The organism is Clostridium sp. 1001283B150225_161107_B6, assembly GCF_015556325.1.
GTDB lineage: Bacteria > Bacillota > Clostridia > Lachnospirales > Lachnospiraceae > Enterocloster.
On record NZ_JADNMD010000004.1, the window covers coordinates 115,344 to 346,029 of the forward strand.

The 230,686-nt window shown below is 49.6% G+C and carries 208 protein-coding genes, 1 tRNA gene, 3 pseudogenes and 3 riboswitches (2 of these 215 only partly in view); of the genes and pseudogenes, 180 read left to right on the top strand and 32 right to left on the bottom strand.

Annotated features, from left to right (window positions below):
- The 10 genes from I2H39_RS11870 to radA form a co-directional block, all read left to right on the top strand.
- Positions 1 to 100: the 3' portion of a hypothetical protein gene (locus I2H39_RS11870; RefSeq protein ID WP_171042617.1), read on the top strand. 59 nt of this gene lie to the left of the window's left edge; only the last 100 of its 159 coding nucleotides appear in the window; the start codon falls outside the window, past its left edge; it ends in the stop codon at positions 98 to 100.
- Positions 101 to 144: 44 nt separating this feature from the next.
- Complete coding sequence (locus I2H39_RS11875) at positions 145 to 1,653, top strand: sodium/proline symporter (RefSeq protein ID WP_138308610.1); 1,509 nt, start codon at positions 145 to 147, stop codon at positions 1,651 to 1,653.
- Between the two features lie 33 nt (positions 1,654 to 1,686).
- Positions 1,687 to 2,985, top strand: a complete 1,299-nt coding sequence (locus I2H39_RS11880) for a glycine/sarcosine/betaine reductase component B subunit (RefSeq protein ID WP_138308608.1) — start codon at positions 1,687 to 1,689, stop codon at positions 2,983 to 2,985.
- A 30-nt stretch (positions 2,986 to 3,015) separates the two neighbouring features.
- The gene (locus I2H39_RS11885; RefSeq protein WP_207746811.1) at positions 3,016 to 4,299 is read left to right on the top strand and encodes a glycine/betaine/sarcosine/D-proline family reductase selenoprotein B; all 1,284 of its coding nucleotides are present in this window, start codon (positions 3,016 to 3,018) and stop codon (positions 4,297 to 4,299) included.
- A gap of 226 nt (positions 4,300 to 4,525) precedes the next feature.
- The gene (locus I2H39_RS11890; RefSeq protein WP_138308605.1) at positions 4,526 to 4,939 is read left to right on the top strand and encodes a GntR family transcriptional regulator; all 414 of its coding nucleotides are present in this window, start codon (positions 4,526 to 4,528) and stop codon (positions 4,937 to 4,939) included.
- 72 nt (positions 4,940 to 5,011) lie between these two features.
- Positions 5,012 to 5,629, top strand: coding sequence for a UvrB/UvrC motif-containing protein (locus tag I2H39_RS11895; protein ID WP_195626541.1), 618 nt, complete (start codon positions 5,012 to 5,014; stop codon positions 5,627 to 5,629).
- Positions 5,622 to 6,656 carry an ATP--guanido phosphotransferase gene (locus I2H39_RS11900; RefSeq protein WP_195626542.1) on the top strand — a complete coding sequence of 345 codons (1,035 nt, stop codon included), beginning with the start codon at positions 5,622 to 5,624 and terminating at the stop codon, positions 6,654 to 6,656. Before I2H39_RS11895 ends, I2H39_RS11900 begins: the two co-directional genes overlap by 8 nt.
- 53 nt (positions 6,657 to 6,709) lie before the next feature.
- Complete coding sequence (locus I2H39_RS11905; protein WP_195626543.1) at positions 6,710 to 9,301, top strand: ATP-dependent Clp protease ATP-binding subunit; 2,592 nt, start codon at positions 6,710 to 6,712, stop codon at positions 9,299 to 9,301.
- A 118-nt stretch (positions 9,302 to 9,419) separates the two neighbouring features.
- The gene (locus I2H39_RS11910; RefSeq protein WP_138308594.1) at positions 9,420 to 9,836 is read left to right on the top strand and encodes an endosialidase; all 417 of its coding nucleotides are present in this window, start codon (positions 9,420 to 9,422) and stop codon (positions 9,834 to 9,836) included.
- Positions 9,837 to 9,927: 91 nt separating this feature from the next.
- A complete protein-coding gene (gene radA / locus I2H39_RS11915) occupies positions 9,928 to 11,316 on the top strand; it encodes a DNA repair protein RadA (RefSeq protein ID WP_195626544.1) in 1,389 nt (462 codons plus the stop codon).
- A gap of 8 nt (positions 11,317 to 11,324) precedes the next feature.
- Here radA and I2H39_RS11920 read toward each other — a convergent pair whose 3' ends face one another.
- Positions 11,325 to 12,641, bottom strand: coding sequence for an amino acid permease (locus I2H39_RS11920; RefSeq protein ID WP_138308589.1), 1,317 nt, complete (start codon positions 12,639 to 12,641; stop codon positions 11,325 to 11,327).
- Positions 12,642 to 12,646: 5 nt separating this feature from the next.
- Positions 12,647 to 13,834: a mandelate racemase/muconate lactonizing enzyme family protein gene (locus I2H39_RS11925; protein WP_195626545.1), complete on the bottom strand. Its 1,188-nt coding sequence runs from the start codon at positions 13,832 to 13,834 to the stop codon at positions 12,647 to 12,649.
- Between the two features lie 328 nt (positions 13,835 to 14,162).
- Between I2H39_RS11925 and I2H39_RS11930 the strand changes: the two genes are divergently transcribed.
- The 3 genes from I2H39_RS11930 (at position 14,163) to I2H39_RS11940 (ending at position 17,016) form a co-directional block, all read left to right on the top strand.
- Positions 14,163 to 15,053, top strand: coding sequence for a LysR family transcriptional regulator (locus I2H39_RS11930; RefSeq protein WP_195626546.1), 891 nt, complete (start codon positions 14,163 to 14,165; stop codon positions 15,051 to 15,053).
- A gap of 150 nt (positions 15,054 to 15,203) precedes the next feature.
- Positions 15,204 to 15,884: a hypothetical protein gene (locus I2H39_RS11935; RefSeq protein ID WP_195626547.1), complete on the top strand. Its 681-nt coding sequence runs from the start codon at positions 15,204 to 15,206 to the stop codon at positions 15,882 to 15,884.
- A gap of 130 nt (positions 15,885 to 16,014) precedes the next feature.
- Positions 16,015 to 17,016: an N-acetylmuramoyl-L-alanine amidase family protein gene (locus I2H39_RS11940; protein WP_138308579.1), complete on the top strand. Its 1,002-nt coding sequence runs from the start codon at positions 16,015 to 16,017 to the stop codon at positions 17,014 to 17,016.
- A 169-nt stretch (positions 17,017 to 17,185) separates the two neighbouring features.
- Here the strand turns inward: I2H39_RS11940 and I2H39_RS11945 are convergent.
- A tRNA-Trp gene (locus tag I2H39_RS11945) sits at positions 17,186 to 17,256 on the bottom strand.
- Positions 17,257 to 17,455: 199 nt separating this feature from the next.
- On the opposite strand from I2H39_RS11945, the gene I2H39_RS11950 reads away from it, so the two are divergent.
- The 15 genes from I2H39_RS11950 to I2H39_RS12020 all read left to right on the top strand — a co-directional run bounded on the left by I2H39_RS11950 (position 17,456) and on the right by I2H39_RS12020 (position 29,975).
- Entirely contained in the window at positions 17,456 to 19,069 is a 1,614-nt protein-coding gene (locus I2H39_RS11950) for a sensor domain-containing diguanylate cyclase (protein WP_195626548.1), read from the top strand.
- 164 nt (positions 19,070 to 19,233) lie between these two features.
- Positions 19,234 to 19,689, top strand: a complete 456-nt coding sequence (locus I2H39_RS11955; RefSeq protein ID WP_195626549.1) for a hypothetical protein — start codon at positions 19,234 to 19,236, stop codon at positions 19,687 to 19,689.
- A gap of 128 nt (positions 19,690 to 19,817) precedes the next feature.
- A complete protein-coding gene (locus I2H39_RS11960) occupies positions 19,818 to 20,168 on the top strand; it encodes a hypothetical protein (protein WP_195626550.1) in 351 nt (116 codons plus the stop codon).
- Between the two features lie 363 nt (positions 20,169 to 20,531).
- The gene (locus tag I2H39_RS11965) at positions 20,532 to 20,948 is read left to right on the top strand and encodes a hypothetical protein (protein ID WP_195626551.1); all 417 of its coding nucleotides are present in this window, start codon (positions 20,532 to 20,534) and stop codon (positions 20,946 to 20,948) included.
- A 58-nt stretch (positions 20,949 to 21,006) separates the two neighbouring features.
- Complete coding sequence (locus I2H39_RS11970) at positions 21,007 to 21,249, top strand: hypothetical protein (protein ID WP_195626552.1); 243 nt, start codon at positions 21,007 to 21,009, stop codon at positions 21,247 to 21,249.
- 277 nt (positions 21,250 to 21,526) lie between these two features.
- Positions 21,527 to 22,651 carry a pyridoxal-phosphate dependent enzyme gene (locus I2H39_RS11975; protein WP_195626553.1) on the top strand — a complete coding sequence of 375 codons (1,125 nt, stop codon included), beginning with the start codon at positions 21,527 to 21,529 and terminating at the stop codon, positions 22,649 to 22,651.
- The gene (locus tag I2H39_RS11980) at positions 22,638 to 23,381 is read left to right on the top strand and encodes an amino acid ABC transporter ATP-binding protein (RefSeq protein WP_195626554.1); all 744 of its coding nucleotides are present in this window, start codon (positions 22,638 to 22,640) and stop codon (positions 23,379 to 23,381) included. Before I2H39_RS11975 ends, I2H39_RS11980 begins: the two co-directional genes overlap by 14 nt.
- 13 nt (positions 23,382 to 23,394) lie before the next feature.
- The gene (locus I2H39_RS11985) at positions 23,395 to 24,177 is read left to right on the top strand and encodes a transporter substrate-binding domain-containing protein (RefSeq protein WP_195626555.1); all 783 of its coding nucleotides are present in this window, start codon (positions 23,395 to 23,397) and stop codon (positions 24,175 to 24,177) included.
- Positions 24,178 to 24,188: 11 nt separating this feature from the next.
- The gene (locus I2H39_RS11990; protein ID WP_195626556.1) at positions 24,189 to 24,857 is read left to right on the top strand and encodes an amino acid ABC transporter permease; all 669 of its coding nucleotides are present in this window, start codon (positions 24,189 to 24,191) and stop codon (positions 24,855 to 24,857) included.
- Positions 24,858 to 24,871: 14 nt separating this feature from the next.
- Positions 24,872 to 25,375, top strand: a complete 504-nt coding sequence (locus tag I2H39_RS11995) for a GNAT family N-acetyltransferase (RefSeq protein ID WP_195626557.1) — start codon at positions 24,872 to 24,874, stop codon at positions 25,373 to 25,375.
- Positions 25,376 to 25,452: 77 nt separating this feature from the next.
- On the top strand, positions 25,453 to 26,265 hold the full coding sequence (locus I2H39_RS12000) for an aspartate dehydrogenase (RefSeq protein WP_138308566.1): 813 nt from the start codon (positions 25,453 to 25,455) through the stop codon (positions 26,263 to 26,265).
- 239 nt (positions 26,266 to 26,504) lie between these two features.
- Entirely contained in the window at positions 26,505 to 26,882 is a 378-nt protein-coding gene (locus I2H39_RS12005) for a Rid family detoxifying hydrolase (protein ID WP_138308564.1), read from the top strand.
- Between the two features lie 23 nt (positions 26,883 to 26,905).
- On the top strand, positions 26,906 to 27,559 hold the full coding sequence (locus tag I2H39_RS12010; protein ID WP_138308562.1) for a PAS domain-containing protein: 654 nt from the start codon (positions 26,906 to 26,908) through the stop codon (positions 27,557 to 27,559).
- A gap of 16 nt (positions 27,560 to 27,575) precedes the next feature.
- A complete protein-coding gene (locus I2H39_RS12015; RefSeq protein ID WP_138308561.1) occupies positions 27,576 to 28,745 on the top strand; it encodes an aminotransferase class V-fold PLP-dependent enzyme in 1,170 nt (389 codons plus the stop codon).
- A gap of 12 nt (positions 28,746 to 28,757) precedes the next feature.
- Complete coding sequence (locus I2H39_RS12020) at positions 28,758 to 29,975, top strand: dicarboxylate/amino acid:cation symporter (protein WP_138308559.1); 1,218 nt, start codon at positions 28,758 to 28,760, stop codon at positions 29,973 to 29,975.
- A gap of 27 nt (positions 29,976 to 30,002) precedes the next feature.
- Here I2H39_RS12020 and I2H39_RS12025 read toward each other — a convergent pair whose 3' ends face one another.
- Both I2H39_RS12025 and I2H39_RS12030 read right to left on the bottom strand, forming a co-directional pair.
- The gene (locus I2H39_RS12025) at positions 30,003 to 30,221 is read right to left on the bottom strand and encodes a DUF6774 domain-containing protein (protein WP_138308557.1); all 219 of its coding nucleotides are present in this window, start codon (positions 30,219 to 30,221) and stop codon (positions 30,003 to 30,005) included.
- A gap of 6 nt (positions 30,222 to 30,227) precedes the next feature.
- Entirely contained in the window at positions 30,228 to 30,686 is a 459-nt protein-coding gene (locus I2H39_RS12030; RefSeq protein ID WP_207739908.1) for a DUF4163 domain-containing protein, read from the bottom strand.
- Between the two features lie 276 nt (positions 30,687 to 30,962).
- Here I2H39_RS12030 and I2H39_RS12035 point away from each other — a divergent pair, with 276 nt between their 5' ends.
- Both I2H39_RS12035 and I2H39_RS12040 read left to right on the top strand, forming a co-directional pair.
- Positions 30,963 to 31,409, top strand: a complete 447-nt coding sequence (locus I2H39_RS12035; RefSeq protein WP_138308553.1) for a hypothetical protein — start codon at positions 30,963 to 30,965, stop codon at positions 31,407 to 31,409.
- A 131-nt stretch (positions 31,410 to 31,540) separates the two neighbouring features.
- The gene (locus tag I2H39_RS12040; RefSeq protein ID WP_138310561.1) at positions 31,541 to 32,134 is read left to right on the top strand and encodes a CpXC domain-containing protein; all 594 of its coding nucleotides are present in this window, start codon (positions 31,541 to 31,543) and stop codon (positions 32,132 to 32,134) included.
- 111 nt (positions 32,135 to 32,245) lie between these two features.
- Here I2H39_RS12040 and I2H39_RS12045 read toward each other — a convergent pair whose 3' ends face one another.
- Positions 32,246 to 33,538, bottom strand: coding sequence for a LysR substrate-binding domain-containing protein (locus tag I2H39_RS12045; protein ID WP_195626558.1), 1,293 nt, complete (start codon positions 33,536 to 33,538; stop codon positions 32,246 to 32,248).
- Positions 33,539 to 33,763: 225 nt separating this feature from the next.
- Here I2H39_RS12045 and I2H39_RS12050 point away from each other — a divergent pair, with 225 nt between their 5' ends.
- From I2H39_RS12050 to I2H39_RS12070, 5 genes are all read left to right on the top strand, one after another.
- Positions 33,764 to 35,068: an amidohydrolase gene (locus tag I2H39_RS12050; RefSeq protein WP_195626559.1), complete on the top strand. Its 1,305-nt coding sequence runs from the start codon at positions 33,764 to 33,766 to the stop codon at positions 35,066 to 35,068.
- A gap of 23 nt (positions 35,069 to 35,091) precedes the next feature.
- Positions 35,092 to 36,648: an AbgT family transporter gene (locus tag I2H39_RS12055; RefSeq protein ID WP_195626560.1), complete on the top strand. Its 1,557-nt coding sequence runs from the start codon at positions 35,092 to 35,094 to the stop codon at positions 36,646 to 36,648.
- 145 nt (positions 36,649 to 36,793) lie between these two features.
- On the top strand, positions 36,794 to 37,087 hold the full coding sequence (locus I2H39_RS12060; RefSeq protein WP_138310565.1) for a hypothetical protein: 294 nt from the start codon (positions 36,794 to 36,796) through the stop codon (positions 37,085 to 37,087).
- 375 nt (positions 37,088 to 37,462) lie between these two features.
- Positions 37,463 to 37,559, top strand: a riboswitch (purine riboswitch).
- Between the two features lie 122 nt (positions 37,560 to 37,681).
- On the top strand, positions 37,682 to 39,115 hold the full coding sequence (locus tag I2H39_RS12065; RefSeq protein ID WP_347563873.1) for an NCS2 family permease: 1,434 nt from the start codon (positions 37,682 to 37,684) through the stop codon (positions 39,113 to 39,115).
- 449 nt (positions 39,116 to 39,564) lie between these two features.
- Positions 39,565 to 41,139 (top strand): diguanylate cyclase, encoded by a 1,575-nt coding sequence (locus tag I2H39_RS12070; RefSeq protein WP_195626561.1) that lies wholly within the window; start codon positions 39,565 to 39,567, stop codon positions 41,137 to 41,139.
- Positions 41,140 to 41,232: 93 nt separating this feature from the next.
- On the opposite strand, the gene I2H39_RS29180 is transcribed toward I2H39_RS12070, so the two are convergent.
- On the bottom strand, positions 41,233 to 41,616 hold the full coding sequence (locus I2H39_RS29180; protein ID WP_279232848.1) for a DUF4397 domain-containing protein: 384 nt from the start codon (positions 41,614 to 41,616) through the stop codon (positions 41,233 to 41,235).
- Here I2H39_RS29180 and I2H39_RS29185 point away from each other — a divergent pair.
- Positions 41,507 to 41,992 carry a hypothetical protein gene (locus tag I2H39_RS29185; RefSeq protein ID WP_227146324.1) on the top strand — a complete coding sequence of 162 codons (486 nt, stop codon included), beginning with the start codon at positions 41,507 to 41,509 and terminating at the stop codon, positions 41,990 to 41,992. The genes I2H39_RS29180 and I2H39_RS29185 overlap by 110 nt on opposite strands.
- Positions 41,993 to 42,391: 399 nt before the next feature.
- Complete coding sequence (locus I2H39_RS12080; protein WP_138310569.1) at positions 42,392 to 43,567, top strand: DUF4317 domain-containing protein; 1,176 nt, start codon at positions 42,392 to 42,394, stop codon at positions 43,565 to 43,567.
- A gap of 103 nt (positions 43,568 to 43,670) precedes the next feature.
- Here the strand turns inward: I2H39_RS12080 and I2H39_RS12085 are convergent, their stop codons facing one another.
- A complete protein-coding gene (locus tag I2H39_RS12085; protein WP_138310570.1) occupies positions 43,671 to 44,093 on the bottom strand; it encodes a hemerythrin family protein in 423 nt (140 codons plus the stop codon).
- Between the two features lie 264 nt (positions 44,094 to 44,357).
- Here I2H39_RS12085 and I2H39_RS12090 point away from each other — a divergent pair, with 264 nt between their 5' ends.
- The 5 genes from I2H39_RS12090 to I2H39_RS12110 all read left to right on the top strand — a co-directional run bounded on the left by I2H39_RS12090 (position 44,358) and on the right by I2H39_RS12110 (position 49,830).
- The gene (locus tag I2H39_RS12090; protein ID WP_138310571.1) at positions 44,358 to 44,792 is read left to right on the top strand and encodes an NUMOD1 domain-containing DNA-binding protein; all 435 of its coding nucleotides are present in this window, start codon (positions 44,358 to 44,360) and stop codon (positions 44,790 to 44,792) included.
- Between the two features lie 240 nt (positions 44,793 to 45,032).
- Positions 45,033 to 45,437 (top strand): PH domain-containing protein, encoded by a 405-nt coding sequence (locus I2H39_RS12095; protein WP_138310572.1) that lies wholly within the window; start codon positions 45,033 to 45,035, stop codon positions 45,435 to 45,437.
- Between the two features lie 47 nt (positions 45,438 to 45,484).
- Positions 45,485 to 46,723 (top strand): 6-phosphofructokinase, encoded by a 1,239-nt coding sequence (locus I2H39_RS12100; protein ID WP_138310573.1) that lies wholly within the window; start codon positions 45,485 to 45,487, stop codon positions 46,721 to 46,723.
- A 324-nt stretch (positions 46,724 to 47,047) separates the two neighbouring features.
- Complete coding sequence (locus I2H39_RS12105; protein ID WP_138310574.1) at positions 47,048 to 47,293, top strand: HPr family phosphocarrier protein; 246 nt, start codon at positions 47,048 to 47,050, stop codon at positions 47,291 to 47,293.
- Between the two features lie 107 nt (positions 47,294 to 47,400).
- Positions 47,401 to 49,830 carry an ATP-dependent DNA helicase gene (locus I2H39_RS12110; protein WP_195626562.1) on the top strand — a complete coding sequence of 810 codons (2,430 nt, stop codon included), beginning with the start codon at positions 47,401 to 47,403 and terminating at the stop codon, positions 49,828 to 49,830.
- Here I2H39_RS12110 and I2H39_RS12115 read toward each other — a convergent pair.
- Complete coding sequence (locus I2H39_RS12115) at positions 49,814 to 50,689, bottom strand: LysR family transcriptional regulator (protein WP_138310576.1); 876 nt, start codon at positions 50,687 to 50,689, stop codon at positions 49,814 to 49,816. The two genes, I2H39_RS12110 and I2H39_RS12115, sit on opposite strands and share 17 nt — an antisense overlap.
- 149 nt (positions 50,690 to 50,838) lie before the next feature.
- Here I2H39_RS12115 and I2H39_RS12120 point away from each other — a divergent pair, with 149 nt between their 5' ends.
- The 3 genes from I2H39_RS12120 to I2H39_RS12130 all read left to right on the top strand — a co-directional run bounded on the left by I2H39_RS12120 (position 50,839) and on the right by I2H39_RS12130 (position 53,414).
- Positions 50,839 to 51,435: a sigma-70 domain-containing protein gene (locus I2H39_RS12120; protein ID WP_227146320.1), complete on the top strand. Its 597-nt coding sequence runs from the start codon at positions 50,839 to 50,841 to the stop codon at positions 51,433 to 51,435.
- A complete protein-coding gene (locus tag I2H39_RS12125) occupies positions 51,436 to 52,044 on the top strand; it encodes a histidine phosphatase family protein (protein WP_195626563.1) in 609 nt (202 codons plus the stop codon).
- A gap of 122 nt (positions 52,045 to 52,166) precedes the next feature.
- The gene (locus tag I2H39_RS12130) at positions 52,167 to 53,414 is read left to right on the top strand and encodes a 6-phosphofructokinase (protein ID WP_195626564.1); all 1,248 of its coding nucleotides are present in this window, start codon (positions 52,167 to 52,169) and stop codon (positions 53,412 to 53,414) included.
- 206 nt (positions 53,415 to 53,620) lie between these two features.
- On the opposite strand, the gene I2H39_RS12135 is transcribed toward I2H39_RS12130, so the two are convergent.
- Complete coding sequence (locus tag I2H39_RS12135) at positions 53,621 to 55,099, bottom strand: DUF1846 domain-containing protein (RefSeq protein ID WP_138310579.1); 1,479 nt, start codon at positions 55,097 to 55,099, stop codon at positions 53,621 to 53,623.
- 309 nt (positions 55,100 to 55,408) lie between these two features.
- Here I2H39_RS12135 and I2H39_RS12140 point away from each other — a divergent pair, with 309 nt between their 5' ends.
- The gene (locus I2H39_RS12140) at positions 55,409 to 59,185 is read left to right on the top strand and encodes a phosphoribosylformylglycinamidine synthase (RefSeq protein ID WP_195626565.1); all 3,777 of its coding nucleotides are present in this window, start codon (positions 55,409 to 55,411) and stop codon (positions 59,183 to 59,185) included.
- A gap of 141 nt (positions 59,186 to 59,326) precedes the next feature.
- On the opposite strand, the gene I2H39_RS12145 is transcribed toward I2H39_RS12140, so the two are convergent.
- The gene (locus I2H39_RS12145) at positions 59,327 to 59,839 is read right to left on the bottom strand and encodes a GNAT family N-acetyltransferase (protein ID WP_195626566.1); all 513 of its coding nucleotides are present in this window, start codon (positions 59,837 to 59,839) and stop codon (positions 59,327 to 59,329) included.
- A 234-nt stretch (positions 59,840 to 60,073) separates the two neighbouring features.
- Here I2H39_RS12145 and I2H39_RS12150 point away from each other — a divergent pair, with 234 nt between their 5' ends.
- The 9 genes from I2H39_RS12150 (at position 60,074) to I2H39_RS12185 (ending at position 70,729) form a co-directional block, all read left to right on the top strand.
- Complete coding sequence (locus tag I2H39_RS12150) at positions 60,074 to 60,658, top strand: hydrolase (RefSeq protein ID WP_138310582.1); 585 nt, start codon at positions 60,074 to 60,076, stop codon at positions 60,656 to 60,658.
- A gap of 142 nt (positions 60,659 to 60,800) precedes the next feature.
- Positions 60,801 to 62,885 (top strand): sodium-translocating pyrophosphatase, encoded by a 2,085-nt coding sequence (locus I2H39_RS12155; RefSeq protein WP_138310583.1) that lies wholly within the window; start codon positions 60,801 to 60,803, stop codon positions 62,883 to 62,885.
- Between the two features lie 232 nt (positions 62,886 to 63,117).
- Positions 63,118 to 64,437, top strand: a complete 1,320-nt coding sequence (locus I2H39_RS12160; protein ID WP_195626567.1) for an aspartate kinase — start codon at positions 63,118 to 63,120, stop codon at positions 64,435 to 64,437.
- Positions 64,438 to 64,607: 170 nt separating this feature from the next.
- A complete protein-coding gene (gene pap / locus I2H39_RS12165) occupies positions 64,608 to 66,110 on the top strand; it encodes a polyphosphate:AMP phosphotransferase (protein WP_195626568.1) in 1,503 nt (500 codons plus the stop codon).
- Complete coding sequence (locus I2H39_RS12170; protein ID WP_195626569.1) at positions 66,107 to 67,348, top strand: NAD(P)/FAD-dependent oxidoreductase; 1,242 nt, start codon at positions 66,107 to 66,109, stop codon at positions 67,346 to 67,348. Before pap ends, I2H39_RS12170 begins: the two co-directional genes overlap by 4 nt.
- 106 nt (positions 67,349 to 67,454) lie before the next feature.
- Complete coding sequence (gene cmk / locus I2H39_RS12175) at positions 67,455 to 68,132, top strand: (d)CMP kinase (protein ID WP_195626570.1); 678 nt, start codon at positions 67,455 to 67,457, stop codon at positions 68,130 to 68,132.
- A 2-nt stretch (positions 68,133 to 68,134) separates the two neighbouring features.
- Positions 68,135 to 70,126 carry a bifunctional 4-hydroxy-3-methylbut-2-enyl diphosphate reductase/30S ribosomal protein S1 gene (locus I2H39_RS12180; protein WP_195626571.1) on the top strand — a complete coding sequence of 664 codons (1,992 nt, stop codon included), beginning with the start codon at positions 68,135 to 68,137 and terminating at the stop codon, positions 70,124 to 70,126.
- 208 nt (positions 70,127 to 70,334) lie between these two features.
- Entirely contained in the window at positions 70,335 to 70,466 is a 132-nt protein-coding gene (locus tag I2H39_RS29470; protein WP_279325473.1) for a hypothetical protein, read from the top strand.
- Positions 70,436 to 70,729: a hypothetical protein gene (locus I2H39_RS12185; RefSeq protein ID WP_207746802.1), complete on the top strand. Its 294-nt coding sequence runs from the start codon at positions 70,436 to 70,438 to the stop codon at positions 70,727 to 70,729. The genes I2H39_RS29470 and I2H39_RS12185 overlap by 31 nt, the downstream gene beginning before the upstream one ends.
- On the opposite strand, the gene I2H39_RS12190 is transcribed toward I2H39_RS12185, so the two are convergent.
- Both I2H39_RS12190 and I2H39_RS12195 read right to left on the bottom strand, forming a co-directional pair.
- Positions 70,719 to 71,960: a GHKL domain-containing protein gene (locus I2H39_RS12190; RefSeq protein WP_243281800.1), complete on the bottom strand. Its 1,242-nt coding sequence runs from the start codon at positions 71,958 to 71,960 to the stop codon at positions 70,719 to 70,721. The genes I2H39_RS12185 and I2H39_RS12190 overlap by 11 nt on opposite strands.
- A 101-nt stretch (positions 71,961 to 72,061) precedes the next feature.
- Positions 72,062 to 72,790 (bottom strand): LytTR family DNA-binding domain-containing protein, encoded by a 729-nt coding sequence (locus I2H39_RS12195; protein ID WP_138310591.1) that lies wholly within the window; start codon positions 72,788 to 72,790, stop codon positions 72,062 to 72,064.
- Positions 72,791 to 73,013: 223 nt separating this feature from the next.
- On the opposite strand from I2H39_RS12195, the gene I2H39_RS12200 reads away from it, so the two are divergent.
- The 16 genes and pseudogenes from I2H39_RS12200 to I2H39_RS12270 all read left to right on the top strand — a co-directional run bounded on the left by I2H39_RS12200 (position 73,014) and on the right by I2H39_RS12270 (position 88,769).
- Positions 73,014 to 73,226: a small, acid-soluble spore protein, alpha/beta type gene (locus I2H39_RS12200; RefSeq protein ID WP_138310592.1), complete on the top strand. Its 213-nt coding sequence runs from the start codon at positions 73,014 to 73,016 to the stop codon at positions 73,224 to 73,226.
- Between the two features lie 55 nt (positions 73,227 to 73,281).
- The gene (locus I2H39_RS12205; RefSeq protein WP_195626574.1) at positions 73,282 to 74,493 is read left to right on the top strand and encodes a cobalt-precorrin 5A hydrolase; all 1,212 of its coding nucleotides are present in this window, start codon (positions 73,282 to 73,284) and stop codon (positions 74,491 to 74,493) included.
- A 103-nt stretch (positions 74,494 to 74,596) separates the two neighbouring features.
- Positions 74,597 to 75,790 (top strand): cobalt-precorrin-5B (C(1))-methyltransferase CbiD, encoded by a 1,194-nt coding sequence (cbiD, locus tag I2H39_RS12210; protein WP_195626575.1) that lies wholly within the window; start codon positions 74,597 to 74,599, stop codon positions 75,788 to 75,790.
- A gap of 13 nt (positions 75,791 to 75,803) precedes the next feature.
- Positions 75,804 to 76,553: pseudogene (cobM, locus tag I2H39_RS29635) on the top strand (precorrin-4 C(11)-methyltransferase); the annotation flags it as partial.
- Between the two features lie 45 nt (positions 76,554 to 76,598).
- Positions 76,599 to 77,318, top strand: a pseudogene (gene cobJ / locus I2H39_RS29640) (precorrin-3B C(17)-methyltransferase); the annotation flags it as partial.
- A complete protein-coding gene (cobK, locus tag I2H39_RS12220) occupies positions 77,305 to 78,108 on the top strand; it encodes a precorrin-6A reductase (RefSeq protein WP_195626577.1) in 804 nt (267 codons plus the stop codon). The pseudogene cobJ and the gene cobK, both read left to right, overlap by 14 nt.
- Positions 78,095 to 79,414 carry a precorrin-6y C5,15-methyltransferase (decarboxylating) subunit CbiE gene (gene cbiE / locus I2H39_RS12225; protein ID WP_195626578.1) on the top strand — a complete coding sequence of 440 codons (1,320 nt, stop codon included), beginning with the start codon at positions 78,095 to 78,097 and terminating at the stop codon, positions 79,412 to 79,414. Before cobK ends, cbiE begins: the two co-directional genes overlap by 14 nt.
- A complete protein-coding gene (locus I2H39_RS12230) occupies positions 79,399 to 81,084 on the top strand; it encodes a cobyrinic acid a,c-diamide synthase (RefSeq protein ID WP_195626579.1) in 1,686 nt (561 codons plus the stop codon). The genes cbiE and I2H39_RS12230 overlap by 16 nt, the downstream gene beginning before the upstream one ends.
- Positions 81,081 to 82,139, top strand: coding sequence for a nicotinate-nucleotide--dimethylbenzimidazole phosphoribosyltransferase (cobT, locus tag I2H39_RS12235; protein ID WP_195626580.1), 1,059 nt, complete (start codon positions 81,081 to 81,083; stop codon positions 82,137 to 82,139). Before I2H39_RS12230 ends, cobT begins: the two co-directional genes overlap by 4 nt.
- A 120-nt stretch (positions 82,140 to 82,259) precedes the next feature.
- The gene (locus I2H39_RS12240; RefSeq protein WP_138310600.1) at positions 82,260 to 82,988 is read left to right on the top strand and encodes a bifunctional adenosylcobinamide kinase/adenosylcobinamide-phosphate guanylyltransferase; all 729 of its coding nucleotides are present in this window, start codon (positions 82,260 to 82,262) and stop codon (positions 82,986 to 82,988) included.
- Complete coding sequence (locus tag I2H39_RS12245; RefSeq protein WP_195626581.1) at positions 82,985 to 83,818, top strand: adenosylcobinamide-GDP ribazoletransferase; 834 nt, start codon at positions 82,985 to 82,987, stop codon at positions 83,816 to 83,818. The genes I2H39_RS12240 and I2H39_RS12245 overlap by 4 nt, the downstream gene beginning before the upstream one ends.
- Before the next feature lie 2 nt (positions 83,819 to 83,820).
- On the top strand, positions 83,821 to 84,252 hold the full coding sequence (locus I2H39_RS12250; RefSeq protein ID WP_138310602.1) for a bifunctional adenosylcobinamide kinase/adenosylcobinamide-phosphate guanylyltransferase: 432 nt from the start codon (positions 83,821 to 83,823) through the stop codon (positions 84,250 to 84,252).
- Positions 84,253 to 84,266: 14 nt separating this feature from the next.
- Entirely contained in the window at positions 84,267 to 85,340 is a 1,074-nt protein-coding gene (gene cbiB, locus I2H39_RS12255) for an adenosylcobinamide-phosphate synthase CbiB (protein WP_195626582.1), read from the top strand.
- 60 nt (positions 85,341 to 85,400) lie between these two features.
- A complete protein-coding gene (locus I2H39_RS12260; protein WP_195626583.1) occupies positions 85,401 to 86,525 on the top strand; it encodes a histidinol-phosphate transaminase in 1,125 nt (374 codons plus the stop codon).
- A complete protein-coding gene (locus tag I2H39_RS12265; RefSeq protein ID WP_195626584.1) occupies positions 86,498 to 88,108 on the top strand; it encodes a cobyric acid synthase in 1,611 nt (536 codons plus the stop codon). The genes I2H39_RS12260 and I2H39_RS12265 overlap by 28 nt, the downstream gene beginning before the upstream one ends.
- Positions 88,109 to 88,112: 4 nt before the next feature.
- Entirely contained in the window at positions 88,113 to 88,769 is a 657-nt protein-coding gene (locus I2H39_RS12270; RefSeq protein WP_195626585.1) for a precorrin-8X methylmutase, read from the top strand.
- 41 nt (positions 88,770 to 88,810) lie between these two features.
- Here the strand turns inward: I2H39_RS12270 and I2H39_RS12275 are convergent, their stop codons facing one another.
- Positions 88,811 to 90,217 carry an amidophosphoribosyltransferase gene (locus tag I2H39_RS12275; protein ID WP_195626586.1) on the bottom strand — a complete coding sequence of 469 codons (1,407 nt, stop codon included), beginning with the start codon at positions 90,215 to 90,217 and terminating at the stop codon, positions 88,811 to 88,813.
- A 269-nt stretch (positions 90,218 to 90,486) separates the two neighbouring features.
- Here I2H39_RS12275 and I2H39_RS12280 point away from each other — a divergent pair, with 269 nt between their 5' ends.
- The 8 genes from I2H39_RS12280 (at position 90,487) to I2H39_RS12315 (ending at position 102,045) form a co-directional block, all read left to right on the top strand.
- On the top strand, positions 90,487 to 91,611 hold the full coding sequence (locus I2H39_RS12280; RefSeq protein ID WP_195626587.1) for a pectinesterase family protein: 1,125 nt from the start codon (positions 90,487 to 90,489) through the stop codon (positions 91,609 to 91,611).
- A gap of 18 nt (positions 91,612 to 91,629) precedes the next feature.
- Positions 91,630 to 93,267, top strand: a complete 1,638-nt coding sequence (locus tag I2H39_RS12285) for a response regulator (RefSeq protein WP_195626588.1) — start codon at positions 91,630 to 91,632, stop codon at positions 93,265 to 93,267.
- 65 nt (positions 93,268 to 93,332) lie between these two features.
- On the top strand, positions 93,333 to 95,123 hold the full coding sequence (locus tag I2H39_RS12290; RefSeq protein ID WP_138310610.1) for a sensor histidine kinase: 1,791 nt from the start codon (positions 93,333 to 93,335) through the stop codon (positions 95,121 to 95,123).
- Between the two features lie 31 nt (positions 95,124 to 95,154).
- Positions 95,155 to 96,126 (top strand): substrate-binding domain-containing protein, encoded by a 972-nt coding sequence (locus tag I2H39_RS12295; RefSeq protein ID WP_138310611.1) that lies wholly within the window; start codon positions 95,155 to 95,157, stop codon positions 96,124 to 96,126.
- Positions 96,127 to 96,179: 53 nt separating this feature from the next.
- Complete coding sequence (locus I2H39_RS12300) at positions 96,180 to 97,232, top strand: galactose ABC transporter substrate-binding protein (protein WP_319638370.1); 1,053 nt, start codon at positions 96,180 to 96,182, stop codon at positions 97,230 to 97,232.
- A gap of 158 nt (positions 97,233 to 97,390) precedes the next feature.
- On the top strand, positions 97,391 to 98,731 hold the full coding sequence (locus tag I2H39_RS12305; RefSeq protein WP_138310612.1) for a substrate-binding domain-containing protein: 1,341 nt from the start codon (positions 97,391 to 97,393) through the stop codon (positions 98,729 to 98,731).
- Positions 98,732 to 98,865: 134 nt separating this feature from the next.
- Positions 98,866 to 100,374, top strand: coding sequence for a sugar ABC transporter ATP-binding protein (locus I2H39_RS12310; protein WP_138310613.1), 1,509 nt, complete (start codon positions 98,866 to 98,868; stop codon positions 100,372 to 100,374).
- Between the two features lie 15 nt (positions 100,375 to 100,389).
- The gene (locus I2H39_RS12315) at positions 100,390 to 102,045 is read left to right on the top strand and encodes a galactoside ABC transporter permease (protein ID WP_138310658.1); all 1,656 of its coding nucleotides are present in this window, start codon (positions 100,390 to 100,392) and stop codon (positions 102,043 to 102,045) included.
- 250 nt (positions 102,046 to 102,295) lie between these two features.
- Here I2H39_RS12315 and I2H39_RS12320 read toward each other — a convergent pair whose 3' ends face one another.
- Positions 102,296 to 102,748, bottom strand: a complete 453-nt coding sequence (locus I2H39_RS12320) for a CYTH domain-containing protein (RefSeq protein ID WP_138310614.1) — start codon at positions 102,746 to 102,748, stop codon at positions 102,296 to 102,298.
- Positions 102,749 to 102,905: 157 nt separating this feature from the next.
- On the opposite strand from I2H39_RS12320, the gene I2H39_RS12325 reads away from it, so the two are divergent.
- The 6 genes from I2H39_RS12325 (at position 102,906) to yihA (ending at position 110,190) form a co-directional block, all read left to right on the top strand.
- Positions 102,906 to 103,460, top strand: coding sequence for a DJ-1 family glyoxalase III (locus I2H39_RS12325; RefSeq protein ID WP_195626589.1), 555 nt, complete (start codon positions 102,906 to 102,908; stop codon positions 103,458 to 103,460).
- A gap of 181 nt (positions 103,461 to 103,641) precedes the next feature.
- Positions 103,642 to 104,928 carry a trigger factor gene (gene tig, locus I2H39_RS12330; protein ID WP_138310616.1) on the top strand — a complete coding sequence of 429 codons (1,287 nt, stop codon included), beginning with the start codon at positions 103,642 to 103,644 and terminating at the stop codon, positions 104,926 to 104,928.
- A 180-nt stretch (positions 104,929 to 105,108) separates the two neighbouring features.
- Positions 105,109 to 105,690 carry an ATP-dependent Clp endopeptidase proteolytic subunit ClpP gene (clpP, locus tag I2H39_RS12335; protein WP_138310617.1) on the top strand — a complete coding sequence of 194 codons (582 nt, stop codon included), beginning with the start codon at positions 105,109 to 105,111 and terminating at the stop codon, positions 105,688 to 105,690.
- A gap of 76 nt (positions 105,691 to 105,766) precedes the next feature.
- Positions 105,767 to 107,086, top strand: coding sequence for an ATP-dependent Clp protease ATP-binding subunit ClpX (gene clpX / locus I2H39_RS12340; RefSeq protein WP_138310618.1), 1,320 nt, complete (start codon positions 105,767 to 105,769; stop codon positions 107,084 to 107,086).
- A 150-nt stretch (positions 107,087 to 107,236) separates the two neighbouring features.
- Positions 107,237 to 109,546, top strand: a complete 2,310-nt coding sequence (gene lon / locus I2H39_RS12345) for an endopeptidase La (RefSeq protein ID WP_195626590.1) — start codon at positions 107,237 to 107,239, stop codon at positions 109,544 to 109,546.
- Between the two features lie 62 nt (positions 109,547 to 109,608).
- Positions 109,609 to 110,190, top strand: a complete 582-nt coding sequence (gene yihA / locus I2H39_RS12350) for a ribosome biogenesis GTP-binding protein YihA/YsxC (protein WP_195626591.1) — start codon at positions 109,609 to 109,611, stop codon at positions 110,188 to 110,190.
- Between the two features lie 142 nt (positions 110,191 to 110,332).
- Here yihA and I2H39_RS12355 read toward each other — a convergent pair whose 3' ends face one another.
- Positions 110,333 to 111,244 carry a LysR family transcriptional regulator gene (locus I2H39_RS12355; protein WP_138310621.1) on the bottom strand — a complete coding sequence of 304 codons (912 nt, stop codon included), beginning with the start codon at positions 111,242 to 111,244 and terminating at the stop codon, positions 110,333 to 110,335.
- A gap of 130 nt (positions 111,245 to 111,374) precedes the next feature.
- Here I2H39_RS12355 and I2H39_RS12360 point away from each other — a divergent pair, with 130 nt between their 5' ends.
- Both I2H39_RS12360 and I2H39_RS12365 read left to right on the top strand, forming a co-directional pair.
- Positions 111,375 to 113,102: an adenine deaminase C-terminal domain-containing protein gene (locus I2H39_RS12360; RefSeq protein ID WP_195626592.1), complete on the top strand. Its 1,728-nt coding sequence runs from the start codon at positions 111,375 to 111,377 to the stop codon at positions 113,100 to 113,102.
- A 19-nt stretch (positions 113,103 to 113,121) separates the two neighbouring features.
- The gene (locus tag I2H39_RS12365; RefSeq protein ID WP_138310623.1) at positions 113,122 to 114,468 is read left to right on the top strand and encodes an NCS2 family permease; all 1,347 of its coding nucleotides are present in this window, start codon (positions 113,122 to 113,124) and stop codon (positions 114,466 to 114,468) included.
- 22 nt (positions 114,469 to 114,490) lie between these two features.
- On the opposite strand, the gene I2H39_RS12370 is transcribed toward I2H39_RS12365, so the two are convergent.
- On the bottom strand, positions 114,491 to 115,909 hold the full coding sequence (locus I2H39_RS12370; RefSeq protein ID WP_195626593.1) for a sodium:solute symporter family protein: 1,419 nt from the start codon (positions 115,907 to 115,909) through the stop codon (positions 114,491 to 114,493).
- A gap of 174 nt (positions 115,910 to 116,083) precedes the next feature.
- A riboswitch (cyclic di-AMP (ydaO/yuaA leader) is annotated at positions 116,084 to 116,235 on the bottom strand.
- 222 nt (positions 116,236 to 116,457) lie between these two features.
- On the opposite strand from I2H39_RS12370, the gene I2H39_RS12375 reads away from it, so the two are divergent.
- Positions 116,458 to 117,357 carry a metallophosphoesterase family protein gene (locus I2H39_RS12375; RefSeq protein WP_195626594.1) on the top strand — a complete coding sequence of 300 codons (900 nt, stop codon included), beginning with the start codon at positions 116,458 to 116,460 and terminating at the stop codon, positions 117,355 to 117,357.
- Positions 117,358 to 117,399: 42 nt separating this feature from the next.
- Here the strand turns inward: I2H39_RS12375 and I2H39_RS12380 are convergent, their stop codons facing one another.
- Positions 117,400 to 117,918, bottom strand: a complete 519-nt coding sequence (locus tag I2H39_RS12380; RefSeq protein WP_138310626.1) for a DUF4364 family protein — start codon at positions 117,916 to 117,918, stop codon at positions 117,400 to 117,402.
- A 29-nt stretch (positions 117,919 to 117,947) separates the two neighbouring features.
- Complete coding sequence (locus I2H39_RS12385) at positions 117,948 to 119,102, bottom strand: NADP-dependent malic enzyme (RefSeq protein ID WP_195626595.1); 1,155 nt, start codon at positions 119,100 to 119,102, stop codon at positions 117,948 to 117,950.
- A 268-nt stretch (positions 119,103 to 119,370) separates the two neighbouring features.
- Here I2H39_RS12385 and I2H39_RS12390 point away from each other — a divergent pair, with 268 nt between their 5' ends.
- The 47 genes from I2H39_RS12390 to I2H39_RS12620 all read left to right on the top strand — a co-directional run bounded on the left by I2H39_RS12390 (position 119,371) and on the right by I2H39_RS12620 (position 170,840).
- The gene (locus I2H39_RS12390) at positions 119,371 to 122,961 is read left to right on the top strand and encodes a DUF5717 family protein (protein WP_138310628.1); all 3,591 of its coding nucleotides are present in this window, start codon (positions 119,371 to 119,373) and stop codon (positions 122,959 to 122,961) included.
- 14 nt (positions 122,962 to 122,975) lie between these two features.
- Entirely contained in the window at positions 122,976 to 124,199 is a 1,224-nt protein-coding gene (locus I2H39_RS12395; protein WP_138310629.1) for a DUF5716 family protein, read from the top strand.
- Complete coding sequence (locus I2H39_RS12400; RefSeq protein ID WP_138310630.1) at positions 124,196 to 125,008, top strand: tetratricopeptide repeat protein; 813 nt, start codon at positions 124,196 to 124,198, stop codon at positions 125,006 to 125,008. Before I2H39_RS12395 ends, I2H39_RS12400 begins: the two co-directional genes overlap by 4 nt.
- Before the next feature lie 82 nt (positions 125,009 to 125,090).
- Complete coding sequence (locus tag I2H39_RS12405; RefSeq protein WP_138310631.1) at positions 125,091 to 125,573, top strand: YbaK/EbsC family protein; 483 nt, start codon at positions 125,091 to 125,093, stop codon at positions 125,571 to 125,573.
- A 163-nt stretch (positions 125,574 to 125,736) separates the two neighbouring features.
- On the top strand, positions 125,737 to 126,654 hold the full coding sequence (locus I2H39_RS12410; protein WP_138310632.1) for a tyrosine-type recombinase/integrase: 918 nt from the start codon (positions 125,737 to 125,739) through the stop codon (positions 126,652 to 126,654).
- Positions 126,655 to 127,031: 377 nt separating this feature from the next.
- The gene (locus I2H39_RS12415) at positions 127,032 to 127,787 is read left to right on the top strand and encodes a CpsB/CapC family capsule biosynthesis tyrosine phosphatase (protein WP_195626596.1); all 756 of its coding nucleotides are present in this window, start codon (positions 127,032 to 127,034) and stop codon (positions 127,785 to 127,787) included.
- A 42-nt stretch (positions 127,788 to 127,829) separates the two neighbouring features.
- A complete protein-coding gene (locus tag I2H39_RS12420; protein ID WP_195626597.1) occupies positions 127,830 to 128,600 on the top strand; it encodes a Wzz/FepE/Etk N-terminal domain-containing protein in 771 nt (256 codons plus the stop codon).
- Positions 128,601 to 128,602: 2 nt separating this feature from the next.
- Positions 128,603 to 129,397 carry a polysaccharide biosynthesis tyrosine autokinase gene (locus I2H39_RS12425; protein ID WP_195626598.1) on the top strand — a complete coding sequence of 265 codons (795 nt, stop codon included), beginning with the start codon at positions 128,603 to 128,605 and terminating at the stop codon, positions 129,395 to 129,397.
- Positions 129,398 to 129,407: 10 nt separating this feature from the next.
- A complete protein-coding gene (locus I2H39_RS12430; RefSeq protein ID WP_227146316.1) occupies positions 129,408 to 130,418 on the top strand; it encodes an LCP family protein in 1,011 nt (336 codons plus the stop codon).
- A gap of 96 nt (positions 130,419 to 130,514) precedes the next feature.
- Positions 130,515 to 131,210 carry a hypothetical protein gene (locus I2H39_RS12435; protein ID WP_195626600.1) on the top strand — a complete coding sequence of 232 codons (696 nt, stop codon included), beginning with the start codon at positions 130,515 to 130,517 and terminating at the stop codon, positions 131,208 to 131,210.
- Between the two features lie 56 nt (positions 131,211 to 131,266).
- Positions 131,267 to 133,303 (top strand): nucleoside-diphosphate sugar epimerase/dehydratase, encoded by a 2,037-nt coding sequence (locus I2H39_RS12440; RefSeq protein ID WP_195626677.1) that lies wholly within the window; start codon positions 131,267 to 131,269, stop codon positions 133,301 to 133,303.
- Positions 133,304 to 133,387: 84 nt separating this feature from the next.
- A complete protein-coding gene (locus tag I2H39_RS12445) occupies positions 133,388 to 133,837 on the top strand; it encodes a hypothetical protein (protein ID WP_195626601.1) in 450 nt (149 codons plus the stop codon).
- A gap of 20 nt (positions 133,838 to 133,857) precedes the next feature.
- Positions 133,858 to 136,143, top strand: a complete 2,286-nt coding sequence (locus I2H39_RS12450) for a hypothetical protein (RefSeq protein ID WP_347708582.1) — start codon at positions 133,858 to 133,860, stop codon at positions 136,141 to 136,143.
- An 85-nt stretch (positions 136,144 to 136,228) separates the two neighbouring features.
- Positions 136,229 to 137,458, top strand: coding sequence for a nucleotide sugar dehydrogenase (locus I2H39_RS12455; RefSeq protein WP_195626603.1), 1,230 nt, complete (start codon positions 136,229 to 136,231; stop codon positions 137,456 to 137,458).
- 247 nt (positions 137,459 to 137,705) lie between these two features.
- Complete coding sequence (locus I2H39_RS12460; RefSeq protein ID WP_195626604.1) at positions 137,706 to 138,965, top strand: aminotransferase class I/II-fold pyridoxal phosphate-dependent enzyme; 1,260 nt, start codon at positions 137,706 to 137,708, stop codon at positions 138,963 to 138,965.
- Positions 138,966 to 138,994: 29 nt separating this feature from the next.
- Positions 138,995 to 139,732: a sugar transferase gene (locus I2H39_RS12465; protein ID WP_275892406.1), complete on the top strand. Its 738-nt coding sequence runs from the start codon at positions 138,995 to 138,997 to the stop codon at positions 139,730 to 139,732.
- Between the two features lie 77 nt (positions 139,733 to 139,809).
- Positions 139,810 to 140,580 (top strand): glycosyltransferase family 2 protein, encoded by a 771-nt coding sequence (locus tag I2H39_RS12470; protein WP_195626605.1) that lies wholly within the window; start codon positions 139,810 to 139,812, stop codon positions 140,578 to 140,580.
- Positions 140,581 to 140,617: 37 nt separating this feature from the next.
- Positions 140,618 to 141,517: an alpha-1,2-fucosyltransferase gene (locus I2H39_RS12475; RefSeq protein WP_195626606.1), complete on the top strand. Its 900-nt coding sequence runs from the start codon at positions 140,618 to 140,620 to the stop codon at positions 141,515 to 141,517.
- Between the two features lie 13 nt (positions 141,518 to 141,530).
- Positions 141,531 to 142,595: a glycosyltransferase gene (locus tag I2H39_RS29645; protein ID WP_195626607.1), complete on the top strand. Its 1,065-nt coding sequence runs from the start codon at positions 141,531 to 141,533 to the stop codon at positions 142,593 to 142,595.
- Positions 142,596 to 142,607: 12 nt separating this feature from the next.
- Positions 142,608 to 143,711 (top strand): glycosyltransferase family 1 protein, encoded by a 1,104-nt coding sequence (locus I2H39_RS12485; protein ID WP_195626608.1) that lies wholly within the window; start codon positions 142,608 to 142,610, stop codon positions 143,709 to 143,711.
- A gap of 29 nt (positions 143,712 to 143,740) precedes the next feature.
- Positions 143,741 to 144,925, top strand: a complete 1,185-nt coding sequence (locus tag I2H39_RS12490; protein ID WP_195626609.1) for an O-antigen ligase family protein — start codon at positions 143,741 to 143,743, stop codon at positions 144,923 to 144,925.
- Between the two features lie 19 nt (positions 144,926 to 144,944).
- Positions 144,945 to 146,804, top strand: coding sequence for an asparagine synthase (glutamine-hydrolyzing) (asnB, locus tag I2H39_RS12495; protein ID WP_195626610.1), 1,860 nt, complete (start codon positions 144,945 to 144,947; stop codon positions 146,802 to 146,804).
- A 37-nt stretch (positions 146,805 to 146,841) separates the two neighbouring features.
- Positions 146,842 to 147,948 (top strand): glycosyltransferase, encoded by a 1,107-nt coding sequence (locus tag I2H39_RS12500; RefSeq protein WP_195626611.1) that lies wholly within the window; start codon positions 146,842 to 146,844, stop codon positions 147,946 to 147,948.
- A gap of 15 nt (positions 147,949 to 147,963) precedes the next feature.
- The gene (locus I2H39_RS12505) at positions 147,964 to 148,896 is read left to right on the top strand and encodes an ATP-grasp fold amidoligase family protein (protein WP_195626612.1); all 933 of its coding nucleotides are present in this window, start codon (positions 147,964 to 147,966) and stop codon (positions 148,894 to 148,896) included.
- A 54-nt stretch (positions 148,897 to 148,950) separates the two neighbouring features.
- The gene (locus I2H39_RS12510; RefSeq protein WP_195626613.1) at positions 148,951 to 150,156 is read left to right on the top strand and encodes a CDP-glycerol glycerophosphotransferase family protein; all 1,206 of its coding nucleotides are present in this window, start codon (positions 148,951 to 148,953) and stop codon (positions 150,154 to 150,156) included.
- Positions 150,149 to 151,339 (top strand): glycosyltransferase family 61 protein, encoded by a 1,191-nt coding sequence (locus tag I2H39_RS12515; protein ID WP_195626614.1) that lies wholly within the window; start codon positions 150,149 to 150,151, stop codon positions 151,337 to 151,339. Before I2H39_RS12510 ends, I2H39_RS12515 begins: the two co-directional genes overlap by 8 nt.
- Positions 151,329 to 152,852 (top strand): oligosaccharide flippase family protein, encoded by a 1,524-nt coding sequence (locus tag I2H39_RS12520; protein WP_195626615.1) that lies wholly within the window; start codon positions 151,329 to 151,331, stop codon positions 152,850 to 152,852. Before I2H39_RS12515 ends, I2H39_RS12520 begins: the two co-directional genes overlap by 11 nt.
- 112 nt (positions 152,853 to 152,964) lie before the next feature.
- Positions 152,965 to 153,474 (top strand): serine acetyltransferase, encoded by a 510-nt coding sequence (locus I2H39_RS12525; protein ID WP_227146312.1) that lies wholly within the window; start codon positions 152,965 to 152,967, stop codon positions 153,472 to 153,474.
- A 64-nt stretch (positions 153,475 to 153,538) separates the two neighbouring features.
- A complete protein-coding gene (locus I2H39_RS12530) occupies positions 153,539 to 154,627 on the top strand; it encodes an NAD-dependent epimerase/dehydratase family protein (protein ID WP_275892407.1) in 1,089 nt (362 codons plus the stop codon).
- Positions 154,628 to 154,804: 177 nt separating this feature from the next.
- Complete coding sequence (locus I2H39_RS12535; protein ID WP_195626616.1) at positions 154,805 to 155,335, top strand: VanZ family protein; 531 nt, start codon at positions 154,805 to 154,807, stop codon at positions 155,333 to 155,335.
- Positions 155,336 to 155,810: 475 nt separating this feature from the next.
- A complete protein-coding gene (locus tag I2H39_RS12540) occupies positions 155,811 to 158,450 on the top strand; it encodes a valine--tRNA ligase (RefSeq protein WP_195626617.1) in 2,640 nt (879 codons plus the stop codon).
- A 109-nt stretch (positions 158,451 to 158,559) separates the two neighbouring features.
- Complete coding sequence (locus tag I2H39_RS12545) at positions 158,560 to 159,783, top strand: BTAD domain-containing putative transcriptional regulator (RefSeq protein ID WP_195626618.1); 1,224 nt, start codon at positions 158,560 to 158,562, stop codon at positions 159,781 to 159,783.
- Between the two features lie 96 nt (positions 159,784 to 159,879).
- Complete coding sequence (locus tag I2H39_RS12550; protein ID WP_195626619.1) at positions 159,880 to 160,797, top strand: DMT family transporter; 918 nt, start codon at positions 159,880 to 159,882, stop codon at positions 160,795 to 160,797.
- 125 nt (positions 160,798 to 160,922) lie between these two features.
- Positions 160,923 to 162,287 (top strand): folylpolyglutamate synthase/dihydrofolate synthase family protein, encoded by a 1,365-nt coding sequence (locus I2H39_RS12555; RefSeq protein WP_195626620.1) that lies wholly within the window; start codon positions 160,923 to 160,925, stop codon positions 162,285 to 162,287.
- Positions 162,288 to 162,306: 19 nt separating this feature from the next.
- A complete protein-coding gene (locus tag I2H39_RS12560; protein WP_002567353.1) occupies positions 162,307 to 162,453 on the top strand; it encodes a hypothetical protein in 147 nt (48 codons plus the stop codon).
- Complete coding sequence (locus I2H39_RS12565) at positions 162,450 to 163,760, top strand: tetratricopeptide repeat protein (protein ID WP_138311380.1); 1,311 nt, start codon at positions 162,450 to 162,452, stop codon at positions 163,758 to 163,760. The genes I2H39_RS12560 and I2H39_RS12565 overlap by 4 nt, the downstream gene beginning before the upstream one ends.
- 102 nt (positions 163,761 to 163,862) lie before the next feature.
- Positions 163,863 to 164,204 (top strand): anti-sigma factor antagonist, encoded by a 342-nt coding sequence (locus I2H39_RS12570; protein ID WP_002567355.1) that lies wholly within the window; start codon positions 163,863 to 163,865, stop codon positions 164,202 to 164,204.
- A gap of 20 nt (positions 164,205 to 164,224) precedes the next feature.
- A complete protein-coding gene (spoIIAB, locus tag I2H39_RS12575) occupies positions 164,225 to 164,659 on the top strand; it encodes an anti-sigma F factor (protein ID WP_138311381.1) in 435 nt (144 codons plus the stop codon).
- 5 nt (positions 164,660 to 164,664) lie between these two features.
- Positions 164,665 to 165,378, top strand: a complete 714-nt coding sequence (gene sigF / locus I2H39_RS12580) for an RNA polymerase sporulation sigma factor SigF (RefSeq protein ID WP_207740028.1) — start codon at positions 164,665 to 164,667, stop codon at positions 165,376 to 165,378.
- 87 nt (positions 165,379 to 165,465) lie between these two features.
- The gene (locus I2H39_RS12585) at positions 165,466 to 165,711 is read left to right on the top strand and encodes a hypothetical protein (protein ID WP_138311383.1); all 246 of its coding nucleotides are present in this window, start codon (positions 165,466 to 165,468) and stop codon (positions 165,709 to 165,711) included.
- Positions 165,708 to 166,334 carry a stage V sporulation protein AA gene (locus tag I2H39_RS12590; protein ID WP_138311384.1) on the top strand — a complete coding sequence of 209 codons (627 nt, stop codon included), beginning with the start codon at positions 165,708 to 165,710 and terminating at the stop codon, positions 166,332 to 166,334. Before I2H39_RS12585 ends, I2H39_RS12590 begins: the two co-directional genes overlap by 4 nt.
- Positions 166,324 to 166,764 (top strand): stage V sporulation protein AB, encoded by a 441-nt coding sequence (locus I2H39_RS12595; RefSeq protein ID WP_347563899.1) that lies wholly within the window; start codon positions 166,324 to 166,326, stop codon positions 166,762 to 166,764. Before I2H39_RS12590 ends, I2H39_RS12595 begins: the two co-directional genes overlap by 11 nt.
- A gap of 98 nt (positions 166,765 to 166,862) precedes the next feature.
- The gene (locus I2H39_RS12600; RefSeq protein ID WP_195626621.1) at positions 166,863 to 167,318 is read left to right on the top strand and encodes a SpoVA/SpoVAEb family sporulation membrane protein; all 456 of its coding nucleotides are present in this window, start codon (positions 166,863 to 166,865) and stop codon (positions 167,316 to 167,318) included.
- 259 nt (positions 167,319 to 167,577) lie between these two features.
- Positions 167,578 to 168,306 carry a hypothetical protein gene (locus I2H39_RS12605; protein WP_195626622.1) on the top strand — a complete coding sequence of 243 codons (729 nt, stop codon included), beginning with the start codon at positions 167,578 to 167,580 and terminating at the stop codon, positions 168,304 to 168,306.
- Complete coding sequence (locus I2H39_RS12610; RefSeq protein WP_195626623.1) at positions 168,296 to 169,066, top strand: ABC transporter permease; 771 nt, start codon at positions 168,296 to 168,298, stop codon at positions 169,064 to 169,066. Before I2H39_RS12605 ends, I2H39_RS12610 begins: the two co-directional genes overlap by 11 nt.
- The gene (locus I2H39_RS12615; RefSeq protein ID WP_138311389.1) at positions 169,053 to 169,805 is read left to right on the top strand and encodes an ABC transporter ATP-binding protein; all 753 of its coding nucleotides are present in this window, start codon (positions 169,053 to 169,055) and stop codon (positions 169,803 to 169,805) included. The genes I2H39_RS12610 and I2H39_RS12615 overlap by 14 nt, the downstream gene beginning before the upstream one ends.
- Before the next feature lie 24 nt (positions 169,806 to 169,829).
- Positions 169,830 to 170,840: an NrtA/SsuA/CpmA family ABC transporter substrate-binding protein gene (locus tag I2H39_RS12620; protein ID WP_138311390.1), complete on the top strand. Its 1,011-nt coding sequence runs from the start codon at positions 169,830 to 169,832 to the stop codon at positions 170,838 to 170,840.
- Between the two features lie 214 nt (positions 170,841 to 171,054).
- On the opposite strand, the gene spoVAE is transcribed toward I2H39_RS12620, so the two are convergent.
- The 3 genes from spoVAE to I2H39_RS12635 form a co-directional block, all read right to left on the bottom strand.
- On the bottom strand, positions 171,055 to 171,408 hold the full coding sequence (gene spoVAE / locus I2H39_RS12625) for a stage V sporulation protein AE (RefSeq protein WP_138311391.1): 354 nt from the start codon (positions 171,406 to 171,408) through the stop codon (positions 171,055 to 171,057).
- A 12-nt stretch (positions 171,409 to 171,420) separates the two neighbouring features.
- Positions 171,421 to 172,443: a stage V sporulation protein AD gene (spoVAD, locus tag I2H39_RS12630; RefSeq protein WP_138311392.1), complete on the bottom strand. Its 1,023-nt coding sequence runs from the start codon at positions 172,441 to 172,443 to the stop codon at positions 171,421 to 171,423.
- A 155-nt stretch (positions 172,444 to 172,598) separates the two neighbouring features.
- Entirely contained in the window at positions 172,599 to 175,292 is a 2,694-nt protein-coding gene (locus tag I2H39_RS12635; RefSeq protein ID WP_138311393.1) for a transglycosylase domain-containing protein, read from the bottom strand.
- Positions 175,293 to 175,503: 211 nt separating this feature from the next.
- Here I2H39_RS12635 and I2H39_RS12640 point away from each other — a divergent pair, with 211 nt between their 5' ends.
- The 15 genes from I2H39_RS12640 to I2H39_RS12715 all read left to right on the top strand — a co-directional run bounded on the left by I2H39_RS12640 (position 175,504) and on the right by I2H39_RS12715 (position 190,843).
- A complete protein-coding gene (locus I2H39_RS12640; protein ID WP_195626624.1) occupies positions 175,504 to 176,154 on the top strand; it encodes a YigZ family protein in 651 nt (216 codons plus the stop codon).
- Positions 176,155 to 176,225: 71 nt separating this feature from the next.
- Positions 176,226 to 177,347 carry an aldo/keto reductase gene (locus I2H39_RS12645; RefSeq protein ID WP_195626681.1) on the top strand — a complete coding sequence of 374 codons (1,122 nt, stop codon included), beginning with the start codon at positions 176,226 to 176,228 and terminating at the stop codon, positions 177,345 to 177,347.
- A gap of 128 nt (positions 177,348 to 177,475) precedes the next feature.
- A complete protein-coding gene (gene typA / locus I2H39_RS12650) occupies positions 177,476 to 179,308 on the top strand; it encodes a translational GTPase TypA (RefSeq protein ID WP_138311395.1) in 1,833 nt (610 codons plus the stop codon).
- Positions 179,309 to 179,503: 195 nt separating this feature from the next.
- Positions 179,504 to 180,133 carry a single-stranded DNA-binding protein gene (locus tag I2H39_RS12655; protein ID WP_138311396.1) on the top strand — a complete coding sequence of 210 codons (630 nt, stop codon included), beginning with the start codon at positions 179,504 to 179,506 and terminating at the stop codon, positions 180,131 to 180,133.
- A 150-nt stretch (positions 180,134 to 180,283) separates the two neighbouring features.
- Positions 180,284 to 180,781 (top strand): cob(I)yrinic acid a,c-diamide adenosyltransferase, encoded by a 498-nt coding sequence (locus I2H39_RS12660; protein ID WP_138311397.1) that lies wholly within the window; start codon positions 180,284 to 180,286, stop codon positions 180,779 to 180,781.
- A gap of 47 nt (positions 180,782 to 180,828) precedes the next feature.
- Positions 180,829 to 181,006: riboswitch (Lysine riboswitch) on the top strand.
- Positions 181,007 to 181,155: 149 nt separating this feature from the next.
- A complete protein-coding gene (gene dapA / locus I2H39_RS12670) occupies positions 181,156 to 182,040 on the top strand; it encodes a 4-hydroxy-tetrahydrodipicolinate synthase (RefSeq protein WP_138311399.1) in 885 nt (294 codons plus the stop codon).
- Positions 182,041 to 182,072: 32 nt separating this feature from the next.
- The gene (dapB, locus tag I2H39_RS12675) at positions 182,073 to 182,831 is read left to right on the top strand and encodes a 4-hydroxy-tetrahydrodipicolinate reductase (protein ID WP_195626625.1); all 759 of its coding nucleotides are present in this window, start codon (positions 182,073 to 182,075) and stop codon (positions 182,829 to 182,831) included.
- A 90-nt stretch (positions 182,832 to 182,921) separates the two neighbouring features.
- Positions 182,922 to 183,254, top strand: a complete 333-nt coding sequence (locus I2H39_RS12680) for a hypothetical protein (protein ID WP_138311401.1) — start codon at positions 182,922 to 182,924, stop codon at positions 183,252 to 183,254.
- 198 nt (positions 183,255 to 183,452) lie between these two features.
- Positions 183,453 to 183,782, top strand: coding sequence for a hypothetical protein (locus tag I2H39_RS12685; RefSeq protein ID WP_243281801.1), 330 nt, complete (start codon positions 183,453 to 183,455; stop codon positions 183,780 to 183,782).
- Positions 183,783 to 183,942: 160 nt separating this feature from the next.
- Complete coding sequence (gene purC, locus I2H39_RS12690) at positions 183,943 to 184,650, top strand: phosphoribosylaminoimidazolesuccinocarboxamide synthase (RefSeq protein ID WP_138311403.1); 708 nt, start codon at positions 183,943 to 183,945, stop codon at positions 184,648 to 184,650.
- A 157-nt stretch (positions 184,651 to 184,807) separates the two neighbouring features.
- Positions 184,808 to 186,256 (top strand): amidophosphoribosyltransferase, encoded by a 1,449-nt coding sequence (purF, locus tag I2H39_RS12695; RefSeq protein ID WP_138311404.1) that lies wholly within the window; start codon positions 184,808 to 184,810, stop codon positions 186,254 to 186,256.
- Between the two features lie 75 nt (positions 186,257 to 186,331).
- Positions 186,332 to 187,768, top strand: a complete 1,437-nt coding sequence (gene purB / locus I2H39_RS12700) for an adenylosuccinate lyase (protein WP_195626627.1) — start codon at positions 186,332 to 186,334, stop codon at positions 187,766 to 187,768.
- Positions 187,769 to 187,851: 83 nt separating this feature from the next.
- A complete protein-coding gene (locus I2H39_RS12705) occupies positions 187,852 to 188,163 on the top strand; it encodes a DUF11 domain-containing protein (protein ID WP_227146308.1) in 312 nt (103 codons plus the stop codon).
- 265 nt (positions 188,164 to 188,428) lie between these two features.
- On the top strand, positions 188,429 to 189,358 hold the full coding sequence (locus I2H39_RS12710; protein WP_138311406.1) for a LysR family transcriptional regulator: 930 nt from the start codon (positions 188,429 to 188,431) through the stop codon (positions 189,356 to 189,358).
- 207 nt (positions 189,359 to 189,565) lie between these two features.
- Positions 189,566 to 190,843 carry an adenylosuccinate synthase gene (locus I2H39_RS12715; protein ID WP_195626628.1) on the top strand — a complete coding sequence of 426 codons (1,278 nt, stop codon included), beginning with the start codon at positions 189,566 to 189,568 and terminating at the stop codon, positions 190,841 to 190,843.
- A gap of 80 nt (positions 190,844 to 190,923) precedes the next feature.
- Here I2H39_RS12715 and I2H39_RS12720 read toward each other — a convergent pair whose 3' ends face one another.
- Positions 190,924 to 191,376 (bottom strand): MarR family transcriptional regulator, encoded by a 453-nt coding sequence (locus I2H39_RS12720; protein WP_138311408.1) that lies wholly within the window; start codon positions 191,374 to 191,376, stop codon positions 190,924 to 190,926.
- Positions 191,377 to 191,756: 380 nt separating this feature from the next.
- Between I2H39_RS12720 and I2H39_RS12725 the strand changes: the two genes are divergently transcribed.
- The 4 genes from I2H39_RS12725 (at position 191,757) to I2H39_RS12740 (ending at position 196,642) form a co-directional block, all read left to right on the top strand.
- A complete protein-coding gene (locus I2H39_RS12725) occupies positions 191,757 to 192,932 on the top strand; it encodes a DUF819 family protein (protein ID WP_138311409.1) in 1,176 nt (391 codons plus the stop codon).
- 106 nt (positions 192,933 to 193,038) lie between these two features.
- Positions 193,039 to 194,196: a MalY/PatB family protein gene (locus I2H39_RS12730; RefSeq protein WP_138311410.1), complete on the top strand. Its 1,158-nt coding sequence runs from the start codon at positions 193,039 to 193,041 to the stop codon at positions 194,194 to 194,196.
- Positions 194,197 to 194,234: 38 nt separating this feature from the next.
- Positions 194,235 to 195,431 (top strand): amidohydrolase, encoded by a 1,197-nt coding sequence (locus I2H39_RS12735; protein WP_138311411.1) that lies wholly within the window; start codon positions 194,235 to 194,237, stop codon positions 195,429 to 195,431.
- Entirely contained in the window at positions 195,428 to 196,642 is a 1,215-nt protein-coding gene (locus I2H39_RS12740; protein WP_195626629.1) for an MFS transporter, read from the top strand. The genes I2H39_RS12735 and I2H39_RS12740 overlap by 4 nt, the downstream gene beginning before the upstream one ends.
- Before the next feature lie 58 nt (positions 196,643 to 196,700).
- Here I2H39_RS12740 and I2H39_RS12745 read toward each other — a convergent pair whose 3' ends face one another.
- The gene (locus I2H39_RS12745) at positions 196,701 to 196,991 is read right to left on the bottom strand and encodes a hypothetical protein (RefSeq protein ID WP_195626630.1); all 291 of its coding nucleotides are present in this window, start codon (positions 196,989 to 196,991) and stop codon (positions 196,701 to 196,703) included.
- Positions 196,992 to 197,013: 22 nt separating this feature from the next.
- Complete coding sequence (locus I2H39_RS12750; RefSeq protein ID WP_195626682.1) at positions 197,014 to 198,966, bottom strand: ABC-F family ATP-binding cassette domain-containing protein; 1,953 nt, start codon at positions 198,964 to 198,966, stop codon at positions 197,014 to 197,016.
- A 164-nt stretch (positions 198,967 to 199,130) separates the two neighbouring features.
- On the opposite strand from I2H39_RS12750, the gene I2H39_RS12755 reads away from it, so the two are divergent.
- The 8 genes from I2H39_RS12755 (at position 199,131) to I2H39_RS12790 (ending at position 207,376) form a co-directional block, all read left to right on the top strand.
- Positions 199,131 to 199,793, top strand: a complete 663-nt coding sequence (locus tag I2H39_RS12755; RefSeq protein ID WP_138311414.1) for a redox-sensing transcriptional repressor Rex — start codon at positions 199,131 to 199,133, stop codon at positions 199,791 to 199,793.
- Positions 199,794 to 199,813: 20 nt separating this feature from the next.
- Positions 199,814 to 200,233 carry a holo-ACP synthase gene (gene acpS, locus I2H39_RS12760; RefSeq protein ID WP_138311415.1) on the top strand — a complete coding sequence of 140 codons (420 nt, stop codon included), beginning with the start codon at positions 199,814 to 199,816 and terminating at the stop codon, positions 200,231 to 200,233.
- Positions 200,193 to 201,740 carry an NAD(P)H-hydrate dehydratase gene (locus tag I2H39_RS12765; protein WP_138311416.1) on the top strand — a complete coding sequence of 516 codons (1,548 nt, stop codon included), beginning with the start codon at positions 200,193 to 200,195 and terminating at the stop codon, positions 201,738 to 201,740. The genes acpS and I2H39_RS12765 overlap by 41 nt, the downstream gene beginning before the upstream one ends.
- Positions 201,741 to 201,796: 56 nt before the next feature.
- Positions 201,797 to 202,987, top strand: a complete 1,191-nt coding sequence (gene alr, locus I2H39_RS12770; protein WP_138311417.1) for an alanine racemase — start codon at positions 201,797 to 201,799, stop codon at positions 202,985 to 202,987.
- Positions 202,988 to 203,135: 148 nt separating this feature from the next.
- Entirely contained in the window at positions 203,136 to 203,483 is a 348-nt protein-coding gene (locus I2H39_RS12775) for a type II toxin-antitoxin system PemK/MazF family toxin (RefSeq protein ID WP_138311418.1), read from the top strand.
- Between the two features lie 168 nt (positions 203,484 to 203,651).
- Positions 203,652 to 205,127: a hemolysin family protein gene (locus I2H39_RS12780; RefSeq protein WP_195626631.1), complete on the top strand. Its 1,476-nt coding sequence runs from the start codon at positions 203,652 to 203,654 to the stop codon at positions 205,125 to 205,127.
- A complete protein-coding gene (locus I2H39_RS12785; RefSeq protein ID WP_138311420.1) occupies positions 205,087 to 206,469 on the top strand; it encodes an MATE family efflux transporter in 1,383 nt (460 codons plus the stop codon). The genes I2H39_RS12780 and I2H39_RS12785 overlap by 41 nt, the downstream gene beginning before the upstream one ends.
- A 178-nt stretch (positions 206,470 to 206,647) precedes the next feature.
- Positions 206,648 to 207,376: a YebC/PmpR family DNA-binding transcriptional regulator gene (locus I2H39_RS12790; protein ID WP_138311421.1), complete on the top strand. Its 729-nt coding sequence runs from the start codon at positions 206,648 to 206,650 to the stop codon at positions 207,374 to 207,376.
- Positions 207,377 to 207,465: 89 nt separating this feature from the next.
- On the opposite strand, the gene I2H39_RS12795 is transcribed toward I2H39_RS12790, so the two are convergent.
- Positions 207,466 to 208,380: a DUF4397 domain-containing protein gene (locus I2H39_RS12795; RefSeq protein WP_138307501.1), complete on the bottom strand. Its 915-nt coding sequence runs from the start codon at positions 208,378 to 208,380 to the stop codon at positions 207,466 to 207,468.
- Positions 208,381 to 208,521: 141 nt separating this feature from the next.
- On the opposite strand from I2H39_RS12795, the gene I2H39_RS12800 reads away from it, so the two are divergent.
- From I2H39_RS12800 to I2H39_RS12830, 7 genes are all read left to right on the top strand, one after another.
- Positions 208,522 to 208,791, top strand: coding sequence for a YabP/YqfC family sporulation protein (locus I2H39_RS12800; RefSeq protein ID WP_138307499.1), 270 nt, complete (start codon positions 208,522 to 208,524; stop codon positions 208,789 to 208,791).
- Positions 208,792 to 208,809: 18 nt separating this feature from the next.
- Positions 208,810 to 210,069: a sporulation protein YqfD gene (locus I2H39_RS12805; RefSeq protein WP_195626632.1), complete on the top strand. Its 1,260-nt coding sequence runs from the start codon at positions 208,810 to 208,812 to the stop codon at positions 210,067 to 210,069.
- On the top strand, positions 210,066 to 211,064 hold the full coding sequence (locus tag I2H39_RS12810; RefSeq protein ID WP_138307494.1) for a PhoH family protein: 999 nt from the start codon (positions 210,066 to 210,068) through the stop codon (positions 211,062 to 211,064). The genes I2H39_RS12805 and I2H39_RS12810 overlap by 4 nt, the downstream gene beginning before the upstream one ends.
- Before the next feature lie 20 nt (positions 211,065 to 211,084).
- Positions 211,085 to 211,582 (top strand): rRNA maturation RNase YbeY, encoded by a 498-nt coding sequence (gene ybeY / locus I2H39_RS12815; protein ID WP_138307492.1) that lies wholly within the window; start codon positions 211,085 to 211,087, stop codon positions 211,580 to 211,582.
- A 17-nt stretch (positions 211,583 to 211,599) separates the two neighbouring features.
- On the top strand, positions 211,600 to 212,766 hold the full coding sequence (locus I2H39_RS12820; protein WP_330640913.1) for a DUF3048 domain-containing protein: 1,167 nt from the start codon (positions 211,600 to 211,602) through the stop codon (positions 212,764 to 212,766).
- Positions 212,767 to 212,772: 6 nt separating this feature from the next.
- Complete coding sequence (locus I2H39_RS12825; RefSeq protein WP_138307488.1) at positions 212,773 to 214,470, top strand: polysaccharide biosynthesis protein; 1,698 nt, start codon at positions 212,773 to 212,775, stop codon at positions 214,468 to 214,470.
- A gap of 148 nt (positions 214,471 to 214,618) precedes the next feature.
- Positions 214,619 to 215,017 (top strand): hypothetical protein, encoded by a 399-nt coding sequence (locus I2H39_RS12830; RefSeq protein WP_138307486.1) that lies wholly within the window; start codon positions 214,619 to 214,621, stop codon positions 215,015 to 215,017.
- An 11-nt stretch (positions 215,018 to 215,028) separates the two neighbouring features.
- On the opposite strand, the gene saoA is transcribed toward I2H39_RS12830, so the two are convergent.
- The 6 genes and pseudogenes from saoA to saoT form a co-directional block, all read right to left on the bottom strand.
- A complete protein-coding gene (saoA, locus tag I2H39_RS12835) occupies positions 215,029 to 215,874 on the bottom strand; it encodes an ABC transporter ATP-binding protein SaoA (protein WP_138307484.1) in 846 nt (281 codons plus the stop codon).
- Between the two features lie 17 nt (positions 215,875 to 215,891).
- A pseudogene (gene saoB / locus I2H39_RS12840) lies at positions 215,892 to 216,425 on the bottom strand (ABC transporter substrate-binding (seleno)protein SaoB); the annotation flags it as partial.
- A 15-nt stretch (positions 216,426 to 216,440) separates the two neighbouring features.
- Entirely contained in the window at positions 216,441 to 216,671 is a 231-nt protein-coding gene (locus I2H39_RS12845; protein WP_195626634.1) for a hypothetical protein, read from the bottom strand.
- Positions 216,672 to 216,684: 13 nt separating this feature from the next.
- Positions 216,685 to 217,215, bottom strand: a complete 531-nt coding sequence (gene saoC, locus I2H39_RS12850; protein WP_207746804.1) for a Cys-Cys-COOH (seleno)protein SaoC — start codon at positions 217,213 to 217,215, stop codon at positions 216,685 to 216,687.
- Positions 217,216 to 217,222: 7 nt separating this feature from the next.
- Entirely contained in the window at positions 217,223 to 218,332 is a 1,110-nt protein-coding gene (saoE, locus tag I2H39_RS12855) for an efflux transporter SaoE (RefSeq protein WP_227146304.1), read from the bottom strand.
- The gene (saoT, locus tag I2H39_RS29475) at positions 218,326 to 218,583 is read right to left on the bottom strand and encodes a thioredoxin-like (seleno)protein SaoT (RefSeq protein ID WP_264469615.1); all 258 of its coding nucleotides are present in this window, start codon (positions 218,581 to 218,583) and stop codon (positions 218,326 to 218,328) included. The genes saoE and saoT overlap by 7 nt, the downstream gene beginning before the upstream one ends.
- A 345-nt stretch (positions 218,584 to 218,928) precedes the next feature.
- Here saoT and saoP point away from each other — a divergent pair, with 345 nt between their 5' ends.
- From saoP to yaaA, 11 genes are all read left to right on the top strand, one after another.
- A complete protein-coding gene (gene saoP / locus I2H39_RS12860) occupies positions 218,929 to 219,726 on the top strand; it encodes an ABC transporter permease subunit SaoP (protein ID WP_243129913.1) in 798 nt (265 codons plus the stop codon).
- 26 nt (positions 219,727 to 219,752) lie between these two features.
- Positions 219,753 to 221,105: an ABC transporter substrate-binding subunit SaoX gene (saoX, locus tag I2H39_RS29480; RefSeq protein WP_275892408.1), complete on the top strand. Its 1,353-nt coding sequence runs from the start codon at positions 219,753 to 219,755 to the stop codon at positions 221,103 to 221,105.
- Positions 221,106 to 221,131: 26 nt separating this feature from the next.
- Positions 221,132 to 221,761: a MerB-like organometallic lyase SaoL gene (gene saoL, locus I2H39_RS12875; protein WP_264469614.1), complete on the top strand. Its 630-nt coding sequence runs from the start codon at positions 221,132 to 221,134 to the stop codon at positions 221,759 to 221,761.
- Positions 221,762 to 221,778: 17 nt separating this feature from the next.
- Complete coding sequence (locus I2H39_RS12880; RefSeq protein ID WP_227146292.1) at positions 221,779 to 223,860, top strand: molybdopterin-dependent oxidoreductase; 2,082 nt, start codon at positions 221,779 to 221,781, stop codon at positions 223,858 to 223,860.
- Between the two features lie 238 nt (positions 223,861 to 224,098).
- On the top strand, positions 224,099 to 225,433 hold the full coding sequence (locus tag I2H39_RS12885) for an NAD(P)/FAD-dependent oxidoreductase (protein WP_195626636.1): 1,335 nt from the start codon (positions 224,099 to 224,101) through the stop codon (positions 225,431 to 225,433).
- Positions 225,430 to 227,121, top strand: coding sequence for an FAD-dependent protein (locus I2H39_RS12890; protein WP_138307461.1), 1,692 nt, complete (start codon positions 225,430 to 225,432; stop codon positions 227,119 to 227,121). The genes I2H39_RS12885 and I2H39_RS12890 overlap by 4 nt, the downstream gene beginning before the upstream one ends.
- 110 nt (positions 227,122 to 227,231) lie before the next feature.
- Positions 227,232 to 228,095 (top strand): glutamate 5-kinase, encoded by an 864-nt coding sequence (proB, locus tag I2H39_RS12895; RefSeq protein WP_138307459.1) that lies wholly within the window; start codon positions 227,232 to 227,234, stop codon positions 228,093 to 228,095.
- 46 nt (positions 228,096 to 228,141) lie between these two features.
- A complete protein-coding gene (locus I2H39_RS12900; protein WP_138307457.1) occupies positions 228,142 to 228,363 on the top strand; it encodes a DUF896 domain-containing protein in 222 nt (73 codons plus the stop codon).
- Positions 228,364 to 228,386: 23 nt separating this feature from the next.
- Positions 228,387 to 229,628 (top strand): glutamate-5-semialdehyde dehydrogenase, encoded by a 1,242-nt coding sequence (locus tag I2H39_RS12905; RefSeq protein ID WP_138307530.1) that lies wholly within the window; start codon positions 228,387 to 228,389, stop codon positions 229,626 to 229,628.
- Positions 229,628 to 230,290, top strand: coding sequence for a signal peptidase I (gene lepB, locus I2H39_RS12910; RefSeq protein WP_138307456.1), 663 nt, complete (start codon positions 229,628 to 229,630; stop codon positions 230,288 to 230,290). The genes I2H39_RS12905 and lepB overlap by 1 nt, the downstream gene beginning before the upstream one ends.
- A gap of 8 nt (positions 230,291 to 230,298) precedes the next feature.
- Positions 230,299 to 230,686, top strand: the 5' portion of a protein-coding gene (gene yaaA / locus I2H39_RS12915) for a peroxide stress protein YaaA (RefSeq protein WP_195626637.1). 398 nt of this gene lie beyond the right edge of the window; 388 of the gene's 786 nt are visible here — the first part of the coding sequence; the start codon lies at positions 230,299 to 230,301; its stop codon lies beyond the right edge, outside the window.

The following is a 230,686-nucleotide window of genomic DNA, read 5'->3' on the forward strand; positions in this document are numbered from 1 at the left end:
ATGCCCGCTCATAACGGAATTGATTCTCCACTCTAAATGGTGGAAGAAGAAGTCGGATTACTACTGGTCATTTAATCAGACAGATGACGAGGAGGAATGACAGAAAAAGGCACAGGATATTGTTTTGGTTGAGAGGAGGATTTCATGCAAATAGGTTGGGTTCAGATTATTATGGCCGTCGTGTATATGGGGATATTGATTTGCGTTGGTCTTTATATGAGCCGGAAAGTAAAATCATCAGATGATTTCTGGATTGGGGGAAGACAGGTGGGGCCTGTGGCAACCGCGCTTTCCTATGGGGCGGCCTATGTCAGTACGGTTGCCATCATCGGGGACCCGCCCATGTATTACAATTACGGACTTGGATATGCAGCATTTGAAATTATGGTCAGCGTTTTTTTCTGCTGCATTCTTATTTTCATTGTATTTGCCCCAAAGATGCGGGCGCTTTCAGAACGGTTGAATGTTGTATCGCTCTCCGGTTTTCTGGCTATCCGGTACAAGTCCAATGGTTTCAGGCTGTTGTGCGGAACCCTTGTATCGGTCATGATGGTTCCCTATGCAATCTCGGCCATGAAAGGCATTGCCGATGCCATGCATGCCATTGTAGGGATTCCGTACGTCATGGGCGTGGTGGTTATCGCCCTGGTGTCATTCTGCTACCTGGTAACTGCCGGTTACTGGGGTGTTTCCACCACGGATATCATCCAGGGAATCACGATTGCAGTATCCTGTCTGCTGGTTGCAGTCATTGTTATCACAAAAAGCGGCGGGGTGACGGAGGCAGTCACATACATGGGTTCCGTGTCGCCCTCCCACATCCGCCCGTCTTCCGGCCTGACATTTGCACAGCTGTTCAGCTGGGCAGGGGTATGGGCGCTGATTGCCTTTGGACAGCCCCAGCTTGTGACAAAGTTCATGGGACTTAAGGATTCCAGAACCGTTGGAACTGTAATGAGGGTTGCAGTTATATGGGAAATCGTGTTCATGGTTTCCATTGCCATGATTGGCGCAGCGGCGTTCAAGCTTTTTGGGGCAGTGCCCTTTGACAATGTGGACGCCATTGTACCCACCCTGGTGGCGGAGCATACCAATGCGGTTGTATCCGGAATATTCCTCTGTGGGATACTGGCAGCCGGACTTTCCACCACGGTTGCCCTGGTACTGACATCCTCCGGCGCAGTGACAAAGGACATATACGAAGATTACTACTGCATCAGGAGCCATGCAAAACAGGATTCCGGGAAATCGGTCAGGATATCCAGGGCTGCCACAGGCATTATTCTTGTGGTGGTGGTAATCGGAGCCATTTATCCGCCGGATTTTATCTGGTCATTGTCAACCATGTCAGCAGGCGTCATGGGAGCGGCCTTTACAGCTCCGCTGGTCCTGGGGCTTTACTGGAAGAGGGCCACAAGGCAGGGATGCATGGCAGGTATTATCGGGGGGTCAGCCATCTCCATCATCTGGTATTTTGCAGGTCTTACCAGTGTGGTGCATTCCTTTGTTCCGGGCACCGCAGTATCCTTCCTGCTGATGGTTATGGTGTCCTTTTGTACGCCGGAAATGGAGAAGGAACATCTGGACGTGTTCTTTGAACCGGGGTGCAGTAAGGATAAAATACAGGCGGCCATTGCCGCCGGCAACAAATAATCAATGAAGCTGAGATAAGAGAGGTGTAAAATTGTGAAAAAACTGGAAATCGGAAATTTTCATATCAGGGATATTGTCTTCGGCGGTAAAACAGCCTTTGAAGACGGGGTCCTGACTGTGAACCGGGATGAGGCAAAGGAGGTTATCAATCCCCAGGGAAAGCTTAAGAACATTGAACTGCATATCGTCCATCCCGGAGACAGTGTGAGAATCTGCCCGGTCAAGGCAGCGGTGGAGCCAAGGTTCAGGCCGGATGGCAGGACTCTGTTTCCGGGGTATACAGGACCTGTCACGCGCTGTGGGGAAGGGCAGCTTTATGCCATGAAGGGAATCGCCGTGCTGGTCAGCGGTCATTACAGCAGCATGGGAGACGGCATTCTGGACATGAGCGGACCAGGGGCGGAATACAGCTATCATTCCACCACCACCAACCTTGTGATTTGTGCGGAAAGGACCAATGAAAAGGACCTGGATTATACCCTGAGGGAGGAGGATGAATTCCGCATATCCGCCCATTATATGGCGGAATATCTGGGGAAGACACTGGCCGGCAGGGAGCCGGAACAGTGGGAGTGTTATGACTGGGAGGAAGGAGAACGGCAGGCCGGAGAAAGACAGCTTCCCAGGGTGGGGTATGTGATGACCGTAATCAGCCAGCTGGCAAAAGGAATCAATGATTTGTTCCTTGGCCAGGACTGCAATAACATGATGCCCCTGCTGGTCCATCCCCAGGAGATTCTGGACGGATTCCTGCTGGGAGGCATGGGACTGGCAGGGCAGGCGCTTACCACATATGACTGCCAGAATCTGCCCATGATTAAACGGCTCTACCAGGAACATGGAAAGACCATTGATTTTGCGGGAGTCATTCTGTCCCCTGCCGATGTGTCGGACAGCATGAAGCTCCGCAATTCCATCAGTACGGCTGAGATAGCAGAGCTTCTGAAACTGGATGGCGCCTTTGTGCATGAGTGGGGAGGAGGAAGCAATGTAGATGTGGACACCTTTTACCTGTTAAGCCGTCTGGAAGACAAGGGAATTAAAACAGTGGGCATTATGGATGAGCATATCGGGAAGGTATATACGGATTCAAAAGCCGATGCAATCGTGTCTGTGGGGGAAACCTCTACCATCATTGAGCTTCCGCCCATGGATAAGGTCATAGGCGATGATGAATCCCTGGTCAGGGATTATTACTATGGCGCCTGGTCTACCCATACCACCCTGGGGCCCAGCCTGAGACCGGACCATTCCGTCATCATCAATACATATGCGCTGGCATGCGGCGGCAATCCGGCAGCGTGGCTGAAGCGGGCCGTAAAAGAATATTAATAGGAGGAATGGACTGTGAAACGAATTGTCATGTATATAAACCAGTTTTTCGGCGGCATAGGAGGCGAAGACAAGGCTGACTATGCGCCCTCCATCCAGGAGGGACCGGTGGGACCGGGCAGCGTGATTCTGGCAGGTTTAAAGGATGCAGAAATAACCCATACCATTATATGCGGCGATAACTTCATGACCAGCCGCAGGGATGAGGCAATCGGAATCATTGATAAGCTTCTGGAGGGAGTTGAATTTGACCTGTTCCTGGCCGGTCCGGCGTTCCAGTCAGGGCGCTATGGCATGAGCTGCGGCGAAATCTGCAGGTACGTCACGGAAAAGTACCATGTGACCGCAATTACCAGTATGAATGAGGAAAATCCGGGCGTGGCCGCCTATGCAAAAACGCCGGATGTCTATATCATGCGCGGCAGCAAAAGCGCAGTAAAAATGAGACAGGATGCATCGGCCATGGCAGGCCTGGCGGCCAAGGTCCTGGCCGGGGAAGAAATCCTCTGGGCTGACGCCGAAGGTTATTATCCCCGCGGCGTAAGGGTCAGCGTCAAATGTGAGGAGGCGCCTGCCGACAGGGCGGTAAGGATGATGCTGTCCAAATTAAAGGGACAGCCTTATAAGACAGAGTTTCCCATCGAGCAGGAGGATGCGGTGGTTCCGGCGGCTCCCGTGGACGCGGGGAAGGCAAAAATTGCAGTTATTACCACGGGAAGCCTTGTGCCTATAGGCAATCCTGACAGGATTCCCTCCGGTTCGGCATCTGTCTGGAAACGGTATGATATAACAGGGCTGGATGCGTTTAAGAAAAATGAGTTTTACAGCGTCCACGGCGGATTCAGCACAAATAATGTAAACGAAGACCCGGAGGTGCTGGTTCCCCTTGCAGCCTTAAAGGCAGCGGAAAAGGAAGGGAAAATCGGTAAACTGGATGATTATTACTATGTGACAACCGGAAACCTCACGATTTTGAAGGAAGCCAGGAAGATGGGGCGTGAAATCGTGGAGCAGCTTAAGATGGACGGCATCCAGGCCGCAATCCTGGTGGCCACATGAGGCAGCTGTACGCGTTGCGGTGCAACCATGGTAAATGAAATTGAGAAGGCCGGTATCCCCACTGCCCTTATCACCAATATGACGGCTGTGGCAAAGAGCATAGGAAGCCCGAGGGTCATTCCGGGAATAGCCATTAACAACCCGTGCAGCGACATTGACCTGCCTATGGAAGAGCAGCTTAAGATGCGCAGGAATTATGTTGACAGGGCGCTGAAGGCGGTTTCTTCAGTGGTTTCAGGACAGGAGTTTTTCTGATATTTTTCCAGTGCTTTTGCAAAGATGGCCTTTTTGAGGCAGAAGAGACAATTTATAAGATTAACCAGAGGAGCGATACGGTGATGTCAGCCGTATCGCTCTTTTAGGCGGTTATTTCCGCTTGACGAAATCCTATTCCCTTGCTATGATAATAATAACAAGTGTTATATTGCTTGTAGAACAAATATAACTTTCCTTGTTACTCAAAACGAAAGATGGTGGTTTTATGTTCTTGAAGATTGATTTCAACAGTGATGAAGCAATCTATATACAGCTGCGCAACCAGATAATCATGGGGATTGCCACGGATATGATACGGGAGGGGGATACATTGCCCTCTGTCCGTCAAATGGCTGATTATATCGGCATTAACATGCATACAGTTAATAAGGCATACTCTGTGCTGCGCCAGGAAGGCTTTGTGAAGCTGGACCGGCGCAAGGGCGCTGTGGTCAGCCTGGATGTGGATAAGATTCAGGCCATTGACGATATGCGGGGGAACCTGGATGTGGTGTTGGCCTGGGGCATCTGCAAGGATATCAGCCGGGACGAAATCCATCATCTGGTGGATGAGATTTATGATAAATACACCCGCGGGTGTATGGGGACGGAAGACGGCCAGGAGACTGGGGAAGGTTAGGAAGTGCCTGAAAACAGAGAACCGCTGTCCGCAATGTCCGGGTGCGGTTTTGTATAATAATGGAGGATTCGTATGTTATGTGAAAGATGTAAAATCCGGGAAGCCACGATAAAATACACTGAGATAATCAATGGCGTGAAGACGGAACATAACCTTTGCTCCCACTGTGCGAAGGAGATGGATTTCGGCCAGTACTCCGCCCTCCTGGATGGGGAGTTCCCATTGGGAAAGCTTCTCTCCGGCCTTCTGGGTCTGGAGGACGACGAGGAGGAAACCGATGTGAGGGGAAGCGTGGTCTGCCCTACCTGCGGCACCAGCTTCGATGACTTTGTGGAGAACAGCCGGTTTGGATGCGCTGACTGTTACGGCGTGTTTGATTTGTTTATCAATGATAAGATGAAGCAGCTTCAGGGAAGCGAGAGCCATAAGGGCAAGCATCCCAAGTACAGAAGCACATTTGAAAAAGAACATCCGGAGGCAGCCGCAGGAGCAGGAACAGGCGCAGAGGAGAATGCAGTCAGCCCGGAAGAAGCCGGTTCCCAGGATTCACAGACCGCCGTGGCGAGAAAACAGATTAAGGAACTGGATACCAAGTTAAAGGAAGCAGTGCGTCAGGAGGAATATGAACTGGCGGCCAGTTACCGGGACCAGATTAAGGAACTGAAAAAGGAGGCTGGAATCCATGAGTAAATGGTTTGAGGAAATAGACAGCAGGAATTCCAATGTGATATACAGCCGCATCCGCCTGGCGCGCAACTGGGATGAATATGTGTTCCCATCCAGAATGACCGCGGCCCAGTGCGGTGAGATGGTGGAACGTCTCAGGGAGGGACTTAAGGACCTTAAGGACCCGGATGGCCGGGAGCTGAGCTACAGCCAGCTGGACCAGATGCAGGAACTGGAGAAGATGGCCCTCAGGGAGCGCCGGATTCTCAACATGGCCTGTGTCAGCCGGAAGGAGCCGTCGGGCCTGCTGCTGTCGGCCGATGAGTCGGGAAGTGTTGTACTGGGCGGGGATGACCACATCCGTATGCAGATGCTGGCCCCCGGCCTTAAGCTGGATGAACTGTGGCAGAAGGCGGATGTGCTGGATGATTATGTCAATGAGAGGTTTTCATATGCATTTGACGAAAAGTACGGTTACCTGACCTCCTTCCCCACCAATGTGGGAACGGGCCTGCGGGCCTGCGCGGTGCTTCACCTGCCCACCTTGTCCCAGGTGCGCAAGTTCCAGAGCATTGTGGCCGACATGAGCCGGTTCGGCACTGCAATCCGCGGCCTGTACGGAGAAGGAAGCGACAACTACGGAAGCCTCTACGAGGTGTCCAACCAGCGTACCCTGGGACAGTCCGAGAAGGAAATCGTGGAATTGGTGACAAAGGCAGCGGCCCAGCTCAACAACCAGGAAATGCGGGTCAGGAGCGCGACCCTTAATACCCAGCGCCTGGAGCGGGAGGACGAGGCTTATAAGTCCTACGGCGTTCTTAAGTATGCCAGGAAGATATCGGAGAAGGATGCCAGGATATTCATTTCCCAGCTCATGGCAGGGGAAGAGGACGGCCTGTTAAAGTTTAAGGAAGAATACTCCCTTTACAGCCTGATTATAGGAATTAAGCCGGCCAACTTAAATCTGTGGTCCAAACGGCCGCTGGATAAGGATGAGATGGACGCTGTGAGGGCAGCTTATATAAGGCAGAACCTGCCTGAGATAATCTAGCCCTGCCGCGGGCAGGGCCGGATTTAACACACTTGCAAGGAGGACATGACATTATGATGGAACGATATACACCACAGGCCCAGGAAGCGCTTGGGCTGGCAGTGGGCGTGGCGGAGACTCTGAACCATGGATACGTGGGCACGGAGCATCTGCTCATCGGCCTGCTGCAGGAAGGGACCGGAGTGGCGGCCAAGGTACTGGAGGAAAACGGGGTGGAGGAGGACCGCGTCATTGAACTGGTCAGCCAGCTCATTGCACCCAATCCAACGGTACAGACCGCAGACAGGACAGCATATACCCCCAGGGCCCGCAGGGTCATAGAGAACAGCTACAGGGAGGCGGTACGTTTTAAGGCTGCCCAGATAGGAACAGAGCACATCCTGATTGCTATGCTGAGGGAAGGGGATTGTGTGGCCAGCCGTCTTCTCAACACCATTGGAGTCAATATACAGAAGCTATACATCGACCTGCTGGCAGCCATGGGTGAGGACGCCCCTGCTGCAAAGGATGACCTGCAGGGAGCCAGGGCAGGGAAACGGGGCAATGCAACGCCTACCCTGGACAGCTACAGCAGGAACCTGACCCAGCTGGCATCCGCGGGGAAACTGGACCCTGTCATAGGAAGGGAGCAGGAGATTCAGCGTGTGATACAGATTCTGAGCCGGCGCACCAAGAATAACCCATGTCTGATTGGTGAACCCGGCGTGGGCAAAACAGCGGTGGTAGAGGGGCTGGCCCAGATGATTGCATCCGGCAATGTGCCTGAAACCATTGCGGATAAAAGAGTGGTGACCCTGGATTTGTCCGGCATGGTGGCAGGCTCCAAATACAGGGGTGAGTTTGAGGAGCGCATCAAGAAGGTGATTGCCGAGGTGGTGCAATCCGGCGATGTGCTGCTGTTTATTGACGAGATACACACCATCATCGGTGCAGGCGGTGCGGAGGGCGCCCTGGATGCGTCCAATATATTAAAGCCATCCCTGGCCAGAGGTGAGATACAGCTGATTGGAGCCACCACCATCAATGAATACCGCAAATATATTGAAAAGGATTCTGCCCTGGAACGCCGTTTCCAGCCGGTGACCGTGGATGAACCCACAGAGGAAGAGTCCGTGGCCATCCTTAAGGGGCTGAGGAGCCGCTATGAGGAGCATCACAAGGTGGAAATTACGGACGGCGCCCTGGAGGCGGCAGTAAAGCTGTCCAGCCGTTATATCAACGACAGGTTCCTGCCGGATAAGGCCATTGACCTTATCGACGAGGCCGCTTCCAAGGTACGCCTTCAAAACTACACAAAGCCGGCCAGAATTAAGGAATACGAGGCTGAGATTGACGGCCTGGAGGAAGCCAAGGAGGAGGCCATCAAGAAGGAGGCCTACGAGAAGGCGGGAGAGATAAAGAAGAAGCAGGAGAAAATACGGGAAAAGATAACCCAGACCATGGAAAAATGGCAGAAGGACAAGGAAACCAGAAAGCTGGTTGTCAGTGACAACGAGATTGCGGACGTGGTATCCGGCTGGACCAGAATCCCGGTCAGGAAGCTGGCTGAGGAGGAATCAGAGCGTCTTAGGAACCTGGAAGGCATCCTGCACCAGAGAGTGGTGGGCCAGGAGGAGGCGGTTACCGCCATTTCCAAGGCCATCCGCAGAGGCAGGGTGGGCCTTAAGGACCCCAAGCGCCCCATCGGCTCCTTCCTGTTCCTGGGACCCACGGGCGTGGGAAAGACAGAGCTGTCCAAGGCATTGTCAGAGGCCATGTTCGGTACGGAGAACGCCCTGATTCGCGTGGATATGTCCGAATACATGGAAAAGCACAGCGTGTCCAAAATGATAGGGTCGCCGCCAGGATATGTGGGATATGATGAGGGAGGGCAGCTCAGTGAAAAGGTCCGCCGCAATCCCTACTGCGTCATCCTGTTTGATGAGATAGAAAAGGCGCATCCGGATGTGTTCAACATCCTGCTGCAGGTACTGGACGACGGTCATATCACAGATGCCCAGGGGCGCAAGATTGACTTTAAGAATACCATCATCATTATGACCTCCAATGCAGGGGCGGAGAACATCATTTCCCCCAAGCGCCTGGGATTCGGCATGGTGAGCGATGCCAAGGCGGATTATACCTTTATGAAGGACCGTGTCATGGATGAGGTGAAACGGCTCTTCAAGCCGGAGTTTTTAAACCGTATTGACGAAATCATCGTGTTCCACCAGCTTACAAGGGAACATATCAAGGGAATCGCAGACATTATGCTGGGCACCATCGGCAAGCGCTGCAAGGAACAGCTGGGCATTGGACTGGAGGTTGCGGACAGCGCCAGGGAGCACCTGATTGATAAGGGATATGATGAGAAATACGGGGCAAGACCTCTGAGACGGACCATACAGAACCTGGTGGAGGACCGGATGGCGGAGGAGATGCTGGATGGCCGCATCAAAGCCGGCTCCCAGGTGGAAGTGGGATTTGACGGGGAAAAGCTTACCTTCACCGTGAAGGAAAAGGCAGCCAGGACCAGGGCAAAGGCGGCCTTAAAGCCCGCGGCAGCTAAGGACGGCTCTGAGGATAAAAGCAAGGCCGTCAGGGGCAAGGGCGGCGCCGGCCGCGCTTCCGGCAGGAAGAAGGATACTGCGGCGCCCAAGGCTTAAGGGCTTCTCCGGCAGTTTATACAAATTAAGAATATTTTCACTAGTTATTTCTCGGTAATTGTTGTATAATTTTTATGAAGAGGTTATACTTAAGCACAATTAGCAGGAGGATAAGAAGATGCCGGTCATTGAAGAGTTAATCTGCACAGAGCAGGATGGCACCATTAGTTTTGGCAATTACAAGTTAGGACAGAAGGCTAAGAAGTCCGATTTCGAATATCAGGGAGACATGTACAAGGTCAAGACCTACAACGAGATTACCAAACTGGAGCGCAATGACATGTTTGTTTATGAATCTGTACCCGGAACAGCTGCAGAGCATTTTAAGGTTACGGATGAGGACGTGGAATTCGCGGTGGAAGGCAGCAGGGATGCACAGATTACCATACAGCTTGAGAACGATACGGATTACGAGGTTTACGTTGACGGTGTGGCCGTGGGCAGCATGAAGACCAACATGAGCGGCAAGCTCAGCGTGAGCGTGGAACTGGAAGAAGGGGTATCGGTTCAGGTTAAGGCTGTAAAGAGAGCATAAAACAAAAGTATCATACAGGCTGGAAGCGATTCCAGCCTTTTTCTGTCAGTTTTTTTCCGATGTTTAACTACATGAATACTAGGAGGCTATCATGGCAAAAGCAAGAACCACTGCATTTTTCTGTAAAGAATGCGGATATGAATCGTCTAAATGGATGGGGCAGTGTCCTGCCTGCAAGGCATGGAATTCCATGGTGGAGGAACCGGTTTCAAAGTCTGCGGGCAGCCAGGGCGGGTTAGGCCGCCTGGCCTCAGGAAGCCAGAAATCCGCGATTCCCGCAGCCAGGCCGTCCCTGCTGTCGGAGATTGACATAGAGGAACAGGACCGTGTATCCACCGGCTTTGGGGAACTGGACCGGGTGCTGGGGGACGGAATCGTGGCAGGTTCCCTGGTGTTGGTGGGCGGAGACCCCGGCATCGGAAAATCCACCCTTCTGCTCCAGGTGTGCAGGCATCTGGCAGGAGCAGGACAGCGGGTCCTGTACATCTCAGGGGAGGAATCCCTGAAACAGATTAAGATGAGGGCCAACCGCATCGGTCCCGTGACCGGGGAACTGAAATTCCTGTGCGAGACAAGCCTGGAGCATATTGAGAGGGCGATTGAGACTGAGAGTCCCCGGATTGTGGTCATTGATTCCATCCAGACCATGTACAGGGAGGAGATATCCTCGGCTCCCGGAAGCGTCAGCCAGGTAAGGGAGTCCACGGGAATCCTGATGCAGATTGCAAAGAGCCGCCAAATCGCCATTTTTGTGGTGGGACATGTGACCAAGGAGGGCGTGGTGGCAGGCCCAAGGGTATTGGAGCATATGGTGGATACGGTGCTCTATTTTGAGGGAGACAGGAATGCGTCCTACCGGATTCTGCGGAGTGTGAAGAACCGGTTCGGCTCTACCAATGAGATAGGTGTGTTTGAGATGCAGGAGCAGGGGCTGGCGGAGGTGGAGAATCCGTCCGAATACATGCTGGACGGCCGTCCTGAGGAAGCCTCGGGCGCAGTGGTATCCTGTTCCTTTGAGGGCACCAGGCCCATCCTTTTAGAGGTACAGGCCCTGGTGACGGAAACTAATTTCGGTATGCCCAGGCGCACGGCGGCCGGTACGGATTACAACCGTGTGAACCTGCTGATGGCAGTGCTGGAGAAGCGCTGCCGCTACGAGATGTCGCGGCTGGATGCCTATGTGAACATTGCAGGCGGCATGAAGATGAACGAGCCGGCCCTGGACCTGGCCATTATCATGGCCCTTATGTCCAGCTACAAGGACCGGCCCGTGGATTCAAAGATGCTTATATTCGGCGAGGTGGGCCTGTCCGGCGAGGTCAGGGCCGTGTCCCAGGCCGGGCAGCGTGTAAATGAGGCTGCCAAGCTGGGCTTTACCGCCTGTGTGCTTCCAAAGGTATGCGCGGATAAAATCAAGCCCGCGGAGGGCATACGTCTGATTGGTGTGTCCAATGTGCGGGAGGCCATTGGAATCATGTAAATGAGTCTTTAAGCCTTCTTTTTATCCAAGGCCCGGAATATGAAATAAGCCGGAACAGAGGTTGCCATCAGCCCGATGCTTTTAACCATCTGAAGCCCGGAGCATGTCATACAGATAATAAATGTAATCACAATGGCAAGGATGGTAGTAACAGGATATCCCGGCATTTTAAGAGGGCGGGACATGTCCGGCTTTTTCTTTCTCAAAACCAGAAGCGACAAACAGACAATGCATTCCAGAATCCTGCCTGCAAATACATTAATGCCCAACAGGGTGCCGAATGAACCGGTCCAGACAAATACCAGCGCAATCAGACAGATAAACAGGGTAGGAATGTAGGGTGTATTATATTTGTCATGGAGTTTGCCAAATGATTTAAACATCAGCCCATTCTGGCTCATGGAATACGATACCCGCGGATAGCTCATAATACCGCCGTTCAGCGCCCCAAAAATCGAAACACTGGCGCCAATGGCAACAATAATGGTTCCCACTGGTCCGAAGATTGCGGTGCCGGCATCTATAACCGGCGTCTCGCTTCCGGCCAACTCTGCAAAACCAACGGTTCCCACGCAGACAACGGAAATCAGGATATTGATGGCAATTACAATTACCATGCCGATAATCATTGCTTTGGGAAGTGTCTTTTTGGGGTCTTTAATGTCCCCGCTCATATATGCCAGCTGATAATAACCGCCAAAGGCCAGGAAGGCCGGAAAGGCAGCGCTCAGAACCCCATTCCATTCCGCTGTCTGGGAGCTTGTTGTCACAGAGGTGAAATTTTCTGGTGATATAATGAAAAAACCTCCTATGATTACAAGAAGCAGGGCCAGAAGCTTTCCAACCGTAAAAATATTTGCAATGGCTGAACCCAATTTTGTCCCGCGTATATTGAGTATCATAAGTGCAATAATAACAGCTGACGCAACCATTTTAATGCCCACGGGCGTGATTCCGGGTATTAATTTTGCAAGGTTGCTTGCAAAGCCAGTGGCCAGCATGGCAACCAGAGGAATATAATTTCCGATGGTCATGGACCACCCGTAAACAAAGCCAAACCCCTTTCCAAAGGCCTCTGTTATATAAACATAGGGTCCTCCTGCCTTCGGCATGGCAGGGGACAATTCCGCATATACCAGGGAGCAGAGAATACCGCTGGCGCCTGCCAGTATCCATGCAATCATAAATGGTCCGAATGATTTTGCAGATGCAGCCACGGTTCCCGGTGTCATGAAGATACCTGAACCAATTACAGCACCCACTAAGATAGCAACTGCACCAAACAAACCGATTTGTCTTTTAAGTCCGTTTTCACTTTCACCCATGTTCTTTATTCCCCTTTCACTGTCTCCTTTTGTAATGCATGGTCCATGGCCCACCCTGATAATTCCTGGCCGATTCCGGGCAGTTCAGGCACATGGCAGAAACCCCGGTCATCCGGCTGGTAATCGTAAATACCCAAGCGTATATTGTTTTCACTTCTGTTTGTGACATGATGTTCATGTATGACAAAATTGGAAAGCGATGTCTCCACATGCAGAGATGCTGCAATTGCAATTGGACTTCCGCATACATGAATCTGTATACCGGCATCAACGGCATCTGCCATGGCTGCTATTTTCATTGCCTCCGTTATACCGCCGCATGTCCCCAAATCAGGCTGGTATATCTGAAATATATCTTTTTTTATCAGATTGGCATAATGAAACTTTCCATAGACCCGCTCGCCTCCTGCCTGCAATACAGCAGAGCGGCTGCGGACTGTCTCAAGCACCTGCAGATTCATGGGGGTGCAGGTCTCTTCCATAAACATGATGCCGTAGGGCTTAATGATTTCGCTCATTTCAACAGCCGACACCCCATCGGTCCTGGCATGGTTTTCGACAATGATATCCACATAATCCCCTACTGCATCCCGGACCGCTTTCACGCGTTCCTCTATTAATGCCCTTGTCCTGGGCATAATGGGTCCCTTTAAAAATCCAAGGCGGCCTCCCTTTTCGTCATATGTAATAAAATTAATTTTAATGGCGTCAAAGCCTTCATCAACCGCTTTCAGGGAATGTTCGACTAAGTCCTCTGTTTTATAACCCCGGTCAAACACCATTCCTTTCCCCCAGCCAAACTGCAGCTGGCTGGCATATGAGCGTAATTTCTCACGGCATTTGCCGCCCAGCAGCTTGTAGAGCGGAAGATTCACTGCCTTTGCTTTAATATCCCAGCATGCCATATCAATGGCGCTTATGGCAGAAAACATAATGGTGCCGCCGCCCTGTGCCCAAAAGGTCTGTGTATACATCTTATTCCAGACAGCCTCCGTGGCCATGGGGTCCATTCCTATGACCAGCGGAGCAACCTCTTTCATCATATTGTATGAGGCTGAGGCCCCGGTATCAAAACCAACAGAAGCCTCGCCGTAACCGGACACCCCCTGGTCCGTATTCACACGGCAGACAATGGGCCTCCACCCGGGTGAACCGCCGTCCAAAAGAAATACATCCACACTCACTATTTTCATACGCAGCATAACCTCCTATAATTCTGTTTTATTGGAATACATAAAAAGGCATCTCCAAATAAAACGGATGTAATTTTGTCTTTTATTTTTATATAAATCAGGCCTGATTTACATACATTATAATACAGGATGCAGGTTTTATTTATTCCAAAGCGGAATACATACCATTCATTTTTCACATGATTTTTATTTGCTTTTTATATGCTTTTCCGATAGCCAGCACACATGGTTTTTGATAGAATGGATTTATTGTACAGCACCCATTACTGCGGTTAAATACGGGAAACCGCAGCCGAATATCACGGTGCAGGGAGGGGGAGCGGCAGTCATGAACAACATTAGTCTGCAGCAGATACTGTATTTTAAAATCGCCATGAAATGTTCCAGTTTTTCCCAGGCGGCAAAGCTTGCTTACACAACCCAGTCAACCATCAGCAAAAATATAGCGGCCTTAGAGAAAATCATAGGGGAACCACTATTTTCGCGGCAAAAGAAGGGGATTATGCCAACCCAGAGAGCCATCTTACTTAACCTGGAGCTGACAGAACTGTACGACAAGATAGAGCTGCTGCTGAATGATTCCCGCCGGTCCAAGCAGGAGCGGGTCAGCATCGGATTTTGCCAGAGCATTGATTTTTCTTCGTCTATACCTGAATTCTTCCGCTTATTCAGAAGGGAGAATTACATCCCCACCGCGGTCATGAAATTACAATGCTGTGAAAACGCAGAGGTTGTGAACGGAGTCCTGGACGGCTCCATTGACCTTGGATTCATTTTATCCGATACCAATATATCGAATCCCAATATTAAGCTTCACACAATCGCTTCAACGGAACCGCAGATTTTCTTCTCGGTCAGCAGTCCGCTAAATAAGAGCGGCCTGACAATAGAGGATTTTGCAAATTATCCAATCGTCACCACAAAATACCTGATTGAAAAAAATGACTACAGAATGATTAATCTGCTGCCATTTACCCCAAAGGGCATTGAAATCGTAAAATCCTATGATGACATACCGATTTATCTGGCCACAGGACTCTATATAACATTACTTCGTCCATATGTTAATCTGGCAAATAATAAAAATATTATGAGCTATAAGCTGCCGGACAGTTATCATTACAAGCAGGGAATTACCATGATATGGTTCAGCAATAATAAAAATAAATACCTGAAACGAATACTGTCAATCCTATATAAGACAGGCGGGCAGAATTAAATTATAATCTATGCCAGAGGCTGTTAAGGCGGGAAGCCCGATAAAAAAGATTACAATATAAAAACGGGAGCATTTTATAAATATATGTTTATTGTGAATGATTGTAAACAATGGTATACTTTATTTATCAAACGCACAGGGGGAAGAAAAATGAGAAAAATATTTTGTGTATTTATGACTGTATTTGCCATTACATACGGAAGTGCCGTCACATCCTTTGCCGGACAATGGATACAAGAAACTTCCGGGTGGTGGTACCAAAACGATGATGGTTCTTTTCCTTCAAATGGCTGGCAATGGATTGATGGTAACGGGGATGGGGTATCCGAGTCATATTATTTTGATGAAAGGGGATATCTTTGTACGGATACCATAACACCTGACGGCTATACTGTAAATCAGGATGGCGCATGGGTTATAGACGGGAACGTGCAAACACAGGGAAATAAAAGTAATGAGTCAATCAAAACGGATGAAAATACATATATCGGCCGGTGGAATAGAGAGTATTACGGCAATTCTGCGGGTGGGGTTTGGTCTAGCCCGGAACGCGAAGTAGTTATTTCTAAAAAAGGAAACGGTAATTTGAAAATTGAATGGTGGATGATGGAAAAAAATCAAAGGTTTTTGCAATATGAATTCGACCTGTATCCGGCTGAAGACGGAACGTATTATATAAAACCGATTTCAGGCAAAGACCTGCAAATTGCCTACGATGGAAATATTTTGGAGGCCACATATTATTACGCGGCCGGGGATGAAATGATTTCATATACAGAAGGCGGAATTGTATCAGGATTTATGTATGAGTATTATACAAGGATTCAATAGGATTGAGATACATATATTATCAATTCTTTTTTAATAATCTTGTAATAAATATTAAATAGTATAATATAAACTGTCATATTATAATTAAATCAACAAGTCGATGGAAGATATTTCAATAAGGGGGAGAATAATGCAAAAACAAAAGATTATTTGTTTCATTGTGGCTGCTGCCATGACAGTTGGAATGGGGATGACAGCTTATGCGGCTGATACAAAAATTGATAGGGTAAAACTAACCTTTTCATATGGAGAAGCCCCAAAAAGCGGCGAAGATATAGGTGATATATCCGTACACGCAGAGGGCAATGAATATTATGTGGAATCTGCAGAATATACGAATTCCGAAGACCAGGATACCTGGACGGTTGGCGATGTGCCGGAAGTAAAGATTGAATTGTATGCCAAATCAGGCTACCGGTTTTCCTATACATCTAAGAGCCATTTTTCGTTGAGCGGATGTAATGCGGAATTTAAAAAGGCCAAGATTTATGATAACGGAGATTATATAGAAGTCTATGCAGAACTAAAGAGAATCGGCGGCAAGTTAGAGGGCGCCTCAAATGTTACATGGGAAGACACTACTGCGGTATGGGATGAAATAGAAGGGGCCAAAAGTTATGATGTAAAGTTACTGCGTGATGAGAAAACCGTGACAACGGTCAGTACAACCGGAACTTCCTATAATTTTGCTGGATATATTAACAAAGAAGGGGATTATACGTTCCGTGTCCGTGCAATTGCGAACTATAATAATAAAACAGGAGAATGGTCTAACGATTCTGATTCACTCTATATAGACGAGGACGAAATCGGCAACTACGGCGGAAGCGGAAGATGGATTCAGGATGGAACCGGTTGGTGGTATTCTTACGATATTGGCGGATATCCATCATCCTGCTGGAAACAAATTAATGGCATATGGTACCATTTTAATAGTTCAGGGTATATGCAGACAGGGTGGCTCAAGCTCGACGGCGTATGGTATTACCTGAATGGCAGCGGGGCCATGCTGACCGGCTGGCAGGCCATCAATGGAAAATGGTATTATTTAGGGACAGACGGCGCAATGTATGCCGATACATGGACACCGGACGGCCGGTATGTTGATGGGTCTGGTGCCTGGGTACAATAAAGCGATAAGATACGGTAAGGGTGGTAGAGTCCTGTGCTCGGCCACCCGTTTTTTCAAATTGGGATTGGTATAAAGGGCAGCAAAAACACAAAAAGAAAAAGCCCAGAAATCTTATAAAATAAGAATTTCTCGACTCTCTTCGGGTTGGGCTATTCGTTAAAATAGTCAGCAGGGGAAGAGGGGCTCGAACCCCCATCTACGGTTTTGGAGACCGCTGCTCTACCATTGAACTATTCCCCTTTGATTTGGAACATTTCCGAACCTCAATTAGGATACCACAGGTTTAAGAAAGTGTCAACTGTTTTTTCAAAAAAAGTGTTTTTCCTGATATTTGCAAAAATATGCAAACCTTTGATTCGCCAATATACACGGTCACATTTTTGCGCTAATATAGTGTTAAAGGCAGAAAAATGTCATTTTACATTAGGGGGACAGGTTGATGAAGGGGACAGGAACGGGGATTAAAAGGTGGAATAAAGCATTCAGGTATGCTGCGGTTTTTTTGATTATCAATTTTGCAGCCCTCCTGCTGCTGGCCAGAAAGGAGACTCTTCATATCAGTGAATGCTTTGCCTCCCACGGGCAGGAGACCATGGAACGGCTGGACCAGGTCATGGACCGCTATCTTCATTCTTTTCAGCTGTTCGCCCATATGCTGTCTCAGGAAATCCAGGACCATCCTGAGCCGGATGATATATGGGACTACCTGAAAGACATTGATTCCAAAATGCTGGAGATTGAGGGCGCTACCTTTGACGGCCTTTATATGTATTATCAGGGCCGTTACCTGTACAGCTGGGACACGCCCTATTCCAGTTATGAGGATACCGGCTATGTGGCCACAGAACGTCCATGGTATAAGGACGCGGCGGCGGGCATGGGAGAAATCGTCTTCACGCCGCCTTATATGAGTTATGCCAACCATTATATTCTCTCCACGATTTCCCAGCTTCAGCCGGACGGGGAAACCGTGTTTGCCTATGACATCAAAATGGGGGATATCCAGAGCCTGGTAACCTCCATGACATCCTATGACGGCGAGCAGATGATGATTTTTGAAAGCAACGGCACCATCATCGGAAGCGCTGACCCGGATTATCTGGGAGGAAGCCTTTATGTTTCCCTGGGAGAGGCCGGCGCCCTTCTGGAAGAGGCCCGGGCCGCCCTTCAGGATGCGGGACCTGTGACGGATACAGAGCGTGAGAAGCTGGAAGAACAGGTACAGTCAGCGTCTGCTTTTCTTTCCTTCCGCCGGAAATTGGGCGCCGGCCTTTACCGGCTGCTGCAACAGGAACAAACCGTGCTCACAGTCCACATGGGGAATAAGGCCTACTACGGCTATCTGCAGCCTGGCGGTGAATATAACTGTCTTGTGCTGGTACCGGTTCTCTCCATGCTGAAAGCCACGGTTCAGGTATGGCTTCTGCCGTTACTGGTACTGGAGCTGCTCCTTATCTATGTTCTGAGCCGTATTTCCAGGGAACTTAAGAACCGTGAACTGAAAGCAGCCTATGTTGAACTGGGACAGACCCAGAAACGTCTGGAGCTGGCCCTGGCTGCTGCCCAGAAGGCTGCTGCCATTGATGACCTGACCGGTATGATGAATTTCAAATCCTTCCGTCAGAATGTTGCAGACTATCTGGATATCATGGATTCGGATGAACGAGGGATTCTCATCATGCTGGACGGGGACCATTTTAAGTCAATCAATGATAATTACGGACATGTGATAGGAGATGAGGTTATCAAACTCTGCGCGCAGATGATTGTCGGACGTATCCGGACCGTTGACCTGGCCTCACGGCTTCACGGGGATGAATTTGCCATATTTGTCACCAGGACAGATGACTATTCAGTTGCCCGCAGAATCATAGATGACATTAACCACACCATTGCCACAGAAGCCAAACGCCGGAACATGCCCCCCATCACTTTATCAGCCGGAGCTGTCATCGCTAAAAACGGAGATAATTACGCCGCTCTTGTCAAATGTGCCGATGAGGCCCTGTACGAGGCAAAGGAGAGCCATAACGGCGGATTTGCATATGCCTGATTGGAGGAAACCAGTATAATATAGTGGCAATTAAAGGGAAGATAAATGGAGTATTTACTAAGAATGGGTTTGCACATCAGATGGAAGGAATTTAACCCGGGGGACTGATTCTATCGGATGCATTTATGGATGCCGGACACCAGCTGACGGAAAGAGAGGAGACTATGGGTCATATAAAAGAGTACAGGGGAGAGAAGGTTGCTGCCGTTCTTACAGCGCGTTTGGTTCCGCCCAGCGCGCAGTATCCGGACTGTTTCTGTAAACTTATATTGACGGTGCGCCATCTGTACATACTGGAGGATAATTTTGACGGTACATATAATGTACACTTCACCTTTTTCATCAAGCGGATTCGGAACATGGAGGCCCAGGTAAAAGGATTAAGGTACAAGCGGTCGGCGTTGGGCGAAATGTTTCTTTGGGGGATTTTGTCGCTCTTCGGAGGGATTATTTACGCATCCGGCAAAAAGAAAGAAGACGATGGTGTCCGATTCGTGATTACATATGATGACGGCATGGGAAACTTAAATCAATTGTATTTTAAGGACCTGCAATCGAATTCAAATTCCATGGTAAAGGCCTATTGTGAGTTAAAGAAAAAGCAGGATGGGATTTGCTGAACAAAAGGAAAGACTATGTCTGCTGTTTTTTCATGCGTTTCCCGGAAAGCGGCTGGTATAAAATAATGATTGATTGTTTACAGTCCATGTATCCGCTGATATAATTATTATGGGATGAGGTGGCGGATATGGATGGTCATATATGGTTTGTAGGATGGTATGATGGAGGAGACTATCATGAGATAAAAATCACTCAAAAGGAAGTGGACAGTTACGGCACGGCCGGGAGTGGTTTGAATTCCATTTTATATTATGTTGGTGGGAAGTATGGCGATGAAGCTCTCTATAATATGATATATCTGCAGTCCATTGAGCCGTTTGGAACCAATGGCATTTTTCAGATGTGCGTGACGGACCCCATTAAAGTCCATCCTGAATTTCAAAATGGAGGGGTATATCTGGTTGATTGTAACAGAACATTGATTTGCAGTAACAGGGATGAATTGTATATAAAAATGTTGAAGGAGAAGGGGGAATGATGAGCCCTTTCTCCTTGTGCCGGCGCGCTGTAAGGACAGCCATTTGATTAAGGAGATGTTATGAGAAAGGGATTCTGGAAGCGATTGTCATATGAAGATAAATTCGACAGAAAATATGCCTGCTGGGCTGTCAATCATAACGGATGGAGGAAGTGCAAGCGCTGGAACCGGAGAACTGCCAGGCGCGCTTTAAAACGGCTGAATGACGAAAACAATCCAGTTTAATGAAGAATCCAGACACAGGAATGCATTATCACCAGGAATAATAGGTACCTGCGGAATTGATTGAGGAATATAATCAGCATATAACCGGAGGCATACAGGTGATTCGGACATTTATGCAATAAGATAGGAGGATGACCGATGGAGGACTGCGGCAAACCGGCAGCAGACTATAAAAAGCTTTGTGATACAGCGGTTAAATATGGCGCAGCCTTTCACAAAGCATTTGATTTTTCAGCAGACAGTATTGCGGCATTAGATGAGATATTGCAGTATTACCATGAAGAGTACAGGGAAAACAGGGCATCGGACAGTCAGCTGTGGAATCTGTCCGTGATTTTCGGGGTCTATCTCGGACAGACGCTTTTAGATACATATTTGACCCTTAGGGGGTATTTCTGGGCGGCAGGAGAAGACAGCATACCAGTTCTTAAGAAGGATGGCAAAAACCAGATGTCCCCCATTACAAAGGTTTACAAACGTCTGCTGAACGGACCGGAAGACAGTGTGAAATCATTTTATGATGTGGCTCTCTATATTGCAGATGGTAAATTGTGATTAAAAAGAAACAGGGAGCAGAACCGGCTGTCTGGCAGGAATCCGAAAGGAGGAAGCTATGCTGGAAAAATTAAAAAAGAAGTTGTTTTCAGAAGACGGGATGAAAATAGTCAATATCCTGTTCATTCTATTGTACCTAATCCGAAATCCCTTGTTTACCATCTGTGCCTATACTGCATGGTTTGTCTTTTTGGTATATTCTGTCAGGAATACGAAGAGTAAGGGGATGAAGATTTTTTATTCCGTATTGAGTGTGTTCGCAGTGATATCCGTACTGCTTAATGTGTATTTTATGATTTAGCGGATAGCCTGCCGGGATAGACTGCTGTTATGGCCCGATGAGGATATGGAAGAAAAAACAGAAGAAACAGATGTCAGATGAAAGATGACCAGGCAGGAGACTGCCTGGTCACTTTTTATATATTGTCGAGATAAGATGATTTTGGCTGCAGCATTTGTTATAGCTAAAATCTATAGGCAAATCTGCACAATAATTTTTTTGAATTTGCTTAATAAAGGTCACTATGCTAGAATTAGGATGTTTTATGTACGAATTGGAAAAATATGGTGGGAGGGGGATGATTGTAATTACACCAAAAGAGAATAAAGGGAACGGGACAGGAGATATCGGTAAAGCAGGACTGATTAAATTCCCCTCACCCATTCATAAACTAGATGCAGTCAGCCGTGACTATGGCTGCAGCATATATATCAAGCGCGATGATTTAATCGGAGTAGGGCTAGGCGGAAATAAGGTCCGGAAATTAGAATATCTTTTGGCGGACGCAGTAAAAAATAAGTGCCGTTTAATTGTTACCAGCGGTTCTCTGCAGACCAACCATGGAATGCTGACCGCGCTGTGTGCTTCAAAATTAGGCTTACATTGTGTTCTGTTTCTTCTGATTGAAGAACGCGGATTTTCCGGTCATTTAAGCGGTAATTTGATTTTGGATGAGTTTGCAGGATGTGACGTGGAATTTGTGTATGTGGCGGATATTATGGAAAACAATGACCTGACTGCAGAAGAAAGGGACCGTTTGTCCGGTGAACGGTTAGAGGCTTGCAAAAAGCAGCGGCTTGTATCGTACCGGAGTAAGTATGGACTGTCGGAGGACGATATTTACTATATCAATTCAGCCGGAAGCATGCCTCTTGGCGTATTGGGTTATGTGGATTGTGTGGAGGAAATAAAAAAACAGGCAGCCCAGTCTTTTGATTATATATTCTGTGGAAATGGTTCAGGCGGTACCTTTGCCGGTATGTGGTTAGGCGGCCGTATCTATATGCCGGATACAAAGGTAGTGGCAGTCAATATCGAAGAAATGTCAAGGGATAAGCCTGGATTTATTGTTGGTTTGATAGAATCAGCTGCCCGGCTTCTGAATCAGCAAGTGAAAGTATCTGTAAATGATTTGGAATTTTTAAGCAACAGCATTGGCGCAGGCTATGCCAAACCGGATGATGAAACCATGAAGACCATTGAATATGTTGCGAGGAAAGAAGGCGTTTTTTTGGACCCTGTTTACACCGGAAAAATTTTCAATGGAGCATTGAACTATATTGAATCTAATTTGAAGTTTTCCGGCAAACATATAATGCTGCTCCATTCCGGAGGAATTCCCGGAATATACAACGAAAATATGATTTTATATAAAAGTAAGTCTTCGGCCTTATTAGACAGGTGGAATCATGATTCAAATTAGAAATTTATTCAAATCATTTAATGATTTAAATGTACTGAAAGATATCAGCCTGGATATCCATGACGGTGAAATCGTTACGGTTATAGGCCCCTCAGGTTCTGGAAAGTCAACTCTTCTGAGATGCATTAATTATCTGGAAAAGCCGGAAAAGGGAAGCATTTCCTTTGACGGGCAGCCGTATGATTTTTCATGCATGGCCAATAAGGATACCTGGAATTTAAGACAAAACAGCTCCATGGTTTTTCAGAATTATAATTTATTTCAACACAGAACTGTCCTGGAGAATATCATGGACCCGCTTATCCATGTAAAAAAGATGAATAAAACAGACGCTGAGGAGACGGCCAGGTCCCTGTTGGACAGGGTGGGCTTGATGGATAAAGCTGACGAGTATCCAAGAAAACTGTCCGGGGGACAGCAGCAGAGGGTTGGCATAGCCAGGGCGATGGCGGTAAAACCCAAGGTCATATTGTTTGATGAACCAACCTCGTCACTGGACCCTGAATTGGTTAAGGAAGTCCTGTATGTAATCAGGGACCTTGCAAAGCAGAAACAAACAATGGTCATAGTCACGCATGAGATGCAATTTGCCAGGGCAATATCAGACCATGTTATTTTTCTGGATGAAGGGATTATCCAGGAGGAGGGCACATCGGAAACCATATTCGAATGCCCCAGGAACAACAGATTGAAAAAGTTTCTCGAGGTAATTAATTTAGATGATTTTTAAAGGAGAAAAAGGTATGAAAAGAAAAAGTGTATTATTAATGGTGTTAGTAGCGGGATTATCAATTACTGCGTGTTCTGCTGGCGGAAATAAGGTTTCCACAGAAAAGAAAAAATTGGAGGTTGGCACAGAGGGAACCATGTTCCCCTGGACATATGTGGAAGATGACAAGATAGTAGGATTTGAAGCGGATATTATGGCGGAAATCAGTAAGAGAACCGGATATGAGATTGAAATGAAGGCAATGGATTGGAGCGGCCTTTTTGGAAATCTGGATGCCAAACGAGTGGATACAGTGGCCAATATAGTTACAATTACAGATGAAAGAAAGGAAAAATACGTATTTACCCAGCCGTATGTGTATAATCCCATGGTTTTAGCCACAAAGAGCGATTCTGATATTAACTCTCTGGATGATATTGACGGACGTACAATTGTGGTAGAGGTGGGTTCCTCGGATGAAATGGTATTAAAACAGCTGGAAAGCGGGCTGGGGGTTGATTTGGAGCCGGTGTACTATGAGGGAATCTCAATCACGGATGTGGAAAATGGAAGGGTAGACCTGTGGATTGGCGGCGAGCCTTCGCTTAATACCAATATAGAAGCAGGATATGATTTGAAGATAATCGGTCAGACAGGCTCTTATCAGGAATATGGATATCCATTTCTGATTGGTGATGAGGGAGAGGAATTATGCACCGTATTTGACAATGCTCTGGCGGAGATGAAAAAGGACGGAACTTTAAAGAATATATCTGAGAAATGGTTTAAGATGGATATTACTCAGAAACCGGAATAAAGGTATCAGTGATGAGAATAGGAATGAAAGGAATCATCAAGGTCATATATTCCATGCTGAAAGCGCTCCCGGTTACCATGTCATTATCCATACTGGTATTGACTATTTCCCTGATAATTGCTGTGATTATGGCATTGTGCGAATATTTTAATGTGAAAAAGACGTTGAAATTCATCCGGGTATATACATCATTTTTCAGGGGGACACCATTATTAGCACAGCTGTTTTTCTTCTATTTTGGCCTTCCTAATATAATTCCTGCGTTTATTAATGTATCAGGATTTACATCGGCAGTCATTACCATGAGCCTGAATAACTCCGCCTATATGAAGGAAGCCATAAGAGGTGCGCTGATGTCAGTGGAGAAGGGGCAGCTGGAGGCTGGACGTTCCCTGGGATATACAGAAAAACAGATTGTCCGGCTGATTGTGTTTCCTCAGGCAACAAGGGTGGCGATACCTGCTTTGGCCAACAGCTTCATTGATATTATTAAAGGCTCATCCATGGCTTTTACGGTTGGAGTCATAGAGATAACGGCAGCGGCCCAGCTGTACTCAGCAGCAACATTACGTTTTTTTGAAGGGTACAGCGGATTGATTATCATGTATTGGCTGTTGGTTGTGATTTTGGAAAAATTGCTGAGGATGGCGGAAAAGAAACTAAATCGTAGTTATGAATGATATCAGGTGGGTATATGGATAATCAAAAGGAAGGGAAGCCATTGTGTACATACATACATTCAGCGGGAGGAGAAGCATATGCGGTTGTTCAATCCATGGATTATGAAAAGATGATACCAATGTATGTGAATGCCGGATTGGAAATAGATGTTCAAAAGGTCAGGCTTGACAATCTGCTGATGTGCCTGGAGCTGATTTCCGGTGAAGGTAAGCTAGTTGGCGGCGCCACGGTTATATATTCTGAACATGAATATGTATTGAAGGCAATCGCTATAGAAAAGGAATACCAGGGAAAAAAATTAGGTACATTGCTGGTAACAAAGGTAATTGAATTAGTGAAGGGACTGGGTGCCGGTAGACTGATGCTGAATGCAAAGGTTCCTGGGTTTTATAAAAAGATGGGATTTGAAATTGTTCCAAGAGACATGGCGCCTGGTATATCGGATTGTTTAAGTTGTCACCGGTATCACAATGGATGCGAATCCGAAATCATGAAAATGGAATGGAAACTATTTTAGACAAAGCAACTTTTCTTTTCCGAATATTTGCGGTATGATTAAAGAAATATTCTTAGAAGGGGAGGAAAAACGTTGCTATGGGTTCCGATAAAAAAAGTGTGGTAATAATAGGCTGCGGTGTATTGGGGTCAATTATCGCAGATGGTATAAAGGATAAACTGGGGAAATTCTATGAGATAGCTGCGGTCTTTGACGGGCAGCAGTCCCGGGCGGAGAAGCTGGCAGAACGGCTGGGGGTTGGTGTGGCGCTGTCTCCTGAAGAAATCATTGCATATAAACCAGCCTATGTGGTTGAGGCGGCGTCAAAAGAAGTGGTGGAAAGCATGGCCTGTGATATTCTTAAAGCAGGCATTGATATGATTATTCTTTCTGTGGGAGCGCTGGCCGACAGTGGCCTGATGGAAAATATAAAGCAGGCAGGTTCTGAATCCGGGGCAAAGCTCCATGTTGCAAGCGGAGCCATAGGCGGTTTTGACCTTATGAGGGCCGTACGTTTCGGGGGATTGGATGAAGCTGAAATACAAACCACAAAGAATCCCCATTCTCTCAATGGCGCTCCCTATCTTGGGGGAACGGATTTGCCGGAACATCAGGAGCAATTGGTCTTTAAGGGCAGTTCAAGGGAGGCCATTGAAGGATTCCCTAAGAATGTAAATGTTGCGGTTTCAATGGCAGTAGCGACCCTTGGAGTGGATGAGACTAAAGTCAAAATCAACAGCTGTCCGGGGCTTAAAACCAATATCCATGATATCAGACTGAAAGGGGATTTTGGGGAGATTGAGATTAAGGTGGCTGTAAAACCAAGCGAGGGGAATGCCAAATCCTCAACTCTGGCTGCCTGGAGTGTGTTGGCTTTGCTGGAGAAGATGTCGCAGACAATTATGCTTTAAGAGTGATGCTGTAAGTATAAGGTGATGCTGTGATGCGCAGGGAAATGAATAAATAATAACCATATTTATGGCAGAGGATTGCTGGTCCTCTGCCAGATTTTTTGTGATTAAACATTTGTTTTAATGAAACATAAAATATTTGTTGAACACTTAAAATAATATTGTAATTATCTGAAAGTTAGTGTATAATAGGAACAGAAACAAAACGTACAATGTTTTCATGTAAAAGGGGGTTTACCATGGAACAGAAAACGCAACTGCAGACAAAGAAGGCGCCGCCGCCGGCCGGACCGTATTCCCAGGGCATTGAAACCGGACAATTTGTCTTTGTATCAGGGCAAAGGCCGGTTGACCCAATTACCGGGGAAATGAAAGATGGGATTAAGGCCCAGACAGAACAGGTCATCAGGAACATAGAAAGTGTTCTCAGGGAAGCAGGGTGCACCTTGGCCGACATAGTCAGGTCAACCGTATATTTATCAGACATATCCTATTTTAATGATATGAATGAGGTGTATGGGGCCATGATACCGGAACCGTTTCCGGCCAGAAGCACATTTGGTGTCCAGCTCAGAGGCATATTGGTGGAGATTGATGTGATTGCAATAAAAAGATAGAAAATTGAAAGCAGGATGAAATTTTGAAGGAAATCAGTGAATTATTACCGGCACTGGATGTTTTAATCCAGGGATTAGGAAAGCATTTTGGGGAATCAGTGGAGTTCGTTGTGCATGATTATAAAAAAGATTTTTCCCACACCATTGTGGCCATTTCCAATGGCAATGTTACAAAAAGAGAGGTGGGCGACAGCGGGACCTCCATTGGATTAAAAATCATGCATGGGGAGGAGGCGGATGACGGCAAGTTTGGGTATATTTCCCAGACAAAGGACGGACGGTATCTAAAATCCAGCACCATCTATGTGAAAGACGAGCAGGGCAAAATATTAGGTTCGCTCTGCGTCAACTGCGACATAACAGACGCCATGATAGCCAGAAAATTTCTTAATAATTATGTAGGCTCCGGAGAGGATGAAAAGGTGGAGACTACTGTTTACAATAATGTGGATGATTTGCTGGTATCGTTGATAAATGAATCCATTCATTATGTAGGAACACCGGTTGCAGTGATGAACCGGGAGCAGAAGATTGAGGGCATCCGGTATTTAAATAACAAGGGGGCATTTAAAATAAAAAATGCCAGCACCATTGTATCCAAATACTATGATGTATCAAGGTATACAATTTACAACTATATCAATGACGGGCAAAACCAGAATGATACCAGCGAATGATGGAGGAGGAAGGCAGATGCTGAACAGGGAGCTGATAGAGAGCGAGTTTTCTTTTCTGGGTGAGGATATTTTTTTGAATGTTTCTTCGGTTGTGATGCCGCCCTTAAGGGTTCAGAAAGCGTATGAATCTTTTATGCAGGATTATATAGCCAATTATGGGGATGACATTGTACCGAAAGCATGGGATATGGTGGCGGACACGCGCGAAAAGGCGGCGCAGTTAATTCACGCGGCAGACCCTCTGGAGATTGCTTTTGTTAAGAACACCTGTGAGGGCGTATCCATACTGGCAGATGGCTACCCCTTTAAGGAAGGGGACAATGTAGTGGTTGCGGACCAGGAACATCAGGCCAATCTGTTCCCGTGGATAAACCTGCACCAGCGTAAGAAGGTGGACCTGCACGTGGTGAAGAGCAGGAACGGCGAAATCAATGCAGACGATATGATTGCAGCAATTGATGAAAATACAAAGGTACTGACGGTATCCGCGGTACAGTTCAGCACAGGCTTTTTTGCCGATTTACACAAGCTGGGCGCGGCCTGCAGGGAGAAGAACGTGATTTTCATGGTGGACGGCATTCAGGCATTGGGGAGACTGGATATAGATGTTCAGGCCATGAACATTGACTGGATGGTGGCGGGCACCAACAAAGGTCTTCTGGGAACACTGGGCGCAGGAATCGTGTATTGCACCCACCGGATTGTGAAGGATATCATTCCTCCCTATGCATCATACCAAAGCGTTGTAAGCCATGTGGCACCGCCTGCCATAACAACCAATTTTGACTTTCTGGAATGGCACCCCAACGCCAGACGTTTTGAATCCGGGAACCTGAGTTACAACTGTATTAATGCAATTAACAAGGGGATTGAACTGATACTGGAGCTGGGAATAGGGAACATTGACGAATATGTCAGACAGCTGGAGGCGTATTTGCGGAGGCAGCTGGAAGATTTGGACCTTCACGTTGTTCAGGCAGCAGACAAGAAGAATTGGGGAGGGGTGGTATGCGTCTACTATCCGTCCCACGCAGATGAGGAAGTGATTGCCATATTAAAGAGGCATAAGATTCACTGCACCATGAGAGGGGGATACATTCGGTTAGGAATAGACTTTTACAACACACAGGAACAGATGGATAAAGTATCAGCAGCGTTGCATGAGGTTAACAGAATCAACAGATAGGAGGGTATCTGTATGAGTATGATGGAGAGGTATAGGAAGATTCCGTTATTGACAAAACTGTTAGTTGCTATGGTGATAGGAATTATACTGGGGGCTGTTTTTGGAGAGCGCATTAATGTCATTAAACCCTTTGGCACTGTATTCTTAAATCTTTTAAAGATGGCGGCCCTGCCCCTGATTGTAGTGAACCTTATTTCTGGTATTTCATCCCTGGACGACCCGAAGATTTTCGGCAGGGTAGGGATTAAAATAATGATTTATTACTGCGTTACCACGGTTATTGCCATTGTTTTAGGGTTGATGCTGGGAACCGTTCTCCAGCCGGGCAGGGGATTTGTGCTGCAGGGAACATATGACCAGGCTATTGAAACCATACCGTCCTTTGGCGATACCATAATAGGCCTGATTCCATCTAATATTTTTGCGTCCCTTACCAATGGCAAGTTTGACCAGATTGTTGTGTTCAGTGCCTTTGTAGGAGTGGCCATGCTGTTTGTGAAAAAAGAGGACAGGGCGGTTCTCAAGAGCGGTGTGGACAGCCTTGCCAATCTGTTTAATAAACTGGTTGGGATGATTATGGGTTATGCTCCCATCGGTATCTGTGCTTTGATGGCCTGTACCGTTGGTACCTATGGGGCACAGCTGGGCGGATTTCTTGCAAAATATCTGGGAGCATCCTATGTATGTGTGCTGATTCAAATCATAGTATATGGCGTCCTGCTTACTATTTTTGGAAAATGCAACCCGCTTTGGTTTCTCAAGAAGGCGTCTCCTTTAATGGTGACAGCTCTTGGAACCAGTTCCAGCCTTGCGTGTGTGCCGGTTGGAATTGAATGTGCGGACAATATGAATATACCTAAATCCATATCCGGTTTTACCATCCCTCTTGGTTCCCAGGTAAATAAGGATGGAAACGGCATGATGCTGGCAATTACATTCCTGTTTGCAGCGCAGGCCATTGGCGCGCCTGTGACCATGGACATGCTGATTAAGGCAATACTGATATCCCTCATCCTCACCACCGGAGCCGGCGGAGTGCCGGGTGGCGGAATTGTGACAATAGCAATTGTTATAGATGCATTTGGCCTTCCTCTTGAGGTGGTAGGCATCATTTCCGGCATATTTGCTTTGATTGATATGGTGTATACCATGATGAACTGTCTGGGTGATTTGGTAGGAACCTATATTGTGGCCCACCTGGAACGTAAAAGTATAAAAGCGGACATATAATTCAGGAAAAGGACGGGAGAGCAAGGCTCATCCGTCCTTTTTTTGACGATGGGCATCGGTTGATGATGACTGATTGTCTGTGTCCTTTGGAGGACAGCACAGTGCCTGATGTGCGGCAATGGTTGCCAGGGTGTCGCCCAATTGCATAAAAATGGAGCTGATAAGGGCGATTTCTTCCGGGCTCTTTCCTTCTGCGATGCAGCAGGCCAGGGTGGATACGGAAAGAGCGAATTCGCAGGATTGCAAGACAGGTTACCTCCTTGTAGTTATTTTTAACCGTTCTGTGATTTGCCTCTCTATTGTGTCCTGAAGCAGGTCCTGAGTGCCGGGAGCAGGAGGGAAGATATCATCCGGCTGCAGTTGCCTGCCGGTATTAAAATCCCATGTGTCCGATGTCCGGTTAAGCTCCTGGTGGGCTCCGCCCATGTAAGTGCTGGTATCCATATAAAGACTGGTAATACAACCGGAATTATAGGTTATCTGATAATGCGTATCCAGGGTATAAGGGTTAAACGGAGGACGGTTGACAGGGATATACCCGGCGCTTTCAACTGCCTGAGGATAGAGGACGGTACGGCAATACTGTTCCATATTTCCTGCAAGATGCCTGTAATAAGCGTTTATTGTTTGGGCGGCAGCCAAATCACAGGTGGTTGAGAAGGATGGAAACCTGATGTGATAAGTAAATACCGGTATGTCCCCGTAAAGCATAGTATCATGTAAAGTCAGTTCGGTGATTGTCTGCACATTGTTACCCGGATAAAGTGGTTATAACAGTATATTCATAAGGTGTTCCAACATGACAGCGCAAAACAGAAAGCAGGTTTAGGACAGAGAGGATTGTCCTGCATAAAACAGGGACCATATGGGCAATGAAATCTATAGTGGCATTGCAGGCTGAATTTTGGTATAATATAGAAAGTTTTTGCAAACAGTTTATTATATACAAGACAATATGAGTTTGGAGACACAATGGAGGTAGAGCGATTGTCTACATGTTATTATCTATTCAACCGGAAAAAAAGGGAAGAAATCCAGGCATTTAACAGGTTCTGGGAAGAAACATTCATCCCCGGATTAAAACAGCAGATAGAGAATTACTGCAGTGAAGTCAATGGAACCTATGTCAACGCGGAGTTTGGAAATGAAATAGTAAGAGAGAGTATATCCGGGATTTCAGGCGCGCCGGGTAAATCCGAGAGCTATGAAACGGTAATCGGCGTGTCCCACTGGAATGGCAAGCGGAACCTGTTCCAGTGGGAGGGGTCCTATGTCGAAGAACACATTATCCGGGATGAGGCCAGTCTGGTGGATTTTTTCAACAGTAAGATGAATCAGCAGCAATACAGCATCGTGGATGAATTCGATAAGGAGTATACACTGGATGCGTTCCTGAATGCCATAAAATACGGAGGGGATGAATCGCCGTCCTGATGATATATAATGAATCAGGATGAAAATAAGGCGGCACCAGGCAGATGAGAACAAATGTTTACCTTTTGTTTGACAATATCTGCCATGTTTGATATACTTAGTATATCGAACAAATGTTTGGAGGCAATGTGATGTCAAGAAACAGAACACATGCAGTTAGATGTCCTGATTGTGGTTCCATCATACCAATTAAAATATATGACAGTATTACCCCATCCGTGAATCCGGAGCTCAGGCAGCGGATTTTAGACGGCAAGTTTGAGATAGTGGTATGTCCTGACTGTAGGGCTGTGTTATACATACAGTATGATATTTTATATCACGATACTGCCGGAAAGTTTATGGTTTGCGTGGGTAAGGATTATTCGGATATGATTCAGCAGCTGGATTGTCCGGCTGGATATAAGCTGAGATATGTGGATGATTACAGGCAGCTGGCTGAAAAGATACGGATTTTTGAGGCAGGGCTGAGTGATGAAATCATGGAGATAACAAAAGAGGCCATGCGCCACATGGCAAAAAAGAATCTGGAGCTGTATTATGCGGGTAACTGGAGAAAGCTGATGTATTTTACAGTTCCCGGCCAAGAGAAGCATATAGCGGTATCACAAGGCCTGTATACGCTGGCCAGGAAATATTACGACCAGATTCCCGCAGAGGAAGACCGCGGATTCCGCAGGATTAACCGTAAGTACGCAGAGGCATTAAAGAAGATACGGGTATGATGATATTCAGAGTGTCCGTATTAGATGGTAAATTACAGGGAACTGCCAGTTGTGAAAGACTGGCAGTTTTTTAGTGGTAATTTGCTAGTGGTAATTTGCAGGTGAACCAGCTCAGTCCATGGTGGAGCTAAGGCGGATGAGAAGAGGCAGTGTTATCTCTCCCCAGCTGTAATTAAGCATGTAGTCACCCATAAAAGAAGAGACATAGGCGGGAGAGCCGTTTATGAATTCGAATAAATCGCATAAGACGGTATTTTTATTCACATGTGCACCGGCACGCTGAAATGTGACCATATTTTCAATTGCATATTTTTTTAAGGTGGCGCGAAGCGCCATAATTACACTTCGATATCTGCGTTTAATCTTTTCATCATATGGTTCAGATTCCCATAAACAATCAATCGCCTGTTCCATGGTAACGGTTCCGCCCTGTCGGTCAATGAGAAGGGCTAAGAATTCCTTGGATTTTTTATTGCTGAAATACACAGGAGCATCGTCCACATACACATCAAACTGGCCGAATGTATGGATAAACACCTTTTTTTGCATGGCAGGGAGATTCTCAAAGTAAGAAGACAGAAAATCCCTGATGGTAATACAGACGTCGTTTAGATCCCGGCCCTTTTCCCATTTTAAGACAAGGTAACGGTATATATTAGGATTTTTTATTTCAATCAGGGAACAGCATTCGTCAAATATAAATTGGTTTGTAATGGCAGGGATGATGCTGACTGCGCAGTTGGCAGATATAAGTTTTGAATAGGCCATGTTATTATCTGTTTCCATAATGATTTTTGGAGTAAATCCTGCGTTGAGACAGTTTTTTTCAGTGATTTTTCTTAGAGGATTTGTCCTTTTCTGGATAATGAAGGACTCATTGGCCAATTCGGACAAATCCACGGATTTACGCACACCAAAGGCATGTTTTTTGTTGACGGCAAGACATAATGGCTCTTTCAGCAAAACCATTTCATTGGGCTCCGTCGGAGCGGTTTCCTCGGTTACAATACTGAAGTCACATTGGTTTTCAGTATTGCTCTGGGAAATACTCAAATCAATTGTTTTGTAAGTTTCTTTCAGGGAAGTAAAAAGCGGGGTCAACAGTCCGCTGCAGGCATGCAATGAGATGCTGACAGGGGCCCGTGTGGGCTCTGTTCTGATATAAGAGAAGAAATCCTGTAAAGAGGCGTCAATGACATGAGCGCAGCGCAGAAAATGTTCGCCGTGGTCAGTAAGGGAAACTATATCTTCCGTATGGCGCAGAAGTGTACACTCCAATTCTGTCTGCAAAGCATCTAATGCACTGCAGATGACTTCCACGCTGTCGCCTGTTAAGACGGAAACCTCTTTTAAATCCCTGCTTTCAGACAGAAGTGAAAAGTAATGTACTGTTTTTGTATCCATAATTATCCAATCCCCCTTTGACTGATTATTTCCGGAACGTAATAACTATATTATACAAACGATTTCAGGATAACACAATGCGGAGGGGGCAAAGGGGAGATGAATGAAACAGCTGCTGAAATAGCTGATATTTGGCGGAACAATAGCGGAATATAGGGAGTTGGTTTGGTATTTTAGTGATATAAGTTACCGGTAACCCGTGGTTTGAAGGAGGAGGAGATAGGAATGGAATTCAATCGGATTAAAGAGGATGAATTGACGAGAGAATTAATTCAATTTCGAAGACAGAGACACAAGATGCCCGAAAACGCGTGGACGGAATTTCTGACCACTTCGGAAATCATCAAGAAACTGCAGGAGTTTGGAATTCCTTATATTTTCGGAAGGGATGTTCATGTCCGGGGAGAGAGATACGGTGTGCCGCCGGAAGATGTACTGGAAAAGTGTATGCAGCGTGCAGTTGGAGAGGGGGCGGACCCGGAGCTGGTAGAGAGGATGAGAGGCGGATATACAGGGGTGGTCGGAGTGATAGATACCGGAAAACCTGGTCCTGTAACAGCCATAAGGTTTGACATCGACTGCAATGATGTAGAGGAATGTTTAGGCGGGGAACATTTTCCTGCCAGAGAGCATTTTGCCTCAATACATCCTGATTTAATGCATGCATGCGGCCATGATGTCCATACTGCAATTGGAATCGGAGCCGCAAAGGTACTATCTGTTTATAAAGACCAGCTGTGCGGTAAAATCAAGCTGATTTTCCAGGCCGCAGAGGAGGGCGCACGGGGAGGTGCGTCAATGGCGGCAAGCGGTATACTGGATGATGTGGATTATCTCTTTGGAGGCCATGTTGCTGATATGACAAGCCGTCTTGGCCAGTTTGCAGCTTCCACCAAGAATGGAAGCATTAGCTACAAAGTGGACCTGATATTCAAGGGGCTGTCTGCACATGCTGGTATGGCACCTGAAATGGGACATAATGCCCTTGCTGCCGCTGCCACGGCCACGCTGAACATACTGGGAATATCCAGACACAGCGCAGGCAGGACCAGGGTAAATGTGGGCGCCTGTATAGCGGGACCGGGAAGAAATGTCATCCCGGACCATGCTCTGCTGAAGGCAGAGGTCAGGGGCCTTACGGACGAGCTGAATGAATATATGTTCAACCGGATGGTGACAATAGCAGAGGCCGCGGCCCGGATGTATGAGTGTGATTTTACTTATAAAATAATGGGCCACTCCATCGATGCTGCATGTGATGAGGAAATGACGGCTGTGGCATATGAAGCGGCAAAAGAGACAGCCGGAGTCACGCAGATGGATTCCTTTCATGATATGCTGGGAGGCGGGGAAGATGTTACCTTTATGATGAAGGAAGTGCAGAAGCATGGAGGAAAGGCCACCTTTATGTGGCTTGGCTGTGATTCCACGGCGCCAAATCATAATAGTAATTTCAGTGTAAATGAAGATGTGATTCCGTTGACTGTCCGTTTGTTCAGCACTATGGTTTTTAAGCTGAACGGGGTTTAGGTATGTAAAGGAGATGGGTAAAAATGACGAAAGATAAGGAAAGTAAAAATAGTGGGTTTATCCGGTTCGCTAAATATATTGAAAAGGTTGGCAATAAGCTTCCGCATCCATTTTATTTATTTTTAGTCTTAATTGGGATTGTACTGATTGCTTCGTTTATATGCAGTAAATTGGGGGTTACGGTCAGCTATACCACCGCATCACAAAAGGGTGAAATCCAGGAGGTGACAGCTGGGGTTGTCAACATGTGTTCCAAAGCAGAGCTGCAAAAGTGGCTGGCCAATTTTATTAAGGCATTTACAGATAGTCCCAACCTTACCTCAGTCCTGATAATTACTATGTGTGTGGCCATATGTGATGAGAGCCAGTTCTTTAAGGTCGGACTGCGCAAGCTTCTTTACAATGCTCCCAACAGCATGATAACATTTGTTCTGGCCATGGTAGGGGTCTGTTCCAATATCTGTTCAGACGGTGGAACAATACTGGCGGTTATGCTCGGCGCTATTGTTTTTAAGGCCATAGGCAGAAACCCGTGGATTGGAATTATTGTGGCATATGGTTCTGCGGGCGCCGGTTACATGGGCAATTTACTGCCGTCCGTCGGGGATGTGGTTGTATCTTCAATTACCAATGGCGTTTCAGAACCATTGGGATATACCATGAATCCGATGGTAAACTATTTCTTTCAGGCCGCAGCCTGTATTGTGTTGGCATTAGTGACTACTATAATCACTGAAAAGGTTCTCGTTCCCCTGTATGGGGACACAGACAGAAAAGCGGGTGCATCAAGTGACCGTTCTTTGCTGGAATTGTCATCTGAAGAAAACAGGGGAATGAAATTTACCGCCATTGGAACGATGGTTTTTATTGTTATGATGCTTGTATTCTGTATGCCGTCAAACGGTTTCCTGCGCTCAGATGAAGGAAAACTGCTGCCCGGTTCTCCGCTGATGTCCGGCCTGGTTCCTATCATCTCCATCTTTTTTGTTATTCTGGGGGTATCGTACGGAGTGGGTTCAGGCGTCATTAAACATAAAAATGATATTCCTAAAATGATGGCCAATGGTGTGAAGAGCGTTTCATCGCTGGTTCTGATTCTGTTTGTTGTATCTGAAATGCTTTACGTATTCAATAAAAGTAATCTGGCAACCATAATTTCAGTAAACGGGGAACGGCTTTTAGAGTCCATTCATTTTACCGGTTTGCCGCTGATGATTGCTTTTATAGTGGTAATAGCTGTAACAAACCTGTTTATGTACAGCGCATCCGCCAAGTGGATGATACTGGCTCCCATATTCGTACCAATGTTTTTAAACCTTGGCATAAACCCGGTCACAACCCAATGCCTGTACAGAATAGGAGACTCATGCACCAATAATCTGACTCCTTTAAATGCAGCGATTGTGTTCGCAATTTCAATGATGAATCAATACCGTATACCGGAGATAAATAAGGAAGAGGCTGGCATGGGAACATTATTATCGGGCCAGGTGGTCTTCTCCATCGTGTATCTGGGCGTACTGATAGCAATGTTTCTTGTGTTTTATTTTTGCGGTATCCCCTTAGGTCTTGGAGGTTGAGACGGAATAACCCGGGAATATGGGTGAAACGGCCTGCGTCATCCGCCCATCCGTCTATTGCCAGAATCCTGGTTTTATGATAAAATCCATATGGGATAAAATCAAGATATGCGCTGCGGCAGGCAGTGCGGAATGGAGAAGACGAATGAAAGCATTTGATTGCGTTAACAAGCAGGAAGTTGAAGTAACGAAGGAAGGTTTGATTGACTTCATGAAAAAGGACCGCCAGATTGATATGAAGTTTGCTGAGAAGAGAACGGATGACATGGGATATCTGACCTGGGATGCGGAGAACTGGACCTGTGTGGATGGACAGAACAAGTTTATGCGCTGTTATTCACTGGAAGGCCGTGTGCTGAGAGATTCCACCACCCATAATATTTATGATATGGAAAATGACTTTTTCCCGGAACAGGCCATGGAGATTCAGATTAACTAATCAGGAAGGTGTGTTTATCTATTTACTTAATCATTCATTGACAAAAGACGGCGGAAGCCGTCTTTTGTTGTTGTGCTTTGCTTATTTGTGTGAAAAAGAAAAGCAGTTAGTTATCCTTATACCCCTGAAGAGAGGAGTAGCCAGCGGGCGGTTCCCGCTGGCTGAGTATTATGAAAAAAAGTTATTAGCATTGACCTTTTACAATAGATAGTATATTCAGAAAATGTGAGCAGTCTGTTGCAAAAGTGTGAACGGTTTGTAATAAGTTTATGAATGAAATAAGAATGTACAAATTGCACAAAAAACAGGAAGATTTCTTGACTAAAAAAGCCAATAGACTAAAAAAGATTTAGAGTATATAATTAATTTTGTATTAAATATTGGTGCTATTCACTATGTATATCCTGAGAATTGGCTCAGAGTATCTACCAACTACCGTAAAGAGTTGACTACATGGCTTTTTGTAGTTGGCTCTTTTTTTGCAGTTAGGTATTTGCCCATGGGAGGGGGCGGGAATGATAGGGCTGCAGGATTCCAACTACAATGGATAGCGGAAAGAGAAATCTGTACATATCACGCAGATTAAAACATGACATGGAGGACATAGTATTGAAACAAAAAACAGGATGCGTAGACCGCTTTTTTCAGGTCTCCCAAAACCATTCAAACGTAAGGACGGAAGTGCTTGCAGGAATCACCACATTTATCACCATTGCCTATATTCTTATTTTGAATCCACAGATTTTATCGGACCCATATGTCATCATGGGGGATGCTGTCATGGCAGGAAAGATTGCAAACGGCGTATTCATCGGCACATGTATCGGAGCGTTCATTGGTACCATCCTTTGTGCCCTGTATGCCAAGGTTCCCTTTGCTCAGGCTCCTGGAATGGGCCTGAATGCGTTTTTTGCGTACACAGTTGTACTGGGAATGGGCTACACCTATGGCCAGGCACTGGTCGTTGTGTTTATCTCAGGCATTTTCTTTATAGTGATAACAGCCATCGGCCTGCGGGAAGCAATCATACGTTCCATACCAGATGCAGTTAAGACAGCCATCACCCCCGGCATAGGCCTGTTCATCACCATCATCGGACTGAAAAATGCAGGAATTGTCATCTCCAATCCAGCCACCCTTGTAAGTCTGGTGGATTTTTCACAGTGGAAGATAGATGGGGCGGACCTGGCCCTCATGAGCAGCGCATTGGTTGCGCTGGCCGGACTGGTCATCATGGGAGTGCTTCATGCGAGAAAAATCAAGGGCTCTATCCTGTTGGGCATTGTGGCTGCAACGCTCTTAGGAATACCGCTTGGTGTAACCCACCTCTCAAACCTGGATATGAATATCGGATTAAAATTCAGGGATTTTGCAGAGGTGTCATTCATGAAAATGGATTTCGCCGGATTATTTTCAGGTCCAAACATGGTGGAAACCATATTTACGGTAACCATGCTGGTAATCAGCTTTTCGCTGGTTAACATGTTTGATTCCATCGGCACCCTTCTGGGCGCAGCCAAGCAGTCCGGCATGATTGATGAAAATGGCGAGGTTATCCGGATGAAGCAGGCTCTGATGTCGGATGCCATCTCTACGGCCGCCGGCGCAATGGTAGGCACATCCACAGTAACCACCGTGGTGGAATCCAGTGCAGGAATCGCAGCAGGAGGCCGTACAGGACTTACCAGCCTGGTGACAGCCCTTATGTTTCTGGGAGCCATTCTCTTTGTGCCCATTGTCAGCATAGTTCCCGCGGCAGCCACTGCACCGGCGCTGATTTTCGTGGGTATCCTGATGCTGGGAAATATCAGGGATGTGGACTTTGGTGAAATGACCAATGCGCTTCCCGCTTTCTGCACCATTGTTTTTATGCCCTTTACATATTCCATTGCTAACGGCGTTGCATTTGGATTAATCACATACTGCCTGATGAAGCTTACCACCGGCAGGAGACAGGATGTGAAGGTTCTTACACTGGCGATTTCTGTTGTATTCGTTGTAAGGTATGCATTTATGACATTGGGTTAGAAGGAAAGGAACTGTTTTATTCGTAAGGGCGGACTTTAGACAGGAAACAAAACAGGGTACCGCAAAATACACAGGAAGCTGGCAGATACTATGCTGACAGCTTCCTGTTGTTTTTTTGCTGAACTATCCCTGTTCCGGACAGAGGAAAGGGTTAGGGGAACAAGAAAAAATAAGCCGCACTATAAAATCAGGGCCGGGTATGGTAAAATACAGTTATTCAGATGCTGCCTGTTAAATTATCCCTGAAAAAGGGAGGAGCCAGTGAGATTAAATCCCACTGGCCGAGTATTATGAAAAAAAGTCTTATAAGCATTAGCTGTTTACAATATAAAGTATATCCGTTAATTATGAGCAGTCTGTTGCGTAAATGTGAACAGTTTGTAAGTAGTTTGTGACGAAAATCATGCAATTTTCTTACGGGAAAATCAAGGAAAACAGGAGGAACAGGGATGGGGGGCAGAATAAAAAAATTTTTAGGAATCACCCGGGATATTCCGGATTTTGACCAGGTAATCCAGGCCTTGCATAGCGATGTGGCCAGACGGAATATTTATTTTCACTTATTCATCATTGCTTTTGAGTGTATTATGGCGGTGTCCATATCCATGAGGCCGGGCGGTCCCTTTGCAAAGCCGCGCCGTGTGGCGTATTTTTTCCTGTATCTGACCCTCATACTGGCGACAGCAGGCGTCATGTGGGCGGAGGCCCGGATAGACAGCAGGAAGGAAAAGGATGTCCGCCTGTATTTCCGAATCGAGGCAGCCTATCTTGTGTTTTTCAGCTTCTGGGGCGTGGCAGTCACTCTCAATGACCAGCTGGGGGGCAACGGACTCACTGTTTACAATTATGTCATTTTGATTTTGGCTATCATGTCCATGATGAAGCCATGGCAGGCAGGGCTTTTGTTTCTGGCGGACTTTTTGTTATTCAATGGTCTGCTGCCGTATTTCCCGGATCCGGCCGGATTGGATAACAGTTTTAACAATATGATGAACAGCCTGTTTTCATCCCTGGCAGCAGCAGCCATTGCAGCAAGTCTGTACAACTCTAAGATACAGGAAAAGAGAAATGAAATTATCATCAAACAGCAGTTAAGGCAGATTGAATCAGCCAACCGTATGCTGAGCCGGGAGGCGCTTTCAGACGCCCTTACCAGCCTGCAGAACAGGACCAGCTTTAAGAAGGCGCTTCATGCCTTTGAAAGCGGGAATACGGATTGCAGAACCCTGGCCTGTATTTATATAGATGCAAACGGACTGCATGAAATCAACAATCATCTTGGACACCAGGCGGGAGACGGGATGCTCAAAACCGTGGCAGACATTCTGCTGAAAAACTTTGACTTTGAAGAGATTTTCCGGATTGGCGGTGATGAGTTTATTATTCTGAGCAGGAATGTGGGCCGGCAGGAGCTGATGCAGAAGATAAAACAGGTCTGCGGACAGACAGAGGAGGCCGGTTTCTCCCTTTCCATCGGACTGGAGTGGCGGGATACGGACCTTGACATAGGGCAGGTGATTCAGAGGGCTGAGGCAGCCATGCAGGAGTATAAAAAGGGGTACTATTCCTCCAAGGGCGGTGAACGGCAGAAACGCGCGCTGAACAAGCATATGGAACAAATCATTTCAGAGAAAAAGGATGCGGACCGTTTCCTGAGCATTTTGGCGCCGGTATTCACCGGGGTATATTTTGTGAATCTGGAGACAGATACGCTGCGGCAGCTTTTCACACCTTCCTATTTCCAGGAGATGCTGGAAAAAAGCGGAAACAGGTTCAGTAAGGCTCTGATGCTGTACGCAAAGGAGATGGTGGAGCCTCAGTATCTGCCGCTGTTTGAGCGCTGCTGCGATTATGCCTGTCTGGAAGAACAGCTGGAGGGCGATGAAATTCCCGGCTTTATCTACCGGAAAAAGGATGGAAGCCAGCTCAGGCTGAGAATTCTTAATTTTTATCATTACGGAGGCGTCAGCAAAGAAACCCTGTGGATTTTTTCCGACATAGAGGTCAATTATATTGAGTCCTGACAGAGGCCGGCGGAAAATGGTGTAAAAAAGAGGGGCGCTGCCATGAGTAATTGGATTTCATGGCAGCGCCCCTTTATCATATTGAAGCTATGATTAGATGGAGGTTGACTGGAGCCAGAAGTTAGAACCGGAGCCAGCCAGTGTGACCGTATAGGTCTGATTCTGCAGGAACGTCATCCAGGTATCTACCAGAGGTGTGCTCAGGTCGTTGCCGCGGTAAACCGTGATGCGGTAGCGCCCGGGAATGACATTGTAGAAACGGGTGAAATTCAAAAAGTTCAGGTTAGAGACAACCGGGCGGTTGTTCACGTAAATCTGGATTGGTCCCCGGACCGCTGCATTGTAGAATCTGACACGCGCAGGTGTAATGGGAAGGACGAACCCCGGCAGGATTGTGCCCCAATTCCAGGACCAGTCAGGTCTTGGAGGAAATGGTCTTGGGGGAAATGGTCTTGGGGGAACCGGCCTTGGAGGAATCGGTCTTGGCGGCATAGGCCTCGGCGGTATGGGCCTTGGAGGTCTTGGGGGTGTTGGTCTTGGAGGCATTGGTCCCGGAGGATTGGGTCTTGGAGGCATTGGTCCCGGAGGATTGGGCCTTGGAGGCATTGGTCCCGGGGGATTGGGTCTTGGAGGCATTGGTCCCGGGGGATTGGGCCTTGGAGGCATTGGGCCTGGAGGAGTGGGCCTGGGAGGAACCGGTCTGTTTGGAATGGGGCGGGCAGAACGTTCCTGTATGTCAAGGTCCTCCTCCTGGCCCGTCCAGGCGTCCTGGTCTTCCGGGAGCGGAAGAATGGGGTCATTTAGGTCATTTTCCTGGGAATTCAGCCATTCATCGGATTCGTATGATTCGTAATCATAGTCAGGATAGATAAGGGACGAATCCATATCATCCTCTGCCATGGACGGATAGTAGTTATCGTTATACATAAGGTAACCTTTCATAATATGCTTTGTCATATCTTATGCGTGGAAAAAAAAATTGTGCGGAGGGGCAGGCTTGGGGGAACAGCCGCAAAATGCACAAAATAAGGATTTTCGATGATAAAACTTTGGGCAGACTTTTTTGATAGTGTATGCTATTATAATAAACGTAACCCCCCCAATACATTATATAGTTTTTGCTACACCCCATAAGAAACGAAATACCTTCTCCTAAAATGACCAGTTCCCCGACTGGTCATTTTATTTTGATTGACTTGCGGGGAAATCTGGTCTACTATTAAATGGAATTTCAGATAGGAGAGACTGGCTCATGAATAAGAAAGAAACAAATGAAATCAAGAAATTGTTTACCCCGGCAGGCTGTGCCATCACCCGAATCTGCGGCTGCTACGTGGACGCGGAGAAGAATAAGAAGACAGAGCTTAAGGAGGCTTTCCTCTCCCTGCAGGAGGAAGAAGCATTTAAATATTTTACCATATTCAGGAATGCCGTTTCAGGGACCATTGGAAAGAACCTGATTAATATGGAGTTTCCGTTACATACAGAGGCAGAGGGAGGCACCCAGCATTTTCTTTTAAGGCTCAGGGACAGCCAGCTGAAGGATGACGCTGTTCTGGAGGAGTTCTATGACAAGGTTATTGCCAATTATGATTATGGCGAGAACTATTACATCATTCTCATCCACTGTGCCTATGATATACCTGCCAAGGCAACAGACGGCACGGAGATGTTCGACGCGTCGGATTATGTCTATGAATTCATACAATGCACCATATGCCCTGTTAAGCTTTCAAAGGCAGGATTGTGTTATAATACCCTTACAAACACCATTGAGAACCGTGAGCGGGACTGGCTGGTGGAGCCGCCTGTCCAGGGGTTCCTGTTCCCTGCCTTTAACGACAGGAACACGGACATCCACAGCCTGCTGTACTATGCCAAGAATCCGGAGGAGCTGCCGGAAACATTGATTGACGAGCTTCTGGGCTGCGTGATACCCATGTCGGCCAAGAGCCAGAAGGAGACTTTCCAGGCCATTGTGGAGGAGACGCTGGGAGATAACTGCGACTTTGAGACAGTAAAGAACATCCATGAAAACCTGAGTGAACTGGTGGAGGAGACAAAGGATGAGCCTGTACCCCTGACTCTGGACAAGTATCAGGTAAAGAAGCTGCTGGAGACAAACGGCGCCCCGCCTGAAAAGCTGGAGGAATTTGAACAGAGATATGCAGAGGTGGAGGATGGGCCCGGCACCAGCTTTGTGGCCGCCAATGTGGTAAACACCAGAAGCTTTGAAATCAAAACCCCGGATGTGAGCATTAAGGTGTCTCCGGACAAGACCTATCTGGTGGAGAACCGGATGATAGAGGGACGGCCCTGCATCGTCATTGCCATCAATGAGCATGTGGAAATCAACGGAATCACGGTACGCCCGGTTGCTGCCCAAAGGCAGGCAGAGGGGGAGGGTACGTCTGGACAGGCTGAGTAAAAATCCATAGGGAAAATGATAATATAAGAAGCCGGTCCTTACCGCGTCGGGTATGGACCGGCTTTTCCGGTTACGAATATGCCGGGAAGTGTCCCGGCAGTACTTAGATGCGCTCCGCGTTATCACGCATGTATTTGAATTCAGCCACGGAGCGGTCAAAGGTCTGGATGTGATAATAGAGCCAGTCCCTGACCTTTTCAGAGACTTTTTCCACAAAGGCGTCCGTGGGGCCCTCCTCCTCGGTCAGCATTTCATGGAGCTCCTGGACCGTCCGCCTCAGTTCCTCATGTTTTTCCTTGTGTTCCTTGATACCTGGATAATTTATGGATTCCTGAAGGGCCTCTTCTTCATTGAAATGGTACTCGGTGTAGTCGGCCAGGAAATTAAGCATTCTGGCTGCGCCGCTCTGATTGGAACGCTCCTCACAGCTCTTTAATAAATCATTGATTTTACAAATCAGTTCCTTGTGCTGGGTATCAATCATCTCATTGCCTGTTACCAGGTCATCTGTAAATTCTGCGTACATGTTACAATACCTCCTGAATGTTTGATATATATAATTTATCACAGATAATGGGAAAATACTATGACTTTTGCAACAATAAAGACAAATTGTCAGATGAATGGGAATCACTGCCAGGGTTGGAATATCATATCTTCGACACTCCGAATACACTGGAAATAGGGGTGGGTATACATGTAAGAAGTTGTCTGGACAAAAAAGTCAATAGTTGATATAATGACCATGTACGCTTGGCAATCATAAGATAATGGGAGGATGAAGATACAGATGAGTCGGACAATTAGTGCAGGTTATGTATATCGTCAATATTCTACCGAAGGTGTTTATATTGCAGATTATAAAAGCTCCAGGGCTGCCCATGAGGCGACTGGGGTCTCCATCGGCTCCATTGCACGGGCTGCCCATGGTGAACGCAGGACCGGAGGCGGTTACGTCTGGAGGAAGGTGCTGGCGGATTCACCGAAGGATAGTATCGAAATAGATTTAATCAGTAAAATAGGAAACCATGATAAACGACCTCTGGTCCAGAAGAATCTGGACGGAGAAATCGTTGGGGAATTCCTCTCCATCGCCCATGCCAGCCGGACCCTTAAAATCAGCCGCAGGAGCCTTTCCTGTGCGCTCAGCGGGGCTCAGAAGACAGCCGGGGGCTACATATGGGAAGAGAAGATGGAGGATGATATCCAGGTTCAGGGGCAGTAGGCTTCAAACTGCTGTTTGATAGAGGAAATTAACCGTTACAGGATAAAAAAGCAGTCCGGGTATTTGGGCTGTTTTTTGTTTTTTGAGGAAGTATCAGGGTATGTTCGGAAAGTCTGTAAATAAAAGAAAAAAACGCAGAAATTTGATTATATTTGCAAGATATTTCTGGAAATTTGCATGAGTTTATAGTACAATATTGATTAAGAGGAGTTGCATCCCTATAACAGAGGAGGACGCTAAATGAAACGTGATGATTTGGTTTGGAGTGACCGCAAAAGGAACTGGCTGGGACTGCCCTGGACATTCACTGTATATGGCCTGACAGAAGACCGGCTGTTCATTAAGACAGGGGTCCTTAACATACATGAGGATGAGGTGCGCCTTTACCGTATCCTGGATTTGTCCCTGAGGAGGAGCCTGTGGCAGAGAATCATGGGGCTGGGGACCATCCATGTGGACAGCAGCGATAAGACCATGAAGGCCTTTGATATACAGAACATACGGCGCTGTGAGGATGTGAAGGAGCAGCTGTCGCAGTTTGTGGAGCAGGAGCGGGATAATAAAAGGGTATCATCCAGGGAATTCATGGGCGGATACGGGGAAGATGAGGATGAGGCCTTTGATGAGCCGGACAGCCATTATTAAATAATAAGAAACAGCCATGTTATTTTATTTAAGAAAGGGGACTTTGTATGGGGAAAAAACGGAATATCATAGTGGGACAGTCGGGAGGACCTACCTCGGTCATTAATTCCAGCCTGGCAGGGGTCTATAAGACAGCAAAGGAAAGGGGATTCCACAAAGTATACGGCATGCTCCACGGCATTGAGGGACTGCTGGATGAGATGTATGTGGATTTGTCCACACAGATTCATTCTGATATGGATATTGAGCTCTTAAAGAGGACTCCCTCGGCATTTCTGGGCTCCTGCCGGTATAAGCTGCCGGATATCCATGAGAACCCGGCTTTTTATGAGAAGATATTCAACATACTGGATAAGCTGGACATTGAGGTCTTTATCTATATCGGCGGCAATGATTCCATGGATACCATTAAGAAGCTGTCCGATTACGCCATTGTCAAGGGCCATGGCCAGAAGTTCCTGGGCGTTCCCAAGACCATTGACAATGACCTGGCTCTTACGGACCACACCCCTGGTTTCGGCAGCGCAGCCAAATACATAGCCACCTCCACCAAGGAAGTGATTCGGGATGCCATGGGCCTGTCCTACCGCCGTAAGACCATCACCATCATGGAATGTATGGGAAGAAATGCAGGCTGGCTTACAGGCTCCACAGCTCTGGCCAAGACAGAGGACTGCTGCGGACCGGATTTGATTTATCTGCCGGAGATACCCTTTGACATTGATAAGTTCCTAAAGAAGTGCAGGGACCTGATTCAGAAGAAGCCGTCCATTGTCATTGCAGTGTCCGAGGGAATCAGGGTGCCGGATGGGCGCTATGTATGCCAGATGGCGGGAGGAAGTGATTACGTGGACGCCTTTGGCCATAAGCAGCTGGCCGGTACAGCGGATTATCTGGCCGGTTTCCTGGCCGGTGAGCTGGGATGCAAAACCAGGTCCGTGGAGCTGTCCACCCTGCAGAGGAGCGCTTCCCATGTGGCTTCAAGGGTGGATATCAATGAGGCATTCATGGTAGGCGGAGCCGCTGTCAAGGCAGCGGATGAAGGTGACACGGGCAAGATGGTTGTCATTGACCGGGTTTCCGACGACCCTTATATGAGCGCGGCAGGCATATATGACGTACACAAGATTGCCAATAATGAGAAGACGGTGCCCAGGAGCTGGGTCAATAAGGACGGCAGCTATGTAACCCAGGAATTTGTGAATTATGTGGAGCCTTTAATCCAGGGAGACTACCAGCCATTCATGGTAAACGGCCTTCCCCAGCACCTTGTTCTTAAGCGGTAAGGACCAGAGGGGGCTTATAATTTCTATGAAAACATTAAAAATTGCATAATAAATGCCTTCTGCAACGGAAAAGAATCAGGGCGGTTTCCCAGTTTTTTGGGAACCGCCCTGAAGTTTTGATAAAGGAATGGGGAGGAAAAGGTAAAAAATGGCATTTTTGCACAATGAAATCTTGTACTTATTTAGGGACAAGGCATGAAAGGAAATTTGACAATTGAATATAATAGTGATATATATATTTCAACCACTTTCAATTGTTATCTGTTGGACGGTCCCTTCCTGTAACCGACGGGACAGGGATGTCACAAAAAAGGAGTTTTGACTATGAAAGAAAAGAAAATCATGTTACCCACAATGGCTGAGGCAAAGAGATTTGTTGATGAGGCTACAAAGTGTGACTTTGATATTGATGTATTCTATAACCGAGTAACGATTGATGCAAAGTCCATCCTTGGTGTGCTGAGCCTGGACCTGACCCGGGTCCTGACCGTTCAGTTTAATGGTGAGAACCAGGGATTTGAGGAATATCTGGATACCATTTCACCGGAAACCAATGCAAACGCTGCCTGATAAGGGCGCGGTTAGAGGAGGATTGCGAACACTTGTTTGCAATCCTCCTCTTTTTATGTTATGATACCCTATATTATGTATGGAGTGGACAGGGGAGGAAGAAGGAGTTGGAGAATCATTCGCAGCCCCAGATACGCATTTCGGTGCGGAACCTGGTGGAGTTTGTAATGAGAAGCGGTGACCTGGACAACCGGAGGACGGCGGGGGCCAGGAAGGAGGCCATGCAGGCCGGAAGCAGGCTGCACCGGAAGATTCAAAAGCGTATGGGAGCCGCCTACCGTTCCGAGGTAATGCTGCGGCATCAGGTCCGGGAGGACATGTTTGATATACTGGTGGAGGGAAGGGCGGATGGAATCATCACCGAGCCGGCCGGTGTGACCATTGATGAGATTAAGTGCATTTACATGGACGTATCCAGGCTGGAAGAGCCTGACCCGGTCCACCTGGCCCAGGCCCTTTGTTACGGATGGTTTTACAGCGTACAGAATGAGCTGGAATCCATTGGAATCCAGATTACCTACTGTAATATAGAAACAGAGGAAATCCGCCGTTTTAAGGAGGCCAGGAGCTTTGGGGAGCTGAAGGCGTGGTTTGAGGGGCTGGTTCATGAGTATGTCAAGTGGGCCAGATATCTGTATCACCACGGTATACGCCGCCAGGAATGCCTAAAGGAGCTGCCCTTTCCATATCCCTACAGGGAGGGTCAGAAGGAACTGGCCGGGAACGTGTACCGCTCTATTGCCAGAAAGCGCAACCTGTTCATCCAGGCGCCCACAGGGGTGGGAAAGACCCTTTCCACCATTTATCCCAGCCTGAAGGCCATGGGGGAAGGCCATGGTGAGAAGCTGTTTTACCTGACTGCCAAGACCATTACAAGGAGCGTGGCCGAGGAAGCGTTTTCCATCTTAAGGCGGGAGGGGCAACTTTATTTTAATACAGTCACCATCACTGCCAAGGAAAAGCTGTGCGTCATGGAGAAGCCGGACTGCAATCCCCAGGCATGTCCAAGGGCAAAGGGCCACTACGACCGGGTCAATGACGCTGTCTACGAAATCATCCAGGAGGAGGACGGCATTACCAGGGACAAGGTGCTGGAATACGCAGAGCGGTATCAGATATGTCCCTTTGAATTCTGTCTGGATATCAGCAACTGGGTGGACGGCATTATATGCGATTACAATTATGTCTTTGACCCTAATGTGAGACTGAGACGGTATTTTGACCAGGGGGAGCCGGGCCAGGGCTACCTGTTTCTGGTGGATGAGGCCCACAACCTGGTGCCCAGGGCCAGGGAGATGTACAGCGCCGGCCTTGTAAAGGAGGACGTGCTTCTGGCAAAACGCATATTAAAGACACATCCCGGAGCAGGCAAGGTCATTGCCCAGCTGGATAAGTGCAACCAGAAGTTTCTGGAATTAAAGCGTTCCTACGGAGGGGATGAGGGCGGGCGCAGGACCGTGCTGGGAAGCACCTATGAGCTTTTGCCGGATGTGAACATTCTGGCACTGAACCTGATGACCATGTTTGGGGAGCTGGAAACCTTCATGAATGAGAACATGGAGTTTCCGGACAGGGACCTGGTGCTGGAATTCTACTTTGCGGTCCGGGATTTTCTCTATGTGTATGACAGGCTGGATGACAATTACAGGATATATGACCAGATTCTTGCGGACGGCAGCTTCATGGTAAAGCTTTTATGCATCAATCCGTCGGTGAACCTGAAGGAGTGCCTGGACAAGGGGGCCAGCACCCTGTTCTTCTCAGCCACCCTCCTGCCCATCCAGTACTATAAGGAGCTTTTAAGCGGCAGCCAGGAGGAGTACGCGGTCTATGCAAAGTCCCCCTTTCCCCAGGAGAACCGCATGGTCCTGGCAGCCAGCGATGTCAGCAGCCGCTACAGCCGGAGAGGGCCTTCTGAGTATGAGAAGATTGCGGACTATATATGCCGGATTGTGGAGGGAAAGAAGGGTAATTATATGGTGTTCTGTCCCTCCTACCAGTATCTCCATGCCATAGAGGATATTCTGGCGGCCAGGGAGGCGGCAGGAAGCCTTTCTTTTATATGGAACGCCCAGACCAGCCATATGGCAGAGGAGGACAGAGAGGCGTTCCTGCAAAGCTTTGAGGAGGACAGGGATTGTTCCATGGCAGCGCTGTGCGTCATGGGAGGGATTTTCTCAGAGGGAATTGATTTAAAAGAAGAGCGCCTTATCGGCGCTGTCATCATTGGAACCGGACTGCCCCAGGTAAACACGGAACAGGAGATTCTGAAGGAATATTTTGATGAACACGGGGAGCATGGTTTTGACTATGCCTACCAGTATCCGGGTATGAACAAGGTGATGCAGGCAGCAGGCCGGGTCATCAGGACCATCCATGACCGGGGAATCATCGCTCTGCTGGACGACCGGTTCCTTCGCCCGGAATACGTGGCGCTGTTCCCAAGGGAATGGGGTACCTACACCGTGGTGAACCGGTATAATGTGGACCAGGCGGTGAGGGCGTTCTGGGACGGTTTTCCTATAGCATGTCCATGAACTGTCTGGCTGCCTGGGATACGGGAAGGCTTTCATTGAAGGCCACCATCATCTGGCGGGAAGGAAGCTGTTCCTTTAAATCCAGAATGAACAGGTCCTCGTCATGTTTGGGAATACAGAAATCAGGGACAAAGGCAATTCCCAGACCGATACGGGCCAGGTCAATGAGCAGGTCGTTGCTGGACAGTTCGATTTCCGGCACTAGGTCCAGCTGGCTTTTCTGAAAGACCTGATGAAGGAATTCACTGGTGGTGCTTTTGCGGTCCAGCATCATGATGGGATAGCGGAGCAGCTCCTCCAGGGACAGCGTGGTTCCCTCTAAGGAGAAGGCGCTGCGGCTGGCAACAAACACATCGTGAAATTCATTGATAACCCGGGTGTTCATACTGCCGGCCAGGGCAGAATTGGGATAGTTTGCCACGATAAAGTCAGCCTGTCCGTTTTCCAGGAATTTTGCGCACTCAATGGAAGTCTGGTTGATAACCTTGATATGGATGTTGGGGAATTCCTTGTGGAAACGGTTCAGATAGGGGACCAGATAATAGCGGCAGATGGTGTCGCTGGCTCCGATACGCAGCTGCCCCCCGTTAAGGGTATGGGCTTCCAGCAGCTGGTTCTCCCCCTTTTTAATAAGATTCATGGCTGGTTCAATATGCTTTAAAAGAATCTCCCCTTCCGGGGTGAGCTGTACTTTCTTGGTGCTCCGGATGAACAAAGGCTGGTTAAGCTTTTTCTCCAGGACTTTAATGGACTGGCTTACAGCGGACTGGGAAATGAAAAGCTGCTTGGAAGCCTCGGAAAAGCTCAGCGTTACCGCCACATGGTAAAATACTTTATAAAGTTCATAGTTAATATCCATTATTAAGTCCTCCTTATAAACTAAGCATATCTTATCACGGTTAGCGGGGCTTTGTAAAGAGGGAAACTTGACTTATGGTTTGGCATGGATTATCCTATTAAGGATTATGGATGGAACTTGAAATTAAGGAGAATTGAAAGGACAGAAGCATGATGGAACAGGATTTTTTTGATATGTATCTGGAAGAGATGGGGGACATTACACCTTTGGACAGCAATGAAAAGGGTTCCGTTCTTGAGGGAACAGCCAGGGGCGATGCAGGGGCGCGCAGCCGCCTGGTGGAGGGCTGCCTGAGGGAAGTACTGGAGATGGTCCGGGAATATGGAGACAGCGAGCTTCCCTTATCTGATTTGGTACAGGAGGCCAATACGGCTCTGATGCTGGCAGCCATTGAGTATGATGGCAGCGAACCGTGGGATGAACTTATGACCCGCCGCGTGAAGGAAAGCGTGGAGCTGGCCCTGGAGGAGCAGAGGACGGAGAAGCAGATTGAGGAAACCATGGCGGCCAGGGTCAATGTGCTCCAGACAGTATCCCAGGTATTGGCAAAGGAGCTGGGCAGGGAGGCAACCCTGGAGGAGCTTTCCTCCAAAATGAAGATGACGGAGGATGAGGTCAAGGACATCATGAAGCTGGCCCTGGATGCTCTGACAGTCAATGGAGAAGGCCAGGCCGCCGCTTCGCAGGATGAGGAAGATACGTCCAATCCGGTGAGGAACGGCTGGAATCTGGAGGAGGGCCTGTAGATGAAACTCTATATCATACGCCATGGCCAGACCGACTGGAATGTGCAGGGAAGGATACAGGGCAGGCAGGATATCCCGTTAAATGCAGCAGGCCGCAGCCAGGCCGGGATGCTGGCTTTGGGAATGAAGGAGCGTCCGGTTACGGCCGTTTACTCCAGTCCCCAGCTTCGGGCCATGGAGACAGCCAGGGCCCTTGCAGAGGACCAGGGGGTGGAGGTCATATCTGTGCCTGAGCTGGTGGAGATTGGATACGGCAACTGGGAGGGGAGGACTGCCCAGGATATACTGACCAGGGAGCGAAAGCTCTACGAAGAATGGTGGCAGCATCCGGCCACAGTGGCTCCTCCCGGAGGCGAGACCCTGAACCAGGTGGATGCCAGGTGCAAAAAGGCCTGGGACCGGATAAAGAGGGAGATGAGGGGGGATACGGCAGTGGTGGCCCACGGCGGTACGCTGGCTCATTTCATTGTCCATCTTCTTGAGGGCCGGCAGGATGCAGAGGAAATCGTGGTGGGGAATGCCAGCATTACCACCATGGAGTATGACCCGGCCGCCGGACAGTGCAGCCTGCTGGAGTTAAATGACTGCAGCCATTTAATGCAAAAATAATGTTAAAATATTGACATAATTTTTAGGGGAACAATTCCCAAAACACTTGCGTTCCAGGGGGGAATATATTAGAATAAAGGTAGTTTTGTAAGCGCTTACAATTTATGAATGGAGGTATTTCTATGACAGAGGTAAAAGGTAATGTAATCGTAGGGCAGTCCGGAGGTCCAACCGCAGTGATTAATTCCAGCCTGGCAGGCGTGTTTAAGACAGCCAAGGACAGGGGCGCCAGGAAGGTGTACGGCATGCTCCACGGCATACAGGGGCTTCTGCAGGAGCGGTATGTGGATTTGGAGGAGCACATCAAGTCGGATTTGGATATTGAGCTTTTGAAAAGAACGCCCTCTGCTTATCTGGGTTCCTGCCGTTTCAAGCTGCCGGAGATTTGTGATGACCGGGAGATATACGATAAGATATTTTCCATTCTGGACAAACTGGAGATAGAGTACTTTTTCTATATCGGCGGCAATGACTCCATGGACACCATTAAGAAGCTTTCCGACTATTCCCTGCTCAACGGCAGCAGAATCCGCTTTATGGGCGTTCCAAAGACCATTGACAATGACCTGGCGGCCACAGACCATACCCCTGGATATGGCAGCGCAGCCAAGTATATCGGCGCCATTACAAAGGAGGTCATCCGTGACGGACTGGTATATGACCAGCAGAATGTGACCATCCTGGAAATCATGGGCCGGAACGCAGGCTGGCTGACAGGAGCAGCTGCTCTCGCAAAGGGAGAGGACTGCGAGGGGCCGGATATGCTGTTCCTTCCGGAGGTGACCTTTGACGTGGATGCTTTCATGAAAAAGGTGGAGGAGCTTCATAAGAAGAAGGCATCGGTGGTAGTGGCTGTGTCCGAGGGCGTGAAGCTGGCGGATGGCCGCTATGTGTGCGAGCTGACAGACGGCATTGAGTTCGTGGACGCCTTTGGACATAAGCAGCTTACAGGAACAGCCAGATACCTGGCAGAAAAAATCAACCGGGAAGTGGGATGCAAGACAAGGGCCATTGAATTCAATTCCCTTCAGCGCTGCGCGTCCCATATCGTATCAAGAGTGGATATTACGGAAGCCTTCCAGGTGGGCGGCGCTGCCGTGAAGGAGGCCTTTGAGGGTGAGACAGGCAAAATGATTATCCTGAAGAGGGTGTCCGATGACCCCTATGTGTGCGTGACGGATATTTACGATGTACATAAGGTGGCAAATGTGGAGAAGAAGGTTCCAAGGGAATGGATTAATGAGGAAGGGGATTATGTGACGGAGGAATTTGTAAACTATATCCGGCCTCTGATTCAGGCGGAGCTGACGCCTATTATGACGGACGGACTGCCCAGGCATTTGTATTATACGGATGTGGAGAGAAAGTAGGGATTTAGAAGCGCGCGGTATTGGGGCTCACCTTGCACAGGTCCTCTGCATCGCACAGCCGGAAACCCCAGTCCTTTGCTGTTTGCGGGACTGGGGTTTCCGGCTGCAGGGAGCGCAGGGATAAATCGTTTATTCTATTTCACTAATTATTGTAACAAAAATAGTAAGCATTCCTGAAAACAGCCGGGGTACTGGCGATGGCATCATCAGTGGTACAGCTTTTTATGCTCATATACCGGCTCGGAAGTGAGCTGGACGCCCAGTTTGCCGAATACCTTGATGTCCACGTCGGACAGCATCACGGAGGTGTGGACCTGGCAGCCGCGGAGCTTGGGGAGCTGGGCCAGGGCCTTTTTTGCGGTTTGGTCAGTGGCGGCGCTCATGCTCAGGGCGATAAGGACTTCGTCGGTGTGGAGACGGGGGTTCTTGCTGCCCATGTATTTTGTCTTTAAGGTCTGGATGGGCTCAATGGCCGATGGCGCAATCAGATGGATATTGTGCGGGATGTCTCCCAGGACCTTGATGGCGTTTAGCAGGAGGGCGGCAGAGGCTCCTAACAGGCTGCTGGTCTTGCCTGTGACAATGGTGCCGTCGTTTAATTCCATGGCAGCGGCAGGACCGCCGGATACCTTGGCACGCTCCAGGCAGGGCGCAATGACAGCGCGCATGGTGGAGTCGATTTTTGCCTTGTTCATCAGAAGATTGATTTTGTATACTTCATCGGAAGTCCCTTCCTCCTTGGCCAGACGGTTCAGGGCATGGTAGTAGCGGCGGATGATTTCCTGCTTCGATGCTTCGCAGCAGGCTTCGTCGTCCATGATGCAGAGGCCGGCCATGTTTACGCCCATGTCAGTGGGGGATTTGTAGGGGCTTTCGCCGTATATGCCTTCAAAAATGGCGTTCAGTACAGGGAAAATGTCCACATCCCGGTTGTAGTTGACCGTGGTTACGCCGTAGGCTTCCAGGTGGTACGGGTCTATCATATTCACATCGTTTAAGTCGGCGGTGGCTGCCTCGTAGGCCAGGTTCACCGGATGCTTTAAAGGAAGGTTCCAGATAGGGAAGGTTTCGAATTTGGCATAGCCGGCCTTGATGCCGCGCTTGTTCTCATGGTACAGCTGGGAGAGACAGGTGGCCATCTTGCCGCTGCCCGGACCTGGAGCCGTGATGATTACCAGAGGACGGGTGGTTTCAATGTAATCGTTTTTGCCGTAGCCTTCATCGCTGACAATGAGGGGCACGTTGCTGGGGTAGCCTTCGATACAGTAATGGCGGTATACTTTGATATCACGGTGCTCCAGCTTGGCTTTGAACTGGTCGGCGCCGTTCTGGCCGCTGTACTGGGTGATGACAACGCTTCCCACATAGAGACCCTTGTCCCTGAATTCCTGAATCAGACGGAGGACATCCTCGTCGTAAGTGATGCCCAGGTCGTGGCGGACCTTGTTCTTTTCAATGTCGGCTGCATTGATGGCAATGAGAATTTCGGCCTGGTCAGCCATTTGAAGGAGCATACGAAGCTTGCTGTCCGGTTCAAAGCCGGGCAGGACCCTGGAGGCATGGTAGTCGTCAAAAAGCTTTCCTCCGAATTCCAGATACAGCTTGTCTCCGAATTCTCCAATACGCTGTTTGATGTGTTCTGACTGCATGGTTAGATACTTTTCATTATCAAATCCGATTTTCATTTCTTCTGTAATCTCCCGGTTTTTTATAATCACATACTTTTCTAGTATAGCACAATTTAATTCTGCGCGCCATAATAGTTTAATCGGATTGAAAAGGCGGGATTTGCTGCAATCTGTATCCGCAGCCGTAAAATCATACATACCGGTTGTTTTATAAGAAAAGCACTTAAAAAAGATTAAATATATTAATTTTACTAATCCATATAATCTGTGATAATATAAGGCAAGATGAAAAGGCGTTTGTCCTTTTTGCGTTGCCGCATAAATATGCCAATACAACAGGCTATGAAAAAAGCAGGAGGTTGCTAAATGAGCGTAAGACGAATATTTGTGGAAAAGAAGCCAGCTTATGCAGTGAAGGCAGGGGAGCTTCGTGAAGAACTGGAACATTATCTGGGTATCAGCAATGTGGAGAATGTGCGGGTTTTAATCCGCTATGATATTGAGAATCTGTCGGAGGAAACCTATAAAAAGGCGCTGGTGACCATTTTCTCAGAGCCGCCGGTGGACCAGGTGTATGAGGAAGAATTTCCGAAGAACCCGGAAGACCTGGTGTTTTCCGTGGAATATCTGCCGGGACAGTTTGACCAGAGAGCTGATTCAGCGGAGCAGTGCGTAAAGCTTCTGAAGGAGGATGAGGAGCCGGTCATCCGGTCCGCCACCACCTATGTGATTACGGCGCCTCTGACAGCGGAGCAGGAGGAAGCAATCAAAAGCTTCTGCATCAACCCGGTGGACAGCCGCCAGGCAGAGGAGGAGAAGCCGCAGACTCTGGTGACGGAATTTGAGGTCCCTGAGGACATACGGTATTTTGACGGATTTATGGATTCTTCAGAGGAGGAACTGAGGGCTCTTTACGGCACCCTGAATCTGGCCATGACCTTCAAGGACTTTCTCCACATACAGAACTATTATAAAAAGGAAGAGCACAGGGACCCGTCTGTGACGGAAATCCGCGTGCTGGATACATATTGGTCAGACCACTGCCGCCATACCACCTTTTCCACAGAGCTTAAGAATGTAAGCTTTACGGACGGCGATTACAGGGAACCCATGGAGGAAACCTATAAGCAGTATCTGGCTGACCGTGAAGTGATTTATAAGGGAAGGGACGACAAGTATGTGTGCCTGATGGACCTGGCTCTCATGGCCATGAAAAAGCTGCGGAGCCAGGGAAAACTGGAGGACATGGAGGTTTCCGATGAAATCAATGCCTGCAGTATAGTGGTGCCGGTGGAGATTGACGGGGTGACGGAAGAGTGGCTGGTGAATTTCAAAAATGAGACACACAACCATCCCACGGAGATTGAGCCTTTCGGCGGCGCTGCCACCTGTCTGGGCGGAGCCATCCGCGACCCGCTGTCAGGGCGTACCTATGTGTACCAGGCCATGCGCGTCACCGGCGCGGCTGACCCGACCAGGCCGCTGGGGGAGACCCTTAAGGGCAAGCTGCCCCAGAGAAAGATTGTTAACAGCGCAGCCCAGGGATATTCTTCCTACGGCAACCAGATTGGTCTTTCAACCGGTTATGTGAAGGAAATCTATCATCCGGGTTATGTTGCAAAGAGAATGGAAATCGGCGCTGTCATGGGCGCTGCTCCCAGGAAGGATGTCATCCGTGAGACTTCCGACCCGGGGGATATCATCATTCTGTTAGGCGGACGTACGGGCCGCGACGGAATCGGCGGTGCTACGGGTTCGTCCAAGGTCCACACCACAGCCTCCATTGAGGTGTGCGGCGCTGAGGTGCAGAAGGGAAATGCTCCCACAGAGCGCAAGATTCAGAGGATGTTCCGCAGGCCCGAGGTCAGCAGCATCATCAAAAAATGCAATGATTTCGGTGCTGGCGGCGTATCGGTAGCCATTGGAGAGCTGGCCCCGGGCCTTAATATTGATTTGGACAAGGTTCCAAAAAAGTACGCAGGACTGGACGGCACTGAGATTGCCATTTCCGAGTCCCAGGAGCGTATGGCAGTGGTGGTGGACCCTAAGGATGTGGACCGGTTCCTTGCGTACGCTGCAGAGGAGAACCTGGAGGCAGTGACCGTGGCAGTGGTGACAGAGGAGCCAAGGCTTAAGATGGACTGGCGCGGCAAGACCATTGTGAACCTTAGCAGGGCTTTCCTTGATACCAACGGGGCGCACCAGGAGGCAGACGTGACTCTGGAGGTTCCAAACCGCCAGGGAAACCTGTTTGAAAAGACAGAGGTGGCTGACGTTAAAGGGAAATGGCTTGACATGCTTTCCGACCTGAACGTGTGCTCGCAGAAGGGGCTGGTGGAGCGCTTTGACGGTTCCATTGGCGCTGGTTCCGTGTTCATGCCTTACGGCGGAAAATACCAGCTGACCGAGACTCAGGCCATGGTGGCAAAGCTTCCTGTACTGAAGGGCCGTACAGACACTGTTACCATGATGAGCTATGGCTTTGACCCTGAGCTTTCCAGCTGGAGCCCATACCATGGCGCTGTGTATGCAGTGGTTTCCTCTGTTGCAAAGATTGTGGCAGCCGGCGGCGATTACAGCAGGATTCGTTTCACCTTCCAGGAGTATTTCCGCAGAATGAATGAGAATCCGTCCAGATGGAGCCAGCCATTCTCCGCGCTTCTGGGCGCCTACAGCGCGCAGCTGGGCTTTGGCCTGCCTTCCATCGGAGGAAAGGACAGCATGTCCGGGACCTTTGACACGGAGGATGGTGAAATCAATGTTCCGCCAACCCTGGTTTCCTTTGCAGTGGATGTGAACAGCCACAAGAATGTGATTACCCCTGAGTTCAAGCGTCCGGGCAGCAGGATTGTTGTGTTCAGGATTGCAAAGAACCAGTATGACCTGCCGGACTACAGCCAGGTCATGGACGGATATGGAAAAATATTTGAAGATATAAAAGCAGGACGCATTATTTCCGCCTACGCGGTAGAGGGCAAGGGACTTGCAGAGGCAGTGAGCAAGATGGCATTCGGCAACAAGCTGGGTGTGAAGATTGAGCACAATGTGGACCCGAGGGATTTCTTTGCCGCGGCATGGGGCGATATTGTGTGCGAGGTGCCTGACGGAATGGTGGGACAGCTGTCCATACCCTATACTGTTATCGGCGAGGTGACGGACAGAAGCGCATTTGAGTACGGAAATGTGACCATTGCTATGGATGAGGCATTGGATGCATGGATGACTCCCCTGGAGGACGTGTTCCCGACTGCCACCGGCAAGGAGGCAAAGGGGGATGAAGCTGCGCTGGAAGAAAAGCTGTATCACAGCGGCGCAGTGTATGTGTGCGACCATAAAATCGGGCAGCCCACTGTATTTATTCCGGTGTTTCCGGGAACCAACTGCGAGTATGACAGCGCCAGAGCCTTTGAACGGGCGGGCGCAAAGGTGGTTACCAGGGTGCTGCGAAACATGAGCGCCGGGGATATCCGCCAGTCCGTGGACGAATACCGGAGAGAGATTGCAAAGGCCCAGATTGTCATGTTCCCGGGCGGTTTCTCAGCAGGCGATGAGCCGGAAGGCTCCGCCAAGTTCTTTGCCACTGTGTTCCGCAATGCAGTGATGAAGGAGGAGATTGAGAAGCTGTTAGGCGAGCGGGACGGACTGATGCTTGGCATCTGCAACGGCTTCCAGGCCCTGATTAAGCTGGGACTTCTGCTGGAAGGGGAAATCAAGGAGCAGGGACCGGATTCACCTACCCTTGCCATGAATACCATTGGCCGTCACGTTTCCAAGATGGTGTATACCAAGGTGGTATCGGATAAATCCCCATGGCTGGCAGGCGCTGTCCTGGGCAGCGTATACTGCAATCCGGCATCCCATGGCGAGGGCCGCTTTGTGGCCAATGAATCATGGCTCCACAGACTCTTTGCCAATGGCCAGGTGGCAACCCAGTATGTGGATGACCAGGGCAGATGCACCATGGACGAGTACTGGAATCCAAACGGCTCCTATATGGCTATCGAGGGCATCACCAGCCCGGACGGACGGATTCTGGGCAAGATGGCACACTCTGAGCGCCGGGGAGAGGCAGTTGCCATGAATATTTACGGGGAACAGGATATGAAGATATTTGAGTCCGGCGTGAAGTATTTTGAGCTGTAGGAAAACCAGCTGTTACCATTGGAAACCAATTGCCGGTTCAGCCGGAAACTGAATCATGTAAATGTAAAAGCAGAGCATATCACAGGCCGTTACCTCCTGTGGCTGCTCTGCTTTTTCTGTCCGCATTCCATTCCATACACCTTAAAGCGTTTTCTGGTAACCCAGCCTCAAATCGCCTGCTTCGCTGCCTTCTGTGAGAACCAGGGTTCCGCAGCAGATGTATCCGCTTTTGTCCAGGGCGCGCTGCATGGACGTATTGTCCGGATGGGTGTCAATGCGGATATTGCGGATTCCTGTTTCCAGAGCGTACAGTTCTGATTCTGAAAACAGCCGGGCGGCCAGACCACGGCCTTTCATGGTTTCCTCCACACAGACCCGGTGAAAGGCAGTGTAAGGCTCCTGGTTCAGCCAGGCGCCGTCTATGGAGGCATAGCTGGCTTCGGGACCAGGGACAATGGTTATCATTCCAATGACCTGGCCCATGTCTTCCAGCACATGAATCTGGGACCGGATAATGGAATCCTCCAGCACCTGGCGGTTGGGTTCTCCCTTCTGCCACTGGTCAATGTTCCGGGCCTTAAAGGATTTCCTGGCCTGGTCCGACATGGCCACAAGCCGGTCCAGGTCTTTTAAGGTTGCAAAACGGTATGTCATAAATATCCTCCTGTCATAGGGTGAAATATCTGCTGCCTTGCTGCTTCGCCGTGGATTGGGTTATATCCAGTATACAGCCATTATATCCAGTATACAATTGATGGCCTGCCCAGTCAATAAAAGAGGGGGAGAGGGCGGTATGGCTTCCGGTACATATGCTATTGCATTTTAAGTCCGGGCTGATTATAATTGTATATCATATGATTTTGCACAGAAGAAAGGAGCTTAAGCAAGATGAACACAGCACTGACAAGGGAGGCGGCCTTAGAGGCCCTGAAAAAATATAACAAGGAACCCTTTCACATCCTTCACGCCCTTACCGTGGAAGGAGTGATGCGGTGGTTTGCCCAGGACCAGGGATATGGGGAGGAAGCGGATTTCTGGGGAATCGCCGGCCTGCTGCACGATATTGACTTTGAGATGTATCCGGAGCAGCACTGCGTTAAGGCGCCGGAGCTTTTACGGGAAGCAGGGGCTGAGGATGGGCTGATTCATGCGGTGTGCAGCCATGGATACGGCCTTGTCTCAGACGTGAAGCCGGAGCACCGGATGGAAAAAATCCTGTTTGCATCGGACGAGCTGACCGGTCTGATTGGGGCGGCAGCCAGGATGCGCCCATCAAAGAGCGTCATGGACATGGAGGTGTCCAGCCTTAAGAAAAAATTCAAGGATAAACGCTTTGCAGCCGGATGCTCCAGGGACGTAATCAAAGAAGGGGCTGAGGGCCTTGGCTGGACCCTGGAAGAGCTTATGGACAAGACCATCCAGGCCATGCGGTCCTGCGAGGCAGCTGTCAACGAAGAGATGTCTCTCTTCTGATTTGTAAAGAAAATTCCTTCGTATATTGAAAAAAGACATGCAACGGTATATAATTGAGGGGAAATGTTGCGTGAATTTTCTGGAATGAACCGTAAGTGCCTGACTTCAGGCACTTATCTGTTTATGAGAAGGAGGGAATGTAATGGTTGCTATGTATTTTGTAGGAGCAGGTTCGCTGCTGGCACTGTTGTTTGCTGCCTGTATGTTTGTGCGGGTCAGGAAAGAACCTGGAGGAGATTCTGAGATGCTCCGTATATCCGGAGCCGTACAAAAGGGCGCCAATGCGTATCTGAGACGTCAATACAAAGGTGTGGGAATATTCTTTGCAGCCGTGTTTGTCATCCTGCTTGCGATGGCATTCTGCGGCTTTTTGAGTTTTTTTACGCCATTTGCATTCCTCACAGGCGGCTTTTTCTCAGGTCTGTCCGGATTCATCGGCATGCGGACAGCCACCATGGCCAACTGCCGGACAGCCCAGGGAGCGTCCCGGAATTTGAATAAGGGGCTGCGGGTGGCATTTTCCGCAGGCTCTGTCATGGGCTTTACCGTGGTGGGGCTGGGGCTTCTGGATTTGACTGTGTGGTACTTTATATTGAACAGGGCATTTGGAGCGCTTCCTGAAAGCGAGCGGATTGCCCAGATTACGGCCAACATGCTGACCTTTGGCATGGGTGCTTCCAGCATGGCCCTGTTCGCCAGGGTGGGCGGAGGTATCTTTACCAAGGCGGCTGACGTGGGCGCTGACCTGGTGGGCAAGGTGGAGGCTGGAATCCCTGAGGACGACCCCAGGAATCCGGCGGTTATTGCTGACAACGTGGGTGACAATGTGGGCGACGTGGCCGGCATGGGAGCTGACCTGTATGAGTCTTATGTGGGCTCCATTGTATCTACCTCTGCCCTGGCCGTGGCAGCCGGGTACGGGGTAAAGGGCGTGGCTGTACCCATGATACTGGCAGCCCTGGGCGTACTGGCATCCATCCTGGGAACCTTCTTTGTAAAGACAGAGGAGGACGCATCCCAGAAAAGCCTTTTAAGGGCCCTTAGGACAGGAACCTATATCAGTGCGGCGCTGGTGGTTGCGGCTGCCTTTGCAGCCATCCGTTTCCTGCTGCCGGACCATATGGGCATATATGCGGCTATTCTCTCGGGCCTGGCTGCCGGTGTGCTCATTGGCGCGGTCACGGAATATTATACATCTGATACATATAATCCCACCAGGAAACTGGCCGAATCCAGCCGGACAGGAGGGGCCACGGTCATTATCAGCGGCCTTTCGCTGGGGATGCTGTCCACGGTGGCTCCTGTGGTTATCGTAGGCATATCCGTGCTGGTCAGCTATTACTGCGCCGGCGGCCGTTCTGATTTTAATGCAGGACTCTACGGCGTGGGCGTGTCCGCAGTGGGCATGCTGTCCACCCTGGGCATCACGCTGGCTACCGATGCTTACGGACCGGTTGCCGACAATGCGGGAGGGATAGCCGAAATGACCCACATGCCGCCGGAGGTGCGCCAGAGAACCGATGCGCTGGATTCCCTGGGCAACACCACGGCTGCCACGGGCAAGGGCTTTGCCATTGGCTCGGCCGCGCTTACGGCCCTGGCCCTCATCGCCTCCTATATTGATAAGGTGAAGCAGATTGACCCGTCCCTGGCCATGGATTTGTCCATCACCAATCCAACGGTGCTGATTGGCCTATTTATCGGCGGTATGCTGCCGTTTCTCTTTGCGGCCCTTACCATGGAGGCAGTGGGCGAGGCGGCCCAGTCCATCGTGGTGGAGGTCCGCAGGCAGTTCAGGGACATGAAAGGACTGATGGAGGGAAAGACAGAGCCTGACTACGGGGCCTGCGTGGATATGTGCACTATTTCGGCCCAGAGACTGATGGTGGCTCCGGCCATGGTGGCAGTCATCATACCGGTGGCAGTGGGACTTCTCCTGGGACCGGAGGGCGTATCCGGACTGCTGGCAGGCAATACGGTCACTGGTTTTGTGCTGGCTGTCATGATGGCAAATGCAGGCGGGGCCTGGGACAACGCCAAGAAATATATTGAGAGCGGGGAACTGGGCGGCAAGGGCAGCGAGGAGCACAAGGCGGCAGTCATAGGCGATACCGTAGGCGACCCCTTTAAGGACACCTCAGGCCCGTCCATCAATATCCTCATCAAGCTGACAAGCATGGTATCCATTGTATTTGCAGGACTTGTGGTTGCGGTGCATCTTCTGTAAGGCTATGAAAGGTACGGCCGCGGGCCGGGGTGAGGACATTCTCTGCAGAAAAGTCCTCCATACAAAGACATATGTCTCCTGTACGCAAATTTTCTGCTTTAAAAGTATTGACATACATAACAAAGTAAGGTATTATTTGCACTTGTAACGCCATACATATAAAGTGGCATTTATTTTATGAAAATACGCTCCATATCCGGCGCATAGAAAAGAAACAAGGGAGACAGACAAGATGAAAAAAGTGGTGAAGTTCGGCGGAAGTTCATTGGCCAGCGCAAGACAGTTCAAAAAAGTAGCGGATATCATTAAATCTGATAAGACCAGAAGGTACGTGGTCCCTTCCGCACCAGGCAAGCGAAACGACAAGGACGAGAAGGTGACGGACCTGCTCTATGCCTGTTACGACGCGGTTGCAGAAGGAAGGTCCTATAAGAAAATTCTGGAAAAGATTAAGAGCAGATACATGGATATCATTGACGGCCTGGATTTAAACCTGAACCTGGACCATGAGTTTGACCGGATAGAGGAAAATTTCCTGGCAAAGGCAGGCCGGGACTACGCTGCTTCCCGCGGAGAATACTTAAACGGTATTGTGGCGGCCCATTTCCTGGGGTTTGAATTTGTGGATGCGGCGGAAGTGATTTTCTTTGATGAAAACGGAAACTTTGAAGCAGAACATACCAACCGTGAGCTGTCCGAGCGCCTGGAGCATGTGGAGAAGGCCGTCATCCCTGGTTTTTATGGTTCCAAGCCGGACGGGACCATCAAGACATTTTCCAGAGGCGGTTCAGATGTCACTGGCTCCATTGTGGCCAAGGCCATCCATGCGGATATGTATGAGAACTGGACGGATGTGTCCGGGGTTCTGGTGACAGACCCAAGAATTGTTGATAACCCGGAAGTGATTGAGACTATTACATACAAGGAACTGAGGGAGCTTTCCTACATGGGGGCCAGCGTTCTTCATGAGGATGCCATTTTCCCGGTGCGCAAGGAAGGCATTCCCATCAATATAAGGAACACCAACCGTCCGGAAGACAAGGGCACTCTGATTGTGGAGAGCACCTGCCGCAAGCCCCATTACACCATCACCGGCATTGCGGGCAAGAAGGGATTCTGCTCCATCAATATAGAGAAGGCCATGATGAACGCCGAGGTTGGGTTTGGGAGAAAGGTGCTCAGCGTGTTTGAGCAGTACGGCATCTCCTTTGAACACATGCCTTCAGGCATTGACACCATGACCATCTATGTACACCAGTCAGAGTTTGAGGAGTTTGAGCAGTCCGTTATCGCCGGAATCCACAGGGCTGTGGAGCCGGACACGGTGGAGCTGGAATCAGACCTGGCGCTGGTGGCTGTGGTTGGACGGGGTATGCGTTCCACCAGAGGAACAGCCGGCCGTATCTTTTCCGCCCTGGCCCATGCCAGGGTCAATGTAAAGATGATTGACCAGGGCTCCAGTGAGTGGAACATTATTATCGGAGTGAAGAACGATGATTTCGAGACGGCAATCAGGGCGATTTACGATATATTCGTAACCACGGAACTGTAAACAGCCTGTTTCCGTATTGTACTAAGGAGGCTTCGCAGGGATAATTTCCCTGCGGGGCTTTTTCTGAGATGGGGCACAGCAGGCTTTTGCGCCTAATTTTTCATTTTATTATAGTTGAAAGTGTGATATACTGGATAAAATAGTAAACAGGAAGAGAAGGAGGGGGCCATATGCTTGAAAAAATTGATTTAGGCAATAAAGTGGACAAGAAGACGTACCGCAAGGTCATGGACGAGGCAGAAGAAAAGCTTGGGCTTTTGCAGAGGGAGTGCAAGGATGCGGGAATTCCGGTCATTCTCGTGTTTGAGGGAATGGGGGCTGCCGGCAAGGGAGTGCAGATTAACCGTCTCATACAGGCCCTGGACCCCAGGGGCTTTGACGTATATGCCTGCGACCGCCCCACGGAGGACGAGCAGATGCGGCCCTTCCTGTGGCGCTACTGGACAAAGACGCCGGCCAAGGGCAGAATTGCTGTCTTTGACCGTTCCTGGTACCGCAGCGTCCAGGTGGACCGTTTTGACGGCCTTACCCCTGAGGACAAGCTTGGGGATGCATACCAGGATATCCTGTCCTTTGAGAAGCAGCTGTGTGATGACGGCACTGTCATCATGAAGTTTTTCCTGTATATAGACAAAGAGGAACAGAAGAAACGGTTTAAGAAGCTGGAGGGTTCCAAGGAGACTTCCTGGCGGGTGACGGCCGAGGACTGGAACCGGAATAAGGACTTTGACCGGTATCTGAAGATGAACGAGGAGATGCTGGAAAAGACAGATACGGATTATGCGCCATGGGTTATCATAGAAGCCGTGGACAAGGACTATGCAGCCCTTAAGATTGTGAGCTCGGTTATGGACCGCCTGGAATACGAGCTGGAACACCACAGGCTCCGGGGCGGAAATCCGGTACAGAAGCAGGAGGTCAAGACCAGGGAACGGTTTAAAAACGGCGTGCTCTCCGGCATAGACCTCTCCAAAAGCCTTACGGAGGAGGAGTATAAGACCCGTCTTAAGAAGCTTCAGAAGCGGCTGGCAGAGCTTCACAGCGAGCTCTACCGCCTACGGATTCCGGTGGTCATTGGATTTGAGGGATGGGATGCCGGAGGTAAGGGCGGAGCCATCAAACGTCTGACCAGCAATCTGGACCCCAGGGGATACAGGGTGAATCCCACGGCAGCTCCCAATGACATTGAGAAGGTACACCACTATCTGTGGAGGTTCTGGAACAGTGTGCCGAAGGCAGGACATATCGCTATCTTTGACCGCACCTGGTATGGAAGGGTCATGGTGGAGCGGATTGAAGGATTCTGTTCCGAAGCTGAGTGGAGAAGGGCTTACCAGGAAATCAACGAGATGGAATCCCACATGGCCAATGCAGGCGCTGTGGTCCTTAAATTCTGGCTTCACATTGACAAGGATGAGCAGGAGCGCAGGTTCAAGGAGCGCCAGGCCAATCCTGCCAAGCAGTGGAAGATTACGGATGAGGACTGGCGCAACCGGGAGAAATGGGACCAGTATGAGGAGGCGGTCAATGAGATGCTCATACGTACTTCCACCACCTATGCCCCATGGATTGTGGTGGAGGGCAATGACAAACGATACGCCAGGGTAAAGGTCCTCCAGACCGTGGTGGATGCCCTGGAAAAGAAAATTAAGGAAGTAAAGACAGACAAATGAGTGAGACAAACCATGTAATTGTGATTGGCGCAGGGGCTGCCGGCATGCTGGCAGCCATAGCTGCGGCCAGGGAAGGCGCGGCCGTGGAGCTGTGGGAGCAGAATGAAAAGCCGGGCAAGAAGCTGTTCATCACAGGCAAGGGACGGTGCAATGTGACTAACGCCTGCGATATGGAGGAGCTGCTTGGCTCCGTGGTAAGCAATTCCAAATTCCTGTACAGCAGTTTTTACGGTTTTACCAACCGGGACATGATGGATTTGCTGGAGCAGGCGGGACTGCGCCTTAAGGTGGAGCGGGGAAACCGGGTGTTTCCCCAGTCCGACAAGTCGTCAGACGTCATCAGCACCCTGTCCGGCCTTTTGAAACAGGCAGGGGTCAGGGTGTGCCTGAACCAGAAGACAGAGGGGCTGGTGGTGGAAGATAATGTGTGTAAGGGCGTGCGCGCCGGCGGCAGGATACAGACAGCAGACCGGGTTATCGTGGCCACCGGCGGACTGTCCTATCCCGCCACCGGCTCCACCGGCGACGGCCTTAAGTGGGCCGCTGACAGCGGACATCGGATTACGGAGCTGTCCCCGGCCCTGGTTCCCTTTGAGGTGAGGGAGACGGAGACAGCCAGGGAGCTGCAGGGCCTTTCGCTTAAAAATGTGGAGGCTGCTGTATACGACGGAAAAAAGGAATTATACCGGGAATTCGGGGAAATGCTGTTTACCCATTTCGGGGTCAGCGGCCCCGTGCTTTTAAGCGCCAGTTCCTTCTGCGCCAGGGCCATAAGGAAGCGGCCTCTGCGCCTGGCGATTGATTTGAAGCCGGCCTTGTCCTGGGAGCAGCTGGACGAGCGCATTCTCAGGGATTTTTCGGACAGCCGGAACAAGCAGTTTAAGAATGCCCTGAACCATCTTTATCCGGCAAAGCTGATTCCGGTTATCATTGACCGCAGCAGCGTGGACCCGGATAAAAAGGTGAATGAGGTCACCAGGGAGGAGCGGCGCAGTCTGGCGGAAGCCACCAAGGCCCTGGAGTTTACTCTGACCGGACTCAGGGGCTATAAGGAAGCCATCATAACCCAGGGCGGCATATCCGTAAAGGATATAAATCCCTCCACCATGGAGTCCAGGAAGGTAAGGGGCCTGTATTTCGCAGGGGAGATACTGGATTTGGACGCAGTGACCGGCGGCTTCAACCTGCAGATTGCCTGGTCCACGGGCTGGGCGGCCGGGAAGGCCGCGGCATTATAGCGCCAGGGGCGCGGACCGTGGTATGGGCGCGGACCGTGGTTTGGGCGCAGCAGGATACATGAATAGAATCAATTACATGAACACAGGACAGGAGAGAATGCAACACATGGAGTATTTCAATATTGCCATTGACGGTCCGGCAGGGGCCGGTAAAAGCACCATTGCAAAGCTGGCTGCTAAAAAGCTGGGATTCGTGTATGTGGATACAGGAGCCATGTACCGTTCCATGGCCCTGTATTTTATCAGACAGGGTATTTCGCCGGAGGATGAGGAGGCCATAGCCAGGGCCTGCGGTCAGGTGGAGGTCACCATCCGCTATGTGGACGGGGCCCAGCAGGTGATTTTAAACGGAGAGGACGTATCCGGACTCATACGGGCGGAGGAAGTGGGCCGCATGGCGTCTGCCACGTCAGTGTACGCACCGGTCAGGCAGAAACTGGTTCAGCTTCAGAAGCAGCTGGCCAGGGAAGCGGATGTAATCATGGACGGCCGCGATATCGGCACCTGCGTGCTGCCGGATGCGCCTGCCAAGATTTACCTGACAGCCTCCGTGGAAATCCGGGCAAGACGCCGGTTCAGGGAACTGGAGGAAAAGGGGGAGGCAAGGGATATTAAGGAAATTGAGAAGGACATAGAGGAGAGGGATTACCGGGACATGCACCGGGAAAATTCGCCTTTAAGGCAGGCGGAGGATGCCCTGCTCCTTGATACCTCCCACATGACCATTGACCAGGTGGTGGACTCCATCATACGTATAGCCAGGGAGCGGGGGTATGAGGGATAGCCATGGACAGAAACGTAACAGTAGCAAAAAGCGCCGGTTTCTGCTTTGGCGTGGAACGGGCTGTGGACCAGGTCTATGAACAGATAGAAGCCCTAAAGAGCGGCAGGACGTCCGGCCCCATCTATACCTACGGTCCCATTATCCACAATGAAGAGGTGGTAAAGGATTTGTCGGATAAGGGCGTCATGGTCCTGGAAACAGAGGAGGAGCTGAGAGCCCTTCCCCGGAACCAGGGGACGGTCATCATCCGTTCCCACGGCGTCAGCCGGCATGTGTACGAGATTTTAAAGGAGCGGAACGTGGCCGTCGTGGACGCCACCTGCCCCTTTGTGAAGAAAATACACCGCATTGTGGCGGAGCATTCCGCGGCCGGGGAGGCAGTGGTCATCATCGGAAGTCCGGACCATCCTGAGGTGGAAGGAATCAAGGGATGGGGGAATGAACATACTACGGTTATAAAGGATGGGGAGGGGGTAGATAACTACCGTCTGCCGGAGGGCCGAAAGTTATGTATCGTGTCCCAAACGACATTTAATTACAACAAATTTAAAGAATTAGTTGAAAAATTTTTAAAAAAGGGTTATGATAGTAGTGTTTTAAATACGATTTGCAATGCAACACAGGAAAGACAAGTGGAGGCAGCAAGAATTGCTTCGCAGGTGGACGCCATGATTGTGATTGGCGGCAGGCATTCTTCCAACACCCAGAAGCTTTACGAGATATGCCTCAAGGAGTGTAAAGACACCTTTTACATTCAGACACTCGGCGATTTAGATCCTGACAGTGTATCTTCTGTGCGCAGCGTAGGTATTACAGCTGGGGCATCCACCCCAAGAAAAATTATTGAGGAGGTTCATACCAGAATGGCAGAGCAAAGTTTTGCAGAGTTATTAAAGGAAGAGGAAGAATCAACCAAACCAATACGTACAGGAGAGATAGTCACCGGTCAGGTCATCGAAGTCAGCAAAGATGAGATAATACTGAGTATTGCAGGTAATAAGTCCGAGGGTGTCATCACACGGGACGAATACAGCAACGACAGCAACGTGGATTTGACCACAAAAGTACAGATTGGTGAAGAGATGGAAGCCAAGGTCATTAAGCTTAATGACGGCGTAGGCATGGTTTCCTTATCCTATAAGCGTATGGCAGCTGACAGAGGCAACAAGCGTCTGGAAGAGGCATTTGAGAACCAGGAGGTTCTGACAGCAAAGGTAGCACAGGTATTAGACGGCGGCTTAAGCGTTGAGGTTGAGGGCGCAAGGGTATTCATCCCGGCCAGCCTTGTATCTGACAGCTATGAGAAGGACCTGTCCAAGTATGCGGGACAGGATATTGATTTTGTTATCACAGAATTCAATCCTAAGAGAAGAAGAATCATCGGCGACAGGAAACAGCTTCTGGTTGCACAGAAGGCGAAGCTGAAGGAAGAACTGTTCGCAAGAATCCAGCCAGGCGATACCGTTGAGGGTATAGTTAAGAATGTGACTGACTTTGGCGCATTTATTGATTTGGGCGGTGCAGACGGACTTCTTCATATTTCCGAGATGAGCTGGGGCCGTGTTGAGAATCCTAAGAAGGTATTCAAGGCAGGCGACCAGGTAAGGGTACTGATTAAGGATATCCAGGGAGAGAAGATTGCCCTGAGCCTTAAGTTCCCGGAGGCTAATCCATGGGTCAATGCGGCTGACAAGTATGCGGTTGGCAACGTGGTATACGGCCGTGTGGCACGTATGACTGATTTCGGCGCATTTGTTGAGCTGGAGCCAGGCGTGGATGCGCTGCTTCATGTATCCCAGATTTCCAGGGAGCATGTTGAGAAGCCTGCTGATGTTTTAAGAATCGGCCAGGAGATTGAGGCCAGAGTGGTGGACTTTAACGAGGCAGACCACAAAATCAGCTTAAGCATCAAGGCTATGATGGCGCCTGCTGCACAGGATGCAGACGTGGCAGACGTGGATATTGATGCAATGTCACAGTACACAGAAGAATAAGATTTGAATTCATCAGGACTGGTTATGGGTTTTGGCCCATAGCCAGTTTTTTTGGGCTCTTTGTCAATAGTTGGGGTGGGATTTTTGATGCTTAATTGCCATATCAGCTTGTGACCGTGCCGGGTTCCGTGCTATACTGGAACAAAAAGGAAAAACAGGACCGGACACAGGCTGCGGTGCAGCAGGAAGGGGACGGCATGAAGGTGCGATGCAGCGGGTGCGGCGCCGTTTTTATGAATATAACTATGACAGCGAAAGCTGGTCCGGGACAGGGGATAAGAGGGAAAACCCGTATACCAGTGCTATCTGGTGGACCAGGATGCGGATGAGATGGACCTGATTCTTCGGTGTGTGACATACGGCGGGGAATCGGAGGGTTATGAGGGATACTGGCAGATACGTGTCCGCTTAAGGATACCGCCTGCCGGGGCATCCGTTACATACGGCCCGGAGGAGAACGGGGAAAATAAGGGAGGGACACAGGGATGTCTATTCCGGCGCAGCGTCATGGTCTTCGGCCGGTTTGATAAGAAAATGGAGGCAGCCATAGATGAAATCTTTGGCTCCATACGAATCAGCAGCCTGGAAGAGACTATTTCATAGCAGGGTTCAGAAGCAGGGATGCCTCGAAGATTCCATTGCCGTAGTCAAATTTTAAGATGCCGTGATACCGTTCCACCAGATACCGGACAGAGGTGGTGCCGGTTCCCATATCCTCACGCTTGGAGGAGAGAAAGCGTCCGTCCTTCATCCGTATGAGGTGGGAATAGGTGTTCTGTATGGACATGGCAATCATGGACTCTCCGGCCTGTCCGATGTTGATGGTGATGGAAGGGGTGCCCAGGGTCTGCCTTTGGCATGCCTCCACTGCATTGGAGAGAAGGTTGCCCAGGATGGTGCAGAAGTCAATCTCCGGAACCGGAAGGTTCTGGGGCAGGGATATGGAGGAATTCACGGAAATCCCCTGGGACTGGGCGGTCTGTATGTAATAATTGAGCAGGGCATTGGAGGAGGGGTTCTGGCAGTACTGGGTGGTGTCCAGGGTCTTGTAGGAGCCCAGATAGTCGTTGATGTACTCCAGGGCGAATTCTGTTTCTCCCTGTTCCAGCAGCCCTTTCAGGGTGATGAGATGATGGCGGTAATCATGGCGTGCTTTTTTGAATTGTTCCAGGTTATACTGCAGCGTGGCCATCTGGGATTTCTGGACACTGGCCAGCAGCCGGGTGGTGCGGTACTGCTCCTTGGCCGCATAGCTTTCGGCCAGCCGTGACAAAATCCTCAGACTTACATAGTGGACTGTATAAATACAGGCAAACCAGCAGACAGCAAAAAAGACCATGTCAGGATGATACTGAAGCATGCGGACAGGAGACAGGGAGCGGGATGCCAGGCGGAACATGATGAAAAAGAGCACCGGAATGGCAGCCAGATAGTTCCATACAGGAAGAAGCCGTGTGTATTCTACTGCCTTGGTCAGGTATTTGTGCAGGATGTAATAGGCCGCCCAGACCATGAGAAACAGAAAAATAAGGCTGCTTAACAGCTCGTCCCCTGTGATAAAGGAACTGCTCTCATGAAGGGAGGCAGAGGCATTGGACAGGTCGGCGCAGTATCCGGCGGTGTCCGTGAAGTTCTTGAAAAGGAAGAGGGAATAGATGGTCACAGGCCAGTCTGTCCGCACCATCCATTTGCACACCAGTATGTTGGTGGTCATGGTGGTGCAGGCCCATGCCAGCTCTAACCAGGGCTGATTCAGAAAGTGACGGAAGCAGGAAAGACACAGAAAGTATACAAAAAACAGGTATCCCATAAGAATACCTGCGGTTTTTGGCATAGTATACCGCCACTCCTTTTGGAATACTGCCAGAAAGGGAACAATGATGAATATGATTTCAGCCAAAATCATACATATCAGCTGTAGCTGTGCAAAGCCCATCAGACGCCTCCGTTTAGCCTGGAGAACTGGTAATCTGCATATTGCTGATGAATCTGCGACCGCATGGTCCTGGTAATAGGCAGATGTTCCCCGGTTGTCAAAATGAACTCGGCTCTCTCCATGGAGAATACCTTGTCCATATTGATGATGCAATTCCGGTAGCAGCATAGGAACTGGGAGTAGGCAAGGAGCATACCGGAAAAATCTTCAAACCGCATATAAGTTCGGACCGTCTTGTCCGGAAGATGGATTTGTATGTAGTGGTTTGAGTAATCTGTGTAAAGGATGGCGTCGATGGGAATCTTCACCATGATGCGGCTTTCCTTTACTTCTATATAGTGACTTTGCTTTCTGCGGGTCACTGACTTAAAATACTCCATGGTCTGGCTGAACTTCTCATAGCGGATGGGCTTAACCATATAGTCCAGGGCGCGGACCTCAAAGCCCTTCAGAGCAAAATCCGTGCTGCTGGTGGTGAATACAATGGTGCAGGATTCGTCATCCCTGCGGACCTTTTCGGCAATACGGATGCCGGAAGTCTCATTCCGGAGAAAGATATCTATGAATATAAGGTCAAAGCTGCCCTTTTGCCAGCAGCGAAGGAAGTCGGCGGCTGTATTGAAGATGGTCGTCTGCTGGCAGGTATGTGTGTCAGAACAATAGGTGGATATAAAGCCGGCTAACTGACGAGCTTCATCTATAGAGTCGTCGATGACTGCAATGTTCACGGTGCCCTTCCTTTCTTTTGTATGACAACAGGGTAACAAAAGCCATATAAATTATCCTGTCACGGTACGTTATGAAACAATCCATATAGGTTCAGTATAATATACAACAAATTAAATTGCAAGGGCAATTGGAATAAGTTGTAAGTCGGTATAGGCAGGCCCCTGCCTGGGTATAATCCATTTGTACTTAATTTGCATCAGTAAGAAAGGAGCAAGAACCTATATGGGAAAGTCTAAGAAAAATGAGGCCTTTAATCCCCATGACCTGAGCGCACAGGACCAGCTTAAGTTTGAGATTGCCCAGGAACTGGGACTGGATGCCAAGGTTATGGAAGGCGGATGGAGAAGCCTGACAGCCAAGGAAAGCGGAAAGATAGGGGGACTTATCACCAAGCGCAAACGGGAACTTAAGAAAGAGGCATTGCAGCAGGAATGATTTTCCGATATACTGTTTTATATCTGTAATCAGGCAAGATACAAAGGAGACGGAAATGAAGATAGGGATAATCTGCTTTACGGCAAGGGGCGCCGGAGTATGCCGCCTGCTGTGCAGCCGGTTCAGGGAATCGGGAACAGAGTGCGCAGGATATGCGCCGCGGCGCTTCTGGAAGCCGGAATGGGAGTGTGAGGGAATCCTGCCTCAGGACAAGTCCCTTTCAGAGTGGACCGGGTCCATGTTTGAACAGAAAAGGGCGATGGTTTTCATCGGCGCAGCCGGCATTGCAGTCAGGGCCATAGCGCCCTTTGTCCGGGATAAGATGACAGACCCGCCTGTGGTGGCTGCCGATGAGGCCGGGCATTTCTGCATTCCCCTTTTGTCAGGCCATGTGGGGGGAGCCAATGAGCTGGCGGAACAGATGGCGGGCTGGCTGAAGGGCATACCGGTCATAACCACGGCAACGGATGTCAACGGCGTGTTTGCAGTGGATGTCTTTGCGGCCCGCAGCGGCCTCTGTATCACGGACCGGGAAAAGGCAAAACAGATTTCCGCCTGGCTGCTGGAAGGCGGGAAGGTGGGATTTTTTTGCGATACAGAGTGTAAAGGAGCTGTGGAAACGGATGACCACCGGCGCCTGGGAAAATGCATTGCCGGGCATAATATATGCCGGTATTTTACATGCCGGCATAACATATGGATTACATTCCGAAACAGTGAAAGGCCGGCAGCGGTACAGGCCGGGGATGCGGTCCGGGAAACGGAAGCAGCCGGGGAAACGGAAGCAGCCGGGGAAAAGAAAATGGTCCGGGAAACGGATGCGGTTTTGGAGGGGGCCGTAATACCATCCTTCCTCCGCCTGGTTCCAAAGATGGTCGTGGTGGGCGTGGGCTGCAGAAAGGGAACTGCGCCGGATGTCCTGGAACGCCGTGTTCTGGAAGCGCTGGAGGATGAAGGCATTGACCTGGCGGCGGTAAAGGCATTGGCCACCATTGATATAAAGGCCCGGGAGGAGGCGGTGCTGCAGCTGGCTGGCAGGTATGGATGGGAGCTTCGGACTTTTACATCCGAAGAACTGCAGGCGGTGGAAGGGGTATTTGAGGAATCCGGGTTTGTAAGGTCCGCGGTGGGCGTGGGAAATGTTTGTGAACGGTCCTGTGCGGCTAGGGGAGGAAGTCTTCTGATACATAAACGGGCAGGGGAGGGCGTGACAGTGGCCGCAGCGCTGGAGCCGGTCCGGACGGCTGCTTTCCGCAGTGTTCAGTGATTGCGGGGATGCGCCGGAGAAATTAGACATTGAGAAATACAGTTGGATATGATATACTTTTTTCCATAGTTTAAAAGTCAGATGTTGGACAGCGGGTGATACTATGGGAGATTCGTACATCTATAAGAATCAGAAAAAATTGAGATGGGGATACACCACAGGTACTTGTGCGGCAGCGGCTTCCTTGGCAGCTGCCGTTATGTTGTTGCAGGACAGAAGAATGGAGCAGGTATCCCTGACAACCCCAAAGGGAGTCCGTCTGGACCTGGAGGTGGAGGAAATGGAGACAGGAAAAAAATATGTCTCCTGCGGAGTCAGGAAGGATGCAGGCGATGACCCGGATGTGACGGACGGGCTTATGGTGTATTCCGTGGTCCGGATGCCAGGGAAGGATGATGCAGATACCGGTGGGGATTATGTGTATGAGGAAGACGGATTTTGCCTGAATTTATCCGGCGGAGTGGGAGTGGGAAGGGTGACACAGGACGGTTTGAGCTGTGAAGTGGGGAAATCCGCCATCAACCCGGTTCCCAGGCAGATGATATTCAGTCAGGTGGCAGGCGTTTGCAGGGAATCCGGTTTCAAAGGGATTCTTTTCATCGAAATACGTGTACCCGGGGCCATTAAGGTGGCGGATAAGACCTTTAACAGCCGCCTGGGAATCCAGGGGGGCATATCCATCCTGGGAACCAGCGGAATGGTGGAGCCCATGAGCGAGACAGCCCTTCTGGATACCATCCGGCTGGAGCTGAGGCAGAGAATCAGGAAGGGAGAAAAGAACCTTCTGGTGACGCCCGGAAATTATGGCGAGAACTTTGTCGGCAACGTGCTTGGCCTTGGCCTCGGGCAGGCTGTGAAATGCAGCAACTTTATAGGCAGTACCATTGACATGGCAGTGGAGGAAGGGGCTGAAGCCGTACTGCTCATAGGCCACGGCGGAAAGCTCATCAAACTGGCTGCGGGCATTATGAATACCCATTCCTCCTGGGCAGATGGGAGAATGGAAATCCTGGCAGCCCATGGAGCTGCCTGCGGTGCAGGAAGAGAACTGGCAGAACAGATTCTGGAAGCAGTGACCGTGGACCAGGGGCTGAGCCTTCTGGAAACAGAGGATGGCCTGCGTGAACAGGTAATGAAGCGGGTGACGGAACGGCTGGAACAGCATTTGAAACGGCGGGCCGGTGAACGCCTGAGGGCGGAGGCCATTGTATTTACCAATGAGCGCGGAATATTGGGAAAAACCACCGGTGCAGATGATTTGCTTATGTACTTTACGGACAGAACAAGGAATGGATGAAAGGCGGAACAAGATGATACATATAGTAGGAGCAGGTCCGGGCGCAGTTGATTTGATTACGGTCCGGGGACAGAAACTTCTGGCAGAGGCAGATGTGGTTATTTATGCAGGTTCCCTGGTCAACCGGGAGCTTCTGGACTGGGCCAGGCAGGATGCCAGGATTTATGACAGCGCATCCATGGACCTGGAACAGGTCATGGAAGTGATGGAGCAGGCGGAGAGGGACGGGCTTACCACGGTGCGCCTCCATACCGGGGACCCCTGCCTCTACGGCGCCATACGGGAGCAGATGGACTGTCTGGATGCCAGAGGTATAGAGTACGATATCTGCCCCGGGGTCAGTTCCTTTTGCGGAGCTGCCGCGGCACTGGGGATGGAGTATACCCTGCCCGGCATCAGCCAGAGCGTGGTCATAACCAGGATGGCGGGAAGAACGCCGGTGCCGGAGCGGGAATCCATCAGGCGCTTTGCGTCCCACGGCAGTACCATGGTGATATTTCTGAGCGCCGGTATGACAGGTGAGCTGTCCGCAGAACTGATGGAGGGCGGGTATCCGGGGGATACACCGGCTGCCATTGTATATAAGGCAACCTGGCCGGATGAGAAGGTGGTCCGGTGCACGGTAGCCACCTTAAAGGAGGCGGCACACCGGGAGGGAATCCATAAGACCGCGCTGATTGCAGTGGGAGATTCCGTGGCCCAGAGCAGCTACGAGCGTTCCAGGCTTTACGACCCTGCCTTCACCACCGGATTCCGTGCCGGAAGGGATGCTGTCTCCGGAAAACAGGAGCCCGGAACACTCTATGTGGTGGGAATGGGACCCGGAGAGCGAAAACAGATGACAGGACAGGCCCTGGAAGTCATGGAGCGGTGCCAGGTCATTGCCGGATACACGGTTTATGTGGACCTGGTAAGGGGATTGTTCTCCCAAAAGGAGTTTTTGACCACCGCCATGACCAGGGAGGAGGAACGGTGCCGCAGGGCATTTGAATGCTGCCTGGAGGGAAAGAATACAGCCATGATATGCAGCGGGGACGCAGGGGTCTACGGAATGGCCGGTCTTATACTGGAACTGGCGGAACAGTATCCAGGCGTCAGCGTCAGGATAGTGCCTGGCATCACTGCTGCCTGTGCAGGGGCCGCAATACTGGGAGCCCCTCTGATGCATGATTTTGCGGTCATTAGCCTGAGCGACCGGCTTACGCCCCTGGAAGATATATGGAACCGGGTGGAGGCCGCTGCCCGGGCAGGCTTTGTCATATGCCTGTATAATCCGGCCAGCAAGGGACGTCCTGACTATTTCCGTCAGGCATGCGGCAGGATTCTTAAGTACAGGGCGGGAAATACGGTATGCGGACTGGCTGTGAATATAGGCAGGCAAGGGGAAGGGATGGAGGTCCTTACCCTGGATGAGCTGAAGGACCGCCAGGCGGACATGTTTACCACGGTTTACATCGGCAATTCCCATACCAGGCAGATTGGGCCCTACATGGTTACGCCGCGAGGTTACAGGTATGAAGGAAATTAAGAGGAACATCCTGCTGTTTGCCGGAACCACAGAGGGAAGGCAGCTGGCTGAGTATCTTCAGGAGGCGGGACAGCCCTTTGTGATTTGTGTGGCCACGGATTATGGAAGGGATTTGCTGGAGGATATATGGAAGATGGACCATGCCGGGTGTATGGAAGTACGCCAGGGACGTCTGGACGCAGCGGAGATGGAGCAGATGCTTTATGAGCTGCAGCCGGCGCTGGTCATTGACGCCACCCATCCCTATGCAGTGGAAGTGACGGAAAACATAAGGAAGGCGTGCTCCAATAGAGCCGGACTGCGGCTGATAAGGTGCCTGCGTGAACCGGGGGCAGCTTATATGCCGGATGTGGTCCATGTGCCGGATGTGGAAAGCGCAGCCGCATGGCTGTCTTCTGTGCCGGGAAATATCCTGGTGACAACGGGCAGCAAGGAGCTGGCTGCGTACACTAAAATAGAAAATTACCAGCAAAGGATTTATGCCAGGGTCCTGCCCTCGGCGGAGGCTGTGGCGCTGTGCAGAAGCCTGGGATTTGAAGGACGCCATATTATCGCCATGCAGGGCCCCTTTTCAGAGGAAATGAATCTGGTGCAGCTCAGGGAATATGGGTGCGCTTATCTGGTGACCAAGGACGGCGGCGCAGCCGGAGGCTTTGCAGAGAAGATGAGAGCGGCCCAGAAGGCCGGTGCAGCGGCAGTGGTGATTGACAGGCCGGGCAGCGGAGAAGGCGTATCCCTGGAAGAGATAAAGGGACAGGTAAAGGAGTGGATGGACCATGAAAAGAGATGAACCATATATGGATGATTTAAGACCAATCGTATATCTTGTGGGCATAGGGATGGGAGGAGAAGACCAGCTTACGGGCCGGGCAATGGACTGCCTGGAGGCAGCCCAGGTGGTGATGGGGGCGGACCGGATGCTGGAGAGCGTCAGCGCCTACACCGACAAAAAGCGGGTGTTTTCAGCCTATAAACCCAGTGAGATGGTACAGTGGCTGGGCAGTTTCCGATGGGACGAAGCAGCCCTGGTGCTTTCAGGGGACACTGGTTTTTACAGCGGGGCCGAGGCAGCTGCAAAGGCATTTCTCCGGGAAGGGTGGGACGTGGAATTTGTTCCGGGCGTGTCCAGCCTGTCCTATTTCTGCGCCAGGTTAGGCAAGAGCTGGCAGAATGTCCATCCGGTCAGCAGCCACGGAAGGGACTGTGATGTGGTTGCCCATATCCGCAGCTTCAGAAGCTGCTTCATCCTGCTGGGCGGGGCGGGCAGCGTACCGGATTTGTGCCGTCAGCTGGTCAGCAGCGGAATGAGCAACGTGACCATATGGGCGGGAGAGAACTTTTCATATGAGGACGAGCGCATTGCCTGGGAAATGACGCCTGCAGAGCTTCTGATGGAGGACGAGCGCCTTCCCTTTGGAAGTCTGGCCTGTGTGCTGGTGGAAAACACAGAGGCGGCAGAAGGACAGCTTTATCCCCAGGCAGGCCCTGAGGATGACGACTATATCCGCGGGCAGGTGCCTATGACAAAAAAGGAGGTCCGCAGGATATCCCTGGAAAAGCTGTGTATCGGCGCCCAGGCCGTGTGCTATGACATAGGAGCCGGTACCGGCTCCGTGGCAGTGGAGATGGGGATGGAGATACGCAGCCGGGGCGGCAGCGGACAGGTCTATGCCATTGAGCGGAACAGGGAAGCCTTGCAGCTGATTGAATCCAACTGCCAGAAATTCCACGGAAGCTGGATGGGTTTTCACATTGTGGAAGGCGAGGCGCCGGAAGCTATGAAGGGACTGGAACCGCCTACCCATGCATTTATCGGCGGAAGCGGCGGCCATATGCGTGAAATCGTGGCAGCCCTTCTGGAGGCCAATCCCCGTGTGAGAATTGTGGCAAATGCCATTACACTGGAGACAGTGGGCGAGATTCTGGCCTGCATGAAGGAATTCGGATTTGCTTCAGCAGAGATTACCCAGGTATGGGCGGCGCCTGTGGATACAGTGGGAAGCTACCATATGCCCAAGGCCCAGAATCCGGTATATGTGGCAGTCATGCAGGACCCCAAAGAGGACGAGGGGGATTTGCAATGGCAGGAATTATGATAGCTGCTACGGGGAGCGGGAGCGGGAAGACCATGGTGACCTGCGGCCTGCTGGCTCTGCTTAAGAGAAAGGGATATCATCCGGCTGCATTTAAATGCGGCCCGGATTATATCGACGGTCTGTTCCACCGCAGGGTGCAGGGAGTTGAAAACGGCAATCTGGACAGCTTTTTTGAAACCCCAGCCCATATGAGGCGGAAATTGCGCCGCAGCATGGAGCGCCATTTTGTGGTGGCAGAGGGTGTCATGGGATATTTTGACGGCCTGGGCGGCGTGTCTGTCCGCGGCAGCTCCTTTGAGATTGGCCGCTTTCTCGGCCTTCCGGCCATTCTGGTGGTGGATGGGAGAGGGGCCAGCTTGTCCCTGATGGCTTTGATTCAGGGTTTTTTGGAGTATGATGCGGCAGTAGAAAATGATAATGAGAAAAAAACTCATAATAAATCCTGCGGTGACGCCTGCCATGATATGGAATGCGGAGCAGAGACAGAATACAAGATGCAGGAAGGAAATGAGGAAAAATATCGCGAGAAAAAAACTCACAGAACGGACAGCGGGACTGGGGACCATGCCGGGAGCTCTGGCTGCAGCGTGAATCATGATAAAATAAATAACAACATAAAGGGTATCTTTTTCAACCGCATGTCTCCCATGATATATAACCGCATAAAGCCAATGGTGGAGGAACGGTTTCGGATTCCGGTCATAGGATACCTGCCTGAACTGGAATTCCTTCAAGTGGGAAGCAGGCATCTGGGACTGGTGCTTCCGGATGAGATAGAGGGAATCAGGGAACAACTGGAGCAGCTGGCGGACCGGATGGATGAAAATCTGGAATGGGAGCTGCTTTTAAAGATTGCTGCTGATGCAGAGGGCTGGGATGTAAGTGAGGAGGGAAATAAACTCACTTCAAATTCCGGATTGGATAATGGGGATAATGGGGCTGAAACCCGGGAAGGGTCGGAAACCGGGTGCCGTATGCAGCCGGCACCGGGAGCAGGACCGCGTTTCCGCCTGGGAATTGCCAGGGATGAGGCATTTTGCTTTTATTACGGGGATAATCTGGAAGCCATGGAAGAGGCCGGGGCCCAGCTGGTGTATTTCAGCCCGCTTCATCAGAAGGAGCTGCCCGGGGGGCTGGACGGAATGATACTGGGCGGAGGTTACCCGGAAAATCATGGCGGGGCGCTGGCTGCAAACAGGTCCATGCGGGATTCGGTGGCTGCTGCGGCTGCATCGGGAATGCCTGTTCTGGCGGAGTGCGGAGGCTACCTTTATCTTCTGGACAGCCTGGAAGGTGCTGACGGCAGGGATTATCCCATGGCAGGTGTTTTAAGAGGCCATGGATACAGGGCCGGAAAGACCGGCAGATTTGGATACATAACCCTTAGACCCAATGAAGACCTTCCCTTTCTGCCGGAAGGGGAGGAGATAAAGGGGCACGAATTTCATTACTGGGACTGCAGGTGCAGGGCGGACGAATTCCGTATGATGGCCCTCAAGCCAAATGGCAGCCGCTGTTGGCCCTGCATGAGGACAGAGGGGCATGTAATGGCCGGATTTCCCCATCTTTATTATCCGTCCTGCCCGGAATTGGTTCAAAGGTTTGCGGACCAGTGTGTGGAATATGGAAAGAAACAAGGTAAGGATTATGGAAAGGGATATGAGCTATGACATTGAGGGAAGCAATCGGAATGATTAAGCCCATTGACCAGGCAATCAGGCGTCAGGCGAAACAGCACTGGGACCAGGTGGCTAAACCATTGGAAAGCCTGGGGGTCCTGGAGGAGGATATCATACGCATCGCGGCAGCTTCCGGCAGCCTGGCAGTCAGCCTGCATCCCAGGGCCATTGTGGTCATGTGCGGAGACAATGGCGTTGTAAAGGAAGGCGTGACCCAGACCGGCCAGGAGGTAACTGCCATTGTGGCAGGCAACATGGCACAGGGGAATTCATGCGTCTGCCTTATGGCCAGACAGGCAGGGGCGGATGTGATTCCTGTGGATGTGGGGATGGCCTGCCATGAGGCGGTTCCGGGAGTAGTGGACCGGAAGGTGGCGTATGGGACAAAGGACTTTCTGGAGGAACCTGCCATGACCAGGGAGGAAACAGTGAAGGCCATGGAGGCCGGGGTGAATATGGCCTCAGAACTTAGGAAAAGAGGATATGTGCTGGCCGGCTCCGGGGAGATGGGAATCGGAAATACAACTACCAGCAGCGCCATTCTTTCCGTTCTTCTGGATATGGACCCTGAGCTGGTGACGGGCCGGGGAGCCGGTCTCACCACAGCCGGTTACAGCCGTAAGGTGCAGGTCATAAGGGAAGGCATCCGTATCCACAAGCCGTCCGGGGAGGACCCGGTGGACGCGCTGTCCAAGGTGGGCGGTCTGGATTTGGCGGCCCTGACCGGTTTTTACATTGGCTGTGCTGCCTGCGGTATTCCTGTGGTGCTGGACGGGCTCATAACAGGAGCAGCAGCTTTGGCAGCTGTCAGAATCTGCCCGGATGTAAAGGGATATCTTCTAGCTTCCCACGTTTCAGCTGAACCTGCCGGGGCATTGGTCCTTGAGGCGCTTGAACTCAAACCCGCCATTTCAGCGGGAATGTGTCTGGGGGAAGGCACCGGCGCAGCGGCCCTGTTCCCACTTTTAGACATGGCCGCTGCCGTGTATACACAGATGAGCAGTTTTGACGATATCCATGTGGAGGCATATGAACATCTTGTATGATGGAAGATTGGCGCAATAAGAAGATGGATGCAATGAGTAGATTGGCGCAATGAGCAGATGGATGCAACGAGAAGTTTGGTGTATGAGAAGATTGATATAATACGAGCAGGAGATTAAGGGATGATTACTCTGGTGACAGGCGGAAGCGGCAGCGGAAAATCAGAATATGCAGAGGGACTGATTCTGGATTCCCCCTGTTCCCGCCGTTTCTATGTAGCTACCATGATTGCATATGGAAAAGAGGGAAGGGATAAGGTGATGCGGCACCGTATGCTTCGAAGCGGGAAGAAATTCATCACCATAGAAAAACCCTGGGACGTGGGAAATGTGGTGCTGGAAAAATATGAGGCAGGTCCATCTGCTTCTTCCAGGACAGACAGAGTCCTTTTGCTGGAGTGTGTATCCAATCTGGCGGCCAACGAGATGTTCAGGGAAGATGGTACGGCAGAGGCCGCGGCAGGCGCGGAGCGGCAGCCATCAAACCGGTCAGAAAACCAGGATAAAGGCCAGGATGAAAATCAGAACGGGAACCAGGATAAAAACCAGGTCCCATACCTGGCTGACAAGCTTGCAGCGGACATCATTTCCCTGGCAGGCCAGGTGCAGGATATGGTGATTGTTACAAACGAAGTGGACCGGGACGGAATCTGCTACGGACAGGAGACAATGGAGTATATCCGTCTCATGGGACGTCTGAATCAGAAGCTGGCAGCTGCCTCCGACCGGGTGGCTGAGGTGGTTTACGGCATTCCCGTGCTCCGGAAACCAAGGGTTTCCCAAGCCGCGGCAGAAGGGATTATATTGCCGGAGGGGAGTGATTTGAGAGGAAGGGAGTGTCAGGGAAAATGAACGGACTTTATTCCTGTATCATTGCGGTTTCCATGTATTCCAAAATACCCATGCCCGCTGTGGAGTGGACCCAGGAGCGGATGCGCTATGTTATGTGCTTTTTCCCGCTGGTGGGGATTGCAGAGGGAACGGTTCTGGGCCTCTGGCTCTATCTTGCCCTGGATGTCCTGAATCTGTCCACGGCGGCCGCTGCCCTCATAGGGGCAGCTATTCCAATCCTGGTGACAGGAGGAATCCATATGGACGGTTTTATGGATACCATGGATGCTGTCCACTCCTACGGCGACAGAAGCAAAAAGCTGGAGATTCTCAAAGACCCGCACCTGGGGGCATTTGCAGTGATTTCCTTTGGGGTATACATGATGCTCTACACAGGCGTCTTTTATGAGTACCTGTCTCTTGCCCGGATGAAGGACACTGGGGACAGATATTTTCTTTACATGGTTCCCTGCCTTGTGTTTGTGATGGAACGCGCCCTCAGCGGTCTTTCCGTGGTCACATTTCCCCAGGCGAAAAAAAAGGGACTGGCGGCCGGATTTGGAGGGGCAGCCAAAAAGAAAACAGATTCAGCGGTGCTGGTCCTGTGGCTGGCTGGCTGCCTGGGAGCCGCCATGGCTGCCGTTGGGACGGGCTGTCATGGGGCGGGATTAGCGGCATGGGTAATACTGTTTACCCACCTGGCCGTGTTTTTATGGTATTACAGGATGTCGGTTAACCAGTTTGGGGGAGTGACAGGGGATTTGGCCGGATGCTTTCTGCAAATCTGCGAACTGGCCGGGCTGGCGGCGGCATCCGTTCTTTTGAGAGCAGGATTGATGGGAGGAATGTAGAAATGGTCTTGGTAACAGGAGGAAGCTCCCAGGGTAAGAAGGAGTTTGTCAGGCAGCACCTTGGGAGACAGGGGGAGGATGTATCTGTCTGGACAGAGGGCTCAGAGGCTTCCTGGGAGGAATTCATGAAAGGAAGGTTCTGCCATGACTTCCATCTCTTTGTCAGACGTGTGATGGAGGGAAGCACAGGCCCGATTGGCCATGAATCCGAATGGGGATGGGCAGAGGCAATCATGAACCGGCTTCTGGAAGAACTGTCTGCCGGACCGCCGGACCGTGTCCTGGTGACAGATGAGATTGGCTGCGGCATTGTGCCGGCAGATGCCTTTGAACGGCTGTACAGGGAGGAGACAGGGCGGCTCTGCTGCCGGATTGCCGGGGAGGCAAAGGCCGTATGGCGGGTGTGCTGCGGGATAGGGATGCGGATTAAATGACAAGGTAGGTAGACATGGATATTACGTGGCTGGATATATGGAAATTTCACGGAGCAGCCCTGCTGGCGGGATGTGTGATTGACTGGATGGTGGGGGACCCCTTATGGCTTCCCCATCCGGTGCGCCTTATGGGAACCATGATTTCCTGGCTGGAATCACGGCTCAGAAAATGGGCAGCGGGACCGGGAAAGCAGAAAGAGAATCAGGACAGCCAGGGCGTTCCCCATGGGAAAGAAGAGCACATACAGTGTCCTGGTCCTGAAAAGACAAGGGAAGCATGGGCAGGTGTGCTCCTCACTGCCTCTATGTGCGCTCTGTGGTGGTGCATTCCCCGGGCGGTTTTTTCCGCAGCGGAACATCTGCTGCTGGCCAGGGCCTGGGCAGTGCTTTTGCTGGCAGAAGGTTTCCTGTGCAGTCTCATGCTGGCAGCCAGGGGATTGTACACGGAGAGCATGAAGGTGTGCCGCAGCCTGGAGGCAGGACGGACAGAGGAGGCCAGATACAATGTGTCCATGATTGTGGGAAGGGACACTTCAGTACTGGATGAGGGCGGAATTGCCAGGGCGGCAGTGGAGACAGTGGCTGAAAATGCCTCTGACGGCGTCATTGCCCCCTTTTTGTTCATGGCGCTTTTGGGGCCGGCTGGAGGCGCGCTGTACAAGGCTGTCAACACCATGGATTCCATGGTGGGATATAAGAATGACAGGTACCTGTATTTCGGACGCTGTGCAGCCAGGCTGGACGATTTGTTCAATCTGATACCGGCCAGGCTGACCGGAGTCCTGATGGTCCTTGGAGCCTGGGTCCTGCCCGGGATGGACGGAGTCCATGCCTGGAAGGTGTTCCTCCGGGACAGAAAGCGCCATGCCAGCCCTAATTCCGCCCACGGCGAGGCTGCCTGTGCAGGGGCCCTCCATCTGCGTCTGGCAGGGGATGCGTGGTACTTTGGAACGCTTCACAAAAAGCCCTATATAGGGGATGACGGCAGGAGGATAGAACCAGCGGACATAAGACGGGCAAACCTCCTTATGTTTTTCACAGAGGGTGTGATGGTCCTTGGTCTGGGTGTCCTGCTTCTGCTTCTGTGATATCATTTGGTAATTATCGTACTATATCTTCAAAAGGAAAGGTCACTATGGGAGGTTATTATGGAATATCAGCACGGCGGAGACATTTACAGCCAGGACATACAGATGGATTATTCTGCCAATATTAATCCCCTTGGAATGCCGGAAACGGTAAAGAGCACGCTGAGGGACTGCCTGGACAAGGAAATATGCAGCCTGTACCCGGACAGCCGGTGCCGGGAACTGAGGCAGGCCCTGGGCAGGCATCATGGGGTGGAGGATGAGTGGGTTATCTGCGGAAACGGGGCGGCTGATTTGATATTCGGCCTGGCCGCAGCGCTGCGTCCTGGCCGCGGGCTTGTCCCGGCTCCCACCTTTTCCGAGTATGAGCAGGCATTGAAAGCAGCGGGGTGCAGGACCAGCTATTATTATCTCAGGGAGGACGCCGGATTCGCCCCGGACATATCCGGCATGTGCAGCTGTATCAAGGAAGCGGCGGAGAGGGGAGAGCCCTATGATATTGTGTTCCTGTGCAATCCCAACAATCCCACGGGAATACCTGCTGAAAAGGAAGACGTGGAGCAGCTGGCGCAAACCTGCGGAAGTCTGGGGGCGTTCCTGGTTGTGGATGAATGCTTCTGTGATTTTTTGGAGGATTCAGACGTATATTCCGTCATACCTGACCTGTCCGGGTTTGGGAATCTGTTTGTGCTGAAGGCATTTACCAAGCTGTATGCCATGGCCGGGCTGCGGCTGGGCTATGGCCTTTGCAGTGACCGCTGCCTGCTGGAACGGCTGCAGGCAGTCCGGCAGCCCTGGTCCGTGTCGGGCCTGGCCCAGCGGGCCGGCGTGGCGGCTCTTAGTCAGACGGATTTTGTGGAGCATACCAGAGCTGTAATTAAGGAGGAGCGTGAGCGGCTGGCTGCAGCACTCCGGGACCTGGGTTTTAAGGTATATTCCTCCGGGGCCAATTATCTGTTTTTCAGGGACCCGGGAGAGGATGGAACCACGGAAAAAGGCCGGCTTTACCAGGAACTGCTGCAGCGCCGTATTTTGATTCGCAGCTGTGCCAATTATCCGGGGCTGGATTCTTCCTGCTACCGTATCTGTGTGAAGCTGAAACAGGACAATGAACAGCTTATCCGGGAAATGGCCCGGGTGCTTGAGAGGAGGAAACAATGTCTGAACCTGCTAAACCAATCATGATTCAGGGAACCATGTCCAATGCGGGAAAGAGCATTCTGGCCGCCGGACTGTGCCGTATCTTTCATCAGGACGGCTACAGGACAGCTCCCTTTAAATCCCAGAACATGGCCCTTAATTCCTACATAACACCGGAAGGCCTGGAAATGGGACGGGCCCAGGCCGTACAGGCGGAGGCGGCGGGTATTGTCCCTCATGCAGACATGAATCCCATTCTTTTAAAACCCACCACGGATGTGGGAAGCCAGGTCATTGTCCACGGGATTTCCAGGGGAAATATGAAGGCCAGGGACTATTTTGCCTGTAAAAAAACGCTGGTTCCCGATATCATGGCCTCATACCGGCGTCTGGAGGAACAGTATGATGTCATAGTCATAGAAGGGGCCGGCAGCCCGGCAGAAATCAACCTGAAATCCGATGATATCGTGAACATGGGCATGGCGGACATGGCCGACGCGCCGGTGCTCCTGGTGGGGGACATAGACCGGGGCGGCGTTTTTGCCCAGCTCTACGGTACGGTGGCCCTTCTGACAGAGGAAGAGAGAAAGCGCATAAAGGGATTAATCATCAACAAATTCCGGGGGGACAGGACCATACTGGAGCCTGGGATTGCCATGCTGGAGGACCTGTGCCATATACCCGTGGTAGGGGTGATACCCTACATGGATGTGGACATTGAGGATGAGGACAGCTTAAGCAGCCGGCTGGAGACAGGAAAGAGAGGGACCCCGGCTGCCGTTGATTTGGCAGTGATTCGTTTTCCGCGTATATCCAATTTTACGGATTTTAATGTATTTTCCGGAATTCCGGGAGTGTCCCTGCGCTATGTTTCAAGGGCCTGCGACCTTGGCAGCCCGGATATGGTCATCCTCCCCGGCACCAAGAGTACCATCCGCGACTTATTGTGGATGCGTCAGAACGGGCTGGAGGCGGCAATCCTTAAGCTGGCTGACCGCAGGGTGCCGGTGTGGGGAATCTGCGGCGGCTACCAGATGATGGGAGAGGTGCTGGAGGATGCAAAGGGCGTGGAAACGGACCGTCCCTCCCGGGTGGAGGGAATGGGGCTTCTTCCCCTTAAAACGGAGTTTGAGGAGGAAAAGGTAAGGACCCAGGTGGAAGGCGCCTTCGGCGAGCTGGACGGCTGCCTGGGCAATCTGTCCGGAAAATCCATTGCAGGATATGAGATTCATATGGGCCGTACGTTCATTGACCGGGAGGAAGGGGCTGCGGACACGGCCAGAATCGTTTCCTGGCGCAGGGAGCCGGAGATATGCCGCCCCATGGATTATGTGATGGAGACAGGCCAGGACGGGATATTGTCCAGACAGGCCAGGATGGATGGGTGGAACAGGGGGAATCTATATGGTACCTATGTCCATGGAATCTTTGACGGACCCGGAATTGCCGGGGCAGTGGCAGAGGCGCTGGCAGCGGCAAAGGGGCTGACCCTGGAGCAGGCTGCGGACATGGATTATCCCGCTTACAGGGAACAGCAGTATGATAAGCTGGCAGGAGAACTCAGGGAGAATCTGGATATGGATGCCGTGTACAAAATCATGGGCATCAGGCGGAAAGGAGAGGCGTAAGCGTATGACGGACATACAGTTGGAACAGGTGCTGCCGGGGGATATAGAGAGGCGCAGCTTTGAAATCATACAGGAGGAACTGTCCTTGCAGGGCATACAGCTGGAGCCTGAAAATGAACGGGTCGTCAAGCGGGCCATCCACACCACGGCTGATTTTGACTATGCACAAAACCTGGTATTTTCCAGCCATGCGGTCAGGAAAGGGATAGAGGCGTTAAAAGCCGGGGCAGTTATTGTCACGGACACCAATATGGGGCTGTCCGGAATCAACAAAAAAAGGCTGTCCGCTCTGGGCGGGGAAGCCTTCTGTTTCATGGCGGACCAGGATGTGGCTGACCAGGCGGGGACACAGGGAACCACCAGGGCTGTGGCCAGCATGGAAAAGGCGGCCAGGCTCTATGGCTTACAGGGGCGTCCCCTTATTTTTGCCGTGGGCAACGCTCCCACGGCTTTGGTCCGCATTTATGAGCTTATAAAGGAGGGACTGGCTGTTCCGGCCCTTGTCATCGGCGTACCGGTGGGATTCGTGAACGTGGTCCAGTCAAAGGAACTGATACTTACCCTTGAGGACACGCCCTACATTGTGGCAAAGGGAAGAAAAGGCGGCAGCAATGTTGCCGCCGCCATCTGTAATGCGCTGCTGTATCAGATTCCGGTGTAGGAACTGGTTGATGCGCTGCCGTATCAGAGTCCGGGGATTCCCTATTTCCGGCCGCTCCAGCAGTAGGTGCAGAGCTTGCACGGTGAGATGCCGATGGACTTCACCAGGTCATCCAGCCTGTGGTAGCGCAGGGTGGTGAATCCAAGGCGCTTGCGGATTTCCTCAATCATTTCTTTGTAATTGGCGCTGTCCGGGTCTGTATAGCTGTTTAAAACCTCACGGGACACATCATCGCCTTCCCTGTCCCGGATGATTCTTCTGGTTATCAGGTCCAGCTCTGAGGTGGAACGGGAGAAGTTAAGGTAAGGGCATCCGAACATAAGGGGAGGGCAGGCAGGGCGGATATGCACTTCCTTTGCCCCGCTCTGGTACAGGAATTCCGTGGTTTCTCCCAGCTGGGTACCGCGCACAATGGAGTCGTCGATGAGCAGAAGCTTTTTATTGCGGATCAGCGAGTCCACAGGAATCAGCTTCATGCGGGCAATCAGGTTTCTCTGTCCCTGGTTCTGCGGCATGAAGGAGCGGGGCCAGGTGGGGGTATATTTAATAAAGGGGCGGGCAAAGGGAATGCCGGATTCATTGGCATACCCGATGGCGTGGGCAATGCCTGAATCTGGAACGCCGGCAACCACTTCGGGCTGCGCCTCATCCCGTTTGGCCAGCAGCTTTCCGCATTCATAACGCATGCTCTCCACATTGATGCCCTCGTAGCTGGATGTGGGGTAACCGTAGTATACCCACAGGAAGGAGCATATCTTCATCTCTTCCCTGGGAGGGCTGACTGTTTCTACGCTCTCAGGCGTCATATATACAATCTCGCCCGGACCCAGTTCTTTGTAGTCCGTATATCCCAGATTAATATAAGCAAAGCTTTCAAAGGAGGCGCAGAAGGCATCGCCCTTGTGTCCGATGACAATGGGGGTCCTTCCGAACTTATCCCTGGATGCGTAGATTCCTTCCGGCGTCAGCAGCAGGATGGACATGGAGCCCTCTATCTTTTCCTGGGCAAAAAGAAGACCTTCCACCAATGTGGATTTCTGGTTAATCAGGGCAGCCACCAGTTCCGTGGCATTGATTCGTCCATGGCTCATCTCCATAAAATGGATATGGCCGTTTTCATAGGCTGAGGCCACCAGCTCGGCCTCGTTGTTGATTTTTCCCACTGTGGTTATGGCAAAGCTGCCTAGGTGGGACTGAATCAAAAGGGGCTGGGGTTCATTGTCGGAAATACATCCGATGCCCAGTGTTCCCTCCAGCTCGTCCAAATCCCCGTCAAATTTTGTACGGAAGGGAGTGTTTTCTATGTTGTGGATGGACCTTGTAAAGCCCTGGCTGCCGTATACGGCCATTCCGCCTCTTTTTGTCCCCAGATGGGAGTGGTAATCCACTCCGAAAAACAAGTCCAGGGTACAGCTGTTTTTTGATGCAACACCAAATATTCCGCCCATATATCATACCTCTTTTATCTATGTGTTTGTTTTACGCCTTTGTGATTGGTGCCGGCCTGTCTGCCGGTTACGGACTTATCATAACATATATTAGTAGTACAGGACAATATGATTGATATATTATTTATACTTATGAGAAACTATAAGCATGGCAGGAAGGGTTTTCCAGTGAATTTCGGTTCTGCTCCGGGATGACAATTCCATACATTTGAGGTATACTTGTGATAAATCTCACGGAGCAGTACACTCCGGGAAGAGGAGGCTTGCAGGTGACTGAATCAGATGGACAGAACGGGCAGGATAAGCAGGCTATTTGCCTGACAGTGGCCAGGGATGGCAGTGGTGATTACGATACAGTAGGAGAGGCCCTGGCGGCGCTGGGAGAAGCAGAGGGGCCGCCGGCCTGCATATTCATAAAAAAGGGCGTGTACAGGGAACGGCTGGAAATCAGAAGGCCGCGCCTTACACTGGAGGGTGAGTCGGCGGACAGCACAGTCATCACATACGGCCTGTCTGCCGGCATGCTGATGGAAGACGGAAGCAGGCGGGGGACATTCCGCACCTACAGCGTGCTGGTGGACACCCATGATTTTACCGCAAGGAACCTGACCTTTGAAAACAGCGCGGGTCCGGGGGAAGAGGCGGGACAGGCTCTGGCCCTGTATGTGGACGGGGACAGGATTCTGTTTGAGGGATGCCGGATGCTGGGAGGACAGGACACACTTTTCACAGGCCCCCTTCCCCCAAAGGAAATCCAAAAGAACGGGTTTATAGGACCAAAACAGTTTTCCCCCAGAATAAACGGGCGCCACTGCTACCGGAACTGTTTTATCTGCGGGGACATAGACTTTATATTCGGCAGCGCCACAGCCTACTTTGAGAAATGCGAACTATATTCTGTTGGCAGGGACGCAGAAAGAAAGGGATATGTGACTGCCGCATCCACCCCCAGGGGCCAGAGATATGGGTATGTGTTCAGAAGCTGCCGGTTTACGGGAAACAGCGCCGGAGAAAGCGTCTATCTGGGCCGGCCCTGGAGGGATTACGCCAGGACAGTTCTCATTGACTGCTATCTGGGTCCCCATATATGCCGTGAAGGATGGCATGACTGGGATAAGAAGGAAGCGCGGTCCACCCTGTTTTACGGGGAATATGCAAGCTATGGACCGGGAGCAGCGGACCGGGGCACAGCGGACCGGGATACAGCGGACCGGGGCACAGCGGACCGGGATACAGCGGACCGGGATATAACAGGCCGGCAACCGCCGCAACATGGCTCTCCCAGGCCGGACTGGGTGGCCGTGCTTACCTGTGAGCAGGCACAGGACTACACCATGGAAAAGGTGCTGGGCGGAGCGGACAGGTGGAATCCTGGGGAACAGGCATACATTTAAGAAGGAAGGGACATACGTATGGATTTATACCGTATCATACTGGTGGATGATGAGGAAGAGGTCAGGCAGAGCATCATCAGGAAAATTGACTGGACGGGAGCCGGTTTCCAGGTGGTTGGAGATGCAGAGAATGGGGAGGAAGCCCTGGAAAAGGTGGAGGCCCTGGAGCCGGACGTGATTCTGACGGATATCAGGATGCCCTTTATGGACGGTCTTTCCCTGGCTGAACGGGTGAGGCAGAAATACCCCTCAGTGAAAATCGTGATTTTTTCAGGCTACGATGATTTTGAGTATGCCAAGCAGGCCATTAAGCTGAATGTGACGGAGTATATCCTGAAACCGGTGAACGTGGAGGAGCTGACCGCTATTTTAAAGCGCATCAAATCCAATCTGGACGAAGAGATTGAGCAGAAACGGAATGTGAACCTGCTGCGTGAAAATTATATACGCAACCTTCCCATTCTCAGGGACCAGTTCTTAAACGAACTGGTGGGAAGCACGGTACCCGGACCGGTACTGAAAGAAAAATTGGCGGAGTACGACATTCCTCTGGCAGGAGCCAAGAAGTGGGTGGCTGCAGCCATTGACATAGAGCCGGAGGAAATCAGGGAGGGGAACATACTGCCTCTCCACAAGGAGAGGGACCTGATTCCTATTTCAGTTATGCAGATTGTGGAGGAAAAGCTGGGAAACTATTGCCGGTCATCCGTATTCACCTCTTCCAGGACCTCCTGGTCTGAACTGGCCCTTATTGCTGCCATTGACGGGGATAACAGCCAGACCGGCCTCATTGACGTGCTGGGGGATATCTGCAAGGAGACAAAGAAGATTCTGGAGGTGCCCATCACCATTGGCATCGGCCACAGCTGCCAGGACCTGGGGGAGGTCAGCAGTTCCTATAAGGCGGCCGTGGACGCCCTTGGCTATAAGGCAATTGTGGGGGCGGGAAGCACCATTTACATCAATGACGTGGAGCCTGTAAGCGGGGGAAAGCTGAGTTTTGACGGCAAGGATGAGGCGGAGCTTATTGCGGCCATCAAGTTCGGTCCCAGGGAGAAGATAGAGGAAGCGGTACAGGCGGTCATGGATAAGATGAGCGATGCAAAGGTGCATTTCAGGCAGTGCCAGGCATATATGCTCAGCGTGTCCAGCTCCATTGTCCAGCTGATTCAGCAGTATGACCTGGACCTGGACCAGCTGACAGAGGAAGGGGAAGAGCAGGGAGATACCTTTGCCGTCATACCCAGGATGCTGAAAAAGGAAGACTTTGCCCACTGGCTGCTTTCCGCCGCAGTCAGGATGAACCAGGCCATGAACCAGGAACGGGATAATACCATGAAGCAGGTCATCCAGAAGGCCAAGGAATACATTATGGACAATTATCAGGACCCGGATTTGTCTGTGGAGAAAATATGCCGCCAGCTGCACATGAGTCCGGCCTATTTTTCCACCATGTTCAAGAAGGAGACAGGGCAGGCCTATACCGCCTACCTGACCCAGGTCCGCCTGGACAAGGCGGTGGAGCTTCTCAACAAGACCGACGACAAGACCTATGTCATAGCGGCCAAGGTGGGATATCAGGAGCAGAACTATTTCAGCTATGTGTTTAAAAAGCGCTTTGGGGTTTCGCCCACAAAGTTCAGAGGGGCAAAATAGATACAGCAGGCCTGTCCCGCCGTGTGCAACGGGACTGAGGCAGGCCGCGTAAAGGAGCAGGGGACATGTTGTTTGAGAAGCAGAGGATTAAGCTGCAGAAGGCCAGCATACGGTATATTATATTCATCTACTTTACGCTGACGGCCCTGGCCGCCAGTATATTTATAGGTATTTCCCTGTATTCCAGGCTGTCGGGCCAGATGTCCGCCACCATCCGGGAGGAGAACCAGATTCTGATTAATCAGATAACCAGGTCTATGGAGGATTACCTGCGCACCGTGATGAAGCTGTCGGATTCCCTGTATTACGGCGTTGTCAAGAACGCGGACCTGGCAAGCGGCTCCATCGGAAGCGAGATGACCCTTCTCTACGACAACAACAAGGACAATGTGGAGAACATTGCCCTGTTGTCCAAAGAAGGAAAGCTGCTGGAATCCGTGCCGGCGGCCCGTCTTAAGACCAATGTGGATGTTACCGGGGAAAACTGGTTTACCTCCTCCCTGGAAAAGACGGAAAACATGCACTTTTCCACGCCCCATGTCCAGTACATCTTTGACGGCAGCGAGAACCAGTACCGGTGGGTTATCTCCCTGTCAAGGGCGGTTGAAATCACCCAGGGCCCTTCCACGGACCAGGGCGTCCTGCTGATTGATATCCGCTACAGCAGTCTGGAGCAGCTGTTCGACGGGGTAAACCTGGGAAACGGAGGCTATGTCTATCTGATTAGCAGCAGCGGGGAAATCATATACCATCCCCAGGCCCAGCTGATTGACTCGGGAATCGTCCGGGAGAACAACCTGGAGGTATCCGGCCTCAGGGACGGCAATTACCGGCAGACCGTGGATGGGGTAAAACGCACTGTCACCGTGAAGACCGTGGGATACACGGGCTGGAAGGTGGTGGGGGTGACGCCTCTTGACGGCGTGTCCCTGAACAACATCAAGACAAAGCTTCTGGTGATTTTCATGATTGCTTTTGTTCTCTTTATCATGACCATCATCAACTCCTATATCTCATCCAGGATAACAGACCCCATCAAGGAACTGGAAAAATCTGTAAATGAAATCGAGGCAGGCAACCTGGAAACAGAGGTCAGAAGCGGAGGCTCCTATGAGATACAGCATCTTGGCAATTCCATACAGAATATGGCCAGGCAGATACGCAGGCTGATGGACGATATTGTGGCGGAGCATGAATCCAAACGAAAGAGCGAATTCGATACCCTCCAGGCACAGATTAACCCCCATTTCCTATATAACACCCTGGACATCATTGTATGGATGATTGAAAATGAAAACCTGTCCGACGCAGTGCGGGTCGTGACGGCCCTGGCCAGGTTTTTCCGCATCAGCCTCAGCAGGGGGAAGAGCATCATCACGGTCAGGGACGAGCTGGAGCATGTGCGCAACTACCTTATGATTCAGCACATGCGCTATAAAAACAAATTCACCTACACGGTGGAAGCAGGGGAGGATGTCACTGACCTGGCCAGCCTTAAGCTTATCCTTCAGCCTCTTGTGGAAAATGCCATCTATCACGGCATGGAATTCATGGACGGAGACGGCGAAATCCGCATCAGGGCATGGCGCCGGGACAAGGATTTGTATATGAGCGTATCGGACAACGGCCTGGGCATGACCCGGGAGCAGGTGAAACGGCTCTTCGGGGATACGGACCATGTGCCGTCGGGCAGAGGCTCCGGTATCGGGGTCAGGAATGTGAACGAGCGCATCAGGCTGTATTTTGGAAACAGCTACGGACTGGAAATAGAGTCAGAGCCGGATGACGGGACAACGGTCACGGCCCATCTGCCGGCCATCCCCTATGAGGAAGTAAAGAATACGGAAAGTCCATGATAAATAGAATCGTGGAAAGGTGAGGAAGCCTATGTTAAATAAAGGGAAAATTCTCTGGTGCATATGGGCCGGTATCCTGGTCCTGCTGTTTTTGATGTCCTCCACGGACCTGATTATCACGGAAAAGAAAGTTGAGGTATATCCCATTTCCGTTATCGTGGAGGGTGATAACGACGATTACTATGTGAATTTCAAAAAGGGTATGGACCAGGCGGCGGTGGAGTTCCATGGGGACGTCAGCTTCATCACCCTTTATGCCCCGGATGACCAGGCGCAGCAGATGGAGCTGGTAAAAAGGGAAATCAGGGACGGAACCAGGGCGGTTATTCTGGCGCCGGTGAAGACGGAGGAGGCTGTAAAGGAGCTGGAGGACATGAGTCCCGGCTGCCCTGTCATTCTTCTGGGCCAGCCCCCGCTGGGAGGCCAGTCCCCGGACACCATCGGCGTGGACGGCAGGGAGGTTGGCAGGCTTCTGGGCGGGGCGGCAGCGTCCCAGGCCCCCAGGGATGTGCCGGTCTACCTCTTTTGCAGGGGGCTGGACTATGGGGACAGCGCCCAGGTTTATGAGGGAGTCAGGACCGTGCTGGAGGAGCAGGGGTATCAATACCGGCTCATTGAGAGGGAAAACCAGGACACATACCGCCAGGCCATAGAGGAAACAGATTCTCCCGGAGGCGGCAGGATTACCATTATAGCTCTGGATGTACAATCACTGGACCAGGCCACACGGATACTGGAGGAAAACACCATATATCAGGGCAGGGTGGCAGGGCTCTACGGCGCCGGAAGCACCACCTCCCTACTCAGGGCCCTGGACAGGGGAATTGTCACGGGAATGACAGCGTATAACCAGTTTGACCAGGGATATCTGAGCGTAAAGCAGGCCGTGGAGGCCATCCAGGGCACGCGGCAGAAGCAGCAGACCCTGCTGGAGGCCATTTATGTGGATGAGGACAAATTAAGGGATAAGACATATGAGAAAATGCTTTATCCCATTGAGTAAAAAAGAAAAGACTGTAAATTGGGAAAAGACGCGGTAAGGAAAGGGGCATTGCGGTGAAGCGGAATTGGATGTATCTATTGGCGGCCTGTATGGGGGCGGCCATCCTCATAGGGCTGTGGCAGTACAGGGGAAACGAAGGCGGACGGCAGGCGGACAAGAATTCCATCCGCATCGGGGTTCTGCTCTACCGGGGGGACGACACCTTCATCGGTACCCTGCGCGCAGGCCTGGAGGACAAGGCAAAGGAATATGAACAGGAGACAGGCATCAAGGTAAAGCTGGACATCATGGATGCCAAGGGGAGCCAGAATACCCAGAACAGCCAGGTGGAGCGGCTGATTTCCCTTGGCTGCGATGCTCTGTGCATCAACAGCGTGGACCGTTCATCGGCATCCATCATCATTGACAAGGCCATGGACGCAGGCACTCCGGTGGTGTTCTTTAACCGGGAGCCGGTGGAGGAGGACATGAACCGATGGGAAAAGCTGTACTATGTGGGAGCGGACGCCAAGGAATCAGCCGTGCTCCAGGGAGATATCCTGGTGGATGCATACCAGAAGGATTCACGTACACTGGATGCCAATGGCAACGGTCTGGTAAGCTATGTGCTTCTGGAAGGGGAAACCAGCCATCAGGATTCCCTGATTCGCACGGAGTGGTCCATCCAGACCTTAAAGGACGGGAATGTGCCTCTGGAGAAGATTACGGGAGGGATTGCCAACTGGGACAGGAGCCAGGCGTCGGCCCTTATGGAACAGTGGCTGAAGGAGTATCCGGGACAGATTGAACTGGTGGTCAGCAACAACGACGACATGGCCCTGGGCGCCATTGACGCCATACACCGGGCCGGAATCGGGGCGAATTCCATCAAAGTAGTCGGCATAGACGGCACCCCTGTGGGTATCAAGGCCCTGGAGGAAGGGTATCTCTTCGGTACCGTGGAATCCGATAAGGAGAAGTATGCCCAGGCCATATTTGACATTGCCTGGAGCCTGTCCCTGAACCAGGACCCAAAGTCCAGGGTACCGCAGCTGGAAGGAAAATATTACTGGTGTCCCCAGAGGGCGCTGACCCAGGATGAGGCAAAATTGCTTAAAAACCAGTGAGTCATATGTAAAACGCCGATGAAAAAGGATAAAATCAAAGAAATTTTATAATCCTTCTATAAAAATCATATGGAAAAATGCACAATCAGGTCGTATAATGAACTTGTTGTTAAGCAAAAACAACCAAAGACAACAAAAATATAAGGGAGGAATTAAAAATGAAGAAAGCATTAAGTGTTGCTCTTGCGTGTTCCATGGCATTATCACTGGTTGCCTGCGGAGGCGGCAGCAAGCCAACAGAAGCACCAACCACAGCAGCTGCAGGGGATACCACAACCGCAGCGGCAGCAGACACAACCGCAGCTGATACAGCAGCGGCACCCGAAGCAGGCGCAGAGGTGGCAAACAAGGATAAGCCTTTGGTATGGTTTAACCGTCAGCCATCCAGCAGTGCAACAGGACAGCTTGATATGACGGCCCTGAATTTCAATAAGGATACATATTATGTAGGTTTCGATGCAAACCAGGGTGCTGAGCTTCAGGGAACCATGGTTAAGGATTACATTGAGAAGAACATTGATTCAATTGACCGCAACGGCGACGGAATCATCGGCTATGTTCTGGCAATCGGAGACATCGGACACAACGACTCCATCGCACGTACAAGAGGTATCCGTAAGGCTCTTGGCACAGCTGTGGAGAAAGACGGCAACATCAACAGTGACCCTGTTGGTACAAACGCAGACGGCACAGCAACCGTTGTACAGGACGGCTCCATCGAAGTAGGCGGAAAGACATATGTTGTCCGCGAGCTGGCTTCCCAGGAGATGAAGAACTCTGCAGGCGCTACATGGGATGCCGCCACAGCAGGCAATGCTATCGGCACATGGTCTTCCTCTTTCGGCGAACAGATTGATATAGTTGCATCCAACAACGACGGCATGGGCATGTCCATGTTCAACGCATGGTCCAAGGACAACAAGGTTCCTACATTTGGCTATGATGCAAACAGCGACGCAGTGGCTGCTATCGCAGAAGGCTACGGCGGCACAATCAGCCAGCATGCAGACGTACAGGCATACCTGACACTTCGTGTTCTGCGTAATGCACTGGATGGAGTTGATATTGATACAGGTATCGGCACAGCAGACGATGCAGGCAATGTCCTGAGCCCTGATGTATATGTTTACAAGGCAGATGAGCGTTCCTACTACGCACTGAACGTAGCTGTAACTGCTGATAACTATACAGATTTCACAGATTCCACCATGGTGTACGCACCTGTATCCAATCAGCTGGATGAGGCTTCCCATGCTACAAAGAATGTATGGCTGAACATCTACAACTCAGCTGACAACTTCCTTGGCTCCACCTATCAGCCTCTGCTTCAGAAATATGATAAGCTTCTCAACCTGAAGGTTGACTACATCGGCGGCGACGGACAGACAGAGTCCAATATTACAAACCGTCTTGGAAATCCAAGCCAGTATGACGCATTTGCCATCAACATGGTTAAGACAGACAATGCAGCTTCATACACATCTCTGCTTGAGCAGTAATATTCATTGAAACAACAAAAGTACACGATAAGAAGAATCGTGGAAAGGTAAAGATGTGCTGTTATTAGGGAGAAGAAATTCTCCCTAATATTTAATACTGAAACCTATCAATCTACATATACAGGAGTAAAATAATGGCAGATAAGAAAGATGATATCGTCTTATCAATACGCGGTATGAGCAAGTCCTTCGGCCGGAACAGGGTTCTGGACCATATCAACCTGGATGTGAAGCGCGGAACCGTTATGGGGCTTATGGGTGAGAACGGAGCTGGTAAGTCAACCATGATGAAGTGCCTTTTCGGCACCTACCAGAAAGACGAGGGAAATATCTTCCTGAATGGCAAGGAAGTAAGCTTTTCCGGACCAAAGGATGCTCTTGAAAACGGCATTGCAATGGTTCACCAGGAATTGAATCAGTGTCTGGAACGGAATGTAATTGATAATTTGTTCCTGGGACGTTATCCGGTTAATTCCATGGGTGTAATTGATGAAGGCAGGATGAAAAAGGAAGCCGCCGAGCTCTTTAGAAAATTGGGAATGACTGTAAACCTTACCCAGCCCATGGGCCGTATGTCCGTATCACAGAGGCAGATGTGCGAAATCGCCAAGGCCATCTCCTATAATTCAAGGGTGATTGTTCTGGATGAGCCCACCTCCTCCCTGACCGTACAGGAGGTTGACAAACTCTTCGAGATGATGAGGATGTTAAAGGAGCAGGGAATTGCCCTGATTTATATTTCTCACAAGATGGATGAGATTTTTGAAATCTGCGATGAGATATCCGTGCTTCGTGACGGAAACCTGGTTATGACAAAGAGCACCAAGGATGCAAATATGAATGAGCTGATTGCAGCAATGGTCGGCCGTTCCCTGGATAACCGGTTCCCGCCTGTTGACAATACCCCCGGCGACGTGATTCTGTCCATCCAGAATCTGTCCACAAAGTTTGAGCCTCATTTGCAGGATGTTTCATTTGACGTAAAAGAAGGAGAGATATTCGGGCTGTACGGCCTGGTAGGGGCAGGGCGCACGGAGCTTCTGGAAACCATCTTTGGTGTCCGAACCAGAGCGGCAGGACGTGTTTATTTTAATAACCGCCTTATGAATTTCAGCAGCGCAAAGGAAGCCATGGAGCATGGCTTTGCCATGATTACCGAGGAGCGCAAGGCAAACGGACTGTTTTTAAAGGGCGACCTTACCTTTAACACCACCATTGCCAATCTGCAGCAGTATATGTCGGGCATAGCGCTTTCCGATGCAAAGATGATAAAGGCCACGTCAAAGGAAATCAAAATCATGCATACCAAGTGTATGGGGCCTGACGACATGATTTCCAGCCTTTCCGGCGGCAATCAGCAGAAGGTTATCTTTGGAAAGTGGCTGGAGCGCAGTCCGCAGGTGTTTATGATGGACGAACCCACCAGAGGAATCGACGTGGGCGCAAAGTATGAAATATATGAGCTTATCATCAATATGGCGAAGCAGGGGAAGACAATCATTGTTGTTTCTTCTGAGATGCCGGAGATACTGGGAATTACAAACCGTATTGGTGTTATGTCAAATGGACGCCTTTCTGGAATTGTTAATACAAAAGAGACAAATCAGGAAGAACTTTTAAGGCTCAGTGCAAAATACCTATAAGGGGGATTCATGGATATGGCGAAAGGAAACAATGAGACTCTTACGGCTGAACAGGAAATGCAGCTGCGCCAGCCAATTGAGGAGTACGTTGGCGAAATTCAGAAAAAAATCGACAGTCTCAGAGCGGACGGTACAAACAGGGTAGTTGCCCTGCAGAACAGTATTGACGCAACAAAGAGAGACCGTTCCCTTACAAAGGATGAAAGGGAAAACAGGATTGCATCATGCAGCGCGGAGATGGAAAAAGCAAAGGCTGTTGAGGCAAAGAATAAGGATGAGATTGCAAAGTTAATCTCCGATGCCGAGAGCTACCTGAAGGCGCATTTTGATAAGGAATATTATCAGCCCTTAAAGGAAAGCTGCGAGCGGGAAAAAATTCTTGCAAAGGAAAAATACGACACAAAAGTTGCACAACTGAACAAAGAACATGAAAACACCCTCTCAAAGCTTACGGACCATCAGGAGATAAAGGATGAGAAGTATGTTCATAAGAACCGTCTGTTTGACGCGAAGATGGACCTGGACAAGGAGCTTCAGCGAATCAAGGACAGAAGGCATGCTGCCTTTGCATGGCAGTATCATCTGATTGATATGCTCCGCCTGTCTAAATTCACCTTCATGGAAACCAGGGCGCAGAAATGGGAGAATTATAAATATACATTCAACCGCAGGACATTCTTACTGCAGAATGGTCTGTATATCGCTATTATCCTGATTTTCATCGGACTGTGTATCGCTGCGCCGGTGATGAAAAACGTGAAGCTGCTTACCTATAATAATATTTTAAATATTCTCCAGCAGGCTTCCCCAAGAATGTTCCTGGCTCTGGGCGTTGCAGGACTTATCCTCCTTACCGGTACGGACCTCTCCATAGGGCGTATGGTTGGTATGGGCATGACCACAGCAACCATTATCATGCACCAGGGCATCAACACAGGCGCTGTGTTCGGCCACGTATTTGATTTCACAGGCATGCCCATTGGCGTAAGGGTTGTATTTGCCCTTGTTATGTGTATCATTTTATGTACCTGCTTTACGGCCATCGGAGGTTTCTTTACAGCTAAGTTTAAGATGCATCCATTTATTTCAACCATGGCCAACATGCTGGTGATTTTCGGTCTTGTGACCTATGCAACAAAGGGCGTTTCCTTCGGCGCCATTGAACCGGCCATTCCAAAGATGATTATTCCAAAAATAAACGGGTTCCCAACCATCATTCTCTGGGCAGTGGCTGCCATTGTGATTGTATGGTTTATCTGGAACAAGACCACCTTCGGCAAGAACTTATACGCAGTAGGCGGCAACCCGGAAGCAGCAGCTGTTTCTGGTATCTCCGTATTCTGGGTAACCATGGGAGCATTCATTCTGGCAGGTATCCTTTACGGATTCGGTTCCTGGCTGGAATGCGCAAGAATGGTAGGTTCCGGCTCCGCTGCTTACGGCCAGGGCTGGGAGATGGATGCAATTGCAGCCTGCGTGGTTGGCGGCGTATCCTTTACCGGCGGTATCGGTAAGATTTCAGGTGTAGTAGTGGGCGTGCTTATTTTCACCGTACTTATCTACTCCCTTACCATTCTCGGTATCGACACAAACCTGCAGTTCGTATTCGAGGGCATCATCATCATAACCGCAGTAACACTTGACTGCTTGAAGTATGTCCAGAAGAAGTAATTGGAAAAGATAGGTGTTTCCGCCCGTATTTCCAAGACGCTGAAAACCGGCTGAATACAAGAGGCTGGCTGCCAAAACCCGCAGCCAGCCTTTTCATGTATTTTAGATATTGGGCTTAAACAGTTGCCGGCCAGCCTCTTAACGCCGCTTTCCGCTGTCCAAGAACTACACGCCCCTGTAGATGCGTCCAAATCCCCCCCCCTCACTCTTCCCCTCACGGGCAGATGCACCTAACCTCTCCAAGCATCCCCTAAACCCCACACGCCAACTTACTATTTTGATATTCCCCCGTAAACGTAACATCCCTGCCAAACCATTCCGGGGGCTGGAAGGACAGGGCTTCTTCTTCAGTGGGAAATTCTACCTCGGCCAGAATGAGGCCGGCGTAGCGGCCTTCAAAGACATCCAGTTCAATGGTCAGATGGCCTGGGCTGTCCAGGGGGATGAGATAGCGTTTTTTGGTGAGCACAATGCCGTCGGCCTTGGGGAGCAGGTGGGAGTAGGCTTCGCGGGTCAGCGGAAGGTTGTATTCTTCCCTGGACAGAAGACCTTTGCCTTTGTAGGTGAGATAGTAGTCTTCGTCCTCCTGCCGGATGCGGACCACCGGGCCGGTGCAGAGATAGGCTTGCTCAATCTGATGGAAGGGATGGGTGTCATAGCCTTCCGGAAGACGGGGAACCAGGAATTTACGTTCGATTTCCATATGGTAAAACCTCCTTGCTGTGATTGTCGATTAGTGGATTTTACTAACTATTTTTATTTTTTCCATTTTACAATCATATCATTTAACTCTTTCCCTGAAAAGTGATAAATGATAAAATACAATTACTATGCGATAAATGGCGGAAAGGGAGATTATCATGGCAAAGGTTTATGCATTTCTTGCGGATGGACTGGAAGAGGTTGAATGTCTTGCGGTTGTGGACGTGCTCCGGCGTTCCGGTGTGGAGGTGACACTGGTGTCTGTTACAGGGAACAGGAACGTGACTGGTTCCCATGGGATTGAGTTGGGGACGGACGCCCTGTTTGAGGATGTGAACCCGGATGTGGCGGATGTGCTGTTCCTGCCCGGAGGGATGCCGGGAACGAACAATCTGAAAGCGCACAAGGGCCTGGGAGAGGCTGTGGAGTGTGCCAACAAGCAGGGCAGAAGGATTGCGGCCATCTGTGCAGCGCCAAGCATCCTGGGGAGCATGGGGCTCTTAAAGGGCAGGACGGCCACCTGTTATCCGGGATTTGAGGACCAGCTCACAGGCGTGTCCTACACCAGCCAGGGTGTTGTGACGGACGGCAACATCACCACCGGCAGGGGCCTGGGATTTGCCCTTGATATGGGACTGGAACTGATTCGCCTGCTTCAGGGTCCCCAGCAGGCCCAGAAGATTGCAGCGGCAATCCAGTACAACTGGGGATAACATCCGGACGAGGGAAACTCCCGTTCTGTTCCATATCATGGGTATGTGGGATGGAATGGAAGTTTTTTTTGTAAAAAACGCTGGTGTTTTTAAAATGAGCATGCTATAATGGTACATTGAAGTGTAGCGCCCTCATGGATTATGGGCGAACCACATATATTTTAAGGAGGAACCCGTAAAAATGAGTGTACAAGTAGAAAAATTAGAAAAAAACATGGCCAAACTGACAATAGAGTTAAGCGCAGAGCAGTTTGAGGATGCAATGAAAAAAGCCTTCAATAAGAGCAAGAACAAATTTAATATTCCAGGCTTCCGTAAGGGCAAAGCACCTCGCGCCATGATTGAAAAGATGTATGGCGAAGGCATCTTCTATGAGGAGGCTGCCGATGAAGCTATCAACGCAACCTGCATGGAGGCAATGAATGAAAGCGGACTGGAAATCGTTTCCAGACCAGAAGTTGCCGTAGAGCAGATTGGCAAGGACAAGCCGTTCATCTATACTGCAACCGTAGCCGTAAGACCGGAGGTGACCCTGGGCGAGTACAAGGGCATTGAGGTAGAGAAGGTGGACGCTGCTGTTAAGCCGGAGGATGTGGAAGCTGAACTCAAGAAGGTGCAGGAGCAGAACGCAAGACTTCTGACCGTAGAGGACAGACCGGTTGCTGACGGCGACCAGACCGTCATCGACTTCGAGGGATTTGTTGACGGCAAGACATTTGACGGCGGCAAGGCAGCTGATTACCCTCTGACCATTGGTTCCCATTCCTTCATCGATACATTTGAGGAGCAGCTGGTTGGCAAGAACATCGGCGAAGAGTGCGAGATTAACGTAACCTTCCCGGAAGAGTATCATGCAGCAGAGCTGGCTGGCAAGCCGGCTACCTTTAAGGTGACTGTAAAGGAAATCAAGGTAAAGGAACTTCCGGAACTGGATGATGAGTTTGCAGGAGAGGTTTCCGAATTTGACACTCTGGATGAATACAAGAAGGATATTGAGGCAAAGATTCTTGAGAGAAAGCAGAAAGAAGCTGCTTCCGAAAACGAGAACCGTGTGGTTGACAAGGTAGTGGCAGGCGCATCCATGGAGATTCCTGACAGGATGGTGGAAGGCCAGATTGACAACATGGTTCAGGATACAGCCCGCCGTATGGAGAGCCAGGGTCTGTCTATGGACCTGTACATGAAATATACAGGTATGACCATGGAGCAGATGAGAGAGCAGATGAAGCCGCAGGCCTTAAAGAGAATCCAGACCAGACTGGTGCTTGAGGAAGTTGTAAAGGCTGAAAACCTGCAGGTTTCCGACGAAAGACTGGATGAGGAAATTGCCAAGATGGCGGCCACTTACCAGATGGAGGCTGACAAGTTAAAGGATTACATGTCAGACCGTGATAAGGACCAGATGAAGGAAGATATTGCTGTTCAGGAAGCGGTTGATTTCCTGGTAGCAGAAGCAAAACTGGTATAATTCACATATGATACGGGGGGTTCACAGCGCTTATTTGACTGGCTTTGAATCTCCCTGGTTTCTTATAAGTGAACGTCATTCCGCCGGGCGGGTGAAAGAACTGGCCGGGAGGGATGGCATGTATTGCGCGCAGACGCCTGAAAACAGGCGCCGCGTGCTCATAACTAGGAGGATGGTTATATGAGTTTAGTACCTTATGTCATTGAGCAGACCAGCCGCGGCGAGCGTTCGTATGACATTTATTCAAGATTGCTGAAGGAGAGAATCATATTCCTGGGCGAGGATGTAAACGATGTGTCCGCAAGCCTTGTGGTTGCACAGCTTTTGTTCCTGGAGTCAGAGGACCCCGGCAAGGATATCCATCTGTATATCAACAGCCCTGGGGGTTCTGTATCCGCGGGATTTGCCATCTATGACACCATGAATTACATCAAGTGCGATGTGTCTACCATCTGTATCGGTATGGCGGCCAGCATGGGCGCGTTCCTTCTTTCAGGCGGAGCCAAGGGCAAGCGTTTCGCTCTGCCCAATGCTGAAATCATGATACATCAGCCTTCCGGCGGGGCCAAGGGCCAGGCAACGGAAATTAAAATCGTGGCTGAGAATATATTGAAGACAAGAAAGAAATTAAACGAAATCCTGGCAGCAAACACAGGGAAGCCCCTGGAAGTAATTGAGCGCGATACAGAGCGCGACAATTATATGTCTGCATTGGAGGCCAAGGAATACGGCCTTATTGATGAAATCATCGCACATCATTAGTGCTGCAGCGCAGCGCTAAGGCATCAGGCCGGTAACGTAAAACAGCAAGTAAAGGATATGAAAGGTTAGGTATCGTATGCCAATGAGACCAGATGACACGATTCGGTGCTCCTTCTGCGGAAGGACACAGGATCAGGTACGGAAGATGATTGCCGGGGCAGGCAACAACAATGTGTATATCTGTGACGAGTGCATAGAATTGTGCTCTGAGATTCTGGAAGAGGAGCTGGAGGGACAGGATGAAGGGGAAAGCCCTGCACTGGCCGATATACGTCTCCTGAAGCCAAAGGAAATCAAAGCATTTTTAGACGAATATGTCATCGGACAGGATGACGCCAAAAAGGTGTTGTCTGTTGCGGTTTACAATCACTATAAAAGGGTTACGGCATGCCAGAACATGGATGTGGATGTGCAGAAGAGCAACATCCTCATGGTGGGGCCCACCGGTTCAGGTAAGACCTACCTGGCCCAGACCCTGGCTAAGATTCTCAATGTTCCCTTTGCCATTGCAGATGCAACTGCGCTGACAGAGGCGGGATATGTGGGCGAGGATGTGGAGAACATCCTGTTAAAGCTTATCCAGGCAGCTGATTATGATATCTCCCGTGCCGAATACGGCATTATATATATTGACGAGATTGATAAGATTACCAAGAAGTCCGAAAATGTATCCATCACCAGAGATGTTTCGGGCGAGGGCGTCCAGCAGGCCCTGCTTAAGATTCTGGAGGGTACGGTTGCCAGCGTTCCGCCTCAGGGAGGCAGGAAACATCCACACCAGGAGCTTCTTCAGATTGATACCACCAATATCCTGTTTATTTGCGGCGGTGCCTTTGACGGCCTGGAGAAGATAGTGGAGCAGCGCATCAGCGCAGGTTCCATTGGTTTCAACGCCGAGGTGGCGAGCAAGAACGACCTGAACATCGATGAGCTGCTCAAGAAGGTGGAGCCAAAGGATTTGACCAAATTCGGGCTGATTCCTGAGTTCATAGGCCGTGTGCCGGTGATGGTTTCACTGGAGCAGCTGACAAAGGAAGCCATGGTGCGCATCCTGTCAGAGCCGAAAAACGCTTTGACGAGACAGTACCAGAAGCTGTTTGAACTGGACAATGTAAAGCTGGAATTTACCCAGGAGGCTCTGGAGGAAATTGCACAGCTGGCAGTAGACCGCAAGATTGGCGCCAGGGGACTGCGTTCCATCCTTGAGTCAGTGATGATGGACCTTATGTATGAGATTCCGTCCGATGATTCCATCGGAATCTGTACCATTACCAGAGACGTAGTGAGAAAGGCAGGACAGCCGGAATTAGTATACCGCGACATGCCTCCTGCATCTGCCCGGAAACCGTTGTCAGAACGGCTTAGAGGGGACAGCAAGACAGGAGAAATTGCGTAGGCTGTCATGCTCCTGTGACAATTTAGAAGAGAGAAAGGGCCGCTGCAAATCAGATATGACCCGGACCAGAAGGCCTGTTTTCCGGCCGGTCCGGCACCTGCATTGCAGCGGCTTTTCAAATGGTTAAGATACAAGAGGTGAAGATTGAAAATGGGAGAACAAGTGATTACGATGCCCGTGGTGGCTCTCAGGGGCCTGACCATACTTCCGGGTATGGTATTGCATTTTGATATAAACAGGCCGAAATCAGTGGCAGCCGTAGAACGGGCCATGGTGGGTGACCAGAGACTGTTCCTTGTGGCCCAGAGACATCCTGAAATCGTTGAGCCAGAGCAGGGGGATTTGTTCCAGGTAGGTACCATCGCCGTGGTGAAGCAGCTGGTGAAACTGCCGGGAAAGGTGGTCCGCGTGCTGGTGGAGGGACTGGAGCGGGCAGAACTTCTGTGCCTGGATGCCGAGGAACCGGCCATGATGGGCGAGATTGCCGCCATTGAGGCGGAGGAGGATGACCTGGACAGCCTGACCCAGGAGGCCATGCTGCGCATCCTGAAGGACAAGCTGGAGGAATATGGGAGAGTCAATCCCAAGATTACCAAGGAGATTCTGCCCAACCTGATGATTATTACCGGGCTGAATGAGATGCTGGACCAGATTGCCATCCAGCTGCCATGGGATTACACCATACGCCAGACCGTGCTGGAGAACAGTTCCCTGTCAGCCAGATACGAGGTAGTGATGCATACCCTGCTGACTGAGATGGAGATATACAGGATTAAAAAGGAATTCCAGGAAAAGGTAAAGGCCGATATTGACCAGAACCAGAAGGAATACATCCTCAGGGAGCAGATGAAGGTTATCCGCCAGGAGCTGGGCGAGGACGCTGTATCAGATGCGGACGAATACCAGAAGAGACTGGACGCACTGAAGGCTGACAAGGAAGTAAAGGAAAAGCTGCATAAGGAAATTGAACGCTTCCGCAACATGCCGGCTGGAAGTCAGGAGGCCAATGTACTGCGCACCTATGTGGAAACCCTGCTGGATTTGCCCTGGAAGAAGATGTCCAAGGACAATGATGACATCAAACATGCAGAGAAGATTCTTAATGAGGACCACTATGGACTGGAGCAGGTAAAGGAGAGAATCCTGGAATACCTGGCTGTCCGCGCCCTGACCAAGAAGGGCACCAGCCCCATCATATGTCTGGTGGGACCTCCGGGAACCGGCAAGACATCCATTGCCCGGTCCGTGGCAAGGGCCCTGAATAAGAAGTATGTGCGCATCAGCCTGGGCGGCGTCCGGGACGAGGCGGAAATCAGGGGGCACAGAAAGACCTATGTGGGCGCCATGCCGGGCCGTATCGTGGAGGGCATGCGTCAGGCCAGCGTGAGCAATCCGCTGATGCTTTTGGATGAGATTGACAAGGTGAGCAGCGATTACAAGGGCGATACCTCCTCCGCGCTTTTGGAGGTGCTGGACGGAGAACAGAATGTGAAATTCAGGGACCACTATGTGGAGCTGCCCATTGACCTGTCCCAGGTCCTGTTCATTGCCACGGCCAACACCACCCAGACCATACCGGGCCCGCTGCTGGACCGTATGGAACTGATTGAGGTCAACAGCTACACGGAAAATGAGAAGTTCCACATAGCCAGGGACTACCTGGTGGCAAAGCAGATGGAGCGCAACGGCCTGAGGGACAGCCAGATTACATTTTCTGATAAGAGTTTGGAGAAAATCATACACAACTATACCAGGGAAGCAGGGGTCAGGAACCTGGAGCGCCGCATCGGGGACGTGTGCCGCAAGGCGGCCAGGCAGTTCCTGGAGGATAAGAAGAAGTCCATCAAGATTACGGAGAGCAACCTGGAGAAATACCTTGGCAAGGAAAAGGTGACCTTTGAAAATGCCAATGAGCAGGACGAAGTCGGTATTGTCCGCGGTCTGGCCTGGACCAGCGTGGGAGGCGACACCCTTCAGATAGAAGTCAATGTGATGCCGGGCAAGGGCAGCCTTCTGATGACCGGACAGTTAGGCGATGTGATGAAGGAATCCGCCCAGACAGCCCTGACCTATGTGCGGTCCGTGTGCCCCCAATATGAGATTGCCGATGATTACTTTGAAAAGCACGACCTCCACATCCATATCCCGGAGGGAGCCGTGCCCAAGGACGGGCCGTCTGCGGGAATTACCATGGCCACGGCCATGCTGTCCGCAGTGACGGGCAGGAGTGTCCAGTCCAAGGTGGCCATGACGGGAGAGATAACCCTCCGGGGACGGGTCCTGCCCATCGGAGGACTGAAAGAAAAAATACTGGCAGCCAAGATGGCCCACATAGAAAAGGTACTGGTGCCTGATAAGAACCGGCCGGATATGGCGGAGCTGTCCAAGGAAATCACCAAGGGTCTGGACATCGTGTATGTAAAGGCCATGGAGGACGTGGTGTCGGAGGCGTTTGTTTAGACGCGGCATCGGAGACGTTTGTACAAGCAACGGCCAACGGATAGGAATTAGGAGAAAGAAATATGATTATAAGAGACGTGAATCTGGAGACAGTGTGCGGCGTGACCAGCAAGATGCCGGAAAATATATTGCCTGAGTTTGCATTTGCAGGCAAGTCCAATGTGGGGAAGTCATCCCTCATCAATGCGCTGATGAACCGCAAGGCATATGCAAGGACTTCCTCCCAGCCGGGCAAGACCCAGACCATCAATTTTTACAACATCAACGGGGCATTGTACTACGTGGACCTGCCGGGTTACGGCTATGCCAAGATAGCGGTTGAGGTCAAGGAAAAATGGGGCAAGATGATAGAACGGTATCTCAGGAATTCCCAGATGCTTAAGATGGTGTTCCTGCTCATTGATATCCGCCATGAACCCTCAGCTAACGATAAGATGATGTATGACTGGATTACCTACAACGGATACCATCCCGTCATCATCGCCACCAAGATGGACAAGATTAACCGGAGCCAGGTGCAAAAGCATGTGAAGATGGTGCGGGAAGGCCTGGGGATGGAAAAGGACGGCATCATCATTCCGTTTTCGGCAGAGACAAAGCAGGGCAGGGATGAGATATGGGACCTTATTGAGGGGAATCTGTAGAAGCTCTGTATGTCTCAAATAGAACCTGAATTTATAAAGTAAAAAGGGCCTGATTTCCTGGCAGATGGGTATTACTTGCAGGAAATCAGGCCTTTTGGCGCTGATTTTGCATGGTTTTACAGCAAGCTCTGCTGGGAAGGCGTTATTGGTACTGCTCCTTCACCAGCTCGATAAAATACCTTCCGTAGGACGGAATATACCGGCCCTTTTGATATACCGCATAAAGCGTGGTCACAGTGGCGGGCTCTCCCACGGAAAAGCACAGAGGGGGATTGTCAAAATGTATTTTCCTGACATAGGATTCAGGGGCCAGGCAGAGGGCTGTGCCGGAGGCTGCCAGACGTATGGCGATATCGCTGTTGCGGGTAAACAAAAGGACCGGCGGGTTTATGCCGGCCTTTTTAAACAGCCCGGCGGATATCCGGCCTGTGGTCTGGTCCTGTGGATGCAGGATATAGGCTTCCTGTTCCGTATGCCGGATATCCATCCAGGGATAGCAATACCCGTCCCTGACCACTGCCTTTTCTGCCAGAGGATGATGGGGGGAGGCCACCAGAACGATTTCTTCCTGTCCCAGGTACTCCGCTGTCTGGGCGGGGTCCGTGGCCGTGGAATTATAGATGGCAAAGTCCACATTGGGGGAAAGGGCCAGCTGCTTTTCAACGGAGTGGGATTCCTCCAGAAGATGAATCTGTACATCCGGGTACCGGGAATAAAAACGGGACAGTATATCCGGCAGCAGGCAGGAGCCGCGCATCAGTGCCACTGCAATGGTCAGCTGTCCCTTTTCCTCCCCCAATAAATCCTCGCATTCTGAGTTCCAGTCAGAACCTATCTGGAAGATTTTTTCCGCATAATCCATATAACGGTTGCCGATATGGGTGGGGACCAGGTCATTGCCAATGCGGCTGAACAGAGGGGAGCCTATCTGGCGTTCTATATTCTTTACGGCCTTGCTCAGGGCAGACTGTGTAATGAACAGGGAGTCTGCCGCCTTTGTGATGCTTCCATATCTGCGTATGGCCAGCATATACCGTATTTCTTTTGATATCATCTGTACACCTCCAATGAAAAAAATTCATAACTTGGATGATTATTATGACTTTGACACCTACCTATGCACATTGTATAATAAAAATCATATACAATCAAGGGTTTCATCAATATTGCTGAATGGAGGCGCCATGGAAACAGAGAGAGCGGATTTTCTTGTAAGAGGGGCAAAGGTCTATAACAGCTACTTTAAAAAGTTTGTATCGGCAGATGTATCTGTATTGGGAGGGAAATTCTTATACATTGATTCCCGCAGGTCAGGCGCGGTTAAGGCTGACAGGACAGTGGATGCAGAGGGTATGTACATGGTGCCCGGATTGATTGACATACATATGCATATTGAGAGTTCCATGCTGACGCCGGGAGCGTTTTGCAGGCGGCTGGCGGAATGCGGGGTTACAACCATTGTGTCGGAGCCCCATGAGATGGCCAATGTGAACGGGATGCAGGGGGTTCTGGATATGATTCGGGCAGGGGAAAACAGCCCGGTTGATATTTTCTACGGGATTCCCAGCTGCGTGCCCTCCACCTCCCCTGAGTTAGAGACTACCGGAGGCATCATAACCTGTGAGGAGATGGAAGGCCTGAAGGAAAATCCCTGGGTGGCCTGTGTGGGGGAGGTCATGAACTACAGGACCGTTATCCGGGAAAACCAGCTGGAAATTACCCGGTTCCTTAAAAAGCTCCGCCAACAGGACCGCATCTTTCCCATTGAAGGGCATTGTCCGGCGCTGCTGGACCTGGATTTGGCAAAGTTCCTGTATCTTGGCATCAATGGGGACCATACGGAGCACAGCATGGAAGAACTGGAACAGAGGTTTGCCAATGGCATGTTTATGGAAATCCAGGAAAAGATGCTGCGGAGAGAGGTTCTGGACTACATCAGGGAACATGGTCTGGAGGAACATTTCTGCTTTGTCACAGACGATGTCATGGCGGACACCTTTTGTACCCAGGGCCATCTGGATGCCCTGGTGCGCAGGGCTGTGGAGCTGGGAATGACGGCGGAACAGGCAATCTATAACGCCTCCTTTACCCCGGCCAGACGGATGAACCTTTTGGACCGGGGGGCAATTGCTCCGGGAAAAACAGCTGATTTCCTGCTGCTCAGTGATTTGGATGGGTTTTCTGTTGCATCTACCTATAAGAACGGAAACTGTATCTGGAGCAGGGGACAGGTAACTGCGGAACAGACCCGGGACATGCGTTTTCCAGAGCCCTATTACCACAGTATCCGGCTGGATTACCAGGAACAGAGCCGGTTTGCGGTTCCCATGGAGCCGGATTCCGGCACAGTCCGGGTCCGGGTCATGGAGATTCAGGATGGCTCCACCAGGACAACGGAAAAAATCCTGGATATGCCGGTGAAGGACGGCATCCTCCAGTGGGAAGATTCAGGCTGCCTGCTGGCCGCGGTATTCGAGCGGTATGGCAAGGGCCGGGCAGTTGGATACGGACTGCTGACCGGCGACTGCAACAAACGGGGAGCTGTTGCTACCAGCTATGCACATGACTGCCACAACGTCCTGGTGGCCGGCGCGAATCCTGCAGATATGAAGCTCGCCCTTAACCGCGTCATAGAGATGCAGGGCGGCATGGCCGTGGCGGATGCAGGAACGATACAGGCAGAGCTGCCTCTTAATGTGGGCGGTATTTTATCGGACCGGCCGGCAAGGGAGGTGGGGGAAAAGCTGGCCGGGGTACGCAGGGCAATGGCAGACCAGGGTTACAGACATTATAACCCCATCATGTCCTTCTGCACCCTGACCCTTCCAGCCAGCCCTGCCTTAAAGCTGACCGATAAGGGGCTGATTGATGTAAAAGCCTGTAAAATCGTGCCGTTGAAAATGGAAGAGTAAATCAAAAGGAGGATTAATCATGTCAAAGGAAACTGAAGGTACAGCCAAGAGGGGAGCTTCCGGCACCTGGATTGACAGGCAATTCCGTCTGACAGAGCATGGGACCACGGTGCGTACGGAGATTCTGGCCGGTATCACCACATTTGTTACCATGGCATATGTGCTGGGAACAGTCCCCAATATCATGGCCAATGCAGGGCTTGACAGAGGGGTCATGCTCACATCCATGATTTTACTGATTATTGTCACCACAGTGGCCATGGCCCTGGTGACAAACCGCCCGTTTGCCCTGGCCCCCGGGCTGGGCAGTGTGGCAATCGTGTCGGGAATGATTGCCAACAGCGGGATTTCGCCTGAAATTACAGCGGGCGTTATTTTCTGGAGCGGTGTTATTTTTATTGTGATTTCCTATATCGGTCTCAGAGATGCTGTCGTAAATGCCATTCCCGCCAGCCTGAAACATGCGGTCAGCGCAGGCGTGGGCCTGTTCATCGCTTTGCTGGGATGTAAGAACGCAGGACTGATTGTTGCCCTGGAAGGCAAGAATAACCTGGCATTCGGAGACTTAAGTTCTGCTTCCGTGCTTCTGGCGCTCATTGGATTCCTGCTGATTCTTATCACCAAGCAGATGAGGGTGCCGGGATACATGATTTTTTCCATTCTGATTACCACTCTGGCCGGTATCCCCATGGGCCTGACTAAGATGCCCGAGGCATTTTTCATGGCGCCCAGCTCTCCCTTTGGCCAGTTCATGAAGATTGATTTCCTGGGAGCACTGCAGTTTGCCTATCTGCCGTTTTTGATTGCCATGTTTGTGCCGGATTTCTTCTCTACCTTCGGCACAGCCCTGGGCGTGGGCGCAAAGGCCGGGTTCCTGGACAAGGACGGCAACCTTCCGGGCATAGACAAGGTGTTTAAGGTGGATGCCATTGCAACCGCTCTGGGCAGCCTGTTCTGTATGCCGTGTATGACTACCTATCTGGAATCCTCCTCCGGCGTGGAGGCAGGAGGGAAGACCGGACTGACACCCATTTCCACAAGTGTCTGTTTTGCCTTTACCCTTCTGCTGACGCCGTTTGCGCTGATGATTCCGTCGGCTGCAACGGCTCCGGCCCTTATAATCATCGGAGTGGGCATGCTCAATTCCATGCGCAACATCAACTATGATGATTTTACGGAATCCTTCCCGGCATTTATCTGTGTTGCATTTACCATATTTGCAAATAATATTGCCAATGGAATCTGCGTGGCCCTGCCGGTTTATGTGGTCCTGAAGCTGGCCTCCGGCAAGATTAAGGAAATGCCTAAAATCATGTATGTGCTGCTGGGAGTATGCGTGCTGTATTTTTACAGTATCATTAAATAGCAGCAGAGAGCCGCTGGGTCCTTTACGCCATTCTGCACGGATGCTTTTTGCAGGTGGCCAGGCTCACTGCCACCAGCAGGATGCCGCAGACAACGGCGCCGGGAACGGTTTCCCCCAGTCCCCAGGGATTGCCGGCCAGTTTCCAGCCCACACATACCGCGAAGCCGCCCGTCATGGCAGATATGATGCCCTGACTGGTGGCTTTTTTCCAGTACAGGGCCGCCAGGGAGGGAAGACCTGCTGCGGCAGCATAGAAGGACCAGGCAAACATGAGCACATTGTAGGCGTTCTTGATGTAAAGGGCAATAATCAGGGCGCCCATGGCCAGGATCACGGACATGACGCGGGACATGAGAATTTCATGTTTCTCCGTCATTTCCGGCATGAAATTTTTTCCCAGGTCGTGTACAAAGGTCTGGACAGATACCAGCAGATAGCTGTCCGCAGTGGACATCATGACCGACAGGATGCCTGCCAGGGCCAGTCCCGTAAGGCCGGGAGGCAGAATGCTTACAGCCAGGGCCGGTACAACGGCATCAGAGCTTCCGTAGGAGGCTACCACATCCGGCAGAATCTGCCTTCCTGCCAGTCCCATGAAAAATACCAGGGCAATGGTTATCATGTAAATGGAAGTGCCCCAGAACATACCCTGGGTGGCCGCCTTCTTACTCTTGGCTGCAAAGGCCCTCTGCCACATCTCGGCCCCTGCCAGGGTGAACACCAGATAGGTGACAATATCGCCCAGAATGCTGCCGTTGATATGAGGGACCAGGTAGGATTTGTCCAGGTTCTGCCAGAAGGAGGAAAAGCCTCCCAGGTACCGCAGGCTGGAAAAGGGAATCAGGATGTAGACAAAGATAATCAGCATGAAGAACTGAAGCACATCCGTGTACACCACTCCGAAAAGGCCGGATGCAGCGGTGTAGATGATGAAGATAAGAGTGGCTGCAAGGGCGCCGGCTTCATAGCTGATGCCGAATTCATTTCCCAGCATTTTGATGATGGTGGCGGTGGCGGTTACCTGGGCAGCTACCGTGCCCATCATGGTGAATACAATCATGAAGGCCAGGATGCAGCGGGCGGTCCGGTTGAACCGGTAGTGAAAAAGCTCCGGTATGGAATTGATGTTTCTGGTGAAGCCAACCTCCTGGATACGTCCGGCGATGGCTGAGAAGATGAACATGCCGATGAGATAGGGGATGGCGGTCATGACCGCCTTAAAGCCAGTGGTGTAGGCAATGCCTGCCCGTCCCATCATGGCGCTGCCGCCGATGATGGAGGCGCATACAGTGGCAGTCAGCACAAAGGGGCCAAGGGTTCTGCCTGCAACGTAGTAATCGCCTGTATTCTTGATTCGTTTGACGAACCATACGCCCACAAAAAGCATTCCTATCATATAGAGGACAATGATGGCCAGATCCAGGTTAGTGAGTTCATGCATATATCAGGTCTCCTTTCGTTGGGGCGCCGCCTTGGGAGGGTGCGGTGATGGGGAATATCCTTGGATGTATTCAGTTTTAGGTAAAGGAAAAGAACGGACTTAACAAAAGAAACCGTCTGCATGGATGCAGACGGAAAAGTATACGACAATACAGCAAAATGATTTACCAGAATGTCCCTGTCCCTCTTCCGCCTATGAGATTAGCTGCCGGGTTCGGGAAAGAAAGGTTCCCTATCATCCGGGGCCGTAACAGGCCGGGCGGATGAATACACCCCAAAAAATCGGTTCTCCCACTGCTACATAGTAGCATTAAGCGACTTGGTATAATATTAACACTATCTTAACATTAAATATATCACAGAATGGGGAGCGTGTAAAGAAATATGCAGAAAAATGCCTTTTATTGGCACAACACCGGGCAAAAGCCTCAGATTCAACTCGACATATCCGGCATTTAGCGTATAATATATAAAGGTATGACTGAAAAATAAGACAGAGGGCGGAATGGAAATCCAGAGGCGCCCGGCTGTATCTGGAGGTATTATGTAATGGAAACGGGACCAATACGGGTGGCGGTCATGGCGGACACCCATGGAGTGCTCCGGCCGGAGGTGGAGAGGATTCTTGAAACCTGCGATGTGATTGTCCATGCAGGGGATTTTGACAATCAGATGCTGTATCACAAGCTGAATGTGGACCAGCCCTTGTATGCGGTAAGGGGGAATAATGACAGAGGATGGTCAGGGGGCCTTGGCCAGGTAAACCGGTTTGAAATCGGCGGGGTAAAATTCATCATGGCCCACGAACGTGTGGATATTCCCAGCATGCTTAAAGATATACAGGTAGTTATATTCGGCCATTCCCATATGTACTATCAGCAGGAAATCAGCGGAAGGCTTTGGCTGAATCCGGGAAGCTGCGGTTATAAGCGTTTTACCCTGCCCCTTTCCATGGCAGTGATGACCATTGAGGACGGGAAATATGAGGTGGAGACTATCTGGCTGGAGCATGGATACGGCACGCCCGGAGCAGCCACCGGCCAGAGAGAGAAGACCAGGGCCAGCAAGTATGAAAAACAGCAGAAGCGCTATAAACAGAAGGCGGGAAAGACAGCCGGCCAGAGCGGAACTTCCGGGGGAGCAGCACAGGCGGAAGGGGCCGGGGGAGCGCCAAAGGCAGCCAGGTACGGCGGACATCCGGCGGCCAAACCCGAGGCACCCAAGGCGGAAGCCCGTATGGTGACCGGTCCGGAGCAGGAGAAGGAGTATCTGTTCCTGATAGCGAAAATATTGCGTCTGAGAAAAGCAGGTGAATCCAGGGAATGGGTCATCCGGAATCTGGGAGAGAATTTCAGGCTGGCTGCAACCATCTACGACATATGCGAAAAAAAGCCGGACTCAAACGCCCGGCAGATTTTGGAACTGTTATTGGAACAACTTTCGTTTTAACCGGTACAGGAAATGGACTGATAGGAAAGGCATGGATAAAAGTCAGGATAAAAGTGACCGCATGACGTGGGCATAGATTTCCTGGCTTTTTGTTTTCCATGTATTGCACATGGATTCTGCCTGCTCCCTGTCGGGAACAGACAAATCCAGCCGAATCAGGGTTGTTTTGTTCTCACGGACCTCACAGTGGACAATGTAGTCCTGGTTGGTCCCCTTGTAGAAGTCGGCCGTGGTGCCCACCTCCTCCCGGAGACGGAACTTGTTTTCCTTAAGGTAATGGTCCATGTCCTCAATGATGGCGGAGGATATGTTCTTGCCGAAGAAGTTAAGGGTTTCCTCGCCCTCCCTGGTGATGTCATACCGGGTGCTGTTGTGGCTGGCCTCCTTGTGCACCAGGCCGGCGTCTTCCAGCTCGTTTAAGGCCTGCTGGAGGGTAAAGTAGGTGGTGTATTCATGCTCTGTGAAAAAGTTGGTGAGCTGGGCGTTGGTCAGGGGAAAGTTCACCTGCTTCAGCATATAGAGATTCATCAGTTTGTACAAGGTCATAGGTTCAGTCAGCATATCATACACACTCCATCAGGGTTTTCTTATTATTTTCTAATGTGGTCCTTTACCGCGCTTCTGACCACGTCTGCTACGCGGGGGTCAAAGGCTTCGGGAAGTATGTTCTCGTCGCTTAAATCCGCTTCATCCACCAGTCCGGCTATGGCCTCGGCGGCAGCCAGCTTCATCTCCTCGGTGATGGCGGCAGCACGGCCTTCCAGAGCGCCCTTAAAGATTCCGGGGAATACCACTACGTTGTTTACCTGGTTGGGGAAGTCGGAACGGCCGGTTCCAACCACCCGCGCCCCGGCAGCCTTTGCCAGGTCAGGCATGATTTCCGGAACAGGGTTTGCCATGGCAAAGAGAATGGCGTCCTTATTCATGGAGGCAACCATGTCCTGGGTAACGATTCCGGGAGCGGACACGCCCACAAAGATGTCAGCGCCCCTCATGGCGTCTGCCAGGGTACCTGTTTTATGTTCCAGGTTGGTTACATCCATCATTTTTTCCTGCATCCAGTTAAGGCCGTCTGCTCCCTTGGTCAGGATGCCGCTCTTATCGCACATGGTGACATGGGCAAATCCATAGGTCAGCAGCAGCTTTGTGATGGCAACGCCGGCTGAACCGGCTCCGTTTACTACCACGAAGCAGTCCTCCTTCTTTTTGCCGGTCAGCTTCAGGGAGTTGATGACACCGGCCAGGACCACGATGGCAGTGCCGTGCTGGTCGTCATGGAATACAGGGATGTTCAGCCTCTCTTTTAATGCTTCCTCTATCTCAAAACATCTGGGGGCGGAGATGTCCTCCAGGTTGATGCCGCCAAAGGCAGGGGCAATGCGCACAACGGTCTCAATGATTTCCTGGGTGTCCTGGGTGTCCAGGCAGATGGGGAATGCGTTGACGCCGCCGAATTCCTTAAAGAGCACAGCCTTGCCCTCCATGACCGGCATGGCTGCCAGGGGACCTATATTGCCCAGGCCCAGTACGGCGCTTCCGTCGGAGACAACGGCAATGGTGTTGGATTTGATGGTGTACCGGTAAGCTGCCTCCGGGTCTTTTGCAATCACCCTGCAGGGTTCGGCAACCCCCGGGGTATAGGCAAGAGCCAGGTCCTCCCTGGATGCCACCTTTGCCTTTGATGTGGTTTCAAGTTTTCCCTTCCATTCCTCATGGAGCAGCAGTGCTTTTTCATTGGTTGTCATAATCCATTCCGTCCTTTTCCTTATATAATAGAAACACAAAAATGCATTTTTATATATCATAACAATTTTGTCAGTGTTTATCAAGTTCCTTTTGAAATTAGGGGAGGCCGGGACCGGGGGAGGGGAGCACAGAGTATGGATGGAAAAACATGGAACCCGTGGTTTGCACAAAAGATGCAATTAAAACTTTTAAAACCACCCAAAATGTGATATCATGTTACGTAAGTGTGGACACTTTACACAGAAGGATAAAGATACAGGTGGTACTATGAGGGAACGTATTAACCGTCTGGCCAGGGGAATCATTGACAATGGTTCGCCGGAGCTGGTGCTGACGCCGGAGAGGGTGGAGGTTTCGGTTCCTGCGGGTGAGGTCATCCGTGGCGAGATATTGGTGAGCAGCGGCAATAACTTGCATATAAAAGGGCTGGTGTATTCCAGCCATGAAAGGGTCCGGGTAGTGAACAGCGCTTTTGGCGGACTTCGCAACCGGATTATATATGAAGTCAACGTGGGCTTTTCAGAGCACGGGGACGAAATCAAGGGATCTTTTTACCTGGTCACCAATGGAGGTGAGAGGGAGATTCCTTATTCTTTGCGTGTACAGGCCGGTGATTCAGGGGAGGTTCTGGGAAATTTAAAGACTCCCAGGGACTTTGCCCTGCTGGCTAAGAAGGACCAGGAAAAGGCGCTGAGAATGTTTGAATACCAGGACTTTACAGAAGCCCCCTTCATGCAGGATTCCCGGGTCCGTACCATCTATGACGGGTTGAAGGGAAGGGCGGGCAGGCGGAACCTGATGGAGGAATTCCTGGTGGCCCTGCAGGTGAAGGAACCGGTAAAGCTGGGGCTGGAAACCGGAACCAGGATATATGAGAACTTAACCGGAACAGCAGAGGATTATATTGATATAGCAGCAGGAACCTGGGGGTATGTGTCGGCGGACATAACCGCGGATGCCCCTTTCATTGAACTGGGGACCGCCAGGATTACGGACCAGGATTTTGTCCAGGGCCGGTGCAGGGTGGGATACCGCATTGTTCCGTCCAGGCTTCACAGGGGAAGGAATTTTGGATGCATCCGCGTCAAATCCCTGGGGGAGGAATTCCTGATTACTGTGGAGGCTGAGGGCCGCCGCGCAGCAGGGAGCACTGAGCGGGAATCCGGCACAGACCGGTTTATGGACCATGGAAGTCTGTATAAATATTTATCCCTGCGCCTGGACTATGAGGCGGGAGTTTATGAGCCGGCCCTTCTCCTGAACCAGATGATGAAGGAAACGGAGCATCTCAGGGCGGATTTTCCGGGGGATGAGAGGGCCAAGCTGATACAGGCGGAGCTTCTTATACTAAACGGCAGGGAGGACAATGCCTCCCTGGCCCTGGACGATGCAAGGGACCATGTGCTGGCCCACAGGGAGCAGCAGGTGGAATTATACTGTTTCTATCAGTTTCTGCGTCTGGAAATCAAGCCTTCTGTCCAGCAGAAGGAATCCCTGGTACGCTATATCAGAAAGCTGTTGTGGGAGGACGGGGAGATACGGCCCTATCTTTTCCTGATGCTGATGAAGCTGGATGAAACCATGGCCCAGAATCCCCTGGAGCTGTACCGGTCCATGGCATCCCTGTTCAACCAGGGCTGCAGCAGCCCCTTTCTCTATGCCTCTGCCTGCCGTCTGATGGAAGCCCATCCGGATTTGTTTGTGCGCCTGGGTGATTTTGAGATACAGGCCCTGTACATGGGGGTGCAGAAAGGAATTGTCAGCCGTTTAACCGCACTGAGGGCGGCAGAGCTGGCTCTGGGGCTTAAGCATTACAGGAAACTGGTGGAGCGCTTATTTGAGAAGCTGTACCAGACATACGAGGAGCTGCCAATCCTGGAGGCTGTGTGCAGCCTGCTCATCAAGGGAGACTGCAAGGAAAAGGACGCCTTTGTCTGGTATGAGAAGGCCCTGGAACAGGGAGTGAACCTGACCAGGCTCTACGAGTATTTCCTTTACGCCCTGCCGGAGGATTACGGCCACCTGCTGCCTAAGGAGGTGCTGCTGTATTTCTCCTATGATAAGGATTTGGACAGGCACAGCCGTCAGGTGCTCTACCGGAATATATTGGAGTATATGAATCCCTCCGCGGAGCTGTATCAGAATTACACCAGGCATATGGAGCAGTTTGCCATGGAACAGCTGTTCCAGTCTAGAATCAACCGTTCCATGGCCGTTATTTACGAACACATGATTTATAAGGATATGATAGACAGCCGGGTGGCCAGAGTGCTTCCGGGCATCCTTAAATCCTGCCGCATCCGGTGCGGGGATTCCAGGATGAAGTATGTCATTGTCCGCTATGAGGAGCTGGAGGACGAGGAGGCATTTCTCCTGGAAAACCAGTCTGCTTACGTGCCTTTGTTTTCCGACCGCAGTGTTCTCCTGTTCCAGGATGCATACGGCAACCGGTATCTGGATGTAAAACACTGGAAGGTATCTGTGATGGACCGGCCGGAGCTGCTGGCCCAGTGCTATGAGGTGTATCCGGACCATCCCATGCTCAAGCTCTCTGAATGCAGGGATATAGTGAACCGCGGGGTGGAGACGGACGAGCAGGCTGCATTGCTGGAAGAAATCGTGGTGCAGATGCATTTAAGCCCTGTTTTCGAGGGAAAGCTGATGCAGGCAGTGACGGATTATTACTGCCGGAAAGCGTCTGAGGACAAGGATGGTGACGGTGTATTTAACTGCGCCTATCTGGTGCAGATTGATAAAAAGCCCATGGCTGCCAGACAGAGGCAGCAGATTTGCGAGACATTAATCAGCCAGAATTATATGCGGGAAGCCTATAGCATGATTCGGGATTACGGAAGCCAGTATATATCCACGCCGCGGCTGATGAAGCTGTGCACCAAGACCATACTGATGAATCTGTTTGACCAGGACGACCTGCTTCTGGGGCTGTCCCATCAGGTGTTCAGGCAGGGGTGCTATGACAGCGTGATTCTGGACTATCTGTGCGAGCATTTTAACGGAACCGTATCCCAGATGTACGAGGTGCTGATTCAGGGCGTCAGGGAGCATGTGGAGACATATGACCTGGAGGAACGGCTGCTGGGGCAGATGCTGTTTACCGGGTGCTGCGACCAGATGGATTCCGTGTTTGAACTTTATATGAAGCGCAAGACCACCAAGGAAATGGTGGTAAAGGCGTATTTTACCCAGAAGAGCGTCCAGTACTTCCTGGAAGAAAAGGATATGGACCAGAGGGTGTTTGAATATCTGAAACAGGCCGTGAGCAATACCTTTGATAAGGACAGGATGCCCACTATCTATCTGCTGGCCCTGACGCGGTATTTTTCCACTCTGGACAAGGTGGATGAGGGGGATGCGGAGCTTCTTAAGACCATGACGTCCCTGCTTTTGGAGGAAGGACTGGTATTCCCCTATACCAGGGAGCTGTCAAAGCATATTCCGGTGCCGGAGGACATCATGGATAAGGCCATGGTGGAATACCGGGGCAGGAAGGACGCCCATCCGGAGCTTCAGGTGAGAATCCTGCCGGAGGAAACCGGATTCCACAGCGAGGATATCCGCCGTGTTTACCAGGGGATTTTTGTGAAACAAAAGGTACTCTTTGAGGGAGAAATCATGGAGTACAGGATATATGACTATCTGGACGGACACCGCAGGCTTGCGGCAGAGGGACAGGTGGAGTGCGACCATAAGCTGGAGGGAAAGGAGAACAGCCGTTTTGCCTGCCTGAACGAGATGGGAGCAGCAATCAAAGACAGGGACGACAGCAGGCTTTTAAACGCAATGGAAGACTATCTTAAGAAGTCGGCGGCGCTTGGCAGGCTGTTTCCCATGGAGTAATGGAGGAGCTGTCTATGGACGGTCTAGTGATTGGTCTGGATTTAAATGACGACTATACCCAGATATGCTGTTATGATAAAGAAAAGTCGTGGACCATTCCTACGGTCATCTGCCGGAGGAAGGAAGAGGAGGTCTGGCTCTCAGGTGAGGAGGCTTATGCGGCCACCCTGCTGGGAGAGGGCGTTATCGTGGATAAGCTTCTTAAAATGGCGGCCAAGGATGGCACATCCACCATCGGAGGCATCTGCTACAGCGGCGGTACGCTGCTCAAGCTGTTCATAGAGAGGATGTTAGGGTATCCCAGGAAGGAATTCGGAACAGAGGAGGTGGCGCAGCTGGTCATCACCCTTCAGAGCGTGGACGGCAGGCTGCTTGACACCCTGATGTACTGCGCCGATTACCTGGAGATTCCAAGGGACCGTGTCCATGTTATCAGCCACACCGAGGGCTTCATATATTATGTACTAAGCCAGAAAAAGGAGCTGTGGACCAACCAGGTGGGACTGTTTGAGCTGTCCGGCGAACGCCTGTGTTATTATGAGATGAAGGTCCAGAGAGGTATGAGGCGCAACATGGTCCAGGCAGAGGCCCAGAACCAGGAGGAGGCCTTTAACCTGGATATCCTGGACTCTCCCTCCGGCAGCCGCCTGGCTGATAAGATACTTACGGCCTGCGGCGAGAAGCTGTTAAACAGGAAGCTGTTTTCCACGGTGTTTCTGACGGGAAAGGGATTTGAGCGCCAGGACTGGGCCAGCGGCTTCATGCGGTTAATCTGCAACCGGAGAAAGGTATTTGTGGAGCCCTGTCTCTTTGCCAGGGGCGCTGCTTACAAGGGAGCTGATTACACCCATCAGGAAACCTCTTACCCCTATGTGTTCATCTGTGAGGGAAGGCTTAAGGCGGAGGTATCCTTAAAGGTTATACGCAGAGGGAGAGAGAACCAGCTGGTGGTGGCCTCCTACGGCGACAACTGGTATGAATCCAAAAGCTCCATGGATTTGATTGTGGATGGACAAAAGGAGATTGAGTTTACGGTCAGTCCCCTGGACTCCAAGAAGAAAAAGCTGGTCAGGATTCCCCTGACCGGATTTCCGGAGCGCCCCCCCAGGACCACCCGGGTTGAGCTTAAGGTGGCCTTTACCGATGAAGGCACCATGACAATGTCCATCCGTGACAAGGGATTCGGGGAACTGTTCCCCTCCTCGGGCGCGGTGGTGAAACAAGAGGTGAATTTATGAGCCTGATACTTTGCAGGCAGGAACCTGTGAAACATCCCTATTATATCGATGTGCTGGGAATCCATATCCACTCCTCCCAGGAGCTGTGCTATGTGGTATACAACCACCCGGTGCTGGTGATGGATGATTTCCTGGATGACCTGCTGATTGATTTCATCCGCAGGGATTTGGACATGGATTATCTGGCGGGACGCATGGAGAAGCTGGTGGAGACCGGCGCCAGGCCGGAGGAGGTCCTGGCCCTGTTCCTGTCGGAATGTGATTATTACAGCGATAAGGAAATACAGAAATTCAAGCAGACAACAGCGTCCCTGCGGGCCCTGCATCCGGCCCAGTATGAAAAACAGAGGGCGGATTACATGTTCGTCCAGCACCAGTATGGCAAGGCTGCTGCCAGGTATGGGAAAATCCTGGAGTATCCCAGGGACAAGGTGGTGGAGGATTTGTTCCTGGCAAAGGTGTACAACAACCTGGGCGCCTGCTACGCCATGATGTTCCAGTTCCACAAAGCCCTGGGATGCTACGACAAGTCTTTTGAGCTGGGGAAGGATGACGGGGTGCTGAAACGCATTTATTTTCTCACTGTATTTGCGCCGGAGCTGGATGTGAAGGACAAGTACCAGTCCGTGTTTACGGACGAGCGGAAGAGGAAGTGGAGCGAGGAGATTGACCTGGCTGCGCTGGAAGCAGGCCAGGCAGAGGAAGTCAGGGCCCTGCGTGCATTGTTTAAAAAGGATCCCATCAAACGGATGAGCGGCGCGTCGGAGATGGTGCGCAGGTGGAAGCAGGAATACCGGATGATGGTCTGAGCCTATATGGCGTGAAGCGGTGCAAAGACAAGAACAGGATAAATACGAGATGAGAACAGGATAAGAGCGGAGGTATTACATCATGGCGTTTGACATAGCAAAGGAGCATTTGAGGAAGGCTGGCCTGGAGGACCGGATTTATGAGTTTGAGGTATCCAGCGCAACCGTGGAGCTGGCAGCCCAGGCAGTGGGATGTGAACCGGCCCGTATTGCCAAGACATTATCGTTTTTGGTGGACCGGAAGGCGGTGCTGATTGTGGCTGCCGGGGATGCCAAGGTAGACAACCATAAGTATAAGGAACAATTTAAGACAAAGGCCAAGATGCTGTCTCCGGATGAGGTGACGGAGATGGTGGGGCACAGCGTGGGCGGGGTGTGCCCCTTCGGAGTGAAGGAGGGTGTGGAGGTATACCTGGATGAGTCCCTTAAACGGTTTGATGTGGTGTACCCGGCCTGCGGCAGCGCCAGCAGCGCAGTGAAGCTTACCATTCCGGAGCTGGAGACAGCTTCCGGGTATCTGGGGTGGATTGATGTCTGTAAAGGGTGGGGGGAAGATAGTATATAGTTGTATTTTGTTTGGAAAGCTGATTCTGGTTATCTGGAATCGGCTTTTTCTTTTATTTCAGCCATGGCGTATGAGGGGATGCTTCCGGGCAATTAATTTTTTCATCATTATATTTCATAAAAACCCTGGTTTTGAAAAATAATAGAAAAAAACGGAGGTGTCAATGGATATGGCATGTGTGACAGAACAATTTTTGGGTTTTCTGAAGGAAGAAGAAAAGTCTGATGCTACAATCAGCAAATATGTTTATGAACTGCAGATGTTCCTGCAATTCTTAGGGAAAAAGGAAATAGGAAAGGAGCTGCTGATTCAGTACCGCAGCCATCTCAGCAGCCTGTACCGTCCCCAGACCGTCAACGGTAAATTGTCGGCAGTAAATGCATACCTCAGGTTTATGGGGCTGGGTGAGTACCGTGTAAAGTTTCTGAAGGTCCAGAGAAGGGCTTATATTGACGAGAAACGGGAACTGACGGAAAAGGAGTATGAGCGGCTGATGGATACAGCCGGGAGGCAGGGAAATTACCAGCTGTATTATCTCATGATGACAATCTGCAGTACGGGCATCAGGGTGAGCGAATTAAGATATGTAACCGTGGAGTCCGTTATGGAGGGAAAGGCGGAAATCAGCATGAAGGGAAAGTACAGGATTGTGATTTTTCCAAAGAATCTGGCGGCGGAGCTGAAGGCCTTTGCCAGAAAGAACGGCATCCGCAGCGGCAGCATCTTCTGCACCAGAACCGGACGCCCACTGGACAGAAGCAACATCTGCCACGCCATGAAAAAGCTCTGCATGAAGGCAGGCGTCATGCGGGATAAAGTATTTCCCCATAATTTCCGCCATCTGTTTGCCAGAAGCTTTTATGCGGTGGAGAAGAATATGGCCCATCTGGCGGATATATTAGGCCATTCCTCCATTGAAACCACCCGCATTTATGTGGCTGCCAGCGTAAAGGAGCATGAGCGGGTACTTAACAGGCTGAAAATCGGGGTAATAAAAAAAATACCACAGAATAATCATTCCGTGGTACAAAGGTCTCTGATGATAAATCACAGGTCTAAAAACTCTATACAGTATATCTAAAAAAACAGTGATAGTCAATATACATATTGATGTTTTTTCTTCAATGCACATAAGCCGGAAACAAAATCAAGGGTTGCCGGCTTCTTTGCGTATCTATATTTAACTTTCATTTTATGGTCACGGATTAAATAAAACAAAATATTAACTGTTTTATCAGATATTTACCACAGAATGATTATTCTGTGGTATCTGGGGAACCGGCTGAATGAAGCATATCATGAAGCGCGGGATGGGGAAGGAACAGGGAAGTTCTTCAGTTGAAAACATAATAAAAGACAATAAAAATTCAGTGAAGAATTTGATAGTAAATCATCATACGAATCTGGGGGGGGGGGGTGAAAAAACCTCCCTGTTTCGTATGCAAGAGAGGAGCCGCGTTGGCAGAGAGAAAAGAAACGGGTGAAACCAAAGGCTGGGTAGACATCCATGCCCATATACTGCCTGGCGTGGATGACGGGGCTTCTGACTGGGAGGAAGCAGGGGAAATGTTGAACCTGGCCCATGAACAGGGAATCACCCATATCATTGCAACGCCCCACTATATTTCCGGGCAGGACATAGGCAGACTGAAGGAGCTGGCAAAACAGCTGGGGGAGGCAGCGCATTCCCTGTCGGAAAGGATGACCATTGGATTGGGACAGGAAGTACAGTACTTTGAGGAACTGCCCTTATTTCTGGAACGGGGAGAGGTGCTGACCCTTTCCGGAAGCCGGTATGTGCTGGTGGAATTTCTGCCGGGTGACGGATATACGCGGCTGTTCAGGGCGGTCCGCAGCCTGGTTCAGGCTTCCTACCTGCCGGTTATTGCCCATGCGGAACGGTATGGCTGCCTCAGGGAGAGGGGGAGGACAGAGGAGCTGGTTAAGTGCGGCGCATACCTGCAGATGAATGCGGGAAGTCTTGGCGGAGGAATTTTTGACAGGCAGTCTGTCTGGTGCAGAAAGGAGATACGGAAGGGAAACATCCATTTTATAGCTACGGACATGCATGGGGTATTGATACGTCCGCCTGAGATGAGGGAGGCTGCCGGATGGATGATGCAGCAGGAACGGAAAGGGCAGGGCGCCGGGGGGATGGCGGAGCGGCTTCTCAGACAGAACCAGGAATATATATTGAGGGATTCTGTTTTGTAAATGTATTTGCCTGGGAAACAAAATAAAGGAAATGTGAGGAAGATGGAAAAGCTGTACAGAGAAGATGATATGGAGATAGACCTCCTGGAGTTGTTGTTTGAATTTAAGAAAAGGGCCTGGATAATCATTCTGGCAGCAGTCATAGGCTGTCTGGGCGCAGGAGCCTACAGCCGCCTGATATTGACGCCTGTATACACATCCACGGCCATGGTATATGTCCTCTCAAAAGAGACTACCCTGACGTCCCTGGCGGATTTACAGATAGGAAGCCAGCTTACAAAGGATTACAGTGTGATGATTACCAGCAGGCCGGTGCTGGAACGGGTGATTGAGAAACAGGGGCTGAATATGACTTACGGCCAGTTAAAAGCCAGGATACGGATATCGAATCCAGCGGATACCAGGATACTGAACATGACTGTATCCGATACGGACCCGGTGAGAGCCAAGGCCATTGTGGATGAGGTGGCCAATGCTTCCTCTGATTACATAGGGGATATCATGGAGATGGTACCGCCCAAGATTATTGAACAGGGAGTGGTGCCGGAGAATCCTGCATCTCCCAGCATAAGAAAGAACGCGGTGCTGGGCGGGCTGGCATTTGTCATTGCGGCTTGTGCGGTCATAACCCTAAAGGTCATCATGAATGACACGGTGCGCTCGGAGGAGGATGTGGATAAATACCTTGGCATCAGCGTACTGGCATCCATACCGGATGATGATGGAATGAACAAGGAGCAGCACCAAAAACGGAGCAAGAGAAAGCAGGAACGCAAAAAGCGCAAGACGGAGAAAAGCGGAAAGGGGGTATAGTGATGGAAGGAATCTTACATCTGAAGAATACCGGAAGAAAAGATTATTTTTATGAGGAAGCCATCAAGACCCTGCGCACCAACATCCAGTTTTGCGGAAGCGGTCTTAAGACCATCATGTTCACCAGCTCTATGCCGGATGAAGGAAAAAGCGAGACTGCTTTCGCACTGGCATCTTCTTTTGGGAATATAGGCAAAAAGGTTCTGCTGGTGGATGCGGACATACGCAAGTCCGTAATGGTCAAACGTTATGAAATTAAGGGGAATCCCAATGGTCTGTCCCAGTATCTTAGTGGGCAGAAAAGGCTGGAAGAGATATGCTATGAAACAGATATGGAAAACCTGGATATGATTCTCTCGGGGCCCTTTTCACCCAATCCGGCGGAACTGCTGGAGGATGACCTGTTTAAGACAATGATTGAGGGTGTCAAAGAAACCTACGACTACATTATCATTGATACTCCGCCAATGGCAAACATCATAGACGGAGCCATCATTGCCAGTCAGTGCGACGGGGCTGTCATTGTCATTGAAAGCGGGGCAATCAGCTACCGTCTTGTACAGAAAGTGAGGGGGCAGCTGGAAAAAAGCGGGTGTCGCATCCTGGGAGCCGTGCTGAACCGGGTGGGCAGCGGGTATGAGCACAGCTATTACGACAGATATTATGGCAGGCGCAGCGGCAAGTATTACGGAAAATACGGCAGGCACTACGGAAGGTATGAGGAGGAGGGGAAGATAATACCCGTAAAGGGGGCAAGCGGGACGGAAATGAAAAATGGCACAACACCGCAATCGTAGGAGCCGGAGGTTGGTACAGGCCGTTCTGGCCCTGTTTTCCATACTGGTCTCGGTATTTTTTTACAAAACCAGTCAGATGTATCTGGAAAGAAAGGCAGCGTCGGAGGAGGCGGAGCAATGGCACAGTGTTCAGTCTGGAAACACTTTATTAAATGCAGAGGACGGAGTGGAATATCAGGGAAGGGCTTACAGGCGCAATACATACATGAAGGCCGTTCTGTGCATAGGTATAGACAGGCCGGGAAGCCTGGAGGAGACCATGGTGGCTGGTTCCGGGGGACAGGCTGACGGTATTTTCCTGGTGGCCCAGGATACGGCCAGGGACAGGATAAAGGTACTCATGATTCCTAGGGATACCATGACGGAAATCACACTGACAGATTTAAGCGGAAATGTGCTGGGCAAGGATGTTCAGCATCTTACATTAGCTTATGCATATGGAGATGGAAGAGAGAAGAGCTGCAGGTACATGACAGAGGCAGTAGGCCATCTGCTGGGAGGCCTTACCATAGACGGATACATGGCAGTAAGCATGTCCGCCCTGCCCGTTGCAAATGATAAGGTGGGAGGGGTCACTGTCACCATACAGGAGACGGGCCTGGAACAGGCAAATCCGGAATTTGTCCGGGGAAGGACCATTACTCTGCGGGGAGAACAGGCAGTGAGGTATGTGCGTTACAGGGATACGGGCCAGCCTCAGAGCGCACTGGCGCGTATGGAACGTCAGAAATCATATATCAGGGGATTTCTGGATGCGGCCAGAAATAAGTCAAGGCTGGATGACGGCGTTATACCGGATTTGATGAAAGAAATTGAGCCGTATATGGTGACGGACATGGCTAAAGACCGGTATCTGGATATGGCCATGGCCTTTTTAGGGGGAAGCCAGGATTTTACAGATACAGATATGGTGACTCTACCGGGAACAGCTGTGGAGACATTTATTTACGATGAATACCATCCGAATCAGGAGGAAATCATACCCCTGGTGCTGGACTGGTTTTATAGACCGGCCGATTGAGGAGGGAGGGGTATATATGAAATACGGAAGCGGAACAGAACTATCAAAATTTGACATCAGATTATAATCCATATGAAAAAAGGAAAGGTGGAAAACATGAAAAAAAGAACAATAATCATTGTATTGACAGCAGCCCTTGCAGTATCTCAGACCGTGTGTATCTTTGCGGCCAGCAGTCTGGGGACAGGACCGGTGATTGTGGACAGTAATAGTGACGGGAGCAGCTACGACATAGGAGAACGGGCGGACAGGGCAAAGGGTGGCGCATCAGGCTCCACCGCCGTCAGCTCAGGCCAGGGAAATAATGCGGTACAGATTGCGGTGGGACAGACAGCCGGAGAACAGGCGGTAGGAACCAACAGCAGGGGACAGGCAGTCATTGGCGATACGGCTCTTGAATTCGTACAGGGGACTGACGCTGCTGTTGCCGGTCTGCCGAAGCCAGTGGTGGATGCTATCAATGGCATTAACAGCGGACGCCCTCTCAGTGAAGCCGTGCCGGGAGTGGACCTGACAGGCTACAACGCCCTGATTGGAACCCATGCAATCATGATAAAGGACGCAGCTACCAACACGGAAAAGACCGGTCTGGTGGAGGTACCTCTCTATGTTCCTAACCTGATAGGCGGCCTGGGAGACGTGGAAGTACTGTTTTACAACAATATGACGGGAATCTGGCAGCTGATAAAACCCACCAGGGTGGATGCAGAATCCAAGATGCTGTGGTTTGGCGTGCCTGGGTCGGGAACCTTGTCGATTGTATATAAGAAGCAGGGGAATGAGCGGAATTGAAAAACAGAGACAAAATTATATTGGAAAAATACCTTCCCCGCAGCAAGCGGGTAAGGATGTTTTTTCTCTGGGTATATGATATGGCTGCGGTCTGGATTTGCGCAGGGCTAGCCCTGGGACTTAGATTTGATTTGAATGTTCAGAGCATCCCTGCTGCATATGTGCAGGCGCTGTGGAAGTATGGGATATTACAGATGGCTGTGGTTACCCTTGCGTTCTGTGCAGGCCGTCTTTACGCCATTATGTGGGGGGCGGCCGGAATAAGGGAGATGCTGGAGGTGGCTCTGGTTTGTCTTATTGCGGCCCTGGCCCAGTTCGCAGGACTGCTTCTGTCTGGGGAACGGATGCCCAGAAGCTACTATGTACTCTGGTTTGTTTTGATGACAGGTGCAGCCATATGCGGCCGTATCAGTTTCCAGGTGATTCAAAAAACCATTAACAGGATAAACCGTGCCAGGGAGAAGGATTCTACCCCGCGGGTAATGGTGGTGGGAGGCGGACAGGCTGGAACGCTTATTATCCGGGAAATGAAGGCAAGCGAGAAAATCCATGGATATCCTGTGTGCATTGTGGATGATGACAGGGACAAACAGGGAAGATTCATTGACGGTGTGCAGGTAGACGGTACAAGGGGCGATATACCGGAGCTGGTGAGAGAAAAAGGCATTGACTCCATTTATGTGGCATTGCCGTCAGCACCAGGTGAAGAGATAAAGGACATTTTGGGCATATGCCAGAAAACAGGCTGTCGGGTTAAATACCTGCCCGGTGTATATCAGCTGATGAATGGGGAAGTGAACATTTCCAGGCTTAAGCAGGTGGAAATAGAGGACCTGCTGGGGCGGGAACCGGTGCAGGTCAAGCTGGATGAAATCATGGGATATGTGAGGGACAAGGTGGTTCTGGTCACGGGCGGCGGCGGCTCCATTGGAAGCGAGCTGTGCAGGCAGCTGGCAGGCCATGGAGTCAGACAGCTCATCATATTTGAGATGTATGAAAATAACGCCTACGAAATCCAGCAGGAATTAAAGCGTAATTATCCGGGACTTAATCTGGCAGTATTGATTGGTTCGGTCAGGAATACCAACCGCATGGAATCTCTGTTCCGTACCTACAGGCCGGATATTGTGTACCATGCAGCTGCGCATAAGCATGTGCCTCTGATGGAGGACAGCCCCAATGAAGCTATCAAAAACAATGTCCTGGGCACCTATAAAACCGCCAGGGCAGCCATCAGATACGGCGCAGAACGTTTTATTCTCATTTCCACGGACAAGGCGGTAAATCCAGCCAATATCATGGGAGCAAGCAAACGACTCTGTGAGATGGTGGTCCAGATGTGCAATCAGAAAAGCGCCACGGAATTTGTGGCTGTACGGTTTGGAAATGTGCTGGGAAGCAATGGAAGCGTGATTCCCCTGTTTAAGAAGCAGATAGAAAACGGCGGCCCGGTGACCGTGACCCATAAGGACATCATACGGTATTTCATGACCATACCGGAGGCGGTAAGCCTGGTGCTGCAGGCAGGGGCCTATGCCAGGGGCGGAGAGATATTTGTGTTGGACATGGGAAAACCGGTTCGCATCCTGGACATGGCCGAGAATCTGATTCGGCTGTCCGGTTATGAGCCGTATAGGGATATTGACATCCGGTTTACAGGACTGAGACCTGGGGAAAAGCTTTATGAGGAGCTGCTCATGGATGAAGAGGGGCTTCAGAAAACCGGCAATGACAGGATATTTATTGGGAAACCCATTGAGATGGATTACGAAAGATTTGAAAAAGGACTGGCACGTCTGGATGAGGCTGCATGGCTGGAGAAGGGGAATATCCGGGAACTGGTCCATGAGATGGTGCCGGAGTACCATTACAAGGCGGAAGATAATGCCAGTGAGCTGATATTGACAGAACAGGACGAGGCCCGGGCGGAAGCAGCGGCCGGGATGGAGCTGGAGATGGGTTCCGGCATAGTGTCAGGCCGGAAAGCGGAAAAGGAATCAGAAAGGGAGAATTTTATAGTAAACCGCATGGCATTGCATAATGCAATGGCAGTTTACGGCCTGGAACAGGATATGAGAACGCCAAGGATGTAAGGACATCAGGAATTCAGCTATGATAAAAGGAAAATGCCTGGATTTTGTTTCCTTAAATCACACCATGCAAAGGAGGGGACCGGTGTGCCGGAAAAGCCCAAAGTATATATACAGACATTCTGTGGTTTTGATGTATTTGTTAACGACAAAGTGATTTATTTTCCAAGTAAAAAATCCAAGGAGCTGCTGGCCATCCTTGTCAGTCAAAGGGGTGGAAGCGTGTCATTGGCACAGGTGGTACATATTTTGTATGAGAACCTGCAGGAGAGCGCGGCCAAGAGGAATATAAGGGTTATTTACCACCGGCTGCACAGGACCCTTGAGGAATATGGCTGTGAGGACATGCTGATTCATAAAAGAGGTGTGTTTTCTGTTAACACAGAATGGTTTGAATGCGATTTATATGAGTTTATGAAGGGAAATGAAGCCTATCTGGCTGTCTACACAGGAAACTATATGACGGAATACCCGTGGGCGTCTGATACCATACCATATCTGGATACAATTTATGCCAGAAGTAACGGTAAGACCTGAAGAAAAGCTTACAGTGAGGAATGAACTGGATGAAAATGAAGACTTTGATACAGATTGTTACATGCGCATCGGCGGCCCTTGTCATATCAGCCGTGCCAGTATACGGAGCAGATGGATGGCAGCAGAATTTAGAACAGCAGTGGTTCTATATGGAGCATGATAAGAAGGCGGCAAACCAGTGGGCGGCATGGACGGATGGTACCCTGCGATATCTGGGAGGGAACGGCCTTTTGGTTACCGACAACTGGGTGAATAAAGACGGAGCCCGTTACCGCATAAAGGAAGATGGTTCCCGCTATGAAAATGAATGGTTCAGCGTCACATCCAAACCAAATCTGCCTTCGGGAAAACCATCCACGGCCTGGTATTATGCAGGAGACGACGGGAAAATCCTGCTCAATGGCTGGTATGAGCTGGACGGAAAGCATTATTACTTCTACCCGGGAGGAAATTCACCCAGAAAGGCTTTTTTTACGGTAGAAGATAAGAGATATTACGTGGATGAGCAGGGAGCCAGACCGGGGCAAGGCTGGTTTTCCGTGGAAAATGCGGACAGTAAAGGGAACCCATATGTTAACTGGTATTACGCCCAACAGGATGGTTCGCTTTTGACGGATGGCTGGCATGAGCTGGACGGCATTACCTATTACTTTGACAAAAATGGAACCTCCCCCAGAAAACGCTGGGTTACGATTGGGGATAACCGTTACTACGTAGATGATATGGGAGACCTGAAACGGGGCTGGTTTTCCATCACTGGTACAAATTCCAGCGGCCAGGAATATACCAACTGGTACTATGGTGATTCAAACGGTTCCCTATGGCGGGGAGGATGGGGAAGTATTGATGGAAACTGGTATTATTTTGACCCGAATGGCCTGAATTACAGGAAACGCTGGTATACGGACAGTACCAAGGGGGAGAGGTATTACCTGGATGAAGTTGGAGTCCTCCAGGATGACGGCTGGTTCAAGATTGAAAATGTTAACAGTGCTACGAAAGCAGTGACGGAGAGCTGGTATTACGCCGGGGAATCCGGGGCCGTGCTTAAGGGTGGGTATAAGACAATCGGGGATAAGGAGACAGGGGAAAGGACCTATTATTTTGACGCAAACGGACTGAATTACCGGAAACGCTGGATAACGGATAATAATGGCGATAAGCGTTATATGGGAGATGACGGCGCCATGAAGAAAAAAGAATGGTTTGTCATCAGCGGCCTGGATTCCAGGAATGCGGATTATAATTACTGGTACTATGCGGAGAACGATGGAAAAATTATCGTGGATAAATGGCATAAGATTGACGGAAAATTTTACTGCTTTAATACCTCCGGCGTCATGCGTACGGGCTGGCTTACAGAGACACCGGAAGATGATGACAAGGAAAGCTCCTATTATTATTGCGGAGAGGACGGCGCCAGGGCCATGGGATGGCAGTGGCTGGAGATTCCGGAAAGCTGGATGGACAATACTGATGTGGCGGACTATGTTCAGGAACATGGCCAGTATGCTTACTTTTATTTCAGTACATCATCAGGAAAGAAAAAACGCTCCGGCGGAGGTAAGCAGGAGAAGGATGTGAACGGCGTCACCTATTGCTTTGACAGCTACGGCATCATGTATCCGGGCTGGGTGAAAATGAACAGCACAGTGCCTGAAATCAAGGGATACCGCTATTTCTACCAGCCGGAGACAGAGAAAGACAAGAAGTACATTTCCGGGGAAAAGGTGGAAAGTGCCTGGCAGAAGTTAGAGGGCCCTCCGGATGCCAGCGGTTCAGGGCAGAAGGAGTGGTATTACTTTGATAATACAGGCCGGCCGGTATGCGGGGGCGAGGACAGCTATGAGGTGAAAAAGATTGGTGACGGATACTATATCTTTGACATGTACGGGGCAGCCCAGTACGGCCTGGTTGAGGTAAAGGGCGAGTTTTATTACTGCGGTTCAGAGGACGGGAACAGAAAATGCACGGTGGGGAAAGCCATGGTGGATGACGGCGTCAGCGCCTCTCGCTCACAGTATTACTTCGATATCAAGGGCAGGGGCATCACCGGAATCAAGGATGGATATGCCTATTATAAGGGAAAGCTGCAAACCGCTGACAAGGCTGCCCGCTATGAGGTATTTGATATTCCGGGAGAAGGAAAATACCTGGTGAACGCATCAGGGAAGGTGATGAAGAATACAAAGGTAACTGACGGAAACGGACAGAAATGGGAGACTGGGACCGGCGGGAGTATCCGGGTTTATGGGTCGGATGAGATTGCGGAGTTGGAAGTGCCGGAGGCTACGGTATCGTATTAGATATTGCAAAAATCTACAAAGAACTGCAGGTTCAAACCACGAATTATTTTATTTTTAAATACGCTGTAGAAAGGAAACATTAAAAATGAAAAGAAATATTGCTGTAGCTGGAACGGGGTATGTGGGACTTTCCATCGCTACATTACTTGCACAACATAATAAAGTGGTTGCAGTAGATATAATTCCAGAGAAAGTTGAGAAAATTAATCATAAAATCAGCCCAATTCGGGATGAGTATATAGAAAGGTTTTTGAAAGAAAAAGAGCTGGATTTGATAGCCACACTGGATGGTAAAACTGCATATAAGTCCGCAGATTTTGTGATTATTGCTACCCCAACAAATTATGACAGTGAAAAGAATTTTTTTGATACATCTGCAGTAGAAGCAGTGATTAAGCTTGTTCTGAAGGTAAATACAAATGCAATGATGATTATAAAATCCACCATTCCTGTTGGATACACTGAAAATATAAGAAAGAAATTTAATACAGATAGAATCCTATTCAGCCCAGAGTTTTTAAGGGAGTCAAGAGCATTGTATGATAATCTCTATCCCAGTCGAATCATTATTGGTTGTGATGATAAAAGTAGAGAGGTATCCGAGGTATTTGTGAGTTTACTTCAGGAAGGGGCAATTAAAGAGAATATTGATACTTTATATATGGGATTCACGGAAGCAGAAGCTGTGAAACTGTTTGCTAATACATATCTTGCACTTAGAGTAAGCTATTTTAATGAATTGGATACATACGCTGAAATGAAAGGACTTGATACGAAGATGATTATTGAAGGTGTATGTCTTGACCCACGTATTGGTACACATTACAATAATCCGTCTTTTGGATATGGAGGATATTGTTTACCAAAGGATACCAAACAGTTATTAGCAAATTATGCGGATGTCCCGCAAAATATGATATCAGCAATTGTTGATAGTAATAAAACAAGAAAAAAATTTATTGCAGACCGTGTTCTTGAGATTGCAGAATTATGCAGTAATAGAGAATCTTGGGATAGAAACAGCACAAGCAAAGTTGTTGTTGGGGTATATCGTTTAACAATGAAGAGCAATAGTGATAATTTCCGTCAGAGTTCTATCCAAGGTGTTATAAAACGGATTAAGGCAAAAGGTGTTACAGTAATCATTTTCGAGCCGAATCTGGAAAATAATAAGACCTTTTTTGAAAGTGAAATTATAAATGATTTGGAAGTGTTTAAAAGGAGGAGCCATTGTATTATAGCTAACCGGTATGAAAGTTGCTTGGATGATGTAGCAGAAAAGGTCTATACAAGGGATTTGTTTAGACGGGATTAATTAAAATCATGAAAAATGTTAGCAATTGGCCTGAGAGATAATGAGAGTAACTTAAAAACTATGATTACAGAAATTTTGTGAGATTTGGGTTGAATCCTGTTATGAGATTTTTATCATGTGTTGAAATGAGGTTTTAACTAGAGCTTACATCTTAATGGTTTATATAAGTTGCAGGTACAGTGTTGTGATTTCATATATATAATCTATATTAGGCAGGAAACTGTCTAAAAGATACGAAGAGGGAAAAATGGCAAGCGAATTTAATATATTTGAGAAACGAATTTATTTATCTAGCCCAACCAAGCATGAAGAAATGAAAAAGTATATGTTAGAGGCATTTGACACAAATTGGCTTTCAACGGTTGGTAATAACATAAATGAGATTGAGCGTCTTGCATGTGATAAAATCGGGTGTAAATATGCAGTGGCTTTATCAACGGGAACAGCAGCCTTGCATATGGCGGTGAAACTCGCAGGAGTAAAGCCGGGAGATAAAGTATTTTGTTCAGACATGACGTTTGCAGCAACTATTAATCCAGTTGTATATGAGGGCGGTGTCCCAATATTCATTGATGCAGAATACGATACATGGAATATGAATCCGGTAGCCTTAGAAAAGGCTTTTATGATATATCCAGATGTAAAGTTGGTAGTATTTGCTCATCTATATGGTACACCTGCGAAGGTTGATGAAATTAAAGATATTTGTGATAGGCATGGAGCAGTGATTATAGAAGATGCGGCAGAATCTCTGGGAGCAACATATGGAGGTAAAGAAACGGGAACGTTTGGCAAATTTAATGCAATTTCATATAACGGAAATAAGATTATCACAGGTTCGGCAGGAGGAATGCTACTTACTGATGATAAAGAAGCTGCACAGAAGGTGAATAAGTGGTCTACTCAGGCCAGAGAAAACGCACCGTGGTATCAGCACGAAGAAGTCGGATACAATTACAGAATGAGTAATGTAATTGCTGGTATCGTTAGAGGGCAATTTCCATATTTGGAAGAACATATTGCTAGAAAGAGAGCAATTTATGAAAGATATAAAGAGGGATTCAAGGACTTACCTGTTCAGATGAATCCATATGATATAAAAAAGACAGAACCTAATTTTTGGTTATCCTGCATAATTATTAATCCGGAAGCAATGTGTAAGCAGATTAGAGATGATTATGAAACGTTGTATGTTAGTGAACCGGGAAAAAGTTGCCCAACTGAGATTCTTGAAACATTGGCTAAGTACAATGTAGAGGGGCGTCCAATATGGAAGCCGATGCATATGCAGCCTATTTACAGAATGAATGAATTTGTAACTCGAGAAGGAAACGGCAGAGGAACCACAAATGCATATATTCAAAGGAGGACTGTTGGAACAGACGGGAAACCTCTTGATGTTGGGATGGATATCTTTCATAGGGGATTATGCATACCAAGCGATATTAAAATGACATCTAAGCAGCAGGATATCGTGATTAGAATAATTAGAAGTTGCTTTGAATAAAGGCGATAAAAAATGACGAGGTTAGAATATTGAAACAAAATATTGAAAAACAAAAGCCAACTGTCCTTCGCCGAATGGGGCCTTATGAAAAATACATAAAGCGACCTTTGGATTTTGTTCTATCATTGATGGCAGTAGTTTTTTTGGCACCAGTATTAATAGTGTTAGCAACTATGGTACGATTCAAGTTAGGGGCACCAGTTATTTTTAAACAGAAAAGACCAGGTTTGAACGAAGATATATTTATTATATATAAATTTAGGACTATGACTGATAAAAAGGATGAAGGGGGTGCTTTGCTACCAGATGAATTACGCATGACGAAGTTTGGAAAAATATTAAGAAAAACGAGTTTGGACGAGTTACCAGAGTTATTTAATATACTTAAAGGTGAGATGTCACTGTGCGGACCTCGTCCACAATTAGTTCGGGATATGGTTTTTATGTCAAAGGAACAAAGAATGAGACATTCAGTAAGGCCTGGGCTTAGTGGTTTGGCACAGGTGAATGGTCGTAATGCAATTAAATGGGAGGAAAAGTTGGATTATGATTTAAAGTATATCAAGAAAATTACTTTTTTTGTAGATGTAAAGATAATTTTTCAAACCATAATGAAGGCTTTTGTGAAACAAGATGATATTTCTGAGGATGGTATGGCTACAGCGGAGGATTTAGGAGATTACCTGTTGAGAGAAAGTAAAATTGGAGTAGAGGAGTATAATGAGGGTCATGCTATTGCTGAAAAAATACTTAAAAAGAAATTTTGAATAGACAAATAGAGGAAATAAAGTCTGGTTGGAAGAGTTGGTAAAAGTCAAAAGCAAAAATTTGTGAGGATAGAAAGATGCAAGATTTGGTGTCAATAATAATGCCATCTTATAACACTGCCCAATATATATCTAAAGCTATAAAGAGTGTCATAAATCAGACCTATACAGAGTGGGAACTTATAATTGTGGACGATTGTTCTACAGACAATACATATGAGATTCTTGATAAAGAGTATTTAGAAAATTCTAAGATTAGATTTTTTAAAAATCCTAAAAATTACGGAGCTGCTGTTTCAAGGAATAAAGCATTAAAAGAGGCAAGAGGAAGGTGGATTGCATTTCTTGACAGCGATGATTTATGGTTGCCTCAAAAATTAGAAAAACAAATAAGGTTCATGACAAAAAATGGATACTATTTTTCGTATACAAATTATTATGAAATAAATCAAAACAGTAAACAAAACGGAGTAATGGTCACTGGGCCAATGAAGATAACAAAAACAGGTATGTTTAATTATTGTTGGCCAGGGTGTCTGACTGTGATGTATGATGCCAGATTTATAGGTTTAATTCAAATAGATGATATAAAGAAAAATAATGATTATGCAATGTGGTTGAAAATTTGTAGAAGAGCAGATTGCTATTTACTAGATGAAAGTTTATCTGAATACAGAAGGGGGAGAAGTGGCTCGATTAGCGCTAATAGTTATAAAGAATTAATAAGGTGGCATTTTAAGTTATTTCATGAAGTGGAAAAGATGGGAATAATACAAAGTGTGATAAATACATTAAGAAATATAGTATTTGGATTATATAAAAAAAAGAGATACGTGAAAAGAATATAAGTAAATGAGTACTTTACCGTTTATATGGAGAATGGTTATGGATAAAATTATAGTACGAATGCGTGGAGGATTGGGCAATCAGTTATTTATTATTGCTTTCGCATATAAGATTGCAACTGAACAACATAAACACGTGGAAATGGTTTTGGATATAAGGGAATATGAAAAATACAAAGTCCGAAATTTTGAACTTCTGAATATGTTAGAAGATGGAACTATTCGCTTTTATGACAAAGACATAGATTATTCGGTAAAGTATGAAATTACTAGAAAAGCATACCATCTTTTGCAAAAATTTATTCCTTCACAAAAAAAAATGAGTAAAAGTTTGTCAAAAAATGGATGTTACTATTCGAAACGCAGCGCACAAGGATATTGCATATCGAATAAGAAAGATGTATATATTTACGGGTATTTTCAAGATGCAATAATGGCTTTTGAGGCGAAAAATACATTACTTAGTCATTTAAAACTCCCAATTGTAAATAAGTACAGTATAGACGCATCTCAGAAATATTTAGCTGTTAGCATTCGTTGCGGAAAGGATTATCTCTCTCAAGGCTGGCCGATATGTTCATCAGGTTATTTTAATAGTGCAATTAATGAAATTATTACTGAAAAATACATGAAACAAAATATTAATATTTTAATATTTTCAGATGATATTAGGGTGGCAAAACAAATGTGTGGTATTACACAAAAAGACGTGATTACAAAATATATTGAAGGTTTATCTGCGCCTGAACAACTTTCGCTGATGTCAAAATGTGATGATTTTGTGCTTTCAAATAGTTCCTTTTCTTGGTGGGGAGCTTTCTTAGGAGTAAAAATGGACAGCATTATAATAGTACCTGACGTATGGTATGACACTAGAGAAAATACAAGTAAAACACTTATAACATATAAAAATATAAGAATTAGAAAGATACATACATAAGAAGGATTTACATGTGTCAAGGAAGAGAAAGAATATAATGAAAAAAATAGGTATTATTGGTGCTTTTGGTTTTAAAACGATGGACATGGGAGGACAACCAGTAAAGACTCGAAGTTTAAAAGCTACATTAGAAAAATACTATGGAAACGAGCAAGTTGTATGTGTTGAAACATATGAATGGAAAAAAAATTTGTTTTCCATGATTTTATCACTTTTAAAAGTATTTGTGACATGTGATAGAGTATTCATGCTTCCAGCTCATAATGGTGTATTTTATATTTCCAGAATTCTGATATTTATGAAAAAATTTAGTCATAAAAAAATATACTATGATGTAATTGGAGGTTGGATAGTTGATATATTACAACAAAATACTGCGTTAAAAGAAATGCTAAAGAAGTTTGATAAAATTTTTGTAGAAACAGAAAATATGAAGATAAATTTGGAAAATATGGGCTTTGCTAACGTAGTAGTATTAAAAAACTATAAAAAACTTAATTCAATTCCTGATGAAGAATTGAATTACATATGGGAGGAGCCATATCCTGTCTGTTTCTTTTCGAGAGTTCTGGAGGGAAAAGGAATAGAGGATGCCATTAACACCATTATAGAAATAAATAAGGATAAGAAGAGAATTGTATACATGCTCGATATATACGGTCCTGTAGACTTGAATTATAAAAGTACTTTTGAAAAATTAGTAAGCCAGTTTCCTTCTTATATATCATATAAAGGAATAGCGAAAGCTGATGAAAGTACCCATATAGTAAAAAAGTATTTTTTGCTATTGTTTCCGACCCATTTTTACACGGAAGGTGTTCCAGGTACAATAATTGATGCATACGCGGCAGGAGTACCGGTCATTGTATCAAAGTGGAAAAGCTATGCCGATGTTGTTATGGATAATATTACTGGATTTTGTTATGAATTTGGAAATAATGAGGAATTTAAAAAAGTTTTATGTAATGTGATTGATGCTCCGGAAAGAGTAATAAAGATGAAAAAGTTTTGTCTAAAAGAGTACAGTAAATATACAGAAGAGGAATTTATACAAAAACTTAATGAATCTTTAAATTAGGAGAAAAAGGCAATGAAGCGATTATTGTGTTTGGTAAGTATTATGGATGCTGGTGGAGCGGAGACCTTTTTAATGAAAATTTACCGGGAACTTGACAAATTAAAATATCAAATGGACTTTTGCGTCAATATTCCACGTAAGGGGTTTTACGATGACGAGATAGAAAGTTTGGGTGGAGAGATACATTATATTCCACCAAAGAGTGAAAATCTACAAGAATTTAGAAAACAATTATATAATTTAGTAAAATCCAAAAATTACCGATATGTTCTTAGAATTACTTCTAATGCAACTGGTTTTATGGATTTAAAAATTGCAAAAAAAGCAGGTGCTCAAGTATGCATTGCCAGGTCGAGTAATTCAAGTGATGGGAAGAGTATAAAAAACAAAATGGTTCATTTAATTGGACGTATGATATACGGAAAGTATGTGGATGTTAAAATTGCGCCTTCTGATTTGGCAGCAATTTATACATTTGGTAATAGAGCATATAAACGATGCGAAGTTAATATATTACATAATGCTGTAGATTTGAATATATATAAGTTTAATGCATTTGAACGACAGAATACTAGAAGAGCACTGGGAGTTGCAGATGAGTCTATTCTGATTGGCCACATTGGAAGGTTTAGTCAGCAGAAGAATCATGAATTATTAATTAATATATTCAATGAAATTCATAAGCAGGACAAATCATCAATGCTTTTAATGGTAGGAGTGGGAGACCTAAAAAATAAAATACAGAAAAAGGTGCAAGAATTTGCACTCGAAGACTATGTTCTATTTCAGGATGTCCGAAAAGACATACCTTTTGTTCTTTCAGCAATTGATGTAATGGTTTTTCCATCTTATTACGAAGGTATGCCCAATATAATTATTGAAGCTCAGGCAACAGGTCTACCTTGCCTGTTGTCAGATACCATAACAAAACAAGCTGATATTTCGGGAAAATTATTATATTTAGATATTAATGCTCCTATCTCATATTGGGGAATAGAGGCACTAAAACTCGCTAAACAAGGAAGATATGATTCATATGAAACTTTTCGGAAAAATGGTTACGATATAAGGACAACATGTAAAGATTTTGTTACTTATATATTTGGTAATGAGTAAAAATATGATGCCAAAATATGGGGAGATATATGTTAGACAATAGAAATAAACAACTGAGTATATATTGTAGATGGTTAGGAATATATATGTTGTTTGTGATTTTAGGTGCAATGAGTTTCGGGACTTTAGGTTCTTTGTTAAAAATAATAGGTTTTATTCCTGTTGCCATTTGGTTAATACAAAAGCATCGGTTTTATACCAACCGAATCATTTTTTTTTCAATATTATTTGTGATATGGAGCTCAATATCATTTTTTTGGTCAATTAATACATCTTCCAGTTTTTCACGTGCTATTACACAATTATCTTTTTTATTAATGCTGATGTCTGTTGCGGGATATTATTACAGGGCTGATGAAGTTATTTATCTGAAGAAATGTATGATATGGTCGTCTAGATTGACAGCAGTTATCGTAATGTTTACAGGAACTTACGCGCAGAGTAGATTGCTTCTATCCGGTATAATTAGCGAGAATCCTAATTACTTATGTGCATATTTTCTCTTTGCTTTAGCAAATGCAACGGTGAATATTCTTTCGACACAGTCAGAATTATATCAAAAAATCATAGCAATCATAGAGATTGCAGTATATATTTACATAACTTTTGCAACTGGCTCAAGAGGGGGACTTCTCTCGTTAGTGATAGCATCAGTATTTATTGTGTTGTTTTATAAAGATAGTCAAGAAATTAAGGGAATTTCTATCATAAAAAAGATAGGGATTATATTATTGGCAGCGGGAATTTATGGAGTGGTCATATCATATATGCCATCAGAAATTGCGAGACGATTCACGGAGGATGCGCTGATAAATTCAAATAATGGAAGTGGGAGGTATTTATTATGGGAAGACTCGATTAATGCCTTTAGAAAGTCAGGGATTACACGTAAGTTAATTGGATATGGAGCGGAAACATCAAGAAATATTTCTTATTTGTTTGATTTTAGAATACACAATGTAATTCATAACATTTTTATAGAATATTTAGTAGAAATAGGGATTGTCGGACTTAGCTTATATGTTTTGCATATTTTATGTTTTGTTATTTCAAGTATAAGGTCTAAAGACATTTTTTGCTTGTCTATTTTATTTGGAATGATAGTTTTATCGGTTTCATCATCAATCTATGCTTTTAAACCATATTGGAATATTATGATTCTTACATTATGTATGGTACGTAAATCTAATCAAATAGATAATGAAGGACACTGAATTAGTAGGAAGGGGTATTATGTGTGGCATATGCGGTTACATTTCAAAAAGGGAAATAGATTTGCAGCAGTTAATTGCAATGAATGATACTATGTATCATCGAGGGCCAGATGATTGTGGAGCTGAGATATTTGAGGGCAATTCAGGCTATTCGTTGGGATTAGCTCAGCGGCGGTTATCTATTTTAGATTTAAGTGAATTGGGGCATCAACCAATGTACTCATCTGATAAAAGGGTTTCTTTGGTTTTTAATGGCGAAATTTACAATTATATGGAACTTAGGAGTGAATTGAATGAATATGATTTTATATCATCTTGTGATACGGAAGTAATTATTGCAGCTTACTTGAAATGGGGAATTTCTTGTATAAATAGATTAAATGGAATGTTTGCTATTGCATTGTATGATAAAAAATCTGATACGTTGTTTTTGGTTAGAGATAGGATGGGGGAAAAGCCGCTTTACTATTGGCTTGATAATGATAATATTGTGTTTGCATCAGAATGTAAAGCTATCATGCAGTATCCTGGGTTTAAAAAGGAAGTAAATATTAAAGTATTAAAAAAATATTTATGTAATGAATACATTAATTCACCAGAGACAATATTTGAAAATGTGTTTCAATTGGAACCAGGCTGTATTTTGAGTTTTCATGGTGGTGATATTAATAAGAACAAGTATTGGGATGTAATTGAAATGTATCATCAAAAATCCGTAAATCTAATTACTAATTTTGATGAGGCGAAATCACAGTTATCACTTATATTGACTGACGCTGTAAAAAAAAGAATGATTTCGGACGTTCCGCTCGGTACCTTTTTAAGTGGTGGATTTGATTCTACATTAGTAGCAGCTATTGCACAGTCTATGTCTCAAAAGCCAATAAAAACATTTACAATAGGATTTGATTCGGCGGAATACAATGAGGCCATATATGCTAAAGAGGTCGCTGCGTACCTAGGAACAGCTCACACAGAACTTTATATTTCGGAACAGGACATGTTGGATTTGGTAGAGACCATTCCTGAGTTTTACGATGAACCATTTGCTGACCCTTCTGAAATACCTACAATGCTAGTCTCCATGCTTGCAAAAAGAGATGTCACAGTTGCCCTGTCAGGAGATGGTGGAGATGAGTTGTTTTGTGGGTATCAACGTTATATAAGAGTGAAGCAGGCGCAGCAATTGGATTTTGCAGGTGCGCTTGTCAATGGTATATGTAATATTCCTATTTTAAGACAAATGGATATTCTAAATAAAATACCTAATAGAGTTAAAACTATTGCATTAAATAGAGAAAAAAGTAAAAGATGTCAAATACATATTACCAATTCGGTCGGTATTGTTAACCAGATGCTGCCTGATAGTTCTGAAGATTGTAAATATGATGAAAGCAGATATTATCATAAAGATTGGCAGCAAGAATGTATGCTTTTAGACCAAGAAACGTATTTGCCAAGCTTGTTATGCAAGATGGATAGGGCATCCATGAAGTATTCATTGGAGTGCAGATGTCCGTTACTGGATTATCGAGTAGTTGAGTTGTCTTATCAAATACCCCATGTATTTAAGTATACTAGTAATTCGGGTGGAAAAAGAATTCTTAAAGAATTAACTTACAATTATGTTCCAAAGAGAATAATGGATAGGCCTAAACATGGTTTTGGTGCCCCGGTTGAAAAATGGTTGAAAGGTGTGTTAAAAGAATCTTTGTTGGAATACAGTGAAGAAAAATATTTGAGAAAGCAGGGGATATTTGAACCTTCATATACAAATAGATTTATACAAGCATATATTGATAATAGTGGTGCGAATTTAACAAATGTTGTTTGGTCTTTCTTCATTTTTCAGAAGTGGTATCAATATTATATAAACTAATAATGAAATGATATATGAGAGTACAGAGAGGTGAAAAATGACACGTAATAAAACAAAAATCCTATGTGTTCTATATGATAATTTCGGCTTGGGCGGTGTGCAGACCGTGTTTATGAATATTGTCCGCAACTTATATAGTTACTATCATTTTGACTTTGTCCTTTTTGAAAATACATACGGTGTATATGAGGATGAAATTAAATCATATGGATGTAATTTGTTTTATATACCACATTATACAGGAAAAATAGCTTTTCGCAAAAGAGCTGATTTTTATTTACGCGGTATGTCTATCTATATAAACATAAAAGAGATAATTAGACTAAATGGACCATACAGTGTTATTCATTGTAACAAGGCTCTTGAAAGTGGGCTGTGTGTAAAGGCTGCAGAAAAACAGAAGGTACCTATACGTATTGTACACAGCCATACAAATTATAAACCAGCCGCATTTCCACGTTCACTATGGGAAAAATATTATCGCAGATTGATAAGTAAATATTCTACAAATAATATAGGATGTTCAAAGGAGGCATGTTTATCTTTGTTTCAAAACTTATCAAGTAAAGTTGTGTATAATCCTTACGATGATAAGAAGTATGTATTTAGCCCTTTAAATCAACTGAATAAAAAACTTATTTTGACACAAATAGGGAGTTATAGTGATAATAAAAATCAGGTATTTTCTATCAGGGTATTGAACCAGATTCTTCATAAAGGTCAAAATGCAGAATTACGTTTAATTGGGTTCGACCCGGTAAATTATGGAAAAAGGATTAAAGAAGAAATAAAAAAATACCACCTTGAAGATAAAGTGATATTATTGCCGGGCAAAACGGATATACCTTCTGTACTTAAAGAGACAAATGCCTGCTTATTTCCTTCGCGACATGAGGGATTTGGTATTGTCATGATAGAGGCACAAGCCATGGGCATAAAATGTTATGCTTCGGATACTGTTCCTAATAGTATTAATGTTGGAGGAGTTTCTTTTATAGCTCTTGATGATGGAGAAGGTAAGTGGGCAGATTACATTGTTAAAGATTATAAGAGAACTGAAGGAGCACATGTGAAATATGATTGTTCGGCATTTTCTGCCTCAGCAGTAATGCAAGAATTTCAAAGCTTGTATCAAGGTAAATAAGTAGGAGAAGTGTGAATGAATAAAATAAAAGAAATAATTAAAAATCCAGAATTAATTGAACAATTTCTGCTATCTAAGTTTTTTTATTGTCCTTTTTCTAAAAATTGGATTCCAGATAGAACATATTTAAAAATAGCATATAAAGTAAAAATTGGAAGGAAGTTAAATTTAAAAAATCCAAAGGCTTTCACGGAAAAAGTACAATGGCTGAAATTATATGATAGGTGTTCTAAGTATACGATGATGGTTGATAAATATGCTGTAAAAAAGTACGTATCAGAAAAAATAGGTAAGGAATATGTAATACCTCTTTTAGGAGGACCATGGAAGCACTTTGATGAAATTGATTTTGATATACTTCCGGACCAGTTCGTCTTGAAAACCACACATGACAGCGGAGGAATTGTTATCTGTAAAGATAAATCTAATTTTAATAAAGAGCATGCAAAACAGTTATTAACAGAACATTTAAGCGGTTGCCATTGGAAAAAGTGGAGGGAATGGGCATATAAAAATGTTGAGCCACAGATTATTGCTGAAACATATATGAAAGATTATTCAGTTGAGATAGGAAAAAATGAAGAACAACTTACAGATTATAAAATCTTTTGTTTTAATGGCGACCCCAAATTGTTATTTATTGCTACAGATCGATTTTCTGATGAAGAAACTAAATTTGATTTTTTTGATATGGATTATCATCATCTTCCATTTATGAATGGTCATCCAAATGCGAATCCAGTTCCTAAAATTCCAAAATCTATTGAGTTAATGAAAGATTTGGCGAAAAAGTTATCACAAGGAATACCGCAATGCCGCGTTGATTTCTACAATATAGGCGGAAAAGTATATTTTGGTGAAATTACGATGTATCATTATGCAGGATTAACAGCAATAGAGCCATATGAATGGGATATCAAAATAGGCGAAATGTTGGAGCTGCCTTAGTTTGATGATTGAAAATATAAAAAATAATCGAAGATAGCAATAGGCGGTGGAAGCATGAGTAAAAGAGTTGTACGATTAATTAGAATTATTTTCTTTTTTATGAAACTGTTTACGTCGAGAATTTGTGCAATAGTTTTATCAGTATTTTATGAGAGATATAGAGATGTGTGGATTTTAGCGGAACGTGGGGATGATGCCAGGGATAATGGTTTCTTTTTCTATAAATTCTTAAAATTGAAGCATCCCGAGATAAATAGTTATTATGTCATTACAATTGAATCTTCAGATTTTAAAAAAGTAGATGAAATCGGTAACTGTTTGAAATACAACTCCTTTAAGCATTTTGTTTTTTTGAATTTAGCAAAGATACGATTAAGCTCTAGTATGTGGGGCGGAGACTTGCCTTATGCAGATTATTTTTTTAAACTAAGAAAAATTGTGTCATGTAAAGCAAAATTTATTTTTTTAAAACATGGAATAGTAAAAGATTATTTGCCTCAACATTGTGTGTGCAATGCAAAACCTGATATATATATATGTGGTGCAAAGCCTGAGTATGAATATGTGCTAAAGAATTTTGGGTATACAAAAGATGTAGTGAAATATACAGGATTAGCACGTTTTGATAATCTCCATAATTCTATAACTAAAAATCAAATATTAATTATGCCGACATTTAGAAGATGGTTGCAGGGGGAAAGACAAGAGGATATTTCTAAAAGTGAATTTGTAAGAACCTGGAATAATATCTTAAATGATAAAAAACTTGAGGGTTTATTAGAAGAGAAGGGGATAGAGTTGATTTTTTATCCTCACTACATATTACAGAAACAGATAGATGTTTTCTCGGCTGATTCAAAACACGTAGTTATTGCAAAATTTAAAGAATATGATGTACAACAGTTACTTATTGAATCGAAATTACTTATTACTGATTTTTCCAGTGTTTTCTTTGATTTTGGATATATGGGCAAGCCCATAATTTATTATCAATTTGACCGGAAAAGATATATTTCCGAACACTATGATTATACAAAAGGTTATTTTGATTATGATAACATGGGATTTGGAGATGTTATACAAAATCATGATGAATGCATTGCATTGATTAGAAATTTAATAAGTGACGATTTTCAAATGGACGATAAATATAAACAACGGATACAATCTTTTTTTCCATTGCATGATATGAGAAATTGTGAACGAATTTTTAATTGTATTATGCGTTTGGAAAAAAAATATGAGGGAAAATATGAATGAGAAGGGACTTGTTAAATACTGTTATAATAATATATCTTCAAAAGAGTGGATTGAATTTTTAAATCAATCACCGCATGAGAATTATAATAGGTTAGATATCCTAAAAGAGGAGAATGTGTTGTGTATACCAGATTGTGGCAGAGTTGGAAACGGATTTAGCGGGGGATTATTCACGAAAGGGGGAATGCCAATTGAATCCTCTTTTCAGAGAGAGGGTTTAAAAACTTCTTTTCAACTATTAAAACTTTTGACGAATGAGGGTATAAAATATAAAGATGAAGATGTTGTATATCTTGGTCAGTATCGAAACCAGTGGGGCAGCTTTTTAGTTGATTCAATTTCCAGACTTTGGTTTGCCTTGAAAGACTCCAAAAAGTATAAATATGTTTTTCTTGCAACACAGGAAAGCCTTGGGGGAATTCATAAGAATGCTTTTGAATTATTAAACCTTTTGGGTATAAAAAAAGAACAAATTATATATTTAACAGAGCCAACACAATTTAAATCAGTTATTATTCCAGACATGTCTTATATTCCAATGGGAACATATAAGAGAAAATGTTGTTGGCATAGAGAATATTTGGAGGTTATCAGAAAAGTGGTATCTGCTGTTCCTGATTGTATTTTAGAAGAGACATATGAAAAGATATACTTTTCACGTGGTAGATTTTCCAAAAAACAAAAGTCTGATTATGGAGAAGAACTTATTGCGCATATGATGAGGAAGAATGGCTTTTTTGTAGTCTATCCTGAGGAACATACGCTGCAGGAACAGATTGCTATGGTTAATAAATGTAAAATATTTGCAAGCGTTGGTGGCTCATGTGCACACAATATTATTTTTTCTCAGACAAAGCCTAAAATAATTTTGTTTAATCGGATGAATGGATACCAATGGCATCAATGGATGCTGGATGAAATGGCAGGGGTTGAACCTATTACATATGTAGATGGTTATTGCGAACCTTATAAAATGTTCTATAAAACGGATATTCGCGGGCCTTTTTTATTTTGGGTTAATTCTAATATGAAAAAGTTTGCAAAAGAAAATGGATTTGATATGTCTAGTGTAAATGGATTAAAGATGCAATTACACAAATGTGAGATACTTACACGTTATTCGTTGCGTATAATTCACTTGCAATTATACAAATTTAAAAGAGGTTTTTATAATGAATTTTGAGCGTACAAAAAACAGTACCAGAACATTGTTATTTGGTCTTCTCAATAGACTTATAACAATTATATTGCCATTTGTTACTAGGACAATGATTATATATAAATTAGGGACAGAATATGCTGGTATTAGTAGTCTGTTTACATCTATTCTTTCGGTGTTAAGTATCTCAGAATTAGGAATTGGAACAGCAATTATTTTTTGCTTGTATGAACCTGTGGCTCAAGATGCTAAAGAAGAGATTAGAGCTTTGTTGGCTTTACTTAGAAAATTATACTGGATAATAGGCAGTATAATATTGATTTTAGGAATCATGATATTGCCTTTCTTGAAGTGCTTCATTAACGCTGATTATCCTGCAGATACGAATATATATTTTTTGTTCATGATTTATTTGCTAAATGCCTCCATTTCATATTTAACGAGTTCATACAAAAGTGTCCTTTTCAATGTATATCAACGAGGTGATATTGTTCATAATATCAACTCTGTTTCTGAAATATTTAAATATATTATGCAGATTGTGCTGCTGCTTGCTTTTGGGGATTATTATAGCTATGTCTTAATGTTATTGCTATCGACTATGCTTGTAAATATCTTAACGGGAATTATAAGCAGAAAAAAATATCCGGATTTATATCCTGCAGGAAAAGTATCTGAGAAAACAAAAAAAATTATTCAAAAAAAGGTTGTATATTTAGCAGCACATTCGGTGACATCCAAATTAGTAAATTCGGCAGATAATATTATCATATCTTCCTTTATAGGATTATCGGTCCTTGGAATCTACGGAAATTATAATTATATTTCTACATCATTGATAGGATTAATACTAATAGTGTACGGTTCGGTACGCGCAGCTGTTGGAAATAGTATTTATACCAAGTCTCAAGAAGAAAATTTGAGGATGTTTAATGCTTTGTGGTCGATTGGAATATGGGTTTCGACATGGTGTTCGATAACGATGTTTTGTTTATATCAACCTTTTATGAAATTGTGGGTCGGAAACAATAATACTCTTTCAATATTTACAGTCTTGTTTATCGTACTCTTTTTTCACTCAAATTCCTGTAATCAGTTTTTTACCAGTACCTATATTAGTGTGTCAGGATTGTGGAATAAAACTATTGGGAGACAAGTGATTGTTGCTTTAACTAATCTTATTCTAGATGTTCTGTTAGCAAAACATTTTGGTGTGAGTGGAATTGTCTTTGCATCCTTTATTACTACAATTTTGATATCATATCCATTTGATATTTTTATAACTTATAAATATATATTAAAGGAAAAAGCAAGTATTGGATTTAAAAAAGCTGGGATTAACTATATTTTATTATTTACATTGGGTGGGGTGTGTTATACCGTATGTTGCTTCATTCATGGAAACGATATACTAATTCTTAGTTTACGTTTATTTGTATGCATTATAATTCCTAACAGTATTTATTTTATTCTGTGTAGAAAATCAGATGAGTTTCAATATTTGTTGGAACATTTAAGAATGGTAGTAAGAAGATAGACGAATCAAACATGTATATTGATTTCAATAAATTAATAGGACTAAGTAAATATATTAAATTAATGATATTTTAATGTACGTTTGATAATAAATGTAAATGGATGGAAAGATTATGAATAGTTTAGATTACGACCGAAAACGCTATATTGAATGTAATAATGCTATGCCAAAATTTCAAAAATATTACAGAAAATCGCAAAGTTCAACAAATATGTTAATACACAGTATATACCGGCTTATTTTTTCGTGGTTTAAAACCAGAAATCATATTGATTTATTTTATGGTACGCGGATTGGTGAGGGATTATATATAGGACATCCATATTGTATATCAATCAATCCGGAGGCTATTCTTGGGAAAAATGTAAACATACATAAAGGAGTTACCATCGGACAGGAAAATAGAGGCGCACGAGAGGGATCGCCAATTATCGGGGACGAAGTGTGGATTGGAGTAAATGCTACAATTGTTGGGGGAATAAAAATAGGAAATAACGTATTAATTGCGCCTAATACATTTGTGAATTGTAATATACCAGATAATTCAATTGTATTTGGAAATCCGTGTATTATTAAAAATGATTCGAATGCTACATATGGATATATTAATAACAAAGTCTAAAGTTTATTTGGTTACTCGTTTGCACATTTAGTTTGATTTACTAAAGTGAAAGAAGGCAGTATGTATGAAATATGATTTTGAGTTGAAACAAAAAACAATTTTAGTGACTGGTGCGGCTGGATTTATCGGAGCGAGTCTTATCCTCGAACTATTTAGAACACAACCATCAGTAAAAATTGTTGGTATTGATAATTTGAATGATTACTACGATGTGAGCATCAAGAAATGGAGATTAGATGAAATTGAAAAGATATCAAGAAAACATCCAGAGAGCAGTTGGACTTTTGTTCAGGAGAGTATTGCCAATAAAAAAATGGTTGATATAATTTTTACGATACATAAGCCGGATATTGTAGTTAACATGGCGGCGCAGGCGGGGGTAAGATACAGCATTACGAATCCGGATACGTATATCGAAAGCAATCTAATTGGTTTCTACAATATTCTGGAGGCCTGCCGTCATTCTTATGATAATGGTGTAGACGGAGTGAAGCATCTTGTTTATGCATCTTCATCGTCGGTATATGGCTCAAATAAAAACGTTCCATATTCAACTAGTGATAAAGTAGATAATCCTGTATCTCTTTATGCCGCGACTAAGAAATCTAATGAGTTACTGGCACATGCATATAGTAAGCTCTATAATATTCCATCTACGGGTCTACGCTTTTTTACTGTATACGGTCCTGCAGGCCGTCCGGATATGGCATATTTCGGATTTACTAATAAGCTTCGTAATAACGAGACAATACGGATTTTTAATTATGGAAACTGCAAGCGTGATTTCACTTATGTGGATGATATTGTAGAGGGAGTAAAAAGAGTAATGCAGGAACCACCGGAAAAGAAAACAGGAGAAGATGGGCTTCCGATTCCGCCATATGCAGTGTATAATATTGGAAATAGCAGTCCGGAAAATTTATTAGACTTTGTGATGATTCTGCAGGAAGAATTGATTCGGGCCGAAGTTTTACCCGCAGATTATGATTTTGAAAGTCATAAATTGTTGGTTCCAATGCAGCCGGGTGATGTAGCGGTTACTTATGCTGATACGTCTCCTTTTGAAAAAAAATTTGGATTTAAGCCACGTACAAGTCTAAGATATGGGTTAAGACGATTTTCCCAATGGTATAAAGACTTTTATGATGTGTAAGCATAGTTCTATATGTTTTAAAAGTTTTGTTTATTCAAAATATAATGGATTTCTATGTAAATAAAAAACTCAATAAATATTTTTTCAGATATAGAGATTCACGAATAAGATTGTCGTTTTTTGTATAACAGTCTATACACTAGTCCACAATAAAAGAAAATTTCCAAAGGAGGTACCATGTACCGCTTCCGCAAATATTTATACGTTTTTCTATTCCTTCTTTCCATAGCTGTTATCCTGTATGCCACATTGTACCGTGAATCAGGGCAGGGAGACATAAGGCTCCAGCTTTTCTGGACCATTAAACGTGCCTGGAGAGACCATTCCGGCTATTATTGGTATCTGATTTTGGGTAATATCGCTCTGTTTATGCCGTTTGGTTTCTTTTTAACTGCGATTCTTCGGAAACCGGACTGGAAGAAAACAGCTCTTACGGGCTTTGCCTTTTCGGCTGCAATAGAGGTCACTCAGGTCCTGCTGGATAAAGGCTTAGGAGAGCTGGATGATGTGCTGCACAATACATGGGGGAGCCTGATGGGATATTGTGCTGCAGTGATACTGGGATTTCTGTTTGGACGGAAGAAAAAACGGTATGAAGGAAATGTGAAGGGGGCAAGCCTGTTCTTTGGAATGACGATTTTAACCTTTGCCATATTAATATTGTACAACAGTCCTGACTGGAACTTACATCTGCACAGGCGGGTATAGAAGGGCTTACACTCTAAAAAACACTTGACAAATCCCACAATAATTATTATGCTTGATAATTATAAATCAAAGCAAACAAAACGGTAATGAGGAAGAGGAGTACATCATAAGAACCATCAGAGAGGGCAGCTCACTGGCTGAAAGGCGGCCCGGGCAGAGTATGGTGGAAGGTAGCTTCTGAACTGGAGCAGTGAAGGATGAAACAGAAGGTTTGGCAGGCGGATATTTATGTGCTGTCACCATCCAAAGATACATTCTGCGTAGCTGTTTCCGACCGGCCTGCGTTAAAGGCCCAATGAGATTGCCGGACATCCGGCAAAACAAAGGTGGTACCGCGGATACTCCGCCCTTTGCCTTCCCTCAACGGGATTGGCAAAGGGCTTTTTATTTTTCCGGCATGCAGGACCCTGATGCCATGGATTGCGCACCACCAGCTCAATCACAAAAACCATCTATCCAAAAAGGAGAACAAACCATGAAGGAACTGGAGAAAACCTACAACCCGGCGGACATCGAAGACCGCCTGTACCAGAAGTGGCTGGACGGAAAGTATTTCCACGCAGAGGTAAACCGCAGCAAGAAACCATTTACCATTGTGATGCCGCCGCCAAACATTACGGGACAGCTGCACATGGGCCATGCCCTGGACAATACCATGCAGGATATTCTGATTCGCTATAAGAGGATGCAGGGCTATGAGGCGCTGTGGCAGCCGGGCACGGACCATGCCGCCATTGCCACCGAGGTCAAGGTGATTGACAAGCTTAAGAAGGAAGGCGTTGACAAGGCAGACCTGGGACGGGACGGTTTCCTTAAGGAGTGCTGGAAGTGGAGAGATGAGTACGGAACCAGAATCGTGAAACAGCTTCATAAGCTGGGCTCCTCCGCTGACTGGGACAGGGAGCGTTTCACCATGGATAAGGGATGCTCTGACGCGGTACTGGAGGTTTTTGTCAAGCTGTATGAAAAAGGCTACATCTATAAGGGCTCCAGAATCATCAACTGGTGTCCTGTTTGCCAGACCTCTATCTCTGATGCAGAGGTGGAGCATGTGGAGCAGAACGGCTTCTTCTGGCACATCAATTACCCTGTGGTGGGAGAGCCTGGACGTTTCGTGGAGATAGCCACCACCAGGCCGGAAACCATGCTGGGAGACACCGCAGTGGCAGTGAACCCGGAGGACGAGCGCTATCAGGACATTGTGGGCAAGATGCTGAAGCTGCCCCTGACAGACCGCGAGATTCCTGTTATTGCAGACCCGTATGTGGACAAGGAATTTGGAACAGGCTGCGTTAAAATCACACCGGCCCATGACCCCAATGACTTTGAGGTGGGCAAGCGCCACAACCTGGAAGAAATCATTATCTTAAATGACGATGCAACGGTAAATGTTCCGGGCCCGTATTTTGGTATGGACCGCTATGAGGCCAGGAAGGCCATTGTGGCTGATTTGGAGGCTCAGGGCCTGCTGGTCAAGGTGGTTCCCCACTCCCACAACGTGGGTACCCATGACCGCTGCAAGACCACGGTAGAGCCCATGGTAAAGCAGCAGTGGTTTGTAAAGATGGAGGAGATGGCAAAGCCGGCCATTGAGGCCCTTAAGAACGGCAGTCTTACCTTTGTTCCTGAGAGCTTTGGAAAGACATATCTCCACTGGCTGGAAGGAATCCGCGACTGGTGTATTTCCAGACAGCTGTGGTGGGGCCACAGGATTCCTGCCTATTACTGCCAGGACTGCGGAGAAATCATTGTATCCAAGGAAGCGCCATGCGCCTGCCCCAAGTGCGGCTGCACCTCATTAAATCAGGATGAGGATACCCTGGATACCTGGTTCTCATCCGCCCTCTGGCCCTTCTCCACCCTGGGCTGGCCTGAGAAGACAGAGGACCTGGATTATTTCTATCCCACGGATGTGCTGGTGACCGGATACGACATCATTTTCTTCTGGGTTATCCGTATGGTGTTCTCCGGCCTGGAGCAGACCGGAAGGCTTCCCTTCCACACCGTGCTGATTCACGGCCTGGTAAGGGATTCCGAGGGACGGAAGATGAGCAAGTCCCTGGGCAATGGCATTGACCCCCTGGAAGTCATTGACAAGTACGGCGCTGACGCCCTGCGCATGACCCTGATTACAGGCAATGCACCCGGCAATGACATGCGCTTCTACTGGGAGCGCGTGGAAAACAGCCGCAACTTTGCAAATAAGGTATGGAATGCTTCACGCTTTATTATGATGAACATTGAGAAGGCGGGTGAATCGGGCGACGTGGCGCCGGAACGCCTTACCATGGCTGACAAATGGATTGTGTCCAAGGTAAATACCCTTACAAGGGAAGTGACTGAAAATCTGGACAAATATGAGCTGGGAATCGCCCTTCAGAAGGTTTATGATTTTATTTGGGAAGAATTTTGCGATTGGTATATTGAAATGGTGAAGCCAAGGCTGTACAATGAAGATGACGATACTAAGGCAGCCGCTATCTGGACGCTTAAGCAGGTGCTGATTCAGGCTCTGAAGCTGCTTCATCCGTTCATGCCCTTTATTTCAGAGGAGATTTTCTGCAACCTTCAGGAAGAGGAGGAGACTATCATGGTTTCCCAGTGGCCGGTTTACAGGGATGACTGGAAGTTTGCAGGGGAAGAACAGTCCACGGAAACCATCAAGGAGGCTGTGAGAGCCATCAGAGGCGTGCGTTCAGCCATGAACGTTCCGCCCAGCAAGAAGGCTACTGTCTATGTGGTGTCAGAGGATGAAACGCTGCTGCAGATATTTGAGTACAGCAGAAGCTTCTTTGCCTCCCTGGGATACGCAGGCGAGGTAATCCTTCAGAAGGATAAGGAAGGAATTGCCGACGATGCTGTCTCTGCAGTGATTCACAAGGCAGTGATTTATATGCCCTTTGCCGACCTGGTGGATATTGATAAGGAGATAGAGCGTTTAAAGGGCGAAGAGAAACGTCTGGCAGGAGAACTGGCCCGTTCCAGAGGTATGCTGGGCAATGAGAAGTTTGTAAGCAGAGCGCCGGAGGCAAAGATTGCCGAGGAGCGCGCAAAGCTTGAAAAATATGAACAGATGATGGAGCAGGTGAAGATACGTCTGGCACAGCTTCAGTGATGAACCAGGAGAAGGCTCAGGATAATGGGACAGGCGGCAGAAACTGCCTGTCCGCAGGAAAATGAAAACAGAGCAAGTCAGACACAGGGATAGAGAGGGAGAGCATAGCATGAATCAATCATCAGGAAATAAGCCGGTTATCCATGTCAGGATGTTCGGCGGTTTCACCATTACAATGGATGAAAAGGCCATGAGCGACAGCGATAACCGGTCCAGGAAAGCCTGGAGCCTGCTGAGCTATCTGATTATTAAGCGCAGGGGGGATGTGAGCATCAATGAGCTGTTCCATGCCATCTGGCAGGACGGTGTTCAGGATAATCCCTACGGCGCCCTTAAAACCCTGGTTTTCCGGGTGAGGAAGATGCTGGAGGCAGCCGGCTTCCCGTCCCAGGATTTGATTCTGAGCCAGAAGGGGGCCTATATGTGGAACCCGGCCTGGGAAACGGAAGTGGACACAGACCGGTTTGAAATCCTGTGCCGCAGAATCCTGGACCCGGAAGGGGACGGGGAGAGGGACGGGGAGAACCGGTGGGACGCCTGCCTGGAGGCATTTGGGCTGTACAGGGGCATTTTCCTGCCAAAGTCAGCCGAAGAGAGCTGGGTAGGCCCCATGGCCGCCTATTACCACACATTATATCAGAAGCTGGTCATTCATATGGCGGAAAAACTGATTCAGGATGAGGATTATGTTCAGGTGGAGGAAATCTGCCGGAAGGCCATTGACATTGACCGGTTTGTGGAGGATTTCCACTATTACTGGATATATGCTGCTTATGGCCAGGGTGAACAGGAGACTGCGCTGTCACGGTATAAGGCCACCACGGATATGTTTTACCGGGAACGTCTGATGACGCCTTCAGAGCATTTTAAGGAGTTATACAAGGTTATCAGCAGCAGCGAGCAGGAGGTTGTGACTGACCTGGATGCGATTCAGGAGACCCTGGGCACTGGCGGCGCCGGAGAGGGACACGGGGCGTACCAGTGTGAATACGCTGTGTTCAAGCGCCTGGTTCAGCTGGAGCGCAGGGGTGTGGAGCGCAGCGGTGATTCCGTGTACCTGTGCCTTTTGACCGTGGGAGACAGGAGGGGACGCACCCTTAAGCCGGAAATCCAGGCAAGGGCCATGGAACGCCTGCGGGCGTCCATCCAGAAATCCCTTCGCTCCAGCGACGTATATGCGCGTTACAGTGTCAGCCAGTTTATCCTGCTTCTGTCCTCAGCTACCTTTGAGAACAGTGAGATGGTCATGAACCGGATTTTGTCCGCCTTCAATAAATCCTACGTGCGCAAGGACGTGGCGGTGAACTACAGCCTTGACGTGCTGAAACCCTGAATATCCGGGGCTGTGACCGGAATATATGAAATATCACGGCAGTAATACAGCTGTTCGGAACAGCTGCACATTCATTACATACAGCGAGGTCAGACTATGAAAATAAAAAATGCGCTTTTGCTGCTGCTTACAGCCTCCATATGGGGCGTTGCCTTTGTGGCGCAGAGCGTTGGAATGGATTATGTGGGGCCATTTACATTTAACTGCGTCAGATGCCTTATGGGCGGTGTTGTCCTTCTTCCCTGCATATGGTTCTTTGACAGGAAGAATAAGAGGAAGGAACAGGTCCCGGTCATACCCGGGGCCAGGAAGACACTGATTACGGGAGGCATACTCTGCGGCGTGGCCCTTTGCCTGGCCAGCAACTTCCAGCAGTTTGGAATCCAGTACACCACAGTGGGTAAGGCCGGATTTATAACCGCCTGCTACATTGTCATTGTCCCTGTACTGGGGCTTTTATTGGGTAAGAAATGCAGCCCCGTGGTTGCCGGGGCAGTGGTCCTGTCCCTGGCCGGCCTGTACATGCTGTGCATGAACGGGGGAGAATTGTCAGTGAACAAAGGGGACCTTCTCATGCTGGTATGCGCCTTTCTCTTTGCCCTGCATATTATGGTTATCGATTTCTTTTCCCCTGTTGTGGACGGGGTAAAGATGTCCTGCATCCAGTTTTTTGTCAGCGGCATTCTCTCAGGCGCAGCCATGCTGGTCTGTGAGACGCCTGACATGAGCCAGATTATAGCCGCATGGGCGCCCCTTCTCTACGCAGGCATCATGTCCTGCGGCGTGGCCTACACCCTGCAGATTGTGGGACAGAAGGGCATGAACCCCACGGTTGCTTCCCTGATTCTGAGTCTGGAATCCAGTATTTCTGTCCTGGCGGGATGGGTGATTTTAGGGCAGAAGCTGTCTTCCAGGGAGATACTGGGATGCGCCCTTATGTTTGGCGCTATCATACTGGCCCAGATTCCGGTGGGACGCCGCAGGGAGGCATCCCTGAATACAGAGGGCAGCTGACGGGAATTCTGTCGCATCCTGGCGAAGGGCGGCGAGAATATCCGGTTGCCAATTGAATCAAATTAGGTTAAGATTATAAAAGCCTGTCCGGCAGACAGGCTTTTAAGAAAGAATGGACTTTAGTTATGGGACAAGCAGAGGAGTATTTGGACCGCATTCCCATGTGGACCAGGAAAAAGAATTCATTGGAGGATGTCAGGCAGTTTTTGGATTACCTGGGAAACCCCGACCGGGACAGACCTGCGATTCATGTGGCTGGAACCAATGGCAAGGGGTCTGTGTGCGCATTCCTTACATCTATACTGAGGGAAGCCGGTTACAGCACCGGTACCTTTATCTCGCCTCATCTGGTGGAGGTGCGTGAACGTTTCCTGATTAATGGAAGGATGGTGGACCAGGAAAGCTTTGAAGCGGCTTTTGAGACGGTCCTTGAGGCCAGCAAAAAGCTTGCAGGCCAGGGACTCTGCCATCCCACTTTTTTTGAATTCCTGTTTTATATGGCCATGGTCCTGTTCCGGATGCACGATGTGGATGTGATGATTCTGGAAACAGGAATGGGCGGCAGGCTGGATACCACCAATGTGCTGGAACACCCTGCGGCCTGTGTGATTACCTCCATCAGCATGGACCATACCAAGTATCTGGGGGACACCCTGGCCAAGATTGCAGGGGAAAAGGCCGGCATTATCAAAACCGGGGTCCCTCTTATATTTGATAACGGACAGCCGGAGGTATCCACCATACTGGAGGGCTTTGCCTTCCGCAAGGGTGCAGCCCGATATCCGGTGGGCCGGGAGGATTTCTATGTGGAGGAGATAGGCGAAAAGGGCTTGTCCATCAGTGCAAGAATGAAGGACGGCAGATGCCTGGAACTGGAGATTCCCTTTGAAGCGTTTTATCAGGCGGAAAATGCTATGCTGGCCGTCCGCACTCTGGATGTATTGCGCCATCCCGGAGAATGTCCCAGGACAGGCTGCAGGATGCCGGGCCATGGTCCCTGCATCTGCCCGGACGGTATGGAATGGGGAATAACGGACCGGCATATTGCTGCTGGTCTGAAGAATACGTTCTGGCCCGGACGGATGGAACAGGTGCGGCCGGGAATCTATCTGGACGGCGCCCATAATCCCGGAGGGATTGAGGCCTTCATACAGACGGCCTGGGAGATATCAGACAGACAGGGAAAGAAGCCGTGGCTGCTGTTTGCCGCTGTTTCGGACAAGGATTATGAGCGTATGGCGGAACAGCTGTGCAAAGAGATGATTTGGGAAGCAGTCGGCGTGGTCCACATGAACAGCGACAGAGGACTGGCTGCCAAAGAACTGGCCAGGGTATTCCGCACATATACGTCCAGGCCTGTGTACTCATACGGGGACACCGGGAGCGCTGTTAAGGATATGACGGAGAAAAGCCGGGAAGGACTATTGTTCTGTGCCGGTTCCCTGTATCTCATCGGTGAGATTAAGGCAGTGCTGGAGCAGCAGTCCTGACAAGATAGGAGTGAAATACATGATTGATTTTGAAGAGGAGATTGAGCGTTTTAAACCAAGCCTGGATGTGGAAGAGGTGGAGGACGCCATTGTTAAAAGCGATTTGACAGATATGACGGACATCATGATGGAACTGATAAAAGAAAGAGGCGAGCGGGACCTGTGAATACAGACTATGCAAGAAAGAACCAGCAGATAGCCAACAGCTTCTACAACCTGGGCCTGGAAAAGGCCAGGATACGGGATTTGTCCGGCGCGGCCCAGTGCCTGAAGAAAAGCCTGCATTTTAATAAGTATCAGACAGATGCCAGGAATCTGCTGGGATTGATATACTATGAGAACGGGGAAGTGGCCGATGCACTGGTACAGTGGGTCATCAGCCTGAACCTGCAGCCGGAGGATAATCTGGCGGACCATTATCTGGATGAGATTCAGAGAAAGCCGGGGCAGCTGGAGATGGAGAGCCAGAATGTAAAGACATTCAACCAGGCGCTCTGGCATGCACAAAACGGCAGCGATGATTTGGCCATACTCCAGCTGGCCAGGGTGGTGGAGTCCAATCCCCACTTTGTGAAGGCCCATCTCCTTCTGGCCCTGTTATACATGGCCAGGGAGGATTACAATAAGGCCGGCCGTTCCCTGTATAAAATTCTTCAGATTGACAAGAGCAACCAGAAGGCCCTGTACTACATGTCCATTGTAAAGCAGAACACAGGCAGGGCGGATGCAGAGAAGCGCAAGATGGTGAAAGCATTTTCCCATCGTAAGATGGAGGATGACGATGTCATCATCCCTAATACTTATAAGGAAACCACAGGCATTTCCACTGTGTTCCACATCATCATTGGACTGGTTCTCGGCATTATGGCTTTTTATTTCCTCATTCTGCCTGCCAGAACAAGGGACCTTAACAGCATCCACGACAACAACCTGAAATCCTATATGCAGAAGCTCAACAATGCAAATCAGCAGTACGATATCCTGAAGGCGGATTACGATGAGCTGGATGCCCACACAAAGGAGATTCAGGCCCGTCTGGACGAGCTGACCACAGGCAACACCAGCGTCATAGCCCAGTACCAGGGATTGATTTGGATTCTCCAGGACTACAGGAGCGGTGATTTGGTGGCGGCGGCCAAGGCATATGCCGGAGCCAGCTTTGATTTGATTGAGGACGAAAATATTCAGGCCATTGTGGAAAATATCCGTCAGGATATGACGGCAAATATTTACCAGAGCCTGGTGGACAGGGGACTTCAGCTGTGGAATGCAGGCAATAAGACAGAGGCCATGGACTATTTCCAGGCCAGCCTGACCATAAGGCCGGATAATCCGGAAGCCCTGTTCTATGTGGGGCGTCTGTACCAGGATGCCGGCGACACGGATAATGCCAATTCCATGTTTGACAAAGTGGTCAATGAATTCCCGGATTCCGACTATGTGGACCGGGCAAGGAATGCCAGGGGTTATTAATTTAAACGGTTTTTCAGGAAAGATACTACAGAAGATAAGATATAAGTCTTTTGTGGTATCTTTTTTTGTATTTTATAAGCGCTGAGAAAGGAGTATGGAGGGATGGAACAGACAACGTTTACGTATGAGGCCAGGGAGCAGATGCTGGTGATTCACCTTCCGGGGGAGCTGGACCACCATAACTGCAGGAATTTGAAACGGGATACGGACCTGCTTCTGGCAGAGAACTACATCAACAGGATTGTATTTGATTTTACACACACATCATTTATGGATTCATCCGGCATCGGGGTGCTTTTAAACCGTTATAAGCAGATGGCAGCCAGCCGGGGAACCGTGGCCTATTACGGGGCAGGGCCTCAGGTCAGGCGGATACTGGAGATGGGCGGGGTAAGCCGCCTAATCAAGGGCTATGAAGACAGGGAATCAGCAATAAAGGGATGAAAAAGATGGAGGATAAGAAAATGGAGACAAACAGAGAACATATGAGGCTGGAGATGGAGAGCCTTTCCCGGAATGAGGAATTTGCCAGGGTGGTGACAGCCGTGTTCATGAGCAGGCTGGACCCCACCCTGGAGGAGGTGGATGATGTGAAGACAGCTGTATCCGAGGCAGTGACCAATGCAGTCATACATGGCTACAAGGGCGGGCAGGGTACCATATATCTGGACCTGACTGCAGATATGGAGGAACACACCCTGACCGTGGCAGTGAAGGACTGCGGTGTGGGCATAGCGGATGTGAAACAGGCCATGGAGCCCATGTTTACCACGGACCCGGAGGGAGAGCGCTCCGGCATGGGATTTTCCTTTATGGAGGCGTTCATGGACCAGGTAGAGGTGGAGTCTGAACCAAATCATGGCACATTGGTGACAATGAAGAAATTCATCGGCAGGTGACGGCGATGGATGAGACCATGAAATTAATCAATATGGCTCACGAAGGGGATAAAGCGGCAAGGGACCGGCTGGTCATGGACAATGTGGGGCTTATATGGAGCATTGTCAGGCGGTTCTCCGGCCGGGGGTATGAGATGGAGGACCTGTTCCAGATTGGAAGCATCGGACTGATTAAGGCCATCGACAAATTTGACACTGGATTTGATGTGAAATTTTCCACCTATGCAGTGCCCATGATTACAGGGGAAATCAAGCGTTTCCTCAGGGACGACGGCATGATTAAGGTCAGCCGCTCCATCAAGGAACTGGGGGTTAAGGTCAGGGCTGCCAGGGAGGAAATGACGTACAGTCTGGGAAGAGAGCCCACCATTGAGGAAATTGCAGGCAGGCTGGGGACCAGCCGTGAGGAGGTGGCCGCATCCCTGGAGGCTGCTGCGGAGGTGGAGTCGCTGTACCGCCCTGCGGACAGCGGGGATGAGAATTCCACCTATCTCATGGACCGTCTGGCCCAGGACAACAATGACCATGAGGATTTGTTAAACCGAATGGTTTTAAAGGATTTGATGGAGGGACTTGAGGAAGAGCAGAGGGAAATTATACTGCGCAGATATTTTTACAATGAGACCCAGACCCAGATTGCGGGGGAGCTTGGCATTTCCCAGGTACAGGTGTCCCGGCTGGAAAAACGTATATTGAAAGAAATGAGGAAAAAACTGTAAACAAAAGCCGCAAGGTATAAAAAGTTCCATGGAAGTTATACTAGATACCAGAAACCAATTAACATTTTTGAAAAGGATGTGATTCTTATGGGTTTTGGTAAACGAGTATGTGAACTGCTTGCAGTCATAGCCTCCCTTCTCCTGATAGGGGTCCTGATATGGTATCTGTCCTCAGGTTTCGGAGACAGGGGATATGAAAAGGAAGGGACGCTGGTGTGGGAGGAGATGGATGAGCCTTCCATGGAAGAGGAAGTTTGTCCGGCCTTTGTGACTGACCCTGTGTCCATGATGTACGGACAGCAGGAAATCCAAAGGAGCGGAAAAGGTCTATGAACCATACAGTCTATTTAAAACTAAGTCAAATCACGGAGCTGACCCACAAGGACGTTGTCCTGAAGGACGTTGCCCAGGTTTACTGCGACGACCAGAATGTGATGAACAAATGCAATGCCATGAAGGTCATGACCGTGAAGGTGGATGCCAAGCGCCGCTATATAGTAAGCGCCCTGGACGTAATCAACAAGCTGAAACAGCTGGACTCCACCATTGATGTAAACAACGTGGGGGAGGCGGATTTCATCATTGCCTACAAGCCGCCTTCCCCGCCTGCTTACGTCTGGCAGTGGACCAAGACCGTATTTGTCTGCCTGGTGTGTTTTTTCGGCGCCGCATTTGCCATCATGACCTTTAACAATGATGTCAGTGTTACCGATGTGTTCAGCGAGGTGTACAGGCTGGTTATGGGTTATGAATCCGGCGGTTTCACCGTGCTTGAGGTAAGCTATTCCGTGGGTCTGGCTGTGGGCATCATCGGTTTTTTCAATCACTTTGCAGCCATAAAACTGAATACGGACCCCACGCCGTTAGAGGTGGAAATGCGCCTTTATGAGGACAATATCAGTAAGACCCTGATTGCCAATGACGGCAGAAAGGAGTCAAAAATTGATATTACTTAAAAAATGTCTGCTGGCGTTCTTCGGTCTGTGCGCCGGCGGCATCATTGCAGCCGGCGTATATGCGTTCCTGGCCATCATAGGCGTGTTTGTGCGCCTCATGGGAAAGACAGGCACCAGGAAGCATATTTTTCTGTATGAGACAGTTATTATTCTGGGCGGTGTCCTGGGAAATATACTGGATATTTATGAGTTTCCCATTTATATGGGGCCTTATCTGGGCACCCTTTTCATATGTGTATTCGGACTGTCCGTAGGGATTTTCGTGGGCTGTCTGGTCATGTCCCTGGCGGAAACCCTGAAAGCCCTTCCGGTTATCAGCAGGAGGATTCATCTGGCTGTGGGACTGCAGTATATTATATTTGCCCTGGCAGCAGGGAAGATGGCAGGAGCCCTGGTCTATTTCTGGAACCGTATGGCTTCCCTTGGATGACGAGGCCAAAGAGGGCGAGGCCAAAGAGGATGAACCTAAGAGGATGAGCCAAAAAGGTTTAGGGCTGTCCGCAGCCGGATTTTGAGAGGAGTAAACAAATGGAGATTGATAAGAAAAAGTATGAGGAGTACGTGAAACAGGTGACTCCCACCCACAGCCTGGCAAAAAACATGGCAGCGGCCTTCCTGGTAGGCGGAATCATCTGTGTGCTGGGGCAGTTTGCCCTGAATTTCATGATGAACAACATGGGCATGGACCAGGAGACAGCGGCGGCCTGGACTCTGCTGGTATTGATTCTGCTGAGCATCCTGCTGACCGGATTCAATATATATCCAAAGATTGTGAAATTCGGGGGTGCAGGAGCCCTGGTGCCCATTACCGGGTTTGCCAATTCCGTGGTGGCTCCGGCCATAGAGTTCCATGCGGAGGGCGAGGTGTTCGGCGTGGGCTGTAAGATATTTACCATTGCAGGGCCGGTTATTTTGTATGGGATTTTGACCAGCTGGGTGCTGGGGCTGATTTACTGGGTTGGAATTGCAGCGGGGATTTTTTAAATCTAAAAGAAGGTGTGGAAAGAGCAGAGTAATAAGAGGAGGTATCCGCTTATTATTCTGTTTTTTCGTAATATAAAGTTGGGGCAGCCTTTTTGTGTAAATAGAGAATGAATCATCAGATATGACCGTAGAAAATGGACTGGAAAAAATTCCCTGGTCCATTTTCCATTTTATGGGGACAGACAGTTGACTTTTTATAGGTTCTCTGATATCCTATACGGGTTAGCGCAGGCTAACATTAAACGGAGGAGGGTTCGCATTGAAGTACATATGGATTAACCCGGTGGCAGAGAACATGTATCACAGAGAGGCATTGGCGTGTTTCCTGAAAAAGCACGGATTTGTGCAGGTACGGTGCAATACAGACTGGGGAGCTGTTGTTAAGGGAAAGTACAAGTCCCAGATAGAAGCGGGCCGGGGGACGGTGGCGGATATGCGGTGCCCCATGGCAGGCAGGATGGCGGCGGATTACCGGCAGAGGCGGGGAGCCGGGAAACAGGTAGACGGGGAACGGGGAGCCGGGCAGCGGGGAGACAGCCTTGTGATACCGGATATTGAACCAATCCTGATTCACTGTGCCAGGGAAATCAGCGGGAGAAGGGACCTGGAAGACGGACTGAAAATCATAACCACGCCCTGCCGGGCGCTGGCGGATGCAGGCAATGCCTTAAAGCTTAAAGACACAAGATTCCTGACCTGGAACGGGCTTTTGCGGGAACTGGGTAAAACCGTGGCAGATGCCTGGGCGGAATGCGCTGCTTATGGGAAGGCGGCTGTACCGGAAGGCGCTACACGATGCCTGAGGGCCAGCCCTATTCCGCCTGGTTTTTTTGAGGATTTGGAGACAGATACAATCAGTTTGACCGGAGAAGAAACCATAAGACAATACCTTGAAAAGGAATCCTGGAAGCAGGTCAGGCTGGTGGAGATGCTCTACTGTGATATGGGATGCCACAATGGTGATGGAGTGATGGCAGATGAAGAATAGGTGGAACAGGTCAATGGCCCCCCTGATTGGAATAGGGGCAATTCTGCTTATATGGTACGGGGTCTGCCGGGCGGATATGTTCAGCGCCTATGTACTGCCGCCTCCCTCCGGGGTGTTCCGGAGTTTTTATAAAATGGCTGTGAACGGTGAGCTGTGGAAGGATATTTTTATCAGCTTTGTCAGAGTCGCAAAGGGATTTTCCATTGCTTTTGTGCTGGCCTTTGGTCTGGGGATGGTACGGATTCTGCTGCCGGGAACCAGCGGATATTATGAGTATGTGGTGCAGTTTTTCAGGAATGTACCGCCTCTGGCCATGATTCCGCTGCTGATTCTGTGGTGCGGGATTGGGGAGACAACCAAGACAGTTATCATTGTTCTGGCATCCTTTTTCCCCATGTATCTGAATATTGTAAAGGGATTTACGGGGTGTGATAAAAAGCTTTTGGAAGTGGGGGAAATGTTCGGATATTCATCAGGAAGGAAGTTTCTGAGGATTGTACTGCCGTACGCTGCATCCGATATACTGGTGGGAATGCGTATCGGCCTTGGATACAGCTGGCGGGCCATCATCGGAGCTGAGATGGTGGCTGCTTCCACGGGCCTGGGACATATGATTCTGTTTGCCCAGCAGATGTCCAGGACAGACAAGGTCATTGTGGGAATTCTGACCATTGGCGCGGTGGGATACGTGACGGACCGTCTGTTCGGTTTTGCAATCAGTAAAATGTTGAAAGGAACCTGTGACAATGGCTGGGATTAAGCTGAAGTACATTTATAAGGAGTATAGGGTGGAGGACAGGCCTGTCCAGGTGCTGAGAGGTATCAGCCTGGATATACCGGAGGACCACATTACAGTTATTCTGGGCAGGAGCGGGTGCGGAAAAACCACCCTTCTGCGGCTTACAGGAGGACTGGAGAAGGCTGACAGCGGGGAGATACAGTATGAGGGCTGCCACAGGACCGCCTATGTATTTCAGGAACCCAGGCTGATGCCCTGGCTCACTGTGTGGGATAATGTGACCTTTGGGCTCAGGAAGAAGGAGCAGGACAGGGATACTATAAGAGATATTATAAATACCGTAGGATTGGAAGGGTTTGAAAAGGCATATCCGTCCCAGCTGTCAGGAGGGATGCAGCAGCGGGCAGCCATAGCCAGGGCGCTGGCATACCGCCCGTCCTTCATTATGATGGACGAGCCCTTTGCAGCCCTGGATTATTTTACCAGGGAACAGATGCAGAAAGAGCTTTTGCGGGTCCGGCAGAAACTGAGGTGCAGCATCCTGTTTGTGACCCACAGTATCGATGAGGCGCTGCTTCTGGGACACAGGATTGTGGTCATTGAAAACGGACTTGTCAAGACCCAGGTGCAGGTACCGGAGACGGCAGGGGACAGGAACCTGATGGATGATATGTTCATCTCCCTGAAGCGGCGTATTATTGAGAGTCTGAACGCAGGGGACTGGGAACTGGAGCTATATAGCAGGAATAGACAGACATAAAAAGACAGAATAAGGAGAAATGAAATGAGAAAATTTATAGCATTAGGGCTGGCCCTGTGCATCGGGGCATCCGCCCTTACCGGCTGCGGCAAGGCATCGGCAGGAGCAGCGGAGGCAGATGCCCGGCAGGATGCCCTGGAAGATACACAGTCAGGAGGAAACAAGGCTTCCTCCGGTCTGGACAAGCTGGCGCTCACTTATGTTACCTCGCCGCTCAACGTTCCTACCATCATTGAGCGGGACCAAAATATATTTGCAGATGCATTCAGGGACATGGGTATTTCCCTGGAATATGCGGAAATCAATTCAGGAGCCGACCAGACACAGGCGCTGGCATCCGGGGACGTGCAGATTCTTTATGGGGTGGGAGCAACCTCTGTTATCCTGTCTGCTGCCAACGGGGCGGATATCAAGGTGCTGAACATGTACAGCAGGTCCCCAAAGGCATTCTGCATGTACTCTGCAGATGACAGCCTGACTACCCCGGAGAGTCTTAAGGGAAAGACCATTGGGGGACCGGCAGGGACGAATCTCCATGAGCTTTTAGTATCGTATCTTGCTGCTGGAGGGCTGACCATGGATGATGTGAATTACGTGAATATGTCCATTGCAGATGCCAAGGCGGCCCTGGACGGCGGCAGCGTGGATATAGCCCTGATTGCAGGAGCAGCCGCTTATCAGGCAAAGGAGCAGGGGTATCACATGGTGGCTGATGGGGAGGGACTCATGAAAGCTATGATTGCCGTGGCTGTCAGAGATGATTTTTATAACGAAAATCAGGATGTGATAGACCGCTTTATGGAAGCCCAGAACCGCGCTGCCGCATTTATGAAAGACAATCAGGAGCAGGCCCTTCAGATTGCAGCCAGGGCACTGGATTTGGATGAAGAGGCAGTAAAGGAGATGTATGCCTTCTATGATTTTTCCATGGATGTCACGGATGAGGATAAGGAAGGATTCCAAAAAACAGCTGATTTCATGCTGGAGTCAGGCATGATAGAGGAAGAACTGGATGTGGATGGTTTGTTCTTATAAGCTTGAGCGTAAACGGTATTACGATTTTGGTTGATATAACAAAGGTAACATCCATTCCGGATAATATTCCGGAGGATGCAAAAGAAATGGCCTACAGCAGCAAAAAACAGGGACACGTCTGTCATTTGACGGCGGTGTCCCGTTTTGTTCTGTTCTTCTGTTTCACTGGTTTTCTGCCATTTTTATGGCTGTAGTGTTTTTATTACCATCTTCATCACTTCATCTTCGGCTTAAATATAAGGGATGCCAGGTAGCCAAACACCAGGGCGCCGCATATTCCCGCGGAGCTGGCCGTGAGTCCGCCCTTAAAAATACCCAGAATGCCGTCCTCTCCGATACCTTCCTTCACGCCCTTCCAGAGGGTGTTTCCAAAGCCCAGAAGAGGCACGGTTGCGCCTGCTCCCGCCCACTTTGCAAAAGGTTCATAGAGCCCTATGGCACCCAGTATGGCGCCGCTGACCACCAGGGTGACCATGACCCGTCCCGGCATCATCTTGGTCTTTTCCAGCAGAATCTGGACCAGGGCGCAGATAATACCTCCCACGATAAATGCTTTTATATAGTCCATGTCATTTCCTCCTTAACTGTCTATATGTTCAATGACGACCGCATGGGCAATGCCCGGTATGCTCTGTCCTTCATTGAAGCTTACCGAGGACAGAAGGGCTCCGGTGGGAACAAATAAAACCCGTTTCCAGGTGCCGTCCTGTACCTTGGGGAGGATGTAGGAGCACAGGGTAACGGCGGAACAGCCGCATCCGCTACCGCCCGAATGGGTGTCCTGCTGTTCCTTGTCATAAATCTCCATACCGCAGTCCATGTGAAGCTGGCTTAAATCCCTTCCCTTATTCTTCATGAACTCCAGCAGGATGGTCCTTCCCACCTCGCCCAAATCACCGGTAATGATTTTGTCATACCAGGTCTCATTGACCTGGAAGTCCTCCAGGTTCTGTTCAATGGTATGGAATGCAGCCGGGGCCATGGCAGCTCCCATATTCATGGAATCCTTGGCCCCCATGTCCACCATACGCCCGGTTGTGATGCCTGCGATGCGGGCCATTCCGTCTTTCCGGTTGCCTGCCAGAACAACCGCGCCGCAGCCCGTAACAGTCCATGTGGCTGACGGCGGCCTCTGGTTCCCATAAGCCAACGGAAAACGGAACTGCTTTTCCGCCGTGGCAAAATGGCTGGATGCCATGGACATGACCTGGTCCGCATATCCTGCATTGACTGCCATGGCTCCCAGTCCCAATGCCTCTCCCATGGTGGAGCAGGCCCCATAAAGGCCAAAAAGAGGAATCTCCAAATCCACGGTTCCAAAGGACGTTGCTATGAGCTGTCCCAGCAGGTCGCCTGCAAACAGGTAACGCAGCTCACCCTTTCGTATGCCGCCCTTCTCAATGACCAGATCTGCAGTTTTCTTCTGCATGGTGCTCTCAGCCTGTTCCCAATTATCCATACCAAACATATCGTCCAGTTCCACCTCGTCGAACAGGCTTCCCAGAGGACCTTCCCCCTCTTTTTTTCCAACGACGGAGCCGGCACTTATAATGACCGGGGGATGTTCAAATTCAATACTTGCCTTGCCTTTCATCTGTCCCATTTCATGCACTCTCCTTCCTGTAACAGGATGTAATAGTTACAGTATCCCTCGTTTCCGGAAAAATACTCAAAAATAAATAAACCGGAAAAGCTGGATTATTTGCTTTTCCGGTTCATATAAATTTCATTTTAAATTTCAATTATCCGGGACCAATCCTAGTAAGGACGGTTCCCCGGCCCAAACCCTTCCGTGGTTTCCGGCGAGGTCTGGTATCCCGGACCGATGGGTGTCACGGTGGGCCCGGTATTTCCAAAATCATCCGTATTGGGCGGTATGATGGTGGATGCGTCGGAGTGGATGGTGCAGTAGCCCGGGATGGCAAATACGGAATCATCCGTTGCGCCTTCCTCGCCCTCCGGCAGGGTCATGCATACCCTGGTGGTCTTTGTGGGGCAGTATGGGGTGGGGCGCATACCTGACTCAGCGCATACGGTAACCTCCACATGCTTGTCACAGACCTCTGTGGGAGCGGTTCCCTTTGCAAAATATTCGGTGTACACAGCATTGCCTCTGGGGTCGTGGTTGCAGACGCCGGAGACAGCCCGTTTACCGGATTTGCGGCAGATTTCCGCAGTCTCAATGCTGTCAGGCACTGCAAAGCCCGGATCCGGCATGCCTTCGTGGACACGGTTCATGATGTTGCGCCAGATGTCCTTGTGGAAGGTCGTTCCGCCGTTGTTCACGCCGCCGTGCTTTAGCTTCTGGTTGTTGTCGCATCCGCCCCATATGCCTGCGGTGTAATACGGCGTGTAGCCCACGAACCATACGTCGTTGTTGTTGGAGGTGGTGCCGCTCTTGCCGGCAGCCGTCATGCCTGTCAGGGCTGCGCGGGTGCTGGTGGAGTTGATGGACACGCCGGGGCGTGTGAATTTGCGGTTGCTCTTCATGGATTCCGACATTGCGTCCGTTAAGAGGAAGGCGGTGGAATCCTTCAGCACCTGCTTTGTCTCAGGTTCATTGTCTATCAGTACCTTTCCGTTGTGGTCCAGTATCTTTGTAAAGAAGCGGGGCTTTGTGTACACGCCGCCGTTGGCAATGGACGCATAGGCCGTGGTCAGTTCCAGATTGGAAACGCCCTTTGTTATGCCGCCCAGGGCAGTGGCTGCTCCCAGGTCATCCTTTGTGAGGGAGGTGATGCCCATGTTCTCTGCATACTCCACGCCAAGCTGGGGCGTGACTGTCTCCATGAGGCAGCGCACAGCCACAATGTTCATGGAGTAGATGATGCCGTCGCGGATGCTGGAGTAACCGGTAAAGCCATAGCCGGAGTTCCACCAGTTCCTGAAGCTTTTGGTTCCGATGGTATAGGGCGCGTCGTAGTAGACCGTGCCCAGAGTGGCGCCGCAGGCGTCCAGGGCCGGTGCAAAGGCTGTGATAACCTTAAATGCAGAACCCGGCTGGCGGTATACGTTGCTGGCCCGGTTCAGGGTCAGACTGGCCTTCTTTTCGCCGCGGCCGCCGCACAGGGCCTTGACTTCCCCTGTGTGCTGGTCCAGAAGCACAAAGGATGCCTGGGGCTGCAGAATCAGGTTCTGGCGCTCGCCGATGATTTCGTCGCCGTCCTTTAAAAGCCATGCCTTGTACTGGTCAATGTCGTCCTGGACCGCTTCCTTGGAGGCGTAGAGTCCCTCGAAGGAGGAATCTCCCAGCACGCTCTTGCGGAAGGTGCGCAGGCTGTCTTCTGAATAGTGCTCCGTGGTACCGTCCCCATGGGTAATGGAAAGCCTGTACTCCACCGAATACTTGGCCACGGAATAGTTGTCCGGGTTATTGATTTCCTCGTCCACAATGGCCTGTAGGGCCGGGTCCTGGGTGGTATAAATCTGGAGTCCGCCGGAGTAGAGGAGATTGCTGGCCTGGCTTTCCGTGTAGTCCAGCTTTTCCATCAGGGAATTGATGACCTGCTCTATCAGCTCGTCCGTAAAATAGCTGTAATGGGTATTGGTCCCCTTGGTGGCCGTATCCACGTTCTGTATCCTGTCGTATACATCATCGGCCAGGGCCTCCTCCTGTTGGGCCTTGGTGATATAATCCTGCTCATACATATACTGGAGTACGATTCTGCGGCGTTCCGCATTGTTTTCGCGTCCTGATATGGGGTTGAGTTTGGAAGGGTTCTTGGTGATGGATGCAAGCACGGTGCACTCTGAGAGGGTCAGGTCGGAGACATCCTTATTAAAATAGCGCTTGGCAGCAACCTTTACTCCCAGGGTATTGTTGCCCAGGTTGATGGTGTTGAGATAGTTGGTGATAATCAGCTTCTTGGTATCTTCCTTGCTCATTCCTGAGTTCTTTTCCAGCTGCACGGCAAGGTACTGTTCCTGGAGTTTACGCTCAATCCTGGCTCCCCAGCCGGATTCCATACCGCCGGAGAACACATTGTTCTTGATGAGCTGCTGTGTTATGGTGCTTCCGCCGCCTGCATAATCGTCGCTGACAATTCCCTTTACAGCCCTGGCAATGGAACGGATGTCAATGCCGTTGTGAGTCCAGAAACGGGAATCCTCAATAGCTACAAATGCATTAATCAAATCCTTTGGAAGCTCCTCGTAGGTGGCTTCCTCCCGGTTGGAACCGCTGGTGACCAGGGTATCTGTCAGGTTCCCGGCAGCGTCATATACCGTGGTGGCAAAACGGCTGGGCTGAATATTTAGAATATCAACGGAAGGGGCATTGTCTATAATGCCTTTAACCATACCGAAACCGATGGATGCACCCACTACTGCCAGAAACAAAAACAGGACAAAAAGCGCCTTAAATATATTAAGGAGCAGCCGTGAAGCGTATTTGCCTGATTTAGAGTGGAGAGACTTAAGCCTGCGCTCAGCCTCGTACTTTCCATAGTTCATAGATTCTCCTTTTCGTACATAATCTGAATGGAATCCGCCCCCCTGCGGACCCTCATACCTATCCTGTAGATTATACACCAGTTTTGTAAAATTGAAAAGGTTTAAATATGCCCTTGCCATCGCCTGCTATCTATATTATGATAAAAATCAGGTAAAAAATGTCGAAGGGTGGGGATGAGAACCCACAAATAACCGTAAAGGAGCCGTAAAAGTGGTAGAGAGTTGCAAAATCCTGTACAAGGGAGGCACAGGGGAGCTGGTGGAGAAGAAGTCCCGCTTCCTGGCGGACCTGCGCCCGGTGTCCTCAGAGGAGGAGGCCCTGGCATTCATAGAGGAAATCAGAAAGAAATACTGGGATGCAAGGCATCACTGCTTTGCCTATATCATCGGGGACAGGGGACAGAACGCCCGGTGCAGCGACGACGGGGAGCCGTCCCAGACAGCCGGGAAACCCATGATGGACGTACTGGCAGGCGAGGAGCTTCACGATGTGTGCGCTGTGGTGACGCGGTATTTCGGAGGCACGCTTCTTGGCACTGGCGGTCTGGTGCGGGCTTATTCCGGCGCGTTAAAGGAAGGACTTAAGAACTGCGTTATTCTGGAGAAAAAACTGGCTGTCCGCCTGGAGGTCACCACGGATTACAACGGGGTGGGAAAGATTCAGTATATTGCTGCCCAGGCAGGAATCGATACCCTGGATACGCAGTACACGGATAAGGCTGTGTTCACCTTCCTGGTACCTATAGCGGAGGAGGGACGTTTCACGGCCCAGATTACGGAGGGAACGGCCGGAAAGGCCATCATACGGAGAGAAGATGAGGTATACTACGGTCTGGGTGACAGCGGACTGGTGGTGTTTTAGGAAAATGGCGCATTTGGATAAACCATGCTTTTAGAATAAGCGTGTTTTGGAAAGAATAGGAGGAATAGATGATGGAAATGAAAAAGCTGGGATTTGGAACCATGAGGCTTCCTTTGCTGAATCAGGAGGACCCTGCATCGGTGGACCTGGAGCAGGTATGCCGGATGGTGGATACCTTTATGGAAAGGGGATTTACCTATTTTGATACGGCTTACATGTACCACAAGTATGAGAGTGAGCGTGTTGTGAAAAAGGCCCTGGTGGATCGCTGGCCCAGGGACAGCTATGTGCTGGCGGATAAGCTGCCCCTCAGCCATCTGAAGGAGGAGGCGGACATGGAGCGCTTTTTCCGGGAGCAGCTGGAAAAGTGCGGCGTTGGCTATTTTGACTACTACCTGCTTCACAACATGTCCAGGACGTATTATGAGACAGCTGAGCGGCTGGGGGCGTTTGATTTCGCACGCAGAAAACAGCAGGAGGGAAAGGCGGTCAGAATCGGATTTTCCTTCCATTCGGATGCTGAGCTTCTGGAGGAGATACTGGAGAAACATCCCGAGATGGAGTTTGTGCAGCTGCAGCTTAATTACATAGACTGGGACAGCCCTGACATACAGTCCCGTCAGTGCTACGAGGTGTGCCGCAGATACGGGAAGGACGTCATTGTCATGGAACCGGTTAAGGGCGGGACCCTGGCGGATGTGCCCCGGGAGGCCGGAGCACTGATGGAGGCCCATGCTCCGGGTATGACCCCTGCATCCTGGGCAGTCCGGTTTGCTGCCAGCAGGGAGGGGGTTATCATGGTGCTGTCGGGCATGTCGGATTACAGCCAGCTCCTGGACAATACGGCTTACATGCAGGATTTCGTTCCCCTGACTGAGGAGGAGGAGCGGATTGTGGCCAGGGCTGCGGACATTATCCAGTCCGCCACAGCCATAGCCTGTACCGCATGCCAGTACTGTGTGGAAGGATGTCCGAAGCAGATTCCCATACCCAGGTATTTTTCCCTTTATAACCAGTACAGTCTTTTTGGTGAGAAGTCCAATTCCAGGGGCTATTACCAGAATTATGCGGCCAGATACGGGACAGCAGGCGACTGCATCGGCTGCCGCAGGTGTGAGGCCATATGTCCCCAGCATCTGCCCATTGCACGGCATATGAAGGAAATAGCAGAGGTGTTTGAGCCGGCTAAATAGGGCGCCGGATAAAGGAAAATCAACGGGAATAAGCGGAAATGGTGCAAAATCCCTTGCAATCTGTACACACCAATGCTATACTATAAAACCGTGGCTGTAGACGTATATAATAAGGAAGAGTAATCACTATGAAGATGAAAAGAGAAGATGTAAGAAATATCGCTATCATTGCCCATGTAGACCATGGTAAAACCACATTAGTAGACCAGCTGCTTAGGCAGAGCGGCGTGTTCCGCGTAAACCAGGAGGTTCAGGAGCGTGTAATGGACTCCAATGACCTGGAGCGTGAGAGAGGAATCACCATCCTGTCCAAGAACACGGCTGTATTTTATAAAGACACAAAAATCAACATCATCGATACCCCCGGACACGCTGACTTCGGCGGCGAGGTAGAGCGTGTGCTCAAGATGGTGGACGGCGTGGTACTGGTAGTGGATGCCTATGAAGGACCCATGCCCCAGACAAAGTTCGTGCTTCAGAAAGCGCTGGATTTGAATCTGTCCGTCATCGTGTGCATCAACAAGATTGACAGGCCCGAGGCCAGGCCGGCGGATGTCATTGACGAGACGCTGGAGCTGATGATGGACCTGGATGCCACGGATGAGCAGCTGGACTGCCCCTTTGTCTATGCATCGGCCAGGGCCGGATTTGCAAAATACAAGATTGAGGACCCGGAAGAGGACATGAGTCCCCTGTTTGAAACCATTATAAACCATATCCCGGCGCCGGAGGGAGATCCGGACGCAGAGACCCAGGTACTCATAAGCACCATTGACTACAATGAGTTCGTAGGCCGGATTGGCATCGGACGTGTGGACAACGGAGGACTTAAGGTGAACCAGGAGTGCGTTCTGGTAAACCACCACGAGCCGGATAAATTCAGGAAAATCAAGATAGGAAAGCTCTATGAGTTTGATGGACTTAAGAGGGTGGAGGTGCAGGAGGCCGGCATTGGTTCCATCGTTGCCATCTCCGGTATTGCGGATATCCATATCGGCGATACCATATGCACCCCTAATAACCCGGAGTCCATTCCCTTCCAGAAGATATCCGAGCCCACCATTGCCATGTACTTCATGGTCAATGACAGCCCGCTGGCAGGCCAGGAGGGCAAGTATATCACATCCCGCCATCTGCGCGACCGTTTATTCAGGGAGCTGAACACAGACGTGAGCCTGAGGGTGGAGGAAACGGATTCCGCGGACTGCTTCAAGGTGTCGGGCCGCGGTGAGCTTCACCTGTCCGTACTGATTGAAAATATGCGCCGTGAGGGCTTTGAGTTTGCTGTCAGCAAGGCGGAGGTGCTCTATAAGTACGATGAGAGGAACCGCAAGCTGGAGCCAATGGAGCTGGCTTATGTGGATGTGCCTGAGGAATACACCGGCGTTGTTATCCAGAAGCTGACCAGCCGCAAGGGCGCCCTTCAGGGTATGAGCCAGGCAGCAGGCGGCTATTCCAGGCTGGAATTTTCCATCCCCTCCAGAGGACTTATCGGTTACCGCGGTGACTTTATGACCGATACAAAGGGAAATGGTATCCTGAACACCATTTTTGACGGCTACTCAGAGTACAAGGGCGATTTGTTCTACCGTCAGACCGGCTCCCTCATTGCCTTTGAGGCAGGCGAGGCCATTACCTACGGCCTTTTCAATGCCCAGGAAAGAGGCACCCTGTTTATCGGACCGGGCGTCAAGGTGTACTCCGGCATGGTGGTTGGACAGAGCCCTAAGGCAGAGGACATTGAAATCAATGTCTGCAAGACAAAGAAGCTGACCAACACCCGTTCCTCCAGTGCTGACGAGGCGCTTAAGCTGACACCGCCTAAAATCATGAGCCTGGAGCAGGCCCTGGACTTCATTGATACGGATGAGCTTCTGGAGGTAACTCCGGAGAGCCTGCGCATCCGCAAGAAGATACTGGACCCAACCCTGCGCAAGAGGGCTTCTTTCAAGAACAAATAGATAAAAATCGACATTTTGTAAGTGAAATGGCGAATCCTGTCGAACGATTCTGGCGGGATTCGCCTTATTTTTTGTTCTATTATGGCATTTCCCCTCATAAACTATCAATGTGCCGTACAAAAGCAAGAGAATAAAAGGATGAAACAAGTAAAACGGCAGAATGAGAAATATTTAGAAGCGAAGAGGAGATGTACTATGTCAGAAAAAATGATTGAAAACAACAGGGTAAGCGTTATCGGAGAAATCGTGTCGGGATTTACCTTCAGCCATGAAGTCTTCGGAGAAGGATTTTATATGGTGGATGTGGCTGTCAACAGGCTCAGCGAGCAGGCGGACATCATTCCCCTGATGATATCCGAGCGCCTTATAGACGTACATAAAGACTATTCAGGCTGTACCGTGGAATCCTTGGGCCAGTTCCGTTCCTACAACCGGCATGAGGGAATCAAGAACCGGCTGATGCTGTCCATCTTTGTAAGGGAAATTCATTTTATTGAGGAATTCACGGATTACACCAAGACCAATCAGATATTCCTGGACGGCTATATCTGCAAGCCGCCTATTTACAGAAAAACTCCTCTTGGCAGGGAAATCGCAGACATACTTCTGGCTGTGAACCGCCCCTACGGCAAGTCGGATTACATACCCTGCATCAGCTGGGGACGCAACGCGCGTTTTGCATCCAGCTTCGAGGTGGGCACCAGGGTAAGAGTGTGGGGCCGCGTGCAGAGCCGCGAGTACACCAAAAAACTCAGCGAGACAGAGTGCGAGAAGCGCATTGCATATGAGGTTTCCATCAGCAAGCTGGAATGTGACGAGGCTTGAACTGACCAGGCTGCAGACGCTGCTATCTAACAAATCCTTTTGAATATCTTTCGAAAAATGTAAGAAATATTTGCAATATTGGCTAAACTATGCTATTATGAGCAAGTCCAATTGTTCTTAAGACAAAGCAAGTAAAGCATGAGGTGCAAGATGATGAAAGAGAGCATGATACAGGTTATCTGCGGACCGGGACGGGGCAAGACCACCAGTGCCATTGGCAGGGGGCTGACTGCGCTGACCAAGGGAAAGTGCGTCTATATGGTGCAGTTCCTTAAAGGCGCCCTGGATGTAGATAACATGGAAATCATACAGCGTCTGGAACCGGAATTTAAGATATTCAGATTTGAGAAAACCCCTGTTTTCTTTGACCGGCTGACGGAGGAAGAGAAGGCAGAGGCAAGAATCTGTATCCTGAACGGCCTGAATTTTGCCAGGAAGGTTCTGGTGACAGGGGAGTGTGATGTGCTTATCCTGGATGAGATTCTGGGAATCCTGGATGAGGGTGTGATATCAGGCGAGGAGCTGTGCGCCATCATAGCCCAGGCCAGGAATGGGCAGATACAGTTAATCCTTACAGGGACCATATATCCGGAGTGCCTGGATGGCCATGTGGATGAGGTCACAAGGATACAGACAAGATATGAGTGATTTCCTGTTGACAGACTGTTGGCAGGGTGATAATATAATACCAACAATCATAGAGTAGAGGTTGCGTTAATCATGAGTAGGTAAGCCGGATGTGGCAGGCACAGGCGATGGCTTAGGGAAAGGGAGAGACGCCGAAGAGGAAGCGTTCCTTGTTTACGCCCCCTCTGGGCATATGGTTAAGAGCCGTATGACTGTCATCCGGGTGGATGGAGAGCTACCAAAGAACGTGGATTTGACACTGGAATCATACGTATATGGAAGGGCTGACATTTACCTCAGCCCTTTTTTGTTTCTTGGGAAAGTACGTCCGGGTTTCATTTTCTATGGGGAAAAGCACACTGTGATTGAATCAAGAGAAAAGGAGAGAATATAGTATGGCACTTTTTGAAGGAGCAGGTGTAGCACTGGTAACCCCGTTTAAGGAAAACGGTGAAGTGAATTACGAAAAACTGGAGGAGATTGTAGAGGAGCAGATTGCAGGCGGCACGGACGCCATCATTGCCTGCGGCACCACAGGCGAAGCCTCCACCATGACCCATGAGGAGCATCTGGATGTAATTGAGTACATCTGCAGGGTGACAAAGAAGCGGATTCCCGTGGTTGCAGGAACCGGCTCCAACTGTACGGAGACAGCAATCTATCTTTCGGCAGAGGCTGAGAAGAGAGGGGCGGACGGACTTCTTCTGGTGTCCCCGTATTACAACAAAGCAACCCAGAAAGGACTTATGGCCCACTTTACAGCGGTTGCAGATGCAGTGAAGATTCCTGTTATCCTCTACAATATTCCTGGCAGGACAGGCGTCACCATTAAGCCTGAGACCATTGCGGCCCTGTGTAAGAACGTGGACAATATTGTGGGCGTAAAAGAGGCCAGCGGCAATTTTTCTGCCATTGCCACCCTTATGAGCCTGTCAGACGGAACGGTGGATTTGTACTCCGGCAATGACGACCAGATTGTTCCCCTTCTCTCGCTGGGAGGAAAGGGTGTTATCTCGGTGCTGTCCAATGTTGCGCCGCGCCAGACCCACGATATCTGCGCGTCTTATTTTGCAGGGGATGTAAAAACCAGCGCCAGCCTTCAGTTAAAGGCCATTCCGCTGATTACAGAGCTGTTCAGCGAGGTGAACCCCATTCCGGTTAAGGCGGCCATGAACATGATGGGAAAGGGCGTGGGCCCGCTGCGCATGCCTTTAACTGAGATGGAGCCCCAGAATCAGGAGAAGCTTAAGGCTGCCATGACAGCTTACGGCATCCTGTAGGGAAGGTTTCGGGAAAGGACGGTATAATACCAATGGTAAAGATGATAATGCACGGCTGCTGCGGGGCCATGGGACACGTAATCTCAGGGCTGGCGGCAGAAGATGAGGGAATCCGCATTGTGGCGGGCATTGACGTCCGGGAGGGGACGGATTTGGGATATCCCGTGTTCCCTTCCCTGGACCAGTGCGATGCAGAGGCGGACGTGATTGTGGATTTCGCGTCCCCAAAGGCAGTGGACGGGCTTCTGGCTTACAGCTGCTCCAGGCAGATTCCGGTGGTTCTCTGCACCACCGGGCTTTCGGAGGAACAGCTTGAGGCAGTGGGAAAGGCCAGTGAAAAGACAGCCATCCTGCGCTCCGCCAATATGTCCCTGGGAGTAAACCTGCTGCTTAAGCTGGTGGGGGAGGCAGCCAGGGTGCTGGCGGGCTCCGGCTTTGACATGGAAATCGTGGAAAAGCACCACAACCAGAAGGTGGATGCGCCCAGCGGCACAGCCCTGGCCCTGGCGGACTCCATGAACCAGGCCATGGACGGGCAGTACGCCTATACCTGTGACAGGAGCACCAGGCGTGAGAAGAGAAACCCTAAGGAAATCGGAATCTCGTCCGTCAGGGGCGGTTCCATTGTGGGCGAACACGATGTGATATTTGCGGGCAGAGACGAGGTGGTGACCTTCAGCCACACAGCTTATTCCAAGGCCATTTTCGCCAAAGGCGCCCTGGAGGCAGCCAAATTCCTGGCCGGAAAGGAACCCGGCATGTATTCCATGACAGACGTGGTGGGTTTATAACAGAAATTTCCAGAATATGCAGGATGTTCCACCATAATCCATTCTCCTAAAGCACATAATATAGGTAGAAAACGAAAGGAGAATGTCATTATGAAAAAAATCAGACCTGCAATATTTGCAATGCTGCTGCTCATCATGGTTATGTCTGTTACGGCCTGTGGAAGCAATAACTCCAATACACAGTCTTCAACAGGCGCCAGCCAGAACTCATCCTCAGCAGCCACTTCCACCAGTACCTCATCCCAGGAAACCACAGGGATGGAGACCTCTTCCATGGAAACGGAAGGGGACGGCATCATTGACGGACTTATGAATGATGTGGAAAAGGGCGCAAATGACGTTAAGAACGGCGTGGATGATATCACAGGCGAATCCAACACAGTCAATGAGAGCGGTACCAACAATACAACAGAGGCCAGATAGCGGATTGCTGTCAGGAGCCTGGATATGGACCCTTTCTATGCCGGGGACGGCTGGAGAGGGTCTATCTGCGTAAAAACCAGAAGATGCCTCTTGAAGAGCGCCCTGTTAAGGATTATAATCAGTTCATGGACAAACGGGGAAGGAGATTGATTGGGGTACATAAGCAGATATGGCCGCAGGAACACGATGCTGAGACAGATGCGAAAGAAGTCAGTGAAATCCTGGAGGGAGCGCTGTCCGTCTGTCAGGCGCAGGAAAGGCCGTGTAAGATTCGCCCTGTTCCTGTTGGCGGCCGGTATTACGGCCTGGGCAGGAACAGGCCGGTTCATTGTCAGGTGGGCCAGAGAGCAGATACCGCACCTGGAACGGATTGAGGAGAGCAGTCCGGTCCGGGCGGCTGACGGGAATGGGCCCGCAGCGGTGAAGCGCGGTCTTACCATCCGTCTGGATGAAAAGAAAATTCATATATTCCAGGTGGAGGAAGGGTATGAGGGCCCTTATGAGGACGGAGGCCAAGGGAGTGATTAGCGGGGCAAAGGACATTCATTAGGAATTTTAATGATTGCCATGCTTGTATTCAAAGACATTGTGTATTATAATTTCTTCTGAAATGGTATTCTTTTATAGCGTCAGCTTATAAATCTATATCGCAACCATACGAATATAAGAAAAGGACAGGTGGATACCCATGGAAAAGAAAGAGATGCTCTACGAAGGAAAGGCTAAGAAGGTTTACACAACGGAGGACCCGGACGTGTTAATCGTGTCCTACAAGGATGATGCAACTGCATTCAACGGTCTGAAAAAGGGAACCATTGTTGGAAAGGGCGCCATCAACAACCGTATGACCAACTTTATTTTCAAGAAGCTGGAGGAGAAGGGGGTACCTACCCACCTGGTAGAAGAATTAAATGACAGGGAGACAGCTGTGAAGAAGGTGGAGATTGTTCCGCTGGAGGTCATCATCCGCAATTACTCCGCAGGCAGCTTTGCCAAGAAGATGGGAATGGAGGAAGGCATCAGGTTCAAATGCCCGACCCTGGAATTCAGCTATAAGAACGATGACTTGGGCGACCCGTTCATCAACAGCTATTACGCCCTGGCCCTGGGACTTGCTACCCAGGAGGAGATTGACGATATCACAGAGTATGCATTTAAGGTGAACGAAGTGCTCCAGGAATACTTTGACGGACTCAACATTGACCTGATTGATTTCAAGATTGAGTTTGGCCGTTATCACGGCAAGGTGATTCTGGCTGATGAGATTTCTCCTGATACCTGCCGTCTCTGGGACAAGGATACCCATGAGAAACTGGATAAGGACAGATTCAGAAGAGACCTGGGCAATGTAGAGGACGCATACGAAGAAGTATTCCGCAGACTGGGTATCCAGTAGGCCGGACCGGGAGGTCTGACGCGGACAAATTAAGATACAACGCCTGGGCATGATTACCCAGGCGTTCCCTTCTTTGAGAAGGGAACAGATGCAGCGCTGTTATTTTTGCAGCGCGGTATGGAACTGGCAGCCTGACACACAGAAAGGACATGACTTCATGAATCAGAACCTGATGGATTTTGATATTGGGGCAGATAAACTGCGTGAGGAGTGCGGGGTTTTCGGGATGTATGATTTTGACGGGAACGATGTGGCCCAGGCCATATATTACGGTCTTTTTGCCCTGCAGCACCGGGGACAGGAAAGCTGCGGTATAGCGGTGAGCGACACAGAGGGACCCAAGGGGAAGGTAGCGGCCCATAAGGGGATGGGCCTTTGCAACGAGGTATTCACGCCGGAGGTACTGGAAGGATTAAGGGGCAATATCGGAGTTGGACATGTGCGGTATTCCACGGCCGGCAGCAGTACAAGGGAAAATGCACAGCCTCTGGTGCTCAACTATGTAAAAGGAACCCTGGGCCTGGCCCATAACGGGAACCTGGTCAATGCGCCGCAGCTGCGCCATGAGCTGGAGTACACCGGGGCCATTTTCCAGACTACCATAGACTCGGAGGTCATTGCCTACCATATTGCCAGGGCCAGGATAAACACCCGCAATGTGGAGAGCGCGGTGGCCGCAGCCATGAAAAAGCTGAGGGGAGCCTATTCCCTGGTAATCATGAGTCCCCGCAAGCTGATTGGAGCAAGGGACCCCTTTGGGTTCAAGCCCCTGTGTATCGGGAAACGGGATAACGCCTACATCCTGGCGTCAGAGACATGCGCCCTGGAAACCATAGGGGCTGAGTTTGTCCGGGATGTGGAGCCGGGAGAAATTGTGACCATCACGGCGGACGGCATTGCATCCAATAAGGAAATGTGCCTGCCGGACCCTTCCGGTGAAGCCAGATGTATTTTTGAGTATATTTATTTTGCCAGACCGGACAGTGTTTTTGACGGTGTCAGCGTTTACAGGGCCAGGGTTCAGGCCGGCCGGTTCCTGGCAATGGATTCCCCGGCGGAGGCGGACCTGGTGGTGGGCGTGCCTGAATCAGGCAACGCGGCGGCCCTGGGCTACGCCATGGAATCCGGGATTCCCTTCGGAACCGCCTTTGTAAAGAATTCCTATGTGGGAAGGACGTTTATCAAGCCAAAGCAGAGCAGCAGGGAGTCTGCCGTGCGTATCAAGCTCAACGTGTTAAAGGAAGCAGTGGCTGGAAAAAGGGTTATCATGATTGACGACTCCATTGTCCGGGGAACCACCAGCGCCCTGATTGTGAAGATGCTGCGGGACGCAGGCGCCAGTGAGGTTCATGTGAGAATCAGCGCACCGCCCTTTCTGCACCCCTGTTATTTTGGAACCGATATTCCGTCGGAGGACCAGCTCATTGCCCATGGAAGAACGGTGGACCAGGTGAGGGAAATTATCGGGGCGGACAGCCTTTCCTTCCTGAGGCAGGAGCGGCTGCCGCAGATGGCAGCTGAAAAGCCCATCTGCACCGCATGCTTTACAGGGGATTACCCCATGGAGCCGCCCTCCCAGGACATCCGGGGAAGCTATGAGAAATAGGCGGCGGGCATTTAAAAAAATATGGGTATGTGATATGATAGAACACATGAAATCAATGAATACGGAGGATATGACATGAGTGACCACGACAGATATGTAAGCCCTCTTTCCGAGCGCTATGCCAGCAGGGAGATGCAGTATATCTTTTCACCTGATATGAAGTTTTGTACCTGGAGGAAGCTCTGGATTGCGCTGGCTGAGACAGAGAAGGAGCTGGGGCTTTCCATTACGGACGAGCAGATTGAGGAACTGAAGGCCCATGCAGAGGAAATCAACTACGATGTGGCTAAGGCCAGGGAGAAGGAAGTCCGCCATGATGTCATGAGCCATGTCTATGCATACGGCGTGCAGTGCCCTAAGGCAAAAGGCATTATCCATCTGGGCGCCACTTCCTGCTACGTGGGAGACAATACGGATATCATCATTATGACCGAAGCCCTTAAGCTGGTGAGGAAAAAGCTGCTCAACGTACTGGCGGAGCTGTCCAAATTCGCTGAAACATACAAGGACCTTCCAACCCTTGCCTTCACCCACTTCCAGCCGGCCCAGCCCACCACCGTAGGCAAGCGCGCCACCCTGTGGATGATGGAGCTTAAGCTGGACCTGGATGACCTGGATTACCTCATTGGCTCCATGCGTTTGCTGGGGTCCAAGGGAACCACAGGCACCCAGGCCAGTTTCCTGGAGCTTTTTGACGGGGACCATGAGAAATGCCGCCGCCTGGATGCAAGAATTGCAGAAAAAATGGGATTTGACGGCTGTTACCCGGTATCCGGCCAGACCTATTCCCGCAAGGTGGACAGCCGTGTCATAAGCGTGCTGGCAGGCATTGCCCAGAGCGCGCACAAGTTCTCCAATGACATCCGCCTCCTCCAGCATCTGAAGGAAGTGGAGGAGCCATTTGAGAAAAAGCAGATTGGTTCATCCGCCATGGCCTATAAGCGGAACCCCATGCGCAGCGAGCGCATTGCCTCCCTGGCTGACTATGTGATGAGCGACATGATGAACCCCATGCTGGTGGCATCCACCCAGTGGTTTGAGAGAACCCTGGACGACTCTGCAAACAAGAGGCTGTCAGTGCCGGAAGGCTTCCTGGCAGTGGACGGCATCCTGGATTTGTACCTGAACGTGGTGGACGGCCTGGTGGTATATCCCAGGGTCATTGAAAAGCACCTGATGGCCGAGCTTCCCTTCATGGCCACAGAGAACATTATGATGGACGCTGTGAAGGCCGGCGGAGACCGTCAGGAGCTCCATGAGCGGATTCGGGAGCTGTCCATGGAGGCCGGAAAGAACGTGAAGGAAAAAGGGCTGGACAACAACCTTCTGGAGCTGATAGCAGCGGACCCGGCTTTTAATCTTTCCCTGGACGAACTGAAAAAGACCATGGAGCCTTCGCGCTATGTGGGCCGTGCGCCGAAGCAGGTGGAGGAGTTCCTGGAGGAGGTCATTCAACCGGTGCTTGAGGAAAATGCGGCAGTGCTGGGACTGACGGCTGAGATTAATGTCTGATATATATCAGGAGCAATAATAGGAACACTTTGTCCCCGCTTACATATGATGTATTAAAATCATAATAAGCGAGGTGAGGAAACGTGGCCCTTATAAATAAGCTTGATAATACCGCCAGTGTGACATATGCCGGTAATCCTGTCAACAGCAACGCTGTATCAACGGTTTTGCTTCTTGCCCCAACGCTGCTTAAAGCGGTAGACAAGCTTACCGCCAGTATTGGCGATACCTTAACCTATACGATTACAGTAACGAATGCGGGACTGAGCGCTTTGACAAACTTGCCGTTCACAGACACAATTCCGGCGGGCGCTGCATTTGTGACAGGTTCTTTTACCGTTAATGGCGCCGCCGCAACACCAACGGTTACCAGCAATACGCTGCACATATCATGAGCCTGTTATTTTCCTGGTCTGTCTTTTCAGGTATGAAAGCAGCTGTTTTGTAACATGGTCCGGCCGTGATATATTCAGTAATTCGGCACGCGTAAGTTCATATAGTATGTTTGACTGCTCTCCATAGATATTATATTTATGGGGAGCAAATTAATTTGGGAAGCTTGCCGTCATTATTTCAGTTTCACAATCCCTCTGTTTTATGCTATGATATCCATAACAGTTAATTCTGGACATGTTATCTTTCGATAAGGAGAACTTATGGATGAATGTGAATTTTGAGTACTATAAAGTATTTTACCACGTATGCGCCCACGGCAGCCTTACAGCCGCCGCCCAGGAGCTGTGTATCTCCCAGCCGGCTGTGAGCCAGGCCGTGCGGCAGCTGGAAAAGGAGGCCGGTACAAAGCTTTTTTTCCGTACGTCCAAGGGAGTGCAGCTGACCCGGGAAGGGGAGCTTTTGTACCACTATGTGAAGCCTGGGGTGGAGGAGCTTCTGGAAGGCGGGAAGATGCTGGAGCGGATGCTGAATATGGATGTGGGGGAGGTCCGGATTGGCGCCAGCGATATGACGCTGCAGTTTTACCTTCTTCCTTATCTGGAACAGTTTCACCGGGAGTATCCAAAGATTAAGGTGAATGTGACCAATGCGCCCACCCCTGAGACTATTAAAAGCCTGGAAGAGGGAAGAATTGATTTTGGGGTGGTGACCACGCCCTTTACCAGCAGGGGAACGGTTAAGCAGTTTCAGGTAAAGGCCATACGCAATGTCTTTATTGCAGGCAGCAGCTTCCGGGAATTGGATGGTCGGGAGCTGGAGTATAAGGAGCTGGAGGCATTTCCCTGCATAGCGCTGGAAAAAAATACAAGCACCAGAACCTTTATGGACGCCTTTCTGGCACAGCAGGGAACGCTGCTCAAACCGGAATTTGAGCTGGCTATCAGCGACATGATAGTACAGTTCGCCAGACGCAACATGGGAATCGGCTGTGTCATGGAAGGGTTTGCTGAAGCTGCCATAGACAGGGGGGAGGTGTTCCGCCTTAGGTTTAAAAAGGAGATGCCGCCCCGTCATATATGCGTGGTTACAGGGGAGTCCAGCCTGATTTCCATGCCGGGCCGCAGGCTGCTGGACATGATGGCCTGCGGACGGGCGGCAGCTGAGCATGATGGCCTGCGGACAGGCGGCAGTTGAGCATGGGGCAGGCAGCAGATAGTGTACAAGGGTCCTCCTTGGAAATGACATAAGTACTGCTTATGGAAAACATAATAAATAACGTCTTTACTTATGGTATAGGTTGTAGTAAATTAGGTAAGGATAAGATACACAGGAATGCGTGTCCATCCTTTCATGAACTGCAAATGAGCATTGGACGGGAAATACCCGAAGGAGGATTTTAGTATGGTCAGAGCAATTGTAGGTGCTAACTGGGGTGACGAAGGAAAGGGTAAGATTACGGATATGCTTGCCAAGGAGTCTGACATTATCATCCGTTTCCAGGGCGGAAGTAATGCAGGCCATACCATCATCAATGATTACGGCAAGTTCGCCCTTCATCTTCTGCCATCCGGCGTGTTTTACCAGCATACTACCAGCATCATCGGCAATGGAGTAGCCCTTAATATCCCATATCTGGTTCAGGAAATCGAAGCGCTGGTGGAGCGGGGCGTGCCCAAGCCCAGAATCCTGGTTTCAGACAGGGCCCAGATTCTCATGCCGTATCATGTGCTGTTTGACACCTACGAGGAAGCGCGTCTGGCCGGAAAGTCCTTTGGTTCCACCAAATCAGGCATTGCTCCCTTTTATTCGGATAAGTATGCCAAGATTGGTTTCCAGGTCAGCGAGCTCTTTGACCAGGAGCTGCTGAGGGAAAAGGCATACAGGGTATGTGAACTGAAAAACGTGATTCTGGAGCACCTGTACCATAAACCTCTTCTGGACCCCGAGGAAATCATAAAAGAGCTCCTGGGCTACCGGGATATGATTGAGCCGTATGTATGTGATACCTCCGCTTATCTCCATGAGGCCATTAAGGAAGGCAGGAACATCCTGTTAGAGGGGCAGCTGGGATCCCTTAAGGACCCGGACCACGGTATTTACCCAATGGTCACCTCCTCCTCCACACTGGCTGCCTACGGAGCCATCGGCGCAGGCATTCCTCCTTATGAGATTAAGGATATCACCACGGTGGTCAAGGCGTATTCCAGCGCAGTTGGCGCCGGCGCCTTTGTCAGCGAGATATTTGGAGACGAGGCAGATGAGCTGAGAAACCGGGGAGGCGACGGCGGAGAGTACGGCGCCACCACAGGAAGACCCAGACGTGTGGGCTGGTTCGATGCAGTGGCTACCAGATACGGCTGCCGGATTCAGGGCACCACGGAAGTGGCATTTACTGTGCTGGATGTGCTGGGCTATCTGGATGAAATACCGGTCTGCGTCGGATATGAGATTGACGGACAGGTCACCAGGGAATTCCCCACCACGGCTAAGCTTGAGAAGGCCAGGCCGGTTCTTACCAGACTGCCGGGCTGGAAGTGTGATATCCGCGGCATTAGGAAGTATGAGGACCTTCCGGAGAACTGCCGCAAATACATTGAGTTTGTGGAGAAGGAAATTGAGGCTCCTATCTCAATGGTGTCCAACGGACCGGGAAGAGACGACATCATTATGCGCAAATAAATATAGAACGATTGAAAACAGGACCCTTCGGCAGCTGCCGGCGGGTCCTGTTTTGGGTGCTTTATTCTGTAAACAGCCTCCTACATGGGCGGATTCTCGGTCAGCAGCTGGTGGAGAAAGGTGTTGATGACAGCCAGCTCCTCCTCCGTATATCCGCAGAGCAGGGAAGCCACGGTATCAGACCAGTCCTGGTCCAGCTTTTTGTGGAAGGCATAGGCCTTCATGCCCTCCTCGCTGAGGCTCAGGACAATTTCTCTCTGGTTCATGCTGGAGCGGTGCTTTTCCAGCAGGCCCAGCTTCACAAGGCGCGCCACCTGAAGGGATACGGTGGAGATGTTGGAGTCAGTGGACTGGGCAATGAGTTTCAGGTTGCACCTGGGATTGTCGCCAATCAAATTGATGATGGACATCTGGTCCACCCGGAGCATCTTATCGGTACCGTAGGTACGGAAGTCTTTGCCGTATTCGTACATCTGACGGTTATATTTCATGATTAATGATATGGTTTCCTGGATTCGATTCTTTTTTTCCATAATACCCCCGGTCATTTGATGATAAAACTGTACTCTTATTAGTATAAGGAAAAACAGGAAAGATTTCAACCCAATTTCATTACATATTCATAGGATGGCCTGTGTACATGGGCTGATGGCCATGCAGTTGTCATGTTTCAATGAGAAGAGGAAGGAAAAAACGCGGCGGAAATCAGGATATATACAACATGACTGATATATGGATGGGACGGATGGGAAACTGATGTAAATTTGCATAAAAAAATGTTGAAATATAGCGAAACTTATAGTATACTTCTAATTGTAAATAGTTTAATGGTTAAACAGTTTTAATATTAAAGTGTTTTGCCAGGGGAGAGCTGTTTGGCCGTATATCATTATGAATCACAGGAGGGAAGCGTATGTTAGTAACATCAGGATTAAGTTTCGTAGCAGCATTATTGGCAATTAACGCATTTGTGTTCTGGATTGTAAAGAAGTATCCCTTAAAGATTTATAAGTATCTGCCGCCGGTCATCATTGTCTTCCTGATTGTTGTATGCTGCAATACCTTTGGCATTTGGTCTTTCAGCAATAAGGCCATCAGTTCAATGAGAAGCAATATCCTGGAATACATGGTTCCCTTCATGGTATTCTGTATCGCGGTGCAATGTGATTTTAAGAAAATGGTAAAGATAGGCCCCAAGCTGCTGGCTGTATTTTTGTGTACCACCCTGAGCATCTGCGTGGGAATGGTGGTGGTGTATAAGTGTTTTGCAGGTCCGCTGGGACTGCAGCAGATTCCCCAGTCCTTCGGCACGTGGACAGCCAGTTTTACGGGGGGCATTGAAAACCTGTACGCGGTTGCAGGGGCAGTGGGGCTCAGCGATGAGAATCTGGCCAATGTACTGCTGCTGATTAACCTGATATTCCGTCCCTGGATGACCATATTGATTGTCATGGTCCCCTTTGCTGCCAGGTTTAATAAATGGACAGGCGGCAATCCGGAGGAAATCGATGTGATTGCATCCAGACTGGATGAGACTAAGAGGGAGAAACAGATTCCAACCTCCCTGGATTTGTTTATGATTCTGGGAGTGGGCCTTGTGATTGTTGCATTTGGTTTCCACATGGGCGGTTTTTTAGGGGAACTGGTGCCGGCCGTGCCTGCACAGGTGTGGCTGTATCTCCTGGTCACAGCCATTGGCGTCATCATCGGAACCACCACGGAATTCGGCTACATAAACGGTCTGGAGCTGATAGGGGGAACGCTGGCTGTCTTTGCCCTTTCCGTATCATCCTCCAATGTGGACTTAAAGAGCTTTGCCAATGCAGGCATCTTCTTCCTGTCAGGCATTACCGTACTCCTGATTCATGTCGTTATCATGTTCCTGGTGGCAAAGCTTATGAAGGTGGATTTGTGTACCCTGGGAATTGCCAGCATCGCCAACATCGGCGGCGTGTCCTCGGCTCCCGTGGTTGCGGCTGCCTATGGTAAATCCTATCAGTCCATTTCCGTGATTATGGCGGCCATTGGCTCCATGATTGGAACCTTTGTGGGTCTGGGGATGTGCAACCTGCTGATTATGTTGGGGTAGACAGGGGAGGCTTTCTGAGAGTATGATAGGGTACATCAGACAGGATGCACCCAGCGGGCATGCATCCAATTAATGATAAGTATCTAAGAAAGGTTGGTAAGAAAACATGTACAATTTTGACAAGGCATTTGACAGACACAATACGGAGGTGATTAAGTGGGACCGGCTGGAGAAGGATTTCGGCCGGAAGGACCTGATTCCCTTTGGAATCGCAGATATGGACTTTGAAACCCTGCCGGAAATCACACGGGCCCTGACAGACAGGGCGGAGCATCCCACCTATGGGTACACCTTCCCGTCGGAGGGGTACTATGAAAGCTTCATTGAATGGAACAGGACCCGCAATAACTTTGACATAAAAAAGGAGGAGCTGATTACCATTCCCGGCGTTGTCTGCGCCTGTTCCTTCATCATCTATGCCCTGACGGATAAGGGGGACAGGGTAATGGTGAGCACGCCGGTTTACGACCCCTTTTTCAAGGTGATTGAGCAGCAGGAGAGAACCCTGGTCGCTTCCTCCCTGAAACTTGCAGACGGGCGGTATGAAATGGACTTTGAGGACATGGAGGAGAAGTTTAAGGAGGGCGTAAAGCTTTTCATACTCTGCAGCCCCCATAATCCGGTGGGACGTGTGTGGACCATGGAGGAGCTGACCAGACTCAATGAATTGTGCAGCCGCTACCAGGTCCTGGTGTTTTCGGACGAGATACACTCCGACCTGATTTTCCCGGGTCATAAGCACATACCTTACCAGACGGTGAACCGGGATGCGGCAGGACGCAGCGTCATTGCCATGGCTCCCAGCAAGACCTTTAACATTGCCGGTCTAAAATCATCTATCCTGATTATCAAGAATCCGGAGCTGTACAACCGGGTGAACAAGGCAGTTACTGCGTTTCATGTGGGCGTGGACTTGTTTGGGCTTAAGGCATTTGAGGTGGCCTACCGCCACGGGGCAGCCTATGTGGATGAGCTGAATCAGTATTTATATGAGAATGCGCAGTTTGTGACGGAGTATGTAAAGGAAAACCTTCCTAAGGCAAAGACGTATGTGCAGGACGGAACCTATCTTATGTGGCTGGATTTCACAGCTTACGGATTAAGCCAGGAGGAACTTATGGAAAAGGTGGTGGGAGCCGGTGTGGCGCCGAATGACGGTTCCCATTACGGAAGGGAAGGAAACGGATTTATCCGTATCAATATCGGTACGCAGAGGGCTATGGTAAAGGAAGGCCTTGAAAGGCTGAAAACCATATTTGGCTGATTCTGTGCCGGAAGAACTGAGAGAGGAAGTGTGATAGGATGCAGGAATTACTGAATGAGGCCCAGGACTACAGGAGCAGAATGGTGGAGTGGAGAAGAAAGATACATTCCTGTCCTGAAACCGGATTTTATCTGCCAAAGACATCAGCCATGGTGGCAGGACTGCTGGAGGAGTTTGGATACCAGGTACAGACCGGATTTGCGGAGAGTGCTGTGCTGGGAATCCTGGACACGGGCAGGCCGGGAAATACCATAGCGGTCAGGGCGGACATGGACGCACTGGGAATGCAGGATGAGAAGGATGTGCCTTACCGCTCCGCCAGGGACGGGGTATGCCATGCCTGCGGCCATGATGTACATACAGCCCTTTTGCTGGGACTGGCATCCTATCTTTCAGAGCACAGGGACCAGATTCCGGGCGGGTGCGTCAAGCTGATATTCCAGCCTGCCGAGGAAGGCCCGGCTCCCGGCGGCGCAAAGCTCATCGTGGATTCCGGCGTTCTGGATGGCGTGGACGCCATATTTGGAGCCCACTGCCAGCCTCAGTACCCGGCCGGGGTCATGGGGTGCAGATACGGGAACTTTTTTGCCAGCGGCGATTTTTTTGAGGTAAAGCTGAAGGGAAGGGGATGTCACGCTGCGTCGCCCCATAAGGGAAATGACCTGATACCCATTGCCATGGAGATGATTCAGGCCATTCAGAATATACGTTCCAGGGAGATACCGCCCATGAAGACGGCTGTTATTTCGGTATGCTCCATAAACGCCGGGGTCCTGTCCACTAAAAATGTCCTGCCCTCGGAGCTGACCTTTGGAGGGACCTTCCGGGCCCACGACAGCCAGGTCAGGGACTATATTGCAAAACGGCTGGAGCAGATTGTAAGGGATATCAGCCGGATGAACGGAATCACCTGTGAATTTGAGGATTCCTTTGCATTTCCCTCCTTTGCCAATGACAGGGATGTGACGGATATAATCTGCAAATCCGCGGCAGAAGTGCTGGGCGAAGACAAGGTAATGAAGCGTACGGAGCCTGAGATGGGGTCAGAGGATTTTGCCTGGTATACCAAAAAATTTAAGGGCGCTTTTTTCTTCTTCGGAGTGAAGAATGAGGAGAAGGGCCTGACAGCCAGTCTGCATAATCCCGGATTTGACATTGATGAGGATGCCATGGTTCCGGCCCTGGCTGTCTATATCAGCACACTATACCATCTGTTAGAAAGGCAGGATTCATGAGTACAAAGGATAATACGGCAGGAGAACTGAAAAACAGGTCCATGGTGCTGTGGGCAGTGCTGAGCCTTTCCATGGCCAATGCGCTGGTGGGAACCGGCATATCGCCTGCCCTTGGAGTCATACGCCAGACCTTTCCGGATGCCCCCGGCGTGCTGGTACAGATGATTGTATCCCTGCCGTCACTGATGGTGATTGCAGCAGCCATTCCCTTTACCTGGCTCAGCAGACGGTATTCGGTCCGGAAGCTCTGCGGAACAGGGCTGGTCCTGTTCCTGGCGGGCGGTCTTTTGGGCGGTCTGGCCACCGGTATTTACACACTGGTCCTTACAAGAATCCTCATTGGAGCCGGATATGGGCTGATGATGCCGCTGTCAGTGGGGCTGCTGTCCTATTTTTTTACCAGGGAGGAACAGCACCGCTTAAATGGAGGAATTGTCATATGGTCCAGCGTGTCGTCCATTATCTGTATGGTGCTGGCCGGGTATCTGGCTGCCATTTCCTGGAGAGCCGTGTTCCTGGTGTATCTGTTTGGAATCCCATGTCTGTGGCTGTGCCTGAAGCATATTCCCGATGTAACGGCTGCGGGGAATGAGGCTGCGGGGAATGAAAATGGGGTTCCAGCAGGGGCCGGGCATCATAGCTTTGGAACCCTTGGCGTCATTAAGAAGATATGGGTCTATGGAATTGGCACGTTTGTGGTGTTTGTAGGTTATTTTGCCATACTGAACAACTGCTCCGCCATCATTCTTTCGGAGGGTTTAATCCGCGGGGAAAAAGTGGGAATCATTATGTCATTCCAGACCGTAAGCTCCCTTGTGACAGGGCTTTGTATCGGAAAGCTGAAAAATATCCTGGGAAGATATATGAGTACCTTCATCTGGCTGTGCGCCATTGGCGGACTTCTTTCTCTATATGCAAAGAACAGCCTGGCACTTACCATACTGGGTCTGGTACTGTTTGGAATAGCCCTTGCCTCGGCCGTGGGCACCTTTAACGCAGAGGCATGTATTGCCTGTGAGAAGGAGGAGTCCCTGGCAGCCGGTTCCGTCATTATGTTTATGAGAAGTCTGGGACAGTTTTCTTCACCGCTGGTATTGGGGTTCATGGCCCGGGCCGCAGGCGTCCTGGATATACGGTTCCCCTATGAGGGCGCGGCCCTGTTGTCTGTGGTTATGCTGGGCGTGTTCTGGGTAAAGGGGCTGTCAAGTTAAAACACTCCTCCTGTGGAAGACATATCAATAAAAAAGTCTTTCACAGGGGGAGTGTCATTTATTTGGTTCTCTTGGATTCTCTCAAATCATCCTTTGAATCCATGTCTGTTTTATCCTGCAGGGGATTCCCTCCGGCATCTCCGTCCATATCTTCAAAGGGGTCGGATGGTTTCAGCACCCTGGTCATAAGTCCCATGGCATACATGATAATGGGTATGAAAACCAGGGAGAAGATAACCGCCATGAGATAATTCTTCGGCGCTCCCATGGCAGCCAGCACAATGGCCAGGATAAACAGGCCGGCCAGCCCAATGGCGCCTATGAGGGCAAATATACGTTTCAGTTTCATGTAGCAGCTCCTTTCTGCGGCATCAGGCCTCCTCGGCTAATTCTTCCCAGTGCAGGTACAGCGTTTCTAGCTGTCCGGCTATTTCCTCTTTTTCCTTATTCAGCTCCATAAGCCGCGGCACATCGGTGTAGACCTCTTCCTTGGTGAGCAGGGCGTCAATCTCACTGTCCCTTGTCTCCAGGGCATGGATGGAATCCTCTGTTTTCCTGAGCTCGTTCTGAATCCTGCGTATACGGGCCTGTTCTTCCTTCTGGGCCTTCCACTCCAGCTTCAGGTCATTCTGGGAGCCCTGGGAAGGGCTGCCGGCGGACCGGGAGGTACGGGAGGCGGATGATGAACGGCTGTTCCTGGCCGCAAAGGCCGCTTCCACAGCCTCCTTTTTCTCCAGATAGTAGTCATAGCTGCCGATGTAATTAATCAGGGACTGGCCGGTCAAATCCAGGATTCGGGTGGCTGTGCGGTTGATGAAATACCGGTCGTGGGACACATAGAGGACGGTTCCGGTGTAACGGCACAGGGCGCTTTCCAGGATTTCCTTGGACGTGATGTCCAGATGGTTGGTGGGCTCGTCCAGCAGCAGGAAATTGGCGTCGGACAGCATCAGCTTGGCCAGGGAGACACGGCCCCGCTCGCCGCCGCTCAGGTCGCGGATTAGCTTGAACACATCGTCCCCCGTAAAGAGAAAGGAGGCCAGGGTATTGCGAATCTGGGTATTGTTCATGGTGGGATAGGTGTCCTGGATTTCGTCAAACAGGGTCTTATCCATATGAAGGACCTGGTGTTCCTGGTCGTAGTAGCCGATATGGACCTTGGAACCCAGGCGTATTTCGCCGGTATCAGCCGGAAGCAGCTGGTTGATGATTTTAAGGAGGGTGGTCTTGCCTGTTCCGTTGTTGCCGATGATGGCCACCCGCTCCCCCCGCTTGATTTCAAAGTCCACATCCGTGAACAGGGTCTGGCTGTCAAAGGATTTGCTCAGGCCGGTGACTGTAAGCACATCCTTGCCGCTTTCCACATCCGGCTCCAGCCGGATGTCCATGGAGTCGTCGATGTCCATGGGCTTTTCCAGCCGGTCAATCTTATCCAGCATCTTTTCACGGCTCTCGGCCCTGCGTATGGATTTCTCACGGTTAAAGGATTTCAGCTTGGCAATTACCGCCTCCTGGTGCTTGATTTCCTGCTGCTGATTTAAGTATGCCCGGATTCTGGCATCCCGAAGCATGGCCTTTTTGTCGCTGTATGCAGTGTAGTTGCCGCTGAATACGGTTCCGGTTCCATTGTCCAGCTCCACGATTTTAGTCACCACCCGGTCCAGGAAATACCGGTCATGGGCAACAATGATTACACTGCCGCTGTAGGTCTTAAGGTAAGTCTCCAGCCAGGCAATGGATTCCATGTCCAGGTGGTTGGTTGGCTCGTCCAGAAACAGGATGTCCGGCCTGGTCAGAAGAAGCTTGCCCAGGGACACGCGGGTCTTCTGCCCGCCGGAAAGGGTATTGATGGGCTTTGTGAATTCTTCCTCGGCAAAGCCCAGTCCCTTTAATACACCGGTGATTTCACTGCGGCAGGCATAGCCGCCTTCCAGCTCAAACTGGTGGGTCAGGCGGCTGTATTCCTCCAGCATGGCTTCCAGGCGTTCGCCGGACGCGCTTTTCATATCCAGTTCCAGGGAGCGGATGCGTTCTTCCATCTGCAGAATGGGGCGTTTGACCTCCAGCAGGGCGTCCTGGATGGTGCTGCCGCTGTCCAGGTCCTGGTGCTGGGCCAGATAGCCCACAGAGGCGCCCTTGCCCAGGGCAACGCACCCCTCGTCAGGGGCCAGCTCCCCGATGACGATTTTCAGGAGGGTGGACTTGCCGGCGCCGTTAATTCCCACGATGGCCGCCTTCTCATGGTCCTCCAGGTGGAAGGAAACCTGCTTTAATATATGTTTCTCCCCAAAAGATTTGCTTATATTGCTGCATGATAAAATCATGGTAAACTCCTTTAAAAACGACATATTTTGCTCTCACAAGTATAATATAAGGGAACGATTTTTTCAAGAACATATGTAAACGTGTTTGACATTTTTTTGACGTGTGTTTATAATAGTACTATTAGAGTTTTGATAGAATTGCACAATGGGAAGGTGGATACATCATGGAACGCAAGGAGATTTCGAAGGCAGTGATTTCTAGGCTGCCCCGCTATTACCGTTATTTAGGTGAATTAATAGAGGAAGGTGTGGAGCGTATATCCTCCAACGAGCTGAGCGCCAGAATGAAGGTGACTGCATCTCAAATCCGTCAGGATTTGAATAATTTCGGCGGATTCGGACAGCAGGGATATGGTTATAATGTAAAGTACCTCTATTCGGAAATCGCTAAGATACTGGGAATTGACAGACAGCATAATGTAATTATCATCGGAGCAGGAAACCTGGGACAGGCCATTGCCAACTACACGAATTTTGAGCGCAGGGGCTTTGTCATCAGGGGAATGTTTGATATTAACCCCAAACTGATTGGACTTGTTATCAGGGGAATTGAGATTCGCTCCGTGGATGATTTGGAGACATTTATCCGGGAGAATGAGATTCAGATTGCAGCGCTGACCATTCCCAAGACAAAGGCGCCGGAGATAGCGGACCGCCTTGTGAATGCGGGAATCAGGGCTATCTGGAACTTTGCCCATACGGATTTGGTGGTGCCGGAGGATGTGGTGGTTGAAAATGTACATCTGTCCGAGAGCCTGATGCGCCTTTCCTACCGGGTCAGCAGTATGTATGACCAGCAGGAGGAGCAGAGAAATTCATTAAAGTAAATGTTTAGGAAGTCAGCGCCATGATACTTGGAGTTGGAACGGATTTAATTGAAATCAGCCGCATGGAAAAAGCCTGTAAAAAGGATTATTTTGTGATGCGCACATTTACAGATATGGAAAGCCGGCAAGCAAAGGGGTCCGCCTCTAAGCTGGCCGGCTCTTTTGCTGTGAAAGAAGCTGTGGCCAAGGCTTTGGGAACGGGATTCCGCACCTTTATGCCCATTGACGTGGAGGTGCTCAGGGACGATTTGGGCAAGCCCTATGTCCGCCTTTACCGGGGGGCCCTTACGCGGTTTAAGGAGATGGGGATGGAACGCCTGGAGGTTTCCATCACCAACACAGGGGAATACGCCATGGCATTTGCAGTGGGAGAGGGAAGGATAAAGGAGGTACAGTCATATGAGGATGCTGGTAACGGGAAAACAGATGAAGGCCATTGACGCATATACCATCCATACCGTGGGAATCCCATCCCTGGTCCTGATGGAACGGGCTGCTCTTGAGGTGGCCCGGGCAGCAGAGCGCCTTTGGGAGAAGGGGGATACGGTGTGGGCTGTATGCGGCACCGGCAACAACGGGGCCGACGGCGTGGCGGCAGCCAGAATGCTTCATTTAAAAGGGTATCCGGTGCGTGTATTCCTGGTGGGGAATCCGGAAAGAGGAACAGAGGAATTCAGAGCACAGCTTTCCATTGCCGCCAATGTGGGCCTTTTCTCTTCGCCCTGGCAGGACGGGGAAAAGGAAACGTGCGGCCTTCTCATTGACGCGGTGTTCGGCGTGGGACTGAGCAGGCCGGTTGAGGGAGAGTACAGGCAGTGCATCGAGATGCTGGAGGCCAGGTCCATACGCCGTACCGTGGCAGTGGATGTTCCTTCAGGCATCCATGGGGATACGGGAATTGTCATGGGCATTGCCCTGAAGGCGGATGTAACCGTTACCTTTGGATGGGAGAAGACCGGGACAGCCCTGTATCCGGGACGGGAATATGCAGGGCAGGTGGAAGTGGCTGATATCGGATTTCCCGTTCAGGCCCTGGAGGCGGTGAAGGCGGCAGAGGGAACGGCGGCAGGGGATTTTGCCGTTACCTACGGGGATGAGGACTTGAAACGGATTCCCAGGCGTCCTGCTTATTCCAACAAGGGAACCTTTGGAAAGGTACTGATTGTGGCGGGCTCCAGGAATATGTGCGGGGCCGCTTACCTGAGCGCCTTATCTGCATACCGGACAGGGGCCGGGCTGGTAAAGCTCCTTACGGTGGAGGAAAACCGGCAGATACTCCAGGAACGCCTGCCGGAGGCCATTATAGCCGCCTACACCCCGGACCAGCTCATGGAGGGCAGGGAGGAATTCCGGAAGATGATAGAAGCCCAGATGGAATGGGCCGACGTGGTGGTCCTGGGACCGGGACTGGGAAACGGACCCTACGTGGAGTATCTGGTGGAGGATATACTGACCAGCGCCTTTGTGCCGGTCATCATTGACGCGGACGGCCTGAATGCCATAGCTGGCCATCCCTATCTGACATCCTATTATACGGAGAACATTATTGTGACCCCGCACCTGGGGGAAATGGCCCGGCTCACGGGGGAGGGCATAGAGCAGATTAAGGAAAACCTGGCAGGCACGGCCCTGGAGTATGCAGGCCGCTACGGCCTTACCTGTGTGCTGAAGGACGCAGCCACGGTCACGGCAGGGCGGGACGGGAATTTGTACATCAACTCCAGCGGCAACAGCGCCATGGCAAAGGCCGGCTCAGGAGACGTGCTCACAGGTATCATAGCAGGACTGATAGCCATTGGCATGGAGGAGGAGGAGGCCGCCTGCCTGGGCGTATACCTGCACGGGCGGGCGGGAGACGCGGCCGCCTCTAAAAGCGGCGCCCACAGCCTGCTGGCATCGGAACTGGCGGATGCGGTCGGCAGTGTGATGGCCGGGTCTATGAATTAAAATACAATCAAGAGGGTCCCCGTGAAAAGGGGGACATGACACAGGAGGCAACAACCATGAATTCTTACAGCAGAGTTTACGCAGCCATTGACCTGGATGCGGTGGAATCCAATATGAGGGCAATGAAGGCCAGCCTTGGGCCAGCCACTTCCATGATTGGTGTGGTAAAGACAGACGGGTACGGACACGGGGCCGTTCCGGTGGCCGGAACCATTGCCCCTTATGTGGAAGGCTATGCGGTGGCGACCATTGACGAGGCAATCAATCTGCGCCGCCACGGCATACAGAAAATGATTCTGGTGCTGGGCGTGACCCATGAGAGCCGCTTTGAAGATTTGGTCCGGTATGATATACGTCCGGCCATGTTCCGGTATGAGGAGGCCAGGAAGCTATCGGAGACAGCTGTAAAGAACGGCGCCAGGGCCAGCATCCATCTGGCCGTGGACACAGGCATGAGCCGGATTGGCATGACGCCGGACGAGGCATCGGCAGAGGAGGCAGTCAGGATATCCGGGCTTGCGGGTATCCGCATTGAGGGAATGTTTACCCATTTTGCCAGGGCTGACGAGGCGGATAAGACGTTTTATGAGGCACAGTACAGGGCATACAGGGATTTTTGCGAAATGCTCCGCAGCCGGGGCCTGGATATACCGGTCCGCCACTGCTCCAACAGCGCCGGCATTGTGGAGGGGCTGGACTCCAACGGACTGGATATGGTGCGGGCCGGGATTTCCATTTACGGTCTGTATCCTTCTGATGAGGTGGCTCAGGACAGGGTAAAGCTGGTTCCGGCCATGGAGCTTAAGAGCTTTATCACATACATAAAGACCATTGAGCCCGGTACGGCCGTGAGCTACGGAGGCACCTTTGTGGCAGACCGTCCCATGCGGGTGGCCACCATTCCGGTGGGATACGGGGACGGTTATCCGCGCAGTCTCTCCAATAAGGGCACGGTGCTGATTAGGGGGAAACGGGCAAAAATCCTTGGAAGAATATGCATGGACCAGTTTATGGCGGATGTAACGGACATTCCGGAGGCAGCGGAAGGGGACCAGGCCACCCTCATTGGAAGGGATGGGGATGAATGCATCACGGTGGAGGAGCTGGCCCGTCTGGGCGGCGGTTTCCACTACGAAATCATCTGCGGAATCGGAAAACGGGTCCCCAGGGTCTATCTGAGGGACGGGAAGGCCATTGGCCAAAAGGATTATTTTAACGATATTTACCAGGGCTTCGGATATATGTAAAAGCCTACCAGGCTCAAAGAGAACGTCTGAATCATATGTTATTAGTGTGGCGTAAAGCAGGCCGGATGCCCCAGTGTATCCGGGCCATGTATACACAGGCCAAAAATGTCAATACTAAGGTTGAATAAATTGACGGAGTGTGAACAATGTGATTATCAGACGCGGAGATATTTATTATGCAGATTTACGGCCGGTGGTTGGCTCGGAGCAGGGGGGAGTGCGCCCCGTGCTGATTATCCAGAATGACGTGGGAAATAAGCACAGTCCCACGGTCATATGCGCGGCCATTACATCCAGGATGAACAAAGCCAAGCTGCCCACCCATGTGGAGCTGCCCACCAGGCGCTGTGCCATGATTAAGGATTCGGTCATTCTCCTGGAACAGCTGCGCACCATTGACAAACAGAGATTAAAGGAGAAAATCTGTCATATTGATGAGGAGCTGCAGCAGAGGGTGGATGAGGCCCTTATGATTAGCCTGGAACTGCGTACATAAGCAGGCGGGGGCACCATGGGCAGGTGTATAAGGCACCATTGACGAAATATGAGAAAAATGATATGATAAGCAGAGTTATGCCGTATTTTAGGGGTATAGCTCTGCTTTTTTTGGCAGTACTCCGCGGCAATGGCGTTTTATGAGTATGAAAGGAGTCTTTTTGTCATTATGGACGATGGTTATCCACCTGTCAGTATCCTCATATTGATAGGATTTATTCTTCTGGAGGCAGTGTTTTACGGTTTTGGTTCGGCAATACAGAATGTGAACGAGGGGAAGCTGGAAGAGGAGGCGGCCGGGGGGAATAAAAAGGCTGCCCGCCTGCTGGAGATAGTGAACCGTCCGGTGAGGTTTGTCCATACCATTCAGGTTACCACCCATCTGATGGGTATGATTATAGGAGCGGCAATCCTGCCTGCCATGATTGGCATGGTGGAGCGCAGGTTCCTTCTGAGAAAAGTGCTGGCCTGGGTGGACCCGGCCCAGGTGATGGAGATGGCAGGCACGCCGTGGTACAGGAACCCATCCTGGTGGCAGTGGGCAGGACTTCTGGCCCTGGTCACCATATTTGTCCTGGTGCTGGTCATCAGTTTCGGCATCATTATACCCAAACGCCTGGCGGCCAAGGAGCCTGAGAAGTGGGGATACCATATGCTTCCGGTGGTGCTTTTCTTTGCTGGGGTATTCCTGCCCCTGACACGCCTGATAACGTTGATTTCAGCCCTGGTGCTAAAGCCCTTTGGGGTGGACCTGGCGGACGACGACGGCAATGTGACGGAGGAGGACATCATGTCCATGGTCAATGAGGGCCATGAACAGGGCGTCCTGGAAGCGGACGAGACGGAGATGATAACCAATATCTTTGAGCTGGGAGACAAGGAAGCAGCGGACATCATGACCCACCGCACCAACATGACTGCCCTGGACGGCAGCATGAGCCTTAAGGAGGCAGTGGATTTCATTCTGAATGAAGGCGTGAATACCAGGTATCCTGTATACGGGGAGGACATAGACGACATCATCGGTATCCTGCACATGCGCGATGCCATGACCTTTTCAGAACAGGAAGAGAACAGGGACAGGCTGGTTATGGACATACCCGGCCTTCTGAGGGAAGCCAATTTCATTCCGGAGACAAGGAACATAGATACCCTTTTCAAGGAGATGCAGTCCCGCAAGATTCATATGGAAATCGTGGTGGATGAGTACGGACAGACAGCCGGCCTCCTTACCATGGAGGATATACTGGAAGAAATTGTGGGCAACATCATGGATGAATACGATGAGGAAGAGGATTTCATACAGGCCATGGAGGATGGCTCCTTTGTGATGAGCGGCCTTACGCCGCTGGAAGACGTGATGGAGACTTTGGATATTGAGCTGCCTGAGGAGGACAGCGATACCTACGATACCCTGAACGGATATCTGGTTTCGCGGCTGGACCGCATCCCTCAGGAGGGGGAGAATCCACAGGTGGAATTCGGAGGCTGGCTCTTTGAGGTGGAGCGGGCCGGCAATAAGATGATAGAGAGCGTCCGGGTATTTCCTGTGCCGGAAGGCGGGAAGACTGCGGACAGCGGGAAAGATTCGGTGGAAGAGAAGTATGATGCAGTTAGTAGAGAGCACGAAGGAGATGTTTCGTGACAGCAGATTTTTAAGGAAGGCGCTTATGATTGCCTGTCCCGTGGCCCTGCAGGGAATGCTCAACACAGTGGTAAACCTGGTGGATACCCTGATGATTGGAACCATGGGGGCCACAGCCATAGCAGCAGTGGGACTGGCCAATAAATTTTTCTTTGTATTTTCGCTGCTTGTATTCGGCATTGTCAGCGGAAGCGGCGTACTGGCGGCCCAGTTCTGGGGAAACGGTGATATTAAAAGCATAAGGAAGGTCCTGGGGCTTTCCATTCTGCTGGCCCTGGCAGGCGCCCTGTTTTTCGTTGTACCGGCCCTTATGTCCCCCCAATCCGTCATGCGCATATTCACTACCAGCCATGACAGCGTGGAGCTGGGGGCAAAGTACCTGAAGATAGCGGTTCTGACCTACCCCTTCCTGGCCATGACCAATGTATATGTGGCCATACTCCGGGCGGTGAACAAGGTTATATTCCCTGTTATAAGCAGCTGTATCGCCATTGTGATTAACATATGCCTGAATTACGTGCTCATATTCGGCAAGTTCGGCGCGCCTGCCATGGGAGTATCCGGCGCTGCCGTGGCTACCCTGATAGCCAGAATTATTGAAATTATGCTGATTCTGGGATATGTGTACGGAAAGAAGCTGCCTGTGGCCTGCGGCATCAGGGAGCTGTTTGGCTGGAGCGGCCTGTTCATCGGCCAGTTTTTCAGGACATCCGCCCCTGTCATTGCCAATGAGTTCATGTGGGGGCTGGGCACAACCATGTACTCCCTGGCATACGGGCGCATGGGGGACGAGGCAGTGGCTGCCATCACCATTGCCACCACCATACAGGACATCCTGGTGGTGCTGTTCCAGGGTCTGAGCGCGGCAACGGCCGTTATCCTGGGCAATGAACTGGGGGCAGGCCATCTCAAGCGGGCGGAGAAGTATGCGGTGCATTTCTTCATCCTCCAGTTCATTGCAACAGTGGGCGTGGCAGTGGTGCTGATTGGAATCCGGTGGCCCATTATCAGTCTTTACAACATCACGCCTGAGGTGGCGCGGGACGTAAGCCTGTGCATTCTGATTTTTGCGGCCTACATGCCGGCGAAGATGTTTAATTACGTCAATGTGGTGGGAGTGTTGAGAAGCGGCGGCGACACAAAGATGTGCCTGTTCCTGGACACCAGCGGCGTGTGGTTCATCGGCGTGCCCCTGGCGTTCCTGGGAGCCCTGGTGTGGAGACTGCCTATCTATACGGTCTATGCACTGGTGATGACGGAGGAGGTCTATAAGGCTGTGCTGGGATATATACGGTACAGGCAGAAGAAGTGGCTCAGGAATCTGGCAGCGGAGGTGCGGTAGCTGTGAACGGATACAGGGCGGGAATCTGAGAATCCGGGCCATGAATCCGGGCCAAAGAATTTTTCTTGCCATATAAAAAAATTCGTGTTAATATAGAAAAGATGTGTATAAAATACAGCAGAAGGCTGTATTTGAACGTATAAACCATAAAAGAAGAAACAGGAAAGGGTGTTTACCAATGTCAGGACATTCAAAGTTTGCCAACATTAAACATAAGAAAGAGCGCAACGACGCTGCCAAGGGCAAAATCTTCACTGTTATAGGCCGTGAGATTGCTGTTGCCGTAAAAGAGGGCGGGGCAGACCCGGCCAACAACAGTAAGCTGAGAGACGTTATTGCCAAGGCAAAAGCCAACAACATGCCGAATGATACCATTGACCGCGGCATCAAGAAGGCTGCAGGCGATGCCAACTCCGTGAATTACGAGACCCTTACATACGAGGGATACGGCCCTAACGGCGTGGCCATTATCGTAGATACGCTGACCGACAACAAGAACCGCACGGCTGCCAATGTGAGAAGCGCCTTTACCAAGGGCGGCGGCAACGTAGGCACGCCGGGAAGCGTGTCCTATATGTTCGATAAAAAGGGACAGATTATCATCGACAAGGAAGAGTGCGACATGGACCCGGACGAACTGATGATGCTTGCCCTGGATGCAGGCGCAGAGGACTTTGCCGAGGAGGAGGACAGCTACGAGGTTATCACTGCACCGGATGATTTCAGTGCTGTGCGCGAGGCGCTGGAGGCCCGGAACATTCCCATGATGGAGGCGGATGTGACCATGATACCCCAGACATGGGTGGAGCTGACCGATGAGGACGACATCAAGAAAATAAACCGTACACTGGATTTGCTGGATGAGGACGACGATGTTCAGGCCGTGTACCATAACTGGGACGAATAAGCGAAAAGAAAAACGGTTTGCGGGACATAATTCCTGCAAACCGTTTTTCCGTCTGCCCGTTGGGCCATGCGCCGGCCGAACCCTGCGGTTTAGTTGGATACCACCAGTGTTTTCAGCCCGTCTGTTGCATTGGGGGCATTGAAGATATACAGGGTGTAGGATGTATTGGCGCTCATATTGGCGGAGGTGGTTGCCACCGCGGTGTTGGGGTAGGAGCCGGTCCTGGAGATGTAGAGCTGGTACCACCCCGGATAGAAGCTGGTGTAAGGGGTCACTTCCCTGTACCGCACATTGGTGAAGGCAGTGTAGGAAGAGTTCTGGCTGCCGATGGACACGTCGAAGGGCCCCAGGTTCAGAGACAGGTTGCAGGCCCGCAGACAGCTGGTGCCGGAAGGGGCGTTGCAGGAAATGTCGGATATTTCCATGATGTCCAGGCCGCTTGCCGTATTGATGATGGCAATGGTCATGGAGGCTGAGGCTCGGACCTGTATGGTTTTCTGGATGTACACATATCCGTTGGCTCCTGAAACCGTGACGGTCTGGGTGCCGGAGGCGGACTGGACATAGCCTGTTATGTCGCCGTTTCCCAGGCCGCTTGCAATCATCCAGTTGCCCAGGTACACGTAAAAGGGCTGGTAACCGGTGGAAGCATTCAGAATGCGCACCCTGCCGAAGCTGGTGGCGATGCAGTTGTAGCATGGGAAGGTGACGCCGGGAATCACAGTGACAGAGCCGCTGTTTCCGGGGAAAATGGGCCGGAAGATGGGCGGGAAGCCGGGGCGGTTATTGCCGCTGTCCACAGGACCGCCTTCGCCCGGATTGGGAAGGGGGATGACAGGGACGTTGGAGCCGTTATTCTGATTGCTGCCGCTGTCCACAGGGCCTCCCTCGCCGGGGTTGGGAAGGGGAGCCACGGGAACATCTGCCTCACCCAGCTCTGCCGTGGTCAGGAGGGTGTCCGGATACTCGTTCATTCTGTCTGTATGATAGGACTGATTGTTCATAGAGACCTCGCAAAAGATTGATTCATTATAGTCTATTCATATGGAAGCCGGAATGTGATTGTTTTCGGAAAAAAGGGAACTGCATTTTTAACAGGCTGATGCATATAATAAAAAGAACCAGTGTATCAGGAGCGTGGGCATATGTCATGGGAACCAAAGAAAACAGCCGTATCCGCACTGGGGCTGCCCCGGGATGTAATTCTGGGGGATGTGCTTATAAGCTTTGTGGGCAGGAGCCAGGTGAATGTGGAGAATTACAGGAGCATCCTGATTTACACGGACACCCTGATTAAGCTCCAGGCTAAGAACTGCAAGGTGGTGATTCACGGAGCCCGCTTAAAGATTGATTACTATACGGCGGAGGAGATGAAGATAACCGGCCAGGTCGGTTCTTTGGAATTTGAAACATAAATCAAAGGAGGGGCCTGCTTGATTGAATGGCTGTTACATAATTGGGAAGGATATGTAAGACTCCGTCTTCACGGCTATTCTCCGGAACGCTTCCTGAATCTCTGCAATGCCAGAGGTCTGGAGGTATGGGGACTGATTTGCAACCGGGACGGGGATTATGAGTTTTTCATGACTGTGGAAGGGTACCGCCGGGTGAAGCCCCTGGTGCGCAAGGCACAGGTAAGGCTGCACATCACCGGCCGTTTCGGCCTCCCATTTTTTATTTACAGGCACAGGAAACGCTGGTATTACGGGGCGGGAATCATGGCTTTTTTCCTGGTGCTTTATGTTATGTCCCTGTTCATATGGGATATCCAGTTTGAAGGCAATTACAGGTATACCTACGACACCCTGGTCCGTTTTCTGGACACCCAGGACATTGATTACGGTATGCTGAAGGCCAGGATTAACTGCGAGGACCTGGAAGCCTCCATGCGCACAAGTTTTCCCGAGATAACCTGGGTATCTGCCCGGGTGTCAGGCACAAGACTGCTCATCCATATCAAGGAAAACGAGGTGCTGTCCACGATTCCTGAGAAGGACGAGACACCCTGCGACATAGTGGCTGCCCGGTCAGGAGTCATTACCTCCATGGTGGTGCGGCAGGGCATTGCCCAGGTCAGCGTGGGGGATGAGGTGGAGGAGGGACAGGTACTGGTCAGCGGACGCGTCCCCATCATCGGTGACAATGAGGAGGAAATCAATGCCTACATGGTTCACGCGGATGCAGATATCGTGGCAAGGACCGTCAAGCAATATGAGAAGACATTTCCTCTCCTGCACAGGGAACGGGTTCGGACAGGGCGCAGGCGGAGAGGGTGGTACATGAAGGCCGGGGCCTGGTCCTTTACCTTCCTGACCCCTGTGAGGGGACAGGGAGAGTGGGATTATTCCATGGAGGAAAAGCAGTTCAGGCTGTTTTCCAATTATTATCTGCCTGTGTATATAGGCACCATACAGGGCCGGGAGATGGCATCCTATGAGCGGAATTACAGGGAAGATGAGCTGAAGGAGCTGTCCAAAGCCATAAATTACCAATTTGTCAAAAATTTAGAGGAAAAGGGGGTACAAATTCTTGAAAATAATGATAGAATAGAAACAAGTGTTTCTGAATGCCGTCTGACGGGTGAACTTGTGACAGAGGAATCCATTGTTAAGACACAGCCGGCAGCAGAGCCTGACAAGAATTCCGGCGGGGAGCCGGGAGAAAAACCAGAGGAGACAATGACTGCTGAATGAGTGTAATTGAGACAATGATTGACATTCCCGCAGAGCATGAGAGGAATGTCTGCGGACAATTTGACACCTACTTAAAGAAAATAGAGCGCACCCTGCATGTGACCATGATTGCCAGGGACGGCGAAATAAAAATCATCGGACCGGAGAAAACCATAGGCCAGGCCAAAAGCGTGTTCAACAACCTGATTGAGCTGTCCAGGAGAGGCAATACCATCACGGAACAGAACGTGGACTATGCCCTGTCCCTGTCTTTCACGGAGAATGACGGACAGCTTCTGGAGATTGACAAGGACATCATATGCCGGACCATATCCGGCAAACCGGTGAAGCCAAAGACACTGGGACAAAAACACTATGTGGATGCCATCCGCAAGAAGATGATTGTGTTCGGCATCGGACCTGCCGGTACGGGAAAGACATACCTTGCCATGGCCATGGCCATCCAGGCTTTTAAAAACGGAGAGGTGGGGCGCATCATCCTTACCAGGCCGGCCATTGAGGCCGGCGAGAAGCTGGGATTTCTGCCGGGCGACCTCCAGAGCAAGATTGACCCCTACCTTCGTCCTCTTTACGACGCCCTGTACCAGATTATGGGAGCGGAGAGCTATCTCCATAATTCGGAAAAGGGGCTGATAGAGGTGGCGCCCCTGGCTTACATGAGGGGAAGGACTCTGGACAATGCCTACATCATCCTGGATGAGGCCCAGAACACCACTCCGGCACAGATGAAGATGTTCCTTACCAGAATCGGTTTTGGTTCCAAGGTCATCATAACAGGGGACCAGACCCAGAAGGACCTTCCGGGCGGCGCTGTTTCCGGTCTGGACACAGCCCTTAAGGTGCTGAAACGGATTGATGACATTGGTTTCTGTTACCTGACCAGTTCCGATGTGGTGCGCCATCCCCTGGTGCAGAAAATTGTACAGGCCTACGAGACTTATGAACAGAAGAATACCCCGCCCCCAGGACGGCGCAGGATACGGGAGCGGAATTAATCCGCCAAGGAGATAAGACCATGACCATTTCAATTGAATATGAAGCAGAGAAGGTACTGGATTTGCCCTACCGGGAAATCATTGAGGACATTGTGCTGGCTGCCCTGGATTATGAGGGCTGTCCCTACGAGGCAGAGGTCAGTGTCATTCTTACGGACAATGACGCCATACAGGAAATCAACCGGGAGCACCGTCAGATTGACGCCCCAACGGACGTGCTGTCCTTTCCCATGGTGGATTACGGGACGCCGTCGGATTTTGACCATGTGGAGGACGCCGTGGAGGATTATTTCAATCCTGAGACCGGCGAACTGATGCTGGGCGACATTGTGATTTCCGTGGACAAGGTGGAGGAGCAGGCTGGGAAATACGGCCATTCCCAGACCAGGGAGCTGGCTTTCCTGACAGCCCACAGCATGCTCCATCTGTTTGGCTACGACCACATGGAGGACGGCGAACGGCTGGTGATGGAAGAAAAACAGAAAGAGATACTGGAAACCAGGGGGTATACAAGATGAGAAACGGGTTCAGAAGGATGGCAATCAGTTGGACGGCAGGGCTTACCATGTCAGTACTGGCCATGGCAGTGATGTTAACGGGCTGCGCAAAGGAGGCCAGCGTGGAAGTGACCACGGCTTTGGAGACTTCTGCCGCCGCTGAGGCCACTGAACCCGATATTATCATCCGGTCGGACCCCGAGACCACAAAAGAGGATACCGGAAGCCTGCCGGATTATTATCTTCCTGAGGAACGGACAGAGGAGGGCGGAATGATACGCAGCTACCTGACCGGCCAGATGGTGGAAGCTGCCAGGGGAAACCGCCGGCCCGCTGCCGTGATGATGAGCAATGACAAGGAGGCCAGGCCCCAGTACGGCATGAACCGTGCAGGCGTTGTCTATGAGGCGCCTGTGGAGGGCGGCATGAACCGGTATATGGCCCTTATAGAGGATTATGACGGTCTGGAGCGCATAGGCTCGGTGCGCAGCTGCCGGACCTATTACACCTATTTTGCCAGGGAATTTGACGCCATCTATGTCCACTACGGCCAGAGCACCTTTGCCAAGCCGTATCTGAAGAACGTGGACAATATCAATGGTCTGGATGCCATCGGCGGCCTGGCCTTTTACCGCACAAAGGACAAGAAGTCGCCCCATAACGCGTATACCAGCGGGGACAGGATTACTGCCTCTATTGAGAAGCTGGGGTACACCCAGTCCTATGACCCTTCCTACCAGGGCCATTATCTCTTTGCCAGGGACGGCAGGGAAGCGTCCCTTGAACAGCGTCCCGGAGTCATGGATGCAGGCACGGTAAAGACCGGCTACATGATGAACCAGGCATACTTTGTATATGACCCCTCGGACGGGCTGTACCACCGTTACCAGTACGGCGGAATCCACCAGGGGGACGAAGGCCCCGTTGCAGTGAAGAACGTGATTTTCCAGTACTGCCAGACCGGCCATTACGCCACTACGGATTATCTGGATATCAATGTACATACCACGGAATGCGGGTATTTTATGACAGACGGCAAAGCGATTCCCATTAACTGGGAGAAGGACGGCGAGTTCGGCACCACCCGTTATTATGATACCAATCACGATGAAGTTGTGCTGAATCAGGGAAAGACCTGGGTCTGTATTATTCCCACCAGGGATTTTGCCAAGTCGGAAATTATGGGAAATGAGGATACACAGTAAAAAGACATGAATCCAAGGACAAGCAGGAAAAAAACCAGGAAACAGAAAGCAGCTGATTTTGTCATACAGGGAAGCATCCTGGCCATGGCCGGTATCGTGGTGCGCATCATAGGGATGCTCTACCGGATGCCCCTTAACGACATTATCGGAAAACAGGGAAACGGATATTATACATCGGCCTTTAATGTGTATAATATCCTCCTTATATTATCCTCCTACAGCATGCCGGTGGCAGTATCCAAGATGATATCCGCCCGGCTGGCCAGGGGAGAGCACAGAAATTGCAGCCGCATCTTAAAAGCGGCTCTTATTTATGCCACGGTGGTGGGAGGCGTGGCGGCAGTGGTCCTGTGGTTTGGGGCGGATTTGTTCGCAGAACTTATCAAGACGCCTTTCAGCCGCTATGCGCTTAAGACCCTGGCGCCCACCATCTGGATTATGGCATATCTGGGAGTGCTCAGGGGATATTTCCAGGGAACAGGCACCATGGTGCCCACGGCAGTGTCCCAGATTTTAGAACAGATAGTCAATGCAGTGGTCAGCGTGGTTGCGGCCGGAATCCTCTTTGGGGTGGGCTCGTCCATCAATGCTGCCCGGGGCGCCAAGGATTATTCCTATGCGCTGGGTGCTGCAGGCGGCACCATTGGAACCGGAGCGGGCGCGCTCACGGCCTTTTTGTTTTTCATATGCCTTACTGCCTCCAGAGGGCGGGAGAGAAGGCAGCTGGTCCGGGAGGACAGGTCAGGGAGGACGGAGAGCTACCGCAGGATTTTCTACGTGCTCACCATCACCGTACTGCCCATTGTTATCAGCAGCGGCATCTACAACTGCTCCAATGTGGTGGACAATTACCTGTTTGGACAGGGCATGGATAAGCTGGGCTATCTGGAGGATTCCATCGCCACCTACTGGGGCGTGCTGGGCCAGTACCAGCTGTTGTTCAACATACCGGTGGCTGTTTCCAATGCCCTTTCTTCTTCCCTGATACCATCCCTCACAAGGGCAGTGGCAAACAGGAACAGAAGGGAGAAGCTGGAGCGGATTGCCACCTCCATCCGTTTCTCCCTGCTGATTGCCATTCCGGCCGCAGTGGGAATCACGGTGCTGGCAAAGCCGGTTTGCAACCTGCTGTTTATCAGCGAGGACAATGCCATGCTGATACGGCTCTCCATGGCTGGTTCCCTGGCCGTGGTATTTTATTCCCTGTCAACGGTTACAAACGCCATTCTCCAGGGACTGAACCACATGGACGTGCCCATACGCCATGCAGTCATTGCTCTGGTCATTCACGTGGCAGTGCTGGAGGTATTTCTCATGGTGCTGAAGATGGGAATTTACAGCGTGGTGTTCGCCAATATTATGTTCGCCTTTGTGATGTGTCTCTTAAACGGACACGCCATTGCCAGATTTGCCAGATATAAGCAGGAATACAAGAGGACCCTTATCCTGCCTTCAATATGCGCCGGATTCATGGGAGCTGCTGCTTACGGGGTATACAGAGCCATCTACGCCCTGCTTCCGGACCGGCTGATGGGGGGCAGGACCGGCATGGCCATCGTGGTATTTCCCTCCGTGGCAGTGGCCATCCTGGTCTACGCCGTGCTCCTTGTAAGGTTCAGGGCAGTGGAGGAAGAGGAGCTTAAGGGCATGCCGGGAGGAAGGAGACTGGTACGGCTTTTGAACCGTTTCCGGCTTCTGGGATAGGATGCATGGGATGCATGGGAAAAGAGTGATGGAAAATTTGAGAATTCATGATTAAAACTGGATTAGAAAGCAGATACTAACCTTAAAGCGGCTTACGGCGCCATGCCGACCGGGTATGGCGGGGCGGAGCCAGCGAGGAGGTTAGTTCATGAAGAAGCTATTATACTGCTTTGCCCTGTTTGCAGTTACATCGGTTGTGTGTCTGATTGTTGCATACGGGATTACCCGATATAGCGTTAGGCAGGAACAGGCAGTTCCCAATACGGTCATTGAAACGGAGACTGTCAATGATGTGGATGACAGGGCCGCCATGAACCAGGAACAGGTAAAGCCAATACTGGAAAGCGTTTCTCCGGCAGAAGAATACTATCTTGTGTCGGAGTCCGGCTTTCTCCTGGTATTCTGCAGTGACCGCAGCACCATCTGTCTTTACACCCATATCCCTATTACGGATTTTCCGGAAAAGGAGAGGGAAAAGCTGATGGAGGGCATATGGTTTCCGTCCATGATGGACGTATACCACTATCTGGAATCCTATACAAGCTGACAAGGTCCAGCCTATGCGGTGGCCAGATGTTCCTTTTTTTTCTTTTCATTTTTCTGGATAAAGTCTAAAAGGTCCTCGTCCTCGGAATTCTTCACATCACCATTCAGGGCGGAACTGAGCACCTGGGTGAGCTCATCCATGTAATGGTGATAGACTACGCTGGTCCTGTCATGGGGGCGTGGGATGTCTATGGTGATGTCGGCCAGTATTTTTCCTTTTTCCCTGGACATGACGATGACGCGGTCGCTGAGATAGACTGCCTCGTCCACATCGTGGGTAACCATTAAGGCCGTGGTCTTTTTTGCCTGAAGCATCTGCTCCAGCTGTTTTTGAAGCAGCTGCCGCATCTGGAAATCCACTGCCCCCAGGGGCTCGTCCAGGAGCAGGACCTCAGGGTCGCAGGCAAGGGCGCGCAGCAGGGCCACACGCTGTTTCATTCCGCCGGATATCTCATGGATATAGTAGTTGGCATAGTCCTGGAGCTGCGCCATTTCAAGAAGCTCCTTCAGGCGCTGTTCACGCTGTGTCTTTGGTATCTTTCTCTTTTTCATGGGATAGAGAATGTTTTCACCCACCTTCAGCCATGGAAGGAGGGCATAATTTTGGAATACAAAGGCACGGTCAGGACCGGGCTTTGTCACTTCACGGTTATTTACAAAAATTCTGCCGCTGTCCCGCGGCTGAAAACCCGCAATAATAGTAAGGGTGGTTGTTTTGCCGCAGCCGGAAGGACCTAACAGGGAAACGAATTCCCCGTCCCTGACTTCAAAGCTGATATCTGACAGAACAACGGTCCTTTCTTTGGCGCCGCGTTTGCTCTCAAAACTCTTGCTGAGTTCCTGCACAGTGATAGACATAATAATCTTCCTTTCTTTTAAATTCCCAAGAATTTGATGTGGACGGAGTCCGGAAGAATCCCGTCAGCATTTATGACCTCAGAAAATGTCCCGGTCCGGTTTAAAGCCCGGACTGTTTTGTTATAGGCATCCACAAATTTCAGGAAGGGTTCCGTGTCCGCCACGTCTCTGCGCACAACCAGTACATAGGAGATATAGTCCTCGTCTGATATGGGCGCAATGGTTACTCCGGGCACCAGGACTGCTTTGGTGACATCCATGACCGCGGCGTCAATCTGCCCTGTTTCAAGGGAATATCCCAGAACCCTGGGACTGATTTCCGAGATTTCAGTAATCTGCGGATAGGCTTCCGACACCATCTTCGACAGATGCCTGCGGCCCTGGCTGATGCCTATATGGGATACATGTTCCATATCCGTGCCGCTGTAAATCATCACATCTGAATTCATGATGACAGGGGCGTATATCATGAACCGTTTGTCCTCAATCAGATGGTATGCCATGTGACTGCAGTAAAATGCAACGTCAATTTCCTCTGAGCGTAAAGCCCATTGTGCGGTATTGTTTCAGCAGTCGTTGAATTCAAAGGATTCAACGGCTGTTTTTCCCTGGACCGTGTTGCTGCCGCAGTGTCTTAAAGTCTCATCCATCAGATAACCGGATATATCGTCTCCGGCTCCGATGCGCAGCAGGCCCCGGTCTGTTCCTGTGTTATCCTTAGGAAAAAGGAATATTGCAAGGAAACAGACGGTGAAGAGGGCTGCTGTACACAGCAGGGCTTTTAGGGATGGGTTCATATGAATGCTCCTTTCAACAGCAGTTATCCATGCCATCGCCGAATAAATCCTTTGGCTGTCCGTCGATGATGCGGTAAATGGCATATCCGGCCTGTCCGTTTTTTTCACCGGAGATGATAAATTCCATTTCGCCTTCATTGTCTATGTTCTTAAATTGTATGCCCTGGTTTTCAATGGGCGCAGGGATAGGGTCGGTATAAACATAACCGCCGCTGTCCTGGCCAATGGCAGTTACGAAGCGGACCAGGGAACCTTCTTTATAAATAACAAGCAGGTCAGGTATCCCGTCGTCCGTCACATCCTCCTCACAGGCCAGATAAATTTCCCGGTCGGGAAACTCCTTTTTAAAGATAAGCAGAGCCTGGTTGTCCTCCTCCACAGCAGGGGCAAAGGCCAGTCTGCGGCGGCCGGTATTTGTTTCTTCTGTCTGCTTCCGGAGATATTTGCTGGCTGAAAAAGCAAGAAAGCAGACGGATAAAAGTAGGATGGTGTACAGGGAAATCCGTTTGTATGGGGTCAGCTTTTTTGTTTTTTTACTCATCATTCATCTCCTAAACCATTTCAGCAGTCTGGCTGCCAAGCTGTTTTTTTATGATTCGTGCCAGCGCCACACATGCATAGATAACCAGGACAAAGCTGCACAGGTATTTCAGCCACAGGGGCGCAGTGAAAATCAGTTTGTTGGCAGCCCGGATTGTCTTCTGGGAGGCGTCAAAATCCAGAACAGGCTTAAAACCGGGCATAAGCAGCTGGTTTGTGATGTATCCCACAATATTGGAAATGACAGTCACCATGAAAAAGTACATAATCATGGCCCGTTTTCCAATGGTCCGGTGAATGGTAAGCAGCTCCGGTATATTAGTGGAAGCGCCTGCCATTAAAAATGTGATTGCGACCCCGGGAGCAGCGCCGCTGGCCACAAGGGCCGCGATAAAGGGGATATGACCCACCGCGCACACATACATGAGGGCGGCCACCACCGTGATTCCAAAAAGGGAGATGATTCCCGGATTCCCCAGATAGGTCTGCACGGCTGACTGGGGGAATATATTGAAAATCAGGCCGGCAATGAGCATTCCGCTTACCGCATATTTACATACGGTGACAGACAGCTCGGTAAAGGACCACTTCAGTCCGGACAGCAGCTTGTCCTTAAAAGAGACTGGTTCCTCTTCCAGGAGGATTATGGGCTGTCCGGTCTGTTCACCGATACCCGGCATATGAAGCTCGCTGCCTGCGAATCTGTTTGCAACCACACCGATGAGCATGGGAGCCACAAATCCGGTGATTACATATATAATGGTAATTTCTTTTCCTAAAAGTCCCCAGCAGAGAATCACTGCAATGGGATTAATCATGGGGGAGGATGTCATGAATGCCAGTGTGGGGCCCAGATAGGCGCCTGAATAGTACAGGCTGATTCCCAGGGGTATGGTTCCGCAGCTGCATATGGGAATCAGCATACCGAACACAGTGACCCAGAATACGCCGGAAACCCTGGATGAACAGATGGAGCTTTTTTTCATCTTTTCAGGGCTCAGAAATTCATGTAAAGCTCCGGCAATGGCAAAGCTTATGACCATCCAGACCGAGGAACTGTTCAGCATATTAAGTGCGGAGTAACAGACATGGAAGATAAACGCAAAGAATTCATTTAACAAGATTGTATTGCCTCCTCAAATGCCGCGGTTATGGATTCACGGCTTAATTTCTTTATGGCCCTGGATTCATTAATGACCAGCATGCTTTTGGTTACCGCACCGTATTTCTTGATATAATCGAAGTCTCTGCCGGTTTTATATATGACGACTTCCAGCCTTCCTTCATATTCTTTCTTTAAGGATTCAACGAACCCAATGTAAACCTCGCATCATGCACATGCGCAAATGTATTCAATACATGGTCTGTTCATGGCAGCTTTCCCCCTTTTTTACTTGTATTTTTTTCCATTCGGAGGAATTATAACATAATAAGCGGCTGAAAGAAACACGTATAGAAATATAGTATGGATGAGGGCGGGGGCATAGATAATTCCGTTGGTTTCAGGATGGAAATACCTATAAAAATGGCGTGGGAAACAGCGGAAAAAGGGGGATTTGTTTATTCTATGGACAGGGGAAAATGAATAGAGATTAACTATTATACATCTCTGAAAAGCCATGGTAAACTCATATCGTTATGAAGAAATTACCAGTGAGGAGGTGAAAAAATGGAGGAAAAGCATAAGCTTAACAGTCAGGAAAGGCAGGTTAACAGGATGATTACGGGCGTCAGAAGACAGGACAGGCGAAACTGGAAAAAGCTGTCGGGAGAAGGATTTAATTATTATACTCCTGCAGCCGTGGCAGTGATAGCGGTCATATGGTTTTTCGGCGCTCATATAACGAATAACTTTTTCATATTCCCTACCTTAGAGAGTGTGGTTTACAGCGTATTCGACAGCCTTCGGGATTTATATGTCCTGCGCAATATAGGAATAACCATGAGACGCGTGCTGACAGGCGTCATGTATGCCTGTCTGATTGGATTTCCCATAGGCCTGCTGATGGGGTATTCCCCCAAACTGATGAAAGCCATAGCGCCGTTCATCAATTCCCTGCGCCAGGTGCCGATTATGGCGTGGGTGCCCCTTTCCATTGTATGGTTTGGCCTGGGCGACGGACCTACGATTTTTATGATTGCCTTCAGCGGGGTATTTACCCTTATCCTGAATACGATTGCAGGAGTACAGGATATCAGCCGGGATTATTACCACGCAGTGAGAAGCATGGGTGCGAGCACATGGGACGTAATCAGGGATGTAATCATGCCGGGCGCCTTACCGGGAGTGATTACAGGCATAAGACTGGCTATCAGCGCGGGATGGATGTCCGTCATATGAGCGGAGTTCATCGCGACGAGTGCCGGGTTCGGTTACTGTATGGTAGAGGCGCAAGGCCGTATGAGGACGGATGTCATGATGGCGTACATGATTATTGCAGGACTGATAGGCTTTGTGATTGACAAGGGGATGCTGCTGATTGAGTCAATCCTCTTAAAATGGAAAGTGGATTAATACTTTATAATTGAAGGAGCGGACAAATGAAAAAGAAACGAGTGTTTTCAAGCGTCCTTGCAATCGGAGTGCTGGTAACGGCGCTGGCGGGGTGCAAGGACAGTACTCAGACAAGTGTGACCGTTTCCACCGACTATGACCCTGTTGTGGAGGCCGCCAAATATAAGGATATACTTGGCGAGATTCCGGCAGCGGATAAGGATTTTGTGGTGGAGATGGGATATAACAACTGCGACCACATGGTGGCGGCGCTTGTGGGGCAGGGAGCGGGAATCTATGACGCCCTGGGACTGAAGGTCAATATTACGAAGACAGGCAAGATTGCAGAGGCCATGTCTTCAGGTGAAATGGATGTCGGGTATCTGGGAATTGACAGCGCCATTGACGCATCCAAGAACGGAGCACCGCTTTATATGGCGGCTGCGAACCATCTGGGAGGTTCCCGGTATCTGGTTGTGAGCAATGATATTACCGACCCGGAGCAGCTTAAGGGACAGAAGCTTGCCATCGGAGGCGAGAGCGTTAAATACCGTCCGGAGTGGCACACATGGGCGGAGGAACTGGGCTTGTCCCCGGACCCGGCAGACGGGGAATACGAAGCTATCTCCATGGGCTCGTCCGATGCACTGATAGCGATGAAGGCAGGTCAGCTGGCTGCCTTTACCTGCTGAGACCCCTATGCCTCACAGGCAGAGTCCGAAGGTATCGGACATATTATGTGTACAGGATGGGGAGCTGATATCTCCTCTGATAAGGAAACAGGATGGGGTATGTGCTGCGTATATGCAATGCAGCAGGATTTTGCCAAGGAACATGAAGAACTGGCCAAGAGACTTGTACTGGCTCACGGGCTTGCCATACAGTATATGTATCTTCACCCGTACAATGCATCCATGATTTTTGCGGATACATTTGGCACCACGCAGATTGTCGGACTCAGAACCATGTACATGAAATGCGTAAAAGAAGGACGCACCATTACATGGGAATTCAGCGAGGATAATATCAAAAACCGTTTCGCCCAGTATGACAAATTCAATATTGACCCGGAACAGAGGACAAGCCTTGACACGCTGGAAGAGTTCTGCCAGCCGGAGTGGGTGGAAAAGGCCAATCTGGGAAGCTTTGATGTGTTCGCGCAGTCCATTGATTTGGATAAGAATTTCCCCTTGGGAATGGAGTACGAGGACTGGCTGAAAAAGGCAATGGAAATTGACCACATCACGGACGAGCAGCTTGCACAGGATGCTGCAAAGGCAGCGGAAGGCCATGAGGCACAGCTGAAGGCGGAGCAGGAAGCGCGTGATAAAAAGGCGGCGGAGCAGGCGGCTGAGAAAGCGGCAGAGACAACGGCCGGACAGAGCGACCATAAACATTAAGAAAAAACAAGCACAAGAGAGGATGTATGGATTTGGGACAGAATGTTCAGGCAAAGTTTAATGAAAAGCAGAATGAGGTACGTATTGCCATCATGAACTTCATAATTGATAATAAGAGGCCCTTTCACATGAAACAGGACGGGTATGAGGCACTAAAGGGAATAAGCCTTTCCGGCAAGGATGAATTTGAGGACATTTTGGATGTCCTTCACTCCAGGGATGGTTTTTCCGCGGATGAGGAGGGGAACATCAACTTCATTTATCCGGTATCCGCACTGCCCACTGCGCACCGCGTCACACTTGCCGATGGCAGGGAATTCTCGGCCATGTGCGCCATAGATGCCATTGGAGCCACGTTTACGTTTCATGAGGATACGCAGATTCATTCATCCTGCTGTGTATGCGGAAATGATGTGTATGTGGAAATGAAAAACGGGGAGTGCGCAAAACATCGGCCTGAAGGCTTATATGCGCTCTCCTTCTGTCTGGAGGAGATAACCAACTGGGCAGGTTCGTGCTGAAACGCCATGAATTTCTTCTGTACGGAGAACGAGTTTGACGAATATGCACATGATATGGGGCTTGATATGGAAAAGGTAATCAAAGCAGATATCAGCCTTGCAGTAAAGGAAGCAAGGGAGACGTTCCTTGTATAAAAAGGGGTGTGACTGGGATGGAAAAAAGAGGTGTATGCGGGATGTGCCACAATAAATGTGATATAGTGGCAACCCTGGAATCCGGAAAGCTTGTAAAGGTGGAGGCGGATTCCCAATCCCCCAGGGGACGGGTCTGTCCCCGTGGGAAGAAATCGCCGGAAATTGTGTACAGCCATAAAAGGATACTGCATCCTCTGATTCGGTGCGGGGAAAAAGGAGAAGGAACCTTCCGCCGCGCCACATGGGATGAGGCCCTTACATATGCGGCCAGGGGGTTTCTGGATATAATCAGGGAACATGGGCCTGAGGCACTGGCCAGCTATTACGGCGGGAGCGGGCTGGAAGACAGTATGTGTGCAAATGCTGGTCTGTTCCGGGTGTTCGGCTCGCCCAACGATATGGGGCCGGGCTCCATCTGCAATACCTCCTCCTGCGTGTTCACGCCCCTGACCACCTATGGCGTCACAGAGGCCATGCTGGTAAAAGATATCGGGCACAGTGAAATCATTTTTTGCTGGGGTAAAAACCCAAAGACGGATTCCGGTCCGCTGTCCGCCTACCGGGCCATTGCGGATGCAAAGAAACGGGGTGCGAAACTGGTTGTCATAGACCCCTGCAAGGCAGGGATGGGAGAAATGGCTGATATATGGGTGCCAATCATCCCAGGAGCCGACGGGGCCCTTGCAATGGCCATGACAAAGCTGATACTGGAGAGACATCTGTACGACGAAGGGTTTGTAAAGAATTATACCAGAGGATTTGAAGCTTATAAAGCGTACCTGGATACCCTGTCCGTTGGCCGGCTTTCAAAGTACTGCGGAATACCGGTTCAGACCATAGAGGAGCTTACCCGGCTGTTTGTCTCAACGGAGAAGATAAGCCTTGTTTCATATACCGGGCTGGAATATCAGCTCAGCGGAGTGCAGAATAACCGCGCCATCCAGATTCTGTGGGCCATAACAGGCAAGGTGGATGTGGAGGGCGGTATCTATATTAACGGGTCCGCAATTCCCACTGTAAAACCGGCGCCAAAGCAGGAAATCATGCCTGTTGGGGCGGATAAATACCCGGTATTCTATGCCCTGACCGGATGCGGCCAGTTCATGGAATTCCCCAATGCAGTGCTTCACGGTGAGCCGTATCCGGTCAGAGGACTTTTAATCCGGGCGGCATCTCCTGCCATTTCCTACCCGGAACAGGAGCTGTGGCGCCAGGTATACAGGAAACTGGATTTCATGGTGGTCCTGGACCGCTTTATGACTGAGGATGCAAGGTATGCGGATGTGGTATTGCCCGCCACCACGCTGTGGGAAAATGATTCATTCTGCGAATATCCGGGCGGCATACGTCTGAGGGAACAGATAATCGGGCCTGTAGGGGAAGCAAAGGCGGATGTGTTCATTTACCAGCAGCTGGCGGAATATATGGGCAGGCCGGATGCATTCCCGAAGAATAAGGAAGAGCTCTATGAACGGGCCTTTAAAGGCAGGGAAGCCCTTTTTAAGCGGCTGAAAGAGCATCCCGAGGGCATTGTACTTGAAAAGAAGCGGACCTACAGGAAATATGAGACAGGTGAACTCAGGGCCGACGGCGGGAAGGGATTCCCCACCCCCTCCGGCAAGTTTGAGATATCGTCCACGCTATTGGAAGATATGGGGTATACGGGATATCCTGTTTATAAGGATATAAGCGGGGTGGCGGGATTAAAAGACGGATTTGAGTTTGTCATGACATGCGGTAACAGAAGTCCGGTCAGATACAGTTCCTTTGGCCCCAATATAGAGGCGCTGGCAGTCCTTGACCCATATCCAACAGCAGATATTGACCCTTCGGACGCCGGACGCATGGGTATAGAAGACGGATGCAAAGTGGATGTGGAGACTGCCTTTGGTACAAAGCGGTTCCGGGCCAGAATCACGCCCATGCATCCGGGGACAATCCATGTGTTTTCGGGGGGCGGAAGCAGCTATCATTCAAAGGAGTGGAGAGAGGGCAATATCAATGATGTAAACAGCATGAAAATCAGGGATGAGGTATCCGGTTTTCCTGCTTTTAAGGCCATTCCGTGCAGAATCAGCAAATCCCGGATTCAGGATTGACAGATGGCGCGGCGTCTGCACGGACAGAGTGAAACGTAAACAGCAAAAGGCCGGATATAAATCAGAGGGACTGGATTTCCACGTTGGGAATCCGGTCCTTTTTGCAGAATCCAGGATTGTATGCGGTCCAATCCTGTAAATAGGCGCCGTAAATAACAGGAAACAGTTGAAATGTCACGGAAAAACATATAAAATGGGGTGTAAACTTAAGAGCAGGATAAGGAGCTTTGGATAAATCATGAGAAGACGAATCGTCATCATAGGAGGCGGGGCCTCAGGACTGGTTGCTGCCATTGGCGCGGCCGGCAGCGGGGCTGACGTGACTATTGTGGAACACATGGACCGTGTGGGAAAGAAAATCCTGTCCACAGGCAACGGCAGGTGCAACCTGACCAACCTTAGGATGGAGGCGGACTGTTACCGCTGCGGCCAGGAGGGGTTTCCCATGGAGGTCATCCGGGGCTTTGGGGTGGACAAGACCCTGGCATTTTTCAAAGGTCTTGGAATAGAGCCAAAGGACAGGAACGGATATATCTATCCCAATTCGGACCAGGCATCCGCAGTGCTGGACGTGCTCCGCTGTGAGGTGGAGCGCCTGGGCGTGGTGGTGCTGCTTTCTTGTAATGTGGAGAAGATAGTGCCGGTTGATGGGAATAAAGATGGAAAAGTGGGCGGAGAATTCAAAAATAAAGCCAAAAAATCAGTAAAGGTGGAGGAGGATTCCAACCAGCCAGCCGGCGGCAGGGTCCGCTACAAAGTGTACACGGACCAGGGCGTATTGGATGCAGATGCGGTCATCCTGGCGGCCGGCTCCAAGGCGGCCCCGTCCACCGGCTCGGACGGAAGCGGATATGAGCTGGCAAAGATGCTGGGGCACCGGGTAATCAAGCCGCTTCCCGCCCTGGTGCAGCTGCGGTGCCAGGGAAATATGTACAGGCAGATGGCGGGTATCCGTACGGATGCCAGGGTAAAGCTTATGGCGGCCAATGAACTGCTGGCCCAGGACAGGGGGGAACTGCAGCTGACAGACTACGGCCTGTCCGGCATCCCGGTATTCCAGGTCAGCCGCTTTGCGGCCAGGGCCCTGGACCAGGGAAAAAAGGTCACTGCTTTGGTGGACTTTATGCCGTCCTGGGATGACGGCGAGGCTTTTGGGCTGCTTAAAAAGCGGGCAGCCCTTCTGGGCCACAAGACGGCGGAGGAACTGTTTACAGGCCTGCTGAACAAGAAACTGGCTCTGGTGCTCATTAAGCTGGCAGGCATTCAATCCTCCCGGAAAGCAGGGGAATTGTCTTCCAGACAGCTGAAACTGCTTCTGGAACAGATAAAGACCTATGAAGCCATTGTCATGTCGGTGAATCCCTTTGCCAATGCCCAGGTGTGCTGCGGCGGCGTGGATACCAGGGAGGTAGATGCATCCACCATGGAATCCAGACTTCACGATAATCTGTATCTGGCAGGAGAACTTCTGGATGTGGACGGAATCTGCGGCGGATACAACCTGCAGTTTGCCTGGTCCAGCGGTATGACGGCAGGGATACATGCAGCAAACGGAAAGAGGAACAGGAAATGATTCGTATTAATCAGTTAAAGATGCCCCTGGGACACGACAGGGCAGGCCTTTTGGATAAGGCTGCCAGAATGCTGCATGTTCCGGCAGGGGAGATAGAGAAGCTTGCCATTATCAAGCAGTCTGTGGATGCCAGAAAAAAGCCGGATATACGGTACAGTTATGTGGTGGACATAGGAATCAGGCAGGCCGGACAGCAGAAGGAAGAAAAGCTGGTGCGCAGGCTGAAGGACCGTAATGTAACGGTCCATCAGGAGACGCCTTACCGCCTTCCTGAGCCGGGTACAGAGCCCATGGCCGGCCGGCCGGTTATCATCGGCACCGGACCTGCGGGGCTGTTCTGCGGTCTTATGCTGGCCAGAAAAGGGTACAGGCCCATTCTTCTGGAACGGGGAGAGGATGTGGACGCGCGGACGGAGCGGGTGGCCCGTTTCTGGGAAACAGGGCAGCTGGACCCGTCCTCCAATGTACAGTTCGGGGAGGGCGGGGCAGGGACATTTTCCGATGGAAAGCTTAACACCCTGGTAAAGGATACCTTTGGAAGAAACCGGGAAGTACTGCGCATATTGGCAGAGTTCGGCGGGGACCCGTCTATCCTTTATGTGAATAAGCCCCACATTGGAACCGACGTATTAAGCCGCATTGTCAAAGCCATACGCAGGGAGATTGAAAACCTGGGAGGAGAGGTCCGCTTTCTGAGCCAGGTCACGGATTTCGTGACAGACAGGGAGGCTGGAGAAAACAGGCGGATAGAGGCCCTTGTAATCAACGGCAGCCAGGTCATTGAGACGGAGACAGTGGTTCTGGCCATCGGACACAGCGCCAGGGATACCTTTGAAACCCTGCTGGCCAGGGGCGTTCCCATGGAGCCAAAGGCATTTGCAGTGGGACTCAGGGTGCAGCATCCCCAGACGCTGATAAATGAGAGCCAGTACGGCATGGAGGAATGCAGGGAATTGGGTCCTGCCAGCTACAAGCTCACCTGGAAGGCTCCGGACGGAAGGGGCGTTTACTCCTTCTGCATGTGTCCCGGAGGCTACGTGGTCAATGCATCCTCTGAGACAGGCCGTCTGGCTGTCAACGGCATGAGCTACCATGACAGGGCAGGGGAAAACGCCAACAGTGCCATTATTGTCACTGTCACGCCGGAGGATTTCAGCCGGATGGAGACAGGGCCCGGAGGGGAGAAGGGCTGTGAGGCGGAGCAGGTACGCGGGATGCCGGGAGATGCCATGTCAGGCATCAGGTTCCAGAGGCGTCTGGAGGAGGCTGCCTTCCGCCTGGGTAAAGGAAACATACCGGTACAGCTCTACGGGGATTTTAAGGCGGGCCAGGTTTCCGGGGACTTTGGAGATGTGAATCCGGCCTTTAAGGGCGGATATGCCTTTGCCAACCTCAGGGAGCTATTCCCGGAACCATTGTCCAGGGCTTTCATGGAAGGCATGGAAGGATTTGGAACCATGATTAGGGGGTTCAACCGGCCGGATGCCATCTTAGCCGGCATTGAAAGCCGCACCTCATCCCCGGTCCGCATTCCCAGGGATGAAAAGATGGAAAGCCCTGTAAAGGGAATCTTTCCCTGCGGGGAGGGCGCAGGCTATGCCGGGGGAATCACCTCAGCGGCCATGGACGGAATCAAGACAGCAGAGGAAATCATACGCAGGTACAGCCCCTTCCCTTCGGCTGTCTGAGCTACTTTTAACGGAAGGGGAAGAGGAAGATTTGCAACATAGAAATTGACGTGACCTTTAAATTGGTGTAAGATAAACAGGAATCGTTTGAAGAGATAAAGGAGTATATCATGGAAACCCAGGAACGTCAGAATCTTGCAGAGAAGCAGAGGATTGTGATTAAGATTGGCTCATCTTCCCTTACCCATGTACAGACAGGGGAAGTGAACCTGATGAAGATAGAGAAGCTGGTGCGGGTCATCAGCGACCTGAGGGGACAGGGAAAGGACGTGGTCCTGGTGTCCTCCGGAGCTATTGCGGCAGGGCGGCAGGCCCTGGGCCATCACAGGAAGCCGGGTTCCCTGGCTGAGAAGCAGGCGTTTGCAGCTGTGGGCCAGGCCAGGCTCATGATGATTTACCAGAAGCTTTTTGCGGAATACAACCAGACAGCGGCCCAGGTTCTTCTCACAAAGGATACCATGGTCAATGATTCTTCCAGGTACAATGCCCAGAACACCTTTGACGAGCTGCTGAATCTGGGAACCATACCCATTGTCAATGAAAACGATACGGTGTCCACCTCGGAGATTCCGTATGTGGACAGCTTTGGCGACAATGACCGGCTGTCGGCCATTGTGGCGGCCCTTATCGGAGCAGACCTGCTCATCCTGTTATCCGACATAGACGGCCTTTATACAGATGACCCCAGAGAGAACCCGGAGGCCGGATTCATTAGCCTGGTGCCTGAAATCACGCCTGAATTTTTACGCATGGGCAAGGATACGTCAGGCAGCGATGTGGGTACCGGAGGAATGTCAGCCAAGCTGGCAGCGGCCCGGATTGCCACGGACAGCGGAGCCGATATGGTCATTGCCAACGGAGACCAGGTGGATGTCATACTGGACATTATGTCAGGCAAGGAAAAGGGAACCCTGTTCCTGGCCCACACCAATCTGGATTTTGATTTGATGCATTATCTGAACAATGAATACTAGCAGTCTGCACCCGGCCGGGTGCCAGGACCCTGAAAGAGGTGAATGTATGGACGCGTCAAGGATTGACCGTATCAATGAACTGTATCACAAGTCCCAGGCAGTGGGACTGACGGACCAGGAGAAGGAAGAACAGGCCCGGCTGCGCCAGGAGTATGTGGCAGCCATTCGTGGAAGTCTCCGCAATAACCTGAATAACATATCCATCAAGGAGCCGGACGGCTCCATCACGGATTTGGGAAAGAAACATGGCGGAATCAAGGAAGTCTGATGCATTGTGAAGGGGAGATTATGATGACATTGAATGAAATAGGCAGCCGTGCCAAAGAAGTATCGCGTGTACTGGGTACCCTGGGCTCCAGGGAGAAGAATATGGGACTGGAGGAAGCGGCCAGGGCCTTGCTGGAAGGCGAGGAGGAAATACTTGAGGCCAATTTCCGGGATTACGACAAGGCCAAATCCGACGGCATGAGCCAGGGACTGCTGGACCGCCTTAAGCTGACGCCGGCCAGGGTTCAGGCCATGGCAGACGGCCTGCTGCAGGTGGCCTCCCTGGATGACCCTGTAGGAGAAGTGCTGTCCATGAAGCTTCGCCCCAACGGGCTTCAGATAGGGCAGAAGCGTGTGCCTCTGGGGGTCATCGGTATGATTTATGAGGCCCGTCCCAATGTGACGGCAGACGCATTCGGCCTTTGTTTCAAATCAGGCAATGCAGTTATCTTAAAGGGCGGAAGCGACGCCCTCCACTCCAATATGGCCATTACCCGGTGCCTGCGTGCAGGACTCTCAAGCGCGGGCCTGCCGGAGGACTCGGTCCAGCTGATTGAGGATACCAGCAGGGACACCACCAGGGAACTGATGCGTTTAAACCGGTATATCGATGTGCTCATCCCCAGGGGAGGAGCAGGACTCATAAAGACCGTGGTGGAAAACAGCACCATCCCGGTTATAGAGACAGGCACAGGCAACTGCCATGTGTATGTGGACGCTTCCGCGGACCAGAATATGGCCCTGGACATTATTTTCAATGCCAAGACCCAGAGAATCGGCGTGTGCAATGCATGCGAATCCCTGCTGGTGCACAGAAGCATTGCAGAGGAATTCCTTCCCCTTCTCAGAAAGAAGCTGGAGGAAAAGCAGGTGGAGATTCGGGGAGACGAGGATGCCTGCGCCATTGAGCCGGCCTTTGTCCGGGCCACCCAGGAGGACTGGGGAAGGGAATACCTGGATTATATCCTGTCCTTAAAGCTGGTGGACTCTGTGGATGAGGCTGTCCGCCATATCAATACCTACAATACAGGCCACTCGGAAACAATCGTGACCTCTGATTATTTCAATGCCCAGAAGTTTTTAAACGAGGTGGACGCCGCGGCTGTCTATGTCAACGCCTCCACCCGCTTCACGGACGGTGAGGAATTCGGTTTCGGAGCGGAAATCGGCATCAGCACCCAGAAGCTTCATGCCAGAGGCCCCATGGGCCTTAAGGAACTGACCACCACCAAATACATTATTTACGGGGATGGCCAGATTCGCTGATGACAGCGACAGAGGAGCCGGGCCATTTTACATGTGTTCCCGGCTCCGTCAGACAGAATGCAGGAAAAGAGGAAATATATATGCCCGAAGAGGAAAGCAGGAAGAAAGGGAGCAGAAAACAGCAGGAGGAAGAACCCTTCAGCTGGAAAAAGGAGATTATCAGCTGGATACAGATTATCGTGGCAGCGGTTATCATCGCCCTGGTCCTTAACAACTTTATCATAGCCAACAGCCGTGTTCCAACCGGCTCCATGGAGAACACCATTATGTCCAAGAGCCGCGTTATCGGCTCCAGGCTGTCCTACCTGGCCAGCGACCCTGAGAGGGGTGATGTGGTGATTTTCCATTTTCCGGACGACCCGACGGGAAAAATCTACTACGTGAAGCGTGTCATAGGGCTTCCGGGCGAGACCGTGAACGTGGTGGACGGAAAAGTCTATATCGATGATTCCGACACCCCGCTGGACGAGCCCTATCTTCCCGAACCAATGGAAGGCTCCTATGGTCCCTATACAGTGCCGGAAGGGTGCTATTTCATGATGGGGGACAACAGGAATAATTCCCTGGATGCCCGGTTCTGGAAGAACCAGTTTGTGGAGAAGGACAAGATTATAGCCAAGGTGCTGTTTACGTATTTTCCAAGGATAGAAAAAGTGGAGTAAGGGACAGGATGAAGATAATTATATCGCCTGCCAAAAAAATGAATATCAGGGAAGACGAGCTGGAATGGGCGAATCTTCCCTGTTTCCTTTCAAAGGCAGAAGAACTGAAGAAATACATACAGAATCTGGATTTGGACCGGGCCAGACAGCTGTGGAAGTGCAATGAAACCATAGCCCGGCTTAACTACGGCCGTTTTAAGGATATGGACCTGGAACGGCGCCTGACACCGGCCCTTTTGTCCTATGAGGGAATCCAGTACCAGTACATGGCGCCGGGTGTGTTTGAGCAGGGACAGTGGGACTATGTGCAGGAGCATCTGCGTATCCTGTCCGGGTTTTACGGCATCCTTAGGCCCTTGGACGGTATTGTGCCGTACCGCCTGGAGATGCAGGCAA

Coding starts and splice junctions, on each gene's coding strand:
- I2H39_RS12140 (WP_195626565.1), top strand. CDS start 55,409: ATGAGCGTAAGACGAATATTTGTGGAAAAGAAGCCAGCTTATGCAGTG.
- I2H39_RS12780 (WP_195626631.1), top strand. CDS start 203,652: ATGGACGATGGTTATCCACCTGTCAGTATCCTCATATTGATAGGATTT.
- I2H39_RS12130 (WP_195626564.1), top strand. CDS start 52,167: ATGACAGAGGTAAAAGGTAATGTAATCGTAGGGCAGTCCGGAGGTCCA.
- spoVAE (WP_138311391.1), bottom strand. CDS start 171,408: ATGGACTATATAAAAGCATTTATCGTGGGAGGTATTATCTGCGCCCTG.
- I2H39_RS12795 (WP_138307501.1), bottom strand. CDS start 208,380: ATGAACAATCAGTCCTATCATACAGACAGAATGAACGAGTATCCGGAC.
- I2H39_RS11890 (WP_138308605.1), top strand. CDS start 4,526: ATGTTCTTGAAGATTGATTTCAACAGTGATGAAGCAATCTATATACAG.
- I2H39_RS12520 (WP_195626615.1), top strand. CDS start 151,329: ATGAATTTTGAGCGTACAAAAAACAGTACCAGAACATTGTTATTTGGT.
- I2H39_RS12500 (WP_195626611.1), top strand. CDS start 146,842: ATGACACGTAATAAAACAAAAATCCTATGTGTTCTATATGATAATTTC.
- I2H39_RS12240 (WP_138310600.1), top strand. CDS start 82,260: ATGATTACTCTGGTGACAGGCGGAAGCGGCAGCGGAAAATCAGAATAT.
- I2H39_RS12200 (WP_138310592.1), top strand. CDS start 73,014: ATGGGAAAGTCTAAGAAAAATGAGGCCTTTAATCCCCATGACCTGAGC.
- saoC (WP_207746804.1), bottom strand. CDS start 217,215: ATGATGAGTAAAAAAACAAAAAAGCTGACCCCATACAAACGGATTTCC.
- I2H39_RS12050 (WP_195626559.1), top strand. CDS start 33,764: ATGGAATTCAATCGGATTAAAGAGGATGAATTGACGAGAGAATTAATT.
- I2H39_RS12145 (WP_195626566.1), bottom strand. CDS start 59,839: ATGACATACCGTTTTGCAACCTTAAAAGACCTGGACCGGCTTGTGGCC.
- I2H39_RS12000 (WP_138308566.1), top strand. CDS start 25,453: ATGGGTTCCGATAAAAAAAGTGTGGTAATAATAGGCTGCGGTGTATTG.
- I2H39_RS12505 (WP_195626612.1), top strand. CDS start 147,964: ATGAATAAAATAAAAGAAATAATTAAAAATCCAGAATTAATTGAACAA.
- I2H39_RS12060 (WP_138310565.1), top strand. CDS start 36,794: ATGAAAGCATTTGATTGCGTTAACAAGCAGGAAGTTGAAGTAACGAAG.
- clpX (WP_138310618.1), top strand. CDS start 105,767: ATGCCAATGAGACCAGATGACACGATTCGGTGCTCCTTCTGCGGAAGG.
- I2H39_RS12470 (WP_195626605.1), top strand. CDS start 139,810: ATGCAAGATTTGGTGTCAATAATAATGCCATCTTATAACACTGCCCAA.
- I2H39_RS12395 (WP_138310629.1), top strand. CDS start 122,976: ATGGACGGTCTAGTGATTGGTCTGGATTTAAATGACGACTATACCCAG.
- asnB (WP_195626610.1), top strand. CDS start 144,945: ATGTGTGGCATATGCGGTTACATTTCAAAAAGGGAAATAGATTTGCAG.
- I2H39_RS12475 (WP_195626606.1), top strand. CDS start 140,618: ATGGATAAAATTATAGTACGAATGCGTGGAGGATTGGGCAATCAGTTA.
- I2H39_RS12040 (WP_138310561.1), top strand. CDS start 31,541: ATGTCAAGAAACAGAACACATGCAGTTAGATGTCCTGATTGTGGTTCC.
- I2H39_RS12880 (WP_227146292.1), top strand. CDS start 221,779: ATGGAAAAAAGAGGTGTATGCGGGATGTGCCACAATAAATGTGATATA.
- I2H39_RS12570 (WP_002567355.1), top strand. CDS start 163,863: ATGGAACAGACAACGTTTACGTATGAGGCCAGGGAGCAGATGCTGGTG.
- I2H39_RS12285 (WP_195626588.1), top strand. CDS start 91,630: ATGGATTTATACCGTATCATACTGGTGGATGATGAGGAAGAGGTCAGG.
- I2H39_RS11960 (WP_195626550.1), top strand. CDS start 19,818: ATGGATGGTCATATATGGTTTGTAGGATGGTATGATGGAGGAGACTAT.
- I2H39_RS12530 (WP_275892407.1), top strand. CDS start 153,539: ATGAAATATGATTTTGAGTTGAAACAAAAAACAATTTTAGTGACTGGT.
- I2H39_RS12190 (WP_243281800.1), bottom strand. CDS start 71,960: ATGCCAAAAACCGCAGGTATTCTTATGGGATACCTGTTTTTTGTATAC.
- I2H39_RS11895 (WP_195626541.1), top strand. CDS start 5,012: ATGTTATGTGAAAGATGTAAAATCCGGGAAGCCACGATAAAATACACT.
- I2H39_RS12745 (WP_195626630.1), bottom strand. CDS start 196,991: ATGAAACTGAAACGTATATTTGCCCTCATAGGCGCCATTGGGCTGGCC.
- I2H39_RS12535 (WP_195626616.1), top strand. CDS start 154,805: ATGTACCGCTTCCGCAAATATTTATACGTTTTTCTATTCCTTCTTTCC.
- I2H39_RS12115 (WP_138310576.1), bottom strand. CDS start 50,689: ATGGATATTAACTATGAACTTTATAAAGTATTTTACCATGTGGCGGTA.
- I2H39_RS11875 (WP_138308610.1), top strand. CDS start 145: ATGCAAATAGGTTGGGTTCAGATTATTATGGCCGTCGTGTATATGGGG.
- I2H39_RS12510 (WP_195626613.1), top strand. CDS start 148,951: ATGAGTAAAAGAGTTGTACGATTAATTAGAATTATTTTCTTTTTTATG.
- I2H39_RS12045 (WP_195626558.1), bottom strand. CDS start 33,538: ATGGATACAAAAACAGTACATTACTTTTCACTTCTGTCTGAAAGCAGG.
- I2H39_RS12250 (WP_138310602.1), top strand. CDS start 83,821: ATGGTCTTGGTAACAGGAGGAAGCTCCCAGGGTAAGAAGGAGTTTGTC.
- I2H39_RS12230 (WP_195626579.1), top strand. CDS start 79,399: ATGGCAGGAATTATGATAGCTGCTACGGGGAGCGGGAGCGGGAAGACC.
- ybeY (WP_138307492.1), top strand. CDS start 211,085: ATGACCATTTCAATTGAATATGAAGCAGAGAAGGTACTGGATTTGCCC.
- I2H39_RS12125 (WP_195626563.1), top strand. CDS start 51,436: ATGAAACTCTATATCATACGCCATGGCCAGACCGACTGGAATGTGCAG.
- clpP (WP_138310617.1), top strand. CDS start 105,109: ATGAGTTTAGTACCTTATGTCATTGAGCAGACCAGCCGCGGCGAGCGT.
- I2H39_RS12660 (WP_138311397.1), top strand. CDS start 180,284: ATGATGAAAGAGAGCATGATACAGGTTATCTGCGGACCGGGACGGGGC.
- typA (WP_138311395.1), top strand. CDS start 177,476: ATGAAGATGAAAAGAGAAGATGTAAGAAATATCGCTATCATTGCCCAT.
- radA (WP_195626544.1), top strand. CDS start 9,928: ATGGCAAAAGCAAGAACCACTGCATTTTTCTGTAAAGAATGCGGATAT.
- I2H39_RS12160 (WP_195626567.1), top strand. CDS start 63,118: ATGAAAAAAGTGGTGAAGTTCGGCGGAAGTTCATTGGCCAGCGCAAGA.
- I2H39_RS12560 (WP_002567353.1), top strand. CDS start 162,307: ATGATTGATTTTGAAGAGGAGATTGAGCGTTTTAAACCAAGCCTGGAT.
- purF (WP_138311404.1), top strand. CDS start 184,808: ATGAATCAGAACCTGATGGATTTTGATATTGGGGCAGATAAACTGCGT.
- I2H39_RS12545 (WP_195626618.1), top strand. CDS start 158,560: ATGAATCAATCATCAGGAAATAAGCCGGTTATCCATGTCAGGATGTTC.
- I2H39_RS11925 (WP_195626545.1), bottom strand. CDS start 13,834: ATGAAAATAGTGAGTGTGGATGTATTTCTTTTGGACGGCGGTTCACCC.
- I2H39_RS12005 (WP_138308564.1), top strand. CDS start 26,505: ATGGAACAGAAAACGCAACTGCAGACAAAGAAGGCGCCGCCGCCGGCC.
- I2H39_RS12370 (WP_195626593.1), bottom strand. CDS start 115,909: ATGCATGAACTCACTAACCTGGATCTGGCCATCATTGTCCTCTATATG.
- saoA (WP_138307484.1), bottom strand. CDS start 215,874: ATGTCTATCACTGTGCAGGAACTCAGCAAGAGTTTTGAGAGCAAACGC.
- I2H39_RS12685 (WP_243281801.1), top strand. CDS start 183,453: ATGCGAAAGAAGTCAGTGAAATCCTGGAGGGAGCGCTGTCCGTCTGTC.
- I2H39_RS12610 (WP_195626623.1), top strand. CDS start 168,296: ATGAAGAATAGGTGGAACAGGTCAATGGCCCCCCTGATTGGAATAGGG.
- I2H39_RS12425 (WP_195626598.1), top strand. CDS start 128,603: ATGGAAGGAATCTTACATCTGAAGAATACCGGAAGAAAAGATTATTTT.
- I2H39_RS29470 (WP_279325473.1), top strand. CDS start 70,335: ATGCAGCGGGTGCGGCGCCGTTTTTATGAATATAACTATGACAGCGAA.
- I2H39_RS11975 (WP_195626553.1), top strand. CDS start 21,527: ATGATTGTAATTACACCAAAAGAGAATAAAGGGAACGGGACAGGAGAT.
- I2H39_RS12455 (WP_195626603.1), top strand. CDS start 136,229: ATGAAAAGAAATATTGCTGTAGCTGGAACGGGGTATGTGGGACTTTCC.
- I2H39_RS12615 (WP_138311389.1), top strand. CDS start 169,053: ATGGCTGGGATTAAGCTGAAGTACATTTATAAGGAGTATAGGGTGGAG.
- tig (WP_138310616.1), top strand. CDS start 103,642: ATGAGTGTACAAGTAGAAAAATTAGAAAAAAACATGGCCAAACTGACA.
- I2H39_RS12900 (WP_138307457.1), top strand. CDS start 228,142: ATGGACGCGTCAAGGATTGACCGTATCAATGAACTGTATCACAAGTCC.
- I2H39_RS11985 (WP_195626555.1), top strand. CDS start 23,395: ATGAAAAGAAAAAGTGTATTATTAATGGTGTTAGTAGCGGGATTATCA.
- I2H39_RS12885 (WP_195626636.1), top strand. CDS start 224,099: ATGAGAAGACGAATCGTCATCATAGGAGGCGGGGCCTCAGGACTGGTT.
- I2H39_RS12420 (WP_195626597.1), top strand. CDS start 127,830: ATGGAAAAGCTGTACAGAGAAGATGATATGGAGATAGACCTCCTGGAG.
- I2H39_RS12310 (WP_138310613.1), top strand. CDS start 98,866: ATGGCAGATAAGAAAGATGATATCGTCTTATCAATACGCGGTATGAGC.
- I2H39_RS12375 (WP_195626594.1), top strand. CDS start 116,458: ATGGAAACGGGACCAATACGGGTGGCGGTCATGGCGGACACCCATGGA.
- I2H39_RS12450 (WP_347708582.1), top strand. CDS start 133,858: ATGAACTGGATGAAAATGAAGACTTTGATACAGATTGTTACATGCGCA.
- I2H39_RS12270 (WP_195626585.1), top strand. CDS start 88,113: ATGACGGACATACAGTTGGAACAGGTGCTGCCGGGGGATATAGAGAGG.
- I2H39_RS12055 (WP_195626560.1), top strand. CDS start 35,092: ATGACGAAAGATAAGGAAAGTAAAAATAGTGGGTTTATCCGGTTCGCT.
- lon (WP_195626590.1), top strand. CDS start 107,237: ATGGGAGAACAAGTGATTACGATGCCCGTGGTGGCTCTCAGGGGCCTG.
- I2H39_RS12205 (WP_195626574.1), top strand. CDS start 73,282: ATGAAGATAGGGATAATCTGCTTTACGGCAAGGGGCGCCGGAGTATGC.
- I2H39_RS12295 (WP_138310611.1), top strand. CDS start 95,155: ATGTTAAATAAAGGGAAAATTCTCTGGTGCATATGGGCCGGTATCCTG.
- I2H39_RS11990 (WP_195626556.1), top strand. CDS start 24,189: ATGAGAATAGGAATGAAAGGAATCATCAAGGTCATATATTCCATGCTG.
- I2H39_RS12030 (WP_207739908.1), bottom strand. CDS start 30,686: ATGCTTTACGGGGACATACCGGTATTTACTTATCACATCAGGTTTCCA.
- I2H39_RS12585 (WP_138311383.1), top strand. CDS start 165,466: ATGGGTTTTGGTAAACGAGTATGTGAACTGCTTGCAGTCATAGCCTCC.
- cbiB (WP_195626582.1), top strand. CDS start 84,267: ATGGATATTACGTGGCTGGATATATGGAAATTTCACGGAGCAGCCCTG.
- I2H39_RS12080 (WP_138310569.1), top strand. CDS start 42,392: ATGAATAAGAAAGAAACAAATGAAATCAAGAAATTGTTTACCCCGGCA.
- I2H39_RS12485 (WP_195626608.1), top strand. CDS start 142,608: ATGAAGCGATTATTGTGTTTGGTAAGTATTATGGATGCTGGTGGAGCG.
- purB (WP_195626627.1), top strand. CDS start 186,332: ATGAGTGACCACGACAGATATGTAAGCCCTCTTTCCGAGCGCTATGCC.
- I2H39_RS12785 (WP_138311420.1), top strand. CDS start 205,087: ATGATGCAGTTAGTAGAGAGCACGAAGGAGATGTTTCGTGACAGCAGA.
- I2H39_RS12725 (WP_138311409.1), top strand. CDS start 191,757: ATGTTAGTAACATCAGGATTAAGTTTCGTAGCAGCATTATTGGCAATT.
- I2H39_RS12400 (WP_138310630.1), top strand. CDS start 124,196: ATGAGCCTGATACTTTGCAGGCAGGAACCTGTGAAACATCCCTATTAT.
- I2H39_RS12120 (WP_227146320.1), top strand. CDS start 50,839: ATGATGGAACAGGATTTTTTTGATATGTATCTGGAAGAGATGGGGGAC.
- I2H39_RS12845 (WP_195626634.1), bottom strand. CDS start 216,671: ATGAACCCATCCCTAAAAGCCCTGCTGTGTACAGCAGCCCTCTTCACC.
- I2H39_RS12170 (WP_195626569.1), top strand. CDS start 66,107: ATGAGTGAGACAAACCATGTAATTGTGATTGGCGCAGGGGCTGCCGGC.
- I2H39_RS12810 (WP_138307494.1), top strand. CDS start 210,066: ATGAGTGTAATTGAGACAATGATTGACATTCCCGCAGAGCATGAGAGG.
- I2H39_RS12015 (WP_138308561.1), top strand. CDS start 27,576: ATGCTGAACAGGGAGCTGATAGAGAGCGAGTTTTCTTTTCTGGGTGAG.
- I2H39_RS12515 (WP_195626614.1), top strand. CDS start 150,149: ATGAATGAGAAGGGACTTGTTAAATACTGTTATAATAATATATCTTCA.
- I2H39_RS12750 (WP_195626682.1), bottom strand. CDS start 198,966: ATGATTTTATCATGCAGCAATATAAGCAAATCTTTTGGGGAGAAACAT.
- proB (WP_138307459.1), top strand. CDS start 227,232: ATGGAAACCCAGGAACGTCAGAATCTTGCAGAGAAGCAGAGGATTGTG.
- cobT (WP_195626580.1), top strand. CDS start 81,081: ATGACATTGAGGGAAGCAATCGGAATGATTAAGCCCATTGACCAGGCA.
- I2H39_RS12265 (WP_195626584.1), top strand. CDS start 86,498: ATGTCTGAACCTGCTAAACCAATCATGATTCAGGGAACCATGTCCAAT.
- I2H39_RS12730 (WP_138311410.1), top strand. CDS start 193,039: ATGTACAATTTTGACAAGGCATTTGACAGACACAATACGGAGGTGATT.
- I2H39_RS12390 (WP_138310628.1), top strand. CDS start 119,371: ATGAGGGAACGTATTAACCGTCTGGCCAGGGGAATCATTGACAATGGT.
- I2H39_RS12825 (WP_138307488.1), top strand. CDS start 212,773: ATGAATCCAAGGACAAGCAGGAAAAAAACCAGGAAACAGAAAGCAGCT.
- I2H39_RS12735 (WP_138311411.1), top strand. CDS start 194,235: ATGCAGGAATTACTGAATGAGGCCCAGGACTACAGGAGCAGAATGGTG.
- I2H39_RS12070 (WP_195626561.1), top strand. CDS start 39,565: ATGGGGGGCAGAATAAAAAAATTTTTAGGAATCACCCGGGATATTCCG.
- I2H39_RS12710 (WP_138311406.1), top strand. CDS start 188,429: ATGAATGTGAATTTTGAGTACTATAAAGTATTTTACCACGTATGCGCC.
- I2H39_RS12100 (WP_138310573.1), top strand. CDS start 45,485: ATGGGGAAAAAACGGAATATCATAGTGGGACAGTCGGGAGGACCTACC.
- I2H39_RS12325 (WP_195626589.1), top strand. CDS start 102,906: ATGGCAAAGGTTTATGCATTTCTTGCGGATGGACTGGAAGAGGTTGAA.
- I2H39_RS11935 (WP_195626547.1), top strand. CDS start 15,204: ATGAGAAAAATATTTTGTGTATTTATGACTGTATTTGCCATTACATAC.
- I2H39_RS12105 (WP_138310574.1), top strand. CDS start 47,048: ATGAAAGAAAAGAAAATCATGTTACCCACAATGGCTGAGGCAAAGAGA.
- pap (WP_195626568.1), top strand. CDS start 64,608: ATGCTTGAAAAAATTGATTTAGGCAATAAAGTGGACAAGAAGACGTAC.
- I2H39_RS12765 (WP_138311416.1), top strand. CDS start 200,193: ATGAGGATGCTGGTAACGGGAAAACAGATGAAGGCCATTGACGCATAT.
- I2H39_RS12320 (WP_138310614.1), bottom strand. CDS start 102,748: ATGGAAATCGAACGTAAATTCCTGGTTCCCCGTCTTCCGGAAGGCTAT.
- I2H39_RS12620 (WP_138311390.1), top strand. CDS start 169,830: ATGAGAAAATTTATAGCATTAGGGCTGGCCCTGTGCATCGGGGCATCC.
- I2H39_RS12090 (WP_138310571.1), top strand. CDS start 44,358: ATGAGTCGGACAATTAGTGCAGGTTATGTATATCGTCAATATTCTACC.
- I2H39_RS12385 (WP_195626595.1), bottom strand. CDS start 119,102: ATGACAACCAATGAAAAAGCACTGCTGCTCCATGAGGAATGGAAGGGA.
- I2H39_RS12655 (WP_138311396.1), top strand. CDS start 179,504: ATGTCAGAAAAAATGATTGAAAACAACAGGGTAAGCGTTATCGGAGAA.
- cmk (WP_195626570.1), top strand. CDS start 67,455: ATGGAGTATTTCAATATTGCCATTGACGGTCCGGCAGGGGCCGGTAAA.
- I2H39_RS12180 (WP_195626571.1), top strand. CDS start 68,135: ATGGACAGAAACGTAACAGTAGCAAAAAGCGCCGGTTTCTGCTTTGGC.
- alr (WP_138311417.1), top strand. CDS start 201,797: ATGAATTCTTACAGCAGAGTTTACGCAGCCATTGACCTGGATGCGGTG.
- I2H39_RS11930 (WP_195626546.1), top strand. CDS start 14,163: ATGAACAACATTAGTCTGCAGCAGATACTGTATTTTAAAATCGCCATG.
- cbiE (WP_195626578.1), top strand. CDS start 78,095: ATGAAAAGAGATGAACCATATATGGATGATTTAAGACCAATCGTATAT.
- I2H39_RS12135 (WP_138310579.1), bottom strand. CDS start 55,099: ATGAAAATCGGATTTGATAATGAAAAGTATCTAACCATGCAGTCAGAA.
- I2H39_RS12715 (WP_195626628.1), top strand. CDS start 189,566: ATGGTCAGAGCAATTGTAGGTGCTAACTGGGGTGACGAAGGAAAGGGT.
- I2H39_RS12410 (WP_138310632.1), top strand. CDS start 125,737: ATGGATATGGCATGTGTGACAGAACAATTTTTGGGTTTTCTGAAGGAA.
- I2H39_RS12435 (WP_195626600.1), top strand. CDS start 130,515: ATGAAAAAAAGAACAATAATCATTGTATTGACAGCAGCCCTTGCAGTA.
- spoVAD (WP_138311392.1), bottom strand. CDS start 172,443: ATGGGACAGATGAAAGGCAAGGCAAGTATTGAATTTGAACATCCCCCG.
- I2H39_RS11940 (WP_138308579.1), top strand. CDS start 16,015: ATGCAAAAACAAAAGATTATTTGTTTCATTGTGGCTGCTGCCATGACA.
- dapB (WP_195626625.1), top strand. CDS start 182,073: ATGGTAAAGATGATAATGCACGGCTGCTGCGGGGCCATGGGACACGTA.
- I2H39_RS12740 (WP_195626629.1), top strand. CDS start 195,428: ATGAGTACAAAGGATAATACGGCAGGAGAACTGAAAAACAGGTCCATG.
- I2H39_RS12635 (WP_138311393.1), bottom strand. CDS start 175,292: ATGAACTATGGAAAGTACGAGGCTGAGCGCAGGCTTAAGTCTCTCCAC.
- I2H39_RS12020 (WP_138308559.1), top strand. CDS start 28,758: ATGAGTATGATGGAGAGGTATAGGAAGATTCCGTTATTGACAAAACTG.
- cbiD (WP_195626575.1), top strand. CDS start 74,597: ATGGGAGATTCGTACATCTATAAGAATCAGAAAAAATTGAGATGGGGA.
- I2H39_RS12380 (WP_138310626.1), bottom strand. CDS start 117,918: ATGCTGACTGAACCTATGACCTTGTACAAACTGATGAATCTCTATATG.
- I2H39_RS12315 (WP_138310658.1), top strand. CDS start 100,390: ATGGCGAAAGGAAACAATGAGACTCTTACGGCTGAACAGGAAATGCAG.
- I2H39_RS12490 (WP_195626609.1), top strand. CDS start 143,741: ATGTTAGACAATAGAAATAAACAACTGAGTATATATTGTAGATGGTTA.
- I2H39_RS12275 (WP_195626586.1), bottom strand. CDS start 90,217: ATGGGCGGAATATTTGGTGTTGCATCAAAAAACAGCTGTACCCTGGAC.
- I2H39_RS12305 (WP_138310612.1), top strand. CDS start 97,391: ATGAAGAAAGCATTAAGTGTTGCTCTTGCGTGTTCCATGGCATTATCA.
- I2H39_RS11955 (WP_195626549.1), top strand. CDS start 19,234: ATGGGTCATATAAAAGAGTACAGGGGAGAGAAGGTTGCTGCCGTTCTT.
- acpS (WP_138311415.1), top strand. CDS start 199,814: ATGATACTTGGAGTTGGAACGGATTTAATTGAAATCAGCCGCATGGAA.
- I2H39_RS12540 (WP_195626617.1), top strand. CDS start 155,811: ATGAAGGAACTGGAGAAAACCTACAACCCGGCGGACATCGAAGACCGC.
- I2H39_RS12440 (WP_195626677.1), top strand. CDS start 131,267: ATGTTTTTTCTCTGGGTATATGATATGGCTGCGGTCTGGATTTGCGCA.
- I2H39_RS11980 (WP_195626554.1), top strand. CDS start 22,638: ATGATTCAAATTAGAAATTTATTCAAATCATTTAATGATTTAAATGTA.
- yihA (WP_195626591.1), top strand. CDS start 109,609: ATGATTATAAGAGACGTGAATCTGGAGACAGTGTGCGGCGTGACCAGC.
- I2H39_RS12155 (WP_138310583.1), top strand. CDS start 60,801: ATGGTTGCTATGTATTTTGTAGGAGCAGGTTCGCTGCTGGCACTGTTG.
- I2H39_RS12460 (WP_195626604.1), top strand. CDS start 137,706: ATGGCAAGCGAATTTAATATATTTGAGAAACGAATTTATTTATCTAGC.
- I2H39_RS12600 (WP_195626621.1), top strand. CDS start 166,863: ATGGAGATTGATAAGAAAAAGTATGAGGAGTACGTGAAACAGGTGACT.
- I2H39_RS12890 (WP_138307461.1), top strand. CDS start 225,430: ATGATTCGTATTAATCAGTTAAAGATGCCCCTGGGACACGACAGGGCA.
- I2H39_RS12550 (WP_195626619.1), top strand. CDS start 159,880: ATGAAAATAAAAAATGCGCTTTTGCTGCTGCTTACAGCCTCCATATGG.
- I2H39_RS11900 (WP_195626542.1), top strand. CDS start 5,622: ATGAGTAAATGGTTTGAGGAAATAGACAGCAGGAATTCCAATGTGATA.
- I2H39_RS12820 (WP_330640913.1), top strand. CDS start 211,600: ATGGCAATCAGTTGGACGGCAGGGCTTACCATGTCAGTACTGGCCATG.
- I2H39_RS12405 (WP_138310631.1), top strand. CDS start 125,091: ATGGCGTTTGACATAGCAAAGGAGCATTTGAGGAAGGCTGGCCTGGAG.
- I2H39_RS11970 (WP_195626552.1), top strand. CDS start 21,007: ATGCTGGAAAAATTAAAAAAGAAGTTGTTTTCAGAAGACGGGATGAAA.
- I2H39_RS12245 (WP_195626581.1), top strand. CDS start 82,985: ATGAACGGACTTTATTCCTGTATCATTGCGGTTTCCATGTATTCCAAA.
- spoIIAB (WP_138311381.1), top strand. CDS start 164,225: ATGGAGACAAACAGAGAACATATGAGGCTGGAGATGGAGAGCCTTTCC.
- I2H39_RS11905 (WP_195626543.1), top strand. CDS start 6,710: ATGATGGAACGATATACACCACAGGCCCAGGAAGCGCTTGGGCTGGCA.
- I2H39_RS12290 (WP_138310610.1), top strand. CDS start 93,333: ATGTTGTTTGAGAAGCAGAGGATTAAGCTGCAGAAGGCCAGCATACGG.
- I2H39_RS12645 (WP_195626681.1), top strand. CDS start 176,226: ATGGAAATGAAAAAGCTGGGATTTGGAACCATGAGGCTTCCTTTGCTG.
- I2H39_RS11910 (WP_138308594.1), top strand. CDS start 9,420: ATGCCGGTCATTGAAGAGTTAATCTGCACAGAGCAGGATGGCACCATT.
- I2H39_RS12590 (WP_138311384.1), top strand. CDS start 165,708: ATGAACCATACAGTCTATTTAAAACTAAGTCAAATCACGGAGCTGACC.
- sigF (WP_207740028.1), top strand. CDS start 164,665: ATGGATGAGACCATGAAATTAATCAATATGGCTCACGAAGGGGATAAA.
- I2H39_RS12790 (WP_138311421.1), top strand. CDS start 206,648: ATGTCAGGACATTCAAAGTTTGCCAACATTAAACATAAGAAAGAGCGC.
- I2H39_RS12525 (WP_227146312.1), top strand. CDS start 152,965: ATGAATAGTTTAGATTACGACCGAAAACGCTATATTGAATGTAATAAT.
- I2H39_RS11995 (WP_195626557.1), top strand. CDS start 24,872: ATGGATAATCAAAAGGAAGGGAAGCCATTGTGTACATACATACATTCA.
- I2H39_RS11965 (WP_195626551.1), top strand. CDS start 20,532: ATGGAGGACTGCGGCAAACCGGCAGCAGACTATAAAAAGCTTTGTGAT.
- purC (WP_138311403.1), top strand. CDS start 183,943: ATGGAAAAGAAAGAGATGCTCTACGAAGGAAAGGCTAAGAAGGTTTAC.
- I2H39_RS12555 (WP_195626620.1), top strand. CDS start 160,923: ATGGGACAAGCAGAGGAGTATTTGGACCGCATTCCCATGTGGACCAGG.
- I2H39_RS11950 (WP_195626548.1), top strand. CDS start 17,456: ATGAAGGGGACAGGAACGGGGATTAAAAGGTGGAATAAAGCATTCAGG.
- I2H39_RS12720 (WP_138311408.1), bottom strand. CDS start 191,376: ATGGAAAAAAAGAATCGAATCCAGGAAACCATATCATTAATCATGAAA.
- I2H39_RS11920 (WP_138308589.1), bottom strand. CDS start 12,641: ATGGGTGAAAGTGAAAACGGACTTAAAAGACAAATCGGTTTGTTTGGT.
- I2H39_RS12150 (WP_138310582.1), top strand. CDS start 60,074: ATGAACACAGCACTGACAAGGGAGGCGGCCTTAGAGGCCCTGAAAAAA.
- I2H39_RS12360 (WP_195626592.1), top strand. CDS start 111,375: ATGGAAACAGAGAGAGCGGATTTTCTTGTAAGAGGGGCAAAGGTCTAT.
- I2H39_RS12065 (WP_347563873.1), top strand. CDS start 37,682: ATGGAGGACATAGTATTGAAACAAAAAACAGGATGCGTAGACCGCTTT.
- I2H39_RS12830 (WP_138307486.1), top strand. CDS start 214,619: ATGAAGAAGCTATTATACTGCTTTGCCCTGTTTGCAGTTACATCGGTT.
- I2H39_RS12085 (WP_138310570.1), bottom strand. CDS start 44,093: ATGTACGCAGAATTTACAGATGACCTGGTAACAGGCAATGAGATGATT.
- I2H39_RS12365 (WP_138310623.1), top strand. CDS start 113,122: ATGTCAAAGGAAACTGAAGGTACAGCCAAGAGGGGAGCTTCCGGCACC.
- I2H39_RS12800 (WP_138307499.1), top strand. CDS start 208,522: ATGTCATGGGAACCAAAGAAAACAGCCGTATCCGCACTGGGGCTGCCC.
- I2H39_RS29185 (WP_227146324.1), top strand. CDS start 41,507: ATGGGAAGGACGAACCCCGGCAGGATTGTGCCCCAATTCCAGGACCAG.
- I2H39_RS12905 (WP_138307530.1), top strand. CDS start 228,387: ATGACATTGAATGAAATAGGCAGCCGTGCCAAAGAAGTATCGCGTGTA.
- I2H39_RS12260 (WP_195626583.1), top strand. CDS start 85,401: ATGGAATATCAGCACGGCGGAGACATTTACAGCCAGGACATACAGATG.
- I2H39_RS12680 (WP_138311401.1), top strand. CDS start 182,922: ATGAAAAAAATCAGACCTGCAATATTTGCAATGCTGCTGCTCATCATG.
- dapA (WP_138311399.1), top strand. CDS start 181,156: ATGGCACTTTTTGAAGGAGCAGGTGTAGCACTGGTAACCCCGTTTAAG.
- I2H39_RS12355 (WP_138310621.1), bottom strand. CDS start 111,244: ATGATATCAAAAGAAATACGGTATATGCTGGCCATACGCAGATATGGA.
- I2H39_RS12095 (WP_138310572.1), top strand. CDS start 45,033: ATGAAACGTGATGATTTGGTTTGGAGTGACCGCAAAAGGAACTGGCTG.
- lepB (WP_138307456.1), top strand. CDS start 229,628: ATGACAGCGACAGAGGAGCCGGGCCATTTTACATGTGTTCCCGGCTCC.
- I2H39_RS12755 (WP_138311414.1), top strand. CDS start 199,131: ATGGAACGCAAGGAGATTTCGAAGGCAGTGATTTCTAGGCTGCCCCGC.
- cobK (WP_195626577.1), top strand. CDS start 77,305: ATGAAGGAAATTAAGAGGAACATCCTGCTGTTTGCCGGAACCACAGAG.